Annotated in this window: 216 protein-coding genes, 2 tRNA genes and 1 riboswitch (1 of these 219 cut by a window edge); of the genes, 73 read left to right on the top strand and 145 right to left on the bottom strand. The window is 71.1% G+C overall.

The genetic code is table 11. The features are described from left to right. Positions 1-22 precede the first annotated feature (22 nt). The 4 genes from bar to ABLE68_RS01925 form a co-directional block, all read right to left on the bottom strand. Positions 23-1,117: a barbiturase gene (gene bar, locus ABLE68_RS01910; RefSeq protein WP_348869415.1), complete on the bottom strand. Its 1,095-nt coding sequence runs from the start codon at positions 1,115-1,117 to the stop codon at positions 23-25. Between the two features lie 15 nt (positions 1,118-1,132). Further along, positions 1,133-2,068, bottom strand: coding sequence for a carbamate kinase (locus ABLE68_RS01915; RefSeq protein WP_348869416.1), 936 nt, complete (start codon positions 2,066-2,068; stop codon positions 1,133-1,135). Between the two features lie 89 nt (positions 2,069-2,157). Beyond that, the gene (locus ABLE68_RS01920; RefSeq protein ID WP_348869417.1) at positions 2,158-2,898 is read right to left on the bottom strand and encodes an SDR family oxidoreductase; all 741 of its coding nucleotides are present in this window, start codon (positions 2,896-2,898) and stop codon (positions 2,158-2,160) included. Next, positions 2,895-3,299, bottom strand: a complete 405-nt coding sequence (locus tag ABLE68_RS01925) for a cupin domain-containing protein (RefSeq protein WP_348869418.1) — start codon at positions 3,297-3,299, stop codon at positions 2,895-2,897. The genes ABLE68_RS01920 and ABLE68_RS01925 overlap by 4 nt, the downstream gene beginning before the upstream one ends. 35 nt (positions 3,300-3,334) lie before the next feature. Here ABLE68_RS01925 and ABLE68_RS01930 point away from each other — a divergent pair, with 35 nt between their 5' ends. Further along, positions 3,335-4,453: a 5-methyltetrahydropteroyltriglutamate--homocysteine S-methyltransferase gene (locus ABLE68_RS01930; protein WP_348869419.1), complete on the top strand. Its 1,119-nt coding sequence runs from the start codon at positions 3,335-3,337 to the stop codon at positions 4,451-4,453. Between the two features lie 6 nt (positions 4,454-4,459). On the opposite strand, the gene ABLE68_RS01935 is transcribed toward ABLE68_RS01930, so the two are convergent. Beyond that, on the bottom strand, positions 4,460-5,029 hold the full coding sequence (locus ABLE68_RS01935) for a TetR/AcrR family transcriptional regulator (protein WP_348869420.1): 570 nt from the start codon (positions 5,027-5,029) through the stop codon (positions 4,460-4,462). Positions 5,030-5,147: 118 nt separating this feature from the next. Here ABLE68_RS01935 and ABLE68_RS01940 point away from each other — a divergent pair, with 118 nt between their 5' ends. The 3 genes from ABLE68_RS01940 to ABLE68_RS01950 are packed head-to-tail and all read left to right on the top strand — an operon-like array spanning position 5,148 to position 7,750. Beyond that, positions 5,148-6,320 carry an acetyl-CoA C-acyltransferase gene (locus tag ABLE68_RS01940; RefSeq protein ID WP_348869421.1) on the top strand — a complete coding sequence of 391 codons (1,173 nt, stop codon included), beginning with the start codon at positions 5,148-5,150 and terminating at the stop codon, positions 6,318-6,320. After that, positions 6,317-7,015 (top strand): SDR family oxidoreductase, encoded by a 699-nt coding sequence (locus ABLE68_RS01945; RefSeq protein ID WP_348869422.1) that lies wholly within the window; start codon positions 6,317-6,319, stop codon positions 7,013-7,015. The genes ABLE68_RS01940 and ABLE68_RS01945 overlap by 4 nt, the downstream gene beginning before the upstream one ends. Before the next feature lie 54 nt (positions 7,016-7,069). Next, on the top strand, positions 7,070-7,750 hold the full coding sequence (locus tag ABLE68_RS01950) for a TIGR00266 family protein (RefSeq protein WP_348869423.1): 681 nt from the start codon (positions 7,070-7,072) through the stop codon (positions 7,748-7,750). Here the strand turns inward: ABLE68_RS01950 and ABLE68_RS01955 are convergent. The 7 genes from ABLE68_RS01955 to ABLE68_RS01985 all read right to left on the bottom strand — a co-directional run bounded on the left by ABLE68_RS01955 (position 7,747) and on the right by ABLE68_RS01985 (position 16,316). Next, entirely contained in the window at positions 7,747-8,415 is a 669-nt protein-coding gene (locus ABLE68_RS01955) for an SDR family oxidoreductase (protein WP_348869424.1), read from the bottom strand. The genes ABLE68_RS01950 and ABLE68_RS01955 overlap by 4 nt on opposite strands. After that, positions 8,415-10,331 (bottom strand): hydantoinase B/oxoprolinase family protein, encoded by a 1,917-nt coding sequence (locus ABLE68_RS01960; RefSeq protein WP_348869425.1) that lies wholly within the window; start codon positions 10,329-10,331, stop codon positions 8,415-8,417. Before ABLE68_RS01960 ends, ABLE68_RS01955 begins: the two co-directional genes overlap by 1 nt. Then, on the bottom strand, positions 10,328-12,457 hold the full coding sequence (locus tag ABLE68_RS01965) for a hydantoinase/oxoprolinase family protein (RefSeq protein ID WP_348869426.1): 2,130 nt from the start codon (positions 12,455-12,457) through the stop codon (positions 10,328-10,330). Before ABLE68_RS01965 ends, ABLE68_RS01960 begins: the two co-directional genes overlap by 4 nt. Continuing rightward, complete coding sequence (locus ABLE68_RS01970; RefSeq protein WP_348869427.1) at positions 12,454-13,695, bottom strand: amidohydrolase family protein; 1,242 nt, start codon at positions 13,693-13,695, stop codon at positions 12,454-12,456. Before ABLE68_RS01970 ends, ABLE68_RS01965 begins: the two co-directional genes overlap by 4 nt. A gap of 169 nt (positions 13,696-13,864) precedes the next feature. Continuing rightward, the gene (locus ABLE68_RS01975) at positions 13,865-14,530 is read right to left on the bottom strand and encodes a lysophospholipid acyltransferase family protein (RefSeq protein WP_348873219.1); all 666 of its coding nucleotides are present in this window, start codon (positions 14,528-14,530) and stop codon (positions 13,865-13,867) included. 62 nt (positions 14,531-14,592) lie between these two features. Further along, the gene (locus tag ABLE68_RS01980; RefSeq protein WP_348869428.1) at positions 14,593-15,228 is read right to left on the bottom strand and encodes a class F sortase; all 636 of its coding nucleotides are present in this window, start codon (positions 15,226-15,228) and stop codon (positions 14,593-14,595) included. Further along, positions 15,225-16,316, bottom strand: a complete 1,092-nt coding sequence (locus tag ABLE68_RS01985; protein WP_348869429.1) for an ice-binding family protein — start codon at positions 16,314-16,316, stop codon at positions 15,225-15,227. Before ABLE68_RS01985 ends, ABLE68_RS01980 begins: the two co-directional genes overlap by 4 nt. Positions 16,317-17,310: 994 nt before the next feature. Between ABLE68_RS01985 and ABLE68_RS01990 the strand changes: the two genes are divergently transcribed. The 3 genes from ABLE68_RS01990 (at position 17,311) to ABLE68_RS02000 (ending at position 19,733) form a co-directional block, all read left to right on the top strand. Continuing rightward, positions 17,311-17,520, top strand: a complete 210-nt coding sequence (locus ABLE68_RS01990; RefSeq protein WP_348869430.1) for a hypothetical protein — start codon at positions 17,311-17,313, stop codon at positions 17,518-17,520. 91 nt (positions 17,521-17,611) lie between these two features. After that, complete coding sequence (locus ABLE68_RS01995) at positions 17,612-18,529, top strand: alpha/beta fold hydrolase (RefSeq protein WP_348869432.1); 918 nt, start codon at positions 17,612-17,614, stop codon at positions 18,527-18,529. Position 18,530: 1 nt separating this feature from the next. Continuing rightward, entirely contained in the window at positions 18,531-19,733 is a 1,203-nt protein-coding gene (locus tag ABLE68_RS02000; protein WP_348869434.1) for a PQQ-dependent sugar dehydrogenase, read from the top strand. On the opposite strand, the gene ABLE68_RS02005 is transcribed toward ABLE68_RS02000, so the two are convergent. From ABLE68_RS02005 to gatC, 8 genes are all read right to left on the bottom strand, one after another. After that, the gene (locus tag ABLE68_RS02005) at positions 19,723-20,523 is read right to left on the bottom strand and encodes an ECF transporter S component (RefSeq protein WP_348869436.1); all 801 of its coding nucleotides are present in this window, start codon (positions 20,521-20,523) and stop codon (positions 19,723-19,725) included. The genes ABLE68_RS02000 and ABLE68_RS02005 overlap by 11 nt on opposite strands. After that, positions 20,520-22,100: an ABC transporter ATP-binding protein gene (locus ABLE68_RS02010; RefSeq protein ID WP_348869438.1), complete on the bottom strand. Its 1,581-nt coding sequence runs from the start codon at positions 22,098-22,100 to the stop codon at positions 20,520-20,522. Before ABLE68_RS02010 ends, ABLE68_RS02005 begins: the two co-directional genes overlap by 4 nt. Further along, complete coding sequence (locus ABLE68_RS02015) at positions 22,097-23,212, bottom strand: CbiQ family ECF transporter T component (protein WP_348869439.1); 1,116 nt, start codon at positions 23,210-23,212, stop codon at positions 22,097-22,099. The genes ABLE68_RS02010 and ABLE68_RS02015 overlap by 4 nt, the downstream gene beginning before the upstream one ends. Continuing rightward, complete coding sequence (locus ABLE68_RS02020; protein WP_348869441.1) at positions 23,209-24,069, bottom strand: hypothetical protein; 861 nt, start codon at positions 24,067-24,069, stop codon at positions 23,209-23,211. The genes ABLE68_RS02015 and ABLE68_RS02020 overlap by 4 nt, the downstream gene beginning before the upstream one ends. Before the next feature lie 7 nt (positions 24,070-24,076). After that, complete coding sequence (locus ABLE68_RS02025) at positions 24,077-25,705, bottom strand: prenyltransferase/squalene oxidase repeat-containing protein (protein ID WP_348869442.1); 1,629 nt, start codon at positions 25,703-25,705, stop codon at positions 24,077-24,079. Between the two features lie 199 nt (positions 25,706-25,904). Next, entirely contained in the window at positions 25,905-27,398 is a 1,494-nt protein-coding gene (gene gatB, locus ABLE68_RS02030; RefSeq protein WP_348869443.1) for an Asp-tRNA(Asn)/Glu-tRNA(Gln) amidotransferase subunit GatB, read from the bottom strand. A gap of 2 nt (positions 27,399-27,400) precedes the next feature. After that, entirely contained in the window at positions 27,401-28,918 is a 1,518-nt protein-coding gene (gene gatA / locus ABLE68_RS02035; protein WP_348873220.1) for an Asp-tRNA(Asn)/Glu-tRNA(Gln) amidotransferase subunit GatA, read from the bottom strand. After that, positions 28,915-29,214 (bottom strand): Asp-tRNA(Asn)/Glu-tRNA(Gln) amidotransferase subunit GatC, encoded by a 300-nt coding sequence (gene gatC, locus ABLE68_RS02040; RefSeq protein WP_348869444.1) that lies wholly within the window; start codon positions 29,212-29,214, stop codon positions 28,915-28,917. Before gatC ends, gatA begins: the two co-directional genes overlap by 4 nt. An 80-nt stretch (positions 29,215-29,294) precedes the next feature. On the opposite strand from gatC, the gene ABLE68_RS02045 reads away from it, so the two are divergent. Further along, positions 29,295-29,825, top strand: coding sequence for a SigE family RNA polymerase sigma factor (locus tag ABLE68_RS02045; RefSeq protein WP_348869446.1), 531 nt, complete (start codon positions 29,295-29,297; stop codon positions 29,823-29,825). Next, positions 29,818-30,951: a hypothetical protein gene (locus ABLE68_RS02050; protein WP_348869447.1), complete on the top strand. Its 1,134-nt coding sequence runs from the start codon at positions 29,818-29,820 to the stop codon at positions 30,949-30,951. The genes ABLE68_RS02045 and ABLE68_RS02050 overlap by 8 nt, the downstream gene beginning before the upstream one ends. 102 nt (positions 30,952-31,053) lie before the next feature. On the opposite strand, the gene ligA is transcribed toward ABLE68_RS02050, so the two are convergent. Then, positions 31,054-33,123, bottom strand: a complete 2,070-nt coding sequence (gene ligA / locus ABLE68_RS02055; RefSeq protein ID WP_348869448.1) for an NAD-dependent DNA ligase LigA — start codon at positions 33,121-33,123, stop codon at positions 31,054-31,056. Positions 33,124-33,295: 172 nt separating this feature from the next. Here ligA and ABLE68_RS02060 point away from each other — a divergent pair, with 172 nt between their 5' ends. Next, positions 33,296-33,919 (top strand): TetR/AcrR family transcriptional regulator, encoded by a 624-nt coding sequence (locus ABLE68_RS02060; protein ID WP_348869449.1) that lies wholly within the window; start codon positions 33,296-33,298, stop codon positions 33,917-33,919. After that, the gene (locus ABLE68_RS02065) at positions 33,916-35,439 is read left to right on the top strand and encodes an MFS transporter (protein WP_348869451.1); all 1,524 of its coding nucleotides are present in this window, start codon (positions 33,916-33,918) and stop codon (positions 35,437-35,439) included. Before ABLE68_RS02060 ends, ABLE68_RS02065 begins: the two co-directional genes overlap by 4 nt. Before the next feature lie 81 nt (positions 35,440-35,520). Here ABLE68_RS02065 and ABLE68_RS02070 read toward each other — a convergent pair whose 3' ends face one another. The 16 genes from ABLE68_RS02070 to ABLE68_RS02145 form a co-directional block, all read right to left on the bottom strand. Continuing rightward, positions 35,521-36,057, bottom strand: coding sequence for a type 1 glutamine amidotransferase domain-containing protein (locus ABLE68_RS02070; RefSeq protein ID WP_348869453.1), 537 nt, complete (start codon positions 36,055-36,057; stop codon positions 35,521-35,523). Between the two features lie 22 nt (positions 36,058-36,079). Next, positions 36,080-37,066, bottom strand: a complete 987-nt coding sequence (locus ABLE68_RS02075) for a methionine synthase (RefSeq protein WP_348869455.1) — start codon at positions 37,064-37,066, stop codon at positions 36,080-36,082. After that, the gene (mnmA, locus tag ABLE68_RS02080; RefSeq protein WP_348869456.1) at positions 37,063-38,142 is read right to left on the bottom strand and encodes a tRNA 2-thiouridine(34) synthase MnmA; all 1,080 of its coding nucleotides are present in this window, start codon (positions 38,140-38,142) and stop codon (positions 37,063-37,065) included. Before mnmA ends, ABLE68_RS02075 begins: the two co-directional genes overlap by 4 nt. Continuing rightward, positions 38,139-39,311 (bottom strand): cysteine desulfurase family protein, encoded by a 1,173-nt coding sequence (locus ABLE68_RS02085; protein WP_348869457.1) that lies wholly within the window; start codon positions 39,309-39,311, stop codon positions 38,139-38,141. The genes mnmA and ABLE68_RS02085 overlap by 4 nt, the downstream gene beginning before the upstream one ends. 34 nt (positions 39,312-39,345) lie before the next feature. Continuing rightward, a complete protein-coding gene (locus ABLE68_RS02090; protein ID WP_348869459.1) occupies positions 39,346-39,810 on the bottom strand; it encodes an SRPBCC family protein in 465 nt (154 codons plus the stop codon). Between the two features lie 105 nt (positions 39,811-39,915). Continuing rightward, on the bottom strand, positions 39,916-40,500 hold the full coding sequence (locus tag ABLE68_RS02095; RefSeq protein ID WP_348869460.1) for a DUF6801 domain-containing protein: 585 nt from the start codon (positions 40,498-40,500) through the stop codon (positions 39,916-39,918). A 167-nt stretch (positions 40,501-40,667) separates the two neighbouring features. Continuing rightward, positions 40,668-41,264, bottom strand: coding sequence for a DUF6801 domain-containing protein (locus ABLE68_RS02100; RefSeq protein ID WP_348869462.1), 597 nt, complete (start codon positions 41,262-41,264; stop codon positions 40,668-40,670). A gap of 102 nt (positions 41,265-41,366) precedes the next feature. Then, positions 41,367-42,329, bottom strand: coding sequence for an endonuclease/exonuclease/phosphatase family protein (locus ABLE68_RS02105; RefSeq protein ID WP_348869464.1), 963 nt, complete (start codon positions 42,327-42,329; stop codon positions 41,367-41,369). A 23-nt stretch (positions 42,330-42,352) separates the two neighbouring features. Beyond that, entirely contained in the window at positions 42,353-43,390 is a 1,038-nt protein-coding gene (locus tag ABLE68_RS02110) for an isopenicillin N synthase family dioxygenase (RefSeq protein WP_348869465.1), read from the bottom strand. Between the two features lie 53 nt (positions 43,391-43,443). Further along, on the bottom strand, positions 43,444-44,559 hold the full coding sequence (gene proB, locus ABLE68_RS02115) for a glutamate 5-kinase (RefSeq protein ID WP_348869467.1): 1,116 nt from the start codon (positions 44,557-44,559) through the stop codon (positions 43,444-43,446). Continuing rightward, a complete protein-coding gene (gene obgE / locus ABLE68_RS02120) occupies positions 44,556-46,106 on the bottom strand; it encodes a GTPase ObgE (protein WP_348869469.1) in 1,551 nt (516 codons plus the stop codon). The genes proB and obgE overlap by 4 nt, the downstream gene beginning before the upstream one ends. A gap of 93 nt (positions 46,107-46,199) precedes the next feature. Beyond that, complete coding sequence (rpmA, locus tag ABLE68_RS02125) at positions 46,200-46,454, bottom strand: 50S ribosomal protein L27 (protein WP_348869471.1); 255 nt, start codon at positions 46,452-46,454, stop codon at positions 46,200-46,202. A gap of 33 nt (positions 46,455-46,487) precedes the next feature. After that, on the bottom strand, positions 46,488-46,796 hold the full coding sequence (rplU, locus tag ABLE68_RS02130) for a 50S ribosomal protein L21 (protein ID WP_348869472.1): 309 nt from the start codon (positions 46,794-46,796) through the stop codon (positions 46,488-46,490). Positions 46,797-47,080: 284 nt separating this feature from the next. Beyond that, positions 47,081-50,158 (bottom strand): Rne/Rng family ribonuclease, encoded by a 3,078-nt coding sequence (locus ABLE68_RS02135; RefSeq protein ID WP_348869474.1) that lies wholly within the window; start codon positions 50,156-50,158, stop codon positions 47,081-47,083. A 347-nt stretch (positions 50,159-50,505) separates the two neighbouring features. Then, entirely contained in the window at positions 50,506-51,210 is a 705-nt protein-coding gene (locus ABLE68_RS02140) for a TIGR03936 family radical SAM-associated protein (RefSeq protein WP_348869476.1), read from the bottom strand. Positions 51,211-51,219: 9 nt separating this feature from the next. Then, positions 51,220-52,401 (bottom strand): winged helix DNA-binding domain-containing protein, encoded by a 1,182-nt coding sequence (locus tag ABLE68_RS02145; RefSeq protein ID WP_348869477.1) that lies wholly within the window; start codon positions 52,399-52,401, stop codon positions 51,220-51,222. Positions 52,402-52,453: 52 nt separating this feature from the next. Here ABLE68_RS02145 and ABLE68_RS02150 point away from each other — a divergent pair, with 52 nt between their 5' ends. Continuing rightward, positions 52,454-53,644, top strand: a complete 1,191-nt coding sequence (locus ABLE68_RS02150; RefSeq protein WP_348869479.1) for an MFS transporter — start codon at positions 52,454-52,456, stop codon at positions 53,642-53,644. Between the two features lie 9 nt (positions 53,645-53,653). Here the strand turns inward: ABLE68_RS02150 and ABLE68_RS02155 are convergent, their stop codons facing one another. From ABLE68_RS02155 to ABLE68_RS02205, 11 genes are all read right to left on the bottom strand, one after another. Next, a complete protein-coding gene (locus tag ABLE68_RS02155; RefSeq protein ID WP_348869481.1) occupies positions 53,654-55,621 on the bottom strand; it encodes a TIGR03960 family B12-binding radical SAM protein in 1,968 nt (655 codons plus the stop codon). Positions 55,622-55,690: 69 nt separating this feature from the next. Beyond that, positions 55,691-55,849 (bottom strand): hypothetical protein, encoded by a 159-nt coding sequence (locus tag ABLE68_RS02160; protein WP_348869483.1) that lies wholly within the window; start codon positions 55,847-55,849, stop codon positions 55,691-55,693. A 20-nt stretch (positions 55,850-55,869) separates the two neighbouring features. Then, positions 55,870-57,498: an MDR family MFS transporter gene (locus ABLE68_RS02165; RefSeq protein WP_348869485.1), complete on the bottom strand. Its 1,629-nt coding sequence runs from the start codon at positions 57,496-57,498 to the stop codon at positions 55,870-55,872. A 44-nt stretch (positions 57,499-57,542) separates the two neighbouring features. Next, a complete protein-coding gene (locus ABLE68_RS02170; protein ID WP_348869487.1) occupies positions 57,543-58,637 on the bottom strand; it encodes a calcium:cation antiporter in 1,095 nt (364 codons plus the stop codon). Positions 58,638-58,665: 28 nt separating this feature from the next. Next, positions 58,666-59,826, bottom strand: a complete 1,161-nt coding sequence (gene rodA / locus ABLE68_RS02175; protein WP_348869488.1) for a rod shape-determining protein RodA — start codon at positions 59,824-59,826, stop codon at positions 58,666-58,668. Next, positions 59,826-61,961, bottom strand: coding sequence for a penicillin-binding protein 2 (mrdA, locus tag ABLE68_RS02180; RefSeq protein ID WP_348869490.1), 2,136 nt, complete (start codon positions 61,959-61,961; stop codon positions 59,826-59,828). Before mrdA ends, rodA begins: the two co-directional genes overlap by 1 nt. Continuing rightward, the gene (gene mreD, locus ABLE68_RS02185) at positions 61,961-62,473 is read right to left on the bottom strand and encodes a rod shape-determining protein MreD (protein WP_348869492.1); all 513 of its coding nucleotides are present in this window, start codon (positions 62,471-62,473) and stop codon (positions 61,961-61,963) included. The genes mrdA and mreD overlap by 1 nt, the downstream gene beginning before the upstream one ends. Further along, positions 62,470-63,375, bottom strand: a complete 906-nt coding sequence (mreC, locus tag ABLE68_RS02190; protein ID WP_348869493.1) for a rod shape-determining protein MreC — start codon at positions 63,373-63,375, stop codon at positions 62,470-62,472. Before mreC ends, mreD begins: the two co-directional genes overlap by 4 nt. Next, positions 63,375-64,406: a rod shape-determining protein gene (locus ABLE68_RS02195; protein ID WP_348869494.1), complete on the bottom strand. Its 1,032-nt coding sequence runs from the start codon at positions 64,404-64,406 to the stop codon at positions 63,375-63,377. The genes mreC and ABLE68_RS02195 overlap by 1 nt, the downstream gene beginning before the upstream one ends. Positions 64,407-64,532: 126 nt before the next feature. Further along, positions 64,533-64,952 (bottom strand): nucleoside-diphosphate kinase, encoded by a 420-nt coding sequence (ndk, locus tag ABLE68_RS02200; protein ID WP_348869495.1) that lies wholly within the window; start codon positions 64,950-64,952, stop codon positions 64,533-64,535. 9 nt (positions 64,953-64,961) lie between these two features. After that, positions 64,962-65,630: a pyridoxamine 5'-phosphate oxidase family protein gene (locus ABLE68_RS02205; protein WP_348869497.1), complete on the bottom strand. Its 669-nt coding sequence runs from the start codon at positions 65,628-65,630 to the stop codon at positions 64,962-64,964. A gap of 70 nt (positions 65,631-65,700) precedes the next feature. Between ABLE68_RS02205 and pdxR the strand changes: the two genes are divergently transcribed. Beyond that, the gene (gene pdxR / locus ABLE68_RS02210) at positions 65,701-67,029 is read left to right on the top strand and encodes a MocR-like pyridoxine biosynthesis transcription factor PdxR (RefSeq protein ID WP_348869498.1); all 1,329 of its coding nucleotides are present in this window, start codon (positions 65,701-65,703) and stop codon (positions 67,027-67,029) included. On the opposite strand, the gene ABLE68_RS02215 is transcribed toward pdxR, so the two are convergent. From ABLE68_RS02215 to ABLE68_RS02225, 3 genes are read right to left on the bottom strand one after another with little or no spacing between them, the layout of a single operon-like run. Then, the gene (locus tag ABLE68_RS02215) at positions 67,015-67,428 is read right to left on the bottom strand and encodes a DUF4233 domain-containing protein (protein ID WP_348869499.1); all 414 of its coding nucleotides are present in this window, start codon (positions 67,426-67,428) and stop codon (positions 67,015-67,017) included. The two genes, pdxR and ABLE68_RS02215, sit on opposite strands and share 15 nt — an antisense overlap. Beyond that, complete coding sequence (folC, locus tag ABLE68_RS02220) at positions 67,425-68,807, bottom strand: bifunctional tetrahydrofolate synthase/dihydrofolate synthase (protein ID WP_348869501.1); 1,383 nt, start codon at positions 68,805-68,807, stop codon at positions 67,425-67,427. Before folC ends, ABLE68_RS02215 begins: the two co-directional genes overlap by 4 nt. Positions 68,808-68,830: 23 nt before the next feature. After that, complete coding sequence (locus tag ABLE68_RS02225; protein WP_348869502.1) at positions 68,831-69,733, bottom strand: GNAT family N-acetyltransferase; 903 nt, start codon at positions 69,731-69,733, stop codon at positions 68,831-68,833. A 77-nt stretch (positions 69,734-69,810) separates the two neighbouring features. Here ABLE68_RS02225 and valS point away from each other — a divergent pair, with 77 nt between their 5' ends. Further along, the gene (gene valS / locus ABLE68_RS02230) at positions 69,811-72,426 is read left to right on the top strand and encodes a valine--tRNA ligase (RefSeq protein WP_348869503.1); all 2,616 of its coding nucleotides are present in this window, start codon (positions 69,811-69,813) and stop codon (positions 72,424-72,426) included. 12 nt (positions 72,427-72,438) lie between these two features. Here the strand turns inward: valS and ABLE68_RS02235 are convergent, their stop codons facing one another. From ABLE68_RS02235 to ABLE68_RS02295, 13 genes are all read right to left on the bottom strand, one after another. After that, the gene (locus tag ABLE68_RS02235) at positions 72,439-73,122 is read right to left on the bottom strand and encodes a hypothetical protein (RefSeq protein ID WP_348869504.1); all 684 of its coding nucleotides are present in this window, start codon (positions 73,120-73,122) and stop codon (positions 72,439-72,441) included. A gap of 258 nt (positions 73,123-73,380) precedes the next feature. Then, complete coding sequence (gene clpX / locus ABLE68_RS02240) at positions 73,381-74,661, bottom strand: ATP-dependent Clp protease ATP-binding subunit ClpX (RefSeq protein ID WP_348869505.1); 1,281 nt, start codon at positions 74,659-74,661, stop codon at positions 73,381-73,383. A gap of 155 nt (positions 74,662-74,816) precedes the next feature. Further along, complete coding sequence (locus ABLE68_RS02245; protein ID WP_425475603.1) at positions 74,817-75,473, bottom strand: ATP-dependent Clp protease proteolytic subunit; 657 nt, start codon at positions 75,471-75,473, stop codon at positions 74,817-74,819. A gap of 4 nt (positions 75,474-75,477) precedes the next feature. Beyond that, on the bottom strand, positions 75,478-76,065 hold the full coding sequence (locus ABLE68_RS02250) for an ATP-dependent Clp protease proteolytic subunit (protein WP_348873222.1): 588 nt from the start codon (positions 76,063-76,065) through the stop codon (positions 75,478-75,480). A 147-nt stretch (positions 76,066-76,212) separates the two neighbouring features. Further along, positions 76,213-76,680, bottom strand: coding sequence for an SRPBCC family protein (locus tag ABLE68_RS02255; RefSeq protein ID WP_348869506.1), 468 nt, complete (start codon positions 76,678-76,680; stop codon positions 76,213-76,215). Next, positions 76,677-77,801 (bottom strand): PGAP1-like alpha/beta domain-containing protein, encoded by a 1,125-nt coding sequence (locus ABLE68_RS02260; RefSeq protein WP_348869507.1) that lies wholly within the window; start codon positions 77,799-77,801, stop codon positions 76,677-76,679. The genes ABLE68_RS02255 and ABLE68_RS02260 overlap by 4 nt, the downstream gene beginning before the upstream one ends. 55 nt (positions 77,802-77,856) lie before the next feature. Then, positions 77,857-79,245, bottom strand: a complete 1,389-nt coding sequence (tig, locus tag ABLE68_RS02265) for a trigger factor (RefSeq protein ID WP_348869508.1) — start codon at positions 79,243-79,245, stop codon at positions 77,857-77,859. Between the two features lie 49 nt (positions 79,246-79,294). Further along, positions 79,295-79,367: transfer RNA gene (locus tag ABLE68_RS02270), tRNA-Pro, on the bottom strand. A gap of 45 nt (positions 79,368-79,412) precedes the next feature. After that, positions 79,413-79,486: transfer RNA gene (locus ABLE68_RS02275), tRNA-Gly, on the bottom strand. An 89-nt stretch (positions 79,487-79,575) separates the two neighbouring features. Further along, positions 79,576-80,676 carry a PP2C family protein-serine/threonine phosphatase gene (locus tag ABLE68_RS02280; protein ID WP_348869509.1) on the bottom strand — a complete coding sequence of 367 codons (1,101 nt, stop codon included), beginning with the start codon at positions 80,674-80,676 and terminating at the stop codon, positions 79,576-79,578. Positions 80,677-80,701: 25 nt separating this feature from the next. Next, complete coding sequence (locus ABLE68_RS02285) at positions 80,702-81,565, bottom strand: Fpg/Nei family DNA glycosylase (protein WP_348869511.1); 864 nt, start codon at positions 81,563-81,565, stop codon at positions 80,702-80,704. Then, positions 81,558-82,055, bottom strand: a complete 498-nt coding sequence (locus tag ABLE68_RS02290) for a ribose-5-phosphate isomerase (RefSeq protein WP_348869513.1) — start codon at positions 82,053-82,055, stop codon at positions 81,558-81,560. Before ABLE68_RS02290 ends, ABLE68_RS02285 begins: the two co-directional genes overlap by 8 nt. 12 nt (positions 82,056-82,067) lie before the next feature. After that, complete coding sequence (locus ABLE68_RS02295; RefSeq protein ID WP_348869514.1) at positions 82,068-82,937, bottom strand: alpha/beta hydrolase; 870 nt, start codon at positions 82,935-82,937, stop codon at positions 82,068-82,070. A gap of 33 nt (positions 82,938-82,970) precedes the next feature. On the opposite strand from ABLE68_RS02295, the gene ABLE68_RS02300 reads away from it, so the two are divergent. Beyond that, positions 82,971-83,321 carry a DUF2568 domain-containing protein gene (locus ABLE68_RS02300; RefSeq protein ID WP_348869515.1) on the top strand — a complete coding sequence of 117 codons (351 nt, stop codon included), beginning with the start codon at positions 82,971-82,973 and terminating at the stop codon, positions 83,319-83,321. 159 nt (positions 83,322-83,480) lie between these two features. Here the strand turns inward: ABLE68_RS02300 and purE are convergent, their stop codons facing one another. The 6 genes from purE to ABLE68_RS02330 form a co-directional block, all read right to left on the bottom strand. Next, entirely contained in the window at positions 83,481-83,993 is a 513-nt protein-coding gene (gene purE, locus ABLE68_RS02305) for a 5-(carboxyamino)imidazole ribonucleotide mutase (RefSeq protein WP_348869516.1), read from the bottom strand. A 4-nt stretch (positions 83,994-83,997) separates the two neighbouring features. Beyond that, positions 83,998-85,104, bottom strand: coding sequence for a 5-(carboxyamino)imidazole ribonucleotide synthase (locus tag ABLE68_RS02310; protein ID WP_425475642.1), 1,107 nt, complete (start codon positions 85,102-85,104; stop codon positions 83,998-84,000). An 86-nt stretch (positions 85,105-85,190) separates the two neighbouring features. After that, the gene (locus tag ABLE68_RS02315; RefSeq protein WP_348869520.1) at positions 85,191-85,511 is read right to left on the bottom strand and encodes a winged helix-turn-helix domain-containing protein; all 321 of its coding nucleotides are present in this window, start codon (positions 85,509-85,511) and stop codon (positions 85,191-85,193) included. A gap of 101 nt (positions 85,512-85,612) precedes the next feature. Next, a complete protein-coding gene (locus tag ABLE68_RS02320; RefSeq protein WP_348869522.1) occupies positions 85,613-86,599 on the bottom strand; it encodes an adenylate/guanylate cyclase domain-containing protein in 987 nt (328 codons plus the stop codon). After that, positions 86,586-87,089 (bottom strand): PH domain-containing protein, encoded by a 504-nt coding sequence (locus ABLE68_RS02325; protein ID WP_348869524.1) that lies wholly within the window; start codon positions 87,087-87,089, stop codon positions 86,586-86,588. Before ABLE68_RS02325 ends, ABLE68_RS02320 begins: the two co-directional genes overlap by 14 nt. Before the next feature lie 12 nt (positions 87,090-87,101). Next, positions 87,102-87,893: a biotin--[acetyl-CoA-carboxylase] ligase gene (locus ABLE68_RS02330; RefSeq protein WP_348869526.1), complete on the bottom strand. Its 792-nt coding sequence runs from the start codon at positions 87,891-87,893 to the stop codon at positions 87,102-87,104. 69 nt (positions 87,894-87,962) lie between these two features. Here ABLE68_RS02330 and ABLE68_RS02335 point away from each other — a divergent pair, with 69 nt between their 5' ends. The 4 genes from ABLE68_RS02335 to ABLE68_RS02350 all read left to right on the top strand — a co-directional run bounded on the left by ABLE68_RS02335 (position 87,963) and on the right by ABLE68_RS02350 (position 92,197). Further along, positions 87,963-89,582 (top strand): acyl-CoA carboxylase subunit beta, encoded by a 1,620-nt coding sequence (locus ABLE68_RS02335; RefSeq protein WP_348869527.1) that lies wholly within the window; start codon positions 87,963-87,965, stop codon positions 89,580-89,582. Continuing rightward, entirely contained in the window at positions 89,579-89,788 is a 210-nt protein-coding gene (locus tag ABLE68_RS02340; RefSeq protein WP_348869528.1) for an acyl-CoA carboxylase epsilon subunit, read from the top strand. Before ABLE68_RS02335 ends, ABLE68_RS02340 begins: the two co-directional genes overlap by 4 nt. A 151-nt stretch (positions 89,789-89,939) precedes the next feature. Next, the gene (locus tag ABLE68_RS02345) at positions 89,940-91,418 is read left to right on the top strand and encodes a glycosyltransferase family 2 protein (RefSeq protein ID WP_348869529.1); all 1,479 of its coding nucleotides are present in this window, start codon (positions 89,940-89,942) and stop codon (positions 91,416-91,418) included. Between the two features lie 41 nt (positions 91,419-91,459). Then, the gene (locus ABLE68_RS02350) at positions 91,460-92,197 is read left to right on the top strand and encodes a hypothetical protein (RefSeq protein WP_348869530.1); all 738 of its coding nucleotides are present in this window, start codon (positions 91,460-91,462) and stop codon (positions 92,195-92,197) included. 83 nt (positions 92,198-92,280) lie between these two features. Here the strand turns inward: ABLE68_RS02350 and ABLE68_RS02355 are convergent, their stop codons facing one another. The 3 genes from ABLE68_RS02355 to ABLE68_RS02365 form a co-directional block, all read right to left on the bottom strand. Continuing rightward, a complete protein-coding gene (locus ABLE68_RS02355; protein ID WP_348869531.1) occupies positions 92,281-93,336 on the bottom strand; it encodes a response regulator transcription factor in 1,056 nt (351 codons plus the stop codon). 64 nt (positions 93,337-93,400) lie between these two features. After that, entirely contained in the window at positions 93,401-94,387 is a 987-nt protein-coding gene (locus ABLE68_RS02360; RefSeq protein ID WP_348869532.1) for a glycoside hydrolase family 6 protein, read from the bottom strand. Positions 94,388-94,464: 77 nt separating this feature from the next. Further along, complete coding sequence (locus ABLE68_RS02365) at positions 94,465-95,898, bottom strand: MFS transporter (RefSeq protein WP_348869533.1); 1,434 nt, start codon at positions 95,896-95,898, stop codon at positions 94,465-94,467. A gap of 76 nt (positions 95,899-95,974) precedes the next feature. Between ABLE68_RS02365 and ABLE68_RS02370 the strand changes: the two genes are divergently transcribed. After that, positions 95,975-96,568 carry a TetR/AcrR family transcriptional regulator gene (locus ABLE68_RS02370; RefSeq protein ID WP_348869535.1) on the top strand — a complete coding sequence of 198 codons (594 nt, stop codon included), beginning with the start codon at positions 95,975-95,977 and terminating at the stop codon, positions 96,566-96,568. Further along, positions 96,565-97,167, top strand: coding sequence for a Maf family protein (locus ABLE68_RS02375; RefSeq protein ID WP_348869536.1), 603 nt, complete (start codon positions 96,565-96,567; stop codon positions 97,165-97,167). Before ABLE68_RS02370 ends, ABLE68_RS02375 begins: the two co-directional genes overlap by 4 nt. Here ABLE68_RS02375 and ABLE68_RS02380 read toward each other — a convergent pair. The 3 genes from ABLE68_RS02380 to ABLE68_RS02390 are packed head-to-tail and all read right to left on the bottom strand — an operon-like array spanning position 97,109 to position 99,623. Continuing rightward, on the bottom strand, positions 97,109-97,702 hold the full coding sequence (locus tag ABLE68_RS02380) for a GtrA family protein (protein WP_348869537.1): 594 nt from the start codon (positions 97,700-97,702) through the stop codon (positions 97,109-97,111). The genes ABLE68_RS02375 and ABLE68_RS02380 overlap by 59 nt on opposite strands. A gap of 27 nt (positions 97,703-97,729) precedes the next feature. After that, positions 97,730-98,398 carry an NADPH-dependent F420 reductase gene (locus tag ABLE68_RS02385; protein ID WP_348869538.1) on the bottom strand — a complete coding sequence of 223 codons (669 nt, stop codon included), beginning with the start codon at positions 98,396-98,398 and terminating at the stop codon, positions 97,730-97,732. Between the two features lie 40 nt (positions 98,399-98,438). Next, a complete protein-coding gene (locus tag ABLE68_RS02390) occupies positions 98,439-99,623 on the bottom strand; it encodes an acyl-CoA dehydrogenase family protein (protein WP_348869539.1) in 1,185 nt (394 codons plus the stop codon). 210 nt (positions 99,624-99,833) lie between these two features. Here ABLE68_RS02390 and ABLE68_RS02395 point away from each other — a divergent pair, with 210 nt between their 5' ends. Further along, entirely contained in the window at positions 99,834-102,170 is a 2,337-nt protein-coding gene (locus ABLE68_RS02395) for a peptidase M6 (RefSeq protein ID WP_348869540.1), read from the top strand. A gap of 175 nt (positions 102,171-102,345) precedes the next feature. Beyond that, positions 102,346-104,145 carry an acetyl/propionyl/methylcrotonyl-CoA carboxylase subunit alpha gene (locus ABLE68_RS02400; RefSeq protein WP_348869541.1) on the top strand — a complete coding sequence of 600 codons (1,800 nt, stop codon included), beginning with the start codon at positions 102,346-102,348 and terminating at the stop codon, positions 104,143-104,145. 190 nt (positions 104,146-104,335) lie between these two features. Here ABLE68_RS02400 and ABLE68_RS02405 read toward each other — a convergent pair whose 3' ends face one another. After that, positions 104,336-105,448 (bottom strand): calcium-binding protein, encoded by a 1,113-nt coding sequence (locus tag ABLE68_RS02405; RefSeq protein WP_348869542.1) that lies wholly within the window; start codon positions 105,446-105,448, stop codon positions 104,336-104,338. Positions 105,449-105,488: 40 nt separating this feature from the next. Here ABLE68_RS02405 and ABLE68_RS02410 point away from each other — a divergent pair, with 40 nt between their 5' ends. From ABLE68_RS02410 to ABLE68_RS02425, 4 genes are all read left to right on the top strand, one after another. Then, a complete protein-coding gene (locus tag ABLE68_RS02410) occupies positions 105,489-105,968 on the top strand; it encodes a PH domain-containing protein (RefSeq protein ID WP_348869544.1) in 480 nt (159 codons plus the stop codon). Continuing rightward, positions 105,965-107,470: a PH domain-containing protein gene (locus tag ABLE68_RS02415; RefSeq protein ID WP_348869545.1), complete on the top strand. Its 1,506-nt coding sequence runs from the start codon at positions 105,965-105,967 to the stop codon at positions 107,468-107,470. The genes ABLE68_RS02410 and ABLE68_RS02415 overlap by 4 nt, the downstream gene beginning before the upstream one ends. Positions 107,471-107,546: 76 nt before the next feature. Beyond that, on the top strand, positions 107,547-107,891 hold the full coding sequence (locus ABLE68_RS02420; protein WP_348869546.1) for a PASTA domain-containing protein: 345 nt from the start codon (positions 107,547-107,549) through the stop codon (positions 107,889-107,891). 112 nt (positions 107,892-108,003) lie between these two features. Further along, positions 108,004-111,390 carry a pyruvate carboxylase gene (locus tag ABLE68_RS02425; protein WP_348869548.1) on the top strand — a complete coding sequence of 1,129 codons (3,387 nt, stop codon included), beginning with the start codon at positions 108,004-108,006 and terminating at the stop codon, positions 111,388-111,390. Here the strand turns inward: ABLE68_RS02425 and ABLE68_RS02430 are convergent. Further along, a complete protein-coding gene (locus ABLE68_RS02430; RefSeq protein ID WP_348869549.1) occupies positions 111,387-111,911 on the bottom strand; it encodes a helix-turn-helix domain-containing protein in 525 nt (174 codons plus the stop codon). The genes ABLE68_RS02425 and ABLE68_RS02430 overlap by 4 nt on opposite strands. 49 nt (positions 111,912-111,960) lie before the next feature. Here ABLE68_RS02430 and ABLE68_RS02435 point away from each other — a divergent pair, with 49 nt between their 5' ends. Continuing rightward, the gene (locus ABLE68_RS02435; protein WP_348869551.1) at positions 111,961-113,127 is read left to right on the top strand and encodes a benzoate/H(+) symporter BenE family transporter; all 1,167 of its coding nucleotides are present in this window, start codon (positions 111,961-111,963) and stop codon (positions 113,125-113,127) included. Next, entirely contained in the window at positions 113,124-114,611 is a 1,488-nt protein-coding gene (locus ABLE68_RS02440) for an FGGY-family carbohydrate kinase (protein WP_348869552.1), read from the top strand. Before ABLE68_RS02435 ends, ABLE68_RS02440 begins: the two co-directional genes overlap by 4 nt. Here ABLE68_RS02440 and ABLE68_RS02445 read toward each other — a convergent pair. From ABLE68_RS02445 to lpdA, 4 genes are all read right to left on the bottom strand, one after another. Continuing rightward, positions 114,592-115,785, bottom strand: coding sequence for a SpoIID/LytB domain-containing protein (locus ABLE68_RS02445; RefSeq protein WP_348869554.1), 1,194 nt, complete (start codon positions 115,783-115,785; stop codon positions 114,592-114,594). The two genes, ABLE68_RS02440 and ABLE68_RS02445, sit on opposite strands and share 20 nt — an antisense overlap. 91 nt (positions 115,786-115,876) lie before the next feature. Next, positions 115,877-117,019 (bottom strand): SpoIID/LytB domain-containing protein, encoded by a 1,143-nt coding sequence (locus ABLE68_RS02450; RefSeq protein WP_348869555.1) that lies wholly within the window; start codon positions 117,017-117,019, stop codon positions 115,877-115,879. A gap of 15 nt (positions 117,020-117,034) precedes the next feature. Further along, entirely contained in the window at positions 117,035-118,435 is a 1,401-nt protein-coding gene (locus ABLE68_RS02455) for an NAD(P)H-quinone dehydrogenase (RefSeq protein ID WP_348869556.1), read from the bottom strand. Positions 118,436-118,437: 2 nt separating this feature from the next. Further along, positions 118,438-119,826: a dihydrolipoyl dehydrogenase gene (gene lpdA, locus ABLE68_RS02460; protein ID WP_348869557.1), complete on the bottom strand. Its 1,389-nt coding sequence runs from the start codon at positions 119,824-119,826 to the stop codon at positions 118,438-118,440. Between the two features lie 59 nt (positions 119,827-119,885). On the opposite strand from lpdA, the gene ABLE68_RS02465 reads away from it, so the two are divergent. Continuing rightward, complete coding sequence (locus ABLE68_RS02465) at positions 119,886-120,338, top strand: gamma-glutamylcyclotransferase (RefSeq protein ID WP_348869558.1); 453 nt, start codon at positions 119,886-119,888, stop codon at positions 120,336-120,338. A gap of 92 nt (positions 120,339-120,430) precedes the next feature. Here ABLE68_RS02465 and ABLE68_RS02470 read toward each other — a convergent pair whose 3' ends face one another. Both ABLE68_RS02470 and ABLE68_RS02475 read right to left on the bottom strand, forming a co-directional pair. Then, a complete protein-coding gene (locus ABLE68_RS02470) occupies positions 120,431-121,180 on the bottom strand; it encodes a hypothetical protein (protein ID WP_348869559.1) in 750 nt (249 codons plus the stop codon). Positions 121,181-121,560: 380 nt separating this feature from the next. After that, positions 121,561-121,950 (bottom strand): VOC family protein, encoded by a 390-nt coding sequence (locus ABLE68_RS02475; RefSeq protein WP_348869560.1) that lies wholly within the window; start codon positions 121,948-121,950, stop codon positions 121,561-121,563. A gap of 40 nt (positions 121,951-121,990) precedes the next feature. Here ABLE68_RS02475 and ABLE68_RS02480 point away from each other — a divergent pair, with 40 nt between their 5' ends. The 10 genes from ABLE68_RS02480 to ABLE68_RS02525 are packed head-to-tail and all read left to right on the top strand — an operon-like array spanning position 121,991 to position 129,137. Beyond that, positions 121,991-122,782 carry a purine-nucleoside phosphorylase gene (locus tag ABLE68_RS02480; RefSeq protein ID WP_425475643.1) on the top strand — a complete coding sequence of 264 codons (792 nt, stop codon included), beginning with the start codon at positions 121,991-121,993 and terminating at the stop codon, positions 122,780-122,782. Between the two features lie 7 nt (positions 122,783-122,789). Next, positions 122,790-123,431: a TetR/AcrR family transcriptional regulator gene (locus ABLE68_RS02485; protein WP_348869563.1), complete on the top strand. Its 642-nt coding sequence runs from the start codon at positions 122,790-122,792 to the stop codon at positions 123,429-123,431. A 25-nt stretch (positions 123,432-123,456) separates the two neighbouring features. Next, complete coding sequence (locus ABLE68_RS02490; protein ID WP_348869564.1) at positions 123,457-124,485, top strand: zinc-binding dehydrogenase; 1,029 nt, start codon at positions 123,457-123,459, stop codon at positions 124,483-124,485. A gap of 10 nt (positions 124,486-124,495) precedes the next feature. Next, positions 124,496-125,170, top strand: a complete 675-nt coding sequence (locus ABLE68_RS02495; protein ID WP_348869566.1) for a biliverdin-producing heme oxygenase — start codon at positions 124,496-124,498, stop codon at positions 125,168-125,170. 20 nt (positions 125,171-125,190) lie between these two features. After that, positions 125,191-125,988 (top strand): NAD-dependent epimerase/dehydratase family protein, encoded by a 798-nt coding sequence (locus tag ABLE68_RS02500; protein WP_348869568.1) that lies wholly within the window; start codon positions 125,191-125,193, stop codon positions 125,986-125,988. A gap of 33 nt (positions 125,989-126,021) precedes the next feature. Beyond that, positions 126,022-126,414: a MerR family transcriptional regulator gene (locus ABLE68_RS02505; protein WP_348869569.1), complete on the top strand. Its 393-nt coding sequence runs from the start codon at positions 126,022-126,024 to the stop codon at positions 126,412-126,414. Positions 126,415-126,422: 8 nt separating this feature from the next. Next, positions 126,423-127,418 carry an aldo/keto reductase gene (locus ABLE68_RS02510; RefSeq protein WP_348869571.1) on the top strand — a complete coding sequence of 332 codons (996 nt, stop codon included), beginning with the start codon at positions 126,423-126,425 and terminating at the stop codon, positions 127,416-127,418. Between the two features lie 42 nt (positions 127,419-127,460). Further along, a complete protein-coding gene (locus ABLE68_RS02515) occupies positions 127,461-128,057 on the top strand; it encodes a hypothetical protein (protein ID WP_348869572.1) in 597 nt (198 codons plus the stop codon). 29 nt (positions 128,058-128,086) lie between these two features. After that, positions 128,087-128,536: a VOC family protein gene (locus ABLE68_RS02520; protein ID WP_348869574.1), complete on the top strand. Its 450-nt coding sequence runs from the start codon at positions 128,087-128,089 to the stop codon at positions 128,534-128,536. 43 nt (positions 128,537-128,579) lie between these two features. Next, a complete protein-coding gene (locus ABLE68_RS02525) occupies positions 128,580-129,137 on the top strand; it encodes a hypothetical protein (RefSeq protein WP_348869575.1) in 558 nt (185 codons plus the stop codon). Here the strand turns inward: ABLE68_RS02525 and ABLE68_RS02530 are convergent. Then, positions 129,121-129,558 carry an SRPBCC family protein gene (locus tag ABLE68_RS02530; protein WP_348869577.1) on the bottom strand — a complete coding sequence of 146 codons (438 nt, stop codon included), beginning with the start codon at positions 129,556-129,558 and terminating at the stop codon, positions 129,121-129,123. The genes ABLE68_RS02525 and ABLE68_RS02530 overlap by 17 nt on opposite strands. Before the next feature lie 18 nt (positions 129,559-129,576). On the opposite strand from ABLE68_RS02530, the gene ABLE68_RS02535 reads away from it, so the two are divergent. Then, a complete protein-coding gene (locus ABLE68_RS02535) occupies positions 129,577-131,214 on the top strand; it encodes a phospho-sugar mutase (RefSeq protein WP_348869579.1) in 1,638 nt (545 codons plus the stop codon). Positions 131,215-131,218: 4 nt separating this feature from the next. Here the strand turns inward: ABLE68_RS02535 and ABLE68_RS02540 are convergent, their stop codons facing one another. Further along, positions 131,219-131,857 (bottom strand): hypothetical protein, encoded by a 639-nt coding sequence (locus tag ABLE68_RS02540; RefSeq protein ID WP_348869581.1) that lies wholly within the window; start codon positions 131,855-131,857, stop codon positions 131,219-131,221. Positions 131,858-131,912: 55 nt separating this feature from the next. Between ABLE68_RS02540 and deoC the strand changes: the two genes are divergently transcribed. From deoC to ABLE68_RS02565, 5 genes are read left to right on the top strand one after another with little or no spacing between them, the layout of a single operon-like run. Then, entirely contained in the window at positions 131,913-132,872 is a 960-nt protein-coding gene (deoC, locus tag ABLE68_RS02545) for a deoxyribose-phosphate aldolase (RefSeq protein ID WP_348869582.1), read from the top strand. Positions 132,873-132,876: 4 nt separating this feature from the next. Next, a complete protein-coding gene (locus ABLE68_RS02550) occupies positions 132,877-134,310 on the top strand; it encodes an aldehyde dehydrogenase family protein (RefSeq protein WP_348869584.1) in 1,434 nt (477 codons plus the stop codon). Then, on the top strand, positions 134,307-135,176 hold the full coding sequence (locus tag ABLE68_RS02555; protein WP_348869586.1) for an aldehyde dehydrogenase family protein: 870 nt from the start codon (positions 134,307-134,309) through the stop codon (positions 135,174-135,176). The genes ABLE68_RS02550 and ABLE68_RS02555 overlap by 4 nt, the downstream gene beginning before the upstream one ends. Next, positions 135,166-135,753 (top strand): ATP-binding protein, encoded by a 588-nt coding sequence (locus ABLE68_RS02560; RefSeq protein ID WP_348869587.1) that lies wholly within the window; start codon positions 135,166-135,168, stop codon positions 135,751-135,753. The genes ABLE68_RS02555 and ABLE68_RS02560 overlap by 11 nt, the downstream gene beginning before the upstream one ends. Beyond that, positions 135,750-136,190, top strand: coding sequence for a hypothetical protein (locus tag ABLE68_RS02565; RefSeq protein ID WP_348869588.1), 441 nt, complete (start codon positions 135,750-135,752; stop codon positions 136,188-136,190). Before ABLE68_RS02560 ends, ABLE68_RS02565 begins: the two co-directional genes overlap by 4 nt. Here ABLE68_RS02565 and ABLE68_RS02570 read toward each other — a convergent pair. Genes ABLE68_RS02570 through ABLE68_RS02585 form a run of 4 tightly spaced genes read right to left on the bottom strand, consistent with a single transcriptional unit; the run spans position 136,144 to position 139,322 of the window. Beyond that, a complete protein-coding gene (locus ABLE68_RS02570; RefSeq protein ID WP_348869590.1) occupies positions 136,144-136,527 on the bottom strand; it encodes an SHOCT domain-containing protein in 384 nt (127 codons plus the stop codon). The two genes, ABLE68_RS02565 and ABLE68_RS02570, sit on opposite strands and share 47 nt — an antisense overlap. 35 nt (positions 136,528-136,562) lie before the next feature. After that, on the bottom strand, positions 136,563-137,744 hold the full coding sequence (locus ABLE68_RS02575; RefSeq protein ID WP_348869591.1) for a cation:proton antiporter: 1,182 nt from the start codon (positions 137,742-137,744) through the stop codon (positions 136,563-136,565). A gap of 10 nt (positions 137,745-137,754) precedes the next feature. Beyond that, positions 137,755-138,231 carry a DUF3592 domain-containing protein gene (locus tag ABLE68_RS02580; RefSeq protein ID WP_348869593.1) on the bottom strand — a complete coding sequence of 159 codons (477 nt, stop codon included), beginning with the start codon at positions 138,229-138,231 and terminating at the stop codon, positions 137,755-137,757. Then, positions 138,228-139,322 (bottom strand): adenosine deaminase, encoded by a 1,095-nt coding sequence (locus tag ABLE68_RS02585; protein ID WP_348869594.1) that lies wholly within the window; start codon positions 139,320-139,322, stop codon positions 138,228-138,230. The genes ABLE68_RS02580 and ABLE68_RS02585 overlap by 4 nt, the downstream gene beginning before the upstream one ends. 34 nt (positions 139,323-139,356) lie before the next feature. On the opposite strand from ABLE68_RS02585, the gene ABLE68_RS02590 reads away from it, so the two are divergent. Then, positions 139,357-139,809, top strand: a complete 453-nt coding sequence (locus ABLE68_RS02590) for a MaoC family dehydratase (RefSeq protein WP_348869596.1) — start codon at positions 139,357-139,359, stop codon at positions 139,807-139,809. Positions 139,810-139,931: 122 nt separating this feature from the next. On the opposite strand, the gene ABLE68_RS02595 is transcribed toward ABLE68_RS02590, so the two are convergent. The 13 genes from ABLE68_RS02595 to ABLE68_RS02655 form a co-directional block, all read right to left on the bottom strand. Then, positions 139,932-141,215 (bottom strand): thymidine phosphorylase, encoded by a 1,284-nt coding sequence (locus ABLE68_RS02595; RefSeq protein WP_348869598.1) that lies wholly within the window; start codon positions 141,213-141,215, stop codon positions 139,932-139,934. Next, on the bottom strand, positions 141,208-142,371 hold the full coding sequence (locus ABLE68_RS02600; protein ID WP_348869600.1) for a cytochrome P450: 1,164 nt from the start codon (positions 142,369-142,371) through the stop codon (positions 141,208-141,210). Before ABLE68_RS02600 ends, ABLE68_RS02595 begins: the two co-directional genes overlap by 8 nt. Further along, entirely contained in the window at positions 142,343-142,741 is a 399-nt protein-coding gene (locus tag ABLE68_RS02605; protein ID WP_348869601.1) for a cytidine deaminase, read from the bottom strand. The genes ABLE68_RS02600 and ABLE68_RS02605 overlap by 29 nt, the downstream gene beginning before the upstream one ends. Next, the gene (locus ABLE68_RS02610) at positions 142,741-144,003 is read right to left on the bottom strand and encodes an ABC transporter permease (protein WP_348869602.1); all 1,263 of its coding nucleotides are present in this window, start codon (positions 144,001-144,003) and stop codon (positions 142,741-142,743) included. Before ABLE68_RS02610 ends, ABLE68_RS02605 begins: the two co-directional genes overlap by 1 nt. Then, complete coding sequence (locus ABLE68_RS02615) at positions 144,000-145,094, bottom strand: ABC transporter permease (protein WP_348869604.1); 1,095 nt, start codon at positions 145,092-145,094, stop codon at positions 144,000-144,002. Before ABLE68_RS02615 ends, ABLE68_RS02610 begins: the two co-directional genes overlap by 4 nt. Beyond that, the gene (locus ABLE68_RS02620; RefSeq protein WP_348869606.1) at positions 145,091-146,635 is read right to left on the bottom strand and encodes an ABC transporter ATP-binding protein; all 1,545 of its coding nucleotides are present in this window, start codon (positions 146,633-146,635) and stop codon (positions 145,091-145,093) included. The genes ABLE68_RS02615 and ABLE68_RS02620 overlap by 4 nt, the downstream gene beginning before the upstream one ends. 108 nt (positions 146,636-146,743) lie before the next feature. Further along, a complete protein-coding gene (locus ABLE68_RS02625; protein ID WP_348869608.1) occupies positions 146,744-147,838 on the bottom strand; it encodes a BMP family lipoprotein in 1,095 nt (364 codons plus the stop codon). Positions 147,839-147,979: 141 nt separating this feature from the next. Then, on the bottom strand, positions 147,980-149,176 hold the full coding sequence (locus ABLE68_RS02630; RefSeq protein WP_348869609.1) for an amidohydrolase: 1,197 nt from the start codon (positions 149,174-149,176) through the stop codon (positions 147,980-147,982). A 79-nt stretch (positions 149,177-149,255) separates the two neighbouring features. Next, entirely contained in the window at positions 149,256-150,341 is a 1,086-nt protein-coding gene (locus tag ABLE68_RS02635) for a ScyD/ScyE family protein (protein ID WP_348869611.1), read from the bottom strand. Positions 150,342-150,454: 113 nt separating this feature from the next. Beyond that, a complete protein-coding gene (gene meaB, locus ABLE68_RS02640) occupies positions 150,455-151,438 on the bottom strand; it encodes a methylmalonyl Co-A mutase-associated GTPase MeaB (RefSeq protein ID WP_348869612.1) in 984 nt (327 codons plus the stop codon). Continuing rightward, a complete protein-coding gene (scpA, locus tag ABLE68_RS02645; protein ID WP_348869613.1) occupies positions 151,438-153,555 on the bottom strand; it encodes a methylmalonyl-CoA mutase in 2,118 nt (705 codons plus the stop codon). Before scpA ends, meaB begins: the two co-directional genes overlap by 1 nt. 76 nt (positions 153,556-153,631) lie before the next feature. Continuing rightward, entirely contained in the window at positions 153,632-155,293 is a 1,662-nt protein-coding gene (locus tag ABLE68_RS02650) for a methylmalonyl-CoA mutase family protein (protein ID WP_348869614.1), read from the bottom strand. 10 nt (positions 155,294-155,303) lie between these two features. Further along, positions 155,304-155,609: a hypothetical protein gene (locus ABLE68_RS02655; protein WP_348869615.1), complete on the bottom strand. Its 306-nt coding sequence runs from the start codon at positions 155,607-155,609 to the stop codon at positions 155,304-155,306. A gap of 84 nt (positions 155,610-155,693) precedes the next feature. Here ABLE68_RS02655 and ABLE68_RS02660 point away from each other — a divergent pair, with 84 nt between their 5' ends. Next, positions 155,694-155,831: a hypothetical protein gene (locus ABLE68_RS02660; protein WP_348869616.1), complete on the top strand. Its 138-nt coding sequence runs from the start codon at positions 155,694-155,696 to the stop codon at positions 155,829-155,831. A 9-nt stretch (positions 155,832-155,840) separates the two neighbouring features. Further along, on the top strand, positions 155,841-156,290 hold the full coding sequence (locus ABLE68_RS02665; protein ID WP_348869618.1) for a hypothetical protein: 450 nt from the start codon (positions 155,841-155,843) through the stop codon (positions 156,288-156,290). Between the two features lie 48 nt (positions 156,291-156,338). Here the strand turns inward: ABLE68_RS02665 and ABLE68_RS02670 are convergent, their stop codons facing one another. From ABLE68_RS02670 to ABLE68_RS02685, 4 genes are all read right to left on the bottom strand, one after another. Next, positions 156,339-157,517 carry an HNH endonuclease signature motif containing protein gene (locus tag ABLE68_RS02670; protein ID WP_348869620.1) on the bottom strand — a complete coding sequence of 393 codons (1,179 nt, stop codon included), beginning with the start codon at positions 157,515-157,517 and terminating at the stop codon, positions 156,339-156,341. A 323-nt stretch (positions 157,518-157,840) separates the two neighbouring features. Next, on the bottom strand, positions 157,841-158,617 hold the full coding sequence (locus ABLE68_RS02675; RefSeq protein ID WP_348869621.1) for a succinate dehydrogenase/fumarate reductase iron-sulfur subunit: 777 nt from the start codon (positions 158,615-158,617) through the stop codon (positions 157,841-157,843). 11 nt (positions 158,618-158,628) lie between these two features. After that, on the bottom strand, positions 158,629-160,479 hold the full coding sequence (locus tag ABLE68_RS02680; RefSeq protein WP_348869622.1) for a fumarate reductase/succinate dehydrogenase flavoprotein subunit: 1,851 nt from the start codon (positions 160,477-160,479) through the stop codon (positions 158,629-158,631). Next, the gene (locus ABLE68_RS02685) at positions 160,479-161,189 is read right to left on the bottom strand and encodes a hypothetical protein (RefSeq protein WP_348869623.1); all 711 of its coding nucleotides are present in this window, start codon (positions 161,187-161,189) and stop codon (positions 160,479-160,481) included. The genes ABLE68_RS02680 and ABLE68_RS02685 overlap by 1 nt, the downstream gene beginning before the upstream one ends. Before the next feature lie 254 nt (positions 161,190-161,443). Between ABLE68_RS02685 and ABLE68_RS02690 the strand changes: the two genes are divergently transcribed. From ABLE68_RS02690 to ABLE68_RS02705, 4 genes are all read left to right on the top strand, one after another. After that, on the top strand, positions 161,444-162,457 hold the full coding sequence (locus tag ABLE68_RS02690; protein ID WP_348869624.1) for a glycosyltransferase: 1,014 nt from the start codon (positions 161,444-161,446) through the stop codon (positions 162,455-162,457). Between the two features lie 63 nt (positions 162,458-162,520). After that, positions 162,521-163,222, top strand: a complete 702-nt coding sequence (locus ABLE68_RS02695) for a succinate dehydrogenase cytochrome b subunit (protein ID WP_348869625.1) — start codon at positions 162,521-162,523, stop codon at positions 163,220-163,222. A gap of 22 nt (positions 163,223-163,244) precedes the next feature. Then, complete coding sequence (locus ABLE68_RS02700; protein WP_348873223.1) at positions 163,245-165,263, top strand: fumarate reductase/succinate dehydrogenase flavoprotein subunit; 2,019 nt, start codon at positions 163,245-163,247, stop codon at positions 165,261-165,263. Then, on the top strand, positions 165,263-166,006 hold the full coding sequence (locus tag ABLE68_RS02705; protein WP_348869626.1) for a succinate dehydrogenase/fumarate reductase iron-sulfur subunit: 744 nt from the start codon (positions 165,263-165,265) through the stop codon (positions 166,004-166,006). The genes ABLE68_RS02700 and ABLE68_RS02705 overlap by 1 nt, the downstream gene beginning before the upstream one ends. Before the next feature lie 126 nt (positions 166,007-166,132). On the opposite strand, the gene ABLE68_RS02710 is transcribed toward ABLE68_RS02705, so the two are convergent. The 6 genes from ABLE68_RS02710 to ABLE68_RS02735 all read right to left on the bottom strand — a co-directional run bounded on the left by ABLE68_RS02710 (position 166,133) and on the right by ABLE68_RS02735 (position 173,005). Further along, on the bottom strand, positions 166,133-167,179 hold the full coding sequence (locus ABLE68_RS02710) for a TIGR03032 family protein (protein ID WP_348869627.1): 1,047 nt from the start codon (positions 167,177-167,179) through the stop codon (positions 166,133-166,135). Then, positions 167,176-168,990, bottom strand: a complete 1,815-nt coding sequence (locus ABLE68_RS02715) for an ELWxxDGT repeat protein (RefSeq protein WP_348869628.1) — start codon at positions 168,988-168,990, stop codon at positions 167,176-167,178. Before ABLE68_RS02715 ends, ABLE68_RS02710 begins: the two co-directional genes overlap by 4 nt. Positions 168,991-169,082: 92 nt before the next feature. Then, positions 169,083-170,129 carry a YihY/virulence factor BrkB family protein gene (locus tag ABLE68_RS02720; RefSeq protein WP_348869629.1) on the bottom strand — a complete coding sequence of 349 codons (1,047 nt, stop codon included), beginning with the start codon at positions 170,127-170,129 and terminating at the stop codon, positions 169,083-169,085. A gap of 3 nt (positions 170,130-170,132) precedes the next feature. Further along, the gene (locus ABLE68_RS02725) at positions 170,133-170,654 is read right to left on the bottom strand and encodes a 2'-5' RNA ligase family protein (protein ID WP_348869630.1); all 522 of its coding nucleotides are present in this window, start codon (positions 170,652-170,654) and stop codon (positions 170,133-170,135) included. Between the two features lie 10 nt (positions 170,655-170,664). Next, entirely contained in the window at positions 170,665-171,723 is a 1,059-nt protein-coding gene (trpS, locus tag ABLE68_RS02730; protein WP_348869631.1) for a tryptophan--tRNA ligase, read from the bottom strand. 55 nt (positions 171,724-171,778) lie between these two features. Beyond that, on the bottom strand, positions 171,779-173,005 hold the full coding sequence (locus ABLE68_RS02735; RefSeq protein WP_348869633.1) for an MFS transporter: 1,227 nt from the start codon (positions 173,003-173,005) through the stop codon (positions 171,779-171,781). A gap of 179 nt (positions 173,006-173,184) precedes the next feature. Here ABLE68_RS02735 and ABLE68_RS02740 point away from each other — a divergent pair, with 179 nt between their 5' ends. Continuing rightward, positions 173,185-174,810 (top strand): methyl-accepting chemotaxis protein, encoded by a 1,626-nt coding sequence (locus tag ABLE68_RS02740; RefSeq protein ID WP_348869634.1) that lies wholly within the window; start codon positions 173,185-173,187, stop codon positions 174,808-174,810. Between the two features lie 27 nt (positions 174,811-174,837). Here the strand turns inward: ABLE68_RS02740 and ABLE68_RS02745 are convergent, their stop codons facing one another. Genes ABLE68_RS02745 through ABLE68_RS02760 form a run of 4 tightly spaced genes read right to left on the bottom strand, consistent with a single transcriptional unit; the run spans position 174,838 to position 179,913 of the window. Continuing rightward, positions 174,838-176,352: a class I adenylate-forming enzyme family protein gene (locus ABLE68_RS02745; protein ID WP_348869635.1), complete on the bottom strand. Its 1,515-nt coding sequence runs from the start codon at positions 176,350-176,352 to the stop codon at positions 174,838-174,840. Continuing rightward, positions 176,349-177,326, bottom strand: coding sequence for an acyl-CoA dehydrogenase family protein (locus tag ABLE68_RS02750; RefSeq protein ID WP_348869637.1), 978 nt, complete (start codon positions 177,324-177,326; stop codon positions 176,349-176,351). Before ABLE68_RS02750 ends, ABLE68_RS02745 begins: the two co-directional genes overlap by 4 nt. Positions 177,327-177,338: 12 nt before the next feature. Continuing rightward, positions 177,339-178,556, bottom strand: a complete 1,218-nt coding sequence (locus ABLE68_RS02755) for an acyl-CoA dehydrogenase family protein (protein WP_348869638.1) — start codon at positions 178,554-178,556, stop codon at positions 177,339-177,341. A 13-nt stretch (positions 178,557-178,569) separates the two neighbouring features. Continuing rightward, positions 178,570-179,913, bottom strand: a complete 1,344-nt coding sequence (locus ABLE68_RS02760; RefSeq protein ID WP_348869639.1) for a cytochrome P450 — start codon at positions 179,911-179,913, stop codon at positions 178,570-178,572. Positions 179,914-179,989: 76 nt separating this feature from the next. Here ABLE68_RS02760 and ABLE68_RS02765 point away from each other — a divergent pair, with 76 nt between their 5' ends. Next, entirely contained in the window at positions 179,990-180,601 is a 612-nt protein-coding gene (locus ABLE68_RS02765; protein ID WP_348869640.1) for a TetR/AcrR family transcriptional regulator, read from the top strand. Between the two features lie 9 nt (positions 180,602-180,610). Here ABLE68_RS02765 and ABLE68_RS02770 read toward each other — a convergent pair whose 3' ends face one another. Together ABLE68_RS02770 and ABLE68_RS02775 are read right to left on the bottom strand one after the other, a co-directional pair. Next, on the bottom strand, positions 180,611-181,120 hold the full coding sequence (locus ABLE68_RS02770) for a hypothetical protein (RefSeq protein ID WP_348869641.1): 510 nt from the start codon (positions 181,118-181,120) through the stop codon (positions 180,611-180,613). A gap of 4 nt (positions 181,121-181,124) precedes the next feature. Then, entirely contained in the window at positions 181,125-183,317 is a 2,193-nt protein-coding gene (locus ABLE68_RS02775; RefSeq protein WP_348869642.1) for an NADP-dependent isocitrate dehydrogenase, read from the bottom strand. Between the two features lie 125 nt (positions 183,318-183,442). On the opposite strand from ABLE68_RS02775, the gene ABLE68_RS02780 reads away from it, so the two are divergent. Continuing rightward, the gene (locus tag ABLE68_RS02780) at positions 183,443-184,483 is read left to right on the top strand and encodes an MIP/aquaporin family protein (RefSeq protein WP_348869643.1); all 1,041 of its coding nucleotides are present in this window, start codon (positions 183,443-183,445) and stop codon (positions 184,481-184,483) included. On the opposite strand, the gene ABLE68_RS02785 is transcribed toward ABLE68_RS02780, so the two are convergent. Next, the gene (locus ABLE68_RS02785; RefSeq protein ID WP_348869644.1) at positions 184,484-185,125 is read right to left on the bottom strand and encodes a hypothetical protein; all 642 of its coding nucleotides are present in this window, start codon (positions 185,123-185,125) and stop codon (positions 184,484-184,486) included. It abuts the gene before it with no gap. Positions 185,126-185,204: 79 nt separating this feature from the next. On the opposite strand from ABLE68_RS02785, the gene ABLE68_RS02790 reads away from it, so the two are divergent. Further along, positions 185,205-186,191: a malate dehydrogenase gene (locus tag ABLE68_RS02790; RefSeq protein WP_348869646.1), complete on the top strand. Its 987-nt coding sequence runs from the start codon at positions 185,205-185,207 to the stop codon at positions 186,189-186,191. A 52-nt stretch (positions 186,192-186,243) separates the two neighbouring features. Here ABLE68_RS02790 and ABLE68_RS02795 read toward each other — a convergent pair whose 3' ends face one another. The 5 genes from ABLE68_RS02795 to ABLE68_RS02815 all read right to left on the bottom strand — a co-directional run bounded on the left by ABLE68_RS02795 (position 186,244) and on the right by ABLE68_RS02815 (position 191,151). Then, positions 186,244-186,621, bottom strand: a complete 378-nt coding sequence (locus tag ABLE68_RS02795; RefSeq protein WP_348869647.1) for a DUF3017 domain-containing protein — start codon at positions 186,619-186,621, stop codon at positions 186,244-186,246. Further along, positions 186,618-187,463, bottom strand: a complete 846-nt coding sequence (locus tag ABLE68_RS02800) for a bifunctional methylenetetrahydrofolate dehydrogenase/methenyltetrahydrofolate cyclohydrolase (protein WP_348869648.1) — start codon at positions 187,461-187,463, stop codon at positions 186,618-186,620. The genes ABLE68_RS02795 and ABLE68_RS02800 overlap by 4 nt, the downstream gene beginning before the upstream one ends. A 169-nt stretch (positions 187,464-187,632) precedes the next feature. Beyond that, positions 187,633-189,192, bottom strand: coding sequence for a bifunctional phosphoribosylaminoimidazolecarboxamide formyltransferase/IMP cyclohydrolase (purH, locus tag ABLE68_RS02805; RefSeq protein ID WP_348869649.1), 1,560 nt, complete (start codon positions 189,190-189,192; stop codon positions 187,633-187,635). A gap of 22 nt (positions 189,193-189,214) precedes the next feature. After that, positions 189,215-189,293: riboswitch (ZMP/ZTP riboswitch) on the bottom strand. Further along, the gene (gene purN / locus ABLE68_RS02810; RefSeq protein WP_348869650.1) at positions 189,290-189,895 is read right to left on the bottom strand and encodes a phosphoribosylglycinamide formyltransferase; all 606 of its coding nucleotides are present in this window, start codon (positions 189,893-189,895) and stop codon (positions 189,290-189,292) included. (Overlaps the previous riboswitch by 4 nt.) Beyond that, positions 189,892-191,151, bottom strand: a complete 1,260-nt coding sequence (locus ABLE68_RS02815) for a cell division protein PerM (RefSeq protein ID WP_348869652.1) — start codon at positions 191,149-191,151, stop codon at positions 189,892-189,894. The genes purN and ABLE68_RS02815 overlap by 4 nt, the downstream gene beginning before the upstream one ends. A 93-nt stretch (positions 191,152-191,244) precedes the next feature. On the opposite strand from ABLE68_RS02815, the gene ABLE68_RS02820 reads away from it, so the two are divergent. From ABLE68_RS02820 to ABLE68_RS02845, 6 genes are all read left to right on the top strand, one after another. Then, on the top strand, positions 191,245-193,077 hold the full coding sequence (locus tag ABLE68_RS02820) for a SigE family RNA polymerase sigma factor (RefSeq protein WP_348869653.1): 1,833 nt from the start codon (positions 191,245-191,247) through the stop codon (positions 193,075-193,077). A 112-nt stretch (positions 193,078-193,189) separates the two neighbouring features. Beyond that, positions 193,190-193,684, top strand: coding sequence for an RNA polymerase sigma factor (locus ABLE68_RS02825; RefSeq protein WP_348869654.1), 495 nt, complete (start codon positions 193,190-193,192; stop codon positions 193,682-193,684). Next, entirely contained in the window at positions 193,677-195,044 is a 1,368-nt protein-coding gene (locus ABLE68_RS02830) for a hypothetical protein (RefSeq protein WP_348869655.1), read from the top strand. Before ABLE68_RS02825 ends, ABLE68_RS02830 begins: the two co-directional genes overlap by 8 nt. Before the next feature lie 160 nt (positions 195,045-195,204). Next, the gene (locus ABLE68_RS02835) at positions 195,205-195,381 is read left to right on the top strand and encodes a hypothetical protein (protein WP_348869656.1); all 177 of its coding nucleotides are present in this window, start codon (positions 195,205-195,207) and stop codon (positions 195,379-195,381) included. Beyond that, positions 195,359-196,387: an HNH endonuclease signature motif containing protein gene (locus ABLE68_RS02840; protein ID WP_348869657.1), complete on the top strand. Its 1,029-nt coding sequence runs from the start codon at positions 195,359-195,361 to the stop codon at positions 196,385-196,387. The genes ABLE68_RS02835 and ABLE68_RS02840 overlap by 23 nt, the downstream gene beginning before the upstream one ends. Positions 196,388-196,463: 76 nt before the next feature. Then, the gene (locus ABLE68_RS02845; RefSeq protein WP_348869658.1) at positions 196,464-197,102 is read left to right on the top strand and encodes a hypothetical protein; all 639 of its coding nucleotides are present in this window, start codon (positions 196,464-196,466) and stop codon (positions 197,100-197,102) included. A 75-nt stretch (positions 197,103-197,177) separates the two neighbouring features. Here ABLE68_RS02845 and sucD read toward each other — a convergent pair whose 3' ends face one another. The 3 genes from sucD to ABLE68_RS02860 all read right to left on the bottom strand — a co-directional run bounded on the left by sucD (position 197,178) and on the right by ABLE68_RS02860 (position 199,815). Continuing rightward, entirely contained in the window at positions 197,178-198,074 is an 897-nt protein-coding gene (gene sucD / locus ABLE68_RS02850) for a succinate--CoA ligase subunit alpha (RefSeq protein WP_348869660.1), read from the bottom strand. A gap of 10 nt (positions 198,075-198,084) precedes the next feature. Continuing rightward, entirely contained in the window at positions 198,085-199,245 is a 1,161-nt protein-coding gene (gene sucC / locus ABLE68_RS02855; RefSeq protein ID WP_348869661.1) for an ADP-forming succinate--CoA ligase subunit beta, read from the bottom strand. A 147-nt stretch (positions 199,246-199,392) separates the two neighbouring features. Then, positions 199,393-199,815 carry a cobalamin B12-binding domain-containing protein gene (locus tag ABLE68_RS02860; RefSeq protein ID WP_348869662.1) on the bottom strand — a complete coding sequence of 141 codons (423 nt, stop codon included), beginning with the start codon at positions 199,813-199,815 and terminating at the stop codon, positions 199,393-199,395. Between the two features lie 339 nt (positions 199,816-200,154). Between ABLE68_RS02860 and ABLE68_RS02865 the strand changes: the two genes are divergently transcribed. After that, positions 200,155-201,108: a peptidoglycan DD-metalloendopeptidase family protein gene (locus ABLE68_RS02865; RefSeq protein WP_348869663.1), complete on the top strand. Its 954-nt coding sequence runs from the start codon at positions 200,155-200,157 to the stop codon at positions 201,106-201,108. Between the two features lie 129 nt (positions 201,109-201,237). Here ABLE68_RS02865 and pcrA read toward each other — a convergent pair whose 3' ends face one another. The 16 genes from pcrA to ABLE68_RS02945 all read right to left on the bottom strand — a co-directional run bounded on the left by pcrA (position 201,238) and on the right by ABLE68_RS02945 (position 218,529). After that, entirely contained in the window at positions 201,238-203,664 is a 2,427-nt protein-coding gene (gene pcrA, locus ABLE68_RS02870; RefSeq protein ID WP_425475604.1) for a DNA helicase PcrA, read from the bottom strand. Between the two features lie 57 nt (positions 203,665-203,721). Then, positions 203,722-204,192, bottom strand: coding sequence for a hypothetical protein (locus ABLE68_RS02875; RefSeq protein WP_348869664.1), 471 nt, complete (start codon positions 204,190-204,192; stop codon positions 203,722-203,724). Between the two features lie 7 nt (positions 204,193-204,199). Next, positions 204,200-204,562 carry a response regulator gene (locus ABLE68_RS02880; RefSeq protein ID WP_348869665.1) on the bottom strand — a complete coding sequence of 121 codons (363 nt, stop codon included), beginning with the start codon at positions 204,560-204,562 and terminating at the stop codon, positions 204,200-204,202. Between the two features lie 56 nt (positions 204,563-204,618). Then, the gene (locus ABLE68_RS02885; RefSeq protein WP_348869666.1) at positions 204,619-205,065 is read right to left on the bottom strand and encodes a chemotaxis protein CheX; all 447 of its coding nucleotides are present in this window, start codon (positions 205,063-205,065) and stop codon (positions 204,619-204,621) included. Between the two features lies 1 nt (position 205,066). Beyond that, complete coding sequence (locus ABLE68_RS02890) at positions 205,067-205,453, bottom strand: response regulator (protein WP_348869667.1); 387 nt, start codon at positions 205,451-205,453, stop codon at positions 205,067-205,069. Further along, positions 205,441-206,277 (bottom strand): CheR family methyltransferase, encoded by an 837-nt coding sequence (locus tag ABLE68_RS02895; protein ID WP_348869668.1) that lies wholly within the window; start codon positions 206,275-206,277, stop codon positions 205,441-205,443. Before ABLE68_RS02895 ends, ABLE68_RS02890 begins: the two co-directional genes overlap by 13 nt. Further along, positions 206,274-207,398, bottom strand: a complete 1,125-nt coding sequence (locus ABLE68_RS02900) for a protein-glutamate methylesterase/protein-glutamine glutaminase (protein ID WP_348869669.1) — start codon at positions 207,396-207,398, stop codon at positions 206,274-206,276. The genes ABLE68_RS02895 and ABLE68_RS02900 overlap by 4 nt, the downstream gene beginning before the upstream one ends. An 85-nt stretch (positions 207,399-207,483) precedes the next feature. Beyond that, the gene (locus ABLE68_RS02905; protein ID WP_348869670.1) at positions 207,484-208,377 is read right to left on the bottom strand and encodes a hypothetical protein; all 894 of its coding nucleotides are present in this window, start codon (positions 208,375-208,377) and stop codon (positions 207,484-207,486) included. Between the two features lie 67 nt (positions 208,378-208,444). Then, positions 208,445-210,076 carry a methyl-accepting chemotaxis protein gene (locus tag ABLE68_RS02910; RefSeq protein WP_348869671.1) on the bottom strand — a complete coding sequence of 544 codons (1,632 nt, stop codon included), beginning with the start codon at positions 210,074-210,076 and terminating at the stop codon, positions 208,445-208,447. 40 nt (positions 210,077-210,116) lie between these two features. After that, a complete protein-coding gene (locus tag ABLE68_RS02915) occupies positions 210,117-211,706 on the bottom strand; it encodes a methyl-accepting chemotaxis protein (protein WP_348869672.1) in 1,590 nt (529 codons plus the stop codon). A 34-nt stretch (positions 211,707-211,740) separates the two neighbouring features. Further along, on the bottom strand, positions 211,741-213,312 hold the full coding sequence (locus tag ABLE68_RS02920; protein WP_348869673.1) for a methyl-accepting chemotaxis protein: 1,572 nt from the start codon (positions 213,310-213,312) through the stop codon (positions 211,741-211,743). Positions 213,313-213,365: 53 nt separating this feature from the next. Continuing rightward, a complete protein-coding gene (locus ABLE68_RS02925; protein ID WP_348869674.1) occupies positions 213,366-213,785 on the bottom strand; it encodes a chemotaxis protein CheW in 420 nt (139 codons plus the stop codon). Further along, positions 213,782-215,983: a chemotaxis protein CheA gene (locus ABLE68_RS02930; protein ID WP_348869675.1), complete on the bottom strand. Its 2,202-nt coding sequence runs from the start codon at positions 215,981-215,983 to the stop codon at positions 213,782-213,784. Before ABLE68_RS02930 ends, ABLE68_RS02925 begins: the two co-directional genes overlap by 4 nt. A 190-nt stretch (positions 215,984-216,173) precedes the next feature. Further along, positions 216,174-216,527 (bottom strand): hypothetical protein, encoded by a 354-nt coding sequence (locus ABLE68_RS02935; protein WP_348869676.1) that lies wholly within the window; start codon positions 216,525-216,527, stop codon positions 216,174-216,176. 9 nt (positions 216,528-216,536) lie between these two features. Continuing rightward, positions 216,537-217,220, bottom strand: coding sequence for a response regulator (locus ABLE68_RS02940; protein WP_348869677.1), 684 nt, complete (start codon positions 217,218-217,220; stop codon positions 216,537-216,539). Further along, the gene (locus tag ABLE68_RS02945; RefSeq protein WP_348869678.1) at positions 217,213-218,529 is read right to left on the bottom strand and encodes an ATP-binding protein; all 1,317 of its coding nucleotides are present in this window, start codon (positions 218,527-218,529) and stop codon (positions 217,213-217,215) included. Before ABLE68_RS02945 ends, ABLE68_RS02940 begins: the two co-directional genes overlap by 8 nt. Before the next feature lie 143 nt (positions 218,530-218,672). Between ABLE68_RS02945 and ABLE68_RS02950 the strand changes: the two genes are divergently transcribed. The 3 genes from ABLE68_RS02950 to ABLE68_RS02960 are packed head-to-tail and all read left to right on the top strand — an operon-like array spanning position 218,673 to position 220,461. Then, positions 218,673-219,938 carry a PspC domain-containing protein gene (locus ABLE68_RS02950; protein WP_348869679.1) on the top strand — a complete coding sequence of 422 codons (1,266 nt, stop codon included), beginning with the start codon at positions 218,673-218,675 and terminating at the stop codon, positions 219,936-219,938. Beyond that, complete coding sequence (locus ABLE68_RS02955; protein ID WP_348869680.1) at positions 219,935-220,267, top strand: hypothetical protein; 333 nt, start codon at positions 219,935-219,937, stop codon at positions 220,265-220,267. The genes ABLE68_RS02950 and ABLE68_RS02955 overlap by 4 nt, the downstream gene beginning before the upstream one ends. Next, a complete protein-coding gene (locus tag ABLE68_RS02960) occupies positions 220,264-220,461 on the top strand; it encodes a PspC domain-containing protein (RefSeq protein WP_348869682.1) in 198 nt (65 codons plus the stop codon). Before ABLE68_RS02955 ends, ABLE68_RS02960 begins: the two co-directional genes overlap by 4 nt. Here ABLE68_RS02960 and ABLE68_RS02965 read toward each other — a convergent pair. After that, entirely contained in the window at positions 220,425-221,420 is a 996-nt protein-coding gene (locus ABLE68_RS02965) for a glycerophosphodiester phosphodiesterase (RefSeq protein WP_348869683.1), read from the bottom strand. The genes ABLE68_RS02960 and ABLE68_RS02965 overlap by 37 nt on opposite strands. 93 nt (positions 221,421-221,513) lie before the next feature. Between ABLE68_RS02965 and ABLE68_RS02970 the strand changes: the two genes are divergently transcribed. The 6 genes in view from ABLE68_RS02970 to ABLE68_RS02995 are tightly spaced (at most 58 nt apart) and all read left to right on the top strand, a layout consistent with a single transcriptional unit that may run on beyond the window. Beyond that, entirely contained in the window at positions 221,514-222,056 is a 543-nt protein-coding gene (locus tag ABLE68_RS02970) for a YbaK/EbsC family protein (protein WP_348869684.1), read from the top strand. Positions 222,057-222,075: 19 nt separating this feature from the next. Continuing rightward, the gene (locus ABLE68_RS02975; protein WP_348869685.1) at positions 222,076-222,549 is read left to right on the top strand and encodes a DUF6328 family protein; all 474 of its coding nucleotides are present in this window, start codon (positions 222,076-222,078) and stop codon (positions 222,547-222,549) included. After that, positions 222,539-223,450, top strand: a complete 912-nt coding sequence (locus ABLE68_RS02980; protein WP_348869686.1) for a hypothetical protein — start codon at positions 222,539-222,541, stop codon at positions 223,448-223,450. Before ABLE68_RS02975 ends, ABLE68_RS02980 begins: the two co-directional genes overlap by 11 nt. 58 nt (positions 223,451-223,508) lie before the next feature. Further along, a complete protein-coding gene (locus tag ABLE68_RS02985; RefSeq protein ID WP_348869687.1) occupies positions 223,509-225,230 on the top strand; it encodes an ABC transporter ATP-binding protein in 1,722 nt (573 codons plus the stop codon). Further along, positions 225,227-226,969 carry an ABC transporter ATP-binding protein gene (locus tag ABLE68_RS02990; RefSeq protein ID WP_348869688.1) on the top strand — a complete coding sequence of 581 codons (1,743 nt, stop codon included), beginning with the start codon at positions 225,227-225,229 and terminating at the stop codon, positions 226,967-226,969. Before ABLE68_RS02985 ends, ABLE68_RS02990 begins: the two co-directional genes overlap by 4 nt. A gap of 42 nt (positions 226,970-227,011) precedes the next feature. Continuing rightward, positions 227,012-227,218: the start of an LLM class F420-dependent oxidoreductase gene (locus ABLE68_RS02995; protein ID WP_348869690.1), read on the top strand. 822 nt of this gene lie beyond the right edge of the window; the window shows 207 of its 1,029 coding nt (coding positions 1-207); the start codon lies at positions 227,012-227,014; its stop codon lies beyond the right edge, outside the window.

Consider the following 227,218-nt stretch of genomic DNA (forward strand, 5'->3'; position numbering starts at 1 on the left):
ACCTGGGTGCCGGCGGAAGACGTCAGCCCAGGTCGACGATCGCGGCCACCGGGCCACCACCGTCGGGTCCCTGGTGGGCGGCCGAGACGGACACGAAGACCGCCGGGTCGCCGGTGACCGCAGCGGTGACGCCGCCGACGGCCGACTTGATCTGGCGGTGCCAGTGCACGTCGGAGTCGTCGAGCATCGCGTTGCGACGGCCGCGAACGACACCGTCCTGCGAGACCTCGCACTTGAGGAAGACGTTGACCAGCCTGCCGTCCAGGTCGCTGGTGTGCGGACGGTCGGGCAGCTCGAGGCCGGCGTCCTTGATCGCGGCCCAGATGCCGTCGGCGTCGAGGGCGTCCTTCATGACCGAGTGACCGATCCGGTAGCGACCGCCGACGCCCGTCGCGTTGCCGACCACGACGACCTGTGCCTGGTCGAGCTCCACGCCCGACGAGCAGGACGCGACCGCGGAGAAGAGGTCGCGGTTGTGCATGACATCGGCGTCGGTCGGCATCTCGATCTCGCCGAGGGCGACGGCGATACCGAGCGCGGTGGTGCCGTTGGAGAGGTCCATCGACTCGTGGGTGTGCTCGGTCCACACGGTCTTGCCGCGCGACTTGGCGTCGCGGATGGTGTGGACGGTCAGCAGCGGCGTCTTGGTCTGCACGTAGTGGACGTCGGCGACGTCGGTGATCCCGGCCCGCTCCATCGCGACCTTCACCGCATCGGCGACCTTGCTGACCATCGCCACCCGGCCGATGTCCTCGGGGAGCAGCACCTCGCTCATCGCGAAGCCGACGGTCAGCCGCGGCTCGTCGATCGGCTCGGCGTCGGTGGTCGCGAAGATGGTCGCGTGCGGGCTGATCACGCCGTCGGTGCCACCGGACCACACGATCGGGATCTGCTTGACCTGGTCGGCGGGGGCGCCCTTCTCGACCAGCACCTCGCGGAAGGCCCGGTCGGAGATGATCCGGGTGTAGTCGTTGACGCCACCGTTGCCCTCGGTCTTGCCGATGATCGCGATGACGCGCGAGGCCTCCATGACGCCGTCGTCGATGAGCTTCGCGAGCTCGCTGGCGTCGGCGACGGAGTGGATCGGGACCTTGCGTACTTCGATGGCGCTGGGCATGCGGGGTTCCTTCTGTCAGTTGGGTACGACGACGGTGCCGGCGGATCCGGTGATGGCAACGGCGAGATGGGCGAGATCGGTGATGACGGCGCGGCTCCCGCCCTGCTCGACGAACCGGCAGGCCGCATCGACCTTGGGTCCCATCGAGCCGCTCGCGAAGTGTCCCTCGGCGGCGTACGCCCGCATCTCGGCGGCGGTCACGGTGCCGACGTCCGCGGCCTCGGGCGTGCCGTAGTGGAGCACGGCGTGCGGCACGTCGGTGCCGATGACGAGCACGTCGGCGTCGACGGTCCTCGCGAGCAGCGCGGCGCCGAGGTCCTTGTCGATCACGGCCTCGACCCCGCGCAGGGTGCCGTCGTGGTCGCGGACGACGGGGATCCCGCCGCCGCCGTTCGCGACCACGACGAAGCCCGCGTCGACGAGCGCGCGGGCAGCTGGGGCGTCGAGGATCTGCAGGGGTTCGGGCGAGGCCACCACGCGGCGCCACCCCTTCTCGCCGCGGTCCTCCCAGGTCTCGCCGTGCTCGATCAGCAGGGCGGCCTCGTCGGCGGGCAGGTAGCGCCCGATCGGCTTGGTCGGGTGGGTGAAGCCGTCGTCGTTCGACGCGACGAGGGTGCGGGTGACCACGGTGGCCGTCCGCCGGTCCACGCCCCGCTCGGCGAGCGCGGCGTCGAGGGCGTCCATGAGCACGAACCCGAGCGTGCCCTGGGTCTGGGCGCCGCACCAGTCCAGCGGGACCGGGGGCACGACGGCGGCCGCGAGCTCGTTCTTGACCAGCAGGTTGCCGACCTGGGGCCCGTTGCCGTGGGTGATCACGACCTCGACGTCGTGCTGGAGCAGGTCGGCGACCGCGGCCATCGCGACGCCTGCGGCGGCGATCTGGTCCTCGGGGCGGGCCCGGCCGTCGGCGTTCGTCATGGCGTTGCCACCGAGCGCGAGCAGGACCCTCATGTGTCGAACCTAGTGACCCCGCGGTCGCCGATCACCGTAGGTGACGACGAGGGGGCGCCCGATCCACTGGCAAGAGTTGCCAAGACGGGTCAGCGACCGCCGGCCACCCGCAGCGTCGTGCCGGTGACGTACGACGCCTCGTCGCTCATCAACCAGGCGATCGCGTCGGCCACCTCGCCCGGCTCGCCGGCCCGGCCGAGGGGCACCAGCGGACCGACCCGCTCCACCCGGCCGGGCTCGCCCGCGTCGGCGTGGATCGTGGTGCGGACGATGCCGGGCGCGACCCCGACCACCCGGATCCCCTCACCGGCGACCTCCTGGGCGAGGCCGAGGGTCAGGGCGTCGACGCCGGCCTTCGCCGCGGCGTACTGCACGTACTCCCCCGGTGACCCGAGGGTCGCCGCCCCCGAGCTGACGTTGACGATCACGCCGCCCTGTCCGCCGTACGACGTCCCGAGCGCTCGCACCGAGGCGCGGGCGACGAGCAGCGCGGAGGTCAGGTTGAGGTCGACCGTCGCCGCGATCACCTCGGGCGGCGTCTCCGCGAGCGGACCGATGTGGAGGGTCGCGCCCGCGTTGTTGACGACCCCGGTCAGCCGGCCGTGCTCCGCGGTCGCCGCGAAGAGCGCGTCGACACCTGCGGGGTCGGTGAGGTCGGCGCGGACCACGATGCAGTGGGCGCCGGCGTCCTCGACCGCGAGGCGGGTCTCCTCGGCCGCGCGGCCGTCGCTGGCGTAGCCCAGCACGAGGTCGTGACCGTCGCGAGCCAGGCGCAGAGCGGTCGCCGCACCGATGCCCCGGGTGCCTCCGGTGACCAGGGTCAGACTCATGGCTCGAGCTCGAAGTCGTCGAAGTCGAAGCCCGGTGAGACCAGGCAGCTGACCAGGGCCTCGGCGTCGGTCGGCACGGTCCGCTGCCAGGCGCCGGCGGGGACGTGCGCCTGCGGGTGGTCGAGGTCGACCACGACGCGCGACTCCAGCGCGGGCGTCGTACCGCTCCCCCCGAGCTCGAGGGTCACCGCACCCTGGTGCGCCATCCAGAGCTCGTCGGAGGCGACCTTGTGCCAGGCCGAGGACTCACCCGCCGGCAGCAGGAAGTAGATGAGGGTCGCGGTCGGCCGGACCCGACCGTCGGGCAGCGTCACGTCGACCGGTGAGCGCCAGGTGCGGCGGTACCACCCGCCCTCCGGGTGCGGCTCCAGGTCGAGGGCGGCAGCGAGGGGCGGCTTCACGGAGTCGATTCTCGCAGCCGTGGCATGGTGGAGAGATGCTTCGCGACCTTCCGCCGTTCCGTGCCGACCACGTCGGCAGCCTGCTGCGCCCGAGGAGCCTGCTCCAGGCGCGCGAGGACCACGCAGCCGGCACCGTCTCCGCCGAGCAGCTGCGCGAGCTCGAGGATGCCGCGATCACCGACGTGATCGAGCTCCAGCGCGCGGCCGGGCTGCAGTCCGCGACCGACGGCGAGTTCCGCCGCGCGTCGTGGCACATGGACTTCATCTACGCGCTCGACGGCATCAGCAAGGCCTCCGACAACATGAAGGTGCACTTCAAGAACGCCGAGGGCGAGCTCGACTTCACCCCGGCCGCGCTCCGCGTCGACGGCAAGCTGGGCGTCTCGGAGACGATCTTCGGCGACGCCTTCACCTTCCTGCGCGACCACGTCTCCGAGGGTGTGACGCCCAAGCTCACGATCCCCTCGCCGAGCATGGTCCACTACCGCGGCGGCGCGGCCGCGATCGACCGCGCGGTCTACCCGGATGTCGAGGAGTTCTGGGCAGACCTCACCGCGGCGTACCGCGACCAGATCGCGCGCATCCACGACCTCGGCTGCACCTACCTCCAGCTCGACGACACCTCGCTCGCCTACCTCAACGACCCCGCGCAGCGACGCGAGCTGGCGGACCGCGGCGAGGACTCCGAGCACCTCCACGAGGCCTACATCCGCCACCTCAACGAGGCCCTCGCCGGCCGGCCCGACGGGCTGCGCGTCACCACGCACATGTGCCGCGGCAACTTCCGCGACTCGTGGGTCGCCGAGGGCGGCTACGACTTCGTCGCCGAGGCGCTCTTCAACGAGCTGGGCGTCGACGGCTTCTTCCTGGAGTACGACGACGAGCGGTCCGGCACCTTCGAGCCGCTGCGGCACGTGCCGAAGGACAAGCTGGTCGTCCTCGGCATCGTGACCACCAAGCACGGCGAGCTGGAGTCGAAGGACGTGCTCAAGAGGCGGCTCGACGAGGCGTCGGCGTACGTCGACCTCGAGCAGGTCTGCATCTCCCCGCAGTGCGGCTTCTCCTCGACCTCGGAGGGCAACTCGCTCAGCGTCGACCAGGAGAAGGCCAAGCTCGCCCTGCTGGTCGAGCTGGCCGACGAGGTCTGGGGCTAGCCGGGCTCAGGCCGCCGCGAGCAGGTCCTGGACCAGCCCGACGGCGGTGGTCGCCGCTTCGCTGCGGTCGCCGTACGGCGCGCTCGCGTAGAGCCCCTCGATCACCAGCCAGACCCGCTCGGCCAGCAGGTCGGGGGCTTCGGTGTCAGCCTCCGCAGCCAGCCGGTCGACCCGCCTGCGCAGGGCGCGGATCTCCTTCAGCGCGAACCGCCCCGGGACGTCGGACGGGTCGCGCATCTCCCGCAGGTAGTTGCGGAAGGGACAACCCCGGTAGCCGCGGGTGGCCACCCGGTCGGCGACCTCGCGGACGAGGGCGACGAGGGCGGCGCGGGGGATCTCCTCGAGTCCCTCGACGGCGGCGTCCATCGAGCCGTCGATCTGCTCCGCGAAGCGCTGCAGGTAGGCCAGGACCAGGTCGTCCTTGCTCGGGAAGTGCCGGTAGAGCACGTTCTTGCCACAGCCCGCCGCGGTCATGATCTCGGCCATGCCGACCGCGCGGATCCCGCGCGTGTAGAACAGCCGACCCGCGACGTCGAGGATCCGGTCGCGGGTGGCCGGGTCGGCGGTGCGGGGCATGTGACGAGTATGACGGACCGATCGGTCCAATTCACGTGATGCGGGAATGAACGACTCGCCATGCTCGCTGCACTCCGAGACGGACCGATCGGTCCGTAACGTCTCCCAGGAGGTAGTCATGCGCGACGCAGTCATCGTGGACGCGGTCCGCACCCCGCTCGCCAAGGGCAAGCCCGGCGGCGCGTACGCCGATGTGCACCCGGTCGACCTGCACGCCCACGCGTTGAGGAGCCTCGTCGAACGGGTGGGGCTGGACCCGGCCGAGATCGACGACGTGATCGGCGGAGCGGTCGGCCAGGTCGGCGAGCAGAGCACCAACACCACACGGATGGCCGTGCTCGCCGCGGGCTTCCCCGAGTCGGTCCCCGGTGTCACCGTCGACCGTCAGTGCGGCAGCAGCCAACAGGCGCTGAGCTTCGCTGCCCAGGGCGTCGTCGCCGGTGCGTACGACATCGTCGTGGCGAGTGGCGTCGAGTCGATGAGCCGGGTGCCGATCGGCAGCTCCCAGCAGGGCCGGGACTTCGCCGGCCCGTCGATCGCCGCCCGCTACCCCGGTGGCCTGGTGCCGCAGGGCGTGAGCGCCGAGCTGATCGCCCAGAAGTGGGGGCTGAGTCGCGAGCAGCTCGACGAGTTCGCCTACACCAGTCACCAGCGCTCGGCCGAGGCCTGGCGCAACGGCTGGTTCGACGCCGAGGTCGCGCCGCTGAACCACCTGCGCACCGACGAGACGAACCGTCCCGAGACGACGATGGAGGCGCTGGCCGGACTGCGTACGCCGTTCGCGGACCCGCACTGGGAGAAGCGTTTCGGGCACCTCGACTGGAAGGTCACGGCCGGCAGCAGCTCGCCGCACAACGACGGCTCCGCCGCCCTGCTCGTCACCACCAGCGAGGTCGCCGCGGCCCACGGCTGGACGCCGCGGGCGCGCATCCACACCGCCACCGTCGCCGCGGACGACCCGATCATGATGCTGACCGGCATCATCCCGGCCACCGCGAAGGTCCTGCAGCGCGCCGGTCTGTCGATCGCCGACATCGACGCGTTCGAGGTCAACGAGGCCTTCTCCCCCGTCGTGCTCGCCTGGCAGGCGGAGACCGGTGCCGACCCGGCCAAGGTCAACGTCCACGGCGGCGCGATCTCCATCGGCCACCCGCTCGGCGCCAGCGGCGCCCGGCTGGCCACCACCCTCCTCGGCGTCCTCGACCGGACAGGGGGCCGCTACGGCCTCCAGACCATGTGCGAGGCCGGCGGCACCGCCAACGCAACCATCATCGAAAGGCTCGACTCATGACCATCTCCCTCGACCACTCCACCGTCCTCGTCACCGGCGCCAACCGCGGTCTCGGCAAGGCGTTCGCCGAGGCTCTCGTGGAGGCCGGCGCCACCGTGTACGCCGGCGCACGCAACCCCGGGTCCGTGACGACGGCCGGCGTCACCGCCGTACGTCTCGATGTCACCGACCCCGCCTCGGTCGCAGCCGCGGCCGCCGAGCTGGGCGACGTCGACGTCGTGATCAACAACGCCGGGATCGGCCGCAGCGGCTCGTTGCTCACCGGTGAGTCGCTCGACGGCTTCCGCGAGGAGCTCGAGACCAACGTGATCGGCCCGCTCACGGTCACCCGCGCGTTCGCACCGATCCTGGCGGCCAACGGCGGCGGCGCGATCGTCAACATCCACTCCGCGCTCTCCTGGATGACCAGTCCGCAGATCGCGGGCTACTCGGCGACCAAGGCCGCGCTCTGGTCGCTGACCAACGCCACCCGCGGCGAGCTCCGCGAGCAGGGCACCCTCGTCGTCGGCGTCCACGTCGGCTACATGGACACCGACCTGACGGCCGACGTCACGGCACCGAAGTCGGACCCGGCCGACCTGGTGACCCAGGTGCTCGAAGCGCTGGAGAAGGGTGAGGAGGAGGTCCTCGGCGACGAGACCAGCCGGTTCGTGAAGTCGGTGCTCTCCGGGCCGCCGGCCCAGCTCGTCCTCTAGTCGGACCTGCGTGGCGGAGCGACGTGCTCCGCCACGCGTCCTACGCTCGGGGACATGAAGACCGAGATCCTCTACAGCCCGGCGTACGCGTCGGCCAAGCTCACCATGTCCGCCGGCGAGAGCGTGCGCGCCGAGTCCGGCGCGATGCTCGCGATGGGCCCGGGCATGTCGATGGAGACATCGACGCAGGGCGGCATCATGAAGGGCCTGAAGCGATCGCTCCTCGGCGGCGAGTCGTTCTTCATGAACACCTTCACCGCCCAGGCCGACGGCGCCGAGCTCTACCTCGCGCCCACGCTCTCCGGTGACATCGTGCACTGGCCCCTCAACGGCACCCTCTTCGTGCAGTCCGGCTCCTACCTCGCGTCGTCGAGCGGGATCGAGATCGACACGAAGTGGGGCGGCGGCAAGACCTTCTTCTCCAGCGAGGGTCTCTTCATGCTGCGCGTGGCGGGCCAGGGCGACCTGATGCTGTCGAGCTACGGCGCGATCCATGCGATCGACCTGCAGCCCGGCCAGACCTACACGGTCGACACCGGCCACATGGTCGCGTGGACCGACGGCATCCAGTACAACGTCCGCAAGGTCGGCAACTGGAAGTCGACGTTCTTCTCGGGCGAGGGCCTGGTCTGCGACCTGACCGGCCCGGGCCGGATCTACGTCCAGACCCGGAGCCAGGACGCGTTCCTCAGCTGGCTGATCCCGCAGCTGCCCACGCAGAGCAGTAGTAGCTAGTCCACCGCGGTCCGACCCAGCAACGCGCGCAGCGGCAGCGTTCCGACCGGCAGCCCGTGCCGGTCGTAGTAGGCGAACATCGCGGTCAACCACGGGTGCGTGCCGGGGTCGTCGGTCTGCTCGACGGCGACCCCGGCGTCCGCGGCGAGCCCGGCGACCGTGGCGACCCGTGAGGCCAGCTCGTAGGTCGCGCCCGCGTGGCCGTCGTCGCGCAGCACGACCGCAGCGACCGCCCCGAGGTCGGCCAGGTCGAGGAACCCGAACGGCGCGTGCACGTCGTACGGCACCCGCACCGGCTCGGTGAGGTCGAGGTTCTGCAGGTAGGTGCCGGGCTGCAGGATCGTCCACGCGAGACCGGACCTGCGGACCAGGTCCTCGGACACCGCCTTGCCGACGTGGTGCGCCATCTCAGGCGCGTACGGCGAGGCCACCGAGTGGTAGACGACCCGCCCCACGCCGGCCGCGGTCATCGCGGCGAGCGCCTCGGCGACATAGGCCGGCTCGTCGGGGTGCAGGTTCGGCGCGATGAGGTAGGCCGCGTCGCAACCGGCCATCGCGCCGGCGAGGTCCGGCCAGTCGGCCCGACCCAGCGGGACCGCGTCGGGCAGGGCCGCGCAGACGGCGCGGCCGGTCTTGCCGTGGCCGCCGATCACCGCGACCCGCATCAGACCAGGTCCACCTCGGCGTACGCCGCACCGTCGGCGAGCTGCGCGTAGCCCGGTCCGCGGTCGAAGAACGCCTCGCTCGGGGCGGGTCGCGACGCGCGCTCGGCGAGGGTCGCGGCCTCGTCGTACGCCAGCGAGTCGTCGTCGAGCGAACCGGTCAGCACCACGCCGTACGACGCGAGCGCGGCCTGGGGCGAGACCTTGCGCCAGACGACGTCGCGAACGACGAGCCCAGGATCGCGGTCGAGCGGGTTGCCCCAGCCGCCGCCACCGGTGGTGCGGATCCGCACCACCTCGCCGGCCGCGATCGGAGCCGCGTCGGCGAGGGCGTCGACCTCGCGCTCGTTCGGGCCGCCGGCGTCGATGACGACCTCGAACGGCTTGCCGGCGAGGCCGCCCTTGACGCCCCAGCAGGCCAGGATCGACCGGTCCGCGATGGACATGAAGTGGCCGTCCTTGAGCATCCGGATGTGCTTCTCGTAGCCGAGGCCGCCGCGGAACTGACCCGCTCCCCCGCTGTCCATCGCCAGCGACAGCGACTCGACGCGGAAGGGGAAGCGCGCCTCGGTGAACTCAGACGGGAGGTTCCGCGAGTCGGGGACGACGTGGATGGTGTCCTCGCCGTCGGCGTAGTAGCGGCCACCGGAGCCACCGCCGAGCACCTCGCGCATGAGGTAGGGCCGGCCGTCGAGGTCGTCGCCGTAGACCCCGGTGTAGCGGATCGTCTCCTGGTCGGCCGGCATCCGGCCGTCGACGGCCTTCGCGACCACGCCGGCGAGGACGCCGAGCAGCCGCAGGATCACGAACGTGCGGGCGTTGGTGGGGGCCGGGAAGACCGGTGTGAGCAGGGTGCCGGGCGGCGGGAACCGCATCTCGATCAGCGGCACGATGCCCTCGTTGACGTCGAGCTCGGCCATCCGCTCGGGGCTCTCGGCGAGGTTGCGCAGGATCGGCGCCAGCCACTTCTTCAAGAAGACGCCGTCGCTGTAGTCGCCGCAGTGGTTGATCGGGCCCTTCGCCTGCGGCGACGTGCCGCCGAAGTCGAGGATCAGGCGTTCGCCGTCCGGGTCGTCGGCCGGCGTACGCGTCAGGGTGATCCGCTGCGTGTGGAGCATCGGCTCGTCGACGCCGTCGTGCTCCGCGTAGTCCTCCCACACCCACTCCCCGACCGGGATCTGGCTGAGGATCTCGCGGCGGTAGGTCTCCGTCGTCCGGCTGATGATCGCGTCGAAGCAGGACTCGACCGTGTCGGTGCCGTAGCGGTCGAAGAGCTCGCCGAGCCGGCGCGCACCCATCAGGCAGGCCGAGCACTCGGCGTCGAGGTCGGCGGCGAGCGACTCGGGCATCCGGGAGTTTCGGGTCATGATGCTGAGCGCGGCCTTGTTGGGCACGCCCGCGTCCCAGAGCCGGATCGGGGGGACCATCAGGCCCTCCTCGAAGACGCTGGTGGCGTTGGACGGCATCGAGCCGGGTACGGCGCCGCCGATGTCGTCGTGGTGGCCGAAGGCCTGGACGAACGCGACGACCTTGCCGTCGCTGAAGACCGGGACCGTGACGCAGAGGTCGGGCAGGTGCCCGATGCCGCCCTCGGAGCGGTAGACGTCGTTGTGGAAGAAGACGTCGCCCTCGCGCATCTCCGCGATCGGAAAGTCGCGCGCGATCGGGTGGACGAGCGCGGAGTACGAGCGCCCGGTGAGCTTGCGGAGCAGCCGGTCGTGGATGCCCGCGCGGAAGTCGTGGGCGTCGCGGATCATCGGGCTGCGGCTGGTGCGGCCGATGGCGGTCTCGACCTCCATCTCCACGCTCGCCAGGGACCCCTGGACGATCTCGACCAGCACCGGGTCGGCGCTCGCGCCGGCGTCGTCGGTGAGGTGGCCGAACGGGAAGTCGGTGGGTGCCCTGCGGGAGTCACTCATGCCTGGCTCCTGGTCACGATGATGTTGAGGTAGTCGTCGATGCGGGCGGTGAAGCCGGGGTGCAACGGGACGGTCGACCCGAACTCCTCGATGATCGCCGGACCGACGACCACCGTCCCCGGTGACAGGTCGGGTCGCCAGAGCACCGGCGTCTCGACGTACCCGTCACCTGCCTCGAAGCAGACCTGCCGCACCGTCGAATCGAGGGTTTCGTTCGTTGAGTCGAGACTTCCGTTCGTCGAATCGAGAGTTTCGTCCGACGGAACTCTCGACTCAACCGACGGAAGTCTCGATTCGACCTTCTTGATCTCGGGGCGCTGGATCGGGCCGATGCCGGAGACCCGGAGGTTGACCCACTCGACCTGCTGGGTCGGGTCGCCGGAGAAGTCGTAGCCGTAGAGCCCGCGGTGGGCCTCGTGGAACGCGTCGGCGACCGCAGCTGGGTCGAGGTCGGCACCGACCGGGACCCGGACCTCGAAGGCCTGGCCGAAGTAGCGCAGGTCGGCGGTGCGCGCGAACACGTGCTCCTCCGGGGCGAAGCCCTCCTCGGCGAGCGCCGCGGCCGCGCGCGCCGTGAGCTCGTCGTAGATGCCGGCGACGGTGGCCGGGTCGAGCTGGTCGGCGAGCGCGACGTGGGTCTGCACGTAGTCGTTCTTCACGTCGACGGTGAGCAGGCCGAAGGCCGAGACGTTGCCGGGGTTGGGCGGCACGAGGACCGCGGGCAGCCCCAGGACGTCGACGAGCCGGCAGAGCAGCAGCGAGCCGGAGCCGCCGAACGTCGTGAGCGTGAAGTCGCGGACGTCGAGACCGCGCTTGACGGTGACCTGGCGCAGCGCGTTGGCCTGGTTCCACGCGGAGATCTCGAGCACGCCGCTGGCACACGCCTCGGGCGACATCCCGAGCTTGCCGGCCAGGGCCTCGATGCCGGCGCGGGCCGCGTCGACGTCGAGCGGGATCTCCCCGCCCAGCAGGTGCGGAGGGATCCGGCCGAGGAAGACGTGGGCGTCGGTGATGGTGACCTCGGTGCCGCCCTTGCCGTAGCAGAGCGGACCCGGGTCGGCGCCCGCCGACTGCGGACCGACCTTGAGGGTGCCCTCGGGCGAGAGCCAGGCGATCGAGCCGCCGCCGGCGCCGACGGTGACGACGTCGATCATCGGGATCTTCGAGGGGAACGCACCGACCGAGCCTTCGGTGGTCAGCGTCGGCTCGCCGTCGATCACGACGGAGACGTCGGTCGACGTACCGCCTCCGTCGGAGGTCAGGACCTTGTCGAAGCCTGCGACCTTCGCGATCAGCGCGGCACCGAGGGCGCCGGCGGCGGGACCGGACAGCACGGTGGTGATCGGCTGGTGCACGACCTCCGCGGCCGACAGCACGCCGCCGTTGGACTTCATCACGTAGAAGGGGATGGTCCGGTCGTCGAGGGCGTGGAGGCGGCTGGCGATGTTGGTGACGTACGCCGAGAGCCGCGGCTTCACGGCCGCGTCGACGAGCGTGGTCATCGCGCGTTCGTACTCGCGGTACTCCCGCAGCACCTCGCTCGACAGCGAGACCACGGCGTCCGGGTGCTCCTCGGTGAGCACGGCGCGCATCCGCTCCTCGTGCTCCGGGTTGGCGTAGGCGTGCAGGAAGCAGACGCCGAGCGTGTTGACGCCCTGCGCCTTGAACCAGCGGGCCGCCGTACGCGCGGACTCCTCGTCGAACGGCCGCACCTCGGCGCCGGTGAAGTCGAGCCGGCCGCCGACGCCCTTCACGAGGTCGCGCGGCACGATCCGGTCGGGCTTCACCCAGAAGTAGGAGTTGCCGTAGCCGTCGGGCACCGACTGGCGGGCGATCTCGAGCATCGCCTCGTAGCCCTCGGTGGTGATGAAGCCGAGCCGGTCGACCTTGCCCTCGAGCAGCTGGTTGGTGGCGACCGTGGTGCCGTGGCTCACTGCGTCGATGTCAGCACCGGTCCCGCCCAGCAGGCCGAGCACCTTGTCGATGCCGGCGAGGAAGCCGTCGGCCGGGTTGCTGGGCGTCGACGGCGTCTTGGTCGTCACCAGCTCGCCCGAGTCCTCGTCGAAGGCGACCACGTCGGTGAACGTGCCACCGGTGTCGATGCCGATCCGGATGCGGCGGGTCATGAGTTCTCCTGCTCCAGGTGGAAGATCGTGCTGGACGTCGAGCTCGCGACCACTCTGCCCGAAGCGACGACGTACGCCGGAGCCGCGTGGTGGCTGAGCACCTCGCGCAGGGCGGCGTGGTGATGGACGACCAGGTCGGCGCTGCCGCCGACCTCGACCCGGTGGCCGCTCACCCCGAGGACCGTGGCGGCCGTCGTGGTGACCGCGTCGTAGACCAGGTCGATGCCCGCGGTGTCGACCGCCTCGAGAGCGTGCGCGGCGAGGAACGCGACCTCGGCCATGTTGTGCCGACCGAACGGGTAGTAGGCGTCCTCGATGTCGTCCTGGCCCAGCGCGACCGACACACCCATCGCGGTCAGCTCACGCACCGGCAGGTGCAACGGACCGGTGTGCGGATCGGACACGAACCCCAGCCCCGCACGCTTCACCAGGCCGGCAAGCCGCTCCAACGACGGCCGCGCGTAGAGGCCGACGGCCCGCGCGTGGTTGGCGACACCCTTGCCCACCAGACCGTGCTCGAGCATCGCCTCGGCGAGCATCTCGGTGGTCCGCAGGCTCGCGTCACCCGCGTCGTCGACCAGCATCGCGACCCGACGCCCGTGCGCCGCCGCCAGGGCACACATCCGGTGCACGTGCTCGCGAGCCTCGGCGTCGGTGTGCTCGATCCACGGGATCCCGCCCACCACGTCCGCACCCAGGTCGACCGCCTCCCGCACCAGGTCCTCGGCCCCCGGGTCACGGAGCAGCCCGTCCTGCGGGAACGCCACGACCTGGAGGTCGACCACACCACGGAACTCCTCACGCAGCGCGAGCAGCGGGATCACCCCCTCGAGCCGCGCCTTCGTGTCGACGTCCGCGAACGCCAGCACGTGGCGCACGCCGTAGCGCACCGCCTCGAGCACCGCCTTGCGCGCGTTCGGCAGGATCCACGACCGGTCGTAGTCGGCCTTCACCGCCGACGCGAGCTCGATCGAGTGGAGCGCGGAGCCCATCTGGCCCGAGGTGTACGCCGTCAACGCCGCGTCGCCGATCCGGTCCAGCGTGTAGACCTTGTCGAGGTGCATGTGACCGTTCACGAAGCTCTCGGTCACCAGAGCACCCGCCGCGTCGACCTCGGACCGACCCCGCAGCGGCGCCTGCTCCACCGCGGCGATCACGCCGTCGTCGATGCCGATCTGCCAACGTCCGTCACGGCCGCGCAGCGCCGCATCCGCGATCACGAGCTCATGGGTGGGCACGCCACGATTCAACCGGTCGCCACTCGGCCCGACCACGGCAGACCTTGCCGATGAGACGACCTTCCATCGGCAATCTCTGCCAGCCGGCTCGGCGTCGCTTCGGCACGCACCTGACGCAACTGTCGTGGTTGCGGGGTTTTCACGACATCTACGTCAGGTGCGACGTCCCTCAGGCGTCGGGGGCGCGGTCGTTGTAGACGCCGGCCTCCTCCTGGCCGGTCATCGCCTGGATCGCGGACATGATCTCGTCGGTGATCTCGCGACGGGCGCGACCGAGCGGCACGCCGTCGTACCTCCCGACGACCTGGATCGGCTTGCCGAAGGAGATGCTGACGGGCACGACCTTCGGGAAGCGGGCGCCGACGGGCTGCAGCTTCTCGGTGCCGGTGAGGCCGACGGGTACGACGGGGACGCCGGCCGTCAGCGCGAGGTGGGCGACGCCGGTGCGGCCACGGTAGAGCCGGCCGTCGCGCGAGCGGGTGCCCTCGGGGTAGATGCCGAACGCGCCCCCGCGACCGAGGACGCCGAGGGCGGTGTCCAGGCTGGCGATCGCGGCCTTGGAGTCGTCGCGGTCGACGGGCAGCATGCCCATGCCCTCGAACCACGCCTTCTGCAGCGTGCCCTTGAGGCCACCACCGGCGAAGTAGTCGGACTTGGCGAGGAAGTGGACCTTGCGCGGCGCCACGATCGGGATGACCAGGCTGTCGGCGAAGCTCAGGTGGTTGCTGGCGAGCAGCACCGGCCCGGTGCGGGGCACGTTCTCGAGGCCCGTGACCGTGGGGCGCCAGACCAGCTTCGCCACGGGCGGGACGACGGTGTGCAGGACCGCGTACATGACCACGTCCCCAGTGTTGCGGTTACCGGCGGGTCTGCCGATTCCGGCTCGGGGAGCGGGCGTCAGCTGCGCGTGCCAGAGACCCACCGTGCGTTCACCACGACGTTCGCCTGGTAGCCACCCCGGTCGGCGTCGTACGCGCCGCCGCAGGTCACCAGGTTGAGCTCGCGCCGCCCGTGCCCGCCGTACACCTGGCGCGCCGGGAAGTCGGCGTTGGCGTAGGTCCGGACCGAGTGGACGACGAAGGTCACCGAGCTGCCGTCGTCCAGGGCGACCCGGACCCGGTCGCCGGGCCCGAGCTCGCTGAGGCGCGCGAACACCGCCGGTCCGTCGACCGAGTCCACGTGCCCGAGGATGACGGCCGGACCGTGGGCTCCGGGCGGTGGACCGAGGTGGTACCACCCGGCCAGGTCGGGATCCTTCGGCACCTCGACGGTCCCGTCCGGCTGGAGCCCGAGCTCCGTCAGCCGCGTGGTGAGGCCGATGCCGGGGACCGTGAGACGCACGGGCTGTGGCAGCGGAGCCGGCGCGGTCGTCGCGCCAGGTGTGGTCGGACCGGTGGCCGTGGTGGCCGCGACGGTCGGCTCCGAGCTCTCTGCCGGAGCCGACCGGTCGCTCCAGATGATCAGGCAGGCGGCTGCCGCGAGGGCCAGCGCCGCCGCGGTCACCCGCCACGCCGTGGTCGAGCGCCGCGTCATGCGACGGGCGGGTCGGTCGCCTCCGGTCGCCGCGACCCCCGGATCACCGCCACGCCGGCCCCACCGAAGCAGAGCAGCCCGAGTGCGAGCCAGCCCGCGCCGCCGCCGAGGTCAGGGAGTCGCCCGGTGCCGGGGTGGCCGGTCGGGATCGGGGTGTCGATGCCCGGTCCGCCCGGTCCGCCCGGGCCACCGGGTACACCCGGACCACCCGTACCGCCGCCGGGTCCACCGGATCCCCCGGCTCCCGGGGCGGTCGGCCCGCCGGTGGAGGTGCTGGTCGGCGTCGAGGTCGGGGGGGAGGTGGGCGTCGAGGTCGCCGTGGCGGTCGGCGTCACGCTGGGCGACGCCGTGGGCGCGGCGCAGACAGGCTGGGTGATCGTGTTGGAGTCCAGCGAGACCTGGCCGTTGCGGGCCAGCATCCGACCCTGGACGGTCGCGCCGGTCTGGAGACTGATCGAGGTGAGCGCGAGCACGGACCCCACGAAGGTGGTCGTCGTGCCGATCGTGGCCGAGCTGCCCACCTGCCAGTAGACGTTGCACGCCTGGGCGCCGCCGATCAGGGCCACGGTGCTGCTGCTGGCCGTGTTGAGCGTGGACCCTGCCTGGAACACGAAGACCGCGTCCGGGTCGCCCTGCGCGTCGAGGGTGACCGTGCCCGTCAGCGCCATCGCGCTGGCGGAACTGTAGACGCCCGCGACCAGGGTCCGCCCGCCGAGGTCCTGGCTGGTGACGTTGACCACGGGGCCGCGGCCAGCGGCGTCGTTGTACGCCGTGGTCAGGTCGGTCTTGGCCTGCAGGGCGACCGCGTCAGCGGCGTGGATGGTCCCGCCGTTCACCTGACCGGGCGGGAAGCCGGTGACCGCCGCACCGGGGCTGACGCCCACGTCGCCGGAGATCACGCTGGGGCCGGTGTTGGTCACGGTCGTCCCCGCGAGCACGGCGTACGGCGTCGCCGTGCCGAGACCGACCGGCGGCTGTGCCGCCAGGGCCGGTCCGCCGGCGGCGACGACGAGAAGGGCGGCGGTCGCGAGGACGAGCACCGCTCGCAGCTGGCTGCGGGGTCGCGAATGAGGACGGGTGGGAGGCATGCGGTCGCTCCGAGCGATTGCCGGAGCGGCGGTGCCACCTGGAGGTTCGAATGTCAACTAGTCCGGATATCTCGACCGTACGCCCGATATCTAAGACGCGCATCACCCCAAATAGGTGAAGGGCCCTCGGAAGTATGAGTTCCAAGGGCCCTTCGGTGTGATCGGTACTGATGACGCTCCCGATCGACTGCTCCTCGCTTCCGGCCCCGGCGGCTTCGTCATCCAGCCTCCGCGACGCTTCCCCAGCACGCTGGTTCTTCGTCGAACGGACCTTCGTCTCCGAGCTGTCCCGCCTTCCCTTGCGGGACTGCGTGGGAGAAGTTCTATGCCCTCCGGGAAGGGGTGCGCAAGAGCTTTCGCGAACATTCTTCTGGTTCCACCGAAAGAAGGTGGTTCATCCACAGAGATGACCCCCGTTGTCCACAGAAATCGCTCAGATCCCCACAGCTGAGCGGGATTCTCGGCAGCGGCGGTTGAGGAAGGACGAAGTCCTGTCTCGAAACCACCGTGCCCGGAAATGGATGAAGGGCCCTTGCGAGTATGAGTCGCAAGGGCCCTTCGAGGTGACTGGTTCCGGTGACGCTTCCAGTCGACACCTCGTCCCCTCAGGTCCCAGCGGCCTCGTCACCCAGCCGCTGCGCCGCGTCTGCGGCAAGCCGCAGAACCAGCGTGTGGACCCTCGTCTCCGAGCTGTCCCGCCTCCCGTTGCCGGAGGGCGTGGGAGAAGTTCTAAACCCTTCGAGATTCACCGCGCAAGAGCTTTCTCGAACATTCTCCTGGTTCCACTGAAATGGGGCGATCGGTCCACAGATCCGGTCCCGGTCGTCCACAGCGGAAGCCCGGATACCCACAGATCTGGAAGGCCCCTGTGGATATCGGTCGACCGTCTGCGGAGTTCACGGAACCGTCACACGACGTTGACCCGCGCGAATCGGCACCGGCCTAGCGTCGTCCTCACGTTCCATCCTCGGGAAAGCTCATCGGGAGCCCGCACATGACCCAAGCCCTGCACCTCCTCGGCCACGCGGTCGACGCGGTGAGACGTTGGCCGGTCGAGTCGCAGCAGCGCGCTCGCCGCAACGCCATGATCGCCTCCACCGCCCTCGCACAACGACGTGCTGAGCTCGACGAGGTCGAGGACTTCCTGACCAGCCTCGCTCTCGTCCCGGCACCGGAGGTCGCAGCCCAGGCTGCGCACGGCTGAGTTCACCGGGCGGACTTGCCTCTCCCTGGCCGCCCGGTGAACTCAGCCACACCTGGCATCTTCTGACCCGTTTCCGGGGCAGGATGCACGGGTGTCCGCCACCCAGCCCGCCGAGCCGCAGTCGCTCGCGGAGCTCGCGTTCGACGAGGTCCGCTCCGACGACGGCACCCTGCTCCGTGCCTGGACCAACGACGCCGACGGCACCATCGACGGCCCGACCGTGCTCCTGTGCAACGGGCTCGGGACCAGCGCCTGGACGTGGCCGGCCTTCCTCGACCCCGACTGTGGTGTCCGCGTGGTGTCCTGGAACCACCGCGGCACGGGCGGCTCCGCGCGTCCTGCAGACCGGAGCCGGGTCGGCATCGAGGAGTTCGCCGAGGACGCGCTGTCGGTCCTCGACCACTACGGCGTCGAGCGCGCGGTGGCGGTGGGCTGGTCGATGGGCGTCAACACGGCCTTCGAGCTCGCCGTACGCCACCCCGAGCGGGTATCCGGGCTCTTCGCCGTGGCCGGCGTCCCCGGCGACACCTTCTCGACCATGCTCGCGCCGCTGCACCTGCCGCCCCTCGCCGCCAAGGCGGTCGCCGTCAACCTCGCCCGCACCTTGAAGTACGCCGGCCGCGCGATCACCCCGGTCGCCGCCCGGCTTCCCGTCGGCGAGCGCACGGTCGCCGCGCTGACCCACACCGGGCTGATGTTCGACGTGCCCGACCGCGACCTCGCCGCACGCGCGGTCGCGGCGTTCCTGGAGACGCCGGTCGAGTGGTACATGCACGTCGCTCTCCACACCGCCCGCCACCCGCGGGTCTCGCTGAGCGGCATCCGCGTCCCGGCGGCCTTCGTCGCCGGCCGCTTCGACGTGCTCGCCGGTCCGACGGCGATGGCCAGCGCCGCCGCCCGGATCGACGGTGCGACCTACACCGAACTGCGCGGCAGCCACTTCCTGCAGATGGAGCAGCCCGACCGCGTCCACTCCCTGCTCCTGGAGTTCTTGCGTAGGGTCGGCTGACATGGCCCGCCTCGGCAGTCTCGCCGCCCTCGCCAGCGCTGCCGTGGTCTCCGCGGCACTCCTGACCGGCTGCTCCGGCAGCGACAGCGACGCGCCGCCCAACCAGACCGTCACCGCGACGCCGCACTCCTCAGATTCGAGCGGACAGAGCCCGGCTACGTCCGGCTCCCCCACGGATCCGGCGACCACGAGCTCACCCAGCGACGACACCGCCGCGGGCAACCGTCCGGCGAAGGTCATCGGCACGATCGCGAAGGGCCTCAAGACCCCGTGGGGCATCGGCTTCCTGCCCGACGGCGACGCGGTCGTGACCGAGCGGGACACCCGCCGGGTGCTGCTGCTCGAGGCGCCGTCGTACGACGTGCGCCAGGTCGGCGTGGTGAGCGCGGCCGTTCCGCTCGGCAGCGAGGGCGGCGAGGCCGGCCTGCTCGGCGTGGCCGTCTCCCCTGACTTCGACAGCGACCACCTCCTCTACTTCTACCTGAGCACCGCCGCCGACAACCGGATCGTGAAGGCCACCCTCGAGAAGGGCCGGCTCGGCACCCCGAAGGTGATCCTGGACGGCATCCCCAACGGCTTCATCCACGACGGCGGCCGGCTCGCCTTCGGACCCGACGGCTACCTCTACGCGTCGACCGGCGAGACCGGCGACAGCGAGCTGGCCCAGGACAAGAGCACGACGGCCGGCAAGATCCTCCGGATCACCACCGACGGCGACCCCGCGCCCGGCAACCCTTTCCAGGGCTCGCCGATCTGGACCTACGGCCACCGCAACGTCCAGGGCCTGGCCTTCGACGACCGGGACCGGCTGTGGGCGTCGGAGTTCGGCAACCACACGTTCGACGAGCTGAACCTGATCGAGAAGGGCCACAACTACGGCTGGCCGATCGTCGAGGGGCAGGGCGGGGGCGATGGCCTCACCGACCCGCAGGTCGTGTGGAGCACCGACGAGGCCTCGCCGTCCGGGCTCGCCTACCTCGACGGCCACCTCTGGCTCGCCGCGCTGCGTGGCTCACGGCTGTGGCGCATCGACGTCAAGGGCGATCGGGCCAGCAACCCCGTGGACTTCTTCGTGGGCGAGTACGGCCGGATGCGCACGGTCGTCGCCGCACCGGACGGCAACCTCTGGGTCACCACGAGCAACCAGGACGGGCGCGGGTTCCCGAAGCCGGGAGACGACCGGATCCTGCTGGTCAGGCCCTGACCGACCCCGTCACCGTCGCCCGCTTCGACGCACGCCGCAGCGTGCTCATGATCGCCGGACCGAGCACGACGATCGCCACGGCGTTGGTGATCGCGCGGATCGTGTCCCAGCTGCCCGTTGACGTCAGCAGCGTGTAGACCGCGAAGGTGTGCAGGTTGTCGACCAGCGGCGCACCCGGGTCGAAGGACAGCGAGCCCGCATGGCCCTCGACGGCGATGCCGGCCAGGAAGGGCCAGCCCGAGAGGTTCATCAAGATCCCGAAGGCGTACGCCGCGAACACGCCGTACGCCGCGAGCATCGCGATCTCGGCCCGCCCGGTCACGCGTCGTGGGAGCAGGCCCGCCCCCATGCCGACCCACGCCGAGCAGAGCATCTGGTAGGGCAGCCACGGTCCGACGCCGGCCGTCATCAGCGCGGACGCGAAGAGCGAGGTGCAGCCGAGCACGAACCCGAACCCCGGCCCGAAGACCCGGCCCGCGAGGATCAGCAGGAAGAACGTCAGCTCCACGCCGGCCAGTCCCGGCGAGATGCCGCGCAGGATCGCGTTGACGGCGCTGAGCACCCCCAGGATCGCGAGCACCCGCGGGTCGAGCCCGCCCTCGTTGAGCTCGGCGAGGACCACCGCGATGACCACCGGCAGCAGGCCCAGGAAGAGGAACGGCGGGTCGACCCGCTCGCCGGTGTGCACGTGCACCAGCAACGGCCAGCAGAGCATCATCAGCCCCGCGAGCGACGCGACACCGAGCACGAGGACCGAGCGCGGGGCGATCTGGACCGCGGGCGCGCTCATGACGCGCTCAACCGCTCGACGATCTCGTCGACGCGCAGCCACGGCGCCCCGAGGACCTTGGTGACCTGAGGAGCGAACGCCGGGGACTCGGCGACCACGCGGCGCACCGGGCCCGACGAGACGATCTCCCCCTCGGCGAGCACGACCACGTCGTCGGCGGCCTGCGCCACGAACTCCACGTCGTGGGTCGCGACCAGGACGGTGTGGCCGTCGTCGGTGAGGCCGCGCAGGATCCCGGCGAGCACGTGCTTGGCGGCGTAGTCGAGGCCGCGGGTCGGTTCGTCGAGCAGCAGCAGGCGGGGGCGCGACACCAGCACCAGGGCCAGGACGAGCGCGAGCCGCTGCCCCTCGGACAGGTCGCGCGGGTGCTGGTCACCCGGGATGCCCGGCACCAGCTGGTCGAGGAGCGTGCGGCACGCGCCGGTGCCGCCGTCGGCGGCGGCGCACTCCTGGTCGACGGTCTCGAGGTAGAGCAGGTCGGCGGCGTTCTGGGGCACCAGTCCGACCAGGGCCCGTCGCTCGGCGGGCGCGAGTCCTGCCGGTTCCGTGCCGCCGACGTCGACCTTGCCCGACGTACGCCGCCCGCTGCCCTGGATCGCCCACAGCAGCGACGACTTGCCGGAGCCGTTGCGGCCCATCAGCGCGGTGACCCGGCCGCCGCCGAGGTCGAGGTCGAGGTCGCGCACCGCGACCGTCTGGCCGTGCGCGACGGTCAGCTTGCGGACCGTGGCGGCGCTGGCGACCTGGACCTCCTCGACCGCGGGCGGAGGTCCGATCCGGGTCGCCAGGTCGCGGGCCAGCCGCCGGGCCTCGCGCACGCTCAACGGCAGCGGGGTCCAGCCGGCCGCTCGGCCGAGCTCGACGATCGGGGGTACGACGGGCGAGGTGACCAGCAGCTCGCCCGGTGCCCCGACGTGGACCTGACCGGCGCCGGTCAGCAGGCACATCCGGTCGACGAAGGGCACGACGCGCTCGAGGCGGTGCTCGGCCAGGAGCACCGAGACGCCGAGGTCGTGGACCAGCCGGGTCAGCGTCGCGAGGACCTCCTCGGCCGCGGTCGGGTCGAGGGCCGAGGTCGGCTCGTCGAGCACGAGCAGCCGCGGGTGCATGGTGAGCACCGAGCCGATGGCGACCCGCTGCTGCTGCCCACCGGAGAGCGTGCGCAGGTCGCGCTGGCGGAGCTCGGCGATGCCGAGGAGGTCGAGCGTCTCCTCGACCCGGCGGCGCATCGTCTCGGGCGGCAGGCCGAGCTGCTCCATGCCGTAGGCGAGCTCCTCCTCGACCGTGTCGGTGACGAAGCCGGTGGCCGGGTTCTGCCCGACGTAGCCGATCGCGTGGGCGCGCTCGCGCGGTGGGGTGCGGACGATGCTGGCCCCGTCGAGGAGCACGTCGCCGTCGAGGACGCCGCCGCTGAACCGCGGCACCAGGCCGGTGACGACGCCGAGCAGGGTCGACTTCCCGACCCCGGTCGGACCCGAGACGAGGACCAGCTCGCCCTCGTCGATGGTGAGGTCGACGCCGGCCAGGACAGCCGGCCCGTCGTCGTACGCGAACCCGATGCCGCGCAGCTCGATCATGCGGCCACCTCCTCGCGCACGCGGACCGGCGCCACGGCGACGAACGGGCGGGCCGGCAGGGGCGAGCAGAGCGGGCCGAGCAGAGCGACGAGTGCCAGGACGAGCGCGGTGGCGCTCACCGGCGGGAAGGCGTCCAGGGGTGGGTAGGCGATGTCGGCCTGGTGCTGGTTCATCCACCATCCGAGTCCGCCGACCACGAACCCGGAGGTCGCGACCGCGAGCTCCGGCCACTGCCACGAGTCCGGTCGGTAGCGGGTGCGCTCGACCCGACGGCCGGCGCTGAGCAGACCGGCGACCGCGGCGGCCACCCCGATCGCGAGCATCGGCAGGGCGAGGAACCGCGGCGCGGTCGTGTCGAGCACGGCGTACACGCCGACACAGATCCCGCCGAGACCGACGAGCATCAGTGTGCCGGTCACCCGGCGCTGCGCACGGGTGAGGCCGCTGGCGCGTCCGTAGCCACGGGTGTCCATGCCGGCCGCGAGCGCGAGGGAGTGCTCCAGGGCGTCCTCCAGCACGGGCACGAGGAAGCGTCGGAGCCGTCCCACCCGGGCGGTGTCGCCGGCGCGCAGGCTCTGGGCGGCGCGCACCCGGCGCGCGCTCTCGGCGAACTGCGGCAGCACGGTGACGGCGACGACCAGCGCGGTGCCGATCTCGTAGAGCGCGGGTGGCACCGAGCGGAGCAGCCGCTTCGGGTTGGCCAGCGAGTTGGCGGCGCCGATGCAGATCACGATGGCGGCCAGCCGCAGGCCGTCGTACAACGCGAACAGCAGCGCCTGCAGGTAGATCGGACCGAAGAGCTGGATCCCGGCGACCCAGTCGGGCAGCGGGATCTCGGGGAGGTGCAGCAGCACCGGCCCACCGATCCAGCCGCCGAAGACGAGGCGGAACGCCACCCGGATCACGACGATCGCCACGCCGAGCCACACGTAGATCCGGAACGACTGGCCCCACGGCTGGTCGGACCGACGCAGCGCCACGACGAGCGCTGCGACCCCGATGAGCATCAGCAGCACGAGCGGGTTGGTCGTGAACGAGGCCGCGAGGGCGAGACCGAGCGCCCAGAGCCACCACGCCACCGGGTGCAGGTCGCGTGCGAGACGCGGGCTCACGGGCTCGCCCGGCGCCGGCGTACGACGAGCACGGCCCCGGCCGCACCGAAGAGCACCACGATCACGGCCGGGGCGACCCAGGCGGGCAGCCCGCTGTCGTCGGGGTCGGCCGGGTCCGCGGCGTCGGCCGCCATCGGCGAGACCTGGTCGGGCGTCGCGGACATAGACGACGACGGGTCCGGGGTCGGGGTGGCGGACGGCGTGTGGTGGTGCCGCTTGGACGGGGTCGCCGTCTCCATGTCCGTGGGGTCGGTCGTCCCCGACGCACTCGCGGACGGGCTCGGCGAGGTGCTCGCGGACGTCGACGGGTGGCCGGACGAGTGGTGCGACGGGCGCGAGGTCGGGGCGCTGGTCGGGGAGCTCGGGGTCGGCGTCGCGGCCGGGTGCGGTGCCGGGCTCGCACCGGGCGCCGACCGGGCGCTGCTGCCGTTCCACGAGAAGGCGACGTACCCGCCCTCGGGGACGCGCAGCGAGCCCGCGCCGCTCGAGGCGTAGGACCAGCTCCCCGTCGTGCCGTCGGACCACCACAGGCCCCAGTAGGCATCGGCTGGGGGCGTGCTCACGCACGGGTCGCTCGCCGGTGCACCGCTCACCCGGCAGACGAAGCCCGGCTGGCGCTGCACGTAGTCCAGGGAGAAGCCCGCGGCCGGGAAGAGGTCCGAGGCGAGCCGGCCCCCGCCGTCGGCGACGCAGGCGGTGCGTACGCCGCCACCGAGCTCGTGGAAGTCGACGACGACGCTCACCCCGTGGCTCGTCGAGCAGGTCGCCGCCGAGGCCGGAGCCGGGGTCGCGACCGTGCTCGCCGCCGCGGCCAGGGCGGCCGCGGCGACGAGCAGGGTGAGGTTCCGAGAAACCACCCGCACGTCAGCGGGTGACGGTGAAGGTCTTGCTGGCCTTGCGGTTGCCGAAGGCGCCGGTCACCTTGACCTTGGCGGTGCCCGGCTTGTTCGGGGCCTTGAACGACGTCGTGAAGACGCCCTTGCCGTTCGCCTGGCCGCCGGTGCCCTCGCCCGAGGCGGAGTGGCCGGTCGACGGCCACTTCACGGTGACGCTGACCATCTCGCCGGGAGCGAGACCGCGGACCTTGACGACCTGCTTCGCGCCGACGGCGACCTTGCCCTTGATCGACAGGCCGAGCTTCTTCGCACCGAGCGCGGTGACGTCGGCGGTGCCGAAGGGCCCGTCGACGTTGGCGACGGTGATCGTGCTCTTGCCCGGCTTCTTCAGCAGGATGACGGGCAGGTGCGCCTCGCCGAGCGCGCTCGCGAAGCCGAGCACCGACTCCTCACCCATCATGGCGCAGAGCGCCTCGCCGGGCGTGGCGCCGATGACGCCGACCGAGACGGTGCTGCCGGCCTTGACGTAGTCGGGAGCGAAGAGCACGTTGCGGTCGCCGTCGCCGACCGGGGCGTACTGGAGCACCGGGAGCGCCTGCGTGGTCGCCCGGCGGAACTGGTCCTGCTTCTCGGCGTCGATCGGCGTCGCACCGGCGGCGTCCACGGCGTTGGTGTTGTATGCGATCGCACCGCGGTCGGCGTCGGCGAAGTAGACGCAGTTGGCCACGTTGGTGAGCTGGTGCCCACGGACCCAGGCCGCCGCGTTCGCCACGGCGGCGTCGTCGCCACCGAGCTCGGCGAGCGCCCAGCCGGCGAGGCCGGTGCTGTTGGCGTTCGGGCCCTTCGTCGACTTGCCGCCACCCCAGGCGCCGCTGGCCTTCTGGGTGCTCAGCAGCCAGGTCTCGGCCTTGTCGATGACCGGGACGAGCGCGTCGTCGTGCATGCTCACCAGCGCCATCAGGGCGATCGCGGTGGCGTCGGTGTCCGGGATGCTCTCGGGGTCGGCGTCGCAGGTCTGCGTGGCAGCCCCGGGCTTCGAGAAGTAGAGGCGGAACCAGCCCGCGTCGCACTGCTGGTCGACGAGGAAGTCGGTGACGGCAGCCGCGGAGTCGCTGTCGGCCTCGACGAGCCCCTGGGCGGCGTACGCCTGACCCAGGACGTTGGCGTAGTCGCTGGCGCTCGCGGGGTCGAAGCTGTCCTGGATCCGGCCCTCGTTCGCCCCGGCCGTGGCGACCGTGGACTCGAGCTGCGTGACCAGGTCCTGCCCGCCGTACGACGTCGGGTCGTCACCGGCCGCCTGGGCGAGCACGATCGCCTTGGCGACGCCACCGGCCGACAGGGTCGTGCCGAAGCCGGGCTCGGTGTAGGACGTGATGTTCGCGGCGAGCGCGGTGCTGACGGTGTCGGCCGCGTCCGCGTCGCCGACCGCGGCGAACGCCAGGCCGGCGTCGACGCTCAGCCCGTAGTCGGTGAAGTCGTACTGGTCGTTGTGGATCAGGCCGTCGGTCAGCTGGGCCGTCAGCCATGCCGTGCCGGCGGCGGCCGGCGCGGGGTCGGCCGCTGCGGCGGAGGCCGGGGTCGACGTGGCGATCAGGCCGGTCAGAGCGAGGGCGGGTACGGCGAGTGCGGCAGCCGCCCGACGGGTGATGCGATGCATGGGGGTGTCCTTCCCGCTGCTGCGTTCCACGACAGCGCGATGGGGACGCGTCGCAACAGGTGCTCCGGCTCGCCGTCGGTCTCCCCGAGGGGACCGGCGGCCTACGGTTGCGGGTCAGCGCCGGACTCGGACCGGCTTTCCCCGTTGCGGGCGTAGTTGGTAGGTCCGCGCAGCATATCCCGACGCGGACCGGTGGACGTCAGCCGAGCTTCTCGAGGATCAGCTCGCGGACCCGGGCAGCGTCGGCCTGGCCGCGCATGTCCTTCATGACCGCACCGATGAGCGCGCCGGCGGCGGCGTGCTTGCCGTCGCGGATCTTGTCGGCGACGTCCGGGTTGGCGGCGATCGCGGCGTCGACCGCAGCGCCGAGCGCGCCGTCGTCCGAGACCACGGCCAGACCACGGGCCGCGACGATCTCCTCGGGCGTGCCCTCGCCGGCGATCAGGCCGTCGAAGACCTGACGCGCGAGCTTGTCGTTGACCGTGCCGGCGTCGACGAGAGCCTGGACGGCAGCGACCTGGGTCGGCGAGACGCCGAGGTCGGCGATGTCGACGCCGGCGTCGTTGGCGCGACGGCCGAGCTCGGAGAGCCACCACTTGCGCGCGGCCTGCGGGCTGGCACCGGCGGCGACGGTCTCCTCGATCAGGCCGACCACGCCGGCCGCGACGACGTCACGCATCTCGAGGTCGGTGTAGCCCCAGTCGCCCTGGAGGCGGGCCCGCTTGAGGAGCGGGTTCTCTGGCAGGGTGCCGCGCAGCTCGTCGACCCACTCTCGCGACGGCGCCACGGGCACCAGGTCGGGCTCGGGGAAGTAGCGGTAGTCCTCGGCGTCGGACTTCTCACGACCGCTGGTCGTGATCCCGGTGTCCTCGTGCCAGTGCCGCGTCTCCTGCAGGATCGTCCCGCCCGCGTCGAGGATGCCGGCGTGCCGCTGCATCTCGTAGCGCACCGCCCGCTCGACCGAGCGGAAGGAGTTGACGTTCTTGGTCTCGGTGCGGGTGCCGAGCACGCCCGAGCCCTTCGGCGACAGCGACAGGTTGACGTCGGCGCGCAGGTTGCCCTGGTCCATCCGGGCCTCGGAGACGCCGAGCGCGAGGATCAGGTCGCGGAGCTGGGAGACGTAGGCACGAGCCACGGCCGGCGCCTTCTCCCCCGCGCCCTGGATCGGCTTGGTGACGATCTCGATGAGCGGGATGCCGGCCCGGTTGTAGTCGACCAGCGAGTGGTCGGCGCCGTGGATGCGACCGGTCGCGCCGCCGACGTGCAGCGACTTCCCGGTGTCCTCCTCCATGTGGGCGCGCTCGATCTCGACGCGGAACATCTCACCGTCGACGTCGACGTCGAGGTAGCCCTCGAACGCGATCGGCTCGTCGTACTGACTGGTCTGGAAGTTCTTCGGCATGTCCGGGTAGAAGTAGTTCTTCCGGGCGAAGCGGCACCACTCGGCGATCTCGCAGTTGAGCGCGAGGCCGATCCGGATCGCCGACTCGATCGCCTTGCCGTTGACGACCGGCATCGCGCCGGGCAGGCCCAGGCAGGTCGGGCAGACCTGGGTGTTGGGCTCGCCGCCGAAGACGGCCGGGCAGCCGCAGAACATCTTGGTGTTGGTGTTGAGCTCGACGTGGACCTCCAGGCCCAGCGCCGGGTCGTACGACGCCAGCACGTCGTCGAAGCCAACCAGCGTGTCCGTCATGGTCATGCACCTTCCAGGGCAGGAGCCTTGTCGAGCAGGGGGGCGCCCCACTGCTCGAGCAGCGCGGCCTCGAGGGCGGCACCGACCCGGTAGCAGCGGTCGTCGGCGAGGGCCGGAGCCAGGATCTGGAAGCCGGCCGGGAGGCCGTCCTCCTCGGCCAGGCCGCTCGGCACCGAGATGCCGGGCACGCCCGCGAGGTTGGCGGGGATGGTCGCGAGGTCGTTGAGGTACATCGCGATCGGGTCGTCGAGCTTCTCGCCCAGCTTGAAGGCGGTGGTCGGCGCCGTCGGGGAGACCAGCACGTCGACCTCCTCGAAGGCCGCCTCGAAGTCGCGCGCGATGAGCGTGCGCACCTTCTGGGCCTGGCCGTAGTAGGCGTCGTAGTAGCCGCTGGACAGCGCGTAGGTGCCGAGGATGATCCGGCGCTTCACCTCGTCGCCGAAGCCGGCGTCACGGGTTGCGCGCATCACCTCCTCGGCGCTCGCGTCGGGCTTGCCCTCGGGCCAGACCCGCAGTCCGTAGCGCATCGCGTCGAACTTCGCGAGGTTGCTCGACGCCTCCGCCGGGAGGATCAGGTAGTAGGCCGCCATGGCGTGCACGAAGTTCGGGCACGACACCTCGACGACCTCGGCGCCGGCCTTGACCAAAAGGTCGACCGACTCCTGGAAGCGGGTCATCACGCCCGCCTGCCAGCCGTCGCCGGAGAGCTCGGTGATCACGCCGACGCGGACGCCGCTCAGGTCGCCGGCAGCACCCTGCTTCGCGGCCGCGACCAGGTCGGGCAACGGCTGGTCGACGGAGGTGGAGTCCTTCGGGTCGTGACCGCCGATGACCTCGTGCAGCAGCGCCGAGTCGAGCACCGTGCGGGTGACCGGGCCGGCCTGGTCGAGGGAGTTGGCCAGCGCGACGAGCCCGTAGCGCGACACCCCGCCGTACGTCGGCTTCACACCGACGGTGCCGGTGACGGCACCCGGCTGGCGGATCGAGCCGCCGGTGTCGGTGCCGATCGCGAGCGGGGCCTCGAAGGCAGCGACCGCGGCAGCGGACCCACCGCCGGAGCCGCCCGGGATCCGGTCGAGGTCCCAGGGGTTGTGCGTGGCGCCGTACGCCGAGTGCTCGGTCGACGAGCCCATCGCGAACTCGTCCATGTTGGTCTTGCCCAGGATCGGCAGGCCCGCGGCGCGGAGCCTGGCGACCACGGTCGCGTCGTACGGCGGGATCCAGCCCTCGAGGATCTTCGACCCGCAGGTCGTCGGGAGCCCCTCGGTGGCGAGGACGTCCTTGACCGCGATCGGCACGCCGTCGAGGTACGACGCCGGCGACCCGGCCGCGCGGCGCGCGTCGGACTCAGCGGCCTGCGCGAGCGCGCCCTCGGCGTCGACGTGGAGGAAGGCGTGGACCGGGCCGTCGACGGCGGCGATCCGGTCGAGGTGGGCCTGGGTCAGCTCGACCGAGGTGACGGTGCCGGCGGCGAGCGCGTCGGCCATCTCCGCCGCGGTCTGGTGGATGAGGGACATCAGGCTTCCTCCCCCAGGATGCGCGGCACGGAGAAGCGCTGCTGCTCGACGGCCGGGGCACCGGAGAGCGCCTGCTCGGGCGTCAGGGAGGGCACCACGACGTCCTCACGGAAGACGTTGGTGAGCGGGAGCGCGTGGGAGGTCGGCGGGATGTCGTCACCGGCGACGCCGCTGATCGACGCCACCGACTCCAAGATCACGGACAGCTGGGGGGCGAGGTGGTCGAGCTCGGCGTCGTCGAGGTCGATCCGGGCGAGGTTCGCCAGGTGCGCGACCTCGTCGCGAGTGATCTCAGGCATGGGGGCCATCTTAGGAGGCCTGGACCCCAACCGATCCGCCGGTCACCGCATCTACCGTGATGACCGCTCGAGGAGGATCGATGACCACACGCAGGCTGACGGACGAGGAGTTCTCCGAGTTCGTCCACGCCGTCTGGCCGGGGCTCTATCGCACGGCCTACCTCATGCTCGGGGAGCACCAGCTCGCCGAGGACCTGGTGCAGACGGCGCTGGCCAAGACCTACGCCTCGTGGCGCCAGGTGAAGGAGCCGGCCGCGGCGCCGGCGTACGCCCGGGTCGTGCTGGCCAACACGGCCGCGTCCTGGTTCCGGCGTCGGTCGTGGCGCAACGAGCACCCGACCGAGGTGCTGCCCGACGCGGGCAGTGAGCACGACCCGAGCACCCGCCCGGCCGTCGTCGACGCCCTCCGCACCCTCGCGCCGCGACAGCGCGCTGTCGTGGTGCTCCGCTACTACGACGACCTCAGCGTCCGCGAGGTCGCGCACGCCCTCGGCATCAGCGAGGGCACCGTCAAGAGCCAGACCTCCGACGCCCTCGCCCGTCTGCGTACGCAGCTCGGAGAGGCCGTCGTCCCCGCCCACCTGATCTCACCCGGAGGTTCCCGTGACTGAGCGACTCTCGACGCTCCTGCGTGACGAGGCGGCCGACCTGCTGCCGCCCCCGCCGCCGACCGCCGACATCCTCGGGACCGGCCGGCGCCTGCGACGCCGTCGTCGAACGGCTCAGGTCGTCGGTGGCAGCGCCCTGGCCGCGGTCCTGGTCGTCGGTGCCGTCTTCGCGACGACCTCTCTTCACGACGACGCGGCCGGCGGCGGCGAGGGAAAGGGCATCGACCCGGCGACGGCCGCCTACCTCGACCACGGAGCGTTCGCCACCGGCACCACGGTCCACCTCGGCGACGGCGGCAACGTCGACGTCGGCGAGAAGGTCAAGGTCGTCTACTACACCTCGGCGGGCCTGCTCGTCCGCAGCGGTGACACGCCCTGGACCGACGACCCCGGTCCCTCGCACTACTCACTGGTCGCGCCCGACGGGACGACGACCCGGCTCGACCTCGACCTCGGCGACCGGGTGCCGGCCACCGACCCCGACCAGCCCGTGGTGGCCTACGCGGACGCCGCCGGACCGGGGTCCGACAGCTGGGACATCGTGGTCCGCGACGTGACCACCGACCGCGAGGTCTCGCGCACGACCGTCCAGGGCAGCTTCACCTGGGGCGGGTGGGAGGCCCCGCCGGTCGAGCTCGACGGCGACCTCGTCTACGTCGGCCTCGACGCCGAGACCCCCGCTGTCGACTGGCGCACCGGCACGGTCACGTCGACCTCCCTGGGCTCCTCCACCGTGCCCGAGGTGGCCGGCGGGCACGTGGTCACCTCGACCAAGAGCACGGTCGAGGTCGTCGACCTCGCGACGGGCCGGAGCGTCTACTCGACGCCGAACGACGGCTACCCCTACATCTCCCTGTCCCCCGACGGTCGCTACGCGAAGGTCGTGCAGCAGGACGAGTCGGAGGGTGACAGCTTCGACGTGGTCGACCTCCGGTCCGGCGACACGACCACCATCGACGGAGCATCCTGGGACTTCGGCTGGAGCCCCGCAGGCAACCTGGTCTCGGTCGATCTGAAGGCCGGAGAGCTCTCCACCTGTACGGCGGGCGGCGGCGACTGCAGCACCAGCCCCGTCTCGGGGCCGGTGAAGGGCGAGCTCAAGCTGGCGGGGATCTCCTACGAGTCCTGATCGATCGGTGGTCGAGGAGGTCGCGCAGCGGCCGTCTCGCAACCCCCGCGCCGACGTACGCACGGTGGCTGCGGGGGTTTCGAGGCAGGACCTCGTCCTTGCTCAACCAGCGGAACCGGCCGGGCCGTCTTCGAGAAGCCTCTTGAAGCCCTCCTCGTCGAGGACCGGTACGCCGAGCTGCTCGGCCTTGTCGGCCTTCGAGCCGGCGTTGTCGCCGACCACGACGTAGTCGGTCTTCTTCGACACCGAGCCCGCGGCCTTGCCGCCCCGGCTGAGGATGGCCTCCTTCGCGGAGTCGCGGCTGAAGTCGACCAGTGACCCGGTCACCACGATCGTGAGCCCCTCGAGAGTCCGCTCGATGGACTCGTCGCGCTCGTCGGCCATGGTCACCCCGGCCGCGGTCCACGCGTCCACGATCTGCGCGTGCCAGTCGACGGCGAACCACTCGATCACGGCCTCGGCGATCGTCGGTCCGACGCCCTCGGCGGCCGCGAGCTGCTCCTCGGTCGCGGCCCGGATCTCGTCCATCGAGCCGAACTCGCCGGCCAGGGCGCGGGCCGCGGTCGGGCCGACGTGGCGGATCGACAGGGCCACCAGGACCCGCCAGAGCGGGACCTCCTTGGCCTTCGCGAGGTTGTCGAGCAGCCGCTGACCGTTGGCGCTGAGCTGCGGACCCTCCTCACCCTTCTTGGGCGCGCGGGTGAAGAGCGGCGCCCGCAGCAGCTTGTCGGCGTCGAGGTCGAAGACCTCGCCCTCGTTGGCGATCACCTCGGCGTCGAGCAGCGCCACCGCGGCCTCGTAGCCCAGGCCCTCGATGTCGAACGCACCGCGACCCGCGACGTGGAAGACCCGCTCGCGGACCTGCGCCGGGCAGAACTGGTGGTTGGGGCAGCGCCGGTCCTTGTCGCCCTCCTTCTGCTCCACCAGCGTGGTCCCGCAGGCCGGGCAGTCGTCCGGGCCCACCCACTCCGGCAGGTCGTCCGGCCGCAGCGCGAGCACCGGCCCGAGGACCTCGGGGATCACGTCGCCGGCCTTGCGCAGGATCACCGTGTCGCCGGGGCGCACGTCCTTGCGCTTGACCTCGTAGTAGTTGTGGAGGGTGGCGTTCTCGACGGTCGAGCCGGCGACCTTGGTCGGCTCCATGACGGCGTACGGCGTGACGCGGCCGGTCCGCCCGACGTTGACCCGGATGTCGAGGAGCTTGGCGTTGACCTCCTCGGGCGGGTACTTGAACGCGATCGCCCAGCGAGGCGCCCGGCTCGTCGACCCGAGGCGTCGCTGCAGCGCGACGTCGTCGACCTTCACGACGACGCCGTCGATCTCGTAGGGGACGATCGTGTGGCGGTGCTCGCCGGCGTTCTCGATGTAGCCCTCGACGTCCTTCAGGGTGGGCAGCACCCGCACCTGCTCGGAGACCGGGAGTCCCCACGCGGCGAGCGCCTCGTAGGCGTGGGACTGCGCGACCGGCTCGAACCCCTCCCGGGCGCCGATGCCGTGGCAGACCATCCCGAGCGCCCGGCTCGCGGTGACGCGGGGATCCTTCTGGCGCAACGACCCGGCTGCGGAGTTGCGGGGGTTGGCGAACGGCGCCTTGCCGGCGTCGAGGAGCGAGGCGTTGAGCCGCTCGAACGCCTCGACGGGCAGGAAGACCTCGCCCCGCACCTCGATCAGCGCGGGCACCGGGAACTCCGTCGACTCGCGCAGCCGGTGGGGCACGGCCTCGATGGTCTTGACGTTGGGAGTGACGTCCTCGCCGGTCGTCCCGTCACCGCGGGTCAGCGCCCGGACCAGGCGGCCCTCCTCGTAGAGCAGGTTGATCGCCAGGCCGTCGACCTTGAGCTCGCAGAGCAGGGCAGGGTCGTCGACCCCGTCGCGGGCCAGGCGAGCGTGCCACGCCTCGAGCTCGTCGTACGAGAAGGCGTTGTCGAGGCTCTCCATCCGGCGGAGGTGGTCGACAGCCGTGAACTCCGTCGAGACCGCTCCCCCGACCTTCTGGGTCGGCGAGTCGGGCGTGCGCAGCTCGGGCAGCTCCTCCTCGAGCTCCTGCAGGCGCCGCAGCCGACGGTCGTAGTCGGCGTCGTCGAGCGTCGGGCTGTCGAGCACGAAGTAGCGGTAGCGCGCCTCCTCGATCTCCTCGGCGATCAGCCGGTGCTCCTCGCGGGGGTCGGTCATGGGAGGCATTCTGCCGGGCCGCGCCGACAGCGGGCGCCCGGGACTCCCGCGAAAAAACTCGAGAAAAATCTGATTTGCCGGAATGGGCCGGTGGATCTACGGTGTTGTCGATGAAACGAAACCGTTCCGTTTCATCCAGGTTAACGACAGACGACCGGAGAGGAGTACGCCGATGAGCCCCATCACCGAACGCCCCCGCATCGAGGGCGACCGCGAGCAGCAGATCCTCGAGGCGACTCTCCAGGTCCTCGGCGAGGTCGGCTACGACCGCCTCACGATGGATGCCGTCGCAGCGCAGGCCAAGGCCTCGAAGGCGACGCTCTACCGCCGGTGGACCAACAAGGTCAGCCTGGTGATCGAGGCGCTGCAGCACACCAAGGGTCCGCACGAGACACCGGACACGGGCTCGCTGCGCGAGGACCTGCGGATCGCCTTCTGCGGCGACGGCGGGCTCGACGATCCCGACTCCGTCGCCATGTTCTCCAGCGTGCTCACCGCGATCACCCGCGACCCCGAGTTCGCCGAGGCGTTCCGCCGCGACGTGATCGGCCCCAAGCTCGCGTTCTCCCAGCAGATCTGGCAGCGGGCTCGTGACCGCGGCGAGCTGCGCGAGGACGTCGACCTGTCCCTGCTCGAGCCGGCCCTCGCCGGCATCGTGCTCCACCGCGTGTTCCTGATGGGCGAGGCGCCCGACGCGGACGTCATCACCCGTGTGATCGACCAGATCATCCTGCCGGCCGCCACCCGCGACCCGGCCCGACCCCTCCCGACCGCGAACGAGAAGGATCTCTCATGACCGACGTCGTCAGCTCCGAGGCCACCACCTCGGGCAAGAAGCAACACCTGGGGTGGGCACTCGTGCTCATCTCGGTGGCGCAGCTGATGGTGGTGCTCGACGGCACCATCGTCAACATCGCCCTCCCCTACATCCAGTCCGACCTGCACATCTCGCAGGACAACCTGACGTGGGTCGTCACCGGCTACGCACTGGCCTTCGGGTCGCTGCTGCTGCTCGGCGGTCGGCTCGGTGACCTCTACGGCCGCCGTCGCGTCTTCATGGTCGGTCTCGTCGTCTTCGGCGTCGCGTCCCTCCTCGGTGGTCTGGCCACCAACGAGGGCCTGCTGCTCGCCGCCCGTGGTCTGCAGGGCCTGGGCGCCGCGCTCGCCTCCCCGGCGGCGCTCGCCCTCATCGCGACCACCTTCCCGGCCGGCCCCGCCCGCAACCGGGCCTTCGCGGTGTACGCCGCGATGTCGGGTGTCGGCGCGGCCATCGGCCTGATCCTCGGCGGCTGGCTGACCGGGCTGACCAGCGTCGGCGGCTTCGAGGTCGACGGCTGGCGCCTCACGCTGCTGATCAACGCCCCGATCGGCATCGTCACCGCCCTGCTCGCACCGCGCTTCCTGAACGAGTCCGAGTCGCACCCCGGCCAGCTCGACCTCCCGGGTGCCGTCACCGGCACGCTCGGCCTGCTCGGCCTCGTCTACGGCTTCAGCCGGGCCGGCAGCGAGGGCTGGAGCGACGTGTGGACGGTCTCCAGCCTGGTCGCCGGCGCGCTGATCCTGGCGCTGTTCCTCGTGATCGAGTCCCGGGTCGAGCACCCGCTGCTCCCGTCGCGGGTCTTCATGAACCGCACCCGGGCCGCGAGCTTCGGCGCGATGTTCCTGGCCCCGGCCGCGATGTTCGCGATGTTCTTCTACCTCAGCCAGTACATCCAGAACGTCATGGGCTACTCCCCGCTCAAGGCCGGCGTCGCCTTCCTGCCGTTCTGCTTCGGTCTCGTGGCCGCGGCGGGCATCTCGTCCAACCTGATCAACCGGATCGACCCCCGCTACCTGGCCGGTATCGGGACGCTCCTGGCCGCCGTCGGGCTCTTCGGGTTCTCGCGCATCCCGTACGACGTGGCCGCCCCGGTGTCCGCTCACTACTGGAGCGACATCTTCCCGTTCATCGTGGTGATGGCCTTCGGCATGGGCATGACGTTCGTCCCGCTGACCCTGACCGCCGTCCACCACCTGCGCGACGAGGACACCGGCATCGGGTCCGGCGTGCTCAACACCATGCAGCAGGTCGGCGGCGCACTCGGCCTGGCGCTCCTCTCGACCCTCGCGGTCCAGACGATCACCGACCGGACCGCCGAGCTCGGCCCGAAGATGGCGGAGCCGGGTGTCGCCACCCAGGTCTTCACGGAGGGCGCGACCAACGCCTTCCTGCTGGGTGCCGTCATGATGCTCGGCGCCTCGCTGATCACGTGGGTGTTCCTGAACGTCAAGCACCAGGAGCTGGCGACCGACGGACCTCCGGTCCACGTCGGCTGACCAGTCCCACGCGTCGACCCGCCCGAGAGCGGGCGAGCTTGCGAGCTCGCCATTCCGCTCTTCGGGCGGGTCGACGTCATTTCAGGACAGAGCGTCCTCGATGGCCCGGATGAAGGCGGGGAGGTCGTCGGGGTCGCGGCTGGTGATGAGGTTGCCGTCGACGACGACCTTCTCGTCGACCCAGGTGCCGCCGGCGTTGCGGACGTCGTCGGCGAGGCTGGCGTAGCTGGTCAGCCGGCGGCCCTTCGCCACTCCGGCCGAGACCAGGAGCCAGGGCCCGTGGCAGATGACGGCGAGGGGCAGCTCGTCGGCCATCGCCTGGCGCACGATCTGCTGGGCGCGGTCCTCGATCCGGATCCGGTCGGCGTTGACGGTGCCGCCCGGCACCACGACGGCGTCCACGGCGGCCACGTCCAGGTCGTCGAGCGTGCCGTCGACGTCCACCTTCTGGGTCGGGGTCGTGTCGCCCTCGACCGCCTGGATCGGATCGGTCGAGGTCGAGTAGACCAGCACGGTCGCGCCCGAGTCGCGCAACGCGTCGCGGGGCTTCACGAGCTCGGCCTCCTCGAAGAAGTCGGTCGCGATGATGGCCACGGTCTTCCCGGTCAGGTTGCTCATGCCGGGGCGGTACCCGACCGGCTCAACCTGACACGTGGGCGGCGCTGGTCCGCGCCAGCGCGAGCGCCTGGCGTGCCCACGCCGGCGATGCGCCCGCGAGGCCGCAGGTCGGCGTCAGCACCAGCCGCTCCCCCGGGTCCAGGCCGAGCATGTCGAGCCACCGGAGCACCCGCTCGGTGACCTCGGTGTCGGTCGGCTCGGTCGCCGGGTCGACCGAGGGCACGACGCCGAGCGCGACCGTCTCACCCGCCTCGAGCGCCTCCGCCAGTGCGTCGTGGTCGGCGGCCGTCATCATCGACAGGTCGACCGACAGCCCGCGGGCGCCGGCACCGCGCAGCAGCGCGAGCGGCGTCCCGGGCGCGCAGGTGTGGACCCATGGCTCGGCGTCCTCGGCAGCGATCGCGGCCAGCACCCAGCCAAGCGCCTCGGAGGCCTCCGGCGGGTGCACCGCCCGGTGCCGCCCGAAGCCGGACGCGGTCGGGATCCTCGCGTCGAGCACGGCGGAGAGCGCAGGCTCGTCGATCTGGACGACCAGCCGCTCGACACCCGGCAGCCGGCGTCGTACGTCGCGGACGTGGTCGGTCAGGCCCTCCGCCAGCGCCTGGGCCAGGTCGCGGCGGGCGCCGTGGTCGCTGAGCACCTTGTCGCCGCGGGGCTTCTCGACGGTCGCGGCCAGGGTCCACGGCCCGGCGAGCTGGATCTTGAAGGCGCCGACGTAGCCGTCGGTCAGCTCCTCGAGGGTGTCGAGGTCCTGGGCGAGCAGGCTCTTGGCCCGTCGGTGGTCGACCCCCGAGGCATCGGTGAGCCGCCAGCCGGCCGGCTGGAGGTCGGCGCCGAGCCCGGAGACGACGGCGAGGCCGCGACCGGTCATGGTCGCCGCGGCGCCGCGGCCGGGGACCTCGGGCAGGTGCGGCAGGTCGGGGAGGCTGTCGAGGACGATCCGGACCGCCTCGTCGAAGGCAGGCTGGTCCTCGCCGGGCATCGACCCGATCCCGGTCGCGACCGTCATCCGGTGGCCGCGATCGTGGCCGAGCCGACGACGCGGGTGCCGTCGTACAGCACGGCGGCCTGGCCCGGCGCGATGCCGTACGCCGGCTCGAGCAGCTCGATGTCGACGGTCTCGCCGACGTGCACGCGGGCCGGCAGCTCAGTGCCGTGCGCGCGCAGCTGGACCGTGCCGGACAACGACCGCGGCACGGTGCCGCACCAGCGCGGCTTGATCCCGGTCAGCCGGTGGACCGCGAGGTGCTCGCGCGGGCCGACCGTGACGGTGCCGGAGACGGGTTCGATGTCGAGCACGAACCGCGGCTTGCCGTCGGGCGCGGGTCGACCGAGGCGCAGCCCCTTGCGCTGGCCGATCGTGAACCCGTAGGTGCCGGAGTGGGTGCCGAGCTCCTCCCCCGACTCGTCGACGATCGCGCCGCCGTGGTTGGGCGCACGGTCGCCGAGCTTCTCGCGCAACCAGCCCGCGTTGTCGCCGTCGGCGACGAAGCAGATGTCGTGGCTGTCGGGCTTGTCCGCGACCAGCAGCCCGCGCTCGGCAGCCTCGAGGCGCACCGCCGCCTTCGTCGAGTCGCCCAGCGGGAAGAGCGAGTGGGCGAGCTGCTCCTGGTCGAGCACACCGAGCACGTAGGACTGGTCCTTGCCGTGGTCGATCGCCCGGTGCATCTCGATCAGGCCGTCGACTCCGGTCCGCAGCTGGGCGTAGTGACCGGTCGCGACCGCGTCGAAGCCCAGCGCGAGCGCACGGTCGAGAACGGCCGCGAACTTGATCTTCTCGTTGCAGCGCAGGCACGGGTTGGGGGTCCGCCCGGCGGCGTACTCGTCCATGAAGTCCTCGACCACGTCCTCGTGGAAGCGCTCGCTGAGGTCCCAGACGTAGAACGGGATGCCGATCACGTCGGCGGCCCGGCGCGCATCGTTGGCGTCCTCGATCGTGCAGCAGCCGCGGGCGCCGGAGCGGTAGGACTTCGGGTTGCGCGAGAGGGCCAGGTGGATGCCGGTGACGTCGTGACCCGCCTCGGCCGCACGTGCGGCGGCGACGGCGGAGTCGACGCCGCCCGACATGGCAGCGACGATCTTCATCGGCGCGCTGCCCGGGCCCGTTCGACGACCGGACCGATCGCCTCGACGAGGGCGTCGACGTCGGCCTGCGTGGACGTGTGCCCGAGCGAGAACCGCAGCGAGTGGCGCGCGGCCTCCTCGGTGCAGCCCATCGCGAGCAGCACGTGGGAGGGCTGGGGCACGCCCGCCGAGCAGGCCGAGCCGGTCGAGCACTCGATGCCGCGGGCGTCGAGCAGCATCAGCAGCGAGTCGCCCTCGCAGCCGGGGAAGCCGAGGTGGGCGTTGCCGGGGAGGCGCGCATCGACGGAGCCGTGCAGGTGGGCGTCGGGCACCGCCTCGACGACGCGGCGGACCAGGTCGTCGCGCAGCGCCTGGAGACGGGTGGCGTGCTCCGCCTGCTGCTTGACCGCGAGCTCGACGGCCGCGGCGAAGCCGGCGATCGCCGGCGGGTCGATGGTGCCGCTGCGGATGTCTCGCTCCTGACCACCACCGTGGGCCAGCGCGGTCACGTCGACCTCACGGCGTACGACGAGCGCGCCGACGCCGTACGGGCCGCCGACCTTGTGACCGGTCAACGTGAGGGCGTCGACGCCGGAGCGGGCGAAGTCGACCGGGACCGCGCCGACCGCCTGGACGGCGTCGGTGTGCACCGGGATGCCGTGCTCGGCCGCGATCGCCACGACCTCGTCGACGGGCTGGAGCGTGCCCACCTCGTTGTTGGCCCACATCACCGAGATCAGGGCGATCGACGAGGGATCGCGCTCGACGGACGCCCGCAGCGCCGCGAGGTCGACCCGCGCGTCGGTGTCGACCGGCAGCAGCTCGATCTCGGCACCCTCGGCAGCACCCAGCCAGTGCAGCGGGTCGAGGACGGCGTGGTGCTCGATCGACGTCGACAGGATGCGGACCCGGCGCGGGTCGGCGGCGCGTCGCGACCAGTAGATGCCCTTGAGCGCCAGGTTGTCGGCCTCGGTGCCGCCGGAGGTGAAGACGACCTCGCCCGGACGGCAGTTCAGCGCCTGCGCGATGGTCTCGCGCGACTCCTCGACGACCCGGCGCGCGTGCCGCCCGGAGGCGTGCAGCGAGCTCGGGTTGCCGACCTCGAGCAGGTGGGCCGTCATCGCCTCGACAGCCGCTGGCACCATGGGTGTCGTCGCGGCGTGGTCGAGGTAGACGGTTCTGCTGGTCATCGCAACGACTAGCGTACGGCGCCGGGAACCGTTCTCAGCCAGCGACCGCTGCAGCGAGGTTGCCGAGGGACTGCTCGAGGGCCGACTTCGGCACCAGCGGGAAACCGACCTGGGCCAGCAGGTCCTTGTCGGTGACCTTGCCCCAGTCATAGGTCAGCTCGACGTCGGTGCTGTCCGAGCCCTGGGCCGTCAGCCTCCACACCCACTCCCAGCCGGGCGGGTCGGTGTCGGCGGGCGCGGTCTGCCAGGCGAGCAGGTGGTTCTTCTCGTAGCCGGTCACCGTGTTGTCGGTCTGGTAGTCGCCACCCATGTGGTCACCGGTCATGTTCATCCGGAACACCTGCCCGGTGGCGGTGATCCGGTCGGTCTTCTCGTCGCTGACGACGAAGCCGGACGCGTCGAGCTCCGGGTGGCGCTGCGGGTTCGACAACACGTCGAAGACATCCTGCGTGGGCGCGTCGATGGTGCGCTGGACGGTGATGCTCGTGTCGGTGCTCATACGTCGACCATGGCTCGCTGCGCGGCCGAAACCAAGCGCCGGCCAGGAAATGGCCGACGGCCCGGTGCTGAGCACCGGGCCGTCGGGTGGAGCGTGAAGCAGAGGTCACTTGACCTTGATGCTGCCGACCTTCGACGGGGCGCCGGTGCTCAGCGCGCAGCCGAGGTCGCCGACGAGGGGGCTGCCGTCGCCGCCGGTGGGCGTGAAGGTGAAGCTCTTCGGCGCCGAGACGGCGAAGGTGCCCTTCTTGGTCAGCTTGAAGACGCCCTGCGCGCCCGAGGCCTGGGCCTTGAGGACGAGCGGGCCGCTGGTGCCGACGTCGGTGGGCTTGATGGCGAGGTTGTTGACAGGGACGGCCTTCGACACGCCGGCGACCTTGTAGGAGACACCGCTGGCCGAGCCGGCGACCGAGTCGGTCAGGCCGCGCAGGGCGCCGGCGATGCCCTCGCTGAGGGTGATGGTCAGGGTGAAGGACTTCGCGGAGAGACCCTTCTTGGCGTCCTTGGCCTTGACGCTCGACGGCAGGCCGATCGTGACGGCCGTGTCCAGGCCACCGACGATGTCGCAGGTGTAGTTGGTCGGCAGCGGCTTGGCGGCGTCAGCGGACGGGGCGATGCCCACGAGTGCGACAGCACCCAGAGCACCAGCGGCACCGATCGCGGCTGCGCGGGACATGAACTTCGAAATCACGAGCTTCTCCATCTGAACAAGCAGCCCCCCTCCCGGGCGCTGAGTTACCAGACAGTAAACCGTCCTCGTCCGGGGCGCAGGTGAACCCGGGAAACTTGAGTGAAACGCAACCGGGGCGGCCCGACGCATCGCGTCGGACCGCCCCGGTCGGCGGAGCTGGAGCTGTGTTACTTGGTGACCTTGAGGGTGCTGATCTTGGTCGGCTCACCCTTGTCGGCGGCGCACTGCGCGTTCTGCAGCAGCGGGGCACCATCCGGGAACTGGTCGGTGTACTGCGTGATGCTGAACAGGAACTTGGTCGGGATCTTGACGGCGTACTTGCCCGGCTTCTTGATCGAGAAGTCGGCGGCCGTGCCCTTCGACGTGACGGTGAAGCCACCGGAGGCGGGCACCTTGGTCTTGGGCGAGTGCACGCCGGCGACCGGGATCTTCGTCGAGCCGGCCGAGGCGACGGTCTTGTCAGCGGTGACCGAGATGTACTTCGCACCGATGGTGCGAAGGAGGTCAGCGGTGTCCGACGAGATCGCCGCGACGAGCTTGACCGGCTTGCCGGGAACGGTCTTGCCCTTCTTGACCTTGGCCGGCAGGTCCATCTTCGTCGTGATGTCGAACGACTGCGGACCGAAGTCGCTCTGGCAGGTGAAGCCGGTCTTGACGGACTTGACCGCGGCGTCCGCGGGCGTGGCGACCAGGACGGTGCCGGCGGCCAGGGCCACCGTGGCTCCGACGACGGCGATGCGGGACGTGTGCTTCGAGATGAGCAAGGTGATTCCCTTTCGAGACAACGGCGCATCCCTCCCGGACGCGGCCTACCTGTGACAGTAGCCACTTACCGAAGTCTGAAACCCCGGGGCCTACCCGGATCTCTACTTGCGGGCGACTTCGGCGACCACCGCACGGTGGTCGCTCCCGGCGATCTCCTCGGTGCGCATCCCGATCGCCGCCAGGTCTGCGCCGACGAGCACGTGGTCGATCTGGGCCAGCGGCAGGCCGATCACGTCGAAGGGGCCGCTCGCCGGCCAGGTCGGCTGCCAGCCCTGGTTGGCCAGCTCACCGACGTCGCGGTAGCCGAGGTCGACGAGCGCCCGCAGCGGCGGCTGGTCGAGGGTGGCGTTGAGGTCGCCCACGAGGAGGTCCGGGTCGGAGGACTCCACGAGCTGGCTGACCAGCGCCAGGTCGGATCGCCACTGGTCGGGGTCGGTCGGTGCGAAGGGGTGCACGGCCACGACGTCGAGGTCGCCCATCGCGAAGCTCCAGCCGTCGTGGGAGGTGGCGATCGGGGTGGCGTCGGTGAGCTCGGTCCGCGAGAAGGCCATCGTCCCGTCGGCCGCGTCGTTGGGCTCCCCCACGCGGTAGGGCAGCAGGTCCGCGAGCCCGGCCCGGTCCATGTCGGCGAGCTCGGCGGCCGTGACCTCCTCGACGACCAGCAGGTCGACGTCGTCGTCCGACGCCTGCTCGACCAGGTCGATCCCATCCGCCTCCCCCTCGGCGAGGTTCGCGGTCATCACCACCAGGTGCGCGGCACCGGCCTCGGGCGGCGGGTTCGACCCGGTCACCTGCGGCGCGAACCACCACCCGTGGAGCACCAGCCCGGCCGCCGCCAGGACGGCGAGCGGGATGGCCGGGGACGGCCACCGGCGGACGACCAGGAGGCGGACGACCAGGACGAGCAGCGCGGCGGCGTACAACACGATCCCCCACGGCGTGAAGGCCTCGAGCTGGACCCAGAAGGCCGAGCCCGGCTCGACGATCCGCGTGAAGGTCAGCAGCAGCGCCGGCACCAGCAGCGCGGCGACGACCAACCAGAGGACGACCACCCGCGCGCGCACGGGTGCCAAACTAGCGGGAGCGGCTACCGCTGCGACTGGAGCACGCGCGCCCCCTCGCGCGGCGCCGCGTCGTTGCGCTGCCCGGCGCGTGACCCGGCGAGCTTGGCGCGGATGTGCTCGTCGACGGTGACGGCGTCGTAGAGCCGCGGGTGCGACGCGTCCACGCACGAGTCCAGGGGCACGACGACCGCCTCGGGGTTGCCGTCGTGGAAGTACGCCGCCGAGCGCCGGCGCTGGATCGTCCCGTCGACGACCGGCGGCTTCACCCGGTGGAGCGTCGACTGCCAGCGCTCGTTGGTCAGCCGGGCGGTCAGGTCGCCCAGGTTGATCAGCAGCGCGCCGGGCTCGGGCGACACGTCGTGCCAGACGCCCTCGGCGTCGAGCACCTGCAGCCCCCGGACCTGGTCGGCCCACAGGACCGTGACGATGCCGAAGTCGGTGTGCTCGCTCATCCCGACCAGCTCCCCGTCGAGGGTCACGTCGGTGCCCTCCGCCAGCGCGTAGTGGTTCATCCGCAGCACGTCGATCGACGGCGAGGTCAGGCCGGGGAAGAACGCCTCGGACAGGCCCAACGCGTCCGCGAAGATCCGGGTCATCGTCCGCGCGACCCGCCCCGCCTCGGCGAAGTACGTCGTCACCTGGTCCTCGAAGCCGGCGACGTCGGGCCAGGTGTTCTCCGCGAAGTGCTCGACCGGCAGCTCGGTGCCGGCGTACTCGCTCGCGGCGCGCCCGATGTTGAACGCCTCGAAGAAGTCGTTCATCCGGCTGGCGGACTCGACGCCCAGGCTCAGGCTCAGCGACTCCGACCTGGGCGGTGTGTAGCCGCGGTTCTCGGACGCCGGGCGGACGTAGGCGCGCTTGGCATCCAGGTCGAGCGCGAAGAACGCATCCATCGCGGCACCCAGCGCACCGACGACCTCGTCGTCGATGCCGTGACCGTGGATCTGGATGAACCCGATCTCGCGGCAGGCCGTGTCGATGGCCTCGACGACCGCTGCCTGCTGCTCGGGGGTGCCGTCCTCGACGTACGGCGTGATGTCGACGGCGGGGACGTGGAACATGGCGCCCAGGCTAGGGCTCTCCACGTTTCAGCGGTATGTCGTCGATGCAGGACTCAGAGCAGCACGAGGTCGTCGATGTGCACGACCTCGCGCTCGTAGCCCGCGCCCAGGGCGCTCTTGAGCTCCTTCGAGGAGCGACCGAGCAGGTTCGGCATCTCGTCGGCGTCGAAGTTCACCAAGCCGCGCGCGACCGGGACCCCGTCGGGCCCGACGATGTCGACCGGGTCGCCGGCGACGAAGGTGCCGGTGACCCCGGTGACTCCGGCAGCGAGGAGCGATGCGTGCCGCTCGACGACGGCGCGCACCGCACCCGCGTCGAGGACCAGCGTGCCCTTGGGCTCGGTGGCGTGGGCCAGCCAGAGCAACCGGGTCGGCCGGCGACGACCGGTGGCGTGGAAGAGGGTGCCGACGGCCTCGCCGGCGAGTGCGGCGCCGGCCTGGTCGGCCGAGGTGAGCACGACGGGGATGCCGGCGCCGGTGGCGATCCGGGCGGCGTCGATCTTGGTCTGCATGCCACCGGTGCCGAGGCCGGCGGCACCGGCCTTGCCGATGCGGACGTCGGCCAGGTCGTCGGCCGAGACCACCTCGGGCAGCAGCGAGCTGCCCGGGTCGCTCGGGTTGGCGTCGTACAGGCCGTCCACGTCGGACAGCAGCACGAGCAGGTCGGCGTGGACCAGGTGGGTCACGAGGGCGGCCAGCCGGTCGTTGTCGCCGAACCGGATCTCGCTCGTCGCGACCGTGTCGTTCTCGTTGACGATCGGCAGCACGCCCAGCTCGAGCAGCTTCGCGAAGGTCTGGAAGGCATTGCGGTAGTGGGAGCGCCGGGTGACGTCGTCGACCGTGAGCAGCACCTGGCCGGTGATCACACCGTGCCGCGCGAGCTCCTCGGTGTAGCGGTGCACCAGCAGGCCCTGACCGACCGAGGCGGCCGCCTGCTGCGCGGCGAGGCTCTGGGGACGCTGGGGCATGCCGAGCGGCGCGAGGCCGGCGGCGATCGCACCCGAGGAGACCAGCACCACCTCGGTGCCCGACGCCTTCAGCGTGGCGAGGACGTCGACCAGGTCACGGACGCGCTGCGGGTCGATGCCGCCGGCAGCCGTGGTCAGGGACGAGGACCCGACCTTGACGACGACCCGCTTCGCCCCGGTCACCTCCGTGCGCAGGCTCATTCGCCGCGGTCGGCTTCCCCGGGGTCGGACTCGGCCCAGTCGGGGTCCTCGGAGCTGCCGATCTCGTACGACGAGGGGCCGTACGTCTCGGGCTTGTCGAGCCGCCGCGCCACGTCGGCGCGGGTCTCGCCCTCGGCCCGGTCGGGCAGGCTCTCCTGGATCGCCCTGCGGCGCCCGTGGGCCGGCCGCTGCTCGTCGAAGCGCTGGTCCTCGCCGCGTCGGCTGAGCAGCTCGACGCCGGCGTCGATGCCGGGCTTGAAGTCGAAGACCACCGCGTTGTCGGGGTCGCCGATGAGCACGGTGTCGCCCTCCTCGGCACCGAGCGAGACCAGCTTCGCCTCGACGCCGAGCCGGTTGAGCCGGTCGGCCAGGAAGCCCACGGCCTCGTCGTTGCTGAAGTCGGTCTGCCGGATCCAGCGCTCGGGCTTCTCGCCCCGCACTCGCCAGCCGTCGGCGGTCTGCTTGATCGTGAACTCGTCCTTGCCGTCGGCCGACGGCGGCCGCAGCACGATCCGGGTCGCCTCGACGACCGGCTTGGCCGCTCGGGCCGCCTCGACGATCGCCGCCATCGCGAAGGTCAGCTCCCGCATGCCCTCGCCGGACGCGGCCGAGATCTCGAAGACCGAGAGGCCACGCTGGCGCAGCTCGTCGACGACGAAGCCGGCGATGTCGCGACCGTCGGGCACGTCGATCTTGTTGAGGGCCACCAGGCGCGGCCGGTCTTCGAGGCCGCCGTAGCGGCTGAGCTCGTTCTCGATGACGTCGAGGTCGTCGACCGGGTTGCGGCCCGGCTCGATGCTGGCGGTGTCGATGACGTGCACCAGCGCCGCGCAGCGCTCGATGTGGCGCAGGAAGTCGTGGCCGAGGCCACGGCCGTCGCTGGCGCCCTCGATCAGGCCGGGGACGTCGGCGACGGTGAACGTCGTGTCGCCGGCCGTGACCACGCCGAGGTTGGGGACCAGGGTGGTGAACGGGTAGTCGGCGATCTTCGGCCGGGCCCGGGAGATCGCCGCGATCAGGCTGGACTTGCCCGCGCTCGGGAAGCCGACCAGGCCGACGTCGGCGACGACCTTCATCTCCAGGACGATCTCGAGCTCGTCACCGGGCTCGCCGAGCAGCGCGAAGCCGGGCGCCTTGCGCTTGGACGACGCCAGGGCCGCGTTGCCGAGGCCGCCGCGGCCGCCCTGGGCGACGACGAGCTCGGTGCCCGGGCCGACCATGTCGGCGAGGACGTTGCCCTGGGGGTCGGTCACCACGGTGCCGTCGGGCACGGGGAGCACCAGGTCGGACCCGTGGCCGCCGTTCTTGTGGTCGCCGGCGCCGTGGCCACCGGACTCGGCGCTGCGCTTGGGGCTGTGGTGGTACGCCAGCAGCGTGGTCACGTCGGGGTCGACCCGGAGGATCACCGAGCCGCCGGGGCCGCCGTTGCCGCCGTCGGGGCCGCCGAGCGGCTTGAACTTCTCCCGGTGGACCGACGCGACGCCGTGCCCGCCGCGACCGGCGCTGACGTGCAGCGACACGCGGTCGACGAAGGTGGGCACTGCCATGGTGTTTCTCCTACGAAATGCGCGGAGGGCGTCCCGAGTCTAGGGACGCCCTCCGCGGCGAAGTACTACGAAGTGTGGTGAGTGAGCGTCAGGTCACTCGCCCGGGACGATGTTGACGACCCGGCGACCACGGCGGGTGCCGAACTGCACAGCGCCCTCGACGAGCGCGAACAGGGTGTCGTCGCCGCCGCGGCCGACGCCGGTGCCCGGGTGGAAGTGGGTGCCACGCTGGCGGACGATGATCTCGCCGGCGTTGACGAGCTGACCGCCGTAGCGCTTCACACCGAGACGCTGGGAGTTGGAGTCGCGGCCGTTCTTGGTGGACGCGGCGCCCTTCTTGTGAGCCATCTGTTCAGTCCTTCGAAGAGTTCGTTGGGGCGATCAGGCGTTGATCGCGGTGACCTTGACCTGGGTGTACTTCTGGCGGTGACCCTGGCGCTTCTTGTAGCCGGTCTTGTTCTTGTACTTCTGGATGATGATCTTCGGGCCCTTGGTGGCGCCGAGGACCTCGACGGTCACGGACGCCTTGTCGAGCGCCTTCGCGTCCGAGGTGATCTTCTCGCCGTCGACAACGAGGACCACCGGGAGGGTGACCGAGTCGCCGGCCGCCGTGGCGACCTTGTCGATCTCGATGACGTCGCCCACGGCAACCTTCTGCTGCTTGGCGCCTGCGCGCACGATCGCGTACACCGCGGTCTCCTTTGTCGAACTCATTGCTTTGGCCAGTAATCGAACTGAGTGTCTCGGCGCCGCTCGAGGGCGCCGCGAAGATGGTGGGGCACGCGTGAGCGCACCGAGGGTCAATACTACGGACCGGGCGCCTTCACGGCAAAATCACCGGCCGGACACCGCGAGCCTGCGAGCGGAGTCCGCTCAGCCGGGGAGGTTGAGGAGCGTCGGCGGGGGCACGCGCGCCAGCGCGAGCACCCGCGACGCGTCTCGAAACCACCGGACGCCGTGAGCAGCCAGGGGGGCTAGCGCTTGCGCGAGCCCTTCTTCTTGATCGGGACGTGCTCGACCGGGTGGGCGTCGTCCGCTCCGGGCTCGACGTCCGTCGTCGTGCCGGGCTCGACCAGACCGGACTCGGGCGGCGTACCGACACTGCCCACGCTCCCGACGGGCGCCGGGACCTCTGCGGGCGGGCCGGCCGGGCGGCTGGCGCTGCGGCCTCGGGTGCGGGTGACGACCTTGGGCGGCTCCGGCGCGCTGGGCGCCTCGACCACCGGCTCGACGACCGGCTCGGGAGTCGGCTCGGGGCTGGGCTCGGGCGCAGTGTCCGCGACCGGCTCGGCAGCGACCTCGACCGGTGCAGGCTGGCCTGCCGGCCGGCTCGAGCTGCGGCGACGGGTCCGGGTGACGACCTTGGGCGGCTCGGGAGCCGTCTCCGGCGCCTCGGCGATCACGGGCGGCTCGACCACGGGCTCGACCACGGGCTCGGCCGCCTGCTCAGCGGTCTCCTCCTCGTGCTCGCGAGCCATCGCGGCGATGTCCTTCGGGGACGGCGCGGACTTCGGTCCGTTGTTGTTGCCGCCGTTGCCACCGTTGCCGCCGTTGCCGGCGTCCTGGTCCTGACCACGGCCGCGACCACCGCGGCCGCGACGACCGCCGCCGCCCTCGGCACCGCCGCCGTTGCCACCGCCACCGCCGCCGCCGCGACGGCGGGACTCGTCCTCGCCGCCCTTCGGCTCGACCGGGTGGTCGTGGATCACGACGCCGCGGCCCTGGCAGGCGGTGCAGTTCTCGCTGAACGCCTCGACCAGGCCGGTGCCGATCCGCTTGCGGGTCATCTGGACCAGGCCCAGCGAGGTCACCTCGGCGACCTGGTGACGGGTCCGGTCACGGCCCAGGCACTCGACCAGGCGGCGCAGCACCAGGTCGCGGTTGGACTCGAGGACCATGTCGATGAAGTCGACGACGATGATGCCGCCGATGTCGCGCAGCCGGAGCTGGCGCACGACCTCCTCCACGGCCTCGAGGTTGTTCTTGGTGACCGTCTCCTCGAGGTTGCCCCCGGAGCCGGTGAACTTGCCGGTGTTGACGTCGATGACCGTCATCGCCTCGGTGCGGTCGATGATCAGCGAGCCACCCGAGGGCAGCCAGACCTTGCGGTCCAGGCCCTTGGCGATCTGCTCCTCGATCCGGTACTCCGCGAAGACGTCGGCCTTGCCGTTGCGTCCGTCGGCGCCCGGGTCGTAGCGCTCGAGGCGCTCCTCGAGGTCCGGCGCGACGTGCTGGACGTAGCTCTGGACGGTGTCCCAGGCGTCGTCGCCCTGGATGACCAGCTTGGCGAAGTCCTCGGTGAAGAGGTCCCGGACGACCTTGAGGGTGAGGTCGGGCTCGCCGTACAGGAGCTGCGGGGCGCTGCCCTTGGCCTTGCTCTCGATGTCCTCCCAGCGGGCCTTGAGCCGCTCGACGTCGCGGGTCAGCTCGTCCTCGCTCGCGCCTTCGGCGGCGGTGCGCACGATGACGCCGGCGGTGTCGGGCACGAGCTCCTTGAGGAGCGTCTTGAGCCGGTTGCGCTCGGTGTCGGGCAGCTTGCGGGAGATGCCGCTGGTCGTGCCGTCGGGCACGTAGACCAGGAACCGGCCGGCCAGGCTGATCTGGCTGGTCAGACGGGCACCCTTGTGCCCGATCGGGTCCTTCGACACCTGGACCAGGATGGACTGGCCCGAGGAGAGGACGGACTCGATCTTGCGCGGCTGGCCGTCCTTGTGGCCGAGCGCCGACCAGTTGACCTCGCCGGCGTACAGCACGGCGTTGCGGCCCTTGCCGATGTCGATGAAGGCGGCCTCCATGGAGGGCAGCACGTTCTGGACCCGGCCGAGGTAGACGTTGCCGATCAGCGAGGTCTGCGACTCGCGGGCGACGTAGTGCTCGACGAGCACCCGGTCCTCGAGGACGCCGATCTGGGTGAGATCGTCGCGCTGGCGCACGACCATGACCCGGTCGACCGACTCGCGGCGGGCCAGGAACTCGGCCTCGCTGACGATGGGCGCCCGGCGACGGCCGGCCTCGCGACCGTCGCGGCGGCGCTGCTTCTTGGCCTCCAGGCGGGTCGAGCCCTGGATCGAGGTGATCTCGTCCTCGGCGGTGCGCTGGCGGCGGACCCGGGTGACGGTGTTCTCCGGGTCGTCGGTGCCCCCGTCGCCGTCCTCGCCGGAGCGGCGGCGGCGACGGCGGCGGCGCGAGGTGCCCTCGCTGCCGGACTCGCCACCGTGGTCGTCGGACCCGGCGTCGTCGCCCTTGTCCTCGCCGTCCGAGCTCTCGTCGTCGTCGGACTGCTGGTTGCCGCCCTGGTTGCCGTCCTGCTGGTTGCCCTCGCCCGGCTTGCGCCGGCGGCGGCCACCGCGACGACGGCGACGACGGGCGCCGCCCTCACCGCCCTCGGACTCGCCGTCGGACTGGTCGTCGGACTGGTCCTCGGACTGCGGGTCGGCGGGCGCGTCCTGCGCCGCGTCGTCCGCGGCGGGGGCCTTGCTCGCGCCCTTCTTGGCGGCGGTCTTCTTGGCCGCGGACTTCTTCGCAGCGGCCTTCTTGACGGGCTTCGCGTCGTCCGCGGCAGCCTGGTCCTCGGAGGCGTCGCCGGCGGGAGCCTCGGAGGGCTCGGAGGGCTCGGCCGCCTCGGCGGACGGGGTGGTCTTGCGGGTGCGGCGGGCGGGCGCCTTCTTGGTCACCTCGGGCGCCTGGAAGAGCGGCACGGTCCCGGACGCGGCCGTCTCGACGGGCTGCTCGGCCGCGGCAGGCGCCTCGTCCGGAGCGGCAGCGACCTTCTTGGCGGCCTTCTTGGCCGGCGCCTTCTTGGCGGCGGCCTTCTTGGTCGCTGTCTTCTTGGCCGGGACCACGTCCGTGCCCTCGAGGGGCTGGTCGGGAGCCGGGTCGGCAGCCTGCTCGGCGGCCTTCTCGGCGGCCTTCTTGGCGGTCTTCTTGGCCGGCGCCTTCTTGGCGGCGGTCTTCCTGGTGGTGGTCTTCTTCGCCACCGGGGCGGCGGAGGCCGCCTCGGTCGAAGCCGATTCGGCGGCGATGTCTGAGCCGACCTGGTTCTCGTCGGGCATGGTGTGTCTGCTCCTCAGCCCGAGGTGCGCGCAGCCCCTCGGGCGTGTCCGACGCCCTCCACCCGCGAACTCAGGGCGGACGACGCAAAGCCTTCATGTGGCGGCGACACTCTCCGCGGTGCGTCACTGGGGGCGCGTGCCGTCACCTGCCGCGGTCGCACGCCCTGGTCCTCGTGGGACTCGTAGGTGGTCGCTGTCACCGATCCACCCGGGCCGCGTCGCGGTCTGGCGACGAACGTGTCTCCACTGTGCCTGGCCCTGCGGTCAGGCGAGAACGTCGTCGGGTCGATCCGCACGAGCTCCGGGGTCGACCACGGCGAGTATCGCACAGGGTTGGGTGTGCAGCGTCACCGTGGCGCGAGCAGCGGGTCGCCGATCTCTCCGGTAGTGGGGTCGAACGGGCCCTGCGCGAGCCGCGTGAGCAGCGGCGAGCCGTCCCAGGCGAGCCCGGCGACCGACGCCAGCCCGGACAGCACGTCGTCGGGACGGACAGCGGGTACGGCGTGTCGCAGCAGCAGGTCGAGACGGGGACCGTCGGCCGCGAGGGTGACGACCGCGGACCGGCAGTCGAACTCGCGCAGACCCTTCTTGGTCATCCGCTCGACCAGGATCTCGTCCGCGGCGAGGAACGTGGCGACCGCGGCCGCCACCTCGTCGGGGTCGGCGGCGAGGTCGATCAGCCAGTGGCTGGCCTCGAGCCGGTCGGCGAGGGCTCCCCCGGGTGACTCGACGATCTCGACGATGTCCAGCCCGTCGGGCAGTGCCTCCTCCAGGAGCGCCCCGATCGCGGCCGGGTCGACGACCTCGGCGAGGGCGATCTCGAGGTACTCGGCCTCGCTGGCGGACCCGGTCGGCGCGGCCCCGGCGTACGAGATCCGGGGGTGGGGGTTGAAGCCCGACGAGTAGGCCATCGGGACCCGGGCCCGGAAGATCGCCCGCTCGAAGGCCCGGCTGAAGTCGCGGTGGCTGGTGAAGCGGAGCCGGCCACGCTTGGCGTAGCGGATCCGCAGCCGCTGGACGGGAGGGGCTTGCTGCTCGGGCTGGTCACGCACCGGTCAAGGTTACGGGGACAGAGCCTGCTTCATCGCAATCGACGGGTAGACGGTGCTCACCCGGTGGCCGTCGAGCCATCCCGTCAGCCGCTCGGCCTCGGCGGCGAGGGCGGCTCGCGCGTCGGCACCGACGTCCTCGAGGAGGTTGAGCAGCACGACGCCGTCGGGGTCCTGGACCCAGCAGCCGACGATCCGGCCGTCCCACCAGGCGGTGGTGCCGGCGTTGCCGTTGGTGTCGAAGAGCCTCGGGCCGTGCGGGCCGAGGTAGAAGTCGCGCTCCTTCCACCCCATCACGGTGGGGTCGAGCACCGGGAGCAGCGCCGCCCACGGCTCCAGCGCGGGCTCCTCGTCCAGGTCGTCGGGCAGCACCCAGCCGACCTGCCCCCCGTCGAGACCGACCTCGACCGCCGCGACGTCGGCGAGCGCGGCTCGGACGGCGGACTTCGTCGAACCCAGCCACCAGACCAGGTCGGCCTCGGTGCCGGGACCGAAGGTGGTCAGCCACCGGCGCACGAGCTCGGCGTACCCCTCCCGGTCCTTGGCCGCCTCGGGCACCTCACCGAGCCAGCTCGACATCAGCGTCCACTGCGGGCGGGCGGTGCGCCAGTGGCCCCCGTTGCGACCGCGGACGATCCGGCCCTCGACGCCCAGCTGGGTGAGCACCCGTGGCGCGATCGGGACGTTGGCGCCGTAGGACTTGCCGGGCGACATCTCGAGCCGGCCGGCCAGCTCCGGCACTGCCTCGCGGAGCTCCTGCGCGGAGAGCTCGGTGCCCTCGGCGAGCCGGGTCAGCGTGGCGGCCTCGGCGTCCTCGATCCAGGCGTCGCCGTCGTCGGCCAGTCCGGCCGCGACCACCTCCTTGGCCAAGCGTGTGCGCAGCGCGGTCGCGACCCGCGCGGACGCACTCCCCCACGCCGCCGGCAGCAGGTCGCGCGGGAACACGAAGAGGGTGCGTCGCATCGCGAGCTGCTTGACCAGGCTGCGGTCGTCGTAGAGCGCGCGGTCGACGTCGGCGACGCTCAGCCCGTCGACCCGCGCCCACACCGAGAGGTAGACGGACGGGGCCTCGGTGGCGTGCAGGACGGTCATCGCCCGGGTCGCCGCCTCGGGGTCGGCGGCCCGGTGCCCGGGCGCGAGGGCGTGACGGCGTCCGAGGCGGTGGCGTCTTTCGACATCGGTCACCCGTCGCATGTGGTCCATCCTGCCGAAGACCGCCGACAGCCGTGGTGAGAGCATCGGGCCAGTGAGCACCCCCGCGCGCCGTACGGCGACGTCCATGGTCCTGGTCGGGATCGTCCTCCTGTCGCTGAACCTGCGGCCCGCTGCCGTCAGCGTCGGGCCCGTGCTCGACGAGATCCGGGACGCGTTCTCGATGGGCGGGGTCTCCGCCGGACTGCTGACCTCGCTGCCGGTGATCGGCTTCGCGGTGTTCGGAGCGCTCGCGCCGGCGGCGGCCCACCGGATCGGGCTGCACCGCGTCACCCTGGTCGCGCTGATCGCCGCGATCATCGGTCTCACCGGCAGGTCCGTGACCGGCAGCGAGACCCTCTTCCTGCTCCTGTCGCTGGTCGCGCTCGGCGGCATGGCGATGGCCAACGTGCTGCTCCCCTCGCTCGTCAAGCTGCACTTCCCCGACCGGATCGGGTTCGTCACCGCGATCTACACGACCGCCCTGTCGACCGGCCTGACCGCCGCCCTGGTGCTGACCGTGCCGATCTCGGACGCACTGGGGGGCTGGCGCTGGGGCCTGGGCTCGTGGGCGCTCGTCGCCGCGGTGGCCGCGGTGCCGTGGATCGGGCTCGCCACCAAGGACCGCCACCTGGACCGGACGCCGCGCACGATCTCCTTCCGCGACGTGGCCCGCACCCGGCTGGGCGTGGCGATGGCGCTCTTCTTCGGGCTCCAGTCGCTCCAGGCCTACGCGATCTTCGGCTGGTTCGCCTCGCTCTGGCGCGACAGCGGGTACGGCGCCACCTCGGCCGGCGTCCTCGCCGGACTCGTGGCCGGTACGTCGATCCCGTTGTCGCTGTGGCTGCCCAACGTGCTGGTGAGGTCCGCCCGGCCGCGGCGGGTGCTCTTCGTCGTCATCGCGACCTACCCGGTCGGCTACGTCGGCCTGATGGTCGCGCCGCACTCGCTGGCGGTCCTGTGGGCGATCGTCGTCGGCATCGGCACGGTGACCTTCCCGCTGATCCTCACGCTGATCGGGATCCGCGCTCGGACGCCCGAGGGCACGGCCGCGCTCTCGGCGTTCACCCAGTCGACCGGCTACCTGATCGCGGTCGTCGGGCCGTTCGCCGTCGGGGTCGTGCACACGGCGACCGGCGGCTGGACGGTGCCGCTGATGATGCTGCTGCTGCTCGCGCTCCCGCTCTTCGCGCTGGCGGCGTACGTCACCCGGCCGGTCTACGTGGAGGACCAGCTGCGGGGCTGACGCGCAGGCTCAGACGACGGCGAGCGGGAGCAGCTTCTGGCCGGTCGGCCCGATCTGGATCTCGGTGTTCATCTCCGGGCAGACGCCGCAGTCGTAGCAGGGCGTCCAGCGGCAGTCCTCGACCTCGACGTCGGAGCTGCCGTCGGCGACCGCGAGGGCGTCCTCCCAGTCGGCCCACAGCCAGTCCTTGTCGAGACCGGAGTCGAGGTGGTCCCAGGGCAGCACCTCGTCGTAGTCGCGCTCGCGGGTGGTGTACCAGGCGAGGTCGACGCCGGTGCCGGCGAGGGCCGTCTCGGTCGACTCGATCCAGCGGTCGTAGGAGAAGTGCTCGCTCCAGCCGTCGAACCTGCCACCGTCGCGCCAGACCTGCTCGATGATCGCGCCGACCCGGCGGTCGCCGCGCGACAGCAGTCCCTCGATGATGCCGGGCTTGCCGTCGTGGTAGCGGAAGCCGATCGCGCGACCGAACTTCTTGTCGTCGCGGACCGTGTCGCGCAGCTGCTTGAGCCGGCGGTCCGTGGTCTCGTGGTCGAGCTGGGCGGCCCACTGGAACGGCGTGTGCGGCTTCGGCACGAAGCCACCGATCGAGACCGTGCAGCGGATGTCGTTGTGGCCGGAGACCTCGCGGCCCTTGGCGATCACCTTCTTGGCGAGCTCGGCGACCTGGAGCACGTCCTCGTCGGTCTCGGTCGGCAGGCCGACCATGAAGTAGAGCTTCACCTGGCGCCAGCCGTGGGAGTACGCCGCGGCGACGGTCCGGATCAGGTCCTCCTCGGTGACCATCTTGTTGATCACCTTGCGCATCCGCTCCGAGCCGCCCTCGGGGGCGAACGTCAGACCGGAGCGCCGGCCGTTGCGGGAGAACTCGTTGGCCAGCGTGATGTTGAAGGCGTCCACGCGGGTCGACGGCAGCGAGAGGGACACGTTCGAGCCCTCGTAGCGGTCGGCCAGCCCCGTGGCGATGTCACCGATCTCGGTGTGGTCGGCCGAGCTCAGCGAGAGCAGGCCGACCTCCTCGAAGCCGGACTTGCGGATGCCGTTCTCGACCATGGCGCCGATGGTCTCGATCGACCGCTCCCGCACCGGGCGGGTGATCATCCCGGCCTGGCAGAAGCGGCAGCCGCGCGTGCAGCCGCGGAAGATCTCGACCGAGAAGCGCTCGTGGACCGTCTCGGCGAGCGGCACCAGCGGCTTGGCCGGGTAGGGCCAGGCGTCGAGGTCCATCAGCGTGTGCTTGCGGATGCGGTAGGGGATGCCGGGCCGGTTGGGCACGACGGCCTCGATGGTGCCGTCCTCGGCGTACGCCACGTCGTAGAAGCGCGGCACGTAGATGTTGCCGCTGACCGCGAGCCGGCGCAGCACCTCGTCGCGGCCGCCGGGGCAGTCCTCCGACTTCCAGTCGCGGATCACCTCGGAGATCGCGAGCACGACCTCCTCGCCGTCACCGAGGACGGCCGCGTCGATGAAGTCGGCGATCGGCTCGGGGTTGAACGCCGCGTGGCCACCGGCCAGCACGATCGGGTCCTCTGCGGTGCGGTCCGCGGCGTGCAGCGGGATGCCGGCCAGGTCGAGGGCGTTGAGCATGTTGGTGTAGCCGAGCTCGGTGGAGAAGCTCAGGCCGAAGACGTCGAAGGCGCGCACCGGGCGGTGGGCGTCGACGGTGAACTGCGGGATCGGGCCCTGCTGGTCGCCCGTGCGCATCACCTGCTCCATGTCGGGCCACACGGCGTAGGTGCGCTCGGCGACGATCCAGTCCCGCTCGTTGAGGACCTCGTACAGGATCTGCACGCCCTGGTTGGGCAGGCCGACCTCGTAGGCGTCGGGGTACATCAGCGCCCAGCGCACGGTCGGGCCGTCGGTCGCGCAGTCCCACTCCTTGACCGTGGAGTTGAGCTCGCCACCGACGTACTGGATCGGCTTCGAGACCGACGGAAGGCGGGGCTCGAGTCGAGCGAAGACGCTCACGGGCGCGGACATGCGACTACCTCACAACGTGGATCGGGGAAACACCCAGCGTACGGCGTGCTGGGGCATCCCGGCGAACCGTCAGTCGCTGTCGGCTGCGAGCTCCTCGAGCGCCTTGCGGGCGATCGGCAGCTCGACCTGCGCGAGGCTGATCAGGTCCTCGAGCCCGGCCACGCCGTAGCGGTTGGCGACGTGCTGCACGGCGTCGACGATCTCGGGCTCGTAGTCACGGTCCGTCATGCCTCCATCCAAACACGTGTTCAGACAGGTGGTTCGGAGGCCTCCGCGCGCGCCGCGGCGCTGGCGGAGGTCGACCGCAGCTCGACCGGTGGCAGGAGCAGCAGGATCAGGAAGGCGAGCACGCCGACCCCGGCCGCCAGCATGAAGACCTGGTCCATCGACTCGGCGAAGCCGACCTTGAAGGGGTGTGCGATCACCGCCGGGAGGGTGTCGATGAACGACGAGTCGTCCTGGACCTGGCCGATGACCGAGGGGTCGAGACCGTGTCCGTCGGCGACCGCCTGCTGCCACTCCGGGGTCTGCGACTCGACCTTGATCGCGTCGGCGATGTTGCCGCCCACGGTGCTGAAGAGCACGGACAGGAAGACCGCGACGCCCAGGGTGCCGCCGATCTGGCGGAAGAAGGTCGCCGAGCTGGTCGCGACGCCGATGTCGGTGGGTGGGACGGCGCTCTGCATGATCAGCAGCAGCGGCTGCATGCAGTTGCCGAGACCGAAGCCGAGGACCAGCATCGACAGGCTGACCCACACGAGCGACGTGTCGGCGCCGCAGAGCGAGAGCAGCACGAGGCCGGCGACGACCATGGCCGAGCCGACGATCGGGAAGAGCCGGATGTGGCCGGTGCGGGAGATGATCTGCCCGGAGCCGATCGAGCCGACCATCATGCCGGCGACCATGGGCAGGGTGAGGAGACCGGCCTCGGTCGGCGAGGCGCCGTGCACGATCTGCATGTAGAGCGGGAGCAGCATGATGCCGCCGAACATCGCGACACCCACGGTCAGGCTCGCGGCGATCGAGACGGCTGCCGGTCGGATCCGGAAGAGTCGCAGCGGGATCAGGGCGGCCTCTCCCATCATCCGCTCGGCGAGCACGAACCCGATCACGCCGATGACGCCGATGACGTAGCAGGCCAGCGACCGGGGCGAGTCCCAGCCCCAGTAGCGACCCTGCTCGGCGACGGTGAGCAGCGGCACCAGACCGACCACGAGTGCGACCGCGCCCCACCAGTCGATGCGCAGGTGGCGCGGCGTGTGGTGGATGTGGAGGGTGCGGAAGACGACCGCGAGCGCGGCGATGCCGATCGGGACGTTGACCAGGAAGACCCAGCGCCAGCCGTCGATGCCGAGGATGGTCGCCTGGCCGGCGAAGAACCCGCCGATCAGGGGGCCCAGGACGCTCGACGTACCGAACATGGCCATGAAGTAGCCGGTGTAGCGGGCGCGCTCGCGCGGGGACACGATGTCGCCGATGATCGCGAGCACGAGCGTGAAGAGCCCGCCGGCGCCGAGGCCCTGGAAGGCACGGAACGCCGCGAGCTGGTACATCGTCGTGGCGAAGGTGCACAGCACCGACCCGATGATGAAGACCGAGATCGCGAACATGAAGAGCTTCTTGCGACCGTAGTTGTCGCCGAGCTTGCCGTAGATCGGGGTCGTGATCGTCGCGGTGATCAGGTACGCCGTCGTCACCCACGCCTGGATCGACAGCCCGTCGAGGTCGTCGGCGATGGTGCGGATCGACGTGCTGACGATCGTCTGGTCGAGGGCACCGAGGAACATGCCCAGCATCAGGCCGGAGAGGATCGTCAGGATCTGCCGGTGGGTGTACTCGCCGCTCTGCGTGGCAGTCGCGAGGTCAGTGGTTGCCATCGGCAACCATTCTACGCCTGGTGTGAACGCCCTGTCGTCGGGGTTCAGGGCTTGATCGACAAGAACACGAACGCGGCCAGCAGGACCAGGTGGACGAAGCCCTGGAGCGACTTGGCCCGGCCAGGGACGACGGTGAGCACCGAGACGATGACCGAGATCAGCAGCAGCACCATCTGCACGGGCTCGAGGCCGAGCGCGAGCGGCCCGTCCAGCCAGATGGAGGCGATCGCGATGGCCGGGATGGTGAGCCCGATGCTGGCCATCGCAGAGCCGTAGGCGAGGTTGAGGCTGATCTGGACGTCGTTGCGGGCCGCGGCCCGGACGGCGGCGATCGACTCGGGCAGCAGCACCAGCAGCGCGATCACGACGCCGACGAACGAGTGCGGGAACCCGGCCTTCGCGACCAGGTCCTCGATCGGGTGCGACTCGACCTTGGACAGACCCACGACCGCGACCAGCGCGACGACCAGGAGGCCGAGGCTGGCCAGCGCGTCGCGGTCGGTCGGGGGATCGGCGTGGACGTCGTCGTGCGGTCCGGGACCGGTGTCGACGGGCAGGAAGAAGTCGCGGTGCTTGACGGTCTGGGTGAAGACGAAGATGCCGTAGAGCGCGAGCGAGGCGACCGCGGCGAAGGCCAGCTGCGAGGACGAGAAGTCCGGGCCGGGCGTGCTGGTCGTGAACCGCGGCAGCACCAGCGTCAGGCCGGCGAGCGCGACCACGGTCGTCAGCAGGGACCCGGCCCCCTCGGGGTTGAAGACCGCCAGGTGGTGCTTGAGCGCGCCGACCAGCAGGGCCAGTCCGGCGATGCCGTTGAGCGTGATCATCACGGCCGCGAAGACCGTGTCGCGAGCGAGCGTCGAGGTGTCCCCGCTGCCGGAGACCATCAGCGTGACGATGAGCGCCACCTCGATGACCGTGACGGCCACGGCCAGCAGCAGGGAGCCGAACGGCTCACCGACCCGGTGGGCGACGACCTCCGCGTGGTGCACCGCGGCCAGCACGGCTCCGATCAGGAAGACCGCGATGAACGCCGCCGGGACGGCGTCCGGGTGGCGCCCCCAGGAGAGCGCCAGCACCACCATGGCGGCCAGCGGGGCGATCGTCGTCCAGGCGAAGCGTCCTCGGGTGGCGGTGCTCATGGCCACGACCCTACGGAAGGTCTGATGGTCAGCGGCTGACCAGCACCCGGGTGGGCATCGTGTAGCGGGTCGGGACGATCGCCGTCGAGCGCCGGTGGATGTTCTGCAGCAGCCCGATCGCCAGCATGCCCGCGAACATCGAGCTGCCGCCGTACGACACGAACGGGAGGGGTACGCCGGTCACCGGCATGATGCCCAGGCACATCCCGATGTTCTGGAAGGCCTGGAAGCCGAACCAGCAGGCGATGCCGGCGGCCGCGAGGCGGCCGAAGACGTCGTCGGTGCGGGCCGAGATCGCGAGCGCGCGCCAGATCACGACACCGATCAGCGCGATCAGGACGCCGGCGCCGACCAGGCCGAGCTCCTCCCCCGCGACCGTGAACACGAAGTCGGTGTGCTGCTCGGGCACGAAGCCCGCGCGGGTCTGCGAGCCGTCGAAGAGGCCCTGCCCGAAGAGGCCGCCGTTGCCGATCGCGATCCGGGCCTGCTCGACGTTGTAACCGGCGCCGCGGGGGTCGAGGTTCGGATCGGTGAAGGCGAGGAAGCGGTCGACCTGGTACTGCTTCAGGAAGCCGGCGGCGACCGCGGCGGCGCCGGCGGTGACGCCACCGGCGGCGAGCAGCGCGAGCCAGCGACGAGGTGCGCCGGAGACGGCCAGGACGCCGAAGACGGTGGCCGAGAGGACCAGCATGGTGCCGAGGTCGGGCTGCAGCATGATCAGCGAGGCCGGGACGCCGGCGATCGCCAGCATGCCGATCACGTCGCCGGCGCTGCCGCCGGCCCTGCCCCGCCGTACGTCGGCACGCTCGGCGACCCACAGGGCCATCCCGATGACGACGGCGAGCTTCGCGAACTCCGAGGGCTGGATCGACATGCCGCCCAGCTGCAGCCAGGACCGGGAGCCGTTGACGGTCGAGCCCATCGTCAGCACGAGCGCGAGCCCGGCGACGGAGGCCACGTAGACGAACGGGGCCAGGATGCGCACCCAGCGGTGGTCGATCGCGAGCACGACGACCATCAGCACCAGGCCGATGACGATGTTGACCAGCTGCTTCTGGAGGTACGCCGTGGAGTCGCCCCCGGTGAGGTCCTCGCGGTGGGACGTCGCCGACCACACCAGGAGGCTCCCGATGGTCACCAGCCCCAGGACGGCGAGCAGCAGGATCCAGTCGAGACGGGGCGCCTTCATCAGTCCTGCTCCTTGCGGGCCGGCGGGAGGATCGAGCCGTCCTTCATGAAGGTCGGGAGCGCGGCGGGCGGGGTGGTCCCGGGGATCGCGGCCTTGCTGGGCTCGACGGTCATCCCGTCGATGCCGTAGAGGCTCTCCCAGATCGCGCGGACCGCCGGGCCGGAGGTGCCCGACCCGGTGCCGGCCTGGGTGACCATCATGACCACGACGTAGTTCTTGTCGTACGTCGCGACCCAGGACGTCGACTGCTTGCCCTCGACCTCGGCCGAGCCGGTCTTGCCGCGCAGGTGCACCTGGTCGAGCGGGAAGTCGCCGAACTTCCAGGCCAGGGTGCCGTTCCACGCGCCGTCGCTCTTCAGCGTGCCGAGCAGCGCGGTGTTGACGTAGTCGATGGCGGCCTTCGTGACCGTCGCGTGGCCGACGACCTGGGGCGGGATCTTCTTGACGATGGTGCCGTCAGGGGCGACCACCGCCTTGCCGATGCGCGGGGCGTAGAGCGTGCCGCCGTTGGAGAGCGCGGCGTACGCCCGCGCGAGCTGGATCGGGGTGACGATCGTGTCGCCCTGGCCGATCGTGAAGTTGGCGGCGTCGCCCTGGCGGAAGTGGTCGCCCTCGAGGCAGAACTCGTGCGCGAAGAGCTTGAGGAACGGCGTCTTCGCCGTGCCCTCGTGGTCCATGTCGCAGTAGTAGCCCTTCATCGACTTGTAGTACGACGCGCGCCAGACCCGGTCGCCGACCCGTCCGCTCGCCTCGCCGGGGATGTCGATGCCGGTCTTCTCGCCGAACCCGAAGGTGTGCGCGGCCGCGCCGAGCGGGTCCTTGGCCTTCGAGTCCTGCTCGTCGGAGCCGTACTTCTGCCAGAAGTGCAGACCGACTCGGTAGAAGAAGGTGTCGCAGGAGACGTTGAGCGCCTCGGCGAACGAGATGTTGCCGTAGGACTCCGACTCGTAGTTCTTGAACCAGCGGTTGCCGATCTGCAGGCCGCTCGTGCAGCCCAGCCGGGTGTCGGGGCCCAGGTCGTCGGACAGGGCGCCGGTCGTCATGAACGGCTTCCAGGTCGAGCCGGGCGCGAACTGGCCCTGGGTGGCCCGGCCGAGCAGCGGGTTGTCGGCCTGCGTGGAGTAGAGCCGGGCGAGCTGCTTCTTCGAGATGCCGCCGACCCACTCCGACGGGTCGTACGTCGGCTGGCTGGCCATCGCGACGATCCGGCCGGTCTTCGCCTCCATGACGATCGCCGCACCCGAGTCGGCCACGTAGTTCTTGTGCGTGACCGGGTCGTACGTCGACCGCGCGAGCTTGATCGTGTCGGCGAGCTGCCGCTCGACGGTGCCCTGGACCTTGGCGTCGATGCTGGTGACGAGCGTGTCGCCCGGCTGGCCGGCGACCTCGTCGTCGTCGCCGAGCACCCGGCCCATCGAGTCGACGGCGACGCTCTTGTAGCCCGGCATGCCGCGCAGCCAGCGGTCGTACTCCTGCTCGATGCCGGTGCGGCCGACCGAGGAGGCACCGTTGACGGACTTGTCACCGTCGGCCTTGGCCTGGTCGTACTCGCTCTCCGTGATCGGGCTGAGGTAGCCGAGCACGTGGGCGAGGTTGATGCCGTAGGGCCGCGGGTAGGCCCGCACGCTCTGCTGCTCCGCGACGATGCCCGGGTAGTCCTCGGGCTGCTCGAGGATCCGCAGCGCGACCGTCTTGCGGACGTCGGTGGCGACCGGGACGGGCTGGTAGGGCGAGCCGTTCCAGCAGGTGCCGACCTTCGCACCCGGGTCGCCGCAGGTGGCGAGCTTGGCGCGGATCCCGGCGGCGGGGTCACCCAGCACGCCGGCGACGCGGTCGATCAGCACCCCCTGCTGGTGCTCGGTCATCTTGTCGAGCATCGTGCGGTCGACCGAGACCACCCAGGAAGTGCGGTTGGCGACCAGCGGACGACCCATGTCGTCGACGATCAGGCCGCGCTCGGGCTGGACGACGATCTCGCGCAGGGACTGGGAGGTCGCCTGCGCGTGGTACTGGTCGCCGCTGACGACCTGGAGGTAGTAGAGCCGGACGAACAGGGTGGCGAACAGCGAGAACACCAGCGCCTGGATCACGAACAGGCGCAACCGTCCGGAGCGGCCGGTGACGAGGCCCGCCATCAGGCGAGGGACCGGTCCGGCTCGAGGTGGCGGAACATCGCCATCACCGGCGGCAGCACCAGCGGCGTGAGCAGCACGTCCCAGAGCAGGGCGACGAGGATGATCTGGAGGAGCTCGCCGAAGCCGACCGACCCGTCGCCGAGGATCACGCCGCTGAGCGCGAAGACCGACGTACCGACGAACGACGAGGCGGCGACCGTGGCCACGACGGCCGTGGCGGTGGGCCGGACGTCCTGGCGGACCCGGCCCGCGACGTAGCCGACGATCACCAGGGCGAGCGCCCAGCGCCCGGCCACGTGGTCGGCGGGCGGAGCGAGGTCGAGGGCGACACCGGCGACGAAGCCGAGCACCGCGGCGAACTGCGGGCCGCGGGTCAGCGCGGCGCCGACGACGACCAGCAGGCAGAGGTTGGGGACGATGCCGTCCCAGGCGACGAAGGGGAACACCGAGACCTGGAGCACCAGGGCGATGCCGACGGCCGCCATCGCGACGAGCGCGCGCACGACGTTCATCCCAGGCTCCCGTCGGCCTCGATGACCGCCCGGTCGCTGCTGGTGCCGCTCGGGACCACGACGCCGACGAGGTCGAGCGCGCCGAAGTCGACGAACGGGTCGATCACCGCGCGCTGGGCGGTCTCGCGCAGGCTGCTGTAGACGCTGACGACGCGGCCGACCGGGACGCCGGAGACGTAGGGGCCGCCGGCCTCGCTCCCCCAGGTGACGACCGTGTCGTGCTTGGCGGGGACGGCGGTGTCGTCGACGAGCTCGAGGTCGAGGCGACCGTCGCTGCCGAGGACGCCCCGACCGTGGAGGAAGCCGACCTCCATGCTGCGACCGACCCGGCCGCCGACGACCGAGTCGGAGTCGACGATGAGCAGGACCGTGGCGGTCGTGCGGGTGACGCGCAGGACGCGGCCGACCAAGCCGTCGTTGTTGATCACGGTGAGGTCGGGGTGGACGCCCGCGTCGGAGCCGGCGTCGATGGTGACCGTGCGCGAGAAGGACTGCGAGGGACCGAGGCCGACGACCCGGGCAGGCACGAGCGAGTAGCCCAGGCTGTGCGCGGCGGTCGTCAGACCGTCGTACTCCTCGAGGCGGTTGCGGTCGTAGTCCTGGGTCGCGATGTCGGACTTGAGCTGGGAGTTCTCGGCCTGGAGGTCGAGCAGGTCCTGCTGCATCGCGTCGCGCGAGCGGAACCAGTGGGGCACGGCGGTGAAGGGGCGTACGGCGGCCGCGGTGGCGACCTCCGCGGGGCCGAAGACCTCGCCCACCGCGCGGCGGGCCGGATCGATCGGGGACGAGTCGCGGGAGTCGAGGGTGATCAGGGTCAGGCAGGCGAGCACCAGCGCGACCAGCAGCGCGCGCGAGGGTCGAGGGCCGTCGAGGTCGCCCCGCCAGCGCCGTTCGCGTGCCATCAGACGCGCCTCGGGTGATCGCTCACCAGGACCTGCTGCAGCGCCTCGAACTCCTCGACGCACTTGCCGGCCCCCAGCGCGACGGAGGTGAGCGGGTCCTCGGCGACGTGCACCGGCATGCCGGTCTCGTGACGGAGCCGCTCGTCGAGGCCGCGGAGCAGGGCGCCGCCGCCGGTCAGCACGATGCCGCGGTCCATGATGTCGCCGGCCAGCTCGGGCGGCGTCTGGTCGAGGGTGGTGCGGACGGCGTCGACGATCGTGTGCAGCGGCTCCTCGATCGCCTGGCGGACCTCGGCGCTGGAGACGACGACGGTGCGCGGCAGGCCGGAGATCATGTCGCGGCCGCGGATCTCGGCCTCGGGCTCCTCCGGCAGCGGGAACGCCGAGCCGAGGGTCATCTTGACCTCCTCGGCGGTGCGCTCGCCGAGCATGAGGGAGTACTCCTTCTTCATCCACGCGACGATCGCGGCGTCGAGGTCGTCGCCGGCGGTGCGGACCGACAGGCTGGTCACGATCCCACCGAGCGAGATCACCGCGACCTCCGTCGTACCGCCGCCGACGTCGACCACCATGTTGCCGGTGGCCTGGTGGACGGGGAGCCCGGCGCCGATCGCGGCGGCCATCGGCTCCTCGATGATGTAGACCCGGCGCGCGCCGGCCTGGTAGCCGGCCTCCTTGACCGCCCGCTGCTCGACGGCGGTGATGCCGCTCGGGACGCAGATGACCATCCGCGGCTTGGCGAAGTAGCGGCGCCGGTGCACCTGCTGGATGAAGTAGCGCAGCATCTGCTCGGTCGCCTCGAAGTCGGCGATGACGCCGTCCTTGAGCGGGCGGATGGCGGTGATGTTGTCGGGCGTGCGCCCGATCATCCGCTTGGCCTCGTGACCGACGGCGAGGATCTCACCGGTGGAGTCCTTCAACGCGACGACGCTGGGCTCGTCGAGGAGGACACCCTTGCCACGGACGTAGACGAGGGTGTTGGCCGTGCCGAGGTCCACGGCCATGTCGCGGCCGATGACGCTGTTCGCCATGCTGTCGCCTTCGGGTGTTGCTGATGGGGAAGAAGTGACAACAGGCTACGAAGCGAGCGCGCGGCTCACCGGGAGGACACGCGGCCTCACCAGGGGTTTTCCGGCCGGGACCGGCTCAGTCTCGGCTCAGAGAGCGGGGAACCAGATCCCGATCTCGCGGGCGGCGGACTCCTCGGAGTCGGAGCCGTGCACGAGGTTCTGCTGGACCTTGAGGCCCCAGTCGCGGCCGAGGTCGCCGCGGATGGTGCCCGGAGCGGCCACCGTCGGGTCGGTCGCGCCGGCCAGCGAGCGGAAGCCCTCGATGCAGCGCTCGCCCTCGAGCACCATCGCGACGACCGGGCCGGACAGCATGAAGTCGACGAGCGGCTGGTAGAACGGCTTGCCCTCGTGCTCGGCGTAGTGCTCGGCGAGCACCTCGGGGGTCGCGGTGCGGAGCTCGAGCGCCACCAGGGCGTAGCCCTTGGCCTCGATGCGGCGGATGATCTCGCCGGCCTGGCCGCGCTTGACGGCGTCGGGCTTGAGCAGGACGAGGGTGCGCTGGGTCATGCCGGGAGCCTATAGAGACGCGGCCCGCCGTACGACGTCGGCCGGGACCGGACCGCTCGCGTCGTCGCCGGGGACGGGCTCCCCGGCCGTGCGGCGCAGCGGGATCACGCCGCCCCAGACGCCGGCCTCGATGTCCTCGACGTCGTCGACCGGACCCTCGGCGCGGACCTTCATCGACGCCTCGTGCAGCGGCAGCGCGAGCACGGCGGTCGCGGCGAGCTCCTTGCGGGTGTTGGCGCGCAGCGTGGCCGAGCGCCCCGGGATCATGTGGTCGACGATCAGGTCGAGCGCGTGGCCGCGCTCCTGCTCGTCGTCGACCAGCCGGGCCCGTCCGATCACGACGGCGGAGCGGTAGTTCATCGAGTGGTGGAAGGCCGAGCGGGCGGCCACCAGACCGTCGAGCTCGGTGATCGTCACGCAGACGGTGGTGTCGGTCGACGCGCGCAGCCAGCCGGCGGCCACCGACCCGTGCACGTAGAGCGTGCCGTTCCGGTCCGGGCCGTCGAGGTCGACGGCGAAGGCGGTCGGCAGCACGAGCGGGTGGTGGTCGAGGGTGACGCCGAGGTGGGCGATCAGCGCGTCCTCGAGCAGCCGGTGCAGCTCGGTGCGGTCCTCGACCATCCGGTTGCGGCCGCGGCCCACGGTCGTGCGGGCGGTGGGCGAGAGGGTGGTGGTCACCCCGCTAGTCTGGGCGATAAGTGGCCTGCACACACGGGCCAATCCGGCATCAGTTCGGCAGGACACTTCGATGAGCACCCTCCCGGTCACCCTCGATCGGTCCCGGCCCGGGCCGCTCGGCGGCCAGCTCTCGGAGCGGATCCGGGGCCTGGTCCACGACGGCACCCTGACCCGGGGCGACCGCCTGCCCTCGAGCCGGGCGCTCGCGTCCGACCTGGGTGTGAGCCGGTCGGTGACCGAGCAGGCCTACGAGCAGCTGGTCGCGGAGGGGTGGCTCGAGACCCGGCACGGCTCGGGGACCTTCGTCGCGTCGAGCGGCGCCCAGCGCTCCGCCGTACCTCTCCCCCGGCGCCGGGCCGAGGCTCGCGAGCTGGTCCGGCTCGATGCCGGGACACCGTGGATCGACCCCCGGCACGCGGCCGGCTGGCGCCGGGCGTGGCGCGAGGTGTCGACCGCACGGCCGCCGCGGGGGTACGACGACCCGCGCGGGCTGCCCGAGCTGCGGATCGCCCTGGCCGACCGGCTGGCCCGGACCCGCGGCCTCGTGGTCGACCCGGACGAGGTGGTGCTGACCAACGGCACGACCGACGGCCTGCGCCACCTGCTGACGGTGCTCCCCGCCGGCCCGGTCGCGCTCGAGGACCCGGGCTACCGGGCCGCGGTCGAGACGGCGCGCGGCACCGGTCGCGACATCCGCGACCTCCCGGCGCTGGAGCCGGTCACCGACCTGAGCGGTGTCGCCGCGGCGTACGTGACCCCCGCCCACCAGCACCCGCTCGGCCGGGTGATGCCGGCCGCCGACCGGGTCACCCTGCTCGACGCCGCGCGGCGCGCGGGCGCGGTCGTCGTGGAGGACGACTACGACTCGGAGTTCCGCTACGACGTCGCCCCGGTGCCCGCTCTCGCGACCCTCGACCGCGAGCACGTCGCCTACCTCGGCACGGCCGCGAAGTCGGTCGCGCCGTCGCTCCGCCTGGGGTGGCTGGTGCCGCCTCCGTCGGTGCTGGACCAGCTCAACGCGCGCCGCGTGGTCACGCACGAGGGCGCGCCGTGGCCGGTGCAGCGCGCGTTCCTCGCGCTGCTGCGCGACGGCTACGTCGACAAGGTCGTGCGCACCGCGCGCCGGGTGTACGCCGACCGGGCACCGCGCGTGGCAGCCGCCCTGGCGCCGTACGCCGAGCTGGCCGGGCCGCTGGCCGGCATGTACTCCACCTGGCTGCTCCCAGGCCCCGACGCCGTACGCGCCCGGGAGGCCGCGCGACGGGCCGGCTTCGAGGTCAACCTGCTCGCGGACTACGCACGGACCTCGGCCCTGACCGGACTGGTGATCGGCTTCGGCGGCGTCACCGACGAGGAGCTCGACCGGGCGCTGGCCGCGCTGACGTCAGCTCTCGGCTGACGGCGACTCGGCGGCCGCGAAGGCGGCGTACGCCGCGGCGCGCTCGCGCTCGATCTTGCGGCCGAGGTAGTCGGCGCTCCCCCACAGCAGGGCGAAGATGCCGCCGAGCACGAACATCAGCGGGATGACGAAGCCGAGCCCGATCGCGGCGCCCTGCACGAGCCAGCCCACGCCGTACGCCCACTCGGCGCGGAGCAGGCCGGAGAGCAGCAGGCAGACGACGGCGAGGCCGAGCCCGATCCAGAGCGCAGCCGTCGTCGAGACCCCTTCGACCGAGATCATCACGGGCGTGGTGAGGCCGAGGGTGATCGCCTCGAGGCAGAGGATCGCGGCGCACATGCCGCGTCGCGGCGAGCGGGCCGGCTGCTCGACGGGCTGCTCGACGGGCTGGTCGCTCATCGCTGGCGCTCCGGGCGGACCAGCAGCGAGCGGGCCTCGCCGACGGTGACGACGGACCCCGTGACCAGGACGGCGCCGGAGCCGAGCGGGTCGCCGAACGCCTCGCCGGCCTCGGCCAGCGTGGCGGCCGCCTCGATCGCGTCGGACAGCCGCGGGGTGACCGAGACGCGGTCCTCGCCGAAGATCTCGCGCGCGGCCTCGGCGAGCTGCTCCGCGGGCATCGCGCGCTCGGTGGAGTTCTGGGTGCAGACGACGTGCGCGAGGTGTGCCTCGAGCGCGCCCAGCAGACCCTCGTGGTCCTTGTCCCCCATCACGCCGATCACGCCGATCAGCGGGGAGAAGGTGAAGGAGTCCTCGAGCGCCTCGCCCAGCGCCGCCGCGCCGTGCGGGTTGTGCGCCGCGTCGAGCACGATCGTCGGGCTGCGCCGGACGATCTCGAGACGACCCGGCGAGGTGACCTCGGCGAACGCCGCGCGGACCAGGTCCTCGTCGAGCGGGTTCTCGCCGACGAACGCCTCGACGGCGGCCAGGGCGACGGCGGCGTTCTGGGCCTGGTGGGCGCCGTAGAGCGGCAGGAAGATCTCGTCGTACCGAGCGCGCAGGCCCTGGATCGAGATGACCTGCCCTCCGACCGCGGCCAGCCGGGAGGCGACGCCGAAGTCCACGCCCTCCTGCACGGCGGTCGCGCCGACCTCGGCGACCCGCTGGAGCAGGATCTGGCTGACCTCGGGGCTCTGCTCGGCGAGCACGGCGACCGAGCCGGGCTTGATGATCCCCGCCTTCTCCTCCGCGATCTTGCCGGGGGTGTCCCCGAGGTACGCCGCGTGGTCCACCGCGATCGGACCCACGACCGCGACCGCGGCGTCGACGACGTTGGTGGCGTCCCACGAGCCGCCCATCCCGACCTCGACGACCGCGACATCCACGGGCGCCTCGGCGAACGCGGCGAAGGCCATCGCGACGACGGTCTCGAAGAAGGAGAGCGGGTGGTCCTGGTCGTCGTCGACGAACTGGATGTACGGCGCCACGTCGTTGAACGCGTGCACGAACTCCTCGTCGGTCAGCGGCTCGCCGTCGACCGAGATCCGCTCGGTCATCCGCTCGACGTGCGGGCTGGTGAAGCGGCCGGTGCGCAGGTCGAGCGCGCGGAGCAGGGTGTCGATCATCCGCGAGGTCGAGGTCTTGCCGTTGGTGCCGGTCAGGTGGATCACCGGGTAGCCGGTCTGGGGCTCGCCGAGCACCTCGACGAACGCGCGGATCCGGTCGAGCGACGGCTCGAGCCGGGTCTCCGGCCAGCGGGACAGCAGGGCGTCCTCGACCTCGGCGTAGGTCTCTGCCAGTCGGGGGGCCGATCGGGGTGCTTCGGGGGTCTCACTCATCTCGTGACGAGTCTAGAGAGTCGCTACCGGACGACCAGACTCACCATGTCCGTCAGCGGTCGGTAGCCGAGCGCCTCGTAGATCTTGGTGGACGTCGGGTTGGCCTGGTCGGCGAAGAGGCAGACCCGCACGCCCTGGTCGAGGAAGTGCCGTGAGACGTCGGCAACGGCGGCGCTCGCGTAGCCGTGACCACGGTGCTCGGCGGGCGTGTAGACCGGTCCGACCCGGGAGACGCCGTACGCCGGCGGGTTGGCCCCGGTCACGTGGACCGGCTCCCCCGACTCGTCCTCCCACAGCCAGATCACGCCCTCGTCGATCCGCAGGAGCATGTCGTCGAGCGTGAAGCCCTCCAGCTTGCGGCCCTCGACGGGTCGGCCCGCCTGCTCCGCCGCTGCGGCCTCGAAGTCGAGGAACCACGCCAGCGTCAGCTCCCCGTCGTCACGGGTGGCCTGCCGCAGGCGACCGGCCGGCGCGGGCGGGACGATCAGCTCACGGACCTCGAAGAGCCGCAGGTGCTCGTCGACGTGGACCGCGCGACCGTCGAGGCGGGCCAGCTCGTCGGCGACGATCCGGGCGGCCGGCAGTGCGCCGTTCACCCCGACGACGTGCTCCCCGCGCTCGTGGAGAGCACGGGCGAGGTCGCGTGCGGCCTCGTCGGGCATGGGCAGGACGTAGAAGGGATGGGGCGCGAAGGGCGCCGTACGCATCGCCGCCCCGACCATCGCGCCGGCGTCGTCGCGGACCAGCAGCCACCACCGCGGATGGTCGCCGCGCGGGTGCCCGGCAGCGTCGGACGCCACGATCCGGCGGGTCACCGACGCGATCACCGTGGTGAGCACCGGGTCCGCAGCGAGGTGCTCCTCGGCGGCGTCGAGGAAGGCCGCAGGATCGTCCACGAACTCGAGGCTGAACTCCGGGGTCGACACGTCCGCACAGTGGCTGACCTGGGGGTCCGCCGCAACCGGTTTCTCCCCGGCGACCCGCGCGGCCTAGGATTTCGGCCATGACCGACACGCAGAGCCACGCCCCGGAGACGACCACTGCCGAGCGGCGCTCGGTCGTCGTACCGGAGAAGCCGGCTCTCGAGGGTCTCGAAGCCACCTGGAGCGAGCGGTGGAAGGCGGACGACACCTACGCCTTCGACCGCACCCAGCCGCGCGAGAACGTCTACTCGATCGACACCCCGCCGCCGACCGTGAGCGGCAGCCTGCACGTCGGGCACGTGTTCTCGTACACCCACACCGACCTGATCGCCCGCTTCCAGCGGATGCGCGGCAAGTCCGTCTTCTACCCGATGGGCTGGGACGACAACGGCCTGCCGACCGAGCGCCGGGTGCAGAACTACTTCGGCGTCCGGTGCGACCCGTCGCTGCCGTACGACGCCGACTTCACGCCGCCCGAGAAGCCGGACCCGAAGAAGCAGGTCCCGATCAGCCGGCCCAACTTCATCGCGCTCTGCGAGCAGCTCGTCGAGCAGGACGAGCAGGTCTTCGAGCAGCTCTGGCGCACCCTCGGCCTCTCGGTCGACTGGAAGCAGCACTACACGACGATCGGCGCCAAGTCGCAGACGGTCAGCCAGCGCGCGTTCCTGCGCAACTTCGCCCGCGGTGAGGCCTACCTCCAGGAGGCGCCGACCCTCTGGGACGTCACCTTCCAGACCGCGGTCGCCCAGGCCGAGCTCGAGTCGCGCGAGTACGCCGGCGCCTACCACCGGGTGCTCTTCCACCAGCCCGACGGCGGGACCGTCGCGATCGAGACCACCCGCCCCGAGCTGATCCCGAGCGTGGTCGCGCTGATCGCCCACCCGGACGACGAGCGCTACCAGTCGCTCTTCGGCACCACCGTCACGTCGCCGGTCTTCGGCGTCGAGATCCCGGTCGTCGCCCACCCGCTCGCCGAGATCGACAAGGGCTCCGGCCTGGTCATGTGCTGCACCTTCGGTGACCTCACCGACGTCACCTGGTGGCGCGAGCTCGACCTGCCGGTCCGCACCCTGATGGGCCGCGACGGTCGGATGTCGCGCGAGACGCCGGACTGGCTGGCGCACGAGCCCGCGGCCTCGGCGTACGAGGAGCTCAAGGGCAAGACCGCCTTCTCGGCGCGCGAGGCGGTCGTCGCCGCGCTGCGCGAGGCCGGCGACCTGGACGGTGAGCCCAAGCCCACGCAGCGGATGACGAACTTCTACGAGAAGGGCGACAAGCCGCTCGAGATCGTCGCCACCCGCCAGTGGTACATCACCAACGGCGGCCGCGACGCCGGCCTGCGCGGCGAGATGCTCGAGCGCGGCAGCGAGATCCAGTGGCTGCCCGCCCACATGAAGCACCGCTACGACAACTGGGTCGGCGGCCTGAACGGCGACTGGCTGATCTCGCGCCAGCGGTTCTTCGGCATCCCGTTCCCGGTCTGGTACCCGCTCGACGCCGACGGCGAGCCCGACTACGACCACCCGCTCCTCCCCCGCGAGGCGGACCTGCCGATCGACCCGTCGACGCAGGCCCCGGGCGGCTACACCGAGGAGCAGCGCGGCAAGCCCGGCGGCTTCGTCGGCGACCCCGACGTGATGGACACCTGGGCGACCTCGTCGCTGACCCCGCAGATCGCCGGCGGCTGGGAGTCCGACGACGACCTGTGGCAGCGGGTCTTCCCGATGGACCTGTGCACCCAGGCCCACGACATCATCCGGACCTGGCTCTTCTCCCGCGTCGTCCGCGCCCACTTCGAGAACCACGCGGCGCCCTGGTCGCACGCACTGGTCTCCGGCTTCATCCTCGACCCGGACCGCAAGAAGATGTCCAAGTCCAAGGGCAACGTCGTGGTTCCGACCGAGATCCTCGACAAGTACGGCGCCGACGCGGTCCGCTGGCGCGCCGCGATGGCGCGGCCGGGTCTGGACTCGCCCTTCGACGAGACCCAGATGAAGGTCGGCCGTCGCCTCGCGATGAAGGTCCTCAACGCCTCGAAGTTCGTGCTCGGCGGGGTCGGCGCGACGAGCGTCAACCCGTTCGAGGTCTCCGAGCCCGTCGACTGCGCGCTGCTCGGCCGGCTGGCCGAGGTCGTCACCAAGGCCACCGACGCGTTCGAGGCCTACGACTACACGACCGCGCTCGAGACCGCCGAGAAGTTCTTCTGGGAGTTCTGCGACGACTACCTCGAGCTGGTCAAGGCGCGTGCGTACGACGAGGACGGCGGCGCCGCGACGGTGTCCGCGAAGGCCGCGCTGGCCATCGCGCTCGACGTCCAGCTCCGCCTGCTGGCGCCGTTCCTGCCCTACGTGACCGAGGAGGTCTGGTCGTGGTGGCAGGAGGGCTCGATCCACCACGCCGCCTGGCCGTCGGTCGCCGAGCTGGGCTCCGCTGCTGCCGCCGACCCGATCACCCTCGATGCGGTCGCCGCGGCGCTGATCGGCATCCGTGGCGCGAAGTCGACCGCCAAGGTGTCGATGCGCGCCGAGCTCTCGCGGGTGGAGATCCGGGGGCCGGAGCCGCTGGTCACCGCCGCCGAGCAGGCCGCGACCGACCTGCGGCTCACGGGCAAGATCACCGGCGAGCTGGTGTTCGTCGCCGACGCCGCGGCCACCGAGATCACCGTCGACGCGGAGCTCGCACCCGTCGAGGAGTGAGACAGCCGCGGGTCAGTGGTGCCAGCCGTGGCCGCTGAACCCGTGGCCCCGGCCGTGGTCGTCGGCGTGACCCCGGCCGTGGTCGTCGCCGTGACCCCACGCGTGCTCGTCGGCGTGCTCGGCGTGGTGCGTCAGCTGGGACACGAGGGTCCCGGCGACCTCGACGAGCTGACCCAGCAGATGTGTGACCGGGTGGTCCGGGCGCACCGGGTGCACCGGGTGCACCGGGTGCACCGGGTGCGTCGGGTGCACCGTCGAGTGGTGGTCCCAGTCGTGCGGGTTCCCGACGTCGTGGCTGCCGGGCAGCGGGACCACGGGGTCCGTCGACGCAGGCGCCGGGTCGGGCGCGGCCGGCGTGCTGGACGCGACCTCGGGGTGGTGTGCGGCCGGCTGGTGGGCGTGCGCGGGCCGCGGCGCGTGCGACGCGCGGGCCGGGTGGCGCTGCGGCGCGGCGGGTGAGATCTCGACCGGGGCGGACGGCGTCGTGGACGGCGCGGGAGCCACCAGGGGCGCGGGGTCCGCGACGGTCTTGTCGGCCTGCTCGGCCGGGACCACCAGGTGGGCGGCGAGCACGTGGAAGGGGCGCGAGGCGATGCCGCCGAGGGCGTCGGTGCGGATCGCGTGCGTGAGCACGCCGGCGCAGGCCAGGACCACGATCACCGAGGCGATCAGGGGTGCTCTGTGCTCAGACCTCATTGCTCACCCTCCCGAGAAAGAACGCGTGTGCGGGAGGGAGTCAATCGGTCCGCGACAGCCGTGCGCAAACCCGTAGTCCACAGATAGCCCGAACGGACTATGCGGCCCTAGTCAGGGTGGGCCAGGCGGGTCGCGGACGGTCTGCGACGACCCTCGTCGACGCATCGACCGGGTCTCGATACGCGGGTCGCGACCTCGTTCCTCGGTCGCGCCGCTACTCGACCTCGCCCCGAACGACGAGTCGGCTTCGCCGACTCGTCAGGCGGACTTCTTCTTCTTCTCGGTCTCGCGGGGCACCAGGGTCGGGGCCACGTCGTCGAGGACGACCTCCCCGGTCACGATCACCTTGGCGACGTCACCGCGCGAGGGCACGTCGTACATCACGTAGAGGAGGACCTCCTCGATGATGGCGCGCAGACCGCGGGCGCCGGTGCCGCGCTCCATCGCCTTGTCGGCGATGGCACGGATGGCGTCCTCGGTGAACTCGAGCTCGACGCCGTCGAGCTCGAAGAGCTTCTGGTACTGCTTCACGAGCGCGTTGCGCGGCTCGGTGAGGATCTGGACCAGCGCCTCCTGGTCGAGCTTGGTGACGCTCGCGATCAGCGGCAGCCGGCCGATGAACTCGGGGATCAGGCCGAACTTGGTGAGGTCCTCGGGGCGGACCAACGAGAGCAGGTCCTCCGCCTCCTTCTCCGCCGCGCCACGGACCTCGGCGGTGAAGCCGAGCGTCTTCTTGCCGACCCGCTGCTCGATGATGTGCTCGAGACCGGCGAAGGCACCACCCACCACGAAGAGGATGTTGGTGGTGTCGATCTGGATGAACTCCTGGTGGGGGTGCTTGCGTCCACCCTGCGGCGGCACCGAGGCCGTGGTGCCCTCGATGATCTTCAGCAGTGCCTGCTGAACGCCCTCGCCGGAGACGTCGCGCGTGATCGACGGGTTCTCCGCCTTGCGGGCCACCTTGTCGATCTCGTCGATGTAGATGATGCCGGTCTCGGCCTTCTTGACGTCGTAGTCAGCGGCCTGGATCAGCTTGAGCAGGATGTTCTCGACGTCCTCGCCGACGTAGCCGGCCTCGGTGAGCGCGGTCGCGTCGGCGATCGCGAACGGGACGTTGAGCATCCGCGCCAGGGTCTGCGCGAGGTAGGTCTTGCCGCAGCCGGTGGGTCCGATCACGAGGATGTTGGACTTCGCGACCTCGACGACCTCCTCCTTGCTGTGCTTGCCGGAGATCGGCTGGATGCCCGCCTGGACCCGCTTGTAGTGGTTGTAGACCGCCACGGCGAGGGACTTCTTCGCCTGCTCCTGGCCGATGACGTAGGAGTTGAGGAACTCGAAGATCTCCTTCGGCTTGGGCAGCTCGTCGAGGCTGACCTCGGTGCCCTCGCTGAGCTCTTCCTCGATGATCTCGTTGCAGAGATCGATGCACTCGTCACAGATGTAGACGCCGGGGCCAGCGATCAGCTTCTTGACCTGCTTCTGGCTCTTCCCGCAGAAAGAGCACTTCAGCAGGTCGCCTCCGTCACCGATACGTGCCACGGGCGGTCATCCTCCGGTTTGGTCGAGCATCAAGCAGGTCGTACGGGCGGGTGGTGCAGAACTCGTCGTGCAGGGGGTGGGACCCCGAGGGCCTCCCCGACGGTACCGCGTGCCGCCCCCGATGCGGGGACGGACACGAGGAACCTGTCAGGCGGTCAGCCGGTCACCGCGGGGGTGCCCTTGAGGGACTGCAGGACGGCGTCGATCAGGCCGTACTCGACCGCGCCCTCGGCGGTCAGGATCTTGTCGCGCTCGATGTCGCGGCTGACCTGCTCGAGGTCCCGGCCGGAGTGGTCGCTGATCATCTTCTCGAGCAGCTCACGCATCCGGAGGATCTCGTTGGCCTGGATCTCGATGTCCGAGGTCTGGCCGAACGTGCCCTCGGTGTAGGGCTGGTGGATCAGGATCCGGCTGTTGGGCAGCGCGAGCCGCTTGCCGGGGGTGCCGGCGGCGAGCAGGATCGCGGCGGCCGAGGCCGCCTGGCCGATGCACACCGTCTGCACGTCGGGCTTGATGAACTTCATCGTGTCGTAGATCGCCGTCAGCGCCGTGAACGAGCCACCGGGGCTGTTGATGTAGATGCTGATGTCCTGGTCGGGGTTCATCGACTGCAGGCAGAGCAGCTGGGCGATGACCGCGTTGGCGACGTCGTCGGAGATCGGCGAGCCGAGGTAGATGATGCGGTCCTCGAAGAGCTTGGCGTAGGGGTCGATGCGGCGGAAGCCGTACGACGTGCGCTCCTCCCACTGGGGGATGTAGTAGTTCATGGACGGGCTCAGGTCCGGGGTCGTGCCAGAGGTCATGGAGCTCATGCGATCAGTCCTTCTGCCGGGCCGGGCGGCCCTCGTCGGCGGCGTCGCGGGCGTTCTTGACGACCTGGTCGACCAGGCCGTACTCCTTCGCCTGCTCGGCGGTGAACCAGCGGTCACGGTCGGCGTCGGCCTCGACCTGCTCGCGCGGCTGGCCGGTGTGCTCGGCGATCAGGTCGAGCAGCACCTGCTTGATGTGCAGCGACTGCTGGGCCTGGATCTTGATGTCGGACGCGGAACCGCCCATGCCCGAGGAGGGCTGGTGCATCATGATCCGCGAGTGCGGCAGGGCGTAGCGCTTGCCCTTGGTGCCGGCGCAGAGCAGGAACTGGCCCATCGAGGCGGCCAGGCCCATGCCGACGGTCGCCACGTCGTTGGGGATGTAGTTCATGGTGTCGTAGATCGCCATGCCGGCGTCCACGGAGCCACCCGGGCTGTTGATGTGGAGGAAGATGTCGGCCTCGGGGTCCTCGGCCGAGAGCAGCAGCAGCTGGGCGCAGATCGCGTTGGCGTTCTGGTCGCGCACCTCGGAACCGAGGAACACGATGCGCTCGCGGAGCAGCCGCTGGTAGATGTGGTCGTCGAGGACGTTCATCCCGCCGCCGCCGTTCAGCTGCGGCGCGAGGGTCCCCGGAACGGAAGCGGAGCTGGAGTACTGGGTCACGGGTGCGACCCTAGCCGGAACGGCGGACACTTCCACGGCCAACGGCCCCCTGTTCGCCAACAGCGGATTTGCCCCGGCTCAGGCCTCGGCGGCCGCCTTGAGCCGCGCGACGGTCTGCGCCATGCCGGCCTCGAGCTCGTCGGCGTGCTCGGCACTGCCGCCCAGCGCCAGCGGCGCGAAGATCTTGCTCATCCGGGTGATCCGCCGCGGCACCGGTCGGGTGTGGACGACGTGGGTCCGACCGTCGGCGCCCGGCTCGAGCTCCCAGATCCAGCGCGCCCCGCTGGAGGTGGTGTCCCAGGCGACGCAGCGCCCGGGTTCGACGATCGCCACCACGCTCCGCGTCGGCCACACGGCCGCCTTGCGGCGGTTGATGCCGAGGTACCACTGGCCGACGCGGAGACCACCGCGCTTGAGCGGCAGCATCCGGACCAGCTCGGGGCTCCAGTCGGGCATCCGGTCGAAGTCGGTGAGCAGTGCCCAGACCTGGTCCGGCGGTGCACCGACCGTCGCCTCGGCGCGCAGCTCGCGATCGGGTGACGTCATGCGAGCCAGTCTCGCAGGGCGCGATGCACCTCGGGGTGGTTCAGCAGGCCGAAGTGGTCCGTGCGACCCAGGTGCAGGACGGTGGCGTCCGGGAACAGCTCCGCGCCGTACCGGTCGCGCCCGTACGCCGAGGGCACCCGCACCAGCAGGTCGCCGACGACGTGGCCGACCGGGTGCCGGGCTCGCTCGGTGAGGGTGGCGGCGACCAGGCGGTAGCGCGCGTGCGGCAGCGGCGGCACGTCCTCGGCGAGCCCGGCGACGAGGTCGTGGACCCCGACCGAGCGCACGTCGAGGATCCGGCCGAGGGCGGCGGTCTCCGGGAGGCGGCCCAGCCCGCGGCTGCCGTGCCCGATGCCGCGGGCGACCGGCGCCCCGAGGTGCGGCGTCCCGAGCGTCACGACGTCGGACACGTGTTCCGCCCAGGGCCGCTCGGCGTCGCTCGCGACCGCACCCGCCGCGCGCAGGATCAGCCCGCCCATCGAGTGGCCCACCATGGCGACGCGGGTGACCGGCGTCGGCCAGGCGTCGATGAGGCGCTGCATCAGCGCGGACAGGGCGGCGCCGTTCTCACGCAGCCCGAGACCGGTGTTGGCGCGCAGGAAGACCGGCGTCCAGCCCTCGCCGGCGAGCATCTCGCCGTACGTCGTGCCGGTGCGCTCGCGCCAGCGGTTCCAGTAGGACTCGTTCTCGCACAGGCCGTGCACGAAGACCACTACCCGCCCGGTCGCCTCAGGGAAGGCGGCCGCGAGTCCGTCGGCGTCCAGAGGTACGTCGCGCCCGTGGGCGCGGACCGCCATCTCGATCGCCAGCCGGGGCCGCTCCGAGACCAGCCGGTCACCGATCAGGCCGTTGACAGCCGAGCTCACGAACCGTCCCCGAGGACCGTCCTCGAGCCGCGGTCCGACGCCGGTCGCGGCGACCTTGTCGAGGGCAGCGGCCGCGGCGCGCAGGCCCAGGCCGGCGCCGGCGTACACGCCCCGCGTGATGGTGCGCCCGGGATAGCCGCCGAACCGGTGGGCCCAGGCGTCGTGCGTGTCGCGGATGCTGCGGACGACGAGCTCGTCGGCGACCTCGGAGAGCAGCGAGAACGCGTCGAGGTAGGTGGGTCCCGTGCGGGTCATGGAATGACGATAGCCGCTCAGTGCACATATGTGCACTGAGCGGCTATCGGGTGGATCAGGCGTCCGCGGGCTCCTCGGCGGGGGCCTCGGTCTCCTCGACCTCGGCCTCCGGCTCACCGATGGTGCCGTCGGGGCGCAGGTTCTTCAGCTCGACCACGTTGCCCGAGGCGTCCTTGACGACCGCGCTCTCGACCACGCGGGCGAGGGCCTTGCCGCGCAGGATCTCCTGCACGAGCTCGGGGATGTGGTTGTGCTCGAACATGTGGTTCGCGAACTCCTGCGGGTCCTGGCCGGACTGCTGGGCGCGACGCATCAGGTGCTCGGAGAGCTCGGCCTGGTCGATGCCGAACTCCTCCACCTTGGCGATCTCGTCGAGGAGGAACTGCGCGGCGACCGCGTCCCGGACCCGGCGCTCGAGGTCGGCCTCGAACTCCTCCAGGGTCTGCTTCTCGTCCTCGAGGTACTTCTCCATGGTGATGCCGGCGTAGGCGAGCTGCTGCTCCAGGTTGCGACGACGCGCGTTGAGCTCGTCGGTGACGACGACCTCGGGCAGCGGGATCTCGACCCGCTCGAGCAGCTGCTCGAGCACGGCGTCGCGGGCGGAGGCGGCCTGCTCCAGGCGGCGGCCCCGGCCGAGGCGCTCGCGCACGTCGGCGGTCAGCTCCTCGACGGTGTCGAACTCGGAGGCCATCTGGGCGAACTCGTCGTCGAGGTCGGGGAGCTCCTGCTCCTGGACCTGGCTGACGGCGACCGCGACCTCGACGCTCTCGCCGACCAGGTCACCGCCGACCAGCTCGGAGGTGAAGACCTTCTCCTCGCCGGCGGACAGGCCGGTGAGCGCCTCGTCGAGGCCGTCGAGCATGCCGCCGCGACCGACGCGGTAGGACATCCCGGACACCTCGGCGCCGTCGACGACCTCGCCGTCCTTGGTCGCCTTGAGGTCCATGACCACGAAGTCGCCGTCGGCGGCCGGGCGCTCGACGTCGATCAGGGTGGCGAAGCGCTCACGCAGCGCCTCGACCTGCTCGGCGACGTCCTCGTCGGTCAGCTCGATGTCCTCGACCTCGGCCTCGACACCGTCGTACGACGGGAGGCTGATCTCGGGGCGGACGTCGACCTCGGCGGTGAACTCCAGCGCCTCGTTGTCCTCGAACTTGGTGACCTCGATCTCGGGCTGCGCGATCGGCTGCAGGTCGTTGGCCTGGAGGGCCTCCATGTACTTCTGCGGGACGACCTCGTTGATGGCCTGGTCGAGCACCGCGCCCCGGCCGACCTGACGGTCGATCACGGCCGGCGGGACCTTGCCGCGGCGGAAGCCGGGGACGTTGATCTGCTTGGCAATCTGCTGGTACGCCGCGTCGAGGCTCGGCTTGAGCTCCTCGAAGGGCACCTCGACGGTCAGCTTGGCCCTGGTCGGGCTCAAGGTCTCGACGGCGCTCTTCACAGGCTTTCTCCTCTATCAGTTCTGATGATTGGTGCGTCGGTGCGGTGCGTCGGGGCGACAGGACTCGAACCTGCGGTCTCCTGCTCCCAAAGCAGGCGCGCTAGCCACTACGCTACGCCCCGGCAAGTGGGGTCTTCGCCCCGCTCTACCGGCGCTCGAACCCTGCTTGGAGCGGATGACGGGAATCGAACCCGCGTAGCCAGTTTGGAAGACTGGGGCTCTACCATTGAGCTACATCCGCACGCTGCGGGCGCGGATGCCCAGAGCGGGTGCAATCGTGCCACATCGAGCCCCGCACTCCCCAACCGGGACAGCAGCCCTCAGGAGCGCTCAGGGCCGGTGGACCAGCACCAGAGCCCGGTCGTCGTTGCGGGAGCCGAGGGCGTCGACCAGCCGGTCGGCCCCGCCCTCGAACCGGCCACGGAGCAGGCTCTCGGCCCTGCCGAGCATCCGGTCGATCCCGATCTCGAGCTCCCGGCGGGCGGTCTCGACCATCCCGTCGGTGTAGAGGAGCAGCGCGTCACCGGGCCGCAGCACGCCCTCGACCGCGGTGAACTCGGCGTCCTCGATCAGCCCGAGCACCGGCCCCTCCCCCTGGTGGACGGTCCAGCGACCCGACCCGGCGTCGAGCTGCGCGGCCGGCGGGTGACCTGCCGTCCGCAGCTCGAACGCACCGGTCGAGGTGTCGAGCGAGAGGTGCACGGCGGTCGCGAAGCCCTCGTCCCAGTCCTGGCGGAGCAGGTAGTCGTTGGCGGCCGGCAGGAACGACGCAGGCGGGAGCGCGCCGAGCAGGCCGCCGAACGCCCCGGACAGCAGCAGGGCGCGCGTGCCGGCCTGCTCCCCCTTGCCGGACACGTCGACGACGACGATCTCCAGGCGCCGAGTGCCGCGCGGGACGGTCGACACGACGAAGTCGCCGGCGAACGGCGTACCTCCTGCCGAGCGCAGCGCCGTCTCGGCGAGCCAACCACCGGGGAGCTGCGGGATGCCGCCCTGGCCGAGGATCCGGTCGCGCAGGTCGACCAGCATCGACTCGCCCTGGACCCCCGCGACGCCGAGGCGGGACCGGCGGAAGGAGGTGAGCAGCACGATGAAGCACATCGTGTAGAGGATCGCGATCGCGAGGACGGTGCGCGGGGTGACCTCCACCTGGCGCGCGATGGCGAGCATCAGCATCACCATCAGCGAGACCACGAACCACGGCAGCTGACGCGGGCTGAGCAGCAGGCTGCCGAGCAGCAGCGGCACCATCAACGTCGTCATCGGCGCGATCGTCGGCCAGATCAGCACCAGCGCCGTGACCACGACCGAGAGCACGACCAGCCAGAAGAGCGTCCGGTTCTCGGGCGCGATGCCGAGACCGGGTCGCCACTGGGGGGCACGGCCCCGGGAGGGCCGGGCGCCCCGGTCCGCCGCGGGGGGTGCGGTCATCGTCGGTCCTCGTGATGGGTTCGGGTCACGGTGTTGCGGTGGACTGTAGTGCTCGGGACCGGAACCTGCGCTGGCAATGCGCACACCAGAAGAGGTTGCGGCCCTGGAGCTCGACGGTGCGGATCAGCGTGCCGCAGACGTGGCAGGGCTGACCGTTGCGCCGGTAGACGTAGACCTCGCCGCCGTGGTCGTCCTTGCGCGGCGGACGGCCCATCGCCTCCGGCATGTGCTCGGGGCGGACGGTGTCGATCCGGCCGGTGCGCACGCCGTCCTGCATGAGGACGACGAGGTCGTCCCACATCGCCTGCCACTGCCCGCGGCGCAGGGTGTTGCCGGGCCGGAAGGGGTCGATCCGGTGCCGGAAGAGCAGCTCCGCCCGGTACACGTTGCCGATCCCTCCGACGACGCTCTGGTCCATGAGCAGCCCGGCGATCGGTGCCTTGCTGCGCCGGATCCGCTCCCACGCGAGGGCCGGGTCGGCGTCCTCGCGCAGCGGGTCCGGGCCCGAGCGCGCGACGACCGCGTCCCGCTCGGCGCGGGTCACGAGCTCGCAGGTGGTGGCGCCGCGCAGATCCGCGTACGCGTGCCAGTCGCGGTCGGCGGCGACCAGCCGCAGCCGCACCTGGCCGATCGCAGCCGGCACCTCGGTGACGCCGGCGTGCACGTCGAAGTGGCCGTAGAGGCCGAGGTGGACGTGCACGAAGCGCTCGTCGGGGAACTCGACGAAGAGGTGCTTGCCCCATGCCTCCGCACCGACGAGCACCTGGCCGTCGACCAGCGCCGCCGAGTCCGCGAAGCGACCCTGCGGGCTGCCCATACGGACGACCCGCCCGCCGAAGGTCGCGGTCAGCTCGTCGGCCAGCCGGTGGAGGGTGTGCCCCTCAGGCATCAGTCGGTCGGGCGGGCAGCGGCGGCAGCTCGTGCGTGGCCTCGTACGCCGTGAGCTGGCCGATCCGGCGCACGTGGCGCTCCTCGTCGGTGAACGGCTCGGCGAGGAAGAGCTCGACGAAGCGGGTCATGTCCTCGAGGGAGTGCATCCGGCCACCGACGGCGACGACCTGCGCGTCGTTGTGCTGGCGGGCGAGCCTGGCGGTGTCCTCGGACCAGGCCAGGGCACAGCGGATCCCGACGACCTTGTTGGCCGCGATCTGCTCGCCGTTCCCGGAGCCGCCGATGACAACGCCGAGGCTGTCCAGCCCGGCGGCCCGGTCGGCCGCCACGCCCTCGGCGGCGCGCAGGCAGAAGACGGGGTAGTCGTCGACGGCGTCGTACCAGAAGGGTCCGTGGTCGACCGGCTCGTAGCCGTGCTCGGTGAGCCAGGCGGTCAGGTGGTCCTTGAGGTCGAGGCCTGCGTGGTCGCAGCCGAGGTGCACGCGCATGGGGTCATCCTGTCAGCCGTGCTGGGCGAGGAACCCCGCGACCTGTCGCATCAGCGGCTCCGCCGACGGGAAGACGGCGTGGTGACGCCAGAAGCCGTGCAGCTGACCGAGGTAACGGGTCCCGGTCACCTCGACGCCCGCCTCGGCGAGCAGGCCGGCGAGGTGCTCCCCCTCGTCACGTAGCGGGTCGTGCTCGGCGGTGACGACCAGCGTCGGCGGCAGGGTGCCGAGCCGGTCCGACAGCAGGGGTGCGAGGTCGGGGTCGGTCAGGTCGGCCGGGCTCGCGGCGTACTGCTCCCAGTACCAGGCCGCCTCGCGCGGGTCGAAGCCGTGCGCGTTGGTGCGGTAGGAGTCGAAGGCCGCGGTCGGGTCGAGGAACGGGTAGATGAGGGCGACGGCCCGGAACCTGCCCGGGTGGCGGAGCGCTGCGACCAGCGCGAGGTTGGCGCCGGCGCTGTCGCCGTGGATGTACGTCGGGCCGTCGTGGTGCCGCTCCGCCCAGGCGACGGCGGTCGACACGTCGTCGGGTGCGGCCGGGAAGCGGTGCTCGGGCGGACGGCGGTAGTCGACGCTGAGCACGGCCATCCGGCTCCGGTTGGCGAGCCGACGGGCAGCGGCGTCGTGCACGTCGACGTCGTTGAAGACGAACCCGCCACCGTGCGCGTGGATGACCAGGCCGTCGCCCGCCCCCTCGGGTCGGTAGAACCGGCACGGCACGCCGTCGGCGTCGACGTCGCGGACCTCCGCGACCTCCTCGCGGGACTCGGCTGCGGCCGCCGCGCGTGCCTCGGCCCGGGCCGCACCGACGTCGTACCCCTCGGTCCAGACGGGGGTGTCGCCCGCGATGAAGTCGAGGGCCGCTCGTGACTCGGGAAACAGCATGCGTCGCACGCTAGTGACCCGGGAGGATGAGGCATGGCATTTCTCGGCTGGTGGGTGCTCGCGCTCGTCTTCGTCGACGAGCTGCTCGCGGTCGCGGCGTTCGGCGTCTGGGGCTGGGCGCACGACCCGCGCTGGTTGCTCGTGTGGCTGCTGCCGCTGGTCGCGATGACGCTGTGGTTCCTGTTCGCATCGCCCCGGGCGGCGTACGGCGGTGCGGTGCGTCGCCCCCTGGTGAAGGTCGTCGTCTTCGGCCTCGCGTCGCTGGCGCTGTGGGACGTCGGCCACGAGACCTGGGCGGTCGCGCTGCTGGTGTTCTCCGTCGTGGTCAACGCCCTCGCACAGCTGCCCGGCGTCCGGGCGCTGACCGAGGCCGCCGGGGGTTGAGGAGGTCGCGCAGCCAACGCGCCCGCGCGAGGGCTGCGGGGGTTTCGAGACAGGCCCCCAGGGGGCCTTCCTCAACCACCGGGCGACAGGCCTCCAGGGGGGCCTCCCTCAACCACCGGGCGACAGGCCCAGGGGCCTTTCTCGATCAGGGGCCGGTGGTCAGAAGCCGATCCGCCGCGGGCCGGAGTCGCTGCGGACGGCCGCACCCTTGTCCTGGGCGGTGGTCCTGAGCTCGGCCTGGAAGGCGGTCATCCTCTCCCGCAGCTCGGGCGACGACGCGGCGAGGATGCGTACGGCGAGCAGACCGGCGTTGCGGGCGCCGCCGATCGCGACGGTGGCGACCGGGACCCCGGCCGGCATCTGCACGATGGAGAGCAGCGAGTCCATGCCGTCGAGGTACTTCAGCGGCACGGGTACGCCGATGACCGGCAGCGGCGTGACCGCGGCGAGCATGCCCGGCAGGTGGGCCGCTCCCCCGGCGCCGGCGATGATCACGGAGAGTCCACGCGACGCGGCGTCCCGTCCGTAGGAGAGCATCTCCTCGGGCATCCGGTGCGCGGAGACGACATCGGCCTCGAAGGCGATGTCGAACTCGGCCAGCGCCTCGGACGCGGCCTTCATCACCGGCCAGTCGGAGTCCGACCCCATCACGATGCCTACCTGTGCGGACATGTGGTCACTCACTCTCGTTTCCCAGGTCGCCACGGAACCACGCGGCCGCGTGGCGGGCTCGTTCGAGGCAGTCGTCGAGGTCGTCGCCGTAGGCGTTGACGTGACCGACCTTGCGGCCCGGTCGCAGGTCCTTGCCGTAGAGGTGCACCCGCAGGTGCGGGTCGCGGGCGAGCGCGTGCGGGTAGCCGTCGTACAGGCGCCCGACCGACTGGTCGGGGCCGCCGAGGATGTTGACCATCACCGTCCACCTGGCCCGCGGCGAGGGCGAGCCGAGCGGCAGGTCGAGCACGGCACGCAGGTGGTTCTCGAACTGCGAGGTGACCGCGCCGTCCTGGCTCCAGTGCCCGGTGTTGTGCGGTCGCATGGCGAGCTCGTTGACGAGGATCCGGCCGTCGACGGTCTCGAAGAGCTCGACCGCCAGCACACCGGTGACGTCGAGCTCGCCCGCGATCCGCAGCGCGATCTCCTGCGCCTGGCCGGCGAGCTCGGGGTCGAGGTCGGGCGCCGGGGCGATCACCTCGTGGCACACGCCGTCGAGCTGGGTCGAGGCGACGACGGGGTACGCCGCGGCCTGGCCGCTGGGCGATCGCGCGACGAGCGCCGACAGCTCGCGGCGGAAGTCGACGAGCTCCTCGGCGAGGATGCGGACGCCGGTCGCCTCGGCCGCCGCGAAGGCGTCGTCGCAGTCGGCAGACGTGCGAGCGACCCAGACGCCCTTGCCGTCGTAGCCGCCACGCGTGGTCTTGAGGACGCACGGGTAGCCGAACGCCTCGACCTCCGCGACCGAGGAGACGATCGCGTTGCGGGGGCACGGGACGCCCAGAGCGGCCAGCCGCTCCCGCATCACGCCCTTGTCCTGCGCGTGCACGAGCGCGTCGGGTCCGGGACGCACGGCGACGCCGTCCGCCTCGAGCGCGTGGAGGTGCTCGGTGGGGACGTGCTCGTGGTCGAAGGTCACGACGGGGCACCCGGCGGTGACCGCCCGCAGCGTGTCGAGGTCGCGGTAGTCGCCGACGACGTGGTCGGGGATGACCTGAGCGGCGGACACGCCCTCGGCCTCGGCGAGCAGCCGCAGCGGCAGGCCCATGGCTGCCGCCGGCTCGGCCATCATTCGGGCGAGCTGGCCGCCGCCGATCACGGCGAGCGTGGGCGCGTGAGTCGGGTCGGGCGCAGGCACACCGGAAGCCTAGGGGTTGGTCACGGAGCGGGACTGCGGAGGTCGACCTTCTCGAACCTCAGGCCCTGCCCGCGGATCGTGGTGATCAGGTGCGGGTGCCGGCTGTCGTCACCGAGCTTGCGGCGCACCCAGCCGAGGTGCACGTCGATGGTCTTCGACGACGTCCAGAACGTCGTGTGCCACACGTCGCGCATCAGGTCCTCGCGACTGACGATGTCGCCGGCCCGGCTGATCAGCGCGAGCACCAGGTCGAACTCCTTGCGCGACAGGACGATCTCGTCGTTGCCCCGCCACGCGCGCCGGGTGTCCGGATCGAGTCGGACGTCCTGCACCTCGATCATCCACACACGGTAGGAAGGTCAGCGCCCGGGCGTGACCGAAACCACGACATTTCTCATCCGCGGGCCGGACCGGCCTTGACAAGACGGTCGCGGACCGGCGCTCAGGTACGGCGTACGGACACCGGCTCCACGATGCCGAAGCCCCGCACGGGTCGCGCCGGGAGCGGTCGCGTCTCGAACTGGTCGGACGGCAGCAGGTCGGCGGTGGCCGCGTCGATGATGATCCGGTTGCGGCGGGCGACGGCGGTCAGCCGGGCCGCCAGGTTGACCGGCGGGCCGAACACGTCGCCCAGCCGCATCACGACCGAGCCGCTCGCGAGACCGAGCCGGACGTCGGGCATCCGCGGGTCCCGGCCGACGACGTTGATGATCCCCTCGGCGATGTCGTAGGCGCGGACCGGGTCGTCGCTGACGAACAGCACCGAGTCGCCGATGCTCTTGATGATCCGACCGCGCTGGGTGGCCACGACGTCGGCGCAGCGCGACTCGAAGAGCTCCACCAGGTCGCCGATCCGGTCCTCGGTGAGCCGGTTCGACAGCGCCGTGAAGCTGACGATGTCGGCGAACCCGACGGTCAGCTGCACCGTGTTGAGGTCCTCCTCGTTGGCGCGCAGCGCCTCGACGCGGGCGACGGCCGCGGCGAGGTGGCGGCGCCACACGTAGATCAGCAGGTCCTCGAAGGGCCCGTTGATCTCGTCGATCAGGCGCAGCGCGGAACCGGTGCGGCCGGTCGGGCTGTCGGGGTCGGCGGCCAGCTCCTCGACCCGGTTGACGAGCGCCGAGACCTCCCAGTCGGCCAGCCGGGCCATCGTCTGCCCGACGGCGCGGGTGAGGTTGACGCCCATGTCGAAGTCGATCAGGCCGGAGCGGACGATGCCGATCAGCGTCGAGAGCGCCTCGGTGTCCGCGTCCGTGTAGGCCGTCTCGAGACCGTGCTCCGGGAAGCCCAGGGCGCGCCACAGCCGGCGCGCCTCGTCCATCGTGACGCCGGTCTGCGCCGCGACGTCCTGCGCGTTGAAGACCGGGGTCTCGCCGAGGATGGCCCGCTCGAGGTCCTCGGGGCCGGGTCCTGTCTCAGACTCCGTCATGCCCTGCCGACGGGTCGTGGAGCTTCTGCAGCATCTGGTTGAGCGTGCGCTGGGTGTCCTCGACCCGCGGGATGTCGTGCAGCTTGATCGTGCCGTGCGTGCTCGCGTCGGAGATCAGCAGCGTCCCGCAGCCGAGCAGCCGGTCGATCGGGCCGAACTCGTAGGCGATGTCGCTGATCCGTGCCAGCGGCATGTCGTGCCCACGGCGCACGATCACGCCGGTGCGGGTGATCAGGCGGCGGTCGGTGAACGTGTACGTCGCGGTCGCCCAGATGACCAGCGGGCGGAGCACGAACCAGATGACGCCGATCGCGACCAGGATCCAGACGCCCTTGTCGACGACGCCCTGGTCGACCTTGACCTGCACGAACGTGCCGATCGCGAGGAACACGACCAGCATCAGGATCGGGAGGATCAGCGCCTTGACGTGGGTGCGCGTGTCGATGACGACTTTTTCGCCCTCGTTCAGCAGCTTCGGTGAGATGGCCACGGGGCGATCATGTCACCGATCGAGCGCGCGCACGTGGACTACGTCACCTGCGCCGACGGCGGTGCGACCGTCCGGTCCGTCGACCACGAGCCGGCCGCTGCGGTCGACGCCGACCGCCCGACCGAGGAGGGCGTCGCCTCCGGGCAGCTCGACGCGCACGTCCCGCCCGACGGTCACGCAGGTCGCGGCGTACGACGCCGCCAACCGGTCCCGCGCCGCCTCCCCGCCGGCCTGCCAGGCGTCGTACGCCTCGGCGAGCGTGCTGAGGACACCCACCAGCACCTCGGTGCGGTCCGGCTCGGTGCCGCTCTCGATGGCCAGCGACGTGGCGGTCGGGACCGGCAGCTCGTCGACCGTGAGCGACACGTTGATGCCGATGCCGACGACCGCCGCGGGTCCGCTCGGGGTCTCGACCCGCTCGACGAGGATGCCGATCAGCTTCCGATCACCGATGAGGACGTCGTTGGGCCACTTCACGCCCGCGTCGTAGCCCAGGCCGCGCAGCGCGCGGGTGACGGAGTGGCCGGCCAGCAACGGCAGCCACGGCCAGTCGCCCGCAGGGACCTGGGGACGCAGGATGACGGAGAAGAGCAGAGCCGCACGGTCCGGCGTGTGCCAGGTGCGGTCGAGGCGACCACGCCCGGCGGTCTGCCGCTCGGCGACGACCACGTGGCCCTCGGGGGCGCCGGCCCGCGCACGCTCGCCGGCGACCGCGTTCGTCGACGTCGCCTCGTCGAGCACCTCGACCGCCAACGCCGGCGCGAGCGACGAGAGTCGTGAGGCGTCGAGTGATGGGCGTCTCATGGCATCGGCGGTCACGGGCACTACATTGACCCACGGTCCCAACCGCACGCCACTGAGGAGCCCGACCGCATGAGTGCACAGCCCGGTGAAGGCACGGACGTCCCGCAGGACATCGACCTGCACACCACCGCGGGCAAGCTGGCCGACCTCGACCGGCGCCTCGACGAGGCCGTCCACGCCGGCTCAGCGAAGGCGATCGAGAAGCAGCACGCGAAGGGCCGCAAGACCGCCCGCGAGCGCATCGAGCTGCTCTTCGACGAGGGCTCGTTCGTCGAGCTCGACGAGCTCGCACGGCACCGCTCGGTCGCGTTCGGCCTGGAGAAGAACCGCCCGTACGGCGACGGCGTGATCACCGGCTACGGCACCATCGACGGCCGCCAGGTCTGCGTGTTCTCCCAGGACTTCACGGTCTTCGGCGGCTCGCTCGGCGAGGTCTACGGCGAGAAGATCACCAAGGTCATGGACCTCGCGATCAAGACCGGCTGCCCGATCATCGGCATCAACGAGGGCGCCGGCGCCCGCATCCAGGAGGGCGTCGTCTCGCTCGGCCTGTACGGCGAGATCTTCCGCCGCAACGTCCACGCCTCGGGCGTCATCCCGCAGATCTCGATGATCATGGGCTCCTGCGCCGGCGGGCACGTCTACTCCCCCGCGGTCACCGACTTCACGATCATGGTCGACGGCACCTCCAACATGTTCATCACCGGACCCGACGTCATCAAGACGGTCACCGGCGAGGACGTCACGATGGAGGAGCTCGGCGGCGCCCGCACCCACAACACCAAGTCCGGCAACGCCCACTACATGGGCTCGGACGAGGACGACGCGATCGAGTACGTCAAGGCGCTGCTGTCCTACCTGCCGCAGAACAACCTCGACGAGGGCCCGACGTACGACGAGGTCGCCGACACCGAGGTCAGCGACCTGGACCGCACGCTCGACACGATCATCCCGGACTCGCCGAACCAGCCCTACGACATCCGCGACGTCATCACCGTGGTCGTCGACGACGAGGACTTCCTCGAGGTCCAGGAGCTGTTCGCACCCAACCTGGTGGTCGGCTTCGGCCGCGTCGAGGGACACCCGGTCGGCGTCGTCGCCAACCAGCCGATGCAGTTCGCCGGCACCCTCGACATCGACGCGTCCGAGAAGGCCGCGCGGTTCGTCCGCTTCTGCGACGCCTTCAACATCCCGGTGCTGACCTTCGTCGACGTGCCCGGCTTCCTGCCCGGCACCGACCAGGAGTGGAACGGCATCATCCGCCGCGGCGCCAAGCTCATCTACGCGTACGCCGAGGCGACGGTCCCGCTCGTCACGATCATCACCCGCAAGGCCTACGGCGGCGCGTACGACGTGATGGGCTCCAAGCACCTCGGCGCCGACATCAACCTCGCCTGGCCGACCGCGCAGATCGCCGTGATGGGCGCGCAGGGCGCGGCCAACATCGTGCACCGCAAGACCCTGAAGAAGGTCGAGGAGGACGGCGGCGACGTCGAGGCCAAGCGGGCCGAGCTGATCGACGAGTACGAGACCACGCTGGCCAACCCCTACATCGCCGCCGAGCGCGGCTACGTCGACGCGGTCATCACCCCGCACGAGACCCGGGTCGAGGTCGTCCGGGCCCTGCGCCTGCTCCGCTCCAAGCGCGAGACGCTGCCCGCCAAGAAGCACGGGAACATCCCGCTGTGAGCGAGCAGCAGCCCGCCCTGCGGATCATCAACGGCGACGCGACCCCCGAGGAGGTGGCCGCGGTCGTCGCGGTCCTCTCGGCGCTCGGCGGCCCGGCCGCGCCCGCTCGACGGCGTACGCCCTCCTGGTCGGCGCCGCACCGGCTGGTCCGCCGCACCCTCCCCCACGGTCCCGGCGGCTGGCGCGCCAGCTCGCTTCCGCGCTGACTCTGGTCCAGACCACCTTTCGTCGAGCATAATTAGGCGAAACTTTGGGATTCACCGTGTGGGGCCTTGAGGACCTGGCCACAGACTGGTGAGGACTCAAGGGGAAGCGACCCGCAACCGGCGGCGCCCCCGGGGGAACGGGAGACCACGCGTGGAACCGAACGGCATGGGGCAGCAGGGCGCACCGCTCGCCACGACGGGCGAGGATGCCTACGTCCGGATCGCGGACCAGGGTCTGGCCGACTACGAGGAGCAGTACCGCGACGAGGTCGAGGACCTCCCGACGTACCGGCCCACGGTCGGCTGCATCATCCCCGCCTACAACGAGGCCGAGACCATCGCCGGCGTGCTCGACTCGCTGCTGCAGCAGACCCGGCTCCCCGACACGATCCACGTCATCATCAACAACAGCAGCGACGACTCCGTCGAGATCGCCAGCTACTACGCCGGACCCCACACCCGGATGACGCCGACCGGCGAGCAGAGCACGGTCATCTACGTCCACGACATCGGCAAGAACCCCGACAAGAAGGTCGGCGCCCTCAACTACGGCTACTCCCTCGTCGAGACGATGGACTACCTGCTCGGCGTCGACGGCGACACCACGCCCGAGCCCGACGCCGTCCAGCACCTCGTCGACGAGATCGCCAGCGACGACCGGATCGGCGGCATCTCCGCGATCTACTCGATCGACGACAGCGCGCTCGAGGGCCCGATCGCGAAGTTCCTGATCGCCGGCCAGCGCGCCCAGTTCGCGGCCTTCAACATGCAGAACATGCTGAAGGGCCGCAACATGGCGGTCCTCGGCGGCCAGTTCTCCATCTTCTCCACCCAGGCGCTGCGCGACGTGCTGCGCGACAGCCACCAGCGCACCCCCTGGGTCAACGACAGCGAGGTCGAGGACTCGCTCCTCTCGCTGCAGATCAAGAGCGCCGGCTACCTCACCAAGATCAGCGCCCGGGCCCGCGCCCACGTCGGCGGCATGACCACCCTGCGCTCGCTGGACGCCCAGCAGGTGAAGTGGAACTTCGGTGCCATCGACCTGATGTGGCCCGGCCAGCGCGGTGACACCAAGGGCCAGCCCTTCCACCCCAACCTGCGGTTGCGGTGGTTCGAGCACATGTCGATGGTCATCAACATCACGACCCGGTTCCTGTTCGTGCTCCTGCTCGCCGGCTCGCTCAGCATCCACGCCTTCGTCTTCAGCCCGTGGTGGCTGATCCCGCCGTTCGCCTCGATCTGGCTGAACTTCCGGGTCGCTCGCTCCATGGAGTTCCGCAACAAACGCGACTACCTCTTCGCCATCCTGATCGTCCCGGCCGAGTCCTACATGGTCATCCGGATGGGTCACTTCATCCGGGCCTGGTTGAAGTTCTTCAGCCGCCAGCAGACCGACAACTGGGCTGCGCAGGCCAAGGCCGAGCGCGGCAAGGGCATCGCCTGGCTCTACCCGTTCGTGGCCGCGTTCGGCATCTTCCTGGTGGCGGCAGCGGTCTGGATCCAGCTCCCGATCGGGCTCCGCTCCGACATCCTGGCCGTCTGCTGGCCGGTCCTCGGAGTCCTCACCGTCCTCCAGACCGCCTGGATGGTCATCAAGTCCATGAAGCGCTACCGCGGCTTCAGGGCATGACCGCGCCGGACTCTCGCCGACCCCTCTCCCAGGAGCCCCCCATGACCCCCACTCGCTCGCGCCTGCGCGCCTTCGCGACGAGCCTCGTCGGACTCACCGCTGCCCTCACCCTGGTGTCCGGGTGCTCGGCCATCGACAGCCTGACCGGCTCCAGCGACGACCCGTCGTCGACGCCGTCCGCGTCGCCGTCCGCGACCGTGACGCCGTACGACTCGCAGTTCACCCGCGACGGCACGTTCCAGTCGCACATCCAGCGCTCCGGCAACATGGACTTCGTCTACACGCTCTACCCGACCAAGTCGACGCCGCGGACCAACGAGTGGTACCCGAAGGGCAAGAAGTACTTCTCCTTCACCTTCCAGGCCTACGACCTGAGCCGCGCGATCCGCGACCCGTTCGTGACCAAGCGCAAGGTCTACCTCGACCACATCAAGGTGACGTCGGAGACGATCCGCAGCGGCGGTGGTGCACCCGAGCACCCCTACCGGCTCGACGCCGTCGCGAAGAACATCACCTTCGACCCGGAGCCCGTGTCGACCAAGTACGGCATGCTCATCACCTCGCCGAAGGGCGCCTTCGAGCTCCGCAACAACGCGATCAAGCCGACCGCCGATGACACGACCGGCATCGACCTGCACTTCACGGCCACCGTGTGGGTGCAGACGAAGGCCGGCAGCAACCAGTACACCAAGATGACGATCAAGCAGAAGGTCCCGATCGCGATCTTCACCTCCGACAAGCCCACCGAGGCCCAGTCGATCCCGGTCGACGCCAACTGAGCCGCCCCAGCCTGAGCCTGCGAAGGCTGGGACGCAGCAGCAAGGTCGAGTAGCCGCGCGAGCGAGGAACGAGCCGAGCGTGGCTAGGTCGCCTCGGCGAGGCGGTAGCCGACGCCGCGGACCGTCTCGATGTAGCGCGGGGTGGAGGCGTCGTCGCCGATCTTGCGACGCAGGTTGGCGATGTGCACCTCGACCGAGCGCTTGTCGGCTTCGTTGACGAAGTACGACGTGACGTACTGCTGACCACGCATGGTCAGCACCAGGTCGGCCTTGCTCCGCACGCGGCGGCCGGTGCTCATCAGCGAGGCGAGCAGGTCGAACTCGGTGCGGGTCAGCTCGACCGCACCGCCGTTGACCGTGACGACGCGGGTCTCGTTGTTGAGCGCGAGGCCGTTGAAGCGCAGCCAGCCCGCCTGGTGCGGGTCGGCGGACGCCACCGCAGGCTGCGGCGCGACGGGCTGCTGGACCGGCGGCGCCGGCTGCTGCACGGGCGGCGCCGGCTGCTGCACCGGTTGGACCGGCTGCTGCACCGGCTGCTGGACCGGAGCCGGTGCCGGCGGCTGCTGGACGGGCTGCTGGACGGGCTGCTGGACGGGGGCCTGCGACGCGGGGGCGGGAGGCGGCGTCGCCAACGGCTGGAGCGGCGCGGCTGCGGCGAGGTCGCGCGCGGCCATGGCGGCCCACGACTCCTCGGTCGGCGGGGCGGGGGTCGGCTCGACCTCGGGGTCGCCGTCGGCCCAGCCACCCGGCTTGTCCTGGCGCGTGCGCGGACGGCGCAGCATCGAGTCGGCGCGGGCCCGCAGCTCACGCGGGCGGAACGGCTTGACCAGGTAGTCGTCGGCCCCGGCCTCGAACCCCTGGACCACGTCGATCTCGTCGGCCAGGGCCGTGATCATGATCAGGTAGGTGCTGCTGAACTCCCGCAACCGCTTGGCGACGGCGAAGCCGTCCATGCCCGGCATGTTGACGTCGAGCGTCGTGATCAGCGGATTGTGCGCCCGCACGGCCTCGACACCGTCGGCGCCGTTGTGCGTGACAACAGTGCGGAAACCCGACTGGGTCAGCACGATGTCGATGAGGTCTCGCACATCGGGGTCGTCCTCGATGATGACGGCGACCCAGTCATTGCCCGGCTCCATGGGGCGCAGCCTAACAACGGCATGTGCCGGGCTCGTCACGCGCGGAGGTCAACGCGCCGGTTTCTCACCACCCGGACGCGGTGGCCAGCTCCATCGTGCGTGCCGGCCAGAACTCGCCGGCCGCTGGACCACCGCCGCACTCGCCGTCGCTCTCGCCCGGCGGCTTGACCCAGACGAACCCGTCGAGGGCCCCCTGATCGGTCGCCGCACCCGGTGGGGTCCCGAAGGCACGGCCGCCCGGGTTGCACCAGTTCTGCGTGGATCCGTTGCCGTTGCGGCCGCTGTCGATGATGTAGTGCGCCCCGCCCAGCAAGCGGCTGAGCTTCTCGCCGTAGGCGCGCTCGTCCTGGTCGGTCTGGTAGTTGGCGACGTTGGTCGCGAACCCGCGCACCCCGTCGACGCCGACCTCCTCGAGCAGCTTCGCCAGCTGGGCGGGCTCGACCCAGTTCGAGTGACCCCCGTCGACGTACGTCGCGACACCGGCTGCCTTCAGCCGCGCGACCGCGTCGGAGATCAGCTGGACGCGCTGCTCGCGGCGGTCGCACTCGAGCGCGGAGGCGAGCGCGTCGGGCTCGACGACCGCGACGGCGTGGTCACCCGCGCCGGCCGCGTCGGCGATCTCCTGGACCCAGGGGCCGTACTCCGCCGCCGGCAGTCCGCCCTCGGAGAAGCCGCCGCTGCAGTCCCGGTCGGGGATGCCGTAGACCACGAACGTCGGCACCTGCCCGGCCTGGTCCGCGGCGGTCATCACGCCGGTCACGAACGGGCCGACCTCGCCGGCGGGGTACTGCTCGGGGGTCAGCCAGATGCCCTGCGGGACGGCCGCCAGACGCGAGAAGACGCTCTCGCGGTCGGTGTCGCCGTCGGCCTTGGCCTGCGTCGCCGCCTGCGCCGTCCGCGAGCTCGGGTCGGCGTACCCCGCGCCGACGGCATAGGGGTTGCCGCCGGGCGTGCTGCCGGCGCCCGGATCGTCCGATCCTCCGCCGGAGCACCCGGTCAGGACCAGCAGGAGGCCGAGGACAGCAGCGACCGGTCGGAAGGCGAGAGGCACGGCGCCATCATGCCTGAGCACGAGAGAGGCCCCCCGGACCGGCTCGCCGGTCCGAGAGGCCTCTCACTATGTGGTCGTCAGGCGCTCTGGGAGTTTCGCACCCGTCCGGGAGCGAAGAGGCTGGCGACCGCCGCCACGGCCACTGCGGCCGCGCCGGTGAGCAGGGCGGGTCCGATCGCGCCGTCGTACCCGCTCGGCGTGAGCTCTCCCCCGTTGCCGAGGAAGACCGCCACGAGCACGGCGATGCCGAGCGCGACCCCGAACTCCCGGATCGTGGAGTTCGCGGAGCTGGCGATCGCGAAGTCCGCGTCGGGCAGTCCGTCGAGCACCATCGAGGCCCCGGGCGCGAAGGTCAGGCCCATGCCGACGCCCGCCATGACCAGCGGGACGATGAACGACGAGTAGTCCGCGGCGTTCTCGGTGATGACGGCGAACCAGACCAGCGAGACGGTCTGCAGCACCAGACCCGTGAAGAGCAGCGCCCGGTAGCCGAGCCGACCGACGAGTGCGCCGGCGATCGGGGCGACCACCATCGGCGCCGCGGTCCACGGCAGGGTGCGGATGCCGGCTTCGAGCGGGGTGTAGCCCTGCACGATCTGCAGGTACTGCGCGAGCAGGAAGACGGTGCCGAACATGCCGAGCGTGAACATCAGGAAGATGACGTTGGCGACCGAGAAGCGCCGCGAGCGGAAGAGCCGCAGCGGCAGCACGGCGTAGGTGCGGGTCCGCGCCCAGACGACGTACGCCGGCAGCAGCACGCCGGCCAGCACCAGCGGGCCGAGCACGAGCGGGTCGCTCCAGCCGTCGTCGTTGCCGTGCACGATGCCCCAGATCCCGAGGAAGACGGCGCCGCCCAGCAGCAGCACGCCGATCGGGTCGAGCTTCTGCCAGGCGCCCTTCGACTCGGGGATGGCGACGAGCAGCAACGGGACCGCCACGACCGCGACCGGGACGTTGAGCCAGAAGATCGCCTGCCAGCTGACTCCCTCGACGACCGCGCCGCCGATGACGGGACCGAGCGCGACACCGAGGCCGGACACGCCGCCCCAGATGCCGATGGCGGCCGCCCGCATCGCGGGCGGCACAGCAGCAGCGAGCAGGGTGAGCGAGAGAGGCATGATCGCCGCAGCACCCAGCCCCTGGACCGCGCGGGCCGCGATCAGCGCCTCGGAGGTGGTGCTCAGCGCCGAGGCGATCGAGGCGAGGGTGAAGACGGTGACGCCGGCGAGCATCATCCGGCGACGTCCGAGCCGGTCACCCAGGGTGGCGGCCGGGAGCATGAAGGTCGCGAACGTCAGCGTGTAGGCGTTCAGGAACCAGGACAGCTGGCCGACGGACGAGCCGAGGTCGACCTGGATCACCGGCAGCGCGCTGGTCATCACCAGGTTGTCGAGGGTGGCCATGAACATCGGCAGGGAGGCCGCGACGATCGCGACCCACACCGGGATGTGGCGACGTCGGACCGTGGGCTGGTCCGGGCCAGCGACCCGGGGTTCGTCGAGGGTGGTCATCGGAGACTCCATCAAGAAGGCATTGAATGATTACTTGAGACCCGACCATAAGTAATCGACTGATAACATGTCAACCATGACAGCGGAGAAAGTCACCCGGATGTCCGCGGAGGACCGTCGAGCGCTGGTGCTGCAGGCCGGCACCCGGGCCTTCGCCCACGGCGGCTACCACGGCACCAGCACCGACGCGGTCGCCAAGGAGGCCGGGGTCTCCCAGCCGTACGTCGTCCGGATCTTCGGCACCAAGCTCGACCTCTTCCTCGAGGTGTTCGAGGCGTCGGTCGGCCGGATCAAGGCGGCCTTCGAGGCCGTCCTCGACGAGCGTCCGTTCGACCCGGAGAGCGAGGACGACAAGGCCCGGATGGGGCTCGCCTACACCGAGCTGCTGCGCGACCACGACTTCCTTCAGGTGATGATGCACGGTTTCTCGAACGGCGACGTGCCGGAGATCGCGGCCGCGGCCCGTCGCTGCATGGGCGGGGTCTTCGCGACCATCCAGCGCACCGGCTGGGACGACGAGAAGGTCCGCGACTTCGTCGCCTACGGGATGCTGCTCAACGTGATGATCTCGATGCGCGCCCCCGAGCACCTGGTGCCCGGCGACCCGCTCACGGTGCTCGCCACCTGCGCGTTCGGCGACGAGCTCGGCCTGCTTCAATCGCCTGCGTGACCACGCTCGTCCTCGCCTCCCAGTCCCCCGCCCGCCTGGCCACCCTCCGGAGCGCCGGGATCGAGCCGGTGGTGATCGTGTCCGGCGTCGACGAGGACCAGCTCGACGGCCTGCCGCCTGCCGAGCTCGCACTCCAGCTCGCCGAGCTGAAGTGCGCGGCCGTCGCGGCGCGCGGCGACGTGCCTGACGGCGCCCTGGTCCTCGGGTGCGACTCCGTCCTCGAGCTCGACGGGGAGGCGTTCGGCAAGCCCGGCGACGCCGAGACCGCGACCCGGCGCTGGCGGGAGATGCGCGGCCGCTCGGGCGTCCTGCAGACGGGCCACTGCCTGCGCGACACCGCGACCGGTCAGGTGGCGGCCGCCACGGCGTCGACGACCGTGCACTTCGCGGACGTGACCGACGACGAGATCGCGGCGTACGTCGCGACCGGCGAGCCGCTGGTCGTGGCCGGCGCGTTCACGGTCGACGGCCTCGGCGGCGCGTTCGTCACCGGCATCGAGGGCGACCACCACAACGTGGTCGGCGTCAGCCTGCCGCTGGTCAGGGAGCTGGTGGCCGAGCTGGGTCACTCGTGGACGGAGCTGTGGGCTCCGCGGTGACGTCGTCCAGGTCGACCGGCTGGTCGAGGGGCTCGATGTCGAGCTCGGCCAGCTCGAAGACCTGCAGGGGGTGCTGCTTGAGGTCCGCCAGGTGCACCGGGCGCTGGAAGACCAGCGTGCGGAAGAGGTAGAAGCGGGCGACCATGCCGAGGAACAGGCCGATCACGTTGGCGGCCATGTTGTCGGAGTAGGGGTCGTCGAGGTCGAGGACGTTGCGGCTGATCCACAGGCAGGCGATCGGGATCAGCATCGTGGCCAGGTTGATCACCACGAACAGCAGCCGGCCGCCGTCGGCGGTGCGAGGAGGGCGGTCCTTGAACACCCAGGTGCGGCTGCCGCGGTAGCTGACCGCCATGCCGATCAGGTTGGCGATCACGAAGGCCAGGTAGGGCTGCCCGGACAGCGGCGCGTCGAAGCCGGTGTGGAAGCCGTGCACCAGGAAGTTGAAGATGAGGACGGCGACGACGGTCGCGAGGCCACCGACCGCGAGGAACCGGTAAGCCTCGGTGAAGATCCGATGCCACCGGTTGCCCATGACGTCAAGGCTAACCGCTGGCTCCGGTCAGGCCGGCAGCGACGGCCCTCGCACGACCTTGATGTTGAAGTCGGAGCCACCCAGGGCCACCGCCGTACGCACCCAGAGGGCCAGGAACATCTCGGGACCACGGGCCGTGTCGAGGGCCCCGAGGTCGATGATGTCGGTGTGCCCGAGCTCCTGGAGCAGGGCCGACACCAACGCCTTCGCGTCCGGGTCGTCGCCGGAGACGAACACCGTGGTGCTCTCCCCCAGGCTGCCGGGGTCGACCATCAGGGCGTTGTTCATGGTGTTGAGCGTCTTCACCACGCGGGCCTCCGGATGAGCCCGCTGCACCATCTCGGCCAGCGAGTCGTCGTCCTTGACGAACAGCCGGGGCGGGAAGCCGTGGCTGTGGTCGAGGGGGTTGGAGAGGTCGAGGAGCACCCGGCCGGCGAGCCCGGGCCCGACCTCGGCCAGCATCCCGAGGGCGATGTCGCCGCCGAGCGCGTTGACGACGAGGTCCGCGTCGACCGCTGAGCCGGCGAACGCCTCGAGTCGTACGCCGGGGTGGTCGGCCGCCCAGGAGGCGTGCTCGTCCCGGGCGGCGGTGGTCGCCGGGTCACGGGTGGCCATCGTGACGTCGTGGCCCAGGTCGTCGAGGCGACCGGCGACGGCGCGGCCGACGGACCCGGTGCCCAGCACGGAGATCTTCATGGGGCGACGCTAGAACCTCAACCAGGGTTGAGGTCAACGACTACTCGACCGGCAGGCCCAGTCCCCGCGCGATCAGCATCCGCTGCACCTCGGAGGTGCCCTCACCGATCTCGAGCACCTTGGCGTCGCGGTAGAAGCGGGCGACGGGGTACTCCTCCATGAAGCCGTAGCCGCCGAAGACCTGGGTCGCGATCCGGGTCGCGGCCACCGCGGACTCAGTGGTGTAGAGCTTGGCGACCGCCGCTGCCTGCTTGAACTCCTTCACCGGAGCGCCGGCGTCCTTCATCGCGGCGGCCCGGTAGGTGAGCAGGCGCGAGGCGTGGAGCATCACCTCGAGGTCGGCGATCTGGAAGGCGACGCCCTGCTTGCGGCCGATCGGGCCGCCGAAGGTCTGCCGCTGGCCGGCGTACTCGAGGCTCAGGTCGAGGCAGGCCTGGATGCACCCGACGGCGAGGGCGGCGATCGCGACCCGGCCGTCGTCGAGGGTGGCGAGGAACTGGGCGTAGCCGCGCCCGCGCGTGCCGAGGAGGTTGGCCTCGGGCACCCGGGCGTCCTCGAACGAGAGCGGGTGGGTGTCGGAGGCGTGCCAGCCGAGCTTGTCGTAGGGCTTCTCGGCGGTGAAGCCGGGCGTGCCGCTCGGGAGCATGATCGTGCTGATCTCGGGGCGGCCGTCCTCGCGCTCGCCGGTGCGAGCGGTCACGGTGACGACGCTGGTGATCGACGAGCCCGAGTTGGTGATGAACTGCTTCGCCCCGTTGACCACCCACTCGCCGTTCTCCAGCACGGCCCTGGTCTTGGTGGCACCGGCGTCGGAGCCGGCGCCCGGCTCGGTCAGGCCGAAGCCGGCGAGCTTCGTGCCGGCGACCAGGTCGGGCAGCCAGGTCTGCTTCTGCTCGTCGGTGCCGTAGGTCAGGATCGGGTTGATGCCGAGGCCGACCGCCGCCTCGAGGGTGATGCCCATCGACTGGTCGACGCGGCCGATCTCCTCGATCGCGACGCACAGGCTGGTGAAGTCGCCGTCCTCGCCGGCCCCGCCGTACTCCTCCGGGGCGGTGAGGCCGAAGAGCCCGAGCGCCCCCATCTTCTGGACCACGTCGACCGGGAAGTGGTGCTCGCGGTCCCAGCGCGCCGCGTGCGGCGCGATCTCGGCCTCGGCGAAGTCGCGGACGGCACGCCGGAACTCCTCGTGCTCGCGGGACAGCTCGTACGTCGACGGGGTGGTCATGCGCGCCACCCTAGCCCGTTGGTTAGCGTTTGTTAACCGGACCGGGTGATGGGCATTCAGGCATGAAACGGTTACGGAACAGAAAAACATTCGCCGAACCTCTTGCCAACGAGAAGTTCTCCGGGATTGCATGCCACGGTCAAGCAGGTAGATCTCGGCTACCCGGCCGACGATGCTCCTGCGCCCCCCATGAGCAGAACTGGAGCACGCATGCATCGCAGGTACGGCGTCGTCCTTGGCGCCGCGACGGCAGCGGCCGTCACCGCCGCGCTCTTCGCACCCGTCGGCTCGGCCACCGCCGATCCCCAGGCGGCACGCACGAGCGGACCCGGCGCCACCGCGCTCGGGTCCGACCACCAGGAAGTCGGTCCCGACTACAACAACGGCAAGCCGCTGGCGGCCGCCCCGGGCCTCGAGAAGGCCCTCGACCAGGGCGTGCCCCGCCGGGCCGCCGCCAAGCGCGTGGCCAACGACCCCCAGGTCGGTGACACCCGCAGCTGGCTGGCCAACGACGACACCACCGGCGAGATCTACCGCAAGGACTTCGTCCTGCGCGGCATCGGTGACCACATCCAGGTCTGGGTCGCGGCCGACACCACGTTCCCGGCGGGCGACTGCCGCAACGACCTCGGCCTGACCGACGTCACGGACGCTCAGGTCGACAGCTTCATCCACGAGTTCGACACCAACATCTACCCGAAGGAGTCGGCGTCCTTCTCGGTGCCGCCGAGCCTCGACGGGACCAACAACCTGATCCCCGGCCCGAAGCCGGAGAGCGCGCCTGACTACTACCAGGTGTCCCCCGACCAGGCCGACGACATCGTCACGCTGGTCGACAACGTCCGCGACGCGAACTACTACGACCCGTCCACCCCGGACGGCCAGACGTTCATCGCGGGCTTCTTCTACTCGACGTTCAACCAGTACCTCGACCGCAACATCATGACGATCGACGCGAGCGACTGGCTGCACCGGACCGGCGACAACCCGCCGGACGACTCGGCCGACCCGGCGTACATCGAGTGCGCCAAGTCGCAGGGCTACACCCGGCCCTACGGCGCGCCGCACGCGCACGACTACGAGGGCACCTTCGCCCACGAGTACCAGCACCTGCTGGAGAGCTACGTCGACGCCGACGAGACCAGCTGGGTCAACGAGGGCCTGTCCGACTACGCCCAGTCGCTGGTCGGCTACGTCGACACCACGCTGCCGCCGACCGCGCCTGACGCGGACTCCCACATCGGCTGCTTCGAGGGCTACCTGCCCGAGAGCTACGGCGGTGCGGAGAACTCCCTGACCCTCTGGCAGGACCAGGGTGGCCCGGAGGTGCTGTGCGACTACGGCGCCGCGTACTCCTTCATGATGTACCTCTACTCGCACTACGGCGAGAAGTTCATGAGCGCGCTGCACCGTCAGCCGGCCAACGGGATCAAGGGCCTCAACAAGGTGCTCAAGCAGTTCGACGCCCCCAAGGGCGGCAAGCAGACGATCCACGACTGGATGGTCACCATGGCGCTCGACTCGGCGATCGACAAGAGCGGCAAGGTCAACGGTGGGTCGAAGAAGTTCTTCACCGCCTCCGACCTGAACGCGTCGATCAACTGGGGCAACACGCAGTCCTACGACAGCCCCGGCGCCCCGCCGAACGGCGCGGACTACGTGCGGCTCGGCAAGCCCGGCCACTGGCTCAGCGCGAACAAGATCGACCGGATCAGCTTCAAGGGCGGCAAGACGCTCGCCCCCGAGAAGGTCGAGTGGAGCGTCGACAGCACGCCGCCGGACGCCACCACCGAGGACACCACCTGTGGTGCCGTCGAGGACGGCACCGGTGCGACCGCGCTGTACGCCGGCTGTGGCGAGAACCTGGACCGCTCCATCGTCCGTCCGGTGACCGTGCCGGCCGCTGGTGGCACGCTCTCGTTCCAGGCGCTCTGGGACACCGAGGAGGGCTGGGACTTCGGGTTCGTCCAGGCCTCGACCGACGGTGGCAAGACCTGGAAGTCGCTCTCGACCGAGGACACCACCGACGAGCACGACCCCGGTGCCGTGAGCAACGTGGTGGCCGAGATGCCGGGCTTCACCGGTGACTCGGGCGAGTGGAAGACCGAGAACGCCGACCTGTCGGCGTACGCCGGCAAGAAGATCCTGATCGGCTTCCGCTACATCACCGACCCGGGCGTCAACGAGTCCGGTTTCTGGGTCCGCGACATCCACGTCGGGGGCACCACGCTGCCGAGCGACTCGCTGGCCGGCTGGAAGACCATCACCCAGGTGGTCCCGGTCTCCGTCCCGGACTGGACGGTGCAGCTCGTCGGCATCGCCGACAACAAGGTCACCTGGTACCACAAGCTCAAGATCGACAAGTCCTTCGAGGGCTCGATCAAGGGCAAGGACCTCCAGAAGGCCCTGGGCGGCAAGAAGGCGACCACGGTGGCGGCCCTCGTCACCATGGACGACCCGAGCGAGTCGATCACGCAGTACGGCAAGTACCAGCTGACGGTGAAGGCACCGCTCGTCGTCGGCAACCGCACCACCGCCGGCCGCTGACCCAGCGACCGCGGAGCACCACCTGATCCGGCCCTGCCCGGGACGACTCGTCCCGGGCGGGGCCGGACCCAATTTCCACAAATGCGACATGGGCCACACCGGACGCGAGGTTCGCTCCGGTCGGCCGGGCGGTAGCCTGCCCGGCGGAGATCGAACCGATTGAGCGGAGTGTTCAGTGCCGGAGAGCAAGGGCCCCGAGGTCAAGCAGCTGCAGAAGGTCCTCATCGCCAACCGCGGGGAGATCGCTGTCCGCGTGATCCGCGCATGCAAGGACGCAGGCATCGGGAGCGTGGCGGTCTACGCCGAGCCCGACCGCGACGCGCTGTTCGTCCGGCTCGCCGACGAGGCGCACTCCCTCGGCGGCGCGACTCCCGCTGACTCCTACCTCGACATCGCGAAGATCATCGCGGTGGCCGAGAAGTCCGGCGCCGACTCCGTGCACCCGGGCTACGGCTTCCTCGCCGAGAACGCCGACTTCGCGCAGGCTGTGATCGACGCCGGCCTGATCTGGATCGGCCCGCCGCCGGCCGCGATCGAGGCGCTGGGCGACAAGGCCAAGGCCAAGCACATCGCCGTGAAGGCGAACGCACCGCTGGCGCCCGGCACCAAGGACGCGCTCAAGGACGCCGAGGAGGCCGTGAAGTTCGCGGAGGAGAACGGCCTCCCGATCGCGATCAAGGCCGTCTTCGGCGGCGGTGGTCGCGGCCTCAAGGTCGCCCGCACGCTCGAGGAGATCCCCGACGCCTTCGAGTCGGCGGTCCGCGAGGCCGTCAGCGCCTTCGGTCGCGGCGAGTGCCTGGTCGAGAAGTTCCTCGACAAGCCGCGCCACGTCGAGACCCAGTGCCTCGCCGACCAGCACGGCAACGTCGTGGTGGTCTCCACCCGTGACTGCTCGCTGCAGCGCCGCAACCAGAAGCTGGTCGAGGAGGCGCCTGCGCCGTTCCTGTCCGACGAGCAGCTGAGCGAGCTGTACGAGTCGTCCAAGCGGATCCTCAAGGAGGCCGGCTACTACGGTGCCGGCACCTGCGAGTTCCTGGTCGCCCAGGACGGTTCGATCTCGTTCCTCGAGGTCAACACCCGACTCCAGGTCGAGCACTGCGTCTCCGAGGAGGTCACCGGCATCGACCTGGTCCGCGAGATGTTCCGGATCGCCGCCGGCGAGGAGCTCGGCTACGGCGACCCGGAGATCCGCGGCCACTCGATCGAGTTCCGGATCAACGCCGAGGACGGCGGCCGCAACTTCATGCCCGCCCCCGGCACGCTCTCCGCGTGGTCCCCGCCGCAGGGTCCGGGCGTCCGCGTCGACGGTGGCTACGAGAACGGCGAGACCATCCCGGGCTCGTTCGACTCGCTCATCGCCAAGCTGATCGTCTCGGGCCGTGACCGCACCCAGGCGCTCGAGCGCTCGCGTCGCGCCCTCGACGAGTTCGTGGTCGACGGCATGCCGACGGTCATCCCCTTCCACCAGGCGGTCGTGCGCGACCCGGCGTACGTCGGACCGTCGAACCCGTCCGGCGAGGGCTCGTTCGACGTCTACACGCAGTGGATCGAGACCGACTTCGACAACCAGATCACGCCGTACGCTGGGGACGCGGGCGAGGCGGAGGAGGCGGGCGAGCGGCAGACCGTGGTCGTCGAGGTCGGCGGCAAGCGGCTCGAGGTCGTCATCCCGGGCGGGCTGGGCGGCCTGTCCGCCGGTCCGGCCGCGAGCACCAAGAAGGCCAAGCGCGCCGGCGGCAAGAAGGCCGGCGCCAAGGTCAGCGGTGACGCGGTCGCGAGCCCGATGCAGGGCACGGTCGTCAAGGTCGTCGTCGAGGAGGGCCAGGAGGTCGCCGAGGGCGACACGATCGTGGTCATCGAGGCGATGAAGATGGAGCAGCCGCTCAAGGCCCACAAGGCCGGCACCGTCACCGGCCTCCAGGCCGAGGTCGGCGCGACCGTGGGCAACGGCGCCGTGATCTGCGAGATCAAGTGAGCTGCCCCGGCCTGAGCGTGCGAAGGCCGGGGACCAGCAGCCAGGTCGAGTAGCCGCGCGGCTGAGGAACGAAGCCGCGACCGGCGTATCGAGACCACATCACCGGTCTCGATACGCTCGCTGGCGCTCGCTACTCGACCAACGAGCCGCGCTCGCTGGCGCTCGCTACTCGACCACCGAGCCGCGTTCGCTACTCGACCACCGAGGGACGCGTGCAGCCCTGCACGTGGATGCCGGCCCGGTTCTCGCACGTCCAGGTGACGGCCGCGCCGAGGTAGAGGTCCTCGACCCCCAGGACCCGTCCCCAGAAGGTGTCGTCGCCGGAGTGGACGGTCTCCGCGCGACCGTCGAAGGTCGCGTCCAGCGGGCGACCGCCCGCGCCGGGGCGCTCGGGGCCGAGGACCTGGCCGGTGTCGTCGCCCGGCCCGCCGTCGAGCACGAAGCCCGGCTCGGCCGGGAACCACACGACCACCTCGTCGTCGCCGTCTCCGCCGGAGACCTCGCTGGGGCCGCCGCCGGTCTGCCAGACGGTGTCGTCCCCCGGACCGCCCTCGAGGTCGTCCGTGCCGGCGAAGGCCTGCAGGAAGTCGCGGCCCGGACCTCCGAGCACCGTGTCGTCGCCGGACGTGTGCCGTCCGCTCTCCCGGTCCGCAACCAGGTCGTCGGCGCCGCCGAGCCCGACGACCCGGTCGTCGCCGTCGTTGCCGACCAGGTAGTCGGCCGCGCTTGTCCCCGAGATGACGTCGTCGTGCGCGGAGCCCTCGACCGCCAGGGGGTAGCAGCCGTCGGCGGGGCACGGGCGCGGCGGCAGCACGATGGTGTCGCTGCCCTCGCCGGTCGCGGTGCCGGCCGCCAGGTCGACGGTCACACCCGTCTGCGCGCGCCGGAAGTCGACGACCCCGTAGGAGCCGTACTCGACCCAGCGGTCGTCGCTCCCGACGGCGAGCCGGTCGTCACCCGGCCCGCCGCCGAGCACGTCGGAGACGAAGTAGGTGCCGCCGCGGTCGGAGTGCCGGGCGTCGCGCTGGCCGTAGAGCCGGTCGTCGCCCGGGCCGCCGCGCAGCGTGTCGGCGCCGTCGCCGCCGCAGACGATGTCGTCGCCGTCGCCTGCATCGACCCGGTCGTCGCCGCGACCGGCCACGATCACGTCGTCGCCCGGCGTCCCGGTGAGGTGGTCCCGGCCCGGCGTACCGACGATGGTCGCCGCGTGGCCGTGGCAGTGCGGGACCGCGGCCGCGTGGGCGGCCGGCACCGCGACGGTGGTCGCGGCGAGCAGAACGAAGGCTCCGAGACGGGTCAGCACGTTCACAGAGAAGGGACGCCCACCGGCTAGTTTCGGTTGCATGCGACTTCGGGAGCCGAGCCAGCGGGTGAGTCCACGCGCGCGGACGATGTGGATGCTCACCGCGGGCCTCGAGGGCATCATGCTGCTCGCGGTCCTGGTCGTGGTGGGACCGCTGACCGACTGGATCCCCCTCCCGTGGTGGACCGTCGTGGTCGCCGCGCTCGTGGCCGTGGCGTACGTCGTGACCGTGCCGCAGTGGCGCTACCTCGTGCACCGGTGGGAGGTGACCGAGACCGCCGTCTACACCCAGACCGGCTGGTGGGCCCGGGAGCGTCGGATCGCGCCGATGTCGCGGATCCAGACCGTCGACCACGTGGAGGGAGCGATCTCCCGCCTCTTCGGGCTCGCGACGGTGACGGTGACGACGGCCTCCGCTGCCGGCGCACTGGAGATCGCCGGCCTCGAGCGCGACCGGGCGCTCGCCCTGGTCGACGAGCTGACGATCCGGGCCGACAGCGTGGCGGGCGACGCCACGTGACGACACCGCAGACAGTGGACCGGGAGCTGGCCGACTGGCAGCGGCTCGACCCCCGGATGCTGCTGGTCTACCCGGTCAAGGAGCTGATCCGGTTCCTCCCGGTCCTGATCGGGCTCTTCCTCGCGGGGACCGCGTCCGGCAACGCCGGCGACTGGTGGCACGGGCTCGGCGTCGCCATCCCGGTCTCGCTGGGCGTGCTGCGCTACTTCACCACGTCCTTCCGGATCGCCGCGGGTCGAGTCGAGCTGCGCCGCGGGCTGGTCAACCGGCACCTGCTCTCGACGCCGCTCGACCGGGTCCGCACCGTCGACGTCACGGCCTCACCCATCCACCGCGTCCTGGGGCTGACCTCGGTCCGGATCGGCACCGGCACGGCCTCCACCGACGATGACGACCGGATCGACCTGGACGGACTACCCGTCGAGCGGGCCCGTCAGCTGCGCACCGACCTGCTCCTGCTCGGCGAGACCGCGGACGACACGGGCACGACGGACACGACGACCGCTCCGGTCGAGCCGCTGGTGCGGTTCGACCCCTCGTGGGTGCGGTTCGCGCCGCTGACCAGCTCGGGTCTCGTGATCGCGGCGGGTGTGCTCGGCGCCGCCATGCAGGGCATCAACCTCGCCGGCGGTCTCCAGCGCTTCGACCCCGAACGGGTCGCGAACGACGCAGCGGGCTGGTCGGTGTGGATCGCCGTACCCCTGGCCCTGGCCGGGCTGCTGGTGATCGTCACCGGGCTGTCGATCGGCGGCTACCTGGTCACCAACTGGGCCTTCGAGCTGTCGCACACCGGGTCTGCTCGCCGCGGGGCTTGGCACCTGCGCCGCGGCCTGTTCACGACACGGGAGACCACGCTCGACGACGAGCGGGTCCGCGGCGTCAGCCTGGGCGAGCCGATCGGGCTCCGTCTGGCGCGCGGCGCCCGGGTGTCGGCGATCGTCACCGGGCTCGGCAGCAAGGACTCCGGGAGCTCGATCCTGGTGCCACCCGCACCCCGTGCCGTCGTCGAGCGGGTCGCGGGGCTGGTGCTGCGCACCAGCGCCCCGCTCGAGGCGCCGTTGACCGGTCACGGTCCGCGCGCGCGGACCCGCCGCTACACCCGCGTCCTGTGGCCGACGCTCGCCCTGCTGCTCGCCGTGGTGGCCCTGGTCGTCTGGGCCGACCTGCCGCCCTGGACGCTGGGCATCGCCGCGCTCGCCGTACCCGCCGCCCTCCTGCTCGCCCGGGACCGGGCGGACGCCCTGGGCCACGGCCTCGTCGAGCGCCACCTGGTCGCGCGGTCGGGCAGCATCGACCGACGCCGCGAGGTCCTGCAGCTCGACGGGGTGATCGGCTGGAACCTGCGCTCGACCTGGTTCCAGCGGCGAGCCGGGCTCACCGCCCTGGTCGCGACGACCGCCGGCGGGCGGCAGTCGGTCACCGTCATCGACGTGCCCGAGCCCGCCGCCCTCGCGCTGGCGCAGGAAGCCCATCCGCACCTGTTCGACCAGTTCCTCCTCTGACGGGGCCCCGCTGACGTACGTTGGACGCGTCAGCGAGTGACTCGGCACTCACCGCTCCGCTCCAGGGAGGGTGTCCATGCGCCGGCTTCGCCGCCCCCTCACGTTGATCGCTGCCCTCGTCGTGACGCTCGACCTGTGGGCCGCCCTGCCGTCCGCGACCGCGATGACCGCACCGAGGTCCACAGCGGAACAGGGCAGCGGCTGCTTCGTGCCCCAGCTGCACGGGCTCCGGATCCCCACGGCCAAGATCGAGCTCGAGTGGGCCAACTGCAGCCTCGGCAAGGTCACCTACAAGCACACCGGCCGGCGGTTGCGCGGCGTCGTGATCGCGCAGTCGAAGGCTCCCGGCACGTACGCCGTCGCCCTGAGCCCGGTCGGCATCACCGTCGGGAGCAAGCGGGACGGCCAGCGCGGCCACTGACGGCCGACGCTGCCACTCGGCGGCGTTACGGCCGCGTGACGGCTGGGCTACGGCTCGTCTCGCAGGAGGTCGGGCGCTCGGATGCCGGGCGAATCACTTATAGCGTGTCCGCATGTTCTCCAAGGTGCTGGTGGCCAACCGTGGCGAGATCGCGATCCGTGCGTTCCGCGCCGCCTACGAGCTCGGTGCGCGCACGGTCGCGGTCTTCCCCTACGAGGACCGCTGGTCGGAGCACCGCCTCAAGGCCGACGAGGCCTACGAGATCGGCGAGCGCGGGCACCCGGTGCGGGCCTACCTCGACCCCGAGGCCATCGTCGCGACCGCGCTGCGGGCAGGTGCGGACGCGGTCTACCCCGGCTACGGCTTCCTGTCCGAGAACCCCGCCCTCGCCGAGGCGTGCGCCAACGCCGGCATCACCTTCGTCGGCCCGACCTCCGACGTCCTCGAGCTGACCGGCAACAAGGCCCGCGCGATCGCGGCCGCCAAGGCCGCCGGCGTACCCACGCTCGCCTCCGTCGAGCCGTCGACGGACGTCGACACCCTCGTCGAGGCGGTCGCGGACCTGCCGTACCCGCTCTTCGTGAAGGCGGTCGCCGGCGGCGGCGGCCGCGGCATGCGACGCGTGGAGTCGCCCCGGGACCTCCGCGAGGCCGTCGAGACCTGCATGCGCGAGGGCGAGGCGGCGTTCGGCGACCCGACCGTCTTCATCGAGCAGGCCGTCGTCGAGCCGCGCCACATCGAGGTCCAGATCCTCGCCGACGGCGAGGGCAACGTGATCCACCTCTTCGAGCGCGACTGCTCCGTGCAGCGGCGCCACCAGAAGGTCGTCGAGATCGCCCCGGCCCCCAACCTGGATCCCGAGCTCCGGGACCGGATGTGTGCCGACGCCGTGCGCTTCGCGAAGGAGATCGGCTACCGCAACGCCGGCACGGTGGAGTTCCTGCTCGACCCGAACGGCAACTACGTCTTCATCGAGATGAACCCGCGCATCCAGGTCGAGCACACCGTGACCGAGGAGGTCACCGACGTCGACCTCGTGCAGTCGCAGCTCCGGATCGCGTCGGGCGAGACCCTCGCGGACCTCGGCCTCTCGCAGGACTCGATCGTGCTGCGCGGCGCGGCGCTCCAGTGCCGGATCACCACCGAGGACCCGGCCAACAACTTCCGTCCGGACACCGGCGTGATCACGACGTACCGCTCCCCCGGCGGCGGCGGCGTGCGGCTCGACGGCGGCACGGTCTACACCGGCGCCGAGGTGTCGGCGCACTTCGACTCGATGCTGGCCAAGCTCACCTGTCGCGGCCGCACCTTCGAGAAGGCCGTCGAGAAGGCCCGGCGCGCGGTGGCGGAGTTCCGCATCCGCGGCGTCTCGACGAACATCCCGTTCCTCCAGGCGGTGCTCGCCGACCCCGACTTCGCGAGCGGCCACGTCACCACGTCGTTCATCGAGACCCACCCGCAGCTGCTCCAGGCCCGCGGCACGGGCGACCGCGGCAGCAAGCTGCTCAGCTTCCTCGCCGACGTCACCGTCAACCAGCCGTACGGCGAGGCGCCGGTCAGCCTCGACCCGGCGACCAAGCTGCCCGACGTCAACCTCGACGTGCCGGCGCCGGACGGCAGCCGACAGCTGCTGCTCAACGTCGGTCCCGAGGAGTTCGCCCGGCTGCTGCGTGCGCAGAAGGACGTCGCGGTCACCGACACGACCTTCCGCGACGCCCACCAGAGCCTGCTCGCGACCCGGGTCCGCACCCGCGATCTGCTGGCCGTCGCCGGCCACGTCGCCCGCACGACTCCCCAGCTGTGGTCGCTCGAGGCGTGGGGCGGGGCGACGTACGACGTCGCGCTGCGCTTCCTGTCCGAGGACCCGTGGGAGCGGCTCGCGTCGCTGCGCCAGGCGGTGCCCAACATCTGCCTGCAGATGCTGCTCCGCGGCCGCAACACGGTCGGCTACACGCCGTACCCCACCGACGTCACGAACGCCTTCGTCGAGGAGGCAGCGGCCACCGGCATCGACGTCTTCCGGATCTTCGACGCCCTGAACGACGTCGAGCAGATGCGCCCGGCGATCGAGGCCGTGCGGGCCACGGGGACGGCGGTCGCCGAGGTCGCGCTCTGCTACACCGGCGACCTGTCGGACCCGGACGAGACGCTCTACACGCTCGACTACTACCTCGAGCTCGCCGACCGGATCGTCGACGCCGGCGCCCACGTGCTCGCGATCAAGGACATGGCCGGCCTGCTGCGGGTCCCGGCCGCGAAGACCCTGGTGACCGCGCTGCGCGACCGCTTCGACCTGCCGGTGCACCTGCACACCCACGACACCGCGGGCGGCCAGCTCGCGACGCTGCTCGCCGCGATCGACTCGGGTGTCGACGCCGTCGACGCCGCGACCGCCTCGATGGCCGGCACCACGTCGCAGCCGCCGCTGTCCGCGCTGGTGTCGGCGACCGACCACGGTCCGCGCGAGACGGGGCTGTCGCTCTCCGCGGTCAACGCACTGGAGCCCTACTGGGAGGCGACCCGGCGGATCTACGCGCCGTTCGAGTCCGGCCTCCCGTCGCCGACCGGCCGCGTCTACCGCCACGAGATCCCGGGCGGCCAGCTCTCCAACCTGCGTCAGCAGGCCGTGGCCCTCGGGCTCGGCGAGAAGTTCGAGCAGATCGAGGACATGTACGCCGCCGCCAACGACATCCTCGGCAACGTCGTGAAGGTGACGCCGTCCTCGAAGGTGGTCGGCGACCTGGCCCTGCACCTGGTGGCGGCCGGCGCCGACCCGCAGGAGTTCGCGGAGGACCCGGGCAAGTTCGACATCCCCGACTCCGTGATCGGCTTCCTGAGCGGCGACCTCGGTGACCCGCCGGGTGGCTGGCCCGAGCCGTTCCGCACCAAGGCGCTCGAGGGCCGCAGCCACAAGGCGCCGTCCGAGGACCTGACCGACGAGCAGCGCGACGGTCTCGCCGGTGGCAGCCCCTCGCGGCGCCGTACGCTCAACGAGCTGCTCTTCCCCGGCCCGACGAAGGAGTTCGCCGAGGCCCGCGCGAAGTACGGCGACGTCTCGGTGCTCCCGACGCTCGACTACCTCTACGGCCTGCGACGCGGGGACGAGCACGAGGTCGAGATCGAGGAGGGCAAGACGCTCATCCTCGGCCTGCAGGCGATCAGCGAGCCCGACGAGCGCGGCTTCCGGACCGTGATGACGACGATCAACGGCCAGCTGCGCCCGGTCAACGTGCGTGACCGCAGCGTCGCCTCCGAGGTGGCCACCGCCGAGAAGGCCGACACCGCGAAGCCCGGTCAGGTCGCAGCTCCCTTCCAGGGCGTGGTGACGATCGTGGTGTCCGAGGGCGACACCGTCGCCGCCGGTGACACCGTCGCCACCATCGAGGCGATGAAGATGGAGGCCTCGATCACCGCCCCGGTCGCCGGCACCGTCGAGCGGATCGCGCTCTCGGGCACCCAGGCCGTCGAGGGCGGCGACCTGGTGCTGGTGCTGTCCTAGGTCGGCGTGACGATCACGTTGATCGCGCGAAGGTCGGTGTCGCCGGTCGCGGTGTAGCGGTGGGGTACGTCGGCCGGCCAGGCCGTGTGGCCGCCGGTCGGGACGTCGACCGACTCCTCGGCGTACGTCACCCGGCACGAGCCCGCCAGGACGACCAGCTGCTCGACCACCCCGCGGGTGTGCGCCGGCGACGACCGGGTGACGCCGGCGCCCACCTGCAGCAGCCAGACCTCCGAGGTCGTCTCCTCGGTCCGTTCGGTGTGCAGCAGCACGGTCCGGAAGCCCTCGTCCGCGACCACGCTCCCGTCGCGGAAGTCGACCAGAGACGCGAGCGGCACGCCGAGCGGACCGGCGAGCGCGTAGAGCGTGTCGAGGGTGGGGTTGCGGCGGCCGGTCTCCAGCTCGGAGAGGGAGCCCTTGCCGATGCCGGCCTCGGCCGCGAGCGCGGATAGCGACAGCCCGCGCTCGGTGCGCAGCGCCCGGATCCGGGCGCCGACGGCGATACCCGGTTGACTGGCCATGGCGTCCTCCCGCTACCCTCGCGTTCTGTTTACAGAACGGAGTCTAGCCATGACCGGCGAGCACCAGGGCACCCCCGTCGTCGCGGGGATCGTGACCGCGGTCGTCGGCTCGAGCAGCTCGTTCGTCGTCGTGCTCGCGGGTCTCACTGCCGTAGGGGCCACCGCGACGCAGGCCGCGTCCGGCCTGCTGGTCCTGCTGGTCACGCAGGCGCTCGGCATGCTCTGGCTGAGCGTGCGGCACCGCACCCCGATCACGCTGGCGTGGTCGACGCCGGGGGCCGCGCTGCTCGTCGCGACCGGCACCGTGGCCGGCGGCTGGCCCGCCGCGGTCGGCGCCTTCGTGGTCACCGCCGGGCTGATCCTGCTGACCGGGCTGCTCCCCTGGCTCGGCGACCTGATCGCCCGGATCCCGACCTCGCTCGCCCGGGCGATGCTCGCCGGCGTCCTCCTGCCGCTGTGCCTCGAGCCCGTGACCGGGCTCGCCCATGCGCCGGCGTACGTCGGGCCCGTGGTGCTCGCGTGGCTGGTCATGCACCGGATCTCGCGACGCTGGGCGGTGCCGGTCACGCTGGCGGTCGCCCTGGTCGTCGTGCTGGTGACGTCCGGCGACTCGGTGTCCGCCGGCGACCTGCTGCCGTCGATCGCGTGGACGACCCCGCACTGGACGGTGGCGGCAGTGGTCAGCATCGCGGTCCCCCTCTACGTCGTCACCATGGCGTCGCAGAACGTGCCGGGCGTCGCCGTGATGGCGAGCTACGACTACCCCGTGCCGTGGCGCGAGACGATGGCGGTGACCGGGATCGGCACCCTGGTCGGTGCGCCGTTCGGCGGCCACGCCATCAACCTCGCGGCGATCACCGCGGCGATGACGGCCGGCCCGATGGCCGGACCTGACCGGAGCCGGCGCTGGATCGCCGCGACGACCGCCTCGGTCACCTACCTGGTCCTGGCGCTCGCCTGCGGCGCCCTCACCGCCCTGGTCGCCGCGGCACCCGGGCACGTGATGCAGGCCGCCGCCGGCCTGGCCCTGCTCGGCACCCTCGGCGCGTCGCTCGCCGGTGCGCTCGCCGACGAGGAGGGGCGCGAGGCCGCCGTGGTCTGCTTCCTCGTCGCGGCCTCGGGCATCACCGTGCTCGGTGTCGGCTCCGCGTTCTGGGCCCTGGTCGCCGGCCTGGTGCTGCGGCCGATGCTCCGGGCGCCTACGGTTCGACCATGACCCGGGCCGTCGTCGGCGTCGACATCGGCACCTCCAGCAGCAAGGGCGTGCTGGTCGGCCTCGACGGCGCCGTGCTGCGCCAGGCCACCCGCGAGCACGCCGTCGACCGTCCGCGTGCGGGTCACGTCGAGATGGACGGCTCGGTGTGGTGGGACGAGCTGGTCTCGATCTGTCGCGAGCTGGTCGCCGACGCGGCCGCCGAGGTCGTCGCCGTCGGGGTCTCCGGGATGGGGCCGTGCGTGCTGGTGACGGACGCGGACGACGTCCCGCTGCGGCCGGTGATCCTCTACGGCGTCGACACCCGGTCCACGGCACAGATCGACCGCCTCACCACCGAGCTCGGTGCCGACGAGATCCTGGCGCGCTGCGGTTCCGTGCTCACGTCGCAGGCAGTCGGCCCCAAGCTGGCCTGGATCGCGGACGAGGAGCCGGACGTCGCCGACCGGGCCCGACGGCTCTACCAGCCGAGCTCCTGGCTCGTCCGCCGGCTGACCGGCAGCTACGTCCTCGACCACCACACGGCGAGCCAGTGCACCCCGCTGTACGACGTGCACGCGCAGGAGTGGTTCGAGCCGTGGCACCGTCTGGTCGCACCCGGGATCGAGCTGCCGCCGCTCCACTGGCCCGGCGAGGCGGCCGGCACCGTCACCCCCGAGGCCGCGGCCGAGACCGGTCTGCCCGCCGGCATCCCGGTCACCACCGGCACGATCGACGCCTGGGCCGAGGCACTCAGCGTCGGGGCGCACGGCGTCGGCGACCTGATGCTGATGTACGGCACCACGATGTTCCTGATCCACACCGTCCCGGAGCCCCTGACCCACCCGTCGCTGTGGGGGACGGTCGGCGCGCTGCCCGGTACCCGCAACCTCGCGGGCGGCATGGCGACCTCCGGAGCCGTGACGGCCTGGCTGCGCGACCTGGTCGGCTCACCGTCGTACGCCGACCTGCTCGGGGACGCGGACCGGTCCGGCGTCGGGGCGCGGGGGCTGCTGATGCTCCCCTACTTCGCCGGTGAGCGGACGCCGATCCTCGACCCCGACGCACGGGGCGTGGTCGCCGGACTGACCCTGTCCCACACGGCAGGAGACCTCTACCGCGCGGCGCTCGAGGCCACCGGGTTCGCCGTACGCCACAACGTCGAGGTGATCGAGGCGGCCGGCGGCGACGTCCGCCGCGTGGTCGCCGTCGGTGGCGGCGTCCAGGGCGGTCTCTGGATCCAGATCGTCTCGGACGCGACCGGGCTCACCCAGGAGGTCCGGACGGTCAGCGTGGGCGCGAGCTACGGCGGCGCGCTCCTCGCGGCCCAGCTGATCGCAGACGTCTCGATCGACACCTGGAACCCGGTCGACCACGTCGTCGAGCCGCGGCCCGAGGCCGCCCGGGAGTACGACGTGCTGTACGACCTCTACGGACGGCTCCACGCCGGGACGGTCGACGTCGCCCATGCCCTGGCGCGACGGCAGGTCAGCGCGCCGCGACCTTGAACGTCAGCCAGGTCGACCGGAGCCCGAGCATCGAGCGGAACGTGTCACCGGAGACGGTCACCTTGCCGCTGCTGCCGGTCAAGGTGATCGAGGTGACCCGGCCTCCCCAGGCGCCGTTGCCGTCGCGGCCGGTGACCGCGATCCTGGCGAGGTTGCCGAGGGACGGCCAGGTGCGCTCGACCTGTCCGTCGTCGACCTTCAGCGTCCAGGTGTGGACCGGGTTGCCGGACCAGCCGTCGTACGGGTCGCGCTTCGCGGGCAGGTAGGACACCGACCCCGCCGAGGTCCAGCCCCCGCTGCTCGACGCGAACTGCGTGAACGCCGGCTCACCGCCGGCGAGCAGGATCTGGTGACGGGTGGCGTCGACGGCGTCGTTGGAGGCGGGGTACTCCGCGTCGTACCCGCCGTAGACCTGGCAGGAGGACGTGTCGCAGATCTGGTACGCCGAGGACTGCGGGTGGTTGCGCTCGTACGACGCGTACGTGCGGGCCGCGACCGCCTGGGCCTGGACGGCCGCCGGGCTCCACGAGGCGGGAATCTCGAGCGGCACGACGCCCCTGAGGTAGTTCTCCAGGCTGACCAGGTTGACCGTCACCCGCTCGCCGGACGCCATGTCGGCGGCCACGATCCGACCGCGGTAGGCACGGTCGCCGGACGGCGTGACGAGCCGGATCGGGTCGCCGCCGGCGCGGAAGTCGCCCTGCCCGTCGAGCACCTTCCAGGTGTGCCACCGCTTGGTCAGGTAGGCGACCTTCGTGACGCCCCGAGCCGTCGCGATCCGCCACTGCCTTGCGCCGTTGTCGGGCAGCTCGGTCTTGCCCTTCACCGCCGAGTCGTGGACCGCGAGCCCGCTCCGGGGACGGACGACGACGTCGTCGGAGGTGTCGGCCGTCAGCAGCACGGACACCTTGCCCTTGCTGGCTCCCCAGCTGGTCCCGGGGTAGTAGAAGTCGACGATCTGCTTGGCGGTCAGCCCGTCGCGGGCCGCCCCCTCGGCGCCGTACTGCGACATGCCGTGGCCGTGCCCGAAGCCGCGGCCCTTGATCGTGATCGAGGAGTCGCCGGGCACCGTCCAGACATCGCGGGACACGGCGTCCGCGGGCGCCGCGAGGCCCCCGCCTGCGCTCAGGGTCGCGACCAGCGCGACGGAGACGAGGGCCGAGAGAGAGCGCATATCCTCAATCGCATCACGCGTCACACCAGCCCCGCAACGGATCCCTGTGAACTACAGATCTGTAGTTCACAGGTCCCTGTCAGGACACCCGTCAGGAGACCTGGAACAGCGTGGTCCGCAGGCCGAGGAACGACCGCAGCGCGCTGCCCGTCGTGACCTGCGAACCCTCGGTGCCGTTGATGCGGACCGAGGTCACCCGGCCGCCCCACGGACCGTTGCCGTCGCGCTCGAGCACCTCGACCGAGACCAGGTCGCCGAGCCCGGTCCAGTGCCGGGTCACCTGGTCGCCGGTGAACGTCGTGGGGTGGGGATCGCCGGGGTAGCCGTGGTCGTAGGGGTCGGGCTCGGCGACGAGGTAGGGGTAGCCACCGTCCACGCTGTAGCCGGCGTTGCTGGCCGAGAACTGCGCGAAGGCCGGCGCGCCGTCGTACGTCACGATCCGGCCGGCGGTGGCCTCGACGGCGGCGTCGGTCGTCGAGACCTCCGCGTCGGCTCCGCCGTACACCTGGCACTCGGCGGTGTCGCAGAGGTCGTAGGCGCGACCGGACGCGACGTTGCTGCGCTCGAAGGCGGCGTAGGTGCGGGCGGCCACGGCCTGGGAGCGGAGCGCGGCCGCGGGCCACGACGAGAGGACCTCGCGGGAGAGGACGCCGCGGACGTAGGTCTCGAGGCCGAGCACGTTGACGACGCCCGACGACGTCGAGCGGAGCGTGCCGCGGTAGCGGGCTGCGCCGATCAGCGTCATCACCTTGCCGCCGGCGGTGAACTCGGCGTCACCGGTGGCGCGTCTCCAGCCGTGCCAGGCGCCGGTCTTGTAGGCGAGGCTGGTGTGCGTCCCGTCGCGCATGATCCGCCAGCGCTTCACCTGCTTGCCGTCCCGCTTCGCGGGGAGGGTCCAGGTCTTGCCGGGTCCGGGCGCGTGGGCCCTCAGGCCGGGCTGGGCGGTGACCACCAACGGCCCGCTCGGGGCGCCGGTGAGGAGCACCCGGATGGTGCCGCCGGCCGTCCCCCACTGGGTCTCGGGGTAGTAGTGCTCGACGATCTGCCGGTAGGTCTGGCCGTCCTGGGCACGGTTGCGTGCGCCGTACTGCGAGAGGCCCTTGCCGTGGCCGTTGCCCATCGTCGAGATCGTCACGCTCGCGGGCTCGCGGTGCGGCGCGACCGCCGTGGCCGGAGCAGCGGTCGCGACGAGGAGGCAGGCGGACGTGAGTACGACGAGTCGCCGCAGCAGCATGGTGTCTCCCGAGAGTCAGACGTGGTGGAGCCGGCGGGCAGCCTCCGCGATCGAGCCGCTCATCGACGGGTACACCGTAAACGCCTGGGCCAGCTGGTCGGCCGTCAGCGACTCCGCGACCGCGATCGACACCGGGTGGATCAGCTCGCTCGCCCGCGGTCCGACCACCACTCCCCCGACGACGATGCCGGTGCCGGGACGGCAGAGCAGCTTGACGAAGCCGTCGCGCACGCCCTGCATCTTGGCGCGGGGGTTGCCGGACAGCGGGAGCACCACGACCTCGGCCTGCATCTCGCCGGCGTCGACGGCCTGCTGCGACCAGCCGACCGTGGCGATCTCCGGTGCGGTGAAGACGTTGGACGAGACCTTCTTCAGGTCCAGCGGGTGGACCGTGTCGCCGAGGAAGTGCCACATCGCGATCCGGCCCTGCATGGCGGCGACGCTGGCGAGCATCAGCACGCCGGTGCAGTCGCCGGCGGAGTAGACCCCGCGGGCCGACGTACGCGAGACGCGGTCGACGTAGACGAAGCCGCCCTCGTTGAGGATGACCCCGGCCTCCTCGAGGCCCATGTCGGCGGTGTTGGGCACCGAGCCGAGCGCCAGGATGCAGTGGGAGCCCTGGACCGTGCGGCCGTCGGTGAGGGTGACCGTGACGACGTCGCCGTCGCGGGTGACCGACTCCATGCGCGACTTGGAGAGCACGTTCATGCCCCGTCGGGTCAGGACGTCCTCGAGCACCTTCGCGGCGTCGGCGTCCTCGCCGGGGAGCACGCGGTCGCGGCTGGAGACCAGCGTGACCGGGATGCCGAGGTTGAGGTAGGCGCTGGCGAACTCGGCGCCGGTGACGCCCGACCCCACCACGATCAGCTCGGTCGGTGTCTCGGTCAGGTCGTAGACCTGCTCCCACGTGAGGATCCGCTCGCCGTCGGGCTGGGCGGTCGGCAGGGTGCGGGGCGACGCGCCGGTCGCGAGGAGCACGGCGTCGGCGCGCAGGATCTCCTCGCTGCCGTCGGACTTCGAGACCCGCACCCGGTCGGGACCGGCGAGGCTGCCGCGGCCCTCGATCAGCGTGACGCCGTCGCGGGTCAGGCGGCGGCCGATGTCGGTGGACTGGTCGCTGGCGAGCTGCTTGACGCGGGTGTTGACGCGCCCGAGGTCGACCCGGATCGCGGTGGCGGCATCACCCTCGGAGTCCTGGAAGTTCACCCCGAGCTCGGCGGCCTCCGAGAGCTCGCTCATGACCTCGGCGGTCGCGATCAGGGTCTTGCTGGGGACGCAGTCGGTGAGGACCGCGGACCCGCCGATCCCGTCGGTGTCGACGATGGTCACCTGGGCGCCGAGCTGGGCGGCGACGTGGGCGGCCTCGTAGCCGCCGGGGCCACCCCCGATGATGACGACCCTGTCGGTGGCGGCCATGGTCACAGGTTGATCATGTGTCCGGCGATGCCTTCGATGGCTTCCTTCATCGCCTCGGACAGCGTCGGGTGGGCGAAGACGTTGCGGGCCACCTCGTCGGCGGTGAGGTCCCACTGCTGGGCCAGCGTCAGCGCCGGCAGCAGCTCGGTGACCTCGGGGCCGATCATGTGGGCGCCGACGATCTCGTTGTACTCCGCGTCGGCGACGATCTTCACGAAGCCGACGCCCTCGGCCATGCCGCGCGCCTTGCCGTTGGCGGAGAACGGGAACGTCGACGTCTTCACGTCGTACCCCTTCTCCTTGGCCTGCGCCTCGGTGTAGCCGAAGGAGGCGATCTGCGGCTGGCAGAACGTCGCGCGCGGGATCATGTCGAAGTTGATCTCGACGGTCTCGGCGTCGGCGATCGTCTCGGCCGCGACCACGCCCATCGCCTCGGCGGTGTGGGCGAGCATCAGCTTGCCGGTGACGTCGCCGATCGCGTAGATGCCGTCGACGTTGGTGCGGCCCCGGGCGTCGACCTCGATCGCGCCGCGGTCGGAGACCTTCACGCCGGCGTTCTCGAGGCCGTAGCCGTCGATGCGCGGGGCGAAGCCGAAGGCGGCCAGCATCTTGTCGGCCTCGAGGACCTCCGAGCTGCCGTCCTTGCTCACGGTCACCTTGACGCCGGAGCCGGTGTCCTCGACGTTCTCGACCTTGGTCGAGAGGAGGACCTTCACGCCGAGCTTCTTGTACTGCTTGAGCAGCTCCTTGGACACGTCGGCGTCCTCGGTCGGCACCATCCGGTCGAGGAACTCGACGATGGTCACGTCGACGCCGAAGTTGGTGAGGACGTAGGCGAACTCGACGCCGATCGCGCCGGAGCCGCCGATGATGATGCTCTTCGGGAGGCCGCTGTCGAGGATCTGCTCCTCGTAGGTGACGACGTTGTCGCTCTTGCTCATGCCCGGCAGCATCCGGACCTTCGCGCCGGTGGCGATGATCAGGTTGTCGAACGTGTAGGACTGCTTGTCGCCGTCCTTGTCGACCTCGACCTCGGTCGGGGACTTGATGGTGCCCCAGCCGTCGATCTCGGTGATCTTGTTCTTCTTCATCAGGTAGTGGACGCCCTTGGCGCTGGCCTCGGCGACGCTGCGGCTGCGCGCGTGCGTCGTACCGAAGTCCATGGTCGCGTCGCCGCTGATCCCGAAGGTGTCCTTCTCCTTCGTGATGATGTGGGCGATCTCCGCGTTGCGCAGCAGCGCCTTGGACGGGATGCACCCGACGTTGAGGCAGACGCCGCCCCAGTACTTCTCCTCGATGATGCCGACGGACTGACCCAGCTGTGCTGCGCGGATCGCGGCGACGTACCCACCGGGGCCGGCACCGAGGACGAGAAGGTTGAAGTGGCTCACGCCGCTCAGCCTACTGACGTGAGCGAGGCCACACCCAGTCGCTCCACTACTCTGCTCGCGTGACGCTCTACGCCGCCTACGGGACGAACCTCGATCCCGCCCGGATGAGCGACCGCTGCCCCCACTCGCCGCTCTCCACGACCGGGTGGCTGCAGGGCTGGCGACTCACCTTCGGCGGCGAGGAGCACGGCTGGGACGGCGCGCTCTCGACCATCGTCGAGGACCCGATCGACCAGGTCTTCGTCGCGATCTACGACGTCACGCGCGAGGACGAGGCGGCCCTCGACGGCTGGGAGGGCGCCGACCTCGGGCTCTACCGCAAGACCCGCGTGCGCGTCGCCACCCTGACCGGCGAGGTCGTCGTGTGGACCTACGTGCTCGATGCGTACGAGGGCGGGCTCCCCTCCGCGTCGTACCTCGGCGTCCTCGCCAACGCCGCCGAGGCCGCTGACGCTCCCGACGACTACGTGGCCGCTCTCCGCAGACGGCCCTGCCGCTCCATCGAGATGTAGGCGCTGCATGGATCCCCGGTTCACCGGGGATTCGGTTGCTTGTCGGGGTTTGCAAAGGCCGACAAGCGCATGAAGTCCTCGAGGAGTTGAGCCTAGGCCGCCGTTTCGGCCGGGAAGAGGAACGACCGGATCAGGGCGGCGGTCCGCTCCGGGTGTGCGAGGTCGGACCAGGTGAGACGAAGGCATCTCCACCCCATCAGCCGGCAGATGTCCTGCTCCCGCTGCTTCTCCCGTACGACGACATCGCTCGCGCGTTCTCCGGGCCTCAGCAGCTTCTCGTACTTGACCTTGCCGTCGAACTCGAGGAAGACGCCGAGCTCGGGCCAGGCGAAGTCGACTCGGGCGAATACCCGCCCCGAGGCGTCCAGCACCTCGTACTGGGGTTCCGGTAGGGGGATCTTGTTGGAGAAGCAGAGGTGGTAGGTCCGAGTCTCCCCGACCGACTCGATCCGCGGATCAGCCAACCGGAGCACCAGGTCGGTGATCAGCGTGTTGGGCCACTGATTCATCCGCTTGTAGCGCGGTGCGATCTCATCCAGGGTCGTGAGCCCCACGTGAAGCAGGTGGTTGACGACCACCAGGCTCTGCTCCACATCGGCGATCGCCGTCGTCTCGATGACGAGCCGGGTCGGGGACATGACGGGCACACCGTTGCGCATGACGACGTCACCCGGCTCGATACAACCTGCATGCTGACGAACACCGGCTTCACTGCGCCCGATCTTGCCGTCGCGCCTGGTGATGTGGACCTCCCCGAGGTCGATCTCCCAGATCGGGACATCAAACTCCAGGAGCCCGCTGACGTGCGACAGGACGGCTTCCGACTTCGCCTGCTTGAGCACAGCGCGGGCTCGTACCGAGTGGCGTCCGTTCTCATCCAAGCCGGTCCAGAGCGGCCCTGCGACGTACGCCCCTCGCCGCGGCTTGGCGAGCACTCCGTCGCGGACCAGGACGCCGAGCGCCCGATCGGTGTACCCGTTGGCGACGTACTCGCGCCGAAGAGTCACCTGGGTACGCCGCGGGTCCTCGGGCGGCCACGGGCCGGGTGGCTTCATCATGCTTCGGGTTTTGCCCTGTGCACGCGGACCCGACGCAGCGACCCAACATGCCTGTGGATGACGGCGGATCGACCGAACTTCCCAGGGATTTCATACGGTTCCCAGGGGTTGCAAAGGCCGACAAGCGACCGAATCCCCGGTAGACCGGGGAATCTCCGCCATTCCTACGCCGGCGGCACCGAGTGGCAGACCGCCTCGACGTTGTTGCCGTCGGGATCGCGGACGAAGGCGCCGAAGTAGTGGTCGTGGTACTCCGGGAAGTGGCGGGGTTCGTGGAGGACCTCGGCGCCGAGGGAGACGGCGGCGTCGAAGAAGGCCCGTACGTCGTCAGCGGACGTCGCGACGAAGGCGACGTGGACCTCGCGGTTCGGGCCGGAGGACGGGCCTTCGCCCGGAGGCTGGGTGCCGATCCAGAAGTCGGGCTTGTCGCGGCCGTAGCCCAGCGCGACCTCGAAGTCCATGAGCCGCGAGAAGCCGAGGACCCCGAGGACCTTGTCGTAGAAGGCCGCGGACGCGGCCAGGTCGGCGCAGTTGATGCCGAGGTGATCGATCATCGGGCCATCGTGCCGTAATAAGGTCGGCCGGGTGAACGACGTGAGCCCGTACGCCCTGGCCGACCAGGCCGCCGCCCGACTCGCCGAGCTGACCGGCGTCGCCCAGCACGACGTGGCCCTGGTCCTCGGGTCCGGGTGGCTCCCGGCGGTCGACGCGCTGGGCGAGGCGACGGCCGAGATCAACACGACCGACCTCCCCGGCTTCAGTGCGGCGGCGGTCGCGGGCCACTCCGGCAAGATCCGCTCGATCAAGGCGGGTGACAGGCAGCTGCTCGTCTTCCTCAGCCGCACGCACTACTACGAGGGCAAGGGCGTCGCGGCGGTCGTGCACGGCGTGCGTACGGCGGCCGCAGCCGGCTGCCGCGCGATCGTGCTGACCAACGGCTGCGGCGGCCTCAGGGAGTCGTGGACGCCGGGCACCCCGGTCCTGATCAGCGACCACATCAACCTGACCGGCAAGAGCCCGATCGAGGGCGCGAACTTCGTCGACCTCACCGACCTCTACAGCAGCCGGCTGCGCGCGATGTGCCGCGAGGTCGAGCCGACGCTCGACGAGGGTGTCTACGTGCAGTTCCCCGGCCCCCACTACGAGACGCCGGCCGAAGTGCGCATGGCCGGCGTCATCGGGGGGAATCTGGTCGGCATGAGCACCACCCTCGAGGCGATCGCCGCGCGCGAGGCCGGGATGGAGATCCTCGGCATCAGCCTCGTCACCAACCTGGCCGCCGGGATCAGCGGCGAGCCGCTCAACCACGCCGAGGTCCTCGAGGCCGGCAAGGCGGCGGCGTCACGGATGGGTGCACTGCTGGGACGGATCGTCCCCCGGATCTGATGACCACGTGACCACGACGGACGCCGCCCTGACCCGTGACCGCCTCGTCGAGGCGGCGACCGAGGCGTTCGCCGAGGCCGGTGTCTTCAACGCCTCCCTGGTCGAGATCACCCGGCGGGCCGGGCAGCGCAACCGGGGCGCCGTCCACTACCACTTCGGCTCGCGCGAGGGCCTGCTCGTCGCCGTCCTCGAGCAGCACGCCGACTTCCTCGCCGAGCGCGAGGGCGAGCTGCTCGCCCTCGCGCGTACGACGCCAGAGGGCGATCTCGGCTCCGTGCTCGAGGCGATCGTCCGCCCCGCGGTCGAGCTGGCCGAGACCGGTCCTTCCGGCCGGCGCTACCTCGTCATCGTCGGCCAGCTCGTCGAGGAGTACGACCGGCTCGAGCCCCAGGTGTCCGCGGCGCTCGAGGCCACCGGCGGGGCTGCGGTCTACACCCTGCTCGAGCAGCGGATGCCGCGCCTGGACGACGCCCTGCGCAACGAGCGGCTCGCCCTGATCACCAGCTTCATCCTGCGCTCCGTCGCCGACCGGGCCCGCGCCGTCGAGCGCGTCCACCCGGGGCGCGCGCAGCTGCCCACGGAGCAGTTCGTGACCAACCTGGTCGCGATGGCCGCCGGGATGGTCACCGCGCCGTCCATTGACGCCTAAAACTCCCTCTTAGTACGGTCCGGCCATGAAGGCAGTCCGCGTCCTGCAGCACGGCGACCCGTCCACCGCCATCGAGGTCCGCGACGACGTGGAGGTCCCCGAACCGGGGCCCGACCAGGTCCGGGTGGCGGTCGCGGCCGCGTCGCTCAACTTCGGCGACATCGCCCGCTGCCGAGGCGGCGTCGCCGCGGTGATGGCGCAGCCGCCGTTCACGCTCGGCATGGACGTCGCCGGGGTGGTCGAGGCCGTGGGCCCGGGCGCCGAGGAGTGGCTCGGCCGCCGCGTGGTCGGCATCTGCCCCCAGTCCCTCGGCGGGCTGGCGGAGCGAGCGCTCGCCGGCCCGGTCTTCGACGCCCCACCCGAGCTCGACGACGTCGAGGCAGCGGCGTTCACGCTGCCGTTCCACATCTCCTACCTCGCGCTCCACGAGCGCGCCGCCGTGCAGGCGGGTGAGACCGTCGTCGTCCGCGGCGGCGCGAGCGCGGTCGGCACCGCCGCGATCCAGCTGGCCGTCGCCGCCGGCGCCCGGGTCGTCGCGATCGCGGGCGGACCCGAGAAGACGCGGCTCTGCGCGGATCTCGGGGCCGAGGTCACCATCGACCACACCAGCGACGACCTCTTCGACGCGATCATGGACGCCACCGGCGACCGCGGCGCCGAGGTGATCTTCGACCCGATCGGCGGCGAGCAGACCGAGACCCTGTGGACCTGCGGCACCCGCGGCGGCCGCTATCTCGCGGTCGGCTTCAACGACGACCCGGAGTCGGGCCTCACCGGCCGTCCGCTGCGCAAGCTGTCGATGGCCAACCTCTCGGTCCTCGGCGTCCTGCTCGCCTACCTCGAGGTGCCCCGCGACTTCCGCCGCTTCGGCATCAACCCGTTCCCGCCCGAGACCGGCCGCCGCGTGCACGCCGCGCTGCTCGAGCTGGTCGCCGCCGGGAAGGTCCGACCGGTCGTCGGCCGCACCATCGGGCTCGACCAGGTCGCCGGCGCCCTGGAGGACCACGCCGCACGGCGTACGGCGGGGCGCACCGTGGTCCACCTCGCAGGCTAACCTCTGCCCCGTGCCTCGCCAGACCGTCCTCGACCAGCCCGACGTCGCCGACCTCACCCTGTCCGCGGCGATGCGCGTCGGGTCCCAGGCCGAGCACCAGGAGGCCGAGGACTCCAGCTTCATGTCCGAGCTGCTCGGAGGTCGGGTCAACGAGCAGGGCTACGCCGACTACCTGCTCCGGCTGCGCACCGTCTACGACGCCCTGGAGGAGACGGTCCGCGCGCACCTCGACCAACCGGCGGTCGCCGCGGTCCACGACACCGCCCTCGAGCGGCTCGACGCCATCGACGCCGACCTCGACCACTGGTGCCCGGACGCCACCCGCACGGTCGACTCCCCCGCCGCCCACGCCTACCGGGCGCGCCTCGTCGCGGCCGGCGACTGGAGCGGGCTGCTGGTGGCGCACCACTACACGCGCTACCTCGGCGATCTCTCGGGCGGCCAGGCCATCGGCCGGATCCTCGACCGCACCTTCGGGCTCGACGGCCAGGGCGTGGCGTTCTACGCCTTCCCCGAGATCGAGAAGCCCAAGGTCTACAAGGACGGTTACCGCGCCCGTCTGGACGCCCTGGGCATGAGCGGCGACGACCAGGAGCGCGTCGTCGCCGAGGTCAAGGTCGCCTTCCGGATGAACCAGGCCCTCTTCGCCGAGCTCGGCACGAACCTGCCGGCCTACGCCCGCTAGACGCGGCTAGCCTTCACGACGTGAAGGTTCTTGTCACCGGCGCGGCCGGCAGCATCGGACGCGTCGTGACGGTCGGCCTGACCGACCGTGGGCACACGGTGGTCGGTCTCGACCGGGTGCCGCAGCCCGCCGGCGACGACGGGGCCTGGTACGACGCCGACTGCGCCGACCCGGACGCGGTCGCGGCCGTCTTCGCCGAGGAGCCGCTCGACGCCGTGGTCCACCTCGCCGGCCACCCGGGCGAGGCCAGCCTGCCGGACTCGCTGACGTCCCACGTCGTGACGACCGCTGCCCTGCTCGACGCCATGGTCGAGCGCGACGTGCGCCGCTTCGTCTACGCCGGGTCGAACCACGCCGTCGGGCGCACGCCGCGAGCAGACCTGGTCGGCACCGACGTACGCCCACGACCCGACACGTTCTACGGCGTCGGCAAGGTCGCGGCCGAGGCGCTGATGAGCCTCTACGCCGACCGCTACGGCATCGACGCCGTCTCCTGCCGGATCGGTTCGTTCCTCGAGCGCCCCGAGAGCGTCCGCAACCTGTCGACCTGGCTCTCCCACGACGACTGCGTGCGGATGGTCGAGGCCGCGATCACCGCGCCGGCACCCGGTTTCGCGGTGCTCTACGGCATCTCGGCCAACACCCGGGCCTGGTGGGACCTCGAGCCCGGCCGCGCGCTCGGCTACGAGCCCCAGGACGACGCCGAGGACTTCCTCGCCTCGATCGCGAGCGGGCCGTCGGACGACGCCCACGCGGCGTACGTCGGCGGGCCCTACGCCACCGCGGAGTTCGAGCGTCCGGCGTTCGACCGGTCTTGACCTGGAGTGCACTCCAGGAGTGACACTGAACAGATGAGCTACTCCATCGCCGAGGCCGCCACCGCGACCGAGCTGACGCCCGACACCCTGCGCTACTACGAGCGTGACGGGCTGATGCTGCGCCCGGTCGGCCGCTCCGCGACCGGCCACCGGCGCTACGAGGACGCCGACCTCCGCTGGATCGACATGCTCAACTGCCTGCGCGGCACCGGCATGCCGATCCGCGACATCCGGCGCTACGCCGAGCTGGTGCGAGGCGGCGAGGGCAACGAGCAGGCCCGGCTCGACCTGCTGCGCGCCCACCGGATGCAGGTGCTCGCGCAGCTCGCCGAGGTGCAGGAGCACCTGGGGGCGATCGACCGGAAGATCGGGATCTACACCGACAAGGTCGAAGCACTTGACCTGGAGCGCACTCCAACCGTTTGAGTAGAGCCATGACTCTCACGAACCGCACTCTCGGAACCACCTCCCCGCTCTCCGTCTCCGCGCTCGGCCTCGGCTGCATGGGCATGTCGGAGTTCTACGGGAGCCCCGACGAGGCCGCCGGCCTCGAGACCATCCACCGCGCGCTCGACCTGGGCGTCACCTTCCTCGACACCGCCGACATGTACGGCCCGTTCGTCAACGAGCAGCTCGTCGGCAAGGCGATCGCCGGGCGCCGCGACGAGGTGCAGCTCGCGACCAAGTTCGGCAACGAGCGCCTTCCCGACGGCACCCGGGTCGGCATCAACGGCAAGCCGGAGTACGTCCGGGCTGCCTGCGACGCCTCCCTGCAGCGCCTCGGCGTCGACCACATCGACCTCTACTACCAGCACCGTGTCGACAAGACGGTCCCGATCGAGGAGACCGTCGGCGCCATGGCCGAGCTCGTCGAGGCCGGCAAGGTCCGCCACCTCGGGCTCTCCGAGGCCTCCGCCGACACGATCCGCCGCGCCCACGCGACCCACCCGATCACGGCCCTGCAGACGGAGTACTCCCTCTTCACCCGCGACCTCGAGGACGAGATCCTGCCGACCATCCGCGAGCTCGGCATCGGCCTGGTGCCCTACTCCCCGCTCGGTCGCGGCCTCCTCACCGGCGCGATCACGTCGGAGTCGCAGCTGGAGGAGGGCGACTCGCGTCGCTCGGCGTACTTCCCCCGCCTCAACGGCGAGGGCCTGGCCGCCAACCTCACGCTGGTCGACAAGATCCGTCAGATCGCCGACGACCACGGCTGCACGCCCGGCCAGCTCGCGCTCGCCTGGGTGCTCGCCCAGGGCGACGACGTCGCGCCGATCCCCGGGACCAAGCGGGTGCGCTACCTCGAGGAGAACGTCGGCGCCACGGCCGTCGAGCTCACCGCCGACGACCTGGCCGCGCTCGAGGCCGCCGTGCCGCGGGACGCCGTGGTCGGCGAGCGGTACGGCGACATGAGCAGCATCGACGCCTGAGTCCTGGGTTTGCGGTCACGCCGGAGGGGCCATACCTCTGGCGTGACCCGGACCGCGCTCGTCCTCCCCCTGCTCGGCGCCCTGCTCCTCGCGGGGTGCTCGTCGTCGGACGACGGACCGGCCGCCGCGCCGACATCGCCGACATCGCCGACATCGCCGACATCGCCCGCAGCAAGCACCGACGAGGCGTCGGCGTCGCCGGAGGCCGCGCCCGACCCGATCACGTGGTCCTCCTCCGGCGGGCAGTGCACCGAGCTCGACGGGCCGGTGCTCACCTCGGAGATGATCCGGGTCAAGCGACCCCTGACGCTCACCGGCGTCGAGCTCGGCGAGCCCACCGGCAACATCGCCCTCGGCAAGGCGACGTACGTCGCGAAGCCGAAGGGAGAGGTCTCCTACACCGGGGGTTGGCGCGGCACGGCGCCGGTCCCCCAGGACCGGGAACGCGTCGACTGGAGCGACCGCAAGCAGGTGGCGGGGGCCCGGGTCGAACCCGGCCTCTACTACGTCTTCATGCCGCTCACAGTCTCGGCTCCGGCCCGCTACGACGGTGTCGACCTGATCTGGACCGACGACAGCGGCGCCACCGGACTGTCGACGTGGGACGTGCAGGACACGTTCAAGAAGCACTGCGGCTGACTGTCGGCGACCCTCGCTAGCGTGGCCGCATGGTCACCCTGAACCTCACCATCGACGCCAACGACTCCGCCCGCCTGGCGCGGTTCTGGGCTCCGCTCCTCGGCTACGAGGAGCAGCCACCGCCTGCCGGGTTCGACAGCTGGGTCGACTGGTACCGCTCCAAGGGAGTGCCCGAGGAGGAGCTCCAGGGCCCGCCCGAGGACCTCGTCGACCGGATCCACGACCCGTCCGGCGGTGGTCCCACGATCTGGTTCCAGGTCGTCCCCGAGCAGAAGTCGCAGAAGAACCGCTTCCACTTCGACGTCTACGTCACCGAGCGCGACCCGAGCCTGAGCATCGAGCAGCGCCGCGACATCGTCGAGGCCAAGGTCGTCGAGCTCGTCGCCCAGGGCGCGACCGTCGGGCGACGGACCGAGGGCCCGGACGCCTACTTCGTGCTCATGCACGACCCGGAGGGCAACGAGTTCTGCCTGGGCTGACCCGCAGGGTTTGCCGGTCCACCGATGCGGCGACAGTGAGCGCATGTCTCGGACCTGGCTCGCCGCTCCTGCTCTGCTCATCGCCCTGACCGGCTGCTCCGGCTCCGACGACCCGCCGGCCGCGGGTGCGCCCAGCACCGCTCCTGCATCACCGACGACGCAACCCGACGAAGGCGTGGCCGTGTCGCTCCGGTCCTACCCGGGGTTCACGTCCTGCCAGATCGACCAGGGAGCGTTCTTCATCGCCCAGCCGATGCGCGTCGAGCGACCCGTCACCCTGACCAAGGTCACGCTGACCGGGGCGACCAACGTCGTCGGCGGCGACACCGCGGTCGCACCGGTCCCCGAGGGCAAGCACCCGGACGGGTTCACCCTGCACGGCTCGACCCCACCGGCCGACCTCGTGGCCGACCTCGGCTGGAAGGACCGCGAGCCGCTCGACGGGGCGCAGCTCTCGGCGGGCCGCTACTACGTCTTCGTCCCGCTGAGGACGCGCGGACCCGCGGCCCACTTCGACGGCGTGGAGGTCACCTGGGACGAGGACGGTGGGTCCGCCAGCAGCACGGCGGAGCTCGTGACCGACTTCAAGGAGACGTGCTGAGGGCCGACCTCAGCCCGGACACGCAGCCCTGCATCATCCGGTCGTGGTTCCACCGCAGCAGCGGGCCCGCGACGTACGACGCGGCGCCCAGCAGCCCGTCCACGCTGACCTCCTGCCAGAAGTCGAGGCGGGTGCCGCCAGGGTCCTCGCTCAGCTCGAACCGGACGGTCCCGGACAAGTCGCCCGAGACCGCCACCTCGAGCCGGCCCAGCGAGCGGTCCACGGCGTGCAGGACCAGGTCGAGCGAGTAGGGCAACGTCGAGCGGCAGAGCACCCGTGCGTCGTCCGGACCCAGCGACGCGACGGCCAGCACCTGCGGCCACCAGTCGGGGTAGTGCTCGAGATCGACGAGCAGGTCGTGCACCGCGGCCACGGCACCCGGGACCACCCAGCTGTCCCGGAAGGCGAAGGTGCGGCTCACCCTCGTATCGTGCCCTGCATGAGTGACCTGCTCGCCGCCGCCCGCACCTGGGCCGCCGAGGACCCCGACGACCAGACCCGCGCCGAGCTCGAGGCAGTGATCGCCGAGGTCGACGCCGGCGGCGACGACGCCGACCTGCAGGACCGCTTCGCCGGCACGTTGGAGTTCGGCACGGCGGGCCTGCGCGGCGCCCTCGGCGCCGGACCCAACCGGATGAATCGGGTGGTCGTCACCCGCGCTGCCGCGGGCCTGGCGGCCTACCTCCGCGACAGCGGGGTCACGCACGGCAAGGTGGTGATCGGCTACGACGCCCGCCACAACTCCGACGTCTTCGCCCGCGACACGGCCGAGGTGATGACGGGCGCCGGCCTCACGGCGTACGTCCTCCCCCGCCCGCTGCCGACCCCGCTGCTCGCGTTCGCGATCCGCGAGCTCGGCTGCGCCGCGGGCGTGATGGTCACCGCGAGCCACAACCCGCCGCAGGACAACGGCTACAAGGTCTACCTCGGCGACGGCAGCCAGATCGTCGCGCCGGTCGACGCCGAGATCGCCTCCCGGATCGCATCCGTCGGCGCGATCGCCGACGTGCCCCGTGGCCGCGCCGGGACGGTGGTCGACGAGGAGATCATCGACCGCTACCTCGACACCGTCGCCGACCTGGCCATCGAGGGGCCCCGCGACCTGGACATCGTCTACACGCCGCTGCACGGCGTCGGAGGTACGGCGGTCGCGCGGGTGCTCGAGGCCGCCGGATTCTCGGAGGCGGCCGTCGTCGAGCAGCAGGAGCAGCCCGACCCCGACTTCCCGACCGTGGCCTTCCCCAACCCGGAGGAGCCGGGGGCGATGGACCTGGCGATGGCGCTGGCCGAGGCTCGCGGCGCGGACCTGGTCGTCGCCAACGACCCGGACGCCGACCGGTGCGCCGCCGCCGTGCCGGGACCGCACGGGTGGCGGATGCTGCGCGGCGACGAGGTCGGCGCGCTGCTGGGACACGCGCTCCTCGCTCGCGGCAAGCAGGGCACCTACGCCTGCAGCATCGTCTCGTCGAGCCTGCTCGGAAAGCTGGCGGCGGCGGCCGGGCAGCCCTACGCCGAGACGCTCACCGGCTTCAAGTGGATCGGTCGCGTCGAGGGCCTGGCGTTCGGCTACGAGGAGGCGCTCGGCTACTGCGTCGACCCCGAGCACGTGAAGGACAAGGACGGGGTGTCCGCCCTGCTGCTCCTCTGCGAGCTCGCGGCCGCCGCCAAGGCGGAGGGGCGCACCCTCACCGACCTGCTCGACGACATCGCCGTCGAGCACGGGCTGCACGCCACCGACCAGCTCTCGGTGCGCGTCACCGACCTCGGCGAGATCTCGGCGGCCATGGAGCGGTTGCGCAGCACGCCGCCGACCGAGCTCGGCGGCCTGGCCGTCCTCGGTGTCGACGACCTCGCGCTCGGCAGCCCCGACCTCCCGCCGACCGACGGGCTGCGCTACCGGCTCGCCGACGGCGCCCGCGTCGTGGTCCGGCCGAGCGGCACCGAGCCCAAGCTGAAGTGCTACCTCGAGGTCGTCGTACCGGTCGACGTCGAGGCGGGCGTCGACGCCGCCCGGATCTCGGCCGCCGGTCGGCTCGACGCGCTCCGCGACGGCATCAAGCACGCGGCCGGCATCTAGCGCGTCACGCGACCAGCCAGACAGCGAAGACGAGCGCCAGGAGACCCAGCGCCGCGAGCTCGAGCCACGCCCACTCCCGGCGTACGCCGGCCGCGGTGGCTGCCTGCTCCGGGGAGCCGAGGGTGACGCCGGCGCGCTCGCGCGCCTCCTTGGCGAGCTGCATGATCCGCTGCGCGACGTAGGTCTGGTAGGCGTCGCCGCTGCCGAGCTGCTGGTGCGCCGACGAGTCGAGGACGCGCTCGCCCGCCTTGCCCCGGACCGTCTGCCGGGTCGTGTAGCCGATCGCCGGGCAGACGAACCGCCGCTCACCGGCCCGCACCGCCAGCACCTGGCTGATCGCGACCTCGTCGATCGCCACGAGGGGCACGCGGTCGGTGCGCAGGATGCTGCGCAGCACCAGGTCACGACCCGTGACCCAGGCCGTGGGCCGCAGCAGCGCGGCCCAGACGAGCACCGCTCCCGCGCAGGCGCAGATGGCGACCCCGAGGGGGGTACCGGTGCTGCGGTCGTAGAGCGCGATCGCGAGCACGACCCCGGCCGTGATCAGGCCCATCACGCCGGGGATCCGCCCGCTGGTGGGGTGGAACTGCTCGACGACGACGTCATCGGCGGCGTCGTCGGTGGCTCCTGGCTGGTGGGTCATCGGACGGCTCTCTTCGGGTTGTGGTGCATCGCCGCGACAACCCTATGCTGGGTCGGTGACCCCCACTTCCACCCTCCCCGACGCCACGTTCGACGACGTGACCCGGTCCGAGGCGTCGCTGCGGCGGTTCCTCCACGGCCTCCCCGGGGTCGACCAGGTCGGCGCGGAGGCCCGCGCCGCCGGGCTCGGCACCCGTTCGATCAAGACGAGCGCCAAGGCCTACGCCCTCGACCTCGCCATCCGGATGGTCGACCTGACCACGCTCGAGGGCGCCGACACCCACGGCAAGGTCCGCGCGCTGGCGTCCAAGGCGATGCGGCCCGACCCCGCCGACCCGTCCTGCCCGCCTGCGGCCGCCGTCTGCGTCTACCCGGACATGGTCGCCACCGCGAAGCAGACCCTGGGCGACTCCGACGTGCACGTCGCGGCCGTCGCCACGGCGTTCCCGAGCGGCCGGGCAGCGCTCGACATCAAGCTCGCCGACACCCGTGACGCGGTCGAGGCGGGCGCCGACGAGATCGACATGGTCATCGACCGTGGCGCGTTCCTCTCCGGCCGCTACCAGCAGGTCTTCGACGAGATCGTCGCCGTGAAGGCCGCGTGCGGACCGGCCCACCTGAAGGTGATCTTCGAGACCGGCGAGCTGCAGACCTACGACAACGTACGACGCGTCAGCTGGCTGGCGATGATGGCCGGCGCCCACTTCATCAAGACCTCCACCGGCAAGACCCAGCCGGCCGCCACCCTCCCGGTCACGATGATCATGGTGGAGGCGGTCCGTGACTTCCGCGAGGCCACCGGCCAGATGGTCGGCGTGAAGCCCGCCGGCGGCATCCGCACGGCCAAGGACGCGATCAAGTACCTCGTCATGGTCAACGAGGTCGCCGGCCAGGACTGGCTCGATCCCGACTGGTTCCGCTTCGGAGCCTCCACGCTGCTCAACGACCTGCTCATGCAGCGCACCAAGATGACCACCGGCCGCTACTCCGGCCCCGACTACTTCACGCTGGACTGATTCGATGCCTTCTCCCTTTGACTACGCCCCGGCCCCCGAGTCGCGGAGCATCGTCGACATCAAGCCGTCGTACGGCCTGTTCATCAACGGCGAGTTCGTCGACGGCCACGGCAAGTCCTTCAAGACGATCTCGCCGTCGACCGAGGAGGTCCTCGCCGAGGTCGCGGAGGCCGACGACGCCGACGTCGACGCAGCGGTGAAGGCCGCGCGCAAGGCCTACGACAAGGTCTGGTCGAAGATGCCCGGCCGCGAGCGTGCGAAGTACCTCTACCGGATCGCCCGGATCATCCAGGAGCGCAGCCGCGAGCTCGCGGTCCTGGAGTCGATCGACAACGGCAAGCCGATCAAGGAGTCGCGCGATGTCGACATCCCGATCGTCGCCGCTCACTTCTTCTACTACGCCGGCTGGGCCGACAAGCTCGAGTACGCCGGTCGCGGCACCGACCCGCAGCCGCTCGGCGTCGCCGGCCAGATCATCCCGTGGAACTTCCCGCTGCTCATGCTGGCCTGGAAGATCGCGCCGGCCCTGGCCTGCGGCAACACGGTCGTGCTCAAGCCGGCCGAGACCACGCCGCTGACCGCGCTGCTCTTCGCCGAGATCTGCCAGCAGGCCGAGCTCCCGCCGGGCGTCGTCAACATCATCACCGGCGCCGGTGGCACCGGCCAGGCGTTGGTCGGTCACCCCGGCATCGACAAGGTCGCCTTCACCGGCTCGACCGAGGTCGGCAAGGCGATCGCGCGCACCGTCGCCGGCACCGACAAGAAGGTCACCCTGGAGCTCGGCGGCAAGGCCGCCAACATCGTCTTCGACGATGCCCCGCTCGACCAGGCCGTCGAGGGCATCGTCACCGGCATCTTCTTCAACCAGGGCCACGTGTGCTGCGCCGGCTCGCGGCTGCTGGTCCAGGAGTCGATCGCCGACGAGCTCCTCACCAAGCTCAAGCGCCGGATGTCGACGCTCCGCATCGGCGACCCGCTCGACAAGAACACCGACATCGGCGCGATCAACTCCGCCGAGCAGCTGGCCCGGATCCGCGAGCTGAGCGACATCGGCGAGGCCGAGGGCGCGGGTCGCTGGGCGCCGGAGTGCGAGCTGCCGTCGACCGGCTTCTGGTTCCCGCCGACGCTCTTCACCGGCGTCTCGCAGGCCCACCGGATCGCCCGCGAGGAGATCTTCGGGCCGGTGCTGTCGGTGCTGACCTTCCGCACGCCCTCCGAGGCGATCGAGAAGGCCAACAACACGCCGTACGGCCTCTCCGCCGGGGTCTGGACCGACAAGGGCTCCCGCATCCTCCACATGGCCAGCCAGCTCCGCGCCGGCGTCGTGTGGGCCAACACGTTCAACAAGTTCGACCCGACCAGCCCCTTCGGTGGCTACCAGGAGTCGGGCTACGGCCGCGAGGGCGGCCGCCACGGTCTGGAGGCCTACCTCAAGTGAGCCGCATCGACGTTCGCAAGACCTACAAGCTCTACATCGGGGGTGCGTTCCCCCGGTCGGAGTCGGCGTACTCGTACGAGGTCAAGGACAGCAAGGGGAAGTTCGTGGCCAACGCTGCCCTCGCCTCCCGCAAGGACGCCCGCGACGCGGTCAGTGCGGCGCGCAAGGCGTTCGGCTCGTGGTCGGGCCGCACGGCCTACAACCGCGCGCAGATCCTCTACCGGATCGCCGAGGTCATGGAGGACCGTCGCCCGCAGTTCGTGCAGGCGGTCGTCCAGTCCGAGGGTCTCGGTGCGGGCAAGGCCGACAAGGCCGTCGACGAGGCCATCGACCGTCTCGTCTGGTACGCCGGGTGGGCCGACAAGGTCACCCAGGTGCTCGGCAACGCCAACCCGGTGGCCGGACCGTTCTTCAACCTCTCGACGCCCGAACCGACCGGCGTCGTCGCGGTGCTCGCGCCGCAGGAGTCGTCGCTGCTCGGCCTGGTCAGCGTGGTCGCCCCGGTCATCGTCACCGGCAACACGGTCGTCGTGGTCTCGTCGTACGACCGGCCGCTGCCCGCGGTCACCTTCGCCGAGGTGCTCGCGACGTCCGACGTGCCCGGCGGCGTGGTCAACATCCTCACCGGCTCGGCCGCGACCGTCGGCCCGTGGCTGGCCGCCCACATGGACGTCAACGCGATCGACCTCACCGGCATCGCCGGCGACCTCACCCTCGCGACCGACCTCGAGGTCGCCGCCGCCGACAACCTCAAGCGCGTACGCCGCGCGCCGGCCGCCGAGCCGGACTGGACGGTCGATCCCGGGCTGGAGCCGATGACGGCCTTCCTGGAGACCAAGACGGTCTGGCACCCGATTGGCGTCTAGGGTCATCGTCCTCGCCGGACCATCCGGGGCGGGCAAGTCCCGCCTCGCCGAGCGGACCGGTCTCCCGGTGCTCCGGCTCGACGACTTCTACAAGGACGGCGACGACCCGACCCTCCCCCGGATCACCGAGGGCGCGAACGCCGGGATCGTCGACTGGGACGTCCCGGAGTCGTGGCTGATCGACGACGCCATGGCCGCGGTCGAGTCGCTGTGCCGGACCGGGCGGGCCGAGGTGCCGGTCTACGAGATCGCCCAGAACGGTCGCTGCGGCTGGCACACGCTCGACCTCGCCGGCAGTGAGCTCTTCGTGGCCGAGGGGATCTTCGCCCAGGAGATCGTCCAGCGGTGCCAGGAGGCCGGGCTGCTGGCTGCGGCGTACTGCGTGCGCCAGCACCCGATGGTGACCTTCTGGCGCCGGCTCACCCGCGACCTGCGCGAGCACCGCAAGCCCCCGCTGGTGCTGGTCCGCCGCGGTCTCGCGCTGATGCGTGACCAGCAGCGCGTGGTCGCGCACGCCGTGGCGTTGGGCTGCACGCCGGTGACGGCCGACGAGGCGTACGCCAAGATCCACGAATGACCAGCTGGCCGCGGCAACCGGACTCACTGACCTGTGGTCCGTCGGTGATCGTGGTCGCCGAGGGGCTGCCCGGCCCGTGGCCGGACTTCGAGGAGCGGGTGCTCGCCCTGCACCGCCGCGTGAACCGCTTCTGGCCTCGCGCGCTCGGCACCACCCCGTGGGCGGTCGCGCGCGAGCTGGGCGGGCGGGTACGCCGCTTCCGGCACGACGAGGTCGTCGCCGCGCTGGCCGACGGGCCGGTGCCGGTCTATCTCGGCACCCGGTGGCTGCCGCGCCACGTCGTACTGGCCCTGGACGTGCAGAACGACGGCCTCCGCGTCTATGACCCAGCCCGCGGGGCCGTCGTTCCGATCGAGACCTCCCGCTGGAAGGTCCCGTGGTGGTCAGTACTCAGGCCAGAGCCTTCGCCTTCAGGGCGTCGAACTCCGCCTGGGTGATCGCGCCCGAGTCGAGGAGCCCCTTGGCCTGGGCGATCTGGTCAGCCGCCGAGGAGCCACCGCCGGACACGGAGCGGATGTACTCCTCCTGGCTGGCCTGCGCGGACTTGATCGCCGCCATGTTGCGCTCGGCCATGCCCTGGCCGCGGGCGATGAGGTACACGAGCGACGTGACCAACGGGAAGATGATCAGGAAGAACACCCAGAACGCCTTCACCCAGCCGCTGGTGTCCCGGTCACGGAACAGGTCCGTGAGGATCTGGAACAGCACCACGAGGTAGGCCATGAGCAGGAAGAAGGAGATGATGAACCAGAAGAAGTCCCAGAATGAATCCATGGCCGAACGCTAGGGAATGAGCGCATCCCCCAGGCTCACCCGATCCGGGTGAGTCGTCGGGTGAGGATCTGCTGGGCGAGCAACGGGCAGATGAGCACCGTCACGGCACCGCCCGCCACGAGCACCGACGCGTTGGTGCTGGTCATCTCGCCGGCGGACACGGCGACGGCCGTGACGGCCACGATGATGGGCAGCCCGGTCGAGGCGAAGAGCGCCATCGCGGTGCTCTCGCTGCGGTCGAACTCCCGCTCACCGTCGACCGTCGAGGTGCGGGTGGCGACGTAGACCAGGCCGCCCCGGACCAGCAGGATCAGGGCCACGAAGGCCACCAGGGCGAGCGGCTCGTCGACCACCGCCATCGGGTCGATGGCCATGCCCGAGGTGATGAAGAAGACCGGGATCAGGAAGCCGAAGGCCAGTCCCTCGAGCTTGTGCTCCAGGCTCTCGTGGCCCTCCGGGAGCAGCCGTCGGAGCACGAACCCGGCGGCGAAGGCACCCAGGACCGCATCCAGCTCGAAGGCGGCCGCGGCAGCGCCCAGGGTGACCAGCAGCAGCACGACCAGTCGGACCTGGGTCTGGCCCGAGGTCTCCGAGCCGCGCTGGATCACGGCCAGGAGCTGTGAGCCCTCGCGGGACAACCGTGCCGAGAACCGGTGCACGAGCACGGCGAGCAGGCCGAAGGTGGCCAGCACGACCAGCGAGCGGACCGGACCTCGCACGCCGAGCAGCACCGCCATCGCGACGATCGGCCCGAGCTCGCCGTACGCACCGTGGTTCATCAGGGTCTTGCCGAAGCGGGTCTCGAGCAGCCCGCCGTCCTTGAGGATCGGCAGCAGCGTGCCGAGTGCGGTGGACGTCAGCGCGATCGCGACCGCGATCTCGGCGTGCACGGCATCGGACAGGCCGATCAGCGCGATCAGCCCGAGGGCGGCCAGGAGGCAGAGCACCCACGTCGCGAGCGCGCGGCGGCCACCCTTGCCGACCAGCTCGTCGACCTCGACCTCGTAGCCGGCCAGCAGGAAGAGCATGCCGAGACCGAGCTCGCGCAGGGTGTCGATGCCCTCGCCGACGACAGCACGCTCGAGCACGTGCGGGCCGATGACGACGCCGAGCACGAGCAGCAGCACCACCTCGGGGACCTTGCGGCGCAGGACGAGACCGGCGAGGAGGGGGGCGAGTACGGCGCAGAGCGTGATCCAGAAGAGGGACTCGACCACGGAGGGCACGTCAGCTGGTCCACACCACGAAGACGAGGAGCAACCAGGCCGCGGCAACGCCGAGGGCGACGAGGACGGTCAGCGAGGCCATCAGGAACCAGGTGCGGCCGGCGCCTTCGCCCTCGGCCTGGGTGGCCAGCACGTCGACGCGCTCCGGGTGCTCGGGGTCGTAGGCGACCGCGATCTCCTCGCCGACGCGAGGCGGCGGCGCCGGGACGTCGGTGAGGGTCTGCGCCTCGATCGGCTCGTCGCTCCCGGCGACGAGGTAGCGCACCCGCGGGAAGTAGTGGGTGTCCGGGTCCGCCTTGAGGCTGAGGTCCTTGGCCTCGAGCTCCACGACCGTCGCGGTCACGGTGACCGCACGGCTCCGGAACGACTCGGCGCTCCGGCGTACGGCGCGACCCTTGAGCATCAGTCCCAGGCCGAGCAGCAGGATCAGCACCGCGCTCCCGAGCAGCAGCACGGTCGGCACGTAGTGGATCTTCACGGGGTCGTCTCCTCCGCGAGCGCGGCGTACGTCGGCTTGATGACGTCGGAGATCAGGGCGAACCGCTCGTCGAAGGGCAGGAAGGCCGACTTCATCGCGTTGATCGTGAACCACTCGAGGTCGCGCAGGCCGTAGTCGAACGCCTCGACGAGCGACCACATCTCGTGGGTCATCGAGGTGCGGCTCATCAGCCGGTTGTCGGTGTTGACGGTGACCCGGAAGCGGAGCTCCTTCAGCAGCCCGATGGGGTGCTCGGCGATCGAGGCGGCGGCACCGGTCTGCACGTTGGACCAGGGGCACATCTCCAGCGGGATCCGCTTGTCGCGGACGTACGCCGCCAGCCGGCCGAGCTCGACGGAGCCGTCGTCGTGGACCGTGATGTCGTCGATGATCCGCACGCCGTGGCCGAGCCGGTCGGCACCGCACCACTGGATCGCCTGCCAGATCGACGGCAGCCCGAAGGCCTCGCCCGCGTGGATGGTGAAGTGGAAGTTCTCGCGCTGGAGGTACTCGAACGCGTCGAGGTGACGGGTGGGCGGGTAGCCCGCCTCGGCGCCGGCGATGTCGAAGCCGGCGACGCCGCGGTCGCGCCAGGCGACGGCCAGCTCGGCGATCTCCATCGAGCGGGCCTGGTGACGCATCGCGGTCAGCAGCTGTCGTACGACGATCCGGCCGCCGCTCGCCGCGACCCCCTCGTCGAAGCCCGCCTGCACCGCGGCGACGACCTCGTCGAGGCTCAGGCCCTGCTCGACGTGCTGCTCGGGGGCGTAGCGGATCTCGGCGTACACGACACCGTCGGCGGCGAGGTCCTCGACGCACTCCCGGGCGACCCGGGTGATCGCCGACGCGGTCTGCATGACGGCCACGGTGTGGTCGAAGGTCTCGAGGTAGCGCTCCAGCGACCCGGAGTCGGACGCGTCCGCGAACCACTGCCCGAGGGAGTCAGCGGTCAGGGCGCCCTGCACGGCGGGGAGCTGGTGCCCGATCTCGGCGGCGAGGTCGATGATCGTCTGGGGGCGCAGACCACCGTCGAGGTGGTCGTGCAGCAGCACCTTGGGTGCCCTCAGGACCTGGTCACGGGTGGGGGTCATGATCCGATCCAATCAGACCCGTTAGTTTGGGGACATGCGCACGTTCACGAGTCTCGACGAAGTGTCCGCGGCTGCCGGTGAGGACATCGGCACCTCCGAGTGGCTGAGCATCGACCAGGACCGGGTCGACCAGTTCGCGGAGGCGACGGGCGACCACCAGTGGATCCACGTCGACGTGGAGCGCGCGAAGGAGGGCCCCTTCGGCGGCACCATCGCGCACGGCTACCTGACGCTCTCGCTGGTGCCGTTCCTCGGCAGCCAGGTGCTCAGCTTCGAGACGCCCGGCGCCAAGCTCAACTACGGCACCAACAAGGTCCGCTTCCCCAACCCCGTGCTGGTCGGCAAGCGCATCCGTGCCCACGTCGCCATCGCCGACGTCGCCGACCTGCCGTCCGGCAAGCAGGCCACCATCAAGTACACGATCGAGATCGAGGGCGAGGCCAAGCCCGCCTGCGTCGCCGAGACCGTCGTCCTCCTCCTCGCCTGACCCGTCGAGTCGAGACTTCCGTACGTCGAGTCGAGACTTCCGTCAGTCGAGTCACGACCTCGTACGACGGAACTCTCGACTCAACCGACGGAACTCTCGATTCAACCGACGGAAGTCTCGACTCAACCGATGCGGTCGATGACGAGCGGCTGGGGGGCGTACGACGAGCCTTCGCCGATGTCGTAGCCGCCCTCGAGCGAGGCGAGGGCGCGCTCGAAGCGGTGCTCGTCGTCGGTGAGCAGCGTGAAGAGCGGCTGGCCCTCGGTGACGGGGTCGCCGGGGCGGGCGTGCCAGACGACGCCGGCGCCGGCCTGCACCGGGTCCTCCTTGCGCGCGCGACCGGCACCGAGGCGCCAGGCGGCCAGGCCGACGGCCATCGCGTCGAGGCGGGTGAGGGTGCCGGACGCGGGCGCGTTGACGACGTGCGACTCCCGCGCCACCGGGAGCGGGGCGTCGGGGTCGCCGTCCTGGGCGCGGATCATCTGCTTCCACGCATCCATCGCCTTGCCGGACGCCAGCACCTCGGCCGGGTCCACGTCGGAGCGACCGGCGCCGGCGAGCATCTCGCGCGCCAGGGCGAGGGTCAGCTCGACCACGTCCGCGGGTCCCCCGCCGGCCAGCACGTCGACCGACTCCTGGACCTCGATCGCGTTGCCGGCGGTCAGGCCGAGCGGCGTGGACATGTCGGTGAGCAGCGCGACGGTGTGGACGCCGGCGTCCTTGCCGAGCGCGACCATCGTCTCGGCCAGCTCGCGCGCGGCATCGACGTGCTTCATGAACGCGCCGGTGCCGACCTTGACGTCGAGCACCAGCGCGCCGGTGCCCTCGGCGATCTTCTTCGACATGATCGACGACGCGATCAGCGGGATCGCCTCGACCGTGCCGGTGACGTCACGCAGGGCGTAGAGCTTCTTGTCCGCGGGCGCGAGACCGTCGCCGGCGGCGCAGATCACGGCACCGACCGACTCGAGCTGCTCGAACATCTCGGCGTTCGACAGGGCCGCCCGCCAGCCCGGGATCGACTCGAGCTTGTCGAGGGTGCCGCCGGTGTGGCCGAGGCCGCGCCCGGACAGCTGGGGTACGGCGACCCCGCACGCCGCGACGAGCGGCGCGAGCGGCAGCGTGATCTTGTCGCCGACACCACCGGTCGAGTGCTTGTCGGCGGTCGGCCGCGACAGCGTCGAGAAGTCCATCCGCTCCCCCGACGCGATCATCGCGGCGGTCCAGCGGGCGATCTCGCGCCGGTTCATCCCGTTGAGCAGGATCGCCATCGCCAGCGACGACATCTGCTCGTCGGCCACGCCTCCGCGGGTGTAGGCGTCGATGACCCAGTCGATCTGGCTGTCGCTCAGCTCGTGCTGGTCGCGCTTGGCGGAGATGACCTCGACGGCATCGTGCTCAGGCATGGGTTCCTCTCAGAGGGACGCTGCGGTAGCCCCGCAGCACGAAGGTCCCCCGGCTGACCGGCTCGCCGGCCAGCTCCAGGTCGGGGAAGGTGTCGAACAGCGCGGGCACGGACTCGGCGAGCTCCATCCGTGCGAGCGGGGCGCCGAGGCAGAAGTGCACGCCGACGCCGAACGCCAGGTGGTTGTTGGGGTCCCGGTCGACACGGAACTCGTCCGGCTGGTCGAAGACCTCGGGGTCGCGGTTCGCGGCGCCGAGCAGGGCCGCGATCTTCTGACCCTTCTCGACGACGATGTCGCCCACCTCGACGTCCTCCATGGCCGTGCGCTCGAAGAGCTGGAGCGCGGAGTCGAAGCGCAGCATCTCCTCGACCGTGGCGGGCACGTCGGCCCCGGGTCGCAGCCCGCGCCGCAGCATCGCGGTCAGACCGTTGCCGAAGACGTTGACCGACGCCTCGTGCCCGGCGTTGAGCAGCAGCACGACAGCGGCGACGACCTCGTCGTCGGTGAGCTCGGTCGCGGCCAGGTCGCTGATCAGGTCGTCGGCCGGCTTCGTACGGCGCTCGGCGGCCAGCTCTCGGGCCAGCCCGGCGAACTCGGTGGCCGCGCGTACCGCGGCGTCGACGGTCGCCTGCGACGGCGACACCTCGTACATCCGCACGATCGCCTGCGACCAGTCGCGCAGGTCGTGGGCGTAGGAACGAGGGACCCCGAGGAGGTCGGCGATGACGAGCACGGGCAGCGGCTCGGCGTACCCCTCGATGACGTCGAAGCCGGAGGGGTCGATCTCGGCGAGCAGCTCCGCCGCGAGCTCGCGCACCCGCGGCCGCAGCCGCTCGATGTGACCGCGCCCGAACGCCTTCGCGACCGGACGTCGCAGCCGGGTGTGCTCCGGCGGCTCGTTCTCCATCATCTGGTTGCGGTGCAGCAGGTTGAACGGCTCGAGGTAGTCGAGCGGCTCCTTGTCCTGCCACAGCCGCCCGAGCCTGCGGTCCCGCTGGACGGTGCTGACCGCGGAGTGCGCGAAGGTGAGGTACATCCCCGACGGCTCGTGCCACGCCACCGCGTGCTCCGCGCGCTCGCGCGCGAAGTGCGGGTAGGGATCGGCGACGACCTCGGGATCGGTCAGGTCAAGTGAGGTCGTCGGGACCGAACGCATCGGGGAGCACCTCGTCCATTCTCTTCACACCGGAGACCGTCATCAGCAGCAGCGACGGCCCGCCGTTCTCGTACAGGAGCTGGCGGCACCGGCCGCACGGCATGATGATCTCGCGGTCGGTGTTGACGCACACGAAGTGGGTCAGCCGCCCGCCACCAGTGATGTGCAGCTGGCTCACCAGGCCGCACTCCGCGCAGAGCGCGACGCCGTACGCCGCGTTCTCGACGTTGCAGCCCGACACCACCCGCCCGTCCTCGACGGTCGCGGCGGCGCCCACCGAGAAGTGGGAGTACGGCGCGTAGGCGTGGGTCATCGCCTCCTCGGCGACCGCCTTGAGCGACTCCCAGTCGAACTCGTCGTCAGCAACCACTACCCGGCGCTGCCCTTGCGGTAGACCTGGCCGTCGGCCGCCGGCGGCCGGAGCCGCTGGCTGGCCAGGGCGAGCACGAGCAGCGTGACGACGTACGGCGTCATGCCGGTGAACTCGCGCGGCACCGTGTCGGTCAGGAGGAACCACAGCAGGAAGCCGACGCCCAGCAGCCCGAGCACCAGCGCGGCCACCCGCGCACCGCGGTAGAAGCGCCAGGCGGCGTAGGCGAGCAGGCCGACAGCGACCAGCAGGAGCAGGGCGTGCACGGCGGACGGGGTGCGGAGCCGCAGCGCATCGGTGTAGCCGAAGAGCAGCGACGCCCCGAGCGTGCCGAACGGGTTCCAGTTGCCGAAGATCATCGCGGCGAGGCCGATGTAGCCACGCCCACCGGTCTGGTTGGTCGTGAAGCCGCTCGCGGCCACCAGCGCGAGGAACGCGCCACCGAGGCCCGCGAGGGACCCGGAGACGAGCACCGCGATGTACTTGTAGCGGTAGACGTTGACGCCGAGCGACTCCGCCGCGGCCGGGCTCTCGCCGCAGGAGCGGAGGCGCAGGCCGAACGGCGTGTGCCACAGCAGCCACGACGTCAGGATGACGATCACCAGGATCAGGATCGTCATCACGGAGATCCGGGTCGTCAGCGCGGCCAGCAGGCCGGCGACGTCGGAGATCACGAACCAGCCGCGGTCGTTGAGGTTGTTCAGCGCGTCGGACACCCCCGGGACGGTGACGAACGGGAGCCCGTCGAGACCCGTGAGCTGGCGGGGGCCGCCGTACTGCAGGTCGGAGAAGAACGCCTCCGCGAGGAAGACCGTGGCTCCGAGCCCGATGATGTTGATGGCGACACCGGACACGATGTGGTCGACGCCGAACGTGATCGTCGCGATCGCGTGCATCAGGCCGCCGATGGCGCCGAACGCGGCCGCGCCGAGCAGGCCGACCCACGGACCGTAGTGGTAGGTGAAGTACGCCGCACCCCAGGTGCCGAGCAGCATCTGGCCCTCGAGCCCGATGTTGACCACACCGGCGCGCTCGGACCACAGACCGCCCATGCCCGCGAGCAGGATCGGGCAGGCCGAGAGGATCGCGGCGCGCAGGGTGTTGGCGGCGCTGATGTCGTCTGCGCCGGTGGCGATGCGGACCAGGGACAGCCCCACCACGGCGAGGAGCAGCACCAGCCAGTAGGAGCGGTACATCCCTGCGACCCGCTTCGCGCGCGGCGAGGGGGCGCACTTGTCGAGCTGCGTCTCGGTCGTGCTCATGCCGCCACCTCCTGCGCCGGTGCGGTGCGCGCCTTCGCGACCGATCGTTGTTCGAGCCTGATGCGATAGCGCCGGACCAGCTCGTAGGCGATCACGACCGCCAGCACGGCGACGCCCTGGGTGATCTGCACGATGCTCGGCGAGATGTCGGTCTGGAAGGTCAGCGTGTTGGACTGCGTGCTGAGGAACGCGAAGAGCACCGCGCCGAAGACCATGCCGACCGGCTGGTTGCGACCCAGCAGGGCAACGGCGATGCCGGTGAACCCCAGCCCGGCCTGGAACGTCGTGCCGTAGCTGTGGGCGGAGCCGAAGTACGCCGGCATCCAGATCAGTCCGGCGACGGCGCCGGACAGGAGCATGGAGACGAGCACCATCCGGTTGACCTTGATGCCGCTGGCGACGGCCGCGGTCTGCGACGCGCCGGTGGCCCGCAGGTCGAAGCCGAAGCGGGTCTTGTTGAGCAGCACCCAGAAGCCGATGCCGACGACGACCGCGAGCAGCCCCAGGGTCCAGATCGGACCGTCGGGCTTCTCGAACGGCAGCCAGCCGCTGAGCTGGCTGGACTCCGGGAGCTCCTTGGTGCGGACCTGGTTGCCGCCGTGCTCGCCGTGCTGGTCGAGCAGGTAGCCGACCAGGATCGCAGCGATCGAGTTCAGCATGATCGTCGAGATGACCTCGCTGACCCCGCGGGTCGTGCGCAGGATGCCGGCGATCCCGGCCCAGATCGCGCCGACCGCCATCGCGATGACGAGCGCGGCCAGGATGTTGACCGCACCCGGCAGGAGTGCGGCGCCGGCGAACGTGGCGGCGGTGTAGGAGGCGAGCATGTACTGGCCCTCGACACCGATGTTGAAGAGCCCCATTCGGAAGCCGATCGCCGCCGCGACGGCCGCCAGGTAGATCATCGTCGTCTGGTTGACGATGTTGACCAGCAGGCGGTTGTCCGGCTTGGAGAGGATGACCGACCAGAAGTCGGTGGCGCTCGAGTCGCTGCCGGACGCGGCGATCACGATGCTGGTCGCGAGCACGGCGATGAGCACGGCGATCACCGGGGCGAGCAGGGCGAAGCCGATCCGCTTGAGCGAGCTCATGCGTCGTCACCTCCCGTCATCGCGGCACCGAGGTCTTGTGGCGTGACTGCCGCCGGGTCGAAGGTGCCGACCATCCGGCCGCGCAGGATGACCTCGATCCGGTCGGAGAGGCCGATCAGCTCGTCGAGGTCGGCGGAGATCAGCAGCACCGCGAGGCCGTCGCGGCGGGCCTGCTTGATGTGGCTCCAGATGGCGGCCTGGGCGCCGACGTCGACGCCGCGGGTCGGGTGGGAGGCGATCAGCAGCACCGGGTCGCCGCTCATCTCACGACCGATGATCAGCTTCTGCTGGTTGCCGCCCGACAGCGCGCGGGCGACGGTGTCGATGCCCGGCGTGCGGACGTCGTACTCCTCCACGATCCGTCGGGTGTCCTTGCGGGCGCCGGACCGGTTGATCCACGGCCCCTTGACGCTCGGCGGCCGGGTCTGGTGGCCGAGGATGCGGTTCTCCCACAGCGGGGCGTCGAGGAGGAGGCCGTGGCGGTGGCGGTCCTCGGGGATGTAGCCGACGCCCGCCTCACGCAGGCGGCGGGTGTCCCAGGACGTGACGTCCTCCTCGCCCAACAGGATCCGGCCGGAGGTCGGGCGTCGCATGCCCATCACGGTCTCGACGAGCTCGGCCTGGCCGTTGCCCTCGACGCCCGCGATGCCGAGGATCTCGCCGCGGTGGATGTCGACGCTGATGTCGGTGAGCAGGTTGCGGCCGGACTCGTCGGTCAGGGTGAGTCCCTGGAGCGCCAGCTGCACCACGTCGGTGACGGTGGACTCGGAGGTCTCCGGCGACGGCAGCTCGGAGCCGACCATCAGCTCGGCGAGCTGACGCTTGGTGGCCGTCTGGGGATCGGCCTCGCCGACGGTGGTGCCACGTCGCATGACGGTGATGTCGTCGGCGATCGCGAGGACCTCGTCGAGCTTGTGGGAGATGAACAGCACGGAGTGGCCGTGGGCGCGCAGGTCGCGGAGGTTGGCGAAGAGCGCGTCGACCTCCTGCGGGACGAGGACCGCGGTCGGCTCGTCGAGGATGATCAGCTGGGCGCCGCGGTAGAGCACCTTGAGGATCTCGAGCCGCTGCCGGTCGGCGACGCCGAGCGTCTCGACCAGGACGTCGGGGCGCAGGCCGAAGCCGTAGCGCGAGGAGATCGCGTCGAACTCGGCGCGGGCCTTGTCGCCGATGCCGTGCAGCCGCTCGGCGCCGAGGACGGCGTTCTCGAGGGCGGTGAGGTTGTCGGCCAGCATGAAGTGCTGGAAGACCATGCCGATGCCGACCGCGATCGCGTCGGTGGGCGACTTGAAGCTGCGCTCCGTGCCGTCGACGACGATCGAGCCCTCGTCGGGCTTCTGGACTCCGTAGAGGATCTTCATCAGCGTCGACTTGCCGGCGCCGTTCTCCCCGATCAGGGCATGCACCGTCGCGGGGCGGATGGTCACGTCGACGTCGTGGTTGGCGATCACGCCGGGGAACGACTTGCCGATGCCCGTCAATCGGACTTCAGGGGCCTGGACGGCGTCTGCCTTCGTGGTGTCGGCGGCCGCTGCGGGCACGGGGACCTCCGGGTGCTCGGGGATGTGGACATGGAACGACGTACGGGCCCGGGGAGCACGCTACCCCGGGCCCGTACGTTAGTAGTCAGGCGACGATCCGCCCACCCGTCACGGGGCGGTCGGAACCTTGATCTCGCCGTTCTTGATCTTGTCGGCGTAGCCGTCGATGTCGGCCTTGATCGAGTCGACGAAGCCACCGGACGTCGCGTAGCCCACGCCGTCGTTGGTGAGGTCGTAGGTGACGTAGCTCGTCTTCGGCGAACCGTCGTTGACCGACTTGATGAAGTCGTACGTCGCGACGTCGACGCGCTTGAGCGCCGAGGTCAGGATGTGCGGCTGCTGGTCGGCGGTCGCGGTGAGGTACTGGTCGGAGTCGACACCGATCGCCCAGTTGCCGTCGCCGGCCTCGACCGCGGCGTCGAAGACACCGCTGCCCGAGGCGCCGGAGGCGTGGTAGACCACGTCGGCACCCTTGTCGAACTCACCAGCGGCGGCGGTCTTGCCACCGGCCGGGTCGCCGAAGCCGGAGAGGTCGCTCTCCTCGATGTAGGCGACGTCGACCTTGATGCTCGGGTCGACAGCCTTCACACCAGCGGTGTAGCCGGCCTCGAACGCCTTGATCAGGTCGTTGTGGACACCACCGACGAAGCCGACCTGCTTGGACTTGGTCGTCTCGGCAGCCGCCACGCCCACCAGGAAGGAGGACTCGTTGGCGGCGAAGGAGAAGTAGGCGACGTTGTCGTTCGCCTTGTCGTCGGGGTCGAAGCCGTCGACGACACCGAAGTTCACGTCCGGGTAGTCGGGAGCCACGGCGTTGACGGAGTCGCTGTAGGCGAAGCCGACACCGATGATGGCGGTCGCGCCGGCGTCAGCCATCTGGCGGAGGCGGTCCTCGCGGGCCGACTCGGCCTCGCCGTCCTGGGCCTCGCCCTCGATGCACGAGCCGTCGAACTCCTGGACGGCCTTCGACAGACCCTCGTAGGCGGAGTCGTTGAAGGACTGGTCGCCACGGCCACCCACGTCGTAGGCCAGGCCGATCTTGGGACCGCTGCCGTCGGCGTCCTTGCAGATGTCGGCGCTGGCGTCGGTGGAGGAGCCACCGCTGGCCTTGCCGTCACTGCCGCCGTCACTGTCGCTACCGCAGGCGCCGAGGGCCAGGACGCTGACCGCAATCAGAGCTGCGAATTTCGTGGTGCGTCGCAAGACGCCTCCTTCGTGTGCTTGGTACCCCGCGGGAGCGCGGAAAACAGAGAAACCCTAGGGCCTGGGTGGGGTCCGGCAAGCCCGTTCACGAAGTTGTTATCGAGTCGATGCGGGAGCGCAGGAAGATTTGTCTTCCGGAGGTCAGACGGAGGCGAGTGACGTGATCGCGACGTGCGCGAGCACCCGCGCTCCGATGCCCACGGCCCGGTCGTCCACGCGGAGGTTGCCCTGGTGCAGGTCGTACGTCGGACCTCCGGGGGTGCGCGTGCCGAGCCGCCCCATGGCTCCGGGGACCCGGTCGAGGTACCAGCCGAAGTCCTCGCCGCCCAGGCTCTGCTGCGTGGGAACGTGCCCATCGGGGCCGAGCACGCGCTCGACGGCGCGAGTCAGCCGCAGGGTGGAGTCCACGTCGTTGACCACCGGGGGTACGCCGCGCTGGTAGTCGACCTCCGCGCGCACGCCGTACGGCGCGACGATCTCCTCGACCAGCATCGGGACGAGCTTCTCGGCCTGGGCCCACGCGACCGCGTCGAGCATCCGGACCGTGCCGCCGGCCCGGCCGGTCGCCGGGATCACGTTGTGCGCCGAGCCGGCCCGCACGATCCCCCACACGACGCTGACGCCGGCCCGCGGGTCGAGCCGACGGGACAGGATCGAGGGCAGCTCGGTGACGACCTTCCCGAGCGCGTAGGTGAGGTCCTCGGTGAGGTGCGGGCGGGAGGTGTGACCCCCCGAGCCGGTCAGCGTGACGTCGAGGTGGTCGGCCGCGCCGGTGATCGGGCCCTCCCGGAGCCCGATCTGGCCGACGTCGAGGGTCGGGTCGCAGTGCAGACCGAAGACCCGGTCGACGCCGTCGAGGGCACCCAGCTCGATCAGCGTGAGGGCTCCCCCCGGCATCACCTCCTCGGCCGGCTGGAAGAGCAGGCGGACCCGTCCCGGCAGCAGTCCGGCCTCGTGGACCCGAGCCAGCGCGAGAGCGGCCCCGACCAGGGCGGAGGTGTGGACGTCGTGGCCACAGGCGTGGGTGACGCCCTCGACGGTGCTGGCCCACGGGTCGCCGGTCAGGTCGGGCACCGGCAGCGCGTCGAGGTCGGCGCGCAGCGCCACCAGCGGACCGGCGTCGCCGATCTCGGCGATCAGGCCGGTGCGGGCCGGCTGGGTGACCCGCCATCCCGCGGCGAGCATCCTCTCGGCGACCAGCGCGGTCGTGCGGGTCTCCCGCCAGGACAGCTCGGGCTGGGCGTGCAGGTCCCGGCGCAGCGCGACGAGCTCGGCGTCGCGATCGGCGACGACGGACTCGATCAGGGACCCGGTCGGGGTCGGCGCGGCCTCGGACATCGGTGTCGAGGTTAGTTCACTACGTACGGCGGCGCAGGCCCCGGCTGCTCCGCCGAGACCCGCGCCGCCAAGGACCGGCTCAGCCCTTGTAGCGGACGACCTTGCCGTCGGGCGCCTGGCCGTCACCGGGGAGGACGTTGACGGTCGCGTAGACGTCGCCGCCCGCGATCTCGACCGCCGCCGGCAGCGGAGCCACGGCGTACGGCGAGACGTCCGAGCTGCCCTTCTTGATCAGTGAGATCTGACCGGCGAAGAGCTCGGCGACCAGCAGGTCGCCGTTCGGCTTGACCGCCACGCCCGTGGGCGTCTGGAGGTGGCCGGCGAGCTGGGTGATGACGCCGCTCGCGGGGTCGACGCTGGAGACCGCACCGAGCGGGAACTGCTCGCCGAGGCCACCGCCCTCGGTCGTCACGACCAGGTCGCCGCCCGGGGCGAGCTCGACGTCCGTCGGCACGGACTCACCGTGGTAGGTGTGCCCGACCGTGCAGTCCGGGAGACCCACCTGGGTGGCGAGGTCCGCGGTGATCGGGACGTCGGTGGCCGGCGTGACCGCGACCGTCTCGATCTTCTTGCCGGTGATCGCGACGACGGCGTTCATGCCGGCGTCGGCGACGTAGACGGTCTTGGCGGTCTGGTAGGTCGCGTAGGGGTGCGAGTCCAGGTGACCCGGGTAGCTGACCGGCCCGAAGTCGTCGGTCGGCCACTGCGCCGCGCAGTCCTCGTCGAGGTCCGAGATGCCGTAGGTGATGACGCTGTCGGGGTTGTTCGCGTTCTCGTACGCCCGCATGTGCGCGAGGGTCTTGACCTTGCCCTTCGCGTTGATCTCCTTCACCCAGGAGTCCGAGGGCTCCCCGGTCTCCGGGTCGCTCGCGGTCTCGGTGAAGACGACGTGTCCCTTGCGGACCGAGACGCCGCCGACCTCGTTGCCGCCCTTGGACTTGTAGATCGTCTTCGGGCTCTTGCCGGGCCGCAGCTTGTTCAGCGTGCCGCCGAAGTTCTGGGTGACGTAGACGTCGTCACCGTCGACCGCCACGCTCAGCGGGGCGAGCAGGTGCCGGGTCAGGGTCTTCGGCTTCGGCGCGGCGGCCTCGGCGCTGGGTACCGCCACCAGGGCTCCGGCGACGGCGGTGGCTGCCAGCGCTGCCAGCAGGCGAGAAGTACGCATGTCATTCCTCCGTGGGTGGGATCAGATGGCCCTAGCCTCACCTGCCCGGTGTCCCGAGCGCATGATCTATTTGACCCATTCCCACGGGACAACTCGACCCGGCTCGTCCCGGGCTACGAGCTCGCGGACCCCTCGTCGTACGCCGCGAGGATGCGGTCGGCGGCGACGGTCGCAGGCAGGTCGCCGGACAGCACCGCGTCGCGGAGCTCGGCGCGGATGGCCTTGACCCCGGCCGAGTGACGCAGCCGCTGGTCGAGCTCGTCGCGCACGAGCGCCCAGGTGAACTCGAGCTGCTGGTGGGCGCGCTTGTCGGCGAGCCCGGCGGCGCCGAGGTGGTCACGGTGGGAGATCACGCGGTCCCAGACGTCGTCGACACCGGTGCCCTCGAGCGCGGAGCAGGTCACCACCGGTGGCGCCCACTCGTCGTGACCACGCACCAGGCGCAGGGCACCCGCGAGGTCGCGCGCGGCCACCCGGGCCTCCTGCTCGCGGTCGCCGTCGGCCTTGTTGACCGCGATCACGTCGGAGATCTCGAGGATCCCCTTCTTGATGCCCTGGAGCTGGTCGCCCGTGCGGGCGAGGGTGAGGAAGAGGAAGGTGTCGACCATCCCCGCCACGGTCACCTCGGACTGACCGACGCCGACGGTCTCGACGAGCACGACGTCGTACGCCGCGGCCTCCAGGACCGTCATCGCCTGCACGGTCGCGCGGGCGACGCCGCCGAGGGTGCCTGCGGACGGCGAGGGGCGGATGAAGGCGTTCGGGTCGGTCGCGAGGCGAGCCATCCGGGTCTTGTCGCCGAGCACCGAGCCACCGGTGCGGACACTCGACGGATCGACCGCGAGCACGCCCACCCGGTGACCGGCCGCGGTGAGCCGGGTGCCGAGGGCCTCGATGAACGTCGACTTCCCGACGCCGGGGACGCCCGAGATGCCGACCCGCACCGCGTCACCGGGCACGGTCGCCAGCTCGGTCATCAGCGCGCGCGCCTGCTCCCGGTGCTTGCGGCTGGTCGACTCGACGAGCGTGATCGCCTGCGAGACGGCGGCCCGCCGTCCTGCGCGGATCCCCTCGACGAGCGTCTCGACGTCGGGCATCAGTGCTCGAGCTGCTCCCGCAGCTTCGCCAGCAGGTCGAGCGCGGACTCCGCGATGACCGTGCCGGGCAGGAAGACCGCGGCGGCGCCCATCTCGAGCAGGGTCGGCACGTCGTCGGGCGGGATCACGCCGCCGATCACGACCATGATGTCGGGACGGCCCTGGTCGGCCAGCGCCTGCTTGAGGGCGGGCAGCAGCGCCAGGTGTCCGGCCGCCAGCGACGAGACCCCGACGATGTGCACGTCGGCGTCGACCGCCTGCTGGGCGACCTCCTCGGGCGTGGAGAACAGCGGGCCCACGTCGACGTCGAAGCCCATGTCGGCGAAGGCGCTGACGATGACCTTCTGGCCGCGGTCGTGGCCGTCCTGGCCCATCTTGGCGACCAGGATGCGCGGACGACGACCCTCGGCCTCCTCGAACTCCTCGGTCGCGTCGAGCACCTGCTGGAGCAGGGAGCCGTCGCCCTGGCTCGACTCGTCCCTGTACACGCCGCTGATCGTACGGATCACGGCCTGGTGCCGGCCGTAGACCTTCTCGAGAGCGTCGGAGATCTCGCCGACGGTCGCCTTGGCACGCGCCGCGTCGACGGCCAGCGCGAGCAGGTTGCCGTCGAGGCTCCCCTTCTCGGCACCGCGGTCGGCGGAGTTGGTGAGCGCCTCGAGCGTACGGCGGACCTCGTCGTCCTCGCGCTCGGCACGGAGCCGCTCGAGCTTGGCGATCTGCTGGCGGTAGACGTCGTCGTTGTCGACCTTGAGCACGTCGAGCTTGTCCTCGGCGGCGAGCCGGAACGTGTTGACGCCGATGACCTTCTGGGCGCCGGAGTCGATCCGCGCCTGGGTGCGGGCAGCGGCCTCCTCGATGCGCATCTTGGGAATGCCCTGCTCGATCGCCGCGGCCATGCCGCCGGCCTGCTCGGCCTCCTGGATGTGCGCCCAGGCGCGCTCGGCGAGGTCGTGGGTCAGCCGCTCGACGTAGTAGGAGCCGGCCCACGGGTCGATCGTCCCCGTCGTACCGCTCTCCTGCTGCAGCAGCAGCTGGGTGTTGCGCGCGATCCGGGCCGAGAAGTCAGTCGGCAGCGCGATCGCCTCGTCGAGGGCGTTGGTGTGCAGCGACTGCGTGTGCCCCTGGGTCGCGGCCATCGCCTCGATGGCGGTGCGCTGGACGTTGTTGAAGACGTCCTGGGCGGTGAGCGACCACCCGGAGGTCTGGCTGTGGGTGCGCAGGCTGAGCGACTTGGGGTTCTGGGGGTCGAACTCGCGCACGAGCCTGGCCCAGAGCGCGCGGGCCGCGCGCATCTTGGCGATCTCCATGAAGAAGTTCATGCCGATGGCCCAGAAGAAGGAGAGCCGCGGCGCGAACTGGTCGATCGTCATCCCGGTGTCGAGCCCCGCGCGGATGTACTCGACGCCGTCGGCGAGCGTGTAGGCGAGCTCGAGGTCGGCCGTCGCTCCGGCCTCCTGGATGTGGTAGCCGGAGATCGAGATCGAGTTGAAGCGCGGCATCTTCGCCGAGGTGTAGCTGAAGATGTCGGAGATGATCCGCATCGACGGCGCCGGCGGGTAGATGTAGGTGTTGCGGACCATGAACTCCTTGAGGATGTCGTTCTGGATCGTCCCCGCGAGCTGCTCCGGCTTCACCCCCTGCTCCTCGGCTGCTGCGATGTAGAGCGCGAGCACCGGCAGGACGGCGCCGTTCATGGTCATCGACACCGACATCTCGTCGAGCGGGATGCCGTCGAAGAGGGTGCGGGTGTCGTAGATCGAGTCGATCGCCACGCCGGCCATGCCGACGTCACCGCGCACGCGCGGGTGGTCGGAGTCGTAGCCGCGGTGGGTCGCCAGGTCGAACGCGACGCTCAGGCCCTTCTGGCCGGCCGCGAGGTTGCGGCGGTAGAACGCGTTGGACTCCTCGGCGGTGGAGAAGCCGGCGTACTGCCGGATCGTCCAGGGCTGGGTGGTGTACATCGTGGGGTAGGGCCCGCGCAGGAACGGGCTCAGGCCGGGCAGGGTGTCGAGCGCGTCGAGGCCCGCGATGTCCTCGGGGCCGTAGGACGGCTTGATCTCGATGCCCTCGGGGGACATCCACGGCTCGGCGCTGAAGCTCCTCGGGATGCTCATACGCGTACTCGCTTCGCTCCGTGCGCGCATGAGTCACATTCACGGCGGTATTGGATGATTCGCTCGCTCCGCTCGCTCATGCCAGCTTCTCCCTCGTCCGGGTCAGGAAGTCCAGGGCGTCGACGCCCATCGCGCAGGAGTCGTCGGCCCAGTCGCGGGGCTTCCCGGCGACGATCACCCACTCGACACCGGCCTTGCGCAGCTCGGCCGCCGTCTCGGCGCCCTGCTCGTCGTAGGCCGCGTCGGTGCCGGCCACGCACGCGACGCGGTGGCTGCCGTCGTCGGACGTGAGGGCGATGCCACCGGCCGCGAAGAGGTTGGTCGCGAACGTCGCACGGGCGGTGTGCTGGGCGACGGTGCCGAGCGTGGCCAGCAGGACCGGGGTCGCGGCGGGCTCGTCGCGCAGGGCCTCGAAGCTGGCGCCGTAGCGGCGTACGCCGTCCCACTCGTCGGTCGGCGCGCGCTCGGGCAGCACCTCGCCGAGGTTGGGGAACTCGGTGAGCCCGGTGATCGGCCGCTTGCGCTTCGCGATCTCGGCCTCGCGCTTCTCCACGGTCACGGCGATCTCGGCGTCGAGGTCGGCCCCGTCGTCGAGGCGGCCGAAGGTCTCCCAGGCAGCACGGGCCAGGTCGTCGGTGAGCTTCTCGACGGCGTAGGAGCCGCCGGCCGGGTCGGCGACGTGGGCGACGTGGGACTCGTCGATGAGCAGGTGGGAGGTGTTGCGGGCGATCCGGCGACCGAACGCGTCGGGGCGACCGAGCGGGCAGTCGAACGGCAGCACCGTGACCGAGTCGGCGCCGCCGACACCGGCGGCGAAGGCCGCGACGGTGGTGCGCAGCATGTTGACCCAGGGGTCGTACTTGCTCATCATCGGCCGGCTGGTGACCGCGTGCAGACGCATCTCGCGGGTCTCGGCCTGGCTCATCTCGAGCACGCGCGCCCACAGCCGGCGGGCGGCGCGGAGCTTGGCGATCGTCGGGAACTGCTCGTCGGTGGCGGCGTAGCGGAACTCGACCAGGCCCGCGGCCTCATCGACGCCGATCCCGGCCTCGGTGAGGGTGCGGAGGTACGCCGCGCCGGCGGCCATCGACCAGCCCAGCTCCTGGACGTCGGAGGCGCCGCGGTCGTGGACCGTGGTCGCGTCGACCACGAAGGCCCGGACCTCGGCCTTGCGGGCGGCCTTGGCCAGGTCGGCGGTGGCCTCGGCCGCGGGCACGCCCAGGTTGGTGTCGGGGTGGAGCTCGCGACCCTCGAGGTAGGACAGGAAGGCGGCCGGGTCTCCCCCGTCGAGCACGACCGGCGCCAGGTCGAGCAGGACGTCCTTCAGCAGGACGGAGAGATCGGTGTCGGCAGCCACCCGCAGCCAGAGGCTGGTGACGCCACCGTCGAGGTCGGCGAGCGACTCCTCGTTGGCGAGCTCGGCGTCGCGGCCGTCGACGTGGGCCCGGATGTCCCAGTCGCCGGAACGGGTCGGGCGGCCGGAGGTCTCGAGGTCGTCCAGCAGCGCGGCGGTGCCGAGCGGGGTGACCGGGATGCCGTCGAGGGTGGTGCGGGTGAGCTTCTGCCAGACCAGGTCGTCGGGGTCCTCGTCGGTCAGCCGCTTGGCCTTGCGGAGCACGGCGGCGGCCTGCGCCTCCCAGTCGGCGACGCCCCAGGCGTCGTCCGGGGACGCGAGGTCCAGCGAGCCCTGATCGGGCTCGAGGTCCGTGGGCTCGTCCAGCCCTCCCTCGACAGTCATGCTGCGAACCCTAGGAGCGCGGAGTGACCGTGACCACTGAGTGTGACCTTTTCGACCGTGTCGCGGATCGGGCCGTGACCTGAGAGCTGGCGCTCAGGTCGAGCGCGGCCTGCCGGTCGGCCAGCACCTCGAGCGCTCGGACCATCCGCTCCGCGAGCGGCCTGGTGTCGCCGAGGGCGGCGAGCTTGGCGGCCTCCTGACGCAGGAGCGCGTGGAAACGAGCCACGCCGACGCCCTCGCCGTCCAGGTCCGCGGCGATGTGGAGATGGCATCGACCGGCCTCGTCGGTCGTCAACAGCACTTCCGGGTCCGTCACGGATCCAGCCAAGCACCGGGCACCGACAACCGGGACGGCCGCTCGTGCGTCCTACCTGTGTCGACTCGGGAGGAGTGTGAGGACGTGGGAGATCAGTCGAGGTCCGTCACGATCGTCAAGGCGGTCGCCACCGTACTGGTGGTCACCGTCGTCATCGCCGGCGCGCTCGGCGGGGCGACCTACCTGGCCGCGCGGGTCCTGGTGAGCATGATGCCGGGCTAGTCTCCCTCGGTGAAGGTGACCTCTCCGGACGGGCAGACCTGGCGGATCAGTCGGCGTTGGTTCCCGTGGCGGCGCCGCGTGCGCGACATCCTGCGGTGGCTGCCGGGCAGCTACTACGGCAACTGGGGCGACGGGGCCCTCGGCGCCTTCCTCGGTCTGCTGTCGCTGATCCTGGTGATCCCGTTCCTCGTCCTGCTGGTGGTCGCCGGCATCGAGATGGCGCTCGTGCTGGCCGTGCTGCCGTTCGCGCTGCTCGGCCGGGTGCTGCTCGGCCGGCACTGGACCGTCGAGGTACGCCGCGGCCGGAAGCCGTGGACCGAGGAGAAGGCCGGTGACTGGCAGGCCAGCGACCTCCGGATCCACGAGGTCGCCGACGAGATCCGCGGCGGGTCGGTCCCGGAGCAGACGCTGAACCTGAAGAAGGTGAAGAAGGAACAGCCCGTGGACCAGGTCGCCTAGAAGCGCTCGGGCGCGCCGGTGACCCCGCCGGCGGCGGGGTGTGGGGCGTCAGGTTCTTCGGTAGGTGATGCCGTGAGGGCTAAGCCAGTCGAAGGACCGGTGGCCGGTGCGTTGGTAGGTCCAGCCGCCGTGGGTCTTCAACCGGTGGTGGCTCCGGCAGAGCGGGACCAGGTTGAGGGAGTCGGTGGGGCCTTCGGGCCACTCGACAGTGTGGTCGAGGTCGCAGCGTCTCGATGGTCGTTCGCAGCGTGGGAAGACGCAGGTGGGGTGGGTCTGGATCACCTGTTCCCGCAGCCTGTCGGTGGCCTCGTACCGGTCGGTGTGCAGGTGCTCGTTGAGATCCAACACCGGTCGGATCGTGACGCGGGTGTGCTCCTGTTGGCACCACTCGCCAAGCTGTTCGACGGTGATCCACGACTTGGTGTTGTCGACCCGGACCAGTCCGTCGGTGCTCGAGACGTCGTGGTGGGTGTGGACCACCAGTTCCCGGCTGACGCTGTCGCCGAGGTGTCCCAACGCCATGGACCGGCGTACGTCCAATGACAGCTGCGGGTGGGTGTCGAGCAGGTCGTGAGCCTTCGCCGCGACCTGCGCCTCGAACGCGAGGGCGTCGGCGAGGTCGGTGGTGGCTTCGATGTAGACGAGCCCGTCGGTGGTCACGTCACCCAGCCGGATGTCGACGTGGCGGTGCTCTGCCTGTTCGGCGCGGCGTGCTTCGGCTTCGTCGGGGTCGAACATGTCCCGTGCATGGTCGACGGCCCGGTCGATCGCGGCGTACGAGCACCGGTGCGCGACTGGTGCGACGTGGGTGTCCACGAACCCGGCTGCGTCCTCGGACAGCCCGATGGTCCTCGTGGCGACCTGGCGGGCCTTCCACACCGGCACCTCACCACGCATGACCCGCGACCACATCTTCGGCAACCGGTAGCGGGTCTCGACGGCGTCACCGAGGTACCGCTTCCCGGCATCGGTCGACATGCCCAGTGCGAGCGCGAGCTCGGCCACGCAGAACTCCGCAACCAACGGTGCACCGGGACCGGCGATCGCGAGCTCGCCCTCGGTCCCGTCGACCATCGCCGCGTGAAGCACGGACTCGGCGGGGTGCATCACCGCCCACTCGACAGCGAGGCGGAACTTCTCGATGGTCGCGGTGGACTCGCTCTGGTGTTGCTCGCGGACAGCGTCGAGCACCCCAGCCGGGGAGTCGATGTCTGCTGTCGTGGTCATGGTTCAACCCAAGCACTGACCACCGACAGTCAGGTGCCCAGAACCCAGTGTTTGACCGGGATGTGGACACTTTTCAGAAATTCTTTTCGGTCGCTGTCACCTGTTGGCTGCGGGGGTTTCGAGACGGTCGCAGAGCGACCTCCTCAACCACCGACCACGCGACCAGGAGGCCGGAAAGCGACGTGCACCCGAGCGTGCCGTAGCCGCGTAATTGCCTATCGGCGCGCAACCGCCAGCGGTCCGCAACCCGCGCACATCGCCCCGCGTTGGCTGCGGGGGTAACGAGTGCGGTCGCAGAGCGACCTCCTCAACCACCGGGGGGGCTACACCTCGGTGCGGCCCTCGTTGTCCTTGTTGCGGATGCCGATCTTGTTGCCGAGCCACACCAGCGGGTCGTACTTGCGGTCGACCACGCGCTCCTTCATCGGGATGATCGCGTTGTCGGTGATCTTGATGCCCTCGGGGCAGACCTCGGTGCAGCACTTGGTGATGTTGCACATCCCGAGGCCGGCCGCGCCCTGGGCCAGCTCGCGCCGGTCGTGGGTGTCGAGCGGGTGCATGTCGAGCTCGGCGTACCGCAGGAAGAAGCGCGGGCCCGCGAAGGCCGGCTTGTTGTCGTCGTGGTCACGGACGACGTGGCAGGTGTTCTGGCAGAGGAAGCACTCGATGCACTTGCGGAACTCCTGGCCGCGCTCGACGTCCATCTGCGCCATCCGGCGCTTGCCGTCGGCGTCGCGCGGCGGCGGGGCGAACGACGGGAGCTCGGCCGCCTTCTCGTAGTTGAAGGACACGTCGGTGACCAGGTCGCGGATCACCGGGAACGTGCGCATCGGGGTGACCGTGATCGTCTCGGACTCCTCGAAGTCGGAGAGCCGGGTCATGCACAGCAGCCGGGGCTTGCCGTTGATCTCGGCGCTGCAGGAGCCGCACTTGCCGGCCTTGCAGTTCCACCGGATCGCGAGGTCGCCGGCCTGGGTGGCCTGCACCCGGTGGAGGGCGTCGAGGACGACCTCGCCCTCGGACACCTCGACCGTGTAGTCGCCGAGGTCACCGCCACTCTGGTCGCCGCGCCAGATCCGCATCTTGAGGTCGTAGCCCATGTCCGTGCCCCTTACTCGAAGTACTTCTTGAGCTCGTCCGGCATCACCGGGAGCGGCTTCTCGTGCAGGTCGACGCCGGTGCCCTCGGCGTTGAGGTTGACGACCAGGTTCTTGGTGCCCCACTCGGGGTTCGGGCCGGGGAAGTCGTCGCGCGTGTGGCCGCCGCGGGACTCCTGGCGAGCCAGGGCCGCCTTCGCGATGCACTCGCCGACGATCAGCATGTTGCGCAGGTCGATCGCGAGGTGCCAGCCCGGGTTGTACTGCCGGTGACCCTCGACCTTCATCGACTTCGCCCGCACCTTGAAGGCCTCGATCTCGGAGAGCGACTCCTCGAGCTCGGCGGCGGTGCGGATGATGCCGACCAGGTCGTTCATCGACTGCTGCAGGTCGGACTGGATCGTGTAGGGGTTCTCGCCGCCCTCGACCTCGAACGGCGCCAGCGCGCTCGCCTGCGCCGCCTTCACGTCGGCTTCGTCGACCTTCGGCCGGTTGTCGCCCAGGGAGTTCGTGTACGCCGTGGCCGCCTCGCCGGCACGCTTGCCGAAGACCAGCAGGTCGCCGAGCGAGTTGCCGCCCAGCCGGTTGGAGCCGTGCATGCCGCCCGAGCACTCGCCCACGGCGTAGAGGCCGGTGACCGCGCTCTCCTGGCTGTCGGCGTCGACCTCCACGCCACCCATCACGTAGTGGCAGGTCGGGCCGATCTCCATCGGCTCGGCCGTGATGTCGACGTCGGCCAGCTCCTTGAACTGGTGGTACATCGAGGGCAGCCGCTTGCGGATGAACTCGGGCGTACGGCGCGACGCGATGTCGAGGTAGATGCCGCCGTGGGGCGTCCCGCGGCCGGCCTTGATCTCGGAGTTGATCGCCCGGGCGACCTCGTCGCGCGGCAGCAGCTCAGGGGGACGACGGTTGTTCTTCTTGTCGTCGTACCACCGGTCGGCCTCCTCGATCGTGTCGGCCGTCTCGGCCTTGAAGAAGTCGGGGATGTAGTCGAACATGAAGCGCTTGCCCTCGGAGTTCTTGAGGATGCCGCCGTCGCCGCGCACCGACTCCGTGACCAGCAGCCCCTTCACCGAGGGTGGCCAGACCATGCCGGTCGGGTGGAACTGCACGAACTCCATGTTGATCAGGCTCGCGCCGGCGCGCATGGCCAGCGCGTGGCCGTCGCCGGTGTACTCCCACGAGTTGGAGGTGACCTTGAAGGACTTGCCGATGCCGCCGGTCGCGAGGATCACCGACGGCGCCTCGAAGAGGACGAAGCGGCCGCTCTCGCGCCAGTAGCCGAAGGCGCCCGAGATCTTGCCGTCGTCCTTCATGAGGTCGGTGATCGTGCACTCCATGAAGACGTCGATGCCGAGTGCCACCGCGCGCTGCTGCAGGGTGCGGATCATCTCCAGTCCGGTGCGGTCACCGACGTGGGCGAGCCGGGCGTACTTGTGGCCGCCGAAGTCGCGCTGCGAGATCAGGCCGTCGTCGGTGCGGTCGAACAGGGCGCCCCAGTCCTCGAGCTCCATGACCCGCTCGGGCGCCTCCTGGGCGTGGAGCTGGGCCATGCGCCAGTTGTTGAGCATCTTCCCGCCACGCATGGTGTCGCGGAAGTGCACCTCCCAGTTGTCCTCCGGCCAGCGGTTGCCCATGGCCGCGGCGATGCCGCCCTCGGCCATGACCGTGTGGGCCTTGCCGAGCAGGGACTTGCAGACCAGCGCGACCTTGGCGCCCGCGTCGTGCGCCGCGATCGCCGCACGCAGGCCGGCGCCACCGGCACCGACCACCACCACGTCGTACTGGTGCCGCTCCATGCCGCCCTCGCTGGCCCCGGACATCTCGTTGCCGGTCATGGGGTGGCGGGTGGACTCGGTCATCAGAAGAACCTCGGGTCGTCGAAGGCGCCGGTCGAGAGCAGGTAGATGTAGAAGTCGGTCAGCGCGACGGAGAACAGGGAGCACCAGGCCCAGCGGGCGTGCTGGCCGTTGAGCTTCGAGACCCAGCCCCAGAGCTTGTAGCGGACCGGGTGCTTCGAGAAGTGCCGGAGCCGGCCGCCCATGATGTGCCGGCAGGAGTGGCAGCCCAGGGTGTAGAGCCAGATGAAGACGACGTTGACCAGCATGATCAGGGTGCCGAGGCCCATGTGGATCCCGTCGGCCTCACCCTCGGCCGGCCCGAACGCGAGGATCACGTCGTAGCTGAGGACCAGGGCGACCAGGACCGCGGCGTACCAGAACCAGCGGTGGACGTTCTGCGCCAGCAGCGGGAAGCGGGTCTCGCCGGTGTACTTCCCGTGCGGCTCGGCGACCGCGCAGGCCGGCGGCGAGAGCCAGAACGACCGGTAGTAGGCCTTGCGGTAGTAGTAGCAGGTCAGCCGGAAGCCGAGCGGGAAGACCAGGATCAGCAGCGCCGGCGAGAGCGGCCACCCGCCGAACGGCTGCCCGAAGTCCGACGAGCCCGGGACGCACTCGTTGCTCAGGCACGGCGAGTAGAACGGCGAGAGGTACGGCTCCGAGAAGTAGTTCTCTCCGGAGAACGCGCGCCAGGTCGAGTAGATGATGAAGGCGACGAACACCACGAACGTCACCGCCGGGTAGAGCCACCATCTGTCGGTACGAAGAGTCTTCGCGTTGATCCGAGCCCTCGTGGGCCCGTTCACACCCGTCAGATCTGTCGCCATCCGCAGCCTCCGGTCGTGGTCGTGATAGGTGAGTCTGCACATTCCGGGCCTGATGTGAAAGGGCCCACACCGAGATATCGAGAACGTGTTCCAGATCCGGGTTCATCCGACGTCCACCCGGACGCGGCCGACCGGACACCGGTCGACGTCATGGTGGGGGTATGCGGATCACCCTCGTGACCGAGACCTTCTTCCCCGCCGTCGACGGCACGACGACCACGGTCAAGGCGGTCGCCGACCGGCTGGTCGACACCGGCCACGAGATCCAGATCGTGGCTCCCGGCCCCGGGCTCACGTCGTACCGCGGCGGCCGGATCGTCCGGATCCGGCCGCTCGACAAGCCGGGCGGCCAGGTGCGCGACGCCCTGGCCGGTTTCCGTCCCGACCTCGTCCACGTCACCTCGCCCGGCACGATCGGCCGCAAGGCCCTCAAGCACGCCCGCAGGCTCGGGGTCCCCACCCTCGTCGTCGAGCAGTCCCCCACGCTGGCCGACGTCACCGCCGACCGGTTGCTGGTGACCTCGACCTGGATGCTCGACCGCGACGCCCGCCTGTGGGAGCCAGGCGTCGACACGGCGGCCTTCACCCCGGCGCTGCGCGACGACTGGCTGCACACCCGCTGGTCACTCACCCGGTCGCGGCCCGGGCCGCTGGTCGTCGTCGGCTACGTCGGGAGCCTCCGCAACCGCCACGACGTACGCCGCCTCGCGGAGCTCGCGCAGGTCCCCGGGATCCGACCGGTGATCGTCGGAGACGGCCCGCAGCGGTCCTGGCTCGAGGCCCGTCTGCCCCGCGCCAAGTTCACCGGCGCCCTCACCACCGGCGAGCTGACCGCGGTGCTCCCCTCGCTCGACCTGCTCGTCCACCCCGGGCTGCACGAGACCTGCTGTCACGTGCTGCGCGAGGCCGCGGCGAGCGGCGTCCCGGTGGTCGCGCCCCGCTCGGGAGGCGCGGTCGACGTGGTCCGGCACCTCGAGACCGGGCTGCTCCACGACCCGGACGACCCGCGCGACCTGGTCCGCGCGGTAGCCGCCCTCGCCGCCGACCGCCATCGGGGCCTCCTCGGCCAGCGCGCTCGCGAGCTCGCGACCCGCACCTGGGCCGAAGCCGTCGACGAGCTGGTGGAGCGGCACTACCGCGCTCTCGTCGTACCTCACCGGGTGACCGTGCGGTAACCGGACGTAAGTCACACCGCCCGGCGTCATCGGTGAGGTTCACGCGGGGTAGCGTGGACTTTCGTGGCAACGACGACCCTGGTCAAGGGAGCGCGCGCTTCGCGCTCGACCATCACCCTCAAGCTCTTGATGGCTGCCAGCGGCATCATCTTCATCGGTTTCGTGCTCCTGCACATGTACGGCAACCTCAAGGCCTTCTCCGGCCACGACGCCTACAACGAGTACGCCGAGCACCTCCGGACCATCGGTGAGCCGATGCTTCCGCACGAGGGGATGCTCTGGATCATCCGCACGGTGCTGATCGTGTCGCTGGTGGTGCACGTGTCCTGCGCGGCAGCGCTGTGGAAGCGCGCGAAGCGAGCCCGCTCGACGCAGTACGTCATGAAGAAGAACAACGCGTCGTCGTTCTCCTCGCGCTGGATGCGCTGGGGCGGCATCACGCTGCTGCTCTTCATCATCTGGCACCTGATCGAGTTCACGATCGGCAAGGTGAACGTGTCCGGTGGTGCGACCAACGACCCGTACAACCTGCTCGTCGACTCGTTCGACACCTGGTGGCTGACGCTGATCTACCTCGTCGCCATGGCCACGCTCGGCCTGCACCTCCACCACGGTGTGTGGAGCTCCGCGCAGACCCTCGGCCTCACCAACAACGCCCGCGCCCGCCGCAACGCGAAGAGCCTCGGCTGGATCGTCGCCATCGTCGTCGCCGGTGGCTTCTCCCTCGTCCCGATCTTCGTCCTCGCCGGCGTCATCACCAAGTAAGGGGTCAGCAGCCATGACCGACATGCCGGACACCACCCTCACGTCCGACCCGTCCCACGACGAGCCCGGCGACCACGGCGACGACGCCGCCGGTTACTACACGCCGGGTGACCCGATCCAGGACACCAAGGCGCCGGGCGGCCCCATCGACGAGCGCTGGCAGACCCGCAAGTTCGAGGCCCGCCTGGTCAACCCGTCCAACCGCCGCAAGCTCGACGTGATCATCGTCGGCACCGGCCTGGCCGGTGGCGCCGCCGCGGCCACGCTCGGCGAGGCCGGCTACAACGTGAAGTCCTTCTGCTACCAGGACTCCCCGCGCCGGGCCCACTCGATCGCCGCCCAGGGCGGCATCAACGCGGCCAAGAACTACAAGGAGGACGGCGACTCCGTCCACCGCCTCTTCTACGACACGGTCAAGGGCGGTGACTACCGCTCGCGGGAGTCGAACGTCTACCGCCTGGCCGAGGTCAGCACCAACATCATCGACCAGTGCGTCGCCCAGGGCGTGCCCTTCGCGCGTGAGTACGGCGGCCTCCTCGACAACCGCTCCTTCGGCGGCGTCCAGGTCTCCCGCACGTTCTACGCCCGCGGCCAGACGGGTCAGCAGCTGCTCATCGGCGCCTACCAGGCCATGGAGCGCCAGGTCGCGGCCGGCACCGTCGAGCAGTTCACCCGCCACGAGATGCTCGAGGTGATCGTGGCCGACGGCAAGGCGCGCGGCATCATCGCCCGCGACCTGGTCACCGGCGAGATCGAGACCCACCTCGCCGACGTCGTCGTGCTCGCGAGCGGCGGCTACGGCAACGTCTTCTTCCTCTCCACCAACGCCATGGGCTCCAACGTCACGGCGGCCTGGCGCGCGCACCGCAAGGGCGCCTACATGGCCAACCCCTGCTACACGCAGATCCACCCGACCTGCATCCCGGTGACGGGCACGCACCAGTCGAAGCTGACCCTGATGTCGGAGTCGCTGCGCAACGACGGCCGGATCTGGGTGCCGAAGAAGAAGGCCGACTGCGAGAAGGACCCGCGCGACATCCCGGAGGAGGACCGCGACTACTACCTGGAGCGGATCTACCCGTCCTTCGGCAACCTGGTCCCCCGCGACATCGCCTCCCGCGCCGCCAAGAACGTCTGCGACGAGGGTCGCGGCGTCGGCCCGGCCGTCGAGGGCGTCCGCCGCGGTGTCTACCTCGACTTCGCCTCCGCGATCGAGCGCCTGGGTCGCGACGGCATCGAGGAGAAGTACGACAACCTCTTCGACATGTACGCCCGGATCACCGGCGAGAACCCGTACGAGACCCCGATGCGGATCTACCCCGCCGTCCACTACGTGATGGGCGGCCTGTGGGTCGACTACGACCTGCAGTCCTCCATCGAGGGACTCTTCGTCACCGGTGAGGCCAACTTCTCCGACCACGGCGCCAACCGCCTCGGCGCCTCCGCGCTGATGCAGGGCCTGGCCGACGGCTACTTCGTCCTGCCGCACACGATCCGCGACTACCTCGCGGACGGGCCGTTCGAGAAGATCGACGAGAGCCACCCGGCGGTCGTCGAGGCGAAGAAGTCGGTCCAGGACCGGGTCGACCACTTCCTGTCCACCAAGGGCACCCGCAGCGTCGACTCCTACCACCGCGAGCTCGGCAACATCATGTGGGAGTACTGCGGCATGGAGCGGACCGAGGACGGCCTCAAGAAGGCCATCGACCTCATCCGCACCCTCAAGGACGACTTCTGGCGCAACGTGAAGGTGCTCGGCACGGCCGACACCCTCAACCAGTCGCTCGAGCGGGCCGGCCGCGTGGCCGACTTCATCGAGCTCGGCGAGCTGATGTGCATCGACGCCCTCAACCGGCGCGAGTCCTGCGGCGGACACTTCCGGGCCGAGTCGCAGACCGAGGACGGCGAGGCGCTGCGCCACGACGACCAGTTCGCGTACGTCGCGGCCTGGGAGTTCGCGGGCGACGGCGAGCCGCCCGTCCTGCACAAGGAAGACCTCGTCTACACGGCCATCGAGATGAAGCAGCGGAGCTACAAGTAATGAAGGTGACCCTCAAGATCTGGCGTCAGCCGGATGCCGCGTCCCAGGGCGCGATGCACACCTACGAGCTCGACGGCGTGTCCGAGGACATGTCCTTCCTCGAGATGCTCGACGTCCTCAACGAGGAGCTCAACGGCAAGGGCGAGGACCCGGTCGCGTTCGACTCCGACTGCCGCGAGGGCATCTGCGGCATGTGCGGCCTGATGATCAACGGCCAGGCGCACGGCCCCGAGGTCACCACGACCTGCCAGCTGCACATGCGGTCCTTCAAGGACGGCGACGAGATCGTGATCGAGCCCTGGCGGGCCGACGCGTTCCCGGTGATCAAGGACCTCGTGGTCGACCGCGGCGCCTTCGACCGGATCATCCAGGCCGGCGGCTACATCTCGGTCAACACCGGCTCCGCACCCGAGGCCCACTCCGTGCCGGTCCCCCGTGAGGACGCCGTACGCGCGTTCAACGTGGCCACCTGCATCGGCTGCGGTGCCTGCGTGGCGGCCTGCCCCAACGGCTCGGCCTCGCTCTTCATGGGCGCGAAGATCACCCACCTCGGTGAGCTGCCGCAGGGTCAGCCCGAGCGCGACTCCCGCGTGGTCGGCATGGTCGCCCAGCACGACGCCGAGGGCTTCGGTGGCTGCACCAACATCGGTGAGTGCACGGCCGCCTGCCCCAAGGAGATCCCGCTCGACGTGATCTCGCGCCTCAACTGGGACCTCCACCAGGCCATGCGCCACGGTCACTGAGCCCGTCCGGAGCTCGCTCCGGACGGAAGGCCTCAGGGAGGTCGAGTGCCCGCGCGGCCGAGGAACGAGGCCGCGACCGGGTGTATCGAGACCCGGGATGGGTCTCGATACGCTCGCTGGCGCTCGCTACTCGACCACCGAGGACGGCAGCACCCAGAGGTCGTCGCCGAGGACCGGGCAGCGCGCGTCGGGGACGACCTGGACGTCGAAGATCTCGTCGACGCCGTTGTCCCACTCCAGCGTCGCCACGGTCTCCCCGGTGCGGAGGTCGACGACGCCGACCCCGCACTTGAGCTGGTCGTGGTACGCCGCGAGCGGCGTGCCGCCGAAGGTCGTGGTCTCACGGATCTTCGACAGGCCCACGAAGGCGAGGTGGCCGAAGCAGGCCAGGCCGCGCGCGTAGCCGGGGAAGGCCGCCACGGTCTCGCGCTGCCCCGAGGCGGGGTCGACGCGCTCGAGGCGGCCGTAGCCGGAGTTGAGGACGTAGAGCTCGCCCTCGTGCCAGCGCGGTGAGTGCGGCATCGCGAGGCCGGTCGTCACGACCTCTCCCGACGCGACGTCCAGCACGGTCCCGGTCTCGTTGCGCGCGGCTCGCCACCCGCCGGCCTCGTCGGACTGCGCCATCACCGTGACGTACGCCGGCCGCCCGCCGCGCATCGCGACGCCGTTGAGGTGGCACCGGTCCTCCGGCGCGAGCCGGGAGATGAACGGCGGCGTCCAGCGCGGCACGAAGCTGAAGCGCGCGTCGAGTCCGGCCAGGCAGGAGAACGCGGTGTTGACGACCCACAGGTCCGGCTCTCCGGCCTCGGTGGTGCCCCACACGACCTCGTGGCACTGGATCGCCCCCGTCACGACCGAGGTGCTCGGCAGCCAGCAGCGGTCGTGGCGACCCGTGGGCGCGATCGACGCCGCCACGTCCGGGTGGTCGAGGAGCGTCCAGACCTGCTCCTTGCCGCCGACCACGACCCGGTCGGCACCGACCGCGACTCCCATCGCGTGGTCGAACCTGCGGAAGGAGAAGCTCAGCTGGCCGTCCGCGACGCCGACGGCGACCAGCTGGCCCGCCTGGTAGGTCGAGACCAGCAGTGCGCAGCCCGCAGCCTCCAGCACGTCGGGGAACGACGTGCTGTGGTGGTAGCGGACCTCGGTGCTGCTGGCCGGCGCCGTCCTCACTCCTTCTTCAAGTTGTACGAGCGGACCACGCTGCTCGGCGGGCCGCCGCACGGCGTGAACGTGAACTGGACCTTCACCCGCATCGTGCCGGTGCGCCGCAGCTCGCGCAGGCCGGCCCGCGTGGGCTTCAGGACGACCGTGGCCGACCCCGCGGCCTCGTAGGTCCGCGTCGAGCGCTTGACCTTCGAGCCGCCCACCGGAGCCACGGCCACCGTCCCGGCACCCTCGGTCGACACCCGCACCGCCAGGGTCCCTGCGTTCGTGTCGGGCCGCCCGCCCCTGGCGACCGTGAACCCGACGATCACGTTGATGTCGTCGACGAGCGAGGTACCTGCGGCGGTCCCGTCCGAGATCCACGGCTCGCGCCCGTGCACCCCGTCGTCGATGCTGAAGAAGAGCCGGTCACCCACCGCCGTGAGCGCCTGGGGTCCGCTGTAGTCACCCGTGCCGGTCCCGACGTCCTTGACCAGGACGGTGCCCGCCTCGGTGCCGTCGGAGGTCCAGAGCTGACCGCCGTGGACGCCGTCCCTCGCGCTGAAGAACAGCTGACCGTCGACCTCGGTGAGGTACGCCGGGTTGCTGCCGTAGCCCGCTGCCCGGATGTCCTTGACCATCACGGTGCCGGCCTCGGTGCCGTCGGACTTCCAGAGCTCCCGTCCGTGGCTGCCGTCGTCCGAGGCGAAGAACAGGGTCCCGCCGACCCCGGTCAACGCCTGGGGTCCGCTGTAGTAGTCCTCGTCGACGCCGACGTCCTTCACCAGCACCGTGCCTGCCTGGGTGCCGTCGGTCTTCCACAGGGACTGCCCGTGGACGCCGTCGTCGGCGCTGAAGAAGAGGGTGTCGCCGACGGCGGCGAGCGAGGACGGCTGACCATCGACACCGGGGTTGATGTCCTTGACGAGCTTGGTGCCCGCGGCCGTGCCGTCCGAGGTCCACAGCTCACGCCCGTGGACCCCGTCACGGGCGGTGAAGAACACGTCGTCGCCCCGGGCGGTGAGGTACGACGCCGTGCTGTCGTACGCCCCGGGGTAGATGTCGTCGACCATCACCGTGCCGGCCGCCGTCCCGTCGGACTTCCACAGCTCCTGCCCGTGGGTCCCGTCGTCGGCCGTGAAGAAGAGGGTGCCACCGACGTCGGTGAGGTTGGAGGCGCCGCCGTAGTAGCTCTCACCGTCGCTGATGTCTTTCACCAGCACGGTCCCTGCGGCGGTGCCGTCCGAGGTCCACAGCTCGCGCCCGTGGGTCCCGTCGTCGGCGACGAAGAAGAGCCGGTCACCCACCGCGGTGAGGTTGTTGGGTCCGCTGTAGTAGCTGTCGTCGTCACTGATGTCCTTCACCAGGGCGGTGCCGGCGGCGGTGCCGTCGGTCCTCCACAGCTCGCGGCCGTGCTTGCCGTCGTCAGCGGTGAAGTAGACCCGGTCCCCCGCGGCGACGATCTGCTGCGGCCCGTTGTCGTACTCACCGGTCGAGTGCTCGACGTCCTTGACCAGGGCCGTGCCCGCGGCCGTGCCGTCCGACGACCACAGCTCCCGCCCGTGGACGCCGTCGTCGGCGGCGAAGAAGACCCGGTCACCCAGGACCGCGCCGGCCGACGGGCTGCTCGGGGGCGTCGGGGCACCGGTGCACGAGGCGCGGCCCGACCCCGCAGCGGTCGCAGGAGCGGGGACCGCCCCGAGGCCGGCGAGCGTCACGGCGGCCACGGCTGCCACGGACGCCGTCCGCCCTCCGCGAGCGCGGCGCCTGAGCGCCTTCGCGCGCGCGTTCCTCGCGCGCATCGCCTGTGCCCGGGCACTTCGCTGTCGTCGGCTCATCGCCATACCTCCCCGTCCTGCGAGCAGGTTGTCACCTCTCGCGCCGTCTCGTCACTGGTACGACGCAGCAGGAGACCGATCGGTTGCCAGGTTCAGGCGGAGTCGTTGCGCGAGATCTTGCGGACGACGGCGGTCAGGCCGAGCATCGTCGCCGCACCGGCGAGGTACGGCGTCGCCCAGCCGTGCTCGACCTCCCGTGGCCGCTGCAGCGGCGGCGAGGGCGGTCCCTCGACCGGAGCGGGCTGCGGCTCCGGGCGCAGCGCCCGGGCGGCCGCGGACGTGTGGGCCCAGGACGCGGCGTACAGCACGACCCGCGAGAAGTAGTTGATCCAGATCAGGACGATCAGCGCGATGCCGAACGCCTGGAAGGCGGGGTTGCCCTGCGTCGAGCGGAACAGGATCGTCGAGAGCTGCTTGAGGACCTCGAACCCGAGCGCACCGAGCAGCGCACCGGACCAGAGCGAACGCCGCGGCGTGTGCGGCTCGGCCAGCAGCACGAACATCGCGAAGAAGAGCAGCATGTTGGCCGCGAGGCCCAGCACGATCGTGACCACGACGACCAGCCAGCTGAGCTCCTCACCGAGGTGGATCCAGTCGAGGACGTCCTTCGAGAAGCCGGCGACGAAGCCAGCCACCGCGACCGAGACGAGCAGGATCACGCCGATCAGCATCAGCGTGAGCAGATCGCGGAGCTTGCCGAAGACGAAGTTGGGCTGGTCCTTCGCCGGGACCTCGAAGACGACGACGAGCGCGTCGCGCATCGCGGCCAGCCAGCCGAGACCGGAGTAGAGCAGCACGACGGCACCGACGATCCCGAGCGTCGCCGCGGCGCTCTGGATGTCGTCGAGCTGGATCTGGCCGTCGTTGGTGCCGACCAGGCCCGGCATCACGCTGTTGAGCGCGTCGGTGAGGTTGTTGTTGGCCTCCGGGTAGACCTTCGCGATCCAGCCGACCACGAAGAAGGCCAGCGCGAGGATCGGGAAGAAGGACAGGAACGCGAAGTAGGTGACGGCGCCCGCCTGCTGGCCGGCCTTCACCGCGCCGTAGTGCTCCTGCATCCGGACGAGGTGGTCGAGCAGCGGCCGGCGTTGGCGCGCCTCGGCGACCCAGCCGGTGACCCGTTCCTTGAGGGACGGCATCCGTCAGTCGGTCGCGCCCTGGAGCGCGAACTGTCGGGTCGGCTGCCACCCGGTGGCCTCGTCGTGCACGTAGAGGTGGAAGTCGGTCACGTCGAACTCGCACTCGAAGTCCGCGAGGTCCTCGAAGGCGCGGTCGAGCGCGGTGTCGTCGAGGTGGTGGGCGATCGTGACGTGGGGGTGGAACGGGTACTGCAGGTCGACGTCCAGCGGCCCGCGGCGTACGACGCCGGCGAGCTGCTCACACTGGGAGATGCCCTCGACGAGGGTCACGAACACGACCGGAGACACGGGCCGGAAGGTACCCGTCCCGCGCAGATGTACGCAGTAGCCCGGGACCTCGGCCGCGACCTCCTCGAGGTGCTTCTCGACCTCGGCCAGGTGGACGTCGTCGATCTCGGTCGGCGGCACGAGCGTGATGTGCGTCGGGATCATCGCCGCGGTCACGTCGCCAACCGCGGTCCGGTAGTCCTGGAGCTCGGTTGCCCAGGGCTCCGGGATCGCGACGGCTACGCCAATGGTCGGCACTCTTCAGACCCTACTTGCTGCCCGCGACGAAGCCGACGCGCTGGTAGACGTCGCGCAGGGTCGCCTCGGCGACCGCGCCGGCCTGCTCCGCACCACGACGGAGCACGTCGGTCAGGTGTGCCTGGTCGTCGAGGAGCTCGAGCGTGCGCTGACGGAAGGGGGTGACGAAGTCGACCACGACCTCCGCGAGCTCCTTCTTGAGGTCGCCGTAGCCGCGACCGGCGTACTCCGCCTCGAGGTCGGCGATCGGGCGGGCCGTGAGCGCGGAGTAGATCGTCAGCAGGTTGCTGACGCCCGGCTTGTCCTCGGCGTCGAAGCGGACCTCGGCCTCGGAGTCGGTGACCGCCGAGCGGATCTTCTTCGCCGACACGCTCGGCTCGTCGAGCATCTCGATGATGCCGGCCGGCGACGACGCCGACTTCGACATCTTCGCGGTGGGGTCCTGGAGGTCGCAGATCTTCGCGGTGGCCTTGAGGATGTAGGGCTCGGGCAGCCGGAAGGTCTTCTTGTAGCGGTGGTTGAAGCGCTGGGCGAGGTCGCGGGTCAGCTCGAGGTGCTGGCGCTGGTCCTCGCCGACCGGGACGTAGTGGGGCCGGTAGAGCAGGATGTCGGCCGCCTGGAGGATCGGGTAGGTGAAGAGCCCGACGCTGGCCGACCCCTCCCCGCCCTTGGCGGACTTGTCCTTGAACTGGGTCATCCGGCGCGCCTCGCCGAAGCCGGTCAGGCACTGCAGCACCCACCCGAGCTGGGCGTGCTCGGGGACCTGGCTCTGGACGAAGATCGCGGACCGGTCGGGGTCGATGCCCATCGCGATCAGCTGCGCGGCCGCGCGCAGGGTCCGCTCGCGGAGCACCTTGGGGTCCTGCTCGAGCGTGATCGCGTGGAGGTCGGCGATGAAGAAGAAGGGCTGGTAGTCCTGCTGGAGGTCCACCCACTGGCGCAGCGCACCCAGGTAGTTGCCGAAGTGGAACGAGTCGGCGGTCGGCTGGATGCCGGAGAGCACGCGCGGGCGGGAGGTCGCCGTGCTGGACCCCTCCGTGGCGACCTCGGGAGCGGTCGTGGTGGACATGGGGTCCATTCTTCACGATCACCCCGGCCGGTGGGGCGACGGGGTTACCCGACGGTCACCTGCCGGTCGTGCGCCGGTCGGCGGCGGCCGACCACAGCAGCACGCCGATGCCGGCGACCGAGAGTGCCGCCCCGACCAGGGCGGGAGCCCGGTAGCCGTAGCCGGCGGCGATGACCAGGCCACCGAGCCAGGCGCCGAGCGCGTTGGCGATGTTGAGCGAGGCGTGGTTCATCGCCGCGCCGAGCGTCTGCGCCTCACCGGAGACCGCCATCAGCCGCAGCTGCAGGTTGACCACGAGCACCGACCCGATCGCGGTGACCAGGAAGATGGCCGGCGCCAGCCACCAGCCGTACGGCGCCAGCGCCCACACCAGGATCATCACGAAGAAGGAGCCGACGCCGGACCAGATCAGGGTCGCGAAGACGTCCCAGTCGGCGAGGCGGCCGGCCAGCCAGGTCCCGGCGACCATGCCGAGGCCGAACGCCGCGGTGAAGACCGGGACCGCCGAGTCGGGCAGCCCGCCGACCTCGGTGACGGTCGGCGCGATGTAGGAGTAGACCGCGAACAGCCCGCCGAAGCCGACCGCGCCGGCGAGCAGGGTGAGCATCGCCTGCCCGTTGCGGAAGAACAGCATCTCCTTGCGGCCGGTGGCCGCGGGGTTGCCCGCGATCGACGGGACGAACGCGAGCACCAGCACGACGGTCAGCAGGGCCAGCCCCGCGGTCGAGAGGTAGGCCGCGCGCCAGCCGACCTGCTGCCCCAGCCAGGTCGCGGCGGGCACGCCGACGACGTTCGCGATGGAGAGACCGAGCATCACGCTCGCCACCGCGCGCCCCCGGTGCTCGGGGGCCGCCATGCCGGCGGCGACCAGCGACGCGACGCCGAAGTAGGCGCCGTGCGGCAGGCCGTCCAGGAAGCGGGCGAGCATCAGCACGCCGTAGCTGTTGGCGACCGCGCTGAGCAGGTTGAAGACGGCGTACGTCGCCATCAGGCCGACCAGCAGACCCCGGCGCGGCAGCTTGGCCCCGAAGATCGCGATCACCGGCGCACCGACGACGACGCCGAGCGCGTACGCCGAGATGAAGTGGCCGGCCGTGGGGATCGAGACCCCGACACCGTCGGCGATCTGCGGCAGCAGGCCCATCGTGACGAACTCGGTCGTCCCGATCGCGAAGCCGCCCAGCGCGAGGGCGAGCACGGCGAGCCGGTAGTGGCTTGCCGCACTGCGGCCGCTGGCCGGCGTCCCGGCGGAGGTCGAGATGGAGGGTGCGGTCGTCGTCATGGGGGGTGGAGAGACCCTTCCGGTCGTCGGGCGAATGACGGCTGACGGCGTACGCAGCACTCACCAGTCTGCAACCGACGTGGGGGCGCCACCTATTCCTGACGAGACCTCAGATGGGCCCCCCGGAGGCCGATCGGACAGGCACTCGAACCGCCCACTCAAGAAGAGGTGCACTCTCCGTGCGCAAGGTCCTGCAAGATCTCTCCATCGGTCGTCGCCTGGCGATCGCGTTCGGCCTGCTCTGCCTGCTGGTCGCCATCGTGGCCGGCACCGGCCTCCACGCCGCCCAGCAGCAGGTCGACCTGCGCGCCGACCAGCAGCGCCTGGCCGAGATGCGCGACGACGTCAAGGAGCTGCGCTACCAGGACGCCGACGTCAGTGGCTGGCAGGGCTTCATCTTCGCCGAGGCGACCCAGACCGACCCCGCGGACGCCGTGAAGCCCGACGGCGACAACATGTCCGGCCTGCTGGCGGACAAGACCGTGGTCGCCGACCTGCTCGACGGGTTCGACGAGGGCGCGCTGAGCGGCAGCGAGCGCGACACCTTCCAGACGATCAAGACCCAGTGGACCGACTTCTTCGCTGCCTCCGACGCCTGGGCCGAGCAGCTCGGCGCGGTCCGGAACGACGCCCAGATGCAGGCGGCCTTCAAGGTCCTCAACGCCGGTGACCTGGCCACCGCCTGGTCGGACCTGCTCGAGAGCACCCAGTCGCTGGTCGACTCGGTCGACAAGCGGACCACCGCCCTCGACCAGCACGCGGACGCGGTCGCCTCCGACGCGAAGCGCACGATCTGGATCGTCGCCGTGCTCGCCGCGCTGCTCGCCGTCGCGATGGGCGTGGCCGTGACCCGCTCCGTCGTCCGGCCCGTACGCCGCTTCGTCGTCGCGATCGACAAGGTCGCCGAGGGTGACCTGACCGCGTCGCCGGAGATCGCCCAGCGCGACGAGATCGGTCAGCTCGCGTCGTCGTTCGACACCACGATGTCCTCGCTGCGCTCGATCGTCGCGACGATGGCGGAGTCGGCGACCACCGTCGCCACGACCGCCGAGGAGATCTCGGCCACGTCCGACACCATCTCCACCTCGGCCCGCGAGGCCGCTGCCGAGGCCCAGGTCGTCAGCCTGGCCGCCGACGCCGTGTCCCAGAACGTGCAGACCGTCGCCGCCGGGTCCGAGCAGATGGGCGCCTCGATCCAGGAGATCGCCCGCAGCGCCCACGACGCCGCCAGTGTCGCGAGCGAGGCCGTGCGGACCGCCGAGGAGACCGGCGAGACCGTCACCAAGCTCGGCACGTCGAGCCTCGAGATCGGTGCCGTGATCAAGGTGATCACCTCGATCGCCGAGCAGACCAACCTCCTCGCCCTCAACGCGACCATCGAGGCCGCACGCGCCGGCGAGGCCGGCAAGGGCTTCGCCGTCGTCGCCAACGAGGTCAAGGAGCTCGCCCAGGAGACCGCTCGAGCCACCGAGGACATCGCCCGCCGCGTCGCCGCCATCCAGAGTGACGCGTCCGGCGCGGTCGACGCCATCGACCAGATCGGCAGCGTCGTGGCCCGGATCAGCGACTCGCAGACGACGATCGCCGCCGCGGTCGAGGAGCAGACGCTGACCACGCAGGAGATGAACCGCAACGTCAGCGACGCCGCGACCGGCTCCGGCGAGATCGCCGGCACCATCGGCCGCGTCGCCGCCGCGTCGCAGGTCACCACCGAGGGCGTCGAGCACCTCCACGGTGCCGTCGCCGAGCTGTCGCAGATGTCGGTGCAGCTGCAGGAGCTGGTCTCGACCTTCCGCTACGAGTGAGGGCCCGGTCCGGGCGCTCGGGCGTGACTACTCACGCACGAGCGCTCGGACCGCCTTGCGGTCGGTCTTGCCCACGCTGGTGAGCGGGACGTTGTCGACGACGAGGACCTCGCGGGGGTACTTGTAGCGGGCCAGCCGCTCGCGGGCGAAGTCCATCAGCTCCTCCGAGGTCGCGCTCGCGCCCGGGTGCAGGGCGACGACCGCCACGATCTCCTCGCCGCTCTTCTCGTCCGGCTTGCCGACCACCGCGGCCGCCGTGACCGACGGGTGGGCGAGCAGCACGTCCTCGACGTCGCGCGGGAAGACGTTGAACCCGCCGCGGATGATCAGGTCCTTGACCCGGTCGACGACGTAGAGGAAGCCGTCCTCGTCGAGGTGCCCGATGTCGCCGGTGTGCAGCCACCCGTCGACGATCGTCCTCGCGGTCTGCTCCGGGTCGCGCCAGTAGCCCGTCATCACGCCGGGTCCGGCGATGCAGATCTCGCCGTCCTCCCCGGGCGCGACCGGCTCCCCGAGCGGGTCGAGGATCGCCAGCCGGACGTGCGGCGCGGGCTTCCCGACGCTGCCGGGCCGGTTGTCGTCGACGGTCGACGCGGTCGCGATCGCGGTGCTCTCGGTGAGTCCGTAGCCCTCGAGGATCGTGACGCCGAAGGCACTCTCGACCTTCTCGCGCAGGCTCGGCAGGAGCGGTGCGCCACCGGAGCCGAACGACACCAAGGAGCCCAGGTCGTAGTCGGCGTACGGCTGGTCGAGCAGCATCTGCATCATCGACGGCACCACGGGACTGCTCTCGAGCCGGTGCTCCTGGACCAGCTCCAGCCAGCCCTGCGGGTCGAACCAACGCTGCATCACCGACACGTGCTGCTTGTCGGAGTGCAGGCCGGCGACCAGGACGTTGAGCCCGAACGCGTGCGACAGCGGCAGCGGGAGCAGCGACCGGGTCGTGCCCATCGTCCTGGCGACGTCGTTCATGCCGCGGCCCGCGTGCCACAGGCCGTGGTGGCTGAGCATCACGCCCTTGGCGCGTCCGGTCGTGCCCCCGGTGTAGAGCAGGGCCGCCAGGTCGTCGTCGTCGCGGGGCACGACCTCGCCGGGCTCGTGCTCCTCCAGGGCGGCGAAGGTCGTCGCCTCCACGCCCTCGGGCACGTCCCCGGCGACGATCAGGCGCAGGTCCAGCCCCTCCGCCGACCCGACCACCATCGGCACGAGCTCGGGGCTGACGATCGCGGCCTTCGCGCCGGAGTTCTCGAGGATGTGACGCAGCTCGACGGGCGTCTGGAGGAAGATCACCGGCGTCACGACCGCGCCGGCGCGCCAGATCGCGTGGTAGGCGACGAACACCTCGGAGGTGTTCATCGTCAGCACGATCACCCGGTCGCCGGGCTCGATGCCCAGCGCCACCAGGCCCGCTGACGCCCGACGGGCGCGCGAGATGATCTCGCCCGAGGTGTGCCACGTGCCCTCGAAGAAGAGCTGGTCGTAGTCGCCGAGCCGCGCGAAGGACTCCTCCGCGAGCAGGGCCAGGTGGTGCTCGCCGGTCATCGCGCGTCCTCCAGTGCCAGTCGGGCGACCTCGTCGTACGCCGCCACGTCGTCGCCCAGCAGCAGCCGGTCGACCTTGGCGCGGCGCCAGTAGAGATGGGCGTCGTGCTCCCAGGTGAACCCGATGCCGCCGTGCACCTGGATCAGGGTCTCGGCGGCCCGCTCGAGCGTGGTGGCAGCGGCAGCCTTGGCGGCCGCCGAGGCGATCCGCAGCTCGTCGGGTGCGTGGTCGGCGGCCCAGGCCGCCCACCAGACCAGCGAGCGCAGCTGCTCGACCTCGACGTAGACGTCGACCAGGGCGTGCTTCACCGCCTGGTAGGAGCCGATCGGCCGGCCGAACGCGTGCCGCTCCTTCGTGTAGTCGACGCCGATCTCGAGCGCGCGGGCTGCTGCTCCCAGGCCCTCGGCGGCGAGGACGGTGCGGGCGACCCGTTCCGCCCGGGCCCAGCGCTCGGCGGCCCCCGTCTCCAGCACCTCGACGTCACCGAGCTCCACGTCGCCGAGACCCCGGGTCGGGTCGATGGGCTCCCGGGTGCCGACGGAGCCGGACCCGATCACCAGGTCGTCGCCCCGCATCGCGAGGAAGGTGTCGGCACCGACCGCGTCGAGCACCGGTCCGCCGTCGACGACGGCGACCGCCAGGCTGCCGTCGGCCAACGCCGCCAGCCGGTCGTCGTGACCGTCGAGCAGCACCGCTGCCCGCGCGAACGTGACGAGCGACGGGCCTGCCAGCACCCGACCGGCCTGCTCGGCGACCACGGCCAGGTCGAGCACCGACCCACCGCCGCCGCCGGCCTGCTCGGGAACCGTGATGGTGGCGAACCCGCTCTTCACCAGCTCCACCCGGCCCGGCCGGATCTCGGCGCTGTCTGCTTCGAGCGCAGCGCGCGCGGCGGCCGGTGAGGCCGAGGAGCTCAGGAAGTCGCGTGCGGCAGCGGCGAGGTCGCGCTGCTCGTCATCGAGGTCGAAGTACATGTCGAACCCTTCTCAGGCGCCGGCCGCGGCGAGCTCGCGGAACGTCTTGTCCTTGTCGGCGCGCGGCTCCGGGGGCAGCCCGAGCACCCGCTCGCCGATAATGTTGTGGAGCACCTCGTCGGTGCCGCCGGCGATCGCCATGCCCGGGAGCACGGCCTGCAGGTCCTGCCAGGACACGCCGCCGTCGCCGGTGCCGGCGTAGACCGCGTCGTCGCCGAGCAGCCGCACCGCGAGGTCCGCGAGGTCGCGCGCCGCCTTGGTGCCGGCGAGCTTGCCGGCCGACGCCTCCGGTCCGGGCAGCTGGCCCTGGCTGACCGCGGTGAGCAGGCGGTAGCCGGTGTAGCGGATGCCGAGCGACGCGACGTACGCCCGGCCGAAGTCCTGACGGGCGAGTGCCTGCCTGGCCTCGGAGAGCTCGCCGATGCGCTCGGCGACGTGCTCGGCCACGCGCTCGACGCTGACGCCGATCGAGGTGCCACCGCCGCCGAGCGTCATCCGCTCGCTCATCAAGGTGGTCAGCGCGGTCCGCCAGCCGTCTCCGACGTCGCCGAGGCGCTCGGAGTCGGGGATCACGACGTCGTCGAAGAACACCTCGTTGAAGTCGCTGCCGCCGCTCATCTGCCGCAGCGGCCGGACCGTGACGCCGGGCGCCTTCATGTCGACCACGAACATCGTCAGCCCGCGGTGCTTGGCCACGTCGGGGTCGGTGCGGGTGAGGAGAATGCCGTAGTCGGCCAGGTGGGCGAGCGTGGTCCACACCTTCTGGCCGCTGATCCGCCAGTTGCCCTCGTCGTCGCGCACGGCCTTGGTGCGCAGGGCGGCCAGGTCGCTGCCGGACGCCGGCTCGCTGAAGAGCTGGCACCAGATGTCGTCCGCACGCAGGAGACGCTTGAGGTAGCGCTCCTTCTGGTCGTCGGAGCCGTGGTAGATCACCGTCGGCCCGCACATGCCGATGCCGATCAGGTTGATCAGGCCGGGGACGCCGGCACGGGCCATCTCCTGGTCGATGATCGACTGCTGCATGGGCGTGCCACCTCGACCGCCGGCCTCGACCGGCCAGGTCACGCCGACGTAGCCGGCGTCGTACATGAGCGCCTGCCGCTGGCGGGAGACCGTGTCGTCGAAGCCGCGCTGGTCGGCCCGCGACCCGAGCTGGTCGCGGTGCTCCTCGATGAACGAGCGCACCTTGGCGCGCCAGGCGGCCTCGTCGGGGGTGTCGTCGAAGTCCATGGAGATCCTTCCGTCAGCGGTCGCGGACCAGGTTGATCGGTTGGCCGTCCTTGGGGAACGGCAGCGAGTGGTTGTCGAGCGGGGCGACGTACGACGGGTCCACGCTCCAGTGGTAGCCGCGCAGCAGCCGGTGGAGGACCGCCTTGACCTCCATGCCGGCGAAGTAGAGGCCGATGCACTTGTGCACTCCCCCGCCGAACGGCTCCCAGGCGTAGCGGTGCGACTTGTCCTCGCGCCGCTCGGGCGAGAACCGCTCGGGGTCGAACTCCGTCGGGTCGGTCCAGTAGTCCGCCATCACGTGGGAGAACTGCACGCCGACCATCACGTCGGTGTCGGCGGGGATCCGGTAGCCCTCGACCACCGTCTCCTTCACGGTCTTGCGCACGAGCATCGGCACCGGCGCACGCAGGCGCAGCGCCTCCTTCATCACCCAGTCGAGCGTCTCGAGACCCTCGATCTCGGCGAGCGTGGGCGCCGGGCCGAGGGCGAGCGCGTCGGCGCGGCACCGCTCCTGCCACTCGGGGTGCTGGCCGAGGTACTGCAGCATCGTCGACACCGTGATCGTCGTGGTGTCGTGGGCGGCCATCATCAGGAAGATCATGTGGTTGACGACGTCGTCGTCGGTGAAACGCTCGCCGTCCTCGGTCTCGATGTGGCAGAGCACCGAGAAGATGTCGTCGGTGCGGGTCGCGCGCTTCGCCGGCAGGTAGTGGCGCAGGAACTCGTCGAGCACCTTGCGGCCGCGGAAGGCCCGGCCCCAGCGGGTGAACGGCACGTCGGCGCGGATCAGGCCTGCGGCGGCCTGGACGCAGGCGATGAACGCCTTGTTGACCCGCTCCATCTCCTCGCGGCTGGTGTCGTCGGCCCCGCCCATGAAGATGTCGGCCGCGATGTCGAGCGTGAGCTGCTTGAGCGCGGGATAGGCGAGGAAGTCGGGGTCGGTCCCCCACGACGCCATCCCCTCCTCGATGGCGGGGTGCATCCGCTCGGTGTACGCCGTGATCCGGTCGCGGGTGAACGCCTCCTGCATGATCCGCCGGTGGGCGTGGTGCTCCTCGAAGTCGAGCAGCATCAGTCCGCGGTTGAAGAACGGTCCGACGATCCGGCCCCATGCCGGCTCGTTGGCGAACGCCTTGTCCTTGTTGCGGAGTGCGGCCTCGCAGGCGTCGGGGCCGGTGAGGACCACGGCGTCGCGGAAGAACGCCCGGAACGGTGCGACCGGCCCGTAGGTCTCCCACTGGTGCCGGTAGAAGCCGATCGGGTCCTTGACGTACTCGAACATCCGGCCGACGACGGGAAGCCCCTTGTCGGCCGACAGCTGACGCGGGACTTCTCTGACCGTTGTCTGGTCCGTCACACCGGCCAGCCTCATTCAGGAAGGACGTCCTGTCAACCATCTGGAACCGGCCGTCGCGCCGTGAGAAGGTGGCGCCATGGCCGTGCAGTCCGGGGTGTACCGAGGCGTGTCGGCGCAGGAGCGGGCGGCGGAGCGCCGTACCCGTCTGATGGCAGCCACGCTCACCGTGTGGGCCGACCCGGACACCAGCACCACGATGACCGCGATCTGTGCGGAGGCCGGTCTCAGCGAGCGCTACTTCTACGAGAGCTTCCGCAACCTCGACGAGGCGCTGCGGGCCGTCCTCGACGCGATCGCGGTCGAGATCGAGGAGCGCACGACGCGGGCGGCCGACGAGGCGCCGGGCGGGGCCGCGGAGCGCGCGGTCGCGTCGGTCCGCGCGTTCGTCGAGCTGCTGCTGGAGGACCCGCGCAAGGGCCGGGTCTCGATCATCGAGGCCGGGGCGATGCCCGGGCTCCGCGAGCGGCGCCGCGAGCTGCTGCACCACTTCGCGCACCGCTCGGCAGAGGAGGCGCGTGAGCTGTGGGGCGTCCCGCGCCACAGCGAGCGCGACGACGAGATCGCCGGCGCGCTCTTCATCGGCGGCATGGCCGAGCTGATCTCGCGCTGGCTCGACGGCACCCTCGAGGCCACGCCGGACGAGATCGTCGACGCCGCCGTGCGCGGGTTCCTCGGGCTCTACGCCTGAGGCGACGCGTCAGCCGACCGCGGTCACCTCGGACTGCACCGCCGCGACCTTGTCGTCGCTGGGCAGGCAGGGCTCCCCGACGTACGCCGAGGCCGAGGTGAAGGTGCCCGACGCCTGGATGGTCTCCCCGTCGCGCGCGACGAGGTGGTCCTTGCCGTCGTACAGACTGACCTTGCCGTCGGAGCCCAGCCGGGCGATGAAGCCCGCCGGCCACACCGGCCACAGCTCCTTCGCGTCCTCGGTCTCGAGGTAGACGCACTGGCGGCTGTCGACCGACAGCGCGCCGCGGATGGTCTCGGTGCCGACGGCCTGACCGGGGATCCAGTCGCCCGTGGGCACGCGGATGACGGTCGCCTGGGTCTCGGTGCCCTCGGACTTCCAGGACACGATGCCGAACGCGCCGGCCGCGAGCAGCACCGGGACCAGGACCGCGAGGACGAGTCCTCGGGTCCCGATCACGGGCGGCTGCGACCAGCGGTCGAAGCTGCTGTCGGCCTCGACGGGCTCCTGCTCGGGCATGGGATCAGCCAAGGGAGGCGAGCGCCTCGTTCAGCGTCTTCGACGGGCGCATCACGGCCTCGGCCTTGGCGTCGTCGGGACGGTAGTAGCCCCCGATGTCGGCCGGGTGGCCCTGCACGCCGTTGAGCTCGGCGACGATCGTGTCCTCGGCAGCGGCCAGCTTCTCGGCCAGCGGGGCGAACGCCTTCGCCAGCTCGGCGTCGGCCGTCTGCTGCGCGAGCTCCTGCGCCCAGTAGAGCGCGAGGTAGAAGTGCGAGCCGCGGTTGTCGATGCCGCCGATGCGACGCGTCGGCGACTTGTCGTTCTCGAGGAACGTGCCGGTGGCCTTGTCGAGGGTGTCGGCGAGGACCTTCGCGCCCGGGTTGTCGGCGAAGCCGGCGAGGTGCTCGAAGGACGCGGCCAGCGCGAAGAACTCGCCCAGGCTGTCCCAGCGCAGGTAGTCCTCCTTGATGAGCTGCTGCACGTGCTTGGGCGCCGAGCCGCCGGCGCCGGTCTCGAACAGTCCGCCACCGTTCATCAGCGGGACGACCGAGAGCATCTTGGCCGACGTACCGAGCTCGAGGATCGGGAAGAGGTCGGTGTTGTAGTCGCGCAGCACGTTGCCGGTGACCGAGATGGTGTCCTCGCCCTTGCGGATCCGCTCGAGGGAGTACGCCGTGGCCTCGGCCGGCGCCATGATCTCGATGGTGAGCCCGTCGGTGTCGTGCTCGGGGAGGTACTCCTTGACCTTGGCGATCAGGTTGGCGTCGTGGGCGCGGGCCTCGTCGAGCCAGAACACGGCCGGCGTGCTGGACGCGCGGGCGCGGGTGACGGCGAGCTTGACCCAGTCGCGGATCGGGGCGTCCTTGGTCTGGCAGGCGCGCCAGATGTCGCCCGGCTGCACGGCGTGCTCGATCAGCACGTCGCCCGCAGCGTTGACGACCTGGACCGTGCCGGCGGCCGGGATCTCGAAGGTCTTGTCGTGCGAGCCGTACTCCTCGGCCGCCTGGGCCATCAGCCCGACGTTGGGCACCGAGCCCATCGTGGACGGGTCGAAGGCGCCGTGGGCGCGGCAGTCGTCGATGACGGTCTGGTAGACGCCGGCGTACGACGAGTCCGGGATCACCGCGAGGGTGTCGGCCTCCTCGCCGTCGGGGCCCCACATGTGGCCCGACGTGCGGATCATGGCCGGCATCGAGGCGTCGATGATGACGTCGGACGGCACGTGCAGGTTGGTGATGCCCTTGTCGGAGTCGACCATCGCGACGGCCGGGCCGTCGGCGAAGCCGGCGGTGATCGCCGCCTTGATGGCGTCGCCCTCCGGCAGGTTGCCGACCGCGTTGAGCAGGGCGCCGAGGCCGTCGTTGGGCGAGATACCCGCGGCGGCCAGCTGCTCGCCGTACTGCTCGAAGAGGGTCGGGAAGAACGCCTGCACGACGTGGCCGAAGATGATCGGGTCGGAGACCTTCATCATCGTGGCCTTGAGGTGGGCGGAGAAGAGCACGTCCTCGGCCTTGGCCCGGGCGATCTGCTCGGTGAGGAAGCGGCGCAGCGCGGCGACGTCCATGAACGTGCCGTCGACGACCTCGCCGGCCAGGACCTTGATGTCCTTCTTGAGCACGGTCTCGGCGCCGTCCGCGCCGAGCAGCTTGATGGTCAGCGTGTCGTCGGCCGGGATCACGACGCTCTTCTCGTTGGAGAAGAAGTCGTCCTTGCCCATCGTCGCGACGTTGGTCTTGGAGTCGGCGGACCACGTCCCCATGCGGTGGGGGTGCTTCTTCGCGTAGTTCTTGACCGAGAGCGGCGCGCGGCGGTCGGAGTTGCCCTCGCGGAGGACCGGGTTGACCGCGGAGCCCTTGACCTTGTCGTACTTCGCGACGGTCGCCTTCTCCTCGTCCGACTGGGCGTTCTCGGGGTAGTCGGGGATGTCGTGGCCCTGCTCCTGCAGCTCCTTGATCGCGGCCTTGAGCTGCGGGATCGAGGCGGAGATGTTGGGCAGCTTGATGATGTTGGCCTCGGGCTGCTTGGCCAGGTCGCCGAGCTCGGCGAGCGCGTCGTCGACGATGCCGAACTGCGCGAGGATCCGACCCGACAGCGAGATGTCGCGCGTCTCGACGTCGACACCGGCCTTGGCGGCGTACGCCTCGATGATCGGCAGGAAGGAGTAGGTCGCCAGGAGGGGCGCCTCGTCCGTGTGCGTGTAGATGATCTTGGCCATGCGCGACGACTCCTGAAGCTGGGGTGGATTCCTTGACGTCAAGATACCTGACGGGTCCGATCGACCAACCCTCGCACTCGGTCGCGGTCCGGGCAACGCGGCCGTGACGGCGTTACAGTGCTGCCATGGCCGACTCCACGATCCAGCAGAAGCTCACCGCAGAAGTCGTCGGGACCTTCGTCCTGGTCTTCTTCGGCTGTGGCTCGGTCGTCTACGCCACCCAGACCGGGGCGACGAGCACCATCACGACCGTCGGCCTGACCTTCGGCGTGGCCGTCATGGTGATGGCCTACGCCTTCGGCCGGGTCTCCGGCGCCCACTTCAACCCCGCCGTCTCCGTGGGTGCGGCGGTCAGCGGCCGGATCTCGTGGCGCGACGTGCTCCTCTACGTCGTCGCCCAGCTGGTCGGCGCGATCGCCGGCGCACTCGCGCTCTTCGTGCTGATGCAGGGCTTCGACGGCTGGGACCGTCACGGCAACATGGGTCAGAACTTCTTCGGCGACCAGGGCAGCGGCTACGCCTGGTGGGCTGCCTTCCTCCTCGAGCTGCTGATGACCGCGGTGTTCGTGACCGTGATCCTGGCGGTCACCGACGAGCGCAACGAGCACCCGTCGCTCGCACCGCTGACCATCGGCTTCACGCTCGCCGCGATCCACTTCGTCGCCATCCCCGCGACCGGCACCTCGGTCAACCCGGCCCGCTCGATCGGACCCGCCCTCTTCGCCGGCTGGGACTCGATCCAGCAGCTGTGGCTCTTCATCTTGGCGCCGCTCGTGGGCGCCGCGATCGCCGGCCTCGTCTACCCCGTCCTCTTCGGCCGGGTCGGCGACGTCGTCCCCGGCTCGGGCATCACCTTCAGCCGTCCGCGCACGGCCGCGCAGGTGCCGGGCTACGCCGCACCGGACCAGTACCAGCAGCAGTGGAACCAGGAGACCGGCGCCGCCGCCGGCTACACCCAGGCCCCGGCCGCTGAGCCGATCATCCAGGACGGCTGGCAGTGGGACCCGGTCGGCCAGCAGTGGCACCCGGTGGGCCAGACGCCGGAGGAGTGGCGCGCCCAGCAGGCGGCCGAGCAGGCGGCGCCGCCCGCGGCCGAGGAGCAGTCCCCCGGCTACCCCGAGGGTGAGGCCGGCGACGGTGGCACCCAGATCCGCCCGCCGAGCTAGCTAGCCCTGGCGGAGCCGAACGGTCCGGTAGCCGCTGCCGACGACGACGTCGAGCACCAGGCCGACCCCGCGCTCGTACGTGCTGTCGTGGGTCACCCCCGGCTCCAGGTCGGAACGGCTCGACGTCTGGACGGGGTCGACGGCGGTGACCGTCACGACGTCCTCGACGGTCCCCGGCTCGTACGCCGTCCGGTAGCCGTCGCCCACCCGCGGGGTGGCGAGCATCGCGATGCCGGCCTCGGCACCGTCCGCCCCTGCCTGCCAGACACCGTCACGGCCGAACCACCACACGTTGCCCTCGGTGTCCTGGGCGAACCAGTCGGTGACCCGGGCGCTCCGCTCCGTGGTGACCCGGGCGGTGGTGGCGACACCGTCGATCTCCGGGCCCGCCTCGACGGTGACCGTCTGCGTGTGGGTGCCGACCACGTCGGCGACGTCGTACGTCGCAGTGCGGCCCGGCACGAGCGGGAACCACGGGTTGTCGACCCGGCTGACGAAGTCGGAGGGCTCGGGAGACGGCGTCGGGATGACCAGCTCGTCGACACCGGACGGAGGACTGGGCTGGCCGGAGGTGCCGCAACCGGTCAGCCCGGTGAGGCCGACGAGCACGGCGACCGCTGCGGCCGTCGCCCTCATCGTCATGGACCCCAGCATCCCAGGGCCCGGACGCGCTGCTAGCGTCGGGCGGCGGAACCCTCATCGTGCTGATCAAGGAGTCGTCGTGAGCTCAACCCCGTTGAAGGTGGCCGTCACCGGTGCCGCCGGTCAGATCGGTTACAGCCTCCTCTTCCGCCTCGCGAGCGGGTCGCTGCTCGGCGACCGCCCGATCGAGCTGCGGCTGCTGGAGATCACCCCTGCGCTGAAGGCGCTCGAGGGCGTCGTCATGGAGCTCGACGACTGCGCCTTCCCGAACCTCGCCGGCGTCGAGATCGGCGACGACGCCGACACGATCTTCGACGGCGTCAACCTCGCCCTGCTCGTCGGCGCCCGCCCGCGCGGCCCGGGCATGGAGCGCGGCGACCTGCTGTCGGCGAACGGCGCGATCTTCACGGCCCAGGGCAAGGCCCTCAACAAGGTGGCGGCGGACGACGTACGCATCGGTGTCACCGGCAACCCGGCCAACACCAACGCGCTGATCGCCATGACCAACGCCCCTGACATCCCGCAGTCGCGGTTCTCGGCGCTGACCCGCCTCGACCACAACCGCGCGATCTCGCAGCTGGCCGCCAAGACCGGTGCCGCCGTGACCGACATCAAGAAGATGACGATCTGGGGCAACCACTCCGCGACGCAGTACCCCGACGTCTTCCACGCCGAGATCGGTGGCCGCAACGCCGCCGAGGTCGTCGGCGACCAGGACTGGGTCGAGAACACCTTCATCCCGACCGTCGCCAAGCGCGGCGCCGCGATCATCGAGGCCCGGGGCTCGTCCTCGGCCGCCTCGGCCGCGTCCGCGACCGTCGACGCCGCCCGCGACTGGCTGCTCGGCTCGCCGGCCGACGACTGGGTCTCGATGGCCGTCGTCTCCGACGGCTCGTACGGCGTCCCCGAGGGCCTGATCTCGTCCTTCCCGGTCACCACCAAGGACGGCGACTGGTCGATCGTCCAGGGCCTCGAGATCGACGATTTCTCCCGCGCCAGGATCGACGCGTCCACGGCCGAGCTGGCCGACGAGCGCTCCGCCGTCACGGAGCTCGGCCTCATCTGAGCAACGCCGAGTCGGCGCAGTGTCAGGCTGACACTGCGCCGACTCGGCTGATTTAGAGGGGTTGGTCGGGGATCGAGCTGGCGAGCACGATCAGCGCCACGCCCACCCCGGCGAGCAGCAGGCAGTCGAACCACCGGCGACGTACGGCGAGCATGCCGGCGTCCTTGGCCGGGAGCACGACCCGGATCAGGGCCGCGAAGACCAGCGCGCCGCCGAACCAGCGGATGCCGGCCCGCCAGGCCCCGGTGGTGACGATGCCGATCGCGATCGCCGAGACCGCGAGCACCGCGAGGTAGAACGCGCCGCCGATCGTCGACGGGTAGCGGCGTCCCTCGTCGTCGAGGTGCTCCGAGCCCATCTCCTCGGCGGAGATCGGCTCGACCTCCGGGTCGTCCTGCTCGGGCTCGAAGTCGGACACGGCTTCGGTCACGGAGCCGTCTGCTCGGCGGCCGCCACGATGTTGGAGAGCAGCATCGCGCGGGTCATCGGGCCGACCCCGCCGGGGTTGGGCGAGACCCAGCCTGCGACGTCCCAGACGTCCGGGTCGACGTCGCCGGCGATCTTGCCGTCGACGCGCGAGACACCGACGTCGAGCACGGCCGCGCCGGGCTTGACCATGTCGGCGGTGATGATGCTGGGTACGCCGGCCGCCGCGACGATCACGTCGGCGGTGCGGGTGTGCGCGGCCAGGTCGCGCGTGCCCGTGTGGCAGAGCGTGACCGTGGAGTTCTCACTGCGCCGGGTGAGCAGGAGGCCCATCGGCCGACCGACGGTCAGACCGCGGCCGACGACGACGACCTCGGCGCCGTTGAGCTCGACGCCGTGGCGCCGCAGGAGCTCGATGCACCCGATCGGCGTGCAGGGCAGCGAGCCGCGCTCACCGAGCACCAGCTTGCCGAGGTTGACCGGGTGCAGCCCGTCGACGTCCTTGTCGGGGTCGACGCGCGACAGCAGCCGGAACTCGTCGAGCCCGGTCGGCTGCTGCACGATGAAGCCCGTGCACGCGGGGTCGGCGTTGAGCCGGTCGATCTCCGCCTCGACCTCGGCCTGGGTCGCCGTCGCGGGCAGGTCGACCCGGATCGACGCGATGCCGATCTCCGCGCAGTCCTTGTGCTTGGCGCCGACGTACCAGTGCGAGCCCGGGTCGTCGCCGACCAGGACCGTGCCGAGGCCGGGCACGATGCCCTTCTCCCGGAGGACGGCGACCCGCTCGGTGAGGTCGGCCTTGATGGCCTTGAGGGTGGCGGTGCCGTCCAGCTTCTGTGCAGTCACGCCCGCATCCTTTCACTGCTTCTTGCTCGGTGGTCGAGTAGCCGCCGAGGAACGAGGCGGCGTATCGAGACCTGTCGGGCAGTCGGTCTCGATACACGCCGTCGCGACCTCGTCCCTCGGTCGCGGGCGCACTCGACCTTTCCATCGGACGCCCCGGCTTCGCCGTGGCTCAATGGAAAAAGTGGCGCGTGCCGGTGAAGTACATGGTCACCCCGGCCGCGTTGCAGGCGTCGATGGTGAGCTGGTCGCGCATCGAGCCGCCGGGCTGGACGATCGCCGAGACACCGGCGTCGATGAGGACCTGCGGGCCGTCCTCGAACGGGAAGAACGCGTCGGACGCGGCGACCGAGCCCGGGGCCCGCTCCCCCGCCCGCTCGACGGCGAGCTTGCAGGAGTCGACCCGGTTGACCTGACCCATGCCGACGCCGACCGAGGCGCCGTCCTTGGCGAGCAGGATCGCGTTGGACTTCACCGAGCGGCAGGCCTGCCAGGCGAAGGCGAGGTCGGCCAGCACCTCGTCCGAGGCGGCCTGACCGGTCGCGAGGGTCCAGGTCGACGGGTCGTCACCGTCGGCGTCGACGTAGTCGCGCTGCTGCATCAGCAGGCCGCCGGAGATCGGGCGCATCTCGACCTCGCCGCGGCCGAGCGGCTCGCAGACCAGCAGCCGGATGTTCTTCTTCGCGGCGAGGATCTCGACCGCGCCCGCGTCGTACGCCGGGGCGACGACGACCTCCGTGAAGACCTCGGCCACCTGCTCGGCCATCTCCACCGAGACCGGCACGTTGGTGGCGATCACGCCGCCGAACGCCGAGACCGGGTCGCAGGCGTGCGCCTTGCGGTGGGCGTCGGCGACGTCGCTGCCGACCGCGATGCCGCACGGGTTGGCGTGCTTGATGATCGCGACCGCCGGCTCCGTGAAGGTGTACGCCGCGCGCCGGGCCGCGTCGGAGTCGAGGTAGTTGTTGTAGGACATCTCCTTGCCGTGGAGCTGCTCCGCCTGGGCCAGGCCGGTGCCGTGACCGTTGAGGTAGAGCGCGGCGCTCTGGTGCGGGTTCTCGCCGTAGCGCAGCACCGCCGACTTGTCCCACGTGCCGCCGACCCACGCGGGGAAGCCCTCGCCCTCGGACGTGTCGGTCAGGACGCTGCCCATCCAGGACGCGACGGCGACGTCGTACGCCGCGGTGTGCACGAACGCCTCGGCAGCCAGCCGCTTGCGCTGCTCGAGCGTGAACCCGCCCTCGGCGACGGCGGTCAGGACGTCGGCGTACGACGAGGGGGAGGTGACGATCGCGACCGACGGGTGGTTCTTGGCGGCCGCACGGACCATCGACGGACCGCCGATGTCGATCTGCTCGACGCACTCGTCGGGGGTCGCGCCCGAGGCGACGGTCTGGACGAACGGGTAGAGGTTCGACACCACCAGGTCGAACGGCTCGACGCCGAGGTCGGCGAGCTGCTGGACGTGGGTGTCGAGGCGACGGTCGGCGAGGATGCCGGCGTGCACCTTCGGGTGCAGCGTCTTGACCCGTCCGTCGAGGCACTCGGGGAAGCCCGTGAGGTCCTCGACCTTGGTGACGGGGACGCCGAGGCCCTCGATCAGCTTGGCGGACCCGCCCGTCGACACCAGCGAGACGCCGGCCTCGTGGAGGGCCCGGACGAGCTCCTCGAGCCCGGTCTTGTCGTAGACCGAGACGAGCGCACGGCGGATCGGGATGCGGTGGTCAGACATGGAAGGGTCTCCTGCTCACGTGGAGGAGCACCCAGGCGGTCGATGCTCCCGACGTTTCACTCCCTGGTGGTCACCCACCTGCGCCAGTCGTGTGAGGTCACCCTATCCGGACCCGACGGCCCGTCACGACGAACCCCTCGCGGGCCATCCGGCCCACCGCGTCGACCAGCATCGCCCGCTCGGCGACCTTGATCCGCTCGTGCAGCGACTCGACCGTGTCGTCGTCCTCGACGGGCACCACGGTCTGCGCGACGATCTGCCCGGTGTCGACGCCGGGGTCGACCACGAAGAGGGTCGCGCCGGTGACCTTGACGCCGTACTCCAGGGCATCGGCGGGCCCGTGCATGCCGGGGAAGGACGGCGACAGCGCCGGGTGGGTGTTGACCACGCGGCCGCCGTGGCGGGTGAGGAAGGCGCTCCCGACCAGCTTCATGAAGCCGGCGAGGACCACCAGGTCGGGCTCGTACGCCGCCACCGACTCGGCCAGGGCGGCGTCCCAGGCCTCGCGGGTCGCGAAGTCGCCGACCTTGAGGACGAACGTCGGCACGCCGACCCGTTCGGCACGGCTCAGCCCCTCGATGTCGCCGCGGTCGGCACCCACGGCGACCACCTCGGCGCCGTACGCCGGGTCGGCGCACGCGTCGAGCAGCGCCTGGAGATTGGTGCCGGAACCCGACACGAGCACGACGAGGCGGGCAGTCACTCGCCGGAGTCTAGGGTGCGCCGCTGCCACCAGGTCATGAGCACACCACCGACCGCGCCGCCGAGCCCGAAGGCGGTGACCGCGTGGACGAGGACGTCGCCTGCAGCCGGGCCGACGTCGGCCATCCGGCCGGGGCCGACCACTCCCCCGGCGACCAGGGCGAGGATGCCGAGCAGCACGCCGGCGAGGACGCCGCCGACGCAGCCGCGCATCACGCCCTCCTCCCACCGCAGGGTGGGGTTGCGGCGCTGCGCCCAGGCGGCGGCGAGCGCGGCGACCAGCGGCGGGATCGCCACGAGGTAGGCGGTCCAGGCCGGCGTCGGCCCGCTGTCGGGCAGCGCCGCCAGGAGCGGGAACATCGGGACCGGCCCGAGCGAGACCAGGGTCGGCGAGACCAGCGTGCCGGTGCCGACCAGGAAGCCGGGACCGAGCAGGTAGCTGCTGGTGAAGACGACCGCGTTGGGGACCAGGGTCGCGGTGAGGCCGGTGTAGATGGTCGCGTCGCCCGCGCCGGTGTGCAGTCGCGACATCACGTTGACCGCGGCGCCGAAGTCGCTGACGAGGGCCGCGAGGAACACCGCGGCGGACACCGCGAGGAAGCAGCCCAGGATGCGCAGCGACCCGGCCAGGGCCGCGCGCAGCCAGCTCGGGACGAACGCCGCCCAGATCGCCAGCCGGCCGGAGCCGGTCGCGATGCCGGAGAGGCCGAAGGCCAGGCAGAGGACCAGCGTGCACCCGATCACCCGCGCGGTGGACGGCGCCGTCTCGGGCGTGGCCGCGAGGCTGCTCGTGACGACCGCGACGACGACGTACCCCAGGGTGAAGGCGGTGGTCGCGACCGCGACCGTCCAGTCGCGCTCGCCGTCGGCGATCCGGTCGGCGTCGGGGCCGTGGCCCGAGATCGCGTCGCCGACGCGGTGGCCGACGCGCCAGATCGTCCAGGCGCAGAGCGCCGTCATGCCGAGAGGGACGACGGTCAGGGCGACGCCGGAGACGTGGATACCGGAGCCGTGGGCCAGCAACCAGCCGAGCGCCCCCACGCGAAGACCGTCGCGTGGGGTTCCGTGTGCGCCTGCATCGGCGAGGAACCAGCCCACGACTCCGAACGCCAGGCAGATCAGGAGGGTGGCGGCGGCCGCGGCTGCACCACCCAGGGTCGCGACCAGGAGGAGCGGAGCGCGGTGCCGGGGGTCGGTGCTGCTCCGGCCGGGGGCGGCCGTGGTCGGACCGAAGGATCCGGGGAGCAGCGAGGTCATGGTCGAACCATCATCACCCGGTCGCGGCGCAGGATCGGGGCGCACACGCCGTTTCGGCGCGGATCGCGCCCTCGGGCTACCGTGGATGCCGCCATGAGGGAGCCCGACGAGTTCGACCAGTTCTACAAGGACGTCCGCACCCGCCTGCTGCTGCTGACGTACTGCCTCACCGGCGACCTCTCTTCCTCCCGCGCAGCGGTCCGTGACGCGTTCGTGGTCGCCTGGCACCACTGGCGCAAGGTCTCCCGCGTCGAGGACGCCGAGGCCTGGGTGCGGGTCCGGGCCACCAGCCGCGCGCAGCGCCGGCACACCGCCAAGCTCTGGCACCGCGAGAAGGGCCTCGACGCCGAGGTGAAGGCGACCCTCGACGCCCTCGGCAAGCTCTCGCTGACGCAGCGCAAGGTGCTGCTCACCACGGAGCTGACCAGCGCGTCGCTCGCCGAGATGGCCCGCGAGGCCGGGCTGACCCGGATCGACGCCGAGCGCGAGCTGCAGACCGCCACCTCCCAGTTCGCGCTCAACCGCGAGGTGCCGACGACCAGCATCCGCGCCGTCCTCGAGGCGGTCCGCCCCCACGTCGAGGACTCTCCCTGGCCCCGCGCCACGATCATCCGGCGCTCGGGCGCCGCCCGGCGGCGTACCCACACCGTGATCGGGGTCGCCGCCACCGCAGCGGCCCTGGTGCTCACGGGAACGCTGGTCACCGATGCCGACGGTGTCCGCCCGACGCTCGCCGGCGAGCGGATCGAGCCGCAGGACGGCCCGTCGCACCGGCCCACGGTCGAGCCGGTCGACGTGCCCGAGGACGCCATGCTCACCGCCGAGACCGTCGCCGGGACCGTCCCCGGCAAGGGCTGGAGCGTGGTCACCACGAACGACAACGCCGAGGGCGACGGTCTGGCCATGACGTGCCAGCGGGAGAGGTACGCCGACCCCGGTGCCGACGCCGCTCTCGTGCGCACCCTCGAGGCGGACCCCCGGACGAAGAAGTCCCCCGAGCCCACCACGGTGCAGACGTCGGTGGTCTCCCGCACCACGAAGACCGCCGGACGGGCGTACGACGTCACCGCGGCCTGGTTCGCCGGGTGCCAGGACGACCGCGCGCAGCTGGTCGCGACGTACGAGCTGCCCGGCGTCGGGGACGAGGCGGAGCTCTTCGCGCTGCACACCTGGGCCGACCCGCAGCAGACCGTGCTGGCCGGGGTCGCCCGCACCGGCCGCTACACGACGACCGTCGTGAGCACCTCCGGCCCGGTGGGCGCGCCGAAGCCGGCCGAGGTCGCCAAGTTGCTGGCCGCAGGCGTCGACGGCCTGTGCGGGCTCGAGGGCGCAGGCGACTGCTCCGGCGACCCGAAGCCGCGCCCGACCGCTCCGATCCCGGTGGCCTCCGCTCCCGCGATGCTCGACGTGGTCGACCTGCCACCGGTGAAGGGCATCGACCAGCCCTGGGTCGGCACCGAGCCGCGCAAGGCGCTCGACAACGCGGCCGCGACCACCTGCGACAAGACGGACTTCGGCGGCGCCATGAGCAACGCGATGACCCGCACCTTCCTGATCCCCGGGGCCGAGCTGCCGGACGAGTTCGGGCTGACCGAGACCGTGGGCACGCTGCCGGAGGCGAAGGCCCGGGCGTTCGTGGCGGACATCGACACCTTGCTGTCCGGCTGCTCGAAGAAGCACATGGGCACCGAGGTCCAACGCCTGCGCCACGTGAAGCAGGCCGGGCGCGACCTGTCCGTGTGGCACGTGACCACCGCGATCACCGACGACAGGTCGGTGAGCTACCTGATGGGCATCGTCCGTGACGGGACCGCGATCGCCCAGGTGGGGTTCGTGCCCGACAAGACCGTGACGATGACCGACGACGCCTTCATCGGGCTCGTCGAGCGGGCCCTCGAGCGCGCCCCGGAGATGCCCGCGCCGTAGCTCCCGAAAATTTCTGTGATCCCGTGCAACCGTGGTGCGAACTCGGGCGTATCCACGGTGACATTCACTCATTCAGCAACCAGCTGACGGGCACGAGACGGGACACAGGTCGATGGACGAACGCGAGTTCGACGACTTCTACGTCGCGTCGTTCCAGCGGATCACCGGGCAGGTCTACGCGATGATCGGCAACCGCGACGAGGCGCAGGAGTGCGTCCAGGAGGCGTTCGTCCGCGCCTGGGCACATCGGCGCAAGCTCGACCGTGCCGCCCACCCCGAGGCGTGGGTGCGCACCACGGCGTACCGCCTGGCGGTCAGCCGCTGGCGTCGTACGTCGCGGGGCCGGCGGCCCGCTGACCGCGCCCTCGGCGCGGCCACCGAGACCGCCGCCCCGAGCGAGACCCACGTGGCGCTGGTCGCCGCACTCAAGCAGCTCCCCGAAGCGCAGCGGCAGGCGTTGGTGCTGCACCACATCGCCGATCTCCCGGTCCAGGACGTGGCCCGGGAGGTCGGCGTACCCGAAGGAACCATCAAGGCCCGGCTCAGCCGCGGCCGTGCGGCGCTCGCCGCGTTGCTCGCAGACGAGGAAGGACTGAGCCATGCCTGACCCGATGGATGAGCTCGAGAACTTCACCAGCCCAGGACTCACCATGGACCCGCTCCCCGCAGCCGAGGTACGCCGCCGCGGCACCCGCCTGCGCCGGCGCAACACCGCGCTCGCGGCCGCCGGCGGGGTGCTGGCGGTCGCGGTGATAGCCACGCCGTTCGCCGTCATGGCAGACCACACGGGTTCCTCGGAGCCGCAGCCGGCACCTTCGCCGTCGGCCTCGTGGCAGCAGACCATCCCGGCCGACTTCCCGCTCGCGGAGGGCCTGCCGACGCCGGTCGACACGACGTCGACCTACGCCTCCCCGGTCACCGACGTCTGCAAGGGCATGGCCTGGGACACCGCCGGTACGACGGACCTGCGACAGGCGACGTACACCGCGTCCGAGGGTGGCTCCACGCACACCCTGGCGCTCTACTCCACGGAGCGGGACGCCGAGCGGACCCTGCTGAGCCTCCAGGCGGCGGCGCAGGCGTGCGCTGTCCAGACCGACGGCCAGGACCGGACCGTCGAGCTGCTCACCACCGGCCAGGACGGCGAGTCCCTGACCTACGCCAACCATTACAGCGACGGCGGCGACCTCGACGCGGTCCGGTTCGTCCGCGCCGGCAACGCCATCCTCCAGGCCACGAGGTACTCGATCGGAGTCCCGGCGCAGGACACCGCCGACCAGGTCGTCCAGGAGTCCGCGACGGTCGTCGACTCGATGTGCGTCTTCTCCGCCGCGGGCTGCGACGCCCCGACGAACGCGGTCGACCCGACCCCGGACGGCTCGCCGGCCGTCACCACCGTCCCGGCCGACTTCCCGCTGCTCGACGGTCTGCCCACCACGGCCGCGACGAAGGACTTCGGGCGCTACGGCCCCAAACCGGAGAAGGGGCCCCTGGGAGTGATCGGGTGCACGAACGACGTCTCCGTGGCCCCGTCCGGCACGGTGGAGCGTCTCGGTGGCGGCTGGACCGACCCGGCCGAGGCCCGCGTCCGTCAGCTGATGACCTTCTCCTCGGCTGACGAAGCCACGACGTACCTCGACATGGTCTCGAACGAGACCAGCTGCAACCCCCAGGACGTGGGCGACGGCGTCACCGAGATCCACTCCGGCGCCGGCTCGGACCTGGGACTCGGCGACGAGGCGCTCATCGCGGTCACGTGGTACCGCCACAACGGCAACCCGGCCCCCGGGTTCCGGATCACCGAGCTCGTGCGCGTGGGCAACGCGGTGATCGTGCAGACCCGTACGGCGGACGGCTACAACGACCCGGTCACCTCGGCGTACCTCGAGCAGATCATCGGCGAGAGCGACCAGAGCCTGGCCGGCGTCGTCGACGCGATGTGTGTCTTCGCCGCTACCGGCTGCTGACGTCACCGGTGGTTGAGGAAGGCGCTCTGCGCCTGTCTCGAAACCCCCGCACCCAACAGGCGTCAGCGACCGAAGAGAATTTCCTGAAGAGTGTCCACATCCCGGTCAAACACAGGGTTCTGAGCACTTGACTGTCGGTGGTCAGTGCTTGGGTTGAACCATGACCACGACAGCAGACCTCGACTCCCCGACCGGGGTCCTCGACGCTGTCCGCGACGTCCATGCGTCGATCACGGAGCTGGAGATCGACAAGTTCCGCCTCGCTGTCGAGTGGGCAGTCATGCACCCCCGCCGAGTCGATCTGGAAGGCCGCGATGGTCGACGGCACCGAGTGTGAGCTCGCGATCGCCGGACCCGGCGCACCCCTGGTCGCGGAGTTCTGCGTCGCTGAGCTCGCCTTGGCGCTCGGCATGTCGACCGATGCCGGGAAGCGGTACCTCGGTGATGCAGTGGAGACCCGCTACCGACTCCCTCGCCTGTGGTCACGGGTGATGCGCGGTGAGGTTCCGGTGTGGAAGGCCCGCCAGGTCGCCACGAGGACCATCGGCCTGTGCGCTGACGCGGCCGGGTTCGTGGACACCCACGTCGCATCCGTCGCGCACCGGTGCTCCTACGCCCAGATCGACCGGGCCGTGGATCATGCACGGGACATGTTCGACCCCGACGAAGCCGAAGCGAAGCGCGCCGAACAAGCCGAGCACCGCAACGTGAACGTGCGACTCGGTGACGTCACCACCGACGGGCTGGTCTACATCGAAGCCACCACCGACCTCGCCGACGCCCTCGCCTTCGAAGCCCAGCTGTCCGCGAAGGCCCACGACCTCCTCGACACCCACCCGCACCTGTCCCTGGACGTACGCCGGTCCATGGCGTTGGGCCACCTCGGCGACGGGGTCAGCCGGGAGCTGGTGATCCACACCCACCACGACACCTCGAGCACCGACGGCCTCGTCCGGGTCGACAACACCAAGTCGTGGATCACCGTCGAACAGCTCGGCGAGTGGTGCCAACAAGAACACACCCGCGTCACCATCCGACCGGTGCTGGACCTGAACGAGCACCTCCACACCGACAGGTATCAACCCACGCCAGAGATCCGGGAACAGGTGATCCAGACCCACCCCAGCTGCGTCTTCCCACGGTGCACCCGACCATCACGACGCTGCGACCTCGACCACGTCGTCGGATGGCCTGAGGGCTCCACCGACTCCCTCAACCTGGTCCCGCTCTGCCGGAGCCACCACCGCCTCAAGACCCACGGCGGCTGGACCTACGAACGCCTCGGACGCACAGCCTTCCTCTGGACCAGCCCCCTCGGGCAGACCTACCTCCGAAGAACCTGACGCCCCACACCCCGCCGCCGGCGGGGCCATCAGCACGCCTCGGCAACCACCTCGCGCGTGGTGGAGTCCCACCTGCATGCCCACCCTGCTCGCCCTGCTGCTGTGCGCCCTTCTCGTCCACGCACCGGCTGCCGCGTCGGCACCGCTGGCGGTGCGGACGGCCCACCACGCGATCCCCGACGACTTCCCGCTGCTCGACGGCTATCCGCCCGACCGCAGAGCTGAGGACGACGGCTACGGACGCCACGGACCCAGCCGGACGATGAAGCCGCTGCGGTTCGATGCGTGCGGACGGCAGGTGGGCGCACCCCGCGGTGTCGAGCGACTGCGCGGCGGGTGGACCAACCCCGAGGACTTCCGGGAGCGCGAGCTGCTGGCCTTCCGGACGGCGGACCGCGCTCAGGGCTACGTACGCGGGGTGCTCCACCTCTTCGCCGCCTGTCCCGAGGACGGCCCCCGTGATGATCGGCGCTCCACCACGGTCGCGCACCGGACGATCACGACGACGTACGCCTACCGAGGCACGCCACGGCCGGGGATCCAGGTCACCCACATGGTCCGGGTCGGGACCGCGGTCCTTCTCGCGACGACCTACAACGAGGGCGGCGCCGGGTCGCACCCGGAGCAGGAGGCTGCGGCCGAGCGGCGCCGCACGGCCCGGGAGATCGAGGACGTGGTCGAGGCGATGGCGAGGTTCCGCACGACCCCGAAATGACGTCGACCCGCCCGAAACGTTGAACGGCGAGCTCGCAAGCTCGCCCGCTTCGGGCGGGTCGACGTACGGAGTGGATCAGAGGGACTTCAGGATCTCCCGCATCAGGTGGGCGGTCTCGGACGGCGTCTTGCCGACCTTGACCCCGGCGGCCTCGAGGGCCTCCTTCTTGCCCTGGGCGGTGCCCGCACCGTCGGAGACGATGGCGCCGGCGTGGCCCATGGTCTTGCCCTCGGGAGCGGTGAAGCCGGCGACGTAGCCGACGACCGGCTTGGTGACGTGCGCCTGGATGTAGGCCGCGGCCTTCTCCTCCGCGTCGCCACCGATCTCGCCGATCATCACGATTGCCTTGGTGTCGGGGTCCGCCTCGAACGCCTCGAGGGCGTCGATGTGGGTGGTGCCGATGATCGGGTCGCCGCCGATGCCGATGGCGGTCGAGAAGCCGTAGTCACGCAGCTCGAACATCATCTGGTAGGTCAGCGTGCCCGACTTCGACACGAGCCCGATCGGGCCCTTGCCGGCGATGGTGGCGGGCGTGATGCCGGCCAGCGCCTCGCCGGGCGTGATGATGCCGGGGCAGTTCGGGCCGATGATGCGGGTGCTCTTGCCCTGGGCGTAGGCCCAGAACTCAGCGCTGTCCTGCACCGGGACGCCCTCGGTGATGATCACCAGGAGCCCGATCTCGGCGTCGATGGCCTCGATCACGGCGTCCTTGGTGAACGCCGGCGGCACGAAGGCCACCGAGACGTCGGCACCGGTCTCGGCCATCGCCTCCTTGACGGAGCCGAAGACGGGCAGCTCGACGGTCGCGCCGGAGGCGTCGACGTGGCTGACCGTGGTGCCGGCCTTGCGAGCGTTGACGCCACCGACGACCTGGGTCCCGGCCTTGAGCATCAGCGCGGTGTGCTTGGTGCCCTCGCCGCCGGTGATGCCCTGGACGATGACCTTGGAGTCCTTGTTCAGAAAGATCGACATGTCTTCGTCCTTACGCGTTCGCGAGCTCGGCGGCCTTGTCGGCCGCACCGTCCATCGTGTCGACCAGGGTCACCAGCGGGTGGTTCTTCTCGTTCAGGATGCGGCGACCCTCCTCGACGTTGTTGCCGTCGAGGCGTACGACGAGCGGCTTGCTGGCCTCGTCACCGAGGATGTCCAGCGCGCCGACGATGCCGTTGGCGACCGCGTCGCAGGACGTGATGCCACCGAAGACGTTCACGAACACGCTCTTGACCTGCGGGTCGTTGAGGATCACGTCGAGGCCGTTGGCCATCACGGTCGCGGACGCGCCGCCACCGATGTCGAGGAAGTTGGCGGGCTTCACGCCGCCGTGCGCCTCACCGGCGTACGCGACGACGTCGAGGGTCGACATGACCAGGCCGGCGCCGTTGCCGATGATGCCGACGGAGCCGTCGAGCTTCACGTAGTTGAGGCCCATCTCCTTGGCCTTGGCCTCGAGCGGGTCGGCCGCGGCCTTGTCCTCGAACTCGGCGTGGTCCTCGTGACGGAACTCGGCGTTCTCGTCGAGCGAGACCTTGCCGTCGAGCGCCTCGAGCTTGTCGCCGGCCAGACGGGCCAGCGGGTTGACCTCGACCAGGGTGGCGTCCTCGTCGACGAAGACCTTCCACAGGGCGAGCACGGTCTGCACGGCCTGGTCGGTCAGCGCCTCCGGGAAGCCGGCCTCGGCGACGATCTCGCGGGCCTTGGCCTCGTCGACACCGGCGCCCGGGTCGATCGGGATCTGCTTGACGGCATCGGGGTTGGTCTTGGCGACCTCCTCGATCTCCACACCGCCCTCGACGCTCGCGATGCACAGGTAGCGACGGTTCGCACGGTCGAGCAGGAAGGAGAAGTAGTACTCCTCCTCGATGCTCGCGGCCGGGGCGATCAGCACCCGGTGGACGGTGAGGCCCTTGATCTCCATGCCGAGGATGTTCGACGCGTGCTCGAACGCCTCGTCGGGCGTCTTCGCCAGCTTCACGCCGCCGGCCTTGCCTCGGCCACCGGCCTTGACCTGGGCCTTGACCACGCAGACGCCGAGCTTCTCGGCGGCGGCCTTGGCCTCCTCAGGGGTGCTGGCGACGATGCCCGGGGTGCCCGGGACGCCGTGCTTGGCGAAGAGCTCCTTCGCCTGGAATTCCATCAGATCCACAGATCCACCAAGTCTCTAGTTTGCGGAGCTGGGCAGGGCGCGCAAGACGCCGCCACGTGCTCAGGGGTGTCCCTCGCACCCTAGACCCGCCCCACGGCGTACGACGAGGCCGGGTGGACGTGACGTGGGGCACCCCGGACGAGCGTTTCAGCCGGGAAAGGTCTCCGCGACCCACCCGGTGATGTCGCCGGTCGTCGCGCCCGGAGTGAAGACCTTGGCGACCCCGATCTCCTCGAGGACCGGCATGTCCTCCTCGGGGATGATCCCGCCGCCGAAGACGACGATGTCGGAGGCGTCGCGCTCGGCGAGCAGCTCGATCAGGCGGCGGAAGAGGGTCATGTGCGCACCGGACAGCACCGAGAGGCCGATCAGGTCGGCGTCCTCCTGGATCGCGGTCTCCACGATCTGCTCGGGCGTCTGGTGGAGCCCGGTGTAGATGACCTCGTGACCGGCGTCGCGGAGCGCGCGGGCGACGATCTTCGCGCCCCGGTCGTGCCCGTCGAGGCCGGGCTTGCCGACCACGATCCGAATCCGCTGCGACCCGCCTGAGGTGACCTCGCCACTGACCATGTCCGGAGGCTAGCCCAGGGGTGAGGCTCGACACGTCGAGGGGTTTGGGTAAAAGGTGTCCGGAACGCCTCTCACGCGGTCGCCAACGGCCGATGAGATCTGGTGAACGACTCCTCGGGAAGTGGCTCCCGCCAGAAATATGCACAAGATCTGGCGTTGTTTTACGGACACCGTGATCCGTCCGTTACAGTCGGGCCTCGCCGTCTGAACCTCGAACAGCGGAGTAGCTAATTCATGGGTAACCACCGAGCGGAACGTCGCGGCCCCGGCCGCCGTCCCTCGGACCCCTCGACCCCTGTGGTCGGGAAGCGTCGTGCAGAGAAGCCCGGCCGTCGGTCCGTGTCCCCCGTCGTCACTCCCGCGGCGGACGCGGTCGAGGTCCTCCGCGACGACGAGAACACCCTCGTCCTCCCGCTGACCCTCGGTGCCGACGCTCCCGAGCCCACGCCGCAGCCCGCGACGTACGTCAGCTCGCGCGTCGTCGGCGTCCGCGCCGCCCCGGCGCCCCGCACCGGCCCCTCGCAGCCGGGTGCGCGCCGCAGCTCCTCCCGCGCTCCCCTCTTCCGCGGCCTGCCCTCGGCGCCGGTCCTGCTCGGGATCGCCGCGCTGGCCATCTCCGCCGGCGGTGCGGTCACCGCGGCCGGCAGCCTCGGCTCGGACGAGTCCCCCCGCTTCAGCCAGGCCAGCGCCCTCAGCGGCGCGAGCGCCATCTCCAAGGTCAGCCTCCTCGACCGCAAGACGGTCAGCCGCGACTCCCGCCGCGACGCGCTCGACGACGCCAGCGACGCCACCCTGGTCGCCCAGGCCGAGGCCCAGCTGCGCGACCGCGACACGGCGCTCGCGAGGTTGACGGCCCAGGCTCAGGACCAGGCGGACAAGCTCCGGCTCAACCAGTGGGTCACCCCGGTCCTGCCGGGTGACTACCACCTGACCGCACGCTTCGGCGACTACAGCGGTCTGTGGTCGCACTACCACACGGGTCTCGACTTCGCGGCGCCCAGCGGGACGCCCATCCACGCGGTCGCCAACGGCGTGGTGACCTCGGTCGGCTACGACGGCGCCTACGGCAACAAGACCGTGGTCACCCTCGATGACGGCACCGAGCTCTGGTACTGCCACCAGACGTCGTACATCGTCAACGTCGGCGACACCGTCACCGGCGGCGAGGTGATCGGCTACGTCGGCTCGACCGGCAACGTGACCGGCCCGCACGTCCACCTCGAGGTGCGACCTGGCGGCGGCGACCCCGTCGACCCGTACGAGGCGCTCATCGCCCACGGCGTTCAGCCGTAGCGAGGTCGAGTAGCCGCGCGACCGAGGAGCGAGGTCGCGACTGGCGTATCGAGACCCAGCCGACGACTCTGACGACCTCACCGGGTCTCGATACGCTCGCTGGCGCTCGCTACTCGACCAACGAGCACGTCAGAGCTTCTCCACGGGCGCGTAGCGGAGCAGCAGCCGCTTGACGCCCTCGGACCCGAAGTCGATCGAGGCGACGGTCTTGTCGGCCTGGCCCTCGAGCGAGACGACGGTGCCGAGGCCGAACGAGTCGTGGACGACCCGGTCGCCGGGCTCGAGGCTCGGGATCTCGCGCGCCGGCTTGGCGCGGGCGGCCGCATCGGCTCGGATCGCGGCCGAGGAGAAGTTGCGGCGTCCGGCGTCGGTGGGAGTGCCGAGCCGGGACGAGCCGCCACTCAGGTCGGGTCGTGACCACATGGTCTGCGCGGCCTCGGTGCGCCGCCAGTCGACCAGGTCGACCGGGAGCTCGTCGAGGAAGCGGGAGCCGGGGTTGTGGGACGGTGCGCCCCACGCGGAGCGCACCACCGCGCGGGAGATGTAGAGGCGCTCCCGAGCACGGGTGACGCCGACGTACGCCAGTCGGCGCTCCTCCTCCAGCTCCGGCTGGTCGCCGAGCGAGCGCGAGTGCGGGAAGACGCCGTCCTCGAGGCCGGTGAGGAACACCACGGGGAACTCCAGGCCCTTGGCCGTGTGGAGCGTCATCAGCGTGACCACCCCGGCGTCGTCGGTGGCGTCGGGCAGCTGGTCGGTGTCGGCCACGAGGGCCACGCGCTCCAGGAAGTCACCGAGCCCGGGGGCCACGATCCCGGCATCGACGTCGGACGGGTCGGCCGACGGCCCGGCGACCGGGTCGTCGGAGAACTCCCGGGCGACGGCCACGAGCTCGGCGAGGTTCTCGACCCGGGTCTCGTCCTGCGGGTCGTCAGACGCCTCGAGCTCGGCGACGTAGCCCGACCTGGCCAGCACGCTCTCGAGGATCACGTCGGCCCGCTCGTCGGCCGCCACCATCGACTGGAGCTCCTCGACCATGTTGACGAAGCCACGGATCGCGGTGAGCGAGCGGGTCGCGAGGCCCGGAGCGTCCTCGGCCCGGCGCAGCGCCTCCCAGAAGGTGATCCGGTCGCGCTCGGCGAGGGCGTTGACGCAGGCGACGGCGCGATCGCCGATGCCGCGCTTGGGGGTGTTCAGGATCCGTCGCAACGACACCTGGTCGTCGGGGTTGGCGAGCATCCGCAGGTAGGCCAGCGCGTCGCGCACCTCACGGCGCTCGTAGAAGCGCACCCCGCCGACGACCTTGTAGGGCTGGCCGGTCCGGATGAACACCTCCTCGAACACCCGGGACTGCGCGTTGGTCCGGTAGAAGACCGCGACGTCGCCGGGGCGTACGCCGTGCTCGTCGGTCAGCTTGTCGATCTCGTCGGAGACGAAGCGGGCCTCGTCGCGCTCGTCGTCGGCGACGTAGCCGACGATCCGCTCGCCCTCGCCGGCCTGGGACCACAGCCGCTTGGGCTTGCGCCCCTTGTTGTGGTCGATGACCGCGTTGGCGGCGTTGAGGATCGTCTGGGTGGACCGGTAGTTCTGCTCGAGCAGGATCGACGACGCGTTCGGGAAGTCCTGCTCGAAGTCGAGGATGTTGCGGATGTTGGCGCCACGGAAGGCGTAGATCGACTGGTCGGCGTCACCCACGACCATCAGCTCCGCGGGCTCGACCCGCTCCGCGCCGTCGTCGAGCTCTTCCGGGTTGTCGGCGCAGAGCTGGTGGATGAAGGCGTACTGCGCGTGGTTGGTGTCCTGGTACTCGTCGACGAGCACGTGCCGGAACCGCCGCCGGTAGGTCTCGCGGACCTCCGGCAGCTGCTGGAAGAGGTGGACCGTCAGCATGATCAGGTCGTCGAAGTCCAGGGCGTTGGCCTGGCGCAGGCGCCGCTGGTAGGCGGTGTACGCCGCGGCGTACGTCTCCTCGAGGTGGTTGCGCGCGTCCTTGGTGGCGTCCTCGGGGTCACGCAGCTCGTTCTTCTGGTCGGAGACCCAGTGCAGCACCGCGTTGGGCTGGTAGCGCTTCGGGTCGAGGTCGAGATCGCCGCAGACCAGGCTCATCAGCCGCTTCTGGTCGGCGGCGTCGTAGATCGAGAAGTTGGACTTGTAGCCCGAGCCGTCGAAGTCGAGCGCGGTGATCTCCTTGCGGAGGATGCGCACGCACGCGGAGTGGAAGGTCGAGACCCACATGATCCGGGCACGCTTGCCCACCAGCTCCTCGACCCGCTCCTTCATCTCGGCCGCCGCCTTGTTGGTGAAGGTGATCGCGAGGATGGAGCCCGGGTGGGCCTTGCGCTCGGAGATCAGCCAGGCGATCCGCCGGGTGAGCACCCGCGTCTTGCCCGAGCCGGCGCCGGCCACGACGAGCAGAGGGGCGCCCTCGTGGACGACGGCGGCTCGCTGCGGCTCGTTGAGCCCGTCGAGCAGCTCGTCTCGGGTGGGACCGCGTCGCGTCGTGCGCGGCTCGGTGTCCTCGGGGGCGGGCATGCCGGGCAAAGGAATGGAGGTGCTCATGCTGAGCACCACCCTACGATCAGCCACCCCCAACGAGGACGACCGGTCGAACAGTCCCTAGACCGCCACGACGAGCGAGAGTCCACCCTTGCCGTAGCCGACGATGTCGAGCTCCAGGTCCTCTCGGGCGCCGAGCTGCGACGCCAGGACGAGCAGGTGCGCCGGCACCGGGTCCGAGGGCGCGTACGTCGAGGAGAGCCGCAGGTGCGTCCCCATCGCGTCACCGAGCGGCGCCGCCATGATGTTGCAGATCTCCGAGGCGTTCTCGAAGAGGTTGGGCGGCAGCACCCGGTCCTCCTCGGCGATCTCCGCGGCTCCCTTCGGCACCAGCGCGATGGCAGCGCCGGAGCGCGCCGCGAGGCCGAACGACATCAGCGCGACGGCGCGGACGGAGCCGCCGTCGTCGACGTACGACGCCACGACCGGCTTCGGGATGCCGCTGTCCACGGGCGTGCCCTGGGTCAGCGCCGTCTCGCGGCCCAGCAGACCCTCGAACAGGTCCTTGATCTCCTTGCGGTCAGGCAGCATGGCGGCCTCAGCCCAGCATTCCGGAAAGGGCCGACTCGAAGTCGTCCGACGTGAAGGGCTTGGCGATGAGGAACATCGCGCCGGCCGACCTCGCCTCGCCACGCATCTCCTCGGAGCCCTCCGAGGTGACGAAGCCGAACGGCGTGGCGTCGCCGGTGCCCCGCAGGGCGCGGAGCAGCTCGATGCCGGTCTTGTTGGGCATGTTCCAGTCCGACAGCACCAGGTCGGGCGACTCGGCGGCCACCTTGTCCAGGGCGTCGGCGCCGTCCACTGCCTCCACGAAGTCGTGGTGGCCGAAGCCGGCCTGTCGCATGGTCCGCAGCACGATCTGGCGCATGACCTTGCTGTCGTCGGCGATGAGGACCTTCATGATCTTCCTTCTAACTCGCTGGCTCGCTACTTAGCTGGCTTGCTGACCGGGCGCCGTCAGGCGGCGTCCGGCACGATCTGGACGTAGACGGGTGCCTCGCCCCAGGACACGACGAACGAGTCGTCGCGCCCCGGCACCTCGGTGGTGCCGGTGACGCCGGGTAGACCGAGCGCCGAGTTGCCCGTCAGGGCACCCTTCACGCTGCCGCCGACGACGTTGAGCACCTCGCCCACGGCGTCGTGCACGTCGGGCTCCGGCAGGTCCTCGCCCGGGTCCAGGCCGAGCATCGCGCCCGCGATCTGGGTGGCGACGACACTGTCGCAGGTGAGCACGAGGCGACCGTTCCAGTCGCCCCGCAGCTCGATCTGGGCCTGGACGCCGGTCTCGAAGACCGCAGGCAGGTCGGAGGGCCACGGCTCAGCCGACGCGAAGAGCATGGAGCCCCACACCTGCTCGATGGCGGCGAGGACGAGCGCCTGGTCGGGCGCAGCAGAGATGGTCATGTCAGACCCCCGTCGTGGTCGGGAGCAGCCCGAGCAGGTCGAGCTTCTCCAGCATGGCCTCACCGGTGAACGGCTTGATGAGGTACTCGTGCGCGCCGGCCGCCAGCGCTCGTACGATCTGGTCCATCTCGCTCTCGGTGGTCACCATCATCAACGTGATGGAGCGCCACTCGGGTCGCTTGCGGACCTCGGTGATGAACGTGAACCCGTCCATGACCGGCATGTTCCAGTCGACGCAGGACAGCTCGGGCGGGCTGTCGAGCCCCTCGAGCACGTCGAGTGCCTCCTGGCCGTCGCCGGCCTCGAGCACCTCGAACCCTGCGCCCTCGAGGATGCGACCGACGATCCGGCGCATCGCTCGAGAATCGTCGACAATCAATGCACGCATGTGCCCTGTTCCTCTCTGATCCGATACACCGAAGACCGACCTGCCGGCACGCGCTCCCAGGCGTCGTCGACGCCCATGGTCATCTCGGCCGCACCCAGGAACAGGTGGGCGTCGGACGTCATCACCTGGCGCACGCGCTTGAGCACGTCGCGCTTGGTGGGCAGGTCGAAGTAGATGAGCACGTTGCGGAGGAACACGATGTCGAACCGGCCCATGGGCGGGAACGGCCGGGTCAGGTTGAGCTGACGGAACTCCACACGTTCCCTGATCGACTGGTTGATCCTCCAGTTGAGGCCGGCGCGCTCGAAGTGCCGGACCAGCGTCGTCGCGGGCAGGCCGCGGTTGACCTCCAGCTGGGAGTACTCGCCCTTGCGGGAGCGGTCCAGCATCTCCTCCGACAGGTCGGTGGCGACCAGCTCGATCTTCCACCCGGCGAGCTCGGGGGTGTCGAGTGCGGTCATGATGATGCTGTACGGCTCCTGGCCGCTCGAGCACGCGCCCGCCCAGATCCGCAGCGTCCGGTTCGACCGGGTCTTCGCCAGCGCCGGGAAGACCGTCTGGCGGAGCGCCGTGAACGGGTCGGAGTCGCGGAACCACGACGTCTCGTTGGTGGTCAGCGCCTCGACGACCTGCTTCATCGCCGCGGGGGTACGGCGCTTGGAGAGGTCGGCGACGTAGGCGTCGACATCTGCGTGGCCCCCCGCCCGAGCCAGCGGCACCAACCGCGACTCGACGAGGTACTCCTTGCCCGTCTCGAGCACGATCGCGCTTTCTGCGCGAACCAGCTCCCGGACGAAGGTGAAGGCCTGGGGACTGATGGTCACCGTGCACCTCCTGCACTCATTGCTGATGGCCCGACGGGGAGCTGACCGGCCTGGTGACCGATGCGTCGGGTGATCTCCGCGGGGATCTCGCTCAGGGGTAGGACTCGTTCGGCGAGACCCGCGGTCGTGACGGCGCCCGGCATGCCCCAGACCACCGACGTGGCCTGGTTCTGGGCGATCAGGCTGCCGCCGCGCTCGACGATCGTGCGTGCGCCCCGGCAGCCGTCCGAGCCCATCCCGGTCAGGATGACGCTCAGCACGGCGGGTCCGGCGACGGCCGCGGCGCTGCGGAACAGCACGTCGACAGCGGGTCGGCAGTAGTTCTCGGGTGGCTCCTGGTCGAGCCGGGCCACCAGGTCGCGGCCCTCGGCCACGACCTTGAGGTGGAAGTCTCCCGGAGCGATGCACACGCTCCCGGGGCGCAGGACCTGGCCGTCGACGGCCTCGGACACGGCATGGACGAGCTGACGGTCGAGGCGGGCCGCGAACTGCTGGGTGAACACCGGCGGCATGTGCTGGACCACGGCGGTCGGCACCGGCAGCCGCGGCAGACCGGCGAGCACCGAGCCGAGGGCCTCCGGTCCGCCGGTCGACGTACCGATCACGAGCAGCTTGTACCCGTTGACCGGCGGCTGGGCGGGGTCGCGCAACGAGACCGGCGCAGCCGGGGCCACCGGAGCCACGGCCCCGGTCGGGACGGTTCGGGTGTCGATGCGTGGCACGAGCGACTTGATCCGTGGGATCAGCGCTTCGCGAACCTGCTCCATCGAGCGGCCGATGCTGCCGACGTTGGCCGGCTTGGGCACGTAGTCCGAGGCGCCGGCAGCGAGGGCGTCGAGCGTGGCGACCGCGCCGCGCTCGGTCAGCGTGCTGAACATGATCACCGGGACGCGGTTGCCGCTCGCCCGGAGCTCGCGCACGGTCTCGATGCCGTTGAGCTCGGGCATCTCGATGTCCATCGTGACGAGATCGGGCTTCAGCAGGGCGATCTTCTGGAGACCCGCCCTGCCGTTGACCGCGGTGCCGACGACCTCGATGCCGGGATCAGCGGAGAGCAGGTCGGAGACCAGCTTGCGGATCACGACCGAGTCGTCGACCACGAGCACCCGGATCCGGGCCATAGAAAGTCCTTCGGTGGGTGCCTGCCCCCGTGGCAGGCGAAGGACTCATCGGCCGTCCCCAGGACGACCTGAGCGGACCGCGAGGTCAGCCGCGAGTGTTCTGGACCGCTTCCCAGGCACGCAGGAGGACGGCCAGGTCCGCGGCCGGCAGGAGATCGGTGACCAGGCTCGCCTGGACCGTCCCCGACCAGGCATTCCAGACGCCGTACGCCGCGTCGCGCGCGGTGAAGCCGGCGCGGTTGAACGCCACGACCCCGGCGAGCTGGGCGTGGCAGGCGAGCCGGAGCCGGTCCGAGAGGGAGAGCGCCCAGGTCGCCTGGTGCATGGCCGGCGCCCACTCCGCCGTATGGACGCGCAGGTCGTCGACCGTGCGCCGCCAGGCGTGGCGAGTCTCGTCGTCGGCGCTCGCGAGGGTTGCCAGGCGGCCGTCGACCTCGGGCATCCCGACGGCGAGCTCGGGCACCTCTGCCTCCCCCGCCGACGAGCGGAGGAAAGGGGCAGCCATCGCCCGGCGGATCTCGGGGCTGAGCTGGTCGCGCAGGTAGGCGCTCGCGGCGGCGTCGGAGAGGACGTCGGCCGCCATCGAGGCGACCGGGTCCTGTGCGGCGACCGCACCACTGTGGAGCCAGGTCCAGTCGAGCGCGTCGCGCCGCACCATCCGGTCGAGCGCGTGCACGTCGCCGAGCATCCCGGTCTCCAACCGGCGCAGCAGCGCGGTCTCACCGACTGCTGCTTCGTCGAGCGCGGCACCGGCGAGCGGGAGGACGTCACCGACGGACTCCGTCGCTCCCGCCGGCTCGAGGCAGGCACGCCGCCACTCCTCGCGCACGCCGGGTCCCGGGTGGTGGTCGGCGAGCCGCTCGAGCGTCTCCGGAGACGCCGCGAGCGCCACCCGCAGGACGCCGGCGACCTGCGGTCCGCCGGTCAGGCGTGCGAGGTCGAAGCCCAGGGCCGGGCCCCCCACCACGGAGTACGTCATCCGCTGACTCCTGTCGCCTGCTGGAGTCGCATGCTAACCGTGGTGGGACCGGTGCGGGTGCCTTCGGCTACGCCGTGAAGCGCGAGACCGCCGCGCGCAGCTCCTGGGCCATCCGGGTCATCTCGCCGATCGAGGTCTGCGACTGGGCGAGGGCCAGGGTCGTGGACGCGGCGGCGCTCGAGACGCCGGTGATGTTGGTCGCGATCTCGTCGGACCCCGTTGCCGCCTCAGCGACGTTGCGCGTCATCTCGTTCGTGGTCGCGGTCTGCTCCTCGACCGCCGAGGCGATCGTGAGCTGGTAGTCGTTGATCGAGGTGATGATGGTGGCGATCTCACCGATGGCGTCGACCGCACCGGTCGTGTCGCCCTGAATGGCCTCCACCCGACGCGCGATGTCCTCGGTCGCCCGCGCGGTCTCCTGCGCGAGCTCCTTGACCTCGTTGGCGACGACGGCGAAGCCCTTGCCGGCCTCGCCGGCGCGAGCGGCCTCGATGGTCGCGTTCAGCGCGAGGAGGTTGGTCTGCTCGGCGATCGAGGTGATCACCTTGACCACGTTGCCGATCTCCTGCGAGGAGGCACCGAGCCGGGCGACGGAGGTGTTCGTGCGGTCGACGATGACGACCGCTTCGTTGGCGACCCGGGCGGCGTCGTTGGCCGACGAGGCGATCTCGCGGATCGACGCACCCATCTGCTCGGCACCAGCAGCCACCGTCTGCACGTTGCGCGACACCTCGTCCGCAGCACCGGACACGACACCGGCCTGGACCGACGTCTCCTCAGCACCCGCCGCGACCTGCTGGGAGGACGCGGACAGCTGCTCGGACGCTGCCGCGACCGCGTCCGCGGAGACCTTGACCGATCCGATCAGGTCGCGGAGCCGTGCCGTGGCGCTGTCGAGCGCGTCGCCCATGGCACCCACGTCGTCGGCGGAGTCCAGGTCGGCACGCATCGTCAGGTCACCGCGGGCCAGACCTTCGGCGACCGCCTTGACCCGGGCCACCCGGTTCGCGGTCGCTGCGGCGACCAGCCAGCCGAGCAGCAGCGCCAGGCTGATGCCGACCACGGCGAGCCCGATGGTGATCGCCCGCGTGGTCACGAAGCTGGCGTGGGCGGCGGCGGCGCTCTGGGCCGCCTCCACGCTCTCGGCGGTGGTGAGGGCGCTCGAGTACATCGCCATCGCGTCGACCAGCGGCTCCGCCTTGAGCTCGTTGCCGATCCACCAGAAGTCCTGCCTGCCCTGCCGCGCGAGCGGGAGCAGTTCCTTGTGCTCGACCTCGATGAAGTCGTCGACCGCGTTCCGCAGCCCGGCCAGGTCTGCGCTCCGCTCGCTGTCGAGCTGCGTCGCGGCGTACGCCTGGGCCGCCTGGTCGAACTGCTCGCGGTGCTGAGCGAGGAGGATCTCAGCGGACTTCTCGGAGCTCGGGATCTGAGCGGTGACGGCGTTGCGCACGTCGATCCGCATGCTGGCGATCGCGGTGCCCATGTCCTGCACGAGGCTGACGCCCTGGACGTTGTGGCTGTACAGGTCGGCGGCCCGCTGTGCAGCGCGCGACTGGGCCCAGATCGAGAGGCTGCCGATCGCCACGGCGACGGCGGCCATCAGGCCGACGGCCGTCAGGATCTTCGGGCGGACGTTGGCGTCACGGAACCAGCGGATCAGGACGTGCCCGGAGGCACGCGTTCCCACGAAGTCGCTCACTGGGGGTCTTTCTGCTGAGGGGGCGGACAGGGGCGGGCGTTCAGCCCTGGTGGAACCGGGAGATCTCGGTGCGCAGGCCGGCGGCCATCTGGGCGAGCTCGCCGATCGCGGCCAGCGTCTGGTTCACGGCGCCCGTGGTGGTCGTGGCGGCCGCGGCGACGCCGCTGATGTTCGTGGCGATCTCGCCCGAGCCGGTGGAGGCCTCGGCGACGTTGCGTGACATCTCGTTCGTGGTCGCGGTCTGCTCCTCGACGGCCGAGGCGATGGTGAGCTGGTAGTCGTTGATCGAGGTGATGATCTCCGAGATCTGGCCGATCGCGTCGACGGCGCCGCCGGTGTCGGCCTGGATGGCCTCGACGCGGCGGGCGATGTCCTCGGTGGCCCGCGCGGTCTCCTGGGCGAGCTCCTTGACCTCGTTGGCGACCACGGCGAAGCCCTTGCCGGCCTCGCCGGCGCGTGCGGCCTCGATGGTCGCGTTGAGGGCCAGCAGGTTGGTCTGCTCGGCGATCGAGGTGATCACCTTGACCACGTTGCCGATCTCCTGCGAGGAGGCACCGAGCTTGGCGACCGACTCGTTCGTGGTCTCGACGATCCCGACCGCCTGGGAGGCGACCCGGGCGGCGTCGTTGGCCGACGAGGCGATCTCGCGGATCGAGGCACCCATCTGCTCCGCACCCGCGGCCACGGTCTGCACGTTGCGCGACACCTCGTCCGCAGCACCCGAGACCACGTTGGCCTGGACCGAGGTCTCCTCCGCACCAGCCGCGATCTCCTGCGACGACGCCGACAACTCCTCCGACGCAGCGGCGACGGCGTCGGCCCAGCCCTGCACGGTCGTCACGATGTCGGAGACCGACGCGATCGACCGGTTGAGCGCCCGCTCCAGCTCACCGAGCTCGGCGCTCGAGGTCTCCGAGGCGCGCTGGGAGAGGTCACCGCCGGCGAAGCCCTGGAGGACGGCGACACTGCTGCGCAGCGGCCGGACGATGGAGCGCGCGATGAGGGTGATCAGCGTGACCATCAGCACCAGGCCGAGGACGCCGACACCGATCGTGTCCCTGAGGACCCGGCTGCGGAGGTCGTCCTGGTCAGCGTTGTAGGAGTCCGCCGTGCTGGTGAAGAGGTCGACGGCCTGGGTCACGGCGTCGTCGACGGTCGCGGCGCTGCCCGCCAGCTCGTCGAGCTGGTGCCGAGCGGCCTCCTGGTCCGACGACGCCTCCTTCACGAAGGAGCTGACATCGGCCACCAGGCTCTCGAACGCTGCCTGGAAGGCTTGCGCGTCCTCGCCGTCAGTGCTGATCGCGAGCTTGGTGTCCTCGAGGCCGAGACCACTGAGCTGGTCGAGCAGTCCCGTCAGCTCGGTCGTGTGCTCCTGCAGCGAGTCGGGCACGCCGGACGGGTCGTCGAGGCTGGCGGAGAGGTACGCGTCGTTCGTGAGCTCGATCGACACCGCGTCGATCTCGTCGATCAGGCCGGCGGCCACATCCATCGTGTGCTGCTCGTCCGAGGACGTCCGGAGGTCGTAGATCCCGGAGATGGCCACGGCTCCCAGGATCGTCATGGTCAGGCCGCTGATGACGGCAACCGCCATGAGTCGCTGTGCCACGGACAGCTTGCGGAGGCGGTTCATGGAGGGTGCCCCTTGCTCGAGAGTGGAGGTGCGGTCAGGCCACGCGGAAGCGCGAGATCTCGGTCCGCAGCGACGAGGCCATCTCGGCGAGCTCGTCGATCGCGGACAGGGTCTGGTTGACCGCCTGGGTGGTGGTCGTGGACGCAGCAGCGACGCCGTTGATGTTCTGGGCGATCTCACCGGATCCGGCCGAGGCGTCCGCGACGTTGCGCGACATCTCGTTCGTGGTCGCGGTCTGCTCCTCGACCGCCGAGGCGATCGTGAGCTGGTAGTCGTTGATCGAGGTGATGATGGTGGCGATCTCACCGATGGCGTCGACCGCACCGGTCGTGTCGCCCTGGATCGTCTCCACCCGACGCGCGATGTCCTCGGTCGCCCGCGCGGTCTCCTGCGCGAGCTCCTTGACCTCGTTCGCGACGACGGCGAAGCCCTTGCCGGCCTCGCCGGCGCGAGCGGCCTCGATGGTCGCGTTCAGCGCGAGGAGGTTGGTCTGCTCGGCGATCGAGGTGATCGTCTTGACCACCGCACCGATCTCCTGGCTCGACGTACCGAGGCGAGCCACCGATGCGTTGGTGGTCTCCACCATCGACACGGCCTGCGACGCGACCCGGGCAGCGTCGTTCGCCGACGAGGCGATCTCGCGGATCGAGGCACCCATCTGCTCGGCACCAGCAGCCACCGTCTGCACGTTGCGCGACACCTCGTCCGCAGCACCCGACACGACGCTCGCCTGGACCGAGGTCTCCTCCGCACCGGCCGCGATCTCCTGCGACGACGCCGACAGCTCCTCGGACGCAGCGGCGACCGCGTCCGCGGAGCCCTGCACGGCGGTGACGATCTCGGAGACCGACTCGATCGAACGGTTGAGCGCCCGCTCGAGCTCACCGAGCTCGGCGGCCGACTTCTCCTCGACGCGCCGGGTCAGGTCGCCGTCGGCGAACTGGGTGAGCGCGTCGACGCCCCGGCGCAGCGGTTGGGTGATGGAGCGGGCGATGACGAAGGCGAGCGTGATCAGCGACGCGAGGCCGAGCAGCACCGCGGTCCACAGCAGGAGCTCGGCGTGCGAGCGTGTGGTCGCCGCCTCCTTCTCCGCCGCCGTCGCGGACTTCTCGAGCCCGTCGATCGCCGCCGAGAGGATGTCGTCCATCTGGTCGTTGGCGGCCTGCACCTGCTGGACCTTGGCGCGCGCGGCGCTCTGGTCGGCGATGGCACCGTCGACGTAGTCCGCGATGGACTTCTCGTACGCCGCCCACGCGGCGTTGAACTCGTCGACCTGGCCGCTGGTGACCTCGAGGTCGAGCGCCGTCAGGTCGGCCATCAGGCCCGTGATCGTCGCGGTGTCGTCGACGACGTCCTGGTCCAGCGTCGAGTTGTCGGGGTAGATCGCGGCCTTCAGGCCGTCGACCTTCAGCTCGCTCGAGCGGGTGTCGAGCGCGTGCATGTAGGCGATGGCGTCCTGGTACTTCGCGAGCCGGGCGGAGTCGGACTCCAGGCCCTGGAAGCCCGAGTAGGCGACCCCGGCCACGACGAGCGCGGTGACGGCGCCGATGCCGGCGATGGCTGCGAGCCGTCGGCCGACGGTCCAGGTGATGGTGACGACGGACATGGTGCTCCCCGGGAGGTCTCTGATGGATGGGTGGTGCGCTGACGGTGTGCGGTTCAGGCGGCTGCGGCGCGGTCGACGTCCAGGGCGAGGAGCAGCTGGCCCTCGAGCTTGTAGGCGCCGTGCAGGAACTCCCGCGCGGGGCCGGCGAGCGTGTCCGGCGGCAGCTCGAACTGGTCGTCGTCGACGTCGATGACGGCGCCGATGCTGTCCACGAGGAGAGCGATGACCTCGCCGGCGACGCGCACCACCACGAGCATCGGCTCCTGGTCGTCCTGCCGGTCGGGCAGACCCAGGCGGGCCCGGAGCTCGACCGCGCTCATCACCTGACCGCGCAGGTTGATCAGGCCCGAGACGGTGTCCGGCGCGAGCGGGATCCGCGTGCGCGGCTGCCCGCGGAGGACCTCCTGCACCGCGTTCACGTCGACGCCGTACAGACGTCCGTCCAGGCTGAAGGTGACCAGTCGGGCGCTCACATCGCCTCCAGGAGCTCGGGCTGGACCTCGTGGTCCGCGTAGAAGGTCGGGTCGGCCGACAGGATCGCGGCGCGTACGTCGAGGACCTCGACGATCCGGTCGCGGACCAGGGTCGACCCGAGGACGCCGTGGTCGGTGACCTCGTCGTGGAACTCGGCGGCCTCGTCGACGATGTCGACGATCTGGTCGACGACCATGGCGACGCTGCGGTCCCCCACGGTGTAGATCACCACGACCAGCTCGTCGCCGTCGCGGTCGCTCATCACTCCGTAGTAGTTGTTGAGGCGCACCACCGGCAGGATGCCGCCGCGGTACTGCACGACCTCGCGGTTGCCGATCCGCTCGACGGCCGAGCGGTCGAAGTTCTCGAGCCGGGTGACCGACGAGAGCGGGATCGCGACCTTGCGGTTCTCCCCCAGGCCGGCGACCAGCAGCCGGAGCGATTCGGACACGGTGGCGCGGGCGTCGTCGGCGGAGTCCTCGTCCTGGTCGAGCGCGTCGGTGTTGAGGACCCGCCGGGCGAGGGCCTGGACGTCGAGGATGAGCGCCACCCGGCCGTCGCCGAGGATCGTCGCGCCCGAGTAGGTGCCGATCGCCTTGAGCTGCGAGCCGAGCGGCTTGACCACGATCTCCTCGGTGGACAGGACCCGGTCGATGACCAGGCCGAAGCGCTTGCCGTCGGCCTGGAGGACCGCGATGAGCACGTGCCCGTCGGACCGGTCGGACTCGACGCCGAGCACGTCGGCGAGGCGGACCAGCGGGAGCAGTGCGCCGCGCAGGCGGTAGACCGAGGCGCCGTTGACGTCCTCGACCGCGTTGGCGGCCCGGTCGGCGTCCAGCGCGACGAGTTCCAGCAGGCTGACCTGCGGGATGGCGTAGCGGTCGCCCGCGCACTCGACGGTGAGGGCCGGGACGATGGCGAGGGTGAGCGGGATGCGCAGGCGGCACGTCGTACCGCGACCGAGCACCGACTCGACCTCGATGGTGCCGCCGATGCCCTCGATGTTGGTCTTCACGACGTCCATGCCGACACCACGTCCGGAGACGTTGGTGACAGCCGCGGCCGTGGAGAAGCCGGGCACGAAGATCAGCTGCAGCACGTCGGCCGGCGACATCTGCGCGACCTGGGCCTGGGTGCGCAGACCGCGCTCGATGGCCTTCGCAGCCACCCGGTCGGAGTCGATGCCGGCGCCGTCGTCACTCACCTCGACGACGACCTGGCCGCCCTGGTGGTAGGCGCGCAGGGTGAGGACGCCCTCGGCGGCCTTGCCCGCGGCGATGCGGTCCTCGGGGACCTCGAGACCGTGGTCGACGGCGTTGCGGACCAGGTGGGTCAGCGGGTCCTTGACGGCCTCGAGCAGGGTGCGGTCGAGCTCGGTCTCCTTGCCGACCATGGTCAGCGAGACCTGCTTGCCGCAGTGGGCACCGAGGTCGCGGACGACGCGAGGGAGCTTGGACCAGAGATTGTCGATGGGCTGCATGCGAGTCTTCATGACCCCCTCCTGCAGCTCGGAGGCGATCAGGTTCAACCGCTGGGCGGAGCGGGTCAGCTCGACCTCCTGCTGGTCGCCCGCCTGGCGGACGATCTGGTTGCGGGTCAGCACGAGCTCCCCGACCAGCTGCATCAGGTTGTCGAGCAGGTCGACGTCCACGCGGATGGAGGAGTCGGCGACGCTGCGACGGGCGGCGGGCTCGTCCACGTGCTCGACGACGGGCGCTGCCTGAGCGACCGGCTCGGGCACCGGTACCGCCGCGGCGGCGACCGCCTCGACGACGGCCTCGGGCAGGACCTCGACGGCAGGCGCCGGCTCCTTGCCCTCGAGGAGGGCGGTGATCGCCTCGACGACGGCGCTGACGTCCGGGTCGCCCTCGTTGCCCTGCTGCTCGATCGTCGCGAGCAGGTCACGGACGGTGTCGACCATGGCGAGCAGCACGTCGGTGGTCTGCGGCGTCATCGACATCTTGCCGTCGCGCAGGCGGGCCAGGAGGTTCTCACCGACGTGGGTCACCGCCTCGAGCTTCCCGAACGCGAGGAAGCCGCTGGTGCCCTTGATGGTGTGGATGGTGCGGAAGATGCTGCCCAGCAGGTCGCGAGAGCCGGGCTCGCGTTCGAGCGCGACCAGGTCGCGGTCGAGCTGGTCGAGGTTCTCGTGGCTCTCCACGAGGAACTCCTGGACGATCTCGTCGATCTCATCCACTGGGTGCCCTCTCGTCGTTCGTGGCGTTCGACGAGACGGATCGGCCGCGAGCCGGGCGACCTGAGCAACCGGTCCGGGGCATCTTCGACCGGTCCGGACCGGTAGGCGGTGGATCATCCACCCTTTCGGTTCCCCACTCGGTGGACCACCCACCGCCCACCCGGGGCCCGCCCGACGCAGCCGCGCGACCTCAGCCGGCAGGCACCCAGAAGACCGCGACGCAGATGTTCGTGAGGGTCAGCAGCAGGATGAGCGCCCAGAGACCGGTCGCGATCCGCTCCTTGCGAAGGTTCGCCATCACCAGCGCGAGCACGACGAGACCGATGATCCCCTTCACCGCGATCTTGGCGTGGTCGACCGAGCCGTCGTCGGCCTCGATCACGCCCACCAGCAGCAGGCCGGCGAGGAACGCCGTACCCGCACCGTCACGCATCAGGCCGTTGACCTTCTTCTCCGGTCGGCGGGCCTGGACCAGCAGCCCGCCGAGCAGCGCAGCGAAGCCGACGATGTGGATGACGAGCAGCAGGTGCCGCAGGAAGTCCATGGCTGGACTCTAGAGAAGGCGCCGGTCCGACGCCCAGCGGGAGAGCTCGTGGCGCGAGGAGAGCTGCAGCTTGCGCAGCACGCTCGACATGTGGGTCTCGACGGTCTTCACGGAGATGAACAGCTCCTTGGCCACCTCCTTGTAGGCGTAGCCACGGGCGATCAGCCGCATCACCTCGCGCTCGCGCTCGGTGAGCCGGTCGAGGTCCTCGTCGACGGCCGCGACGTCGATCGCGCCCGAGAAGGCGTCGAGCACGAAGCCGGCCAGCCGCGGGGAGAAGACCGCGTCGCCCTCGGCCACCCGGCCGATCGCCTGCACGAGCTCGGGGCCGGTGATGGTCTTCGTGACGTAGCCGCGAGCGCCGCCGCGGATCGTGCCGATGACATCCTCGGCCGCGTCACTGACGCTGAGCGCGAGGTAGCGGGTGTCCGGCGAGGCGCCCGACGCGGCCATCCGCCGCATCACCTCGACGCCGCCGCCGCCGGGGAGGTGCACGTCGAGCAGCACGACGCCGGGCGTGTACGTCGTCACCGCGGCGATCGCCTCGTCGACGTCGGCCGCCTCGGCGAGGATCTGCACGGCTCCCGCACCCGCGCCCTCGAGCTCGGCCCGGACCCCCCGCCGGAACATCGCGTGGTCGTCGACGATCACGATCCCGACGGGACCCGCTGGACTGGTGCCGTCCTCAGCCATGTCTCTCCTCCTGCGTCGCGGGTCGGGGTAGGTGCAGCCGGATCTCGGTCCCGTCGCCTGGTGCGGACCGTACCTCTGCCGACCCGCCGTGGCGCTGCATCCGGTCGACGATGCTGTTGCGGACCCCGTAGCGGTCCGCCCCGACCGCCGCCGGGTCGAAGCCCTGGCCGCGGTCGCGGACGAACACGTCGACCGCGGTGCCGGTGACCTCGGCGAAGACGTCGACCTTGCCGGTGCCGGCGTGCTTGGCCGCGTTGGTGACCGCCTCGCCGGTGGCGTGGACGATCGGACGCAGGGCCTCGTCGAAGTCGCAGTCGCCGACGGTGACGACCTCGACGGAGACGGCGTACTCGTCCTCGACCCGGGCCGCGACCCCGCGCAGGGCGCTGGCGACGGTGCGCTCGTCGGTGGACTCGCCGGCGTAGAGCCAGGACCGGAGGTCGCGCTCCTGCGCGCGCGCCAGCCGGGAGACGGTCGCCGGGTCGTCGGCGTTCTTCTGGATCAGCGCGAGCGTCTGGAGCACGGAGTCGTGGAGGTGGGCCGCGACGTCGGCGCGCTCCTGGGTGCGCACCCGCTCGGCACGCTCGTCGGTGAGGTCGGCGGCGAGCCGGTAGACCCACGGCCCGATCACGATGCCCAACCCGAGCACGGTCAGCAGGGCGGCGACGGTGACGTCGCGGGCCATCCCGAAGGAGCCGCCACGTGCGGAGTAGAGGACCAGCGCGATCACGATGAGGACGACGCCGGCGGCGACCCGGGCGTACGACGCCCAGCCACCGCTGCCGAAGACCATCCGGACCGGGTCGATGCGGCCGGTGCTGTCGAGCCAGCGCTCGCGCTGCGCCTCGTCGGCCTGGCGCCACAGCAGCGCGATGCCGACGATCGCGATCACGACCGGCCAGAAGATCGCGCCCCGGCCGAGGACCGCCTCGAGGAGCAGGATCGCGCCGAACCCCAGGGCCGCGAGCGCGATCGCCGGGCCGACGTCGCCGAGTCGGCGGATGCGTCCCGGGCGACGGCCGCCGCGGGTCGCGCTCTCGATGCCCGGAGCGCCCGTCACGAAGTGGGCGTCGCTGGGCAGCATCGCCCAGAGGGCGGCGTACAGGACGACGCCGAAGCCACCGAGGAAGGCCGCGAGCACGAAGCCGGCGCGCACCCAGATCACCGGGAAGGCCAGGTGGCGAGCGAGTCCACCGGCGACGCCGCCGAGGATCGGCTCCTGCGTGTCGCGCGTGGCGCGACGGGTCCCGGGCGGACCGGGCGTGGGCCTCGGATCGCCCACGTCTGCGGTCGCTCGTGTGCTGCTCATCGTGGCTCGATCCTCCCAGAACACCCGGCTCCGGACCATGAGGGCGATCCCCGGCCCGACCCTGACGACACCGGCCCTCCCCCGGCCCAGGATCAGGGGTCTCACCGATGGTCCGGGAGCTCTCGACGGCGCAGGCTGGGTGCATGACCACCACACCGCCCGAAGCCCCACCCCCGAGGCACGACTCGCCCGGCCAGGACACCGGCCCGCGGGTCACCCGCGACGAGATCCGCGACCTGGGTCGGCTGCGCCGCTCGCGCAGCGATCGCAAGGTGGCCGGTGTCGCCGGCGGGCTCGCCCGCCACCTCGACATCGACCCGCTGGTGCTGCGGGTGGCCTTCGTGGTGCTGGTCTTCTTCGGCGGCGCCGGCCTGATCCTGTACGGCGCGTGCTGGCTGCTCGTCCCCCAGGACGGTGACGACCACGCCACGATCAACCTCGACGACCGGACCCGGTCGGTGGTGCTGATCGTGGTCGGCGGCATCGCGGCGCTGGCGCTGATCGGCGACTCGTGGGGCGCCTTCTGGTTCCCGTGGCCGCTGGCGGTGATCGCGCTGATCGCCCTCTGGTTGCTGACGCGTCACAACAACAGCGCGCCGAAGCCGGACGGCTTCGCCGCTCCGACGTACACGAACGAGCCGCTGACCTACACGTCCCCCGGCTACACCGCTGCGGGCTACACCGCCCCCGGCTGGGTCCCGCCGCCGGCAGCTCCCGCGCAGGAGGCGCCGTACGCCGCGGCCCCGACGACCGCCTACTTCCCGCCGCAGCCGCCGGTCTACATCAAGCCGCCGCCGTACAAGATCCCGAACCCGCGCAAGCGCGGACCGATCCTGTTCTGGTTCACGCTCGCGCTGATCGCGCTGTGCGAGGGGCTGCTCGGGATCGCCGACGTCGCCGGCATGGACGTCGCGGACTCGGCGTACGCCGCCCTCGCCGTCGGCATCAGCGGCGTGATGCTGCTGGTCGGCTCGTTCTTCGGTCGCGCCGGCGGCATCATCCTGATCGGCCTCGTCTCCACCGTCTTCCTGATCGGCTCGACCGTGGCGGACCGCTGGGACGGCGAGACCCTGAGCCCGACGCCCACGTATGCGGCCGCGGTCGAGGACAGCTACCAGATCGACGCCGGCGAGATCGTGCTCGACCTGCGCGACGTCACCGACCTCGCGGCTCTCGACGGTCGGGTCGTCCACCTGGACGCCGACTTCGGCCACCTCGAGGTCATCCTCCCGCGCGGCCTGGCGGCCAGCGTCAACGCCGACATCGACGGTCCGGGCAGCATCGAGCTCTTCGGCGACGAGCACGGCGGGATCACCATCCGCGAGCACGCGTACAACGGCCGGGACACCGACCCGGAGATCATCATCAACGCCGACCTGAACGTCGGACAGATCGAGGTGCACCGATGAGCGACATCCAGATCGACCAGCAGTCCGGTCGCCACCCCGTCAACGTCGGCCACCTGGTGATGGGCATCGCCTTCCTCGGCCTGGTCGGGGTGTGGGCGCTGCTCCAGAGCGACGCGGTCGGCAACGGCGACGTGCGCTGGCTGCTGCCGGTGCCGTGGGTGCTGGCCGGCCTCGCCGGCCTGCTCGCCATCGGCCTGTCCTCGAGCAAGAAGTGGTCCACCCGCCAGACCGGCTGGGTGGGCGAGACCCCCACGGCGGACACCCCCGCCGAGACCGACACCACCGTCGACACCACCGTGATCGACCCGCTGGACGAGGAGTCCCGATGAACGCCACCACCATGAAGTCCCTGACCCGCCGCCGTGACGACCGGATGGTCGCCGGCGTCTGCTCGGGCGTCGCCGACTACCTGAGGATCGACCCCACCGTCGTACGCCTGCTGACCGTGCTCGGCGCGGTCTTCAGCTTCGGCACCATCGCCGTCGTCTACGTGGTGGCGTGGATCCTGATGCCGGAGGCGTGAATCCGGCAGGCCTCGAGCGTCGTGTCGGGCTGGTCGGTGAAGACCCCGTCGACGCCGGCGTCGAGGAAGGCCTGGGTCTCCTCGATGGAGTCGCCGGTGGCGGCCGGGTCGACACCGCGGCGGTAGCCGGTCGGCAGGAAGGCGTTCTCGTCACGCATCGTCCACACGTGGACCGCGAGCCCCGCGGCGTGCGCGTCGGCCACCAGGCTCGACGGCGCACCGATGGTGCCGGTGTCGGCATGGCGCGGCAGGACCAGGTCCTTGGCGACGCCGACCGCGTCAGCCCAGCCGGCGACGCGGCGCAGCCCGGTCGAGGTCACCAGGTCCACGCGACCGGTGGCCTCGACCAGCTGCACCAGCGGCAGTCCGGTGCGTGACCGCAGCCACTGGAGGTTGCCGGGCTCGAAGGACTGGATGAAGACCGGTGCGTGCGGGTCGCCGTACCCGTGCTCGTACAACGCGTCGAGCAGCCGGTCCTCGAGGGCGAGACCCAGCTCCGCGAAGTACGACGGGTGCTTGGTCTCCGGGTAGACACCGATCCGACGTCCCAGCCGGTCCGACTCCTCGGCCACCAGGCCCAGGATCTCGTCGAACGTCGGGACCTCGTAGCGGCCGTCGTACCTCGTGTTGCGCGGTCGCAGATCGGGGAGCCGCTCGATCGCGCGCAGGGTCTTGAGCTCGGCGAGCGTGAAGTCCTCGACGAACCAGCCGGTCGACTGCTTGCCGTCGATCTCCTTGGTGGTCATCCGGCCCGCGAACTCCGCGCGACCGGCCACGTCGGTGGTCCGTCCGATCTCGGCCTCGTGCCGGGCGACGAGGACGCCGTCGCGGGTCGGGACGAGATCGGGCTCCACGTAGTCGGCGCCCAGCGCGATCGCCAGGCGGTACGACGCCAGGGTGTGCTCGGGCCGGTAGCCCGACGCGCCGCGGTGGGCGATGACCAGGGGCATTGCCTGCATGCCTCCAGCAGAGCCCGCGTGTGTGTCCGGGCGGCGGGAACCACATGAACCCGAGGTGACACCCGCCGGAATGCCCTGCACCACAATGGGGCGATGACCTCTCCGACCCTCGGCAGCATCGTGACCGTGCCCGCCCTCGACCGGCTGGACCTCGTGGCCGACCCGGTCGCCGCGGTCCTCCGCGACTGGCCCTCCGCGCCCGAGGTCGGCGTGGTCGAGATCGACCCGGACGTCGCCGACACCGCCGCGATGTCGGAGGCCTACGGCATCTCGCTGTCGACCGGCGCCAACTGCGTCGTGGTCGGCGGTCGCCGCGACGGCGAGGAGCGGGTCGCCGCGTGCCTGGTCCGCGCCGACACCCGCGCCGACGTCAACAACCTGGTCAAGCGCACGCTCGACGTGCGCAAGGCGTCCTTCCTGTCGATGGACCGGGCCGTCGAGGAGTCCGGCATGGAGTACGGCGGGATCACCCCGATCGGCCTGCCGGCCGGCTGGCGGCTGCTCGTCGACTCGCGGGTCCTCGACATCGAGGTCGCGGTCATCGGGTCCGGCGTACGCCGGTCCAAGCTGCTCATCCCGGGCCGGCTGGCCGCCGATCTGCCGGGCGCCGAGGTGATCGAGGGACTCGCGGGCTGACGCACGGCAGACTGTCGCCATGGGTGAAGTGGAGACCGGTCGCGACGAGACCGAGGAGGAGCGTCTCGACCGCAAGTGGGACGACCTGCTCCAGGAGCTCCGGGTGATGCAGACCGGCGCGCAGCTGACGGCTGGGTTCCTGCTCACGCTGCCGTTCCAGTCGAGCTTCGCCGACCTCGACGACTTCGCCACCGGGCTCTACCTGGTGCTCGTGCTGCTGTCCGCACTGACCACCGCGATGGTGATGGGCCCGATCGCGATCCACCGGCGTCTGTCCGGCCGGAGGGTGAAGAGCCGGCTCGTCGAGTCCGCCCACTACCTCGTCTACGGCGTCCTCACGAGCGTCTCGCTGCTGGCGACCGGCATGGTGCTGCTGATCTTCGACGTCGTGGTCGACCGCCAGTGGGCGATCGTCGCGGCGACCGGGATCGGGCTCACGCTGCTGGTCCTGCTCGTGGTCCTCCCGGTCCGACTGGTGCGTCATGCGTCGTAGCGCCTGGGTGGTCGCCCTCGCGGTGCTCGCCGCAGCGGCCGGCTGCTCCTCGGACGACGCCCCGGCCACCTCGCCCGAGCCGTCCCCGTCGATCCGCACGCTCACGCCGATCCAGCTGCCGCCGAAGCCCCCGCCGACGGGCCGGATCAAGGCCGACATGCGCCAGTCGTCGCGCGACGCCGCAGCCGGGCGGATGGAGGTGTGGCTCTACAACGACACCGCGCGCGACCTCCGGCCCCGGCAGATCACGTACTCCGACCCCCGTTTCCGCACCACCCTGCCCGGCACCCGCCTGCGACTGGTCCCGTCACAGTCCGAGCGCGGGTTCCAGATCCTCCTGCCGTCGCAACCGGCGTGCGACCACCCGACGGGCAAGGGCGCCGTCACCGTGCGGACCGGCAACCAGGTCCGGGTGCTGAAGGTCGCGGACTCCACCGACGTGGCCGGCCGCTACGCCGCCGCACGGTGCGTCGAGCTCGCCGTCGCCCGGGTGGCCGACCTGTCGTGGGACGACACGGTCGCCTTCGACGGCAAGGCGGGCGATCCCGGCACACTGACCCTCGTGGTCACGCCGACCGGCGAGGCCGGGCAGACGCTCACCATCGACACGGTCTCCGGCACCCCGGTGCTGGCCCCGGTCGGCAGCGACGTCTGGCGCCCGGACGCGACGATCCACGGCACCGACGAGCCGTCGCGGATCGATCTGCCGATCAAGCCGAACCGCTGCGACGACCACGCGTTCATGGAGTCCGGCGGCGCCACGGCGTTCAAGATCGGGCTCCACCTCGACGGCAGGGCCGGGCAGATCACGCTGCGGATGAGCATCCCGGGCGCGGCCAGCGCCATCGACTTCGCCCGCGCCTCCTGCGGGTCCCTCGACACCGTGTCCGGTGGCTCGTGACGGTCGTCACGGCGAAAACAATTCGCCGGGCGAAGGAGTTCCTTCGTAACGTGGTGCGGTGCGCGTCCTCCCCCTCGACCACCCCGGTGTAGCCGATCACCGCTCACCGGGTCGGTTCCTCTGGTGGATGGCGCGCGGCCAGTGGGTCACGCTGCTCGGAGGGATGTTCTTCGGCATCGTCTGGATGACGGCGCAGGCCGTCATGCCGGCCGTGATCGGCCACGCCATCGACGACGGCGTCTCCGCCCGGGACCGCGACGCACTGGTCAAGTGGGCGGCGATCCTGTTCGGCATCGGCCTGCTCCAGGCAGGCGCCGGGATCGTGCGGCACCGGTTCGCGGTCACCAACTGGCTGACCGCGGCGTACCGCGTCGTCCAGCTCGTCACCCGCCAGACCACCCGCCTCGGCGGCACGCTCCCGCGTCGCGTCTCGACCGGCGAGGTGGTCGCGATCGGCACCAACGACCTCTCCCACGTCGGCCAGCTGATGGACGTCTCTGCCCGCTTCGCCGGCGCCGTCGTCTCGTTCATCGTGGTCGCGGTCATCCTGCTGCAGACCTCGGTGACGCTCGGCCTGGTCGTGCTCCTCGGCGTACCCCTCCTCATGCTCGGCATCACCCCGATCCTCAGCCCGCTGCAGAAGCGCAGCGCCCACCAGCGCCACCTGATGGGCGACCTCTCCAACACGGCGAGCGACATCGTCGGCGGCCTGCGCGTACTGCGCGGGATCGGCGGCGAGCAGGTCTTCCTCGACCGCTACCGCCGCGAGTCGCAGAACACCCGCCAGGCCGGCGTCCAGGTCGCCCGGATCCAGTCGGCGCTCGACGCGTTGCAGGTCTTCCTGCCCGGGCTCTTCGTCGTGGTCGTGGTGTGGATCGGTGCGCGCTACGCCGTCGAGGGCACCATCTCCCCCGGCCAGCTGGTCGCGTTCTACGGCTACTCCGCGTTCCTGATGATCCCGTTGCGGACGGCCACCGAGTACGCCAACAAGATCATCCGTGCCCGCGTCGCCGCGGTCCGGATCGTCCGCGTGCTCTCGCTCGAGCCCGAGGTCACCGAGCCGGCCCTGCTCGCCCTGTCGCCGGAGCCCGGCTCCGAGCTGTACGACGAGCGCTCCGGGCTGCGGGTCCGCGCAGGCCTGCTCACCGCGATCGTCAGCGAGCAGCCCGACGAGTCGGCCGCACTGGCCGACCGGCTCGGGATGGCCGCCTCACCGGTCGACGACGAGGTCAGCCTCGGCGGAGTGCCCCTCACCTCGTTGCGTCCGCGGGAGGTCCGCCAGCGGATCCTGGTCTCGGACACCGCGTCGCTCTTCTTCTCCGGTCACCTCGGCGACCGGCTCGACATCACCGGCCACGGCGACGTGGAGCAGGCTCTCGACACGGCCTCGGCCGGTGACGTCCTCGAGGCCCTCCCCGACGGCCTCGACACGATCGTCGCCGAGCGCGGCCGCAGCTTCTCCGGTGGTCAGCGCCAGCGGCTGGTGCTCGCCCGCGCCCTGGCGGCGGACCCGGAGATCCTGGTCCTGGTCGAGCCGACCTCGGCGGTCGACGCCCACACGGAGGCGCGGATCGCGGCGCGCCTGCGCCGCCACCGTGCCGGCCGGACCACCGTCGTCACGTCGAGCAGCCCCCTGATGCTCGACGCCGCCGACACCGTGGCGTTCCTGCGCGACGGTCGGATCGTCGACGGCGGATCGCACGCCGACCTGCTCCGCACCAACGCCGACTACCGCCGCGTCGTCACCCGCGAGGCCGCCCTCGAGGAGGTCGCGCGATGAGCACCCACCTCCCGGTCGCCGACACCCCCGCCGTACGCCGCTACGTCACGTCGCTCGCCCGCAAGCACCCGAGGATGCTGTGGTCCGCGCTCGCGCTGCACGTGCTGGCCGCGCTCGCCGCCCTGGCTGCCCCACGCCTCCTCGGCGACCTGGTCGAGGCGGTCCAGCAGGGCACGACCGTCCACCACGTCGACACGATCATCGGCATCCTCGCGGGCTTCCTGGTCGTCCAGACGGTGCTCACCCGCTACGCCCGCTACCTCTCGCAGGTCCTGGGCGAGCAGGTGCTCGCGGAGCTGCGTGAGGACTTCGTCGACAACACGCTCTCGCTGCCGGTCGGCGTCGTCGAGGCCGCCGGGTCGGGTGACCTGCTGACCCGCACCAGCCGCGACGTCGACCAGCTGGGCTGGTCGGTCCGGATGGCGCTGCCCGAGTGGACGATCGCCGTCATCACCGCGGTCGTCACCTTCGTCGCCGCGATCGCAGTGGGGTGGTGGGTGGCGCTGCCGTGCCTCTTCGGCGTACCTCCCCTGGTGCTCGGGCTGCGGTGGTACCTCAAGCGCGCCAAGGACGGCTACCTCCGCGAGAGCGCGACCTACTCCCAGATCAACGCGACCCTCACCGAGACCGTCGAGGGCGCCCGCACCGTCGAGGCGCTCGGGCTCGGTGCGGAACGGATCGCGGCGGTCGACGACGACATCGACAAGTCCTACCGGGCCGAGCGCTACACGCTCTTCCTGCGCACGGTCTTCTTCCCCAACATGGAGATCGCCTACCTGATCCCGACCGTGGCGACCCTGCTCTTCGGCGGCTACCTCTACACGCAGGGCCAGGTCTCGCTCGGCGACGTCACGGCGGCCACGCTCTACGTGCAGATGCTGATCGACCCCGTCGACCGGATCGTGTCGATCCTCGACGAGCTCCAGCTCGGCGCGGCCTCGCTCGCGCGCCTGCTCGGCGTCGCCCAGGTGCCCGATGACCGCCAGGTCAGCGGCCGTGAGCCGGTCGGCGAGAAGCTCGACGCCGACGACGTGCGGTTCTCGTACGTCGAGGGCCGCGACGTCCTGCACGGCGTCGACCTGTCCGTCGGGGTCGGCGAGCGGATCGCGATGGTCGGACCGTCGGGTGCCGGCAAGTCCACCCTCGGCCGGCTGCTCGCCGGCATCCACCCGCCGCGCACCGGGTCGGTCACCGTGGGTGGTGTCGGCCTCACCGAGCTGCCCCTCGACGACCTGCGCGGCCACGTCGCGCTGGTCACCCAGGAGCACCACGTCTTCGTCGGCACCCTGCGCGAGAACGTCGTGCTGGCCCGGCCCGGCTCGTCGGACGACGCGGTCCGGGGCGCGCTGGAAGCGGTCGACGCCCTCGGCTGGGTGGACGACCTCCCGGACGGCCTCGACACCGTCGTCGGTTCAGGTGGCCGCGCGGTCACGGCGGCCCAGGCGCAGCAGATCGCGCTCGCGCGGTTGGTGCTGGCCGACCCGCACACGCTGGTCCTCGACGAGGCGACGTCGCTGATCGACCCGCGAGCGGCCCGTCACCTGGAGCGCTCGCTGGCCGCCGTACTGGAGGGCCGGACGGTCATCGCGATCGCCCACCGGCTCTTCTCGGCGCACGACGCCGACCGGGTCGCGGTCGTCGAGGACGGCCGGATCTCCGAGCTCGGCTCGCACGACGAGCTGGTCGAGGCCGGCGGCTCGTACGCCGCCCTCTGGGACAGCTGGCACGGACGAGGCTGACGTCACAGGGCACGTCCGGATCGTGACAGTTACGCTGTCAACATGAAGCTCTCGACGATGCTCCAGTACTCCGGCAACCCGCGCGACGCGGCCGACCAGGTCAGCGCGCTCGAGAAGGCAGGACTCGACACGATCTGGGTCGCGGAGCCGTATGGCTTCGACGCCCCGACCCTGATGGGCTACCTCGCCGCGAAGACCGAGACGATCGAGATCGGCGCCGCCATCCTCAACGTCTACTCCCGCACCCCG

Origin of the sequence: Nocardioides pollutisoli (assembly GCF_040045055.1) — a bacterium.
GTDB lineage: Bacteria > Actinomycetota > Actinomycetes > Propionibacteriales > Nocardioidaceae > Nocardioides > Nocardioides tweenelious.

Coding starts and splice junctions, on each gene's coding strand:
- ABLE68_RS02070 (WP_348869453.1), bottom strand. CDS start 36,057: ATGAGCAACCTGACCGGGAAGACCGTGGCCATCATCGCGACCGACTTC.
- proB (WP_348869467.1), bottom strand. CDS start 44,559: ATGAGCCTGCGCACGGAGGTGACCGGGGCGAAGCGGGTCGTCGTCAAG.
- gatB (WP_348869443.1), bottom strand. CDS start 27,398: ATGACGGACACGCTGGTTGGCTTCGACGACGTGCTGGCGTCGTACGAC.
- ABLE68_RS01945 (WP_348869422.1), top strand. CDS start 6,317: ATGACCATCTCCCTCGACCACTCCACCGTCCTCGTCACCGGCGCCAAC.
- ABLE68_RS02940 (WP_348869677.1), bottom strand. CDS start 217,220: ATGGCTGAGGACGGCACCAGTCCAGCGGGTCCCGTCGGGATCGTGATC.
- ABLE68_RS01950 (WP_348869423.1), top strand. CDS start 7,070: ATGAAGACCGAGATCCTCTACAGCCCGGCGTACGCGTCGGCCAAGCTC.
- ABLE68_RS02635 (WP_348869611.1), bottom strand. CDS start 150,341: ATGCGTACTTCTCGCCTGCTGGCAGCGCTGGCAGCCACCGCCGTCGCC.
- ABLE68_RS02285 (WP_348869511.1), bottom strand. CDS start 81,565: ATGCCTGAGGGGCACACCCTCCACCGGCTGGCCGACGAGCTGACCGCG.
- ABLE68_RS02735 (WP_348869633.1), bottom strand. CDS start 173,005: ATGACGACGACCGCACCCTCCATCTCGACCTCCGCCGGGACGCCGGCC.
- ABLE68_RS02950 (WP_348869679.1), top strand. CDS start 218,673: ATGACCACCACACCGCCCGAAGCCCCACCCCCGAGGCACGACTCGCCC.
- ABLE68_RS02410 (WP_348869544.1), top strand. CDS start 105,489: ATGCGACTTCGGGAGCCGAGCCAGCGGGTGAGTCCACGCGCGCGGACG.
- ABLE68_RS02455 (WP_348869556.1), bottom strand. CDS start 118,435: ATGGCCGCCACCGACAGGGTCGTCATCATCGGGGGTGGCCCCGGCGGC.
- ABLE68_RS02920 (WP_348869673.1), bottom strand. CDS start 213,312: ATGTCCGTCGTCACCATCACCTGGACCGTCGGCCGACGGCTCGCAGCC.
- ABLE68_RS02315 (WP_348869520.1), bottom strand. CDS start 85,511: ATGATCGAGGTGCAGGACGTCCGACTCGATCCGGACACCCGGCGCGCG.
- meaB (WP_348869612.1), bottom strand. CDS start 151,438: ATGCCCGACGTCGAGACGCTCGTCGAGGGGATCCGCGCAGGACGGCGG.
- ABLE68_RS01965 (WP_348869426.1), bottom strand. CDS start 12,457: ATGACCCGCCGCATCCGGATCGGCATCGACACCGGTGGCACGTTCACC.
- ABLE68_RS02395 (WP_348869540.1), top strand. CDS start 99,834: ATGCATCGCAGGTACGGCGTCGTCCTTGGCGCCGCGACGGCAGCGGCC.
- mreD (WP_348869492.1), bottom strand. CDS start 62,473: ATGAACGTCGTGCGCGCGCTCGTCGCGATGGCGGCCGTCGGCATCGCC.
- ABLE68_RS02595 (WP_348869598.1), bottom strand. CDS start 141,215: ATGCCTGAGCACGATGCCGTCGAGGTCATCTCCGCCAAGCGCGACCAG.
- ABLE68_RS01930 (WP_348869419.1), top strand. CDS start 3,335: ATGCTTCGCGACCTTCCGCCGTTCCGTGCCGACCACGTCGGCAGCCTG.
- ABLE68_RS02195 (WP_348869494.1), bottom strand. CDS start 64,406: ATGGCGAACAGCGTCATCGGCCGCGACATGGCCGTGGACCTCGGCACG.
- ABLE68_RS02755 (WP_348869638.1), bottom strand. CDS start 178,556: ATGGACTTCGACGACACCCCCGACGAGGCCGCCTGGCGCGCCAAGGTG.
- ABLE68_RS02785 (WP_348869644.1), bottom strand. CDS start 185,125: ATGACGATGAGGGCGACGGCCGCAGCGGTCGCCGTGCTCGTCGGCCTC.
- ABLE68_RS02875 (WP_348869664.1), bottom strand. CDS start 204,192: ATGCTGCCTGACCGCAAGGAGATCAAGGACCTGTTCGAGGGTCTGCTG.
- ABLE68_RS02245 (WP_425475603.1), bottom strand. CDS start 75,473: ATGAGCTCCATGACCTCTGGCACGACCCCGGACCTGAGCCCGTCCATG.
- ABLE68_RS02700 (WP_348873223.1), top strand. CDS start 163,245: ATGCCGGACACCACCCTCACGTCCGACCCGTCCCACGACGAGCCCGGC.
- bar (WP_348869415.1), bottom strand. CDS start 1,117: ATGCCCAGCGCCATCGAAGTACGCAAGGTCCCGATCCACTCCGTCGCC.
- ABLE68_RS02390 (WP_348869539.1), bottom strand. CDS start 99,623: ATGACCACCCCGTCGACGTACGAGCTGTCCCGCGAGCACGAGGAGTTC.
- ABLE68_RS02430 (WP_348869549.1), bottom strand. CDS start 111,911: ATGGCCAGTCAACCGGGTATCGCCGTCGGCGCCCGGATCCGGGCGCTG.
- ABLE68_RS02535 (WP_348869579.1), top strand. CDS start 129,577: ATGAGTGACCTGCTCGCCGCCGCCCGCACCTGGGCCGCCGAGGACCCC.
- ABLE68_RS02900 (WP_348869669.1), bottom strand. CDS start 207,398: ATGGCCCGGATCCGGGTGCTCGTGGTCGACGACTCGGTCGTGATCCGC.
- ABLE68_RS01975 (WP_348873219.1), bottom strand. CDS start 14,530: ATGTACGCGGTCCTGCACACCGTCGTCCCGCCCGTGGCGAAGCTGGTC.
- ABLE68_RS02690 (WP_348869624.1), top strand. CDS start 161,444: ATGCGGATCACCCTCGTGACCGAGACCTTCTTCCCCGCCGTCGACGGC.
- ABLE68_RS02780 (WP_348869643.1), top strand. CDS start 183,443: ATGGCCGACTCCACGATCCAGCAGAAGCTCACCGCAGAAGTCGTCGGG.
- ABLE68_RS02970 (WP_348869684.1), top strand. CDS start 221,514: ATGACCTCTCCGACCCTCGGCAGCATCGTGACCGTGCCCGCCCTCGAC.
- ABLE68_RS02715 (WP_348869628.1), bottom strand. CDS start 168,990: ATGAGCCGACGACAGCGAAGTGCCCGGGCACAGGCGATGCGCGCGAGG.
- ABLE68_RS02025 (WP_348869442.1), bottom strand. CDS start 25,705: ATGCATCGCATCACCCGTCGGGCGGCTGCCGCACTCGCCGTACCCGCC.
- ABLE68_RS02675 (WP_348869621.1), bottom strand. CDS start 158,617: ATGGGCTACGACCTCAAGATGCGGATCTGGCGCGGCGACCAGAGTGGC.
- ABLE68_RS02475 (WP_348869560.1), bottom strand. CDS start 121,950: ATGATCGATCACCTCGGCATCAACTGCGCCGACCTGGCCGCGTCCGCG.
- ABLE68_RS02505 (WP_348869569.1), top strand. CDS start 126,022: ATGAGCTACTCCATCGCCGAGGCCGCCACCGCGACCGAGCTGACGCCC.
- ABLE68_RS02960 (WP_348869682.1), top strand. CDS start 220,264: ATGAACGCCACCACCATGAAGTCCCTGACCCGCCGCCGTGACGACCGG.
- ABLE68_RS02335 (WP_348869527.1), top strand. CDS start 87,963: ATGAGTGCACAGCCCGGTGAAGGCACGGACGTCCCGCAGGACATCGAC.
- ABLE68_RS02525 (WP_348869575.1), top strand. CDS start 128,580: ATGTCTCGGACCTGGCTCGCCGCTCCTGCTCTGCTCATCGCCCTGACC.
- rodA (WP_348869488.1), bottom strand. CDS start 59,826: ATGAAGGCGCCCCGTCTCGACTGGATCCTGCTGCTCGCCGTCCTGGGG.
- ABLE68_RS02445 (WP_348869554.1), bottom strand. CDS start 115,785: ATGCGCTCTCTCTCGGCCCTCGTCTCCGTCGCGCTGGTCGCGACCCTG.
- ABLE68_RS02775 (WP_348869642.1), bottom strand. CDS start 183,317: ATGGCCAAGATCATCTACACGCACACGGACGAGGCGCCCCTCCTGGCG.
- ABLE68_RS02845 (WP_348869658.1), top strand. CDS start 196,464: ATGCCCACCCTGCTCGCCCTGCTGCTGTGCGCCCTTCTCGTCCACGCA.
- ABLE68_RS02440 (WP_348869552.1), top strand. CDS start 113,124: ATGACCCGGGCCGTCGTCGGCGTCGACATCGGCACCTCCAGCAGCAAG.
- ABLE68_RS02770 (WP_348869641.1), bottom strand. CDS start 181,120: ATGCCCGAGCAGGAGCCCGTCGAGGCCGACAGCAGCTTCGACCGCTGG.
- ABLE68_RS02420 (WP_348869546.1), top strand. CDS start 107,547: ATGCGCCGGCTTCGCCGCCCCCTCACGTTGATCGCTGCCCTCGTCGTG.
- purE (WP_348869516.1), bottom strand. CDS start 83,993: ATGTCCGCACAGGTAGGCATCGTGATGGGGTCGGACTCCGACTGGCCG.
- ABLE68_RS01915 (WP_348869416.1), bottom strand. CDS start 2,068: ATGAGGGTCCTGCTCGCGCTCGGTGGCAACGCCATGACGAACGCCGAC.
- ABLE68_RS02860 (WP_348869662.1), bottom strand. CDS start 199,815: ATGGTCAGTGGCGAGGTCACCTCAGGCGGGTCGCAGCGGATTCGGATC.
- pdxR (WP_348869498.1), top strand. CDS start 65,701: ATGAGCACCCTCCCGGTCACCCTCGATCGGTCCCGGCCCGGGCCGCTC.
- ABLE68_RS02905 (WP_348869670.1), bottom strand. CDS start 208,377: ATGACGTACTCCGTGGTGGGGGGCCCGGCCCTGGGCTTCGACCTCGCA.
- ABLE68_RS02075 (WP_348869455.1), bottom strand. CDS start 37,066: ATGACGGTCGCGACCGGGATCGGGTCGATGCCCGGCGAGGACCAGCCT.
- ABLE68_RS02250 (WP_348873222.1), bottom strand. CDS start 76,065: ATGAACGTCCTCGACGACCACATCTACCAGCGGCTGCTCCGCGAGCGC.
- ABLE68_RS02945 (WP_348869678.1), bottom strand. CDS start 218,529: ATGAGCAGCACACGAGCGACCGCAGACGTGGGCGATCCGAGGCCCACG.
- ABLE68_RS02090 (WP_348869459.1), bottom strand. CDS start 39,810: ATGAGCACCGACACGAGCATCACCGTCCAGCGCACCATCGACGCGCCC.
- ABLE68_RS02630 (WP_348869609.1), bottom strand. CDS start 149,176: ATGTCCGAGGCCGCGCCGACCCCGACCGGGTCCCTGATCGAGTCCGTC.
- ABLE68_RS01980 (WP_348869428.1), bottom strand. CDS start 15,228: ATGACGCGGCGCTCGACCACGGCGTGGCGGGTGACCGCGGCGGCGCTG.
- ABLE68_RS02010 (WP_348869438.1), bottom strand. CDS start 22,100: ATGATCGAGCTGCGCGGCATCGGGTTCGCGTACGACGACGGGCCGGCT.
- ABLE68_RS01990 (WP_348869430.1), top strand. CDS start 17,311: ATGACCCAAGCCCTGCACCTCCTCGGCCACGCGGTCGACGCGGTGAGA.
- ABLE68_RS02540 (WP_348869581.1), bottom strand. CDS start 131,857: ATGACCCACCAGCCAGGAGCCACCGACGACGCCGCCGATGACGTCGTC.
- valS (WP_348869503.1), top strand. CDS start 69,811: ATGACCGACACGCAGAGCCACGCCCCGGAGACGACCACTGCCGAGCGG.
- ABLE68_RS02385 (WP_348869538.1), bottom strand. CDS start 98,398: ATGAAGATCTCCGTGCTGGGCACCGGGTCCGTCGGCCGCGCCGTCGCC.
- ABLE68_RS02720 (WP_348869629.1), bottom strand. CDS start 170,129: ATGCCGTCCCTCAAGGAACGGGTCACCGGCTGGGTCGCCGAGGCGCGC.
- ABLE68_RS02975 (WP_348869685.1), top strand. CDS start 222,076: ATGGGTGAAGTGGAGACCGGTCGCGACGAGACCGAGGAGGAGCGTCTC.
- ABLE68_RS02955 (WP_348869680.1), top strand. CDS start 219,935: ATGAGCGACATCCAGATCGACCAGCAGTCCGGTCGCCACCCCGTCAAC.
- ABLE68_RS02965 (WP_348869683.1), bottom strand. CDS start 221,420: ATGCAGGCAATGCCCCTGGTCATCGCCCACCGCGGCGCGTCGGGCTAC.
- ABLE68_RS02350 (WP_348869530.1), top strand. CDS start 91,460: ATGACCCCCACTCGCTCGCGCCTGCGCGCCTTCGCGACGAGCCTCGTC.
- ABLE68_RS02365 (WP_348869533.1), bottom strand. CDS start 95,898: ATGACCACCCTCGACGAACCCCGGGTCGCTGGCCCGGACCAGCCCACG.
- ABLE68_RS02570 (WP_348869590.1), bottom strand. CDS start 136,527: ATGGATTCATTCTGGGACTTCTTCTGGTTCATCATCTCCTTCTTCCTG.
- ABLE68_RS02300 (WP_348869515.1), top strand. CDS start 82,971: ATGGCATTTCTCGGCTGGTGGGTGCTCGCGCTCGTCTTCGTCGACGAG.
- ABLE68_RS02170 (WP_348869487.1), bottom strand. CDS start 58,637: ATGAGCACCGCCACCCGAGGACGCTTCGCCTGGACGACGATCGCCCCG.
- ABLE68_RS02915 (WP_348869672.1), bottom strand. CDS start 211,706: ATGAACCGCCTCCGCAAGCTGTCCGTGGCACAGCGACTCATGGCGGTT.
- ABLE68_RS02435 (WP_348869551.1), top strand. CDS start 111,961: ATGACCGGCGAGCACCAGGGCACCCCCGTCGTCGCGGGGATCGTGACC.
- ABLE68_RS02255 (WP_348869506.1), bottom strand. CDS start 76,680: ATGACGTCACCCGATCGCGAGCTGCGCGCCGAGGCGACGGTCGGTGCA.
- ABLE68_RS02235 (WP_348869504.1), bottom strand. CDS start 73,122: ATGAGGTCTGAGCACAGAGCACCCCTGATCGCCTCGGTGATCGTGGTC.
- ABLE68_RS02215 (WP_348869499.1), bottom strand. CDS start 67,428: ATGAGCGACCAGCCCGTCGAGCAGCCCGTCGAGCAGCCGGCCCGCTCG.
- ABLE68_RS02380 (WP_348869537.1), bottom strand. CDS start 97,702: ATGGGCAACCGGTGGCATCGGATCTTCACCGAGGCTTACCGGTTCCTC.
- ABLE68_RS02370 (WP_348869535.1), top strand. CDS start 95,975: ATGACAGCGGAGAAAGTCACCCGGATGTCCGCGGAGGACCGTCGAGCG.
- mreC (WP_348869493.1), bottom strand. CDS start 63,375: ATGGCACGCGAACGGCGCTGGCGGGGCGACCTCGACGGCCCTCGACCC.
- ABLE68_RS02820 (WP_348869653.1), top strand. CDS start 191,245: ATGAGGGAGCCCGACGAGTTCGACCAGTTCTACAAGGACGTCCGCACC.
- pcrA (WP_425475604.1), bottom strand. CDS start 203,664: ATGAGCACCTCCATTCCTTTGCCCGGCATGCCCGCCCCCGAGGACACC.
- ABLE68_RS02890 (WP_348869667.1), bottom strand. CDS start 205,453: ATGCGTGCATTGATTGTCGACGATTCTCGAGCGATGCGCCGGATCGTC.
- rpmA (WP_348869471.1), bottom strand. CDS start 46,454: ATGGCTCACAAGAAGGGCGCCGCGTCCACCAAGAACGGCCGCGACTCC.
- ABLE68_RS02490 (WP_348869564.1), top strand. CDS start 123,457: ATGAAGGCAGTCCGCGTCCTGCAGCACGGCGACCCGTCCACCGCCATC.
- ABLE68_RS02450 (WP_348869555.1), bottom strand. CDS start 117,019: ATGCTGCTGCGGCGACTCGTCGTACTCACGTCCGCCTGCCTCCTCGTC.
- mrdA (WP_348869490.1), bottom strand. CDS start 61,961: ATGGCGGGCCTCGTCACCGGCCGCTCCGGACGGTTGCGCCTGTTCGTG.
- ABLE68_RS02320 (WP_348869522.1), bottom strand. CDS start 86,599: ATGACGGAGTCTGAGACAGGACCCGGCCCCGAGGACCTCGAGCGGGCC.
- ABLE68_RS02825 (WP_348869654.1), top strand. CDS start 193,190: ATGGACGAACGCGAGTTCGACGACTTCTACGTCGCGTCGTTCCAGCGG.
- ligA (WP_348869448.1), bottom strand. CDS start 33,123: ATGACCGACCCCCGCGAGGAGCACCGGCTGATCGCCGAGGAGATCGAG.
- ABLE68_RS01920 (WP_348869417.1), bottom strand. CDS start 2,898: ATGAGTCTGACCCTGGTCACCGGAGGCACCCGGGGCATCGGTGCGGCG.
- ABLE68_RS02260 (WP_348869507.1), bottom strand. CDS start 77,801: ATGACCCGCACGGGACCCACCTACCTCGACGCGTTCTCGCTGCTCTCC.
- ABLE68_RS02085 (WP_348869457.1), bottom strand. CDS start 39,311: ATGACCAGCAGAACCGTCTACCTCGACCACGCCGCGACGACACCCATG.
- ABLE68_RS02670 (WP_348869620.1), bottom strand. CDS start 157,517: ATGACCACGACAGCAGACATCGACTCCCCGGCTGGGGTGCTCGACGCT.
- ABLE68_RS02145 (WP_348869477.1), bottom strand. CDS start 52,401: ATGCGACGGGTGACCGATGTCGAAAGACGCCACCGCCTCGGACGCCGT.
- ABLE68_RS02160 (WP_348869483.1), bottom strand. CDS start 55,849: ATGACGGACCGTGACTACGAGCCCGAGATCGTCGACGCCGTGCAGCAC.
- ABLE68_RS02005 (WP_348869436.1), bottom strand. CDS start 20,523: ATGAGCGCGCCCGCGGTCCAGATCGCCCCGCGCTCGGTCCTCGTGCTC.
- ABLE68_RS02815 (WP_348869652.1), bottom strand. CDS start 191,151: ATGACCTCGCTGCTCCCCGGATCCTTCGGTCCGACCACGGCCGCCCCC.
- folC (WP_348869501.1), bottom strand. CDS start 68,807: ATGAGTGAGACCCCCGAAGCACCCCGATCGGCCCCCCGACTGGCAGAG.
- ABLE68_RS02980 (WP_348869686.1), top strand. CDS start 222,539: ATGCGTCGTAGCGCCTGGGTGGTCGCCCTCGCGGTGCTCGCCGCAGCG.
- scpA (WP_348869613.1), bottom strand. CDS start 153,555: ATGAGCATCCCGAGGAGCTTCAGCGCCGAGCCGTGGATGTCCCCCGAG.
- ABLE68_RS02135 (WP_348869474.1), bottom strand. CDS start 50,158: ATGCCCGACGAGAACCAGGTCGGCTCAGACATCGCCGCCGAATCGGCT.
- ABLE68_RS02610 (WP_348869602.1), bottom strand. CDS start 144,003: ATGAGCACGACCGAGACGCAGCTCGACAAGTGCGCCCCCTCGCCGCGC.
- ABLE68_RS02705 (WP_348869626.1), top strand. CDS start 165,263: ATGAAGGTGACCCTCAAGATCTGGCGTCAGCCGGATGCCGCGTCCCAG.
- trpS (WP_348869631.1), bottom strand. CDS start 171,723: ATGTCCACCACGACCGCTCCCGAGGTCGCCACGGAGGGGTCCAGCACG.
- ABLE68_RS02550 (WP_348869584.1), top strand. CDS start 132,877: ATGCCTTCTCCCTTTGACTACGCCCCGGCCCCCGAGTCGCGGAGCATC.
- purH (WP_348869649.1), bottom strand. CDS start 189,192: ATGTCTGACCACCGCATCCCGATCCGCCGTGCGCTCGTCTCGGTCTAC.
- ABLE68_RS02990 (WP_348869688.1), top strand. CDS start 225,227: ATGAGCACCCACCTCCCGGTCGCCGACACCCCCGCCGTACGCCGCTAC.
- ABLE68_RS02745 (WP_348869635.1), bottom strand. CDS start 176,352: ATGACCGGCGAGCACCACCTGGCCCTGCTCGCGGAGGAGTCCTTCGCG.
- sucD (WP_348869660.1), bottom strand. CDS start 198,074: ATGTCGATCTTTCTGAACAAGGACTCCAAGGTCATCGTCCAGGGCATC.
- ABLE68_RS01960 (WP_348869425.1), bottom strand. CDS start 10,331: ATGAGTGACTCCCGCAGGGCACCCACCGACTTCCCGTTCGGCCACCTC.
- ABLE68_RS01940 (WP_348869421.1), top strand. CDS start 5,148: ATGCGCGACGCAGTCATCGTGGACGCGGTCCGCACCCCGCTCGCCAAG.
- ABLE68_RS01955 (WP_348869424.1), bottom strand. CDS start 8,415: ATGCGGGTCGCGGTGATCGGCGGCCACGGCAAGACCGGCCGCGCCGTC.
- gatC (WP_348869444.1), bottom strand. CDS start 29,214: ATGCCTGAGATCACTCGCGACGAGGTCGCGCACCTGGCGAACCTCGCC.
- ABLE68_RS02330 (WP_348869526.1), bottom strand. CDS start 87,893: ATGAGACGCCCATCACTCGACGCCTCACGACTCTCGTCGCTCGCGCCG.
- ABLE68_RS02155 (WP_348869481.1), bottom strand. CDS start 55,621: ATGTCCGCGCCCGTGAGCGTCTTCGCTCGACTCGAGCCCCGCCTTCCG.
- ABLE68_RS02765 (WP_348869640.1), top strand. CDS start 179,990: ATGGCCGTGCAGTCCGGGGTGTACCGAGGCGTGTCGGCGCAGGAGCGG.
- ABLE68_RS02110 (WP_348869465.1), bottom strand. CDS start 43,390: ATGTTCCACGTCCCCGCCGTCGACATCACGCCGTACGTCGAGGACGGC.
- ABLE68_RS02585 (WP_348869594.1), bottom strand. CDS start 139,322: ATGACCCCCACCCGTGACCAGGTCCTGAGGGCACCCAAGGTGCTGCTG.
- ABLE68_RS02000 (WP_348869434.1), top strand. CDS start 18,531: ATGGCCCGCCTCGGCAGTCTCGCCGCCCTCGCCAGCGCTGCCGTGGTC.
- ABLE68_RS02310 (WP_425475642.1), bottom strand. CDS start 85,104: ATGATGGCCGAGCCGGCGGCAGCCATGGGCCTGCCGCTGCGGCTGCTC.
- ABLE68_RS02565 (WP_348869588.1), top strand. CDS start 135,750: ATGACCAGCTGGCCGCGGCAACCGGACTCACTGACCTGTGGTCCGTCG.
- ABLE68_RS02590 (WP_348869596.1), top strand. CDS start 139,357: ATGCGCACGTTCACGAGTCTCGACGAAGTGTCCGCGGCTGCCGGTGAG.
- ABLE68_RS02885 (WP_348869666.1), bottom strand. CDS start 205,065: ATGACCATCTCTGCTGCGCCCGACCAGGCGCTCGTCCTCGCCGCCATC.
- ABLE68_RS02425 (WP_348869548.1), top strand. CDS start 108,004: ATGTTCTCCAAGGTGCTGGTGGCCAACCGTGGCGAGATCGCGATCCGT.
- ABLE68_RS01985 (WP_348869429.1), bottom strand. CDS start 16,316: ATGCCTCCCACCCGTCCTCATTCGCGACCCCGCAGCCAGCTGCGAGCG.
- ABLE68_RS02680 (WP_348869622.1), bottom strand. CDS start 160,479: ATGACCGAGTCCACCCGCCACCCCATGACCGGCAACGAGATGTCCGGG.
- ABLE68_RS02280 (WP_348869509.1), bottom strand. CDS start 80,676: ATGACCGCACCCCCCGCGGCGGACCGGGGCGCCCGGCCCTCCCGGGGC.
- ABLE68_RS02615 (WP_348869604.1), bottom strand. CDS start 145,094: ATGAGCTCGCTCAAGCGGATCGGCTTCGCCCTGCTCGCCCCGGTGATC.
- ABLE68_RS02830 (WP_348869655.1), top strand. CDS start 193,677: ATGCCTGACCCGATGGATGAGCTCGAGAACTTCACCAGCCCAGGACTC.
- ABLE68_RS02520 (WP_348869574.1), top strand. CDS start 128,087: ATGGTCACCCTGAACCTCACCATCGACGCCAACGACTCCGCCCGCCTG.
- ABLE68_RS02840 (WP_348869657.1), top strand. CDS start 195,359: ATGGTCGACGGCACCGAGTGTGAGCTCGCGATCGCCGGACCCGGCGCA.
- obgE (WP_348869469.1), bottom strand. CDS start 46,106: ATGGCAGTGCCCACCTTCGTCGACCGCGTGTCGCTGCACGTCAGCGCC.
- ABLE68_RS02060 (WP_348869449.1), top strand. CDS start 33,296: ATGAGCCCCATCACCGAACGCCCCCGCATCGAGGGCGACCGCGAGCAG.
- ABLE68_RS02295 (WP_348869514.1), bottom strand. CDS start 82,937: ATGCTGTTTCCCGAGTCACGAGCGGCCCTCGACTTCATCGCGGGCGAC.
- ABLE68_RS02355 (WP_348869531.1), bottom strand. CDS start 93,336: ATGGAGCCGGGCAATGACTGGGTCGCCGTCATCATCGAGGACGACCCC.
- ABLE68_RS02600 (WP_348869600.1), bottom strand. CDS start 142,371: ATGCGTTCGGTCCCGACGACCTCACTTGACCTGACCGATCCCGAGGTC.
- ABLE68_RS02045 (WP_348869446.1), top strand. CDS start 29,295: ATGACCACACGCAGGCTGACGGACGAGGAGTTCTCCGAGTTCGTCCAC.
- ABLE68_RS02650 (WP_348869614.1), bottom strand. CDS start 155,293: ATGACTGTCGAGGGAGGGCTGGACGAGCCCACGGACCTCGAGCCCGAT.
- ABLE68_RS02065 (WP_348869451.1), top strand. CDS start 33,916: ATGACCGACGTCGTCAGCTCCGAGGCCACCACCTCGGGCAAGAAGCAA.
- ABLE68_RS01935 (WP_348869420.1), bottom strand. CDS start 5,029: ATGCCCCGCACCGCCGACCCGGCCACCCGCGACCGGATCCTCGACGTC.
- ABLE68_RS02290 (WP_348869513.1), bottom strand. CDS start 82,055: ATGCGCGTGCACCTCGGCTGCGACCACGCAGGCCTCGACCTCAAGGAC.
- ABLE68_RS02510 (WP_348869571.1), top strand. CDS start 126,423: ATGACTCTCACGAACCGCACTCTCGGAACCACCTCCCCGCTCTCCGTC.
- ABLE68_RS02880 (WP_348869665.1), bottom strand. CDS start 204,562: ATGAAGGTCCTCATCGCCGACGACAGCAAGGTCATGCGCCAGATCGTG.
- ABLE68_RS02835 (WP_348869656.1), top strand. CDS start 195,205: ATGACCACGACAGCAGACCTCGACTCCCCGACCGGGGTCCTCGACGCT.
- ABLE68_RS02750 (WP_348869637.1), bottom strand. CDS start 177,326: ATGTACTTCGACCTCGATGACGAGCAGCGCGACCTCGCCGCTGCCGCA.
- ABLE68_RS02935 (WP_348869676.1), bottom strand. CDS start 216,527: ATGGACTTCCTGCGGCACCTGCTGCTCGTCATCCACATCGTCGGCTTC.
- mnmA (WP_348869456.1), bottom strand. CDS start 38,142: ATGAAGATCGTCGCTGCCATGTCGGGCGGCGTCGACTCCGCCGTCGCC.
- ABLE68_RS02165 (WP_348869485.1), bottom strand. CDS start 57,498: ATGGCAACCACTGACCTCGCGACTGCCACGCAGAGCGGCGAGTACACC.
- ndk (WP_348869495.1), bottom strand. CDS start 64,952: ATGACCCAGCGCACCCTCGTCCTGCTCAAGCCCGACGCCGTCAAGCGC.